The following is a 230,686-nucleotide window of genomic DNA, read 5'->3' on the forward strand; positions in this document are numbered from 1 at the left end:
GCTCAGTATTTCCTGCAACAGATGGCGTTCCTGCCAGGACTTGTCGCCTGGCACAGTTTCATCCCAGGACAGGATCGCCGAGAAATAGAGGCCTTTTCCCTGAGGATGCTTGAAGCCTGCGCTGAGAATCATCTGCTCAATTTCAGGATCATCCGGCTTGCCATGCTTGAGCAGCAGCAGCATGCACTGATTGCGGACGAAGGGTTCCTGAAGATCAATTCTGGCACTGTAATCGTGGAGAGTCTGCCGAATCCATTCCCATTCATTGCGGAGCTTGGGGGCATCATGGCCGCTTCCTCTCAGCTTCGCAAATTCCATTAGATCCCTAATTGGATGGTACTGCCGTTTGGCCAGCAGCAGTGCGGCAGCTATGCCGGTAATGACTGTTATACAGAAGACGATCAGAATCAGGGTCTGGACATGGGCGACACGACTGAAGAACTGGAAGCTTGGCATCGTTGTCACGTAGGTCCAGCCATTTTCTTCAGATTGTACGGAAACGACGGAGTATGGTTCCCCGTCCAGCTCCAGATTATGAATACCAGGCTCAAGTGCGGATAAATTTTTAAGTTCGTCCCGGGGAAGGCTGACGCCATGGTTGTTCGCCGTCAACACCTCTCCGGAGGGACCAAAAATATAGCTGCTACCGGAGAAATCACTCAAAATCGAATCCATGACCCCGGTAAGATTGGATTCTTTCATTAAATAGAGAACGGTTCCGTACGGAAACGGGTCATTCGGTTTGATGGGTACAAGCATGACGAGCATCGGATCCATGCGGGAATTGACCGTCACATTCTCGGCGGGACGTACCATAGGCTTCCGGGTTTCATTCAAATCCCGTCGCAATTCTTCCGAGGTCCAGCGCTCGAACTGATAGAAGGAATCAAAGGTGACATGAAGATCAGCCAGACCGCGGTATGAATAGATGTTGGAATCGCCATGAAAATAGAGAAGCAGATCCTCTGCTATGTTACTGCTGGCCTTGTAATTCGCCAGCGTCTGAATCGCCTCCAGGCTGTAGTAAGGATGCCGTACCATATAGGGGGTCAAATGCCTGTCATAGGCGATTCTCCCCGCTATTTCCTGGAGCTCTTTCATACGGGTATCTATGGTGCTCTTCACCTGATTGAGCTGATTGACATTGGATTGTTCAATTTCGACACGCAGGCCCTTGACAGCGTTCTCATAAACGAAAATGGTTACACCAGTTAGAGGAATAAGAAATATTAGGATGTAGGAAAATGCATATTTCAGCAGAAGCTTTGATTTGAAATGATTCCAGCTGAGCCGGAACTTATTGAGCAAGGATGGCTTGAGTGCCGGATTTGCCATAAAGCAGTCCCTCCAGAGTTAAATATTCGGATTATAAATCACTGTTCTCTTCTAGATTACACCTGTGCTAATATAAACATTATAACATTATAATCTTTAAAGTGGAGCAGCTCACCAAGTTTATTATTAAATTTAGGGATGTATTGCTTTCATGACATTAATCATTTTTTGAATTTTTCCTGTATACCGGGGTTGAAGAAGGAGATGGGAAGAGTGGGCACAGAGAATGTGCTGCGCAATTTGCAGCTTATGGATGGGCGAATCATGGATATAGCCATTCAGGATGGGATTATCACCGCCATTACACCGGCAGCTCAGGCGGAAGGAGAGAGCGGGCTAGACTGTTCCGGGTTATATGTGTCCAGCGGATGGATTGATCTGCATGTGCATGCCGTACCAGAGCTTGATCCCTATGGCGATGATATCGACGAAATTGGTGTAAAGCAGGGTGTAACGACGCTGGTGGATGCCGGAAGCTGTGGTGCAGACCGAATTGGAGCTTTGTATACCGCGAGTCTGAAGGCTGATACCCGAGTGTTTGCTCTGTTGAATATTTCAAGAATCGGGCTCGAACGGACAGATGAACTGTCTCAGCTAGAATGGATTGACCGGGACAAGGTTCTGGAGGCGGCAGCGACCTATCCGGAATTCATCGTCGGTCTGAAAGCCCGTATCAGCCAGAGTGTTGTCAAAGACAGCGGTATACAGCCGCTCAAGCTGGCACGCACACTGTCGGAAGAAACGAAGCTTCCGCTCATGGTGCATATCGGCTCCGCTCCGCCAACGATATCCGAGGTTTTGGAGCTGCTGCAACCGGGCGATGTAATTACCCATTACCTTAACGGCAAGTCCAACAATCTGTTCCACGCGGACGGAACACCCCTGCAAGGGTTACTGGATGCAGCTGCCCAAGGAGTTCATCTGGATGTGGGGCATGGCACGGCGAGCTTCTCCTTCCAGATTGCAGAACAGGCCAAGGCGGCAGGCATTGCGTTGAATACCATCAGCACGGATATCTACCGGGGCAACCGTCTGAACGGACCGGTGTACAGTATGTCAAATGTGCTGACAAAATTTTTGATTCTCGGCTACAGCCTGGAAGAGGTCATCCAAGCTGTCACAGTCAGCGCAGCGGAGTGGCTCGGCAAACCGGAGCTCGGACAGATAAAGGTGGGACAGCAAGCCAACCTGACTTTGTTTGCACTGGAAGCAGGTGAGAAGCTGCTTAAGGACTCGGAAGGCGATGTTCGGGTCGCGCAGTACTATATTGAGGCTAAAGGAGTTTTTACTAATGGGTCATTCATTACAGGCTAGATATGGATTGAAACGTGTTATTAATGCCAGTGGAAGAATGAGCATCCTTGGTGTTTCCGCACCAACAGATTCGGTCATGGAGGCGATGAAGCAGGGCGGACAGCAGTACGTGGAAATTGCGGATCTTGTGGACAAATCTGGAGAATATATTGCACGCCAGCTTGGTTCGGAAGGGGCGGTTGTCGTGAACTCAGCATCCAGCGGCATTGCACTGTCTGTGGCAGCCTTTGTAACTTCCGGAGATCCGCGACTCAGCCTTCGGCTGCATCAGGAGCCAGTACTGAAGAATGAGATTATTATGCTGAAGGGCCATAACGTGCAGTATGGAGCGCCAGTTGAAACCATGGTATTCCTTGGCGGAGGGAGGGTGGTAGAAGCTGGATATGCCAATGAAGGTCGCAAAGAGCATATTGAACAGGCGATTGGTGAACGCACCGCAGCCATCCTTTATGTCAAATCCCATCACGCCGTCCAGAAGAACATGATTTCTGTAGAGGAGGCGTGGGAGGTTGCTGTGCGCAGAGGGGTGCCACTGATCGTCGATGCGGCAGCGGAAGAGGATCTGCGCAAATATGTCCAGTATTCGGATCTGGCGATTTACAGCGGGTCAAAAGCTATTGAAGGCCCTACCTCCGGCATCGTCGCTGGCAAAATGAAATATGTCGAGTGGCTAAAGGTACAGCTGCACGGGATCGGCCGCAGCATGAAGGTCGGCAAAGAAACCACCTTCGGGCTACTTCAGGCTTTGGAGGAATACCAGGACAAAGCCGACAACAGCGACCGGGAGAGGCAGGCGCTGGAGGCTCTTCAGCCGCTTGCCGGGCTTCCTGGAGTTTCGATCAACATCGTGCAGGATGAAGCGGGCAGAGCGATTTTCCGTGGGCGCATCCAGATTGATTCCTCTGTTGCAGGAGTGGATGCGAGGCATGTCAATGATCGGCTGCGTGAAGGCGTAATTGCGGTATATACCAGGGACTATGGGGTTAAGCAGGGGTATTTCGATATTGATCCAAGGTCGCTTCAAGGAGATGATCTTCAGGTCATCGTCAGCAGAATACATGAAATTGTGGGGGGAAACAAGAATGAGTAATATTCAGCAGCGTCTATATAAGAACAGAGCCGCACTTAATGTACTGGCTGGCAGTATCGGGAACGCGAAGGAAGTGTACGAGGCTGCGGAAGGATATGTTTTGGTAGGCGTGCTCTCCAAGAATTACGCGACGGCATCGGAAGCAGCAGCCGCGATGATCCAATACGGTCAGACGATTGAAGACGCTGTATCTATCGGATTGGGTGCCGGAGACAATCGACAGGCCGCGGTGGTGGCGGAGATTGCCACAAGCTATCCGGGGAGCCATATCAATCAGGTGTTTCCAGCAGTGGGGGCAACCCGCGCCAATCTGGGCGCCAAGGACAGCTGGATTAACAGTTTGGTCTCTCCTTCCGGACAGCCAGGTTACGTAAATATTTCAACCGGCCCTGTCAGTTCAGGTACCACTCCGCATGCTATTATTCCGGTTCATGCCGCCATCGCGCTGGTTCGTGACATGGGCGGCAATGCGCTGAAATATTATCCCATGCAGGGGTTGAAACTGGAGGAGGAGTACCGTGCAGTTGCCAAGGCCTGCGGGGAAGCCGGGTTTGCTCTGGAGCCTACGGGCGGAATCGATCTGGATAACTTCGGACCCATTTTGGAGATTGCACTTCAAGCTGGGGTACCCCAGGTTATCCCACATGTGTATTCATCTATTATTGATCCGCAGACAGGAAGTACGAACGTCCAGGATGTCGTCAGACTGCTTGAAACGATGAAATCGCTGGTGGACCGGTATGCCTAGGATTGCGGCTTTTGGTGAAGTAATGATGCGGCTGCAGGTCCCGGGCCATGAAACGCTGGTTCAGAGCAACAGGCTGGAGTATTCTTTTTCCGGCAGCGGGGTTAATGTAACGGCAGCACTGGCTGGGTACGGCCATAACGGTGCTCTTATTACCACCTTGCCGGAAACACCGGTAGGCGAAGCGGCAATTGCTTATCTGCGCAAACTTGGGGTGGATACTTCACTAATTAGCCGCGGAGGCAAACAGCTGGGGATGTACTTTCTGGAGAATGGCTTTGGAGCCCGCCCCGGCAGAGTCACTTACACAGATCGACTGGGCAGCAGCTTCAATACCGCGGAGGCGGGCAATTACGATATGGTTGCTCTTGCCTCCCGGATCGACGTTCTTCATTTATGCGGTATTACGCTGGCTATGAATGAAGGTGTACGCAAGCAAATGAAACGGCTTGCTGCGGAAGTGAAGAGTGCCGGGGGCAAAGTTGTTTTTGACTGCAATTACCGTCCTGCGTTATGGGGAGTGGATGGCTATACCAAGGCCCGCCCGCATTATGAGGAACTGCTGGAGCTGACGGACCTGGTGCTGATGAATGAGAAGGACGCACAGTATATCCTTGGCTTTGGAACCGGAGAATATGATAGAATGACACAGTTGAAGCAAGCGATTCCCGAAGTGGTGGAGCGCTTCGGAATTGGAACGGCAGCGGGAACCCACCGTGAGATTAACGCTGACCATACGCATTCCCTTACAGGATATATCTATCATCAAGGTACGTTTCTGTTTTCTCGCAAGCTGACTTTCCCGGTGTATGACCGGATCGGTGCTGGCGATGCTTTTGCCAGCGCCGTCATTCATGGGGAATTGCAGCAATATCCGCAGCAGCAGACGGTTAATATGGCAGCGGCAGCAGCGATGCTGGCCCATACCACTCAAGGTGATACAGCGCTTTTTACCGAGAGTGAGGTGCTCCGGGCGCTGTCGGACCATACCTTAGATGTTGAAAGGTAGTGAACAACGAGTGTCTTTGAAACGAAAGCAAGGTCCTTTATATCAGCAAATCCAGAAAATTCTCAAAGACCGGATTTTGCATGGCGTGTATCCTTTAGGGAGCATCATCCCCTCCGAACCGCAGCTGGAAAAGGAATTCGGTGTCAGTAAAATGACGGTCCGCGGCGCGGTTCAAGAGCTGTCCCAAGAAGGTTATGTGCAGAAGAAAAGCGGTATCGGAACGATTGTCATGCGCAATACCTCCCATCAGAAGCTCTCTAAGGGCAAACGGTTTACGGAGCTGCTCGTAGAAGAGGGCCACAAGCTGGAAAAGAAACAGCTGAAATCCCGGTTAATTGCGAATGATGCCGGAACGGAGGAATATGACCGCTACGGGCCGTATTGTCAGCGAATTGAACGGCTCTATATTTTGAATGGACAGCCTTATATTCATCTGATACACTTCTTGGCTGCAGCTGCATTGCCCGGTGGAGGCACGGCAGAAATGGTCACAAACATTCAGTCGCTGTATGACTCACTGGAGGAGAACGACATTGCGCTGGAAAACTTCAGAGACCGTTTCTTTGTAGAGACGGCACCTCCTGAGGTGTGTCAGTTGCTGGAGATCCCACCAGGGACGCATGTGCTCAAGCGCCTGCGTAACTCTTTCGACGGGGAAGGTAGACTCATTGAGCACAGTATTGGCTGCTATAACACAGAGCTTCATCATTATCTGGTCAATTACGACACTTGAAGTCTCTTAAGCGGTAACCGGAAAGTTCGTAAGCAGCCGTGTGGTTGAGGGATGGCTTGTGAGCGGGGCGTTGCAAACGGCTTAGAACTTAGGGAAATTAAGGGTGGTCTGAATTGAGGCTCACACCAGAAGTAAACCACGGAATACCGTGGTTTTTTTGTTTTGTCGGTAAAAGCTCTTGTTCCGTAATACGGTTTGATATGAACATGTTTGGTGCTCTTTAGATTAAAAAATCATCAAGAAAACAAAAAAACTATTCCTGTGATAACCGAAAGAGCCACTAAAGTAATATTCTACGTAACACAAATACGAGATCCTCTTAAATATTTTTTTAGATGCATATGTGAATGAATCGCATTTTCTTTGAAAAATAGATGCACTAAATCCACAATTTACAAATTCACTAGAAACTTTTCCCTGAAACTAGCGTCTAATACTATGACTTTTTGAGAGTGTAAACATTACTTGGGAGCAGAAGGAGCCAAAGACAAAGCATGAATCTGAAGAAGAAATTGTCCATTTTTACCGCTTTAGCCGTTTTACAAGCATTTGCAGTCGGTTCAGTGAATGCGCAGTCAGCACCGCAAGATGATACAACGTCAGTAAATACAGCAAAAGTAGAATCGGTTGAGGTACTGAAGAAAGAGCAACCCATTGCAGAGAGTGAAGTGAGAACGGGTAGCAGTAACGCTTCCACCAGTACTCCGTCTACTAAAGTAAAAGAAACGGGAACTTTGACAGGCACTGAGGCAACACCTAAAACAGATATCGAGAAACCCGGCATTGATGGGGGAGAGACGACTACAAACGAAACGAGTACGAAACCTGTAATTCAAGAGGGAACTCCTGAGGATATTGAAACGCCAGCAACGCCAGCTCAAATAGAGCAACCATCCATTGGTGATAATTCTACCGTAGCATCAGGCGGCAATCTGACGTTGTATATGAATAGCGACAAAATGGAGCAGGATGGGAATACGTATCTGGCTGGTCAGCCAATGACTGTAAAAAACGGTGTATCCTATGTTGCGATCCGTGCACTGGTAGACCGTGTGGGATACGGGGTCAAATACGATAACAAAACCAAAGAAACGATCATCATTAGTGGTGATAATGAGCTCCGATTCAAAACCAACAGCACGGTCTATACCGTAAATGGAGAGTCCAGAACGATGAAAGGCCCTGCTTATCAGCAAAAAAATACGTTCATGGTGCCGTTAACTTCCATTACTCAAGCTCTGAACATCACCTATAAAGTGAATCAGTCTGCTAAAACGGTTGTGTTGAATCTCAATACTAAACCCGTTGCAAGCTTTGTGATTTCCCAAAAGGAAATTTTTGCGGGCGATAAGGTGGACTATGTGACTTCTTCCAGTTCTCCAAATGGACTGGATATCTTAGACGAACGCTGGACAGGTCGTCAGGAATCGTTTGATCAAGCGGGTACATATACGATTTCATATCAAGTACAGGATTCCAACGGCCAATGGAGCGATCCCTATTCGATGACGATTCAAGTTTTGAGTCCTAATCTTCCTCCTGTAGCCATGTTCACCACAGACAAGGAACAATATAAAATGGGTGAAAAAATAACATACATCGACCAAAGTACAGATGATGAAAACAGTATTGAAAAAACGGTATGGGAAAACAATTCGCTGGCCTTCTTTGAACCCGGTCCAAAAACGGTGACACTCACCGTTACTGACAATCACGGCGCGACGAACACGTACTCCAAAGTTATAACCATAACCAATGAGACATTATATTCATTTTCCGATTTCAATTTACTCTTCACGCCGGTAGGACAGAAATTTACCTTTAACGGTGGCGAAGTAACTTCCATGGAAAAAGTGCCTTATACGTACACGGATGAGCCAAGTCTGCTGATCCGCAGTAACAGTCCTGAAACGGTGAATACGGAAGGCATCGTGTATAAAGAATCATCTTCGGGGCAGACCCGTTTCATGATTCACCACGTGAACAATACAGGAAAAAGAGTGAAAATGTATGTTATTGCAACAAATAACAACCCAAATCCGGCAGTATTCGAACAACAAAATATGGGCTTCGCTGGGCCTACACCGTATGCTACCGTAGCTGGGAAATTGTCGATTGATAAATGGTTCAAATCGATTCAGACCGGAGCCGATCAAAAGAAAGAGGTTATTCAACCTGGAGAAAGTAAACTGATTTTGACCGAACTAAATAAAACTCCGATGAAAGAAGGACAAGTGATCTCACTCTATTCGGATGCTTATAGTGATTATTCCCTGGACTATAACGTTATTCTGGTCGAAGAAAATAAAGATCCGTTCGAGGCTTTACCAATGCTGCCTGTGCTTGATCGTGATGGTGTGCACAACCGTGGAACGTACCCGAATGCGACTCGTATCATAACGTATGATCAGCAAGTGGGAGCCAAACCAGCTCGTCTGCCACTTGGTGACAATTCAAGCGATCCCAATCTGGTTGGAACAGATCCAATGGCTTACACAGACGCATCCAATGCGGGTAATTTCGGTGTATTGTACAAAATCACGCTGAATAATGTGGCTCCACGTACGTTAATCTCATTTAACCCTCGTGGAGGGAAGTACTCAGGAGTGGCTCTAGTGAACAATCAGGTTGTACCCATTGCCGATGGTAACGTAGCTGTAAGCAATTCAAGTGAACAAAGCGTTCTTTACCGCACAGGGGCATATGGAGAGAGCGTAACGATTCTTTTCTCTGCCGCGCCAGGAAGCAACCTGCCGGTTAGCTTACTCTTTACACCGCTCCCATCGGAGAAGTAATATAGTTGTCTCTCATAAGCTAGAGCGGAAAAAATGATTTGGCTGGCGTGTTAACTATCGAAAGAAGGACTCCATAAGGAGTCTTTTCTTTTCACTGGGAATATGGGGACATACGGAATGGATGCTGCTTAAAAAGCCATATGAGATGCTGCATACTGTGTTTTAGGTCAACTTGGCGAATACGAGCTTACGATTTAAGTCATTTTCTTATGTGAATATCCGATGTTCGGCACGTCATATGGCGTGTAGTGAGGCCGGTTAAGAGCACAAATTTTAGCCACTATAGAACCGCTTATTTCTACTGAGGAGGAATCAAATTCCGATGAATGTAGTCGTCAAGTTGATACGTGAATTCAAGGAGCGCGATACCCGGCGTTTGTTGAAAGATTATCGAGACAAAGTGGAGCTTATCAGGAAACGGAATTTGGAAGCTTGGGACGATCAGCGGCTGCAAGCGGAATCCCTTCGGCTGCAAGAAGAAGCAAGATCAGGCACGCATTTGGATGAGCTGCTTGTCGATGCTTATGCGTTAGTCTGCGAGGCTGCGAAGAGAAAACTCGGATTACAGCCTTACGATGTTCAGATCATGGCTGCTATCGCTTTGCACGAGAGATTTTTGATCGAGCAGCATACCGGTGAAGGAAAAACACTCTCTGCTGTTATGCCTGCTTATCTCAACGCGTTGACAGGCGAAGGCGTTCATGTGCTCACATTTAACGACTACTTGGCAAATCGAGATGCAGAGTGGATGGGTTCGATCTACCGTTTCCTCGGGTTAACGGTAAGCTCGGTTCAAGCGGGCATGAGCCTGTTCGAGAAACGGGAAGCTTACGCCAAGGATATAACCTATGTTACGGCTAAAGAAGCAGGGTTCGATTATTTGCGCGACACAATCGCATTCAATGAAGCTGATACCGTGCATCGTCCTTTCCATTACGTCGTCGTCGACGAAGCGGATTCACTGCTTCTTGACGAAGCACGGGTGCCATTAGTCATTAGTGGCGATTCGAGCGCTTCCAAGAGTGACGGCGTTCTTTTCGCAGAAGTGGCCCGGCAGCTGCAGCCAGCAGAGCATTACGATTTTGACGAGTTCCAGCGGAACGTTTACTTGAATGATGCGGGTGCTGCGAAAGCGGAGTTGCTGCTGGGATGCGGAAATTTGTACGATAGCCATAATAGTCATTTGTTAACGTCATTGAATTGTGCACTGCATGTGGAATCGTTATTAAAAAAAGACGTCGATTACATCGTCCGGGACGGTGAAATCGAGCTAATTGAAGAACATACCGGCCGTGTGGCCGAGAACAGGTATTTGCCGGACGGGCTGCAAGCTGCGCTTGTGGCGAAAGAAGGGTTGCAGTGGAAGGCCGGCGGGAGAATTCTCGGTACGATCACCATTCAACACTTCATTAGCCTGTATTCGGGAATTTGCGGAATGACGGCTACGGCGCACGCTTCAGCAATGGAATTCGAAGATATCTATGCGCTGCAGGTCGTGCAAATTCCGCCGAACCAGCCAAACATACGGATCGACCACCAGCACCGAATTTACACCCATAAAGAAGCCAAATTTAAGGCGCTTGTACAAGAAATCTCTTCCGTCCATAGGGTGGGACGCCCCATTCTTATTGGTACGTCAAGCGTCGAGGAGTCTGACATGCTGGCGGAGGCGCTGGCGGTTGCCGGCGTACCTTGCCAGGTTCTGAATGCGAAAAACGATGCGAAAGAAGCCGAAATCATCGCCAAAGCGGGAGAGATCGGCGCCGTAACGGTATCTACGAATATGGCAGGACGCGGCGTCGACATTCGTCTCGGCGGCGGCAACCCCGCGCAGGCAGAAGTGGTTGCCAAGCTGGGCGGATTATACGTGATAGGTACACATGTGAACGAAAGCATGCGGATTGATAACCAGTTGCGCGGGCGTTCCGGTCGCCAAGGTGACCCGGGAGCTTCCATATTTTATATAAGCCTGGAAGACGAGTTGATGCTTCGCTTCGGCATTCATAAACTGTTTCGCGCTTCCAGGCAGGACGAGGTTCTTGATGATCCGGCGCTCCGCAGCAAAATCGAGCATATTCAGCGCGTTATCATAGGTCAAAACTTCGATATTCAGCGGGAATTGAACTGTTATTCGGATATGGTGGAGGATCAGAGGCGAATCCTATACGAGGAGCGGCTCGGAATTTTGAAAGCCGAGAGGAAGATGAGTCCTTCAGAGCAGCGGGTACGGCTATTTTATATTGACGAATTCTGGGCTGACCATCTGGCTTACGTTTCATATATTCGAGAAAGCATTCATCTCGAGAGCATTACCAGTCGCAACCCAATCGATGAATTCCATGCGCAAATTACCCAAGCATTTGAGCAAATCCCGGCTAAAATAGATCATGAGTCGGCGAATATGCTTAGAAAACTTGGAGGTTCGAATGATCCGGCGAAATGGGAACAGTTCGGACTGAAGAGTCCTATTTCGACTCGGACTTATATGATCAACGATCAATACAGCCAAGATAAGCGTAGCTCATGGACCGGAACGACGGTATTTGCTTTTTGGGGACGCAAGATTTTGAAGTTGGTACTGTGGCCCGTATATAGGCTGTCAAAATATTGATGCAAAGTAGCCTTTTCAAAGATAATTGAAAAAAAACAGATCCAGGCGAGGAGACATTGAACTTGGAATGAGTGGATTCGAACAATTCGGGGCAGTACCAGCATAGCTGTCACCAGGGGCAAAGCAGATAGAAATGTTGCAGAATGGGTTTGCCAGCTTGTGCTGCACCACAACCATGATTGGGGGCATGTGAAGGATGCGGAATATTTACGATTCCGAGAACAGAGAAATAGGGCATAACGCTATTTGTCGGTACTTATTTTAGTTAACTAAGAAGGGCATTTAACAGTGGGATTTAGTGTAAATATCAGGTATGATATAGCTAAAAAATTATGGATGTGAAGGCGTCTATGGCTAAATATTATCAGCGTCAATGCGATCGGAAAATATCTGACAGATTAATGGAAAAGGGATACTTGATATCTAGATCTTCAAATGATGTACCCAGATACAGTATTCAAGCAATTAAAGATGATAACGCCTACCAAAATTCACCTCTACCTTATCAAATATATAAGATTGAAGCGTTCATTAATGATGAAGATAAACAAAAAGGGAAGCAACTTCTCCATTTTATAGTTGATCGACCCGACCGTGCCGCGCGGACTCCCACTCCACCGCTCGATGTGCGAGAATCACCCTATGGAGGGCCGTGCCGATGAGGGATGCTGCGGAGGGTCAGCAGAAGTACGGGCAGCAGGAGCACATCGAGACGCTGCCACTATTCTCCACCATGGACAAGGGCGGACGGATGACGGTGCTCAGGCCGGGACGTCGCGTCGGACGCGCGGCTCCGCTGCTGCCGTGGCTGCTTGCAGCCGCTGCACTGTGGGCGCTGACAGGCTCCGTGCCGTTCGGTGCCCTGCTCGGCCTTGCGCCGACAACGTCAATCAGCATGTTCCTCGGTCATCCGGTCACGGTGGGTATCGCCGTGGTGCTGCTATTCATCGCGATCGGTGCGACCGTCACACTGTACTCGCGAACGATCGAGCAGTTCGGACAGACCAGGGTCGCCGGCCTGTTCGCAACGCTCGCGGTCACAGGAGGGTTCGTCGCAGACGCGGGAGTCCTGCTGCTATGGATGATGACAAGTGATCCGTCGCGATCCTTCGACCTCGAGGCCATCGCGACGTCGCCGACGATCCCGCCAGAGCTTGGCGCCGTCGTCGGGGCCAGCTTCGCCCTCTGGGCCACCATCGCGCTCCTGCGGTTGCTCGGCTCAATCGCCCACGCCCGGCGGCGTCAGGCTGACATCGAGCGCCTCCGCATTGAGGGCTCGTTATTCACCGGGACGCTGACCGCCGTGAGATTCGAGAACAGCTGGCTCTACGATCTCCCGATGTTCACGGTCGAGGTAGGTTACATCGTCGACGGTGCTCCTCGTGTCGTCTCTGCACACATGCGCACCAGCGCCGACCGCGTCCCCGTCGTCGGCTCGCGCATGCACGTGCTGACCGATGATCGCGGAACCAGCTACATGGAGCTGGACCCGTCCAATGGAGCAGCAGGATTCGAGCCGGACGCGAGGAAGTACGCCGCATCGGACCAAGGATGAAACGTATACGGAGCTGCAGCATTTGACAAGGCAACATGAGTTCGTCACGGGAATCTTTATGCAGGAGAAGCTGAACAGTAGAGCTTTACTGAAGCAAGTGCTTTGAGTTTATGGCTATTTCGCCTACCCGGTTGCCCCTCAACTGTCAAAAGTTAAGTAGACGGCCGGGCGGTCAAGGGGAGCAAAATTTTTTTCCTTCGAAGGAGAAGAGCAGCAAACAGAAAAGAAAAATTGAAGTTTTTGTTATGTGTGATCACGATCGGGAGTTCAGTTCAATCGTCTCTCTTATTTATTTTTGTTTCAATTGTTTAAGCATGGCAGTCCAAATTCTTAGACCGGTCACCCATAGCGTCAGAGCAGAACTGAAACCGATGAAAGTAGATGTTGCAATCAGGGATACATTGTTAACAGTGGCGTTAATTGGTAAAAAGAAAGTAATAACGCCTAAAATACAGAGTGTTATACCTGTACCATAATAGAAATTTTCTCGAAACAATCGAGCTAAAGGAAAAAAGTGGATACCTACAATGATTGCCATGATAGGAAAAAAGACTTCAAAATAATTAATCATGTTACAAATTACACTTGCGATAAAGATAGCAAGGCCTTCCAGACCAAAGACCAAACCAAATTTTCGATTTATGTTTCTCCTCTGTTCTATCTCTTCTGGTGTAGCAGCATGGTTCATATTACGAGCTTTACCAAAAAGTGATATCGCTCCACTAAGTAAGATTAATGTCATAATACCTGAAAGAACAAGTGACCAAGGATCTCCAAGTCCATGTGAACCAATAATACCAATGGAAGCCCAAAGAGCCCCAAAAAAAGTCATGAACATCACACCATTTGCAGCACCAAAGACCGCGGCTTTCGGTAATTTTACTGAACTCATTATTTCCAGACTCCTTGATCGAATTTTATATTTCTAATTATCTAACCATCCTTCCTCCTTATTGTCTAGTTTTTTAATTGGTTCGGTTTCATTCTTTGACGAGAGGATATGGAACACGTTGTGTTAATCACTTTTTACCTATTTGCATTACGAGGAGAAAACGCCAAACTTTCGATAAACAGATTGAAGATAGCTCAAATTAAATGAAGATGATTTTCAGGAAATAGAAAACATAAAATTTGAAGTGCTCTTGTCAAACCGATTACTGAAAGGGACACGATTGAATTTATTCCTAGTATATGATGGACCAAATTCCTTTTACTAAAAAATAGGCAAAAAGTACACTTGGAAAGAACAGGGAAACCACTAATTCGTTCGAATTCTACTGCCCATTTCCGTCCCATTGTCTTCCTGGAAACAAGTGCAGGTTTTAGTAGTGGTGTAAAAAATAGCAGTCGAGTCCCCTGTGCTGCATGAGAAGAAGATGCAAAAGATTCATGGCCACTATACACATACTTTGGCCATCTTTAAAGGAAAAGGGGAGGGCATCTTCCTAATTCCGATTTAACGTGAGCGCGGAGTCCGCAGTGGTTGCTGGTAAGGCGCTAAGCATTCCCGCGAGGCTCAACAGGCAGCTTTATCCGATATTGCTGGTTAATGGTGTTGTCGAGGGACAAGAACATGATCCCATTGAAAGTCGCTATTTTAGCGGCTTTTTTGCTATTCACAACTAGTCGTGATGATGTCTCGCAGGACAAGTACATTGTGTCATTTACGTTTAGATGGTGATCTAAATATGCACCGGCTCGTATGATTCAATTCCACCGTTTTACGGGTCCTCCAATACCGCAAGGTCGAATTACAATAATGTAAGATAGGTGTAAGGCAAATCGATAGCTTAGGCCAGCCTGGCAGGATAAGATTGGAACAAACGAAAATAGAAATTTTTTAAAAGGAGAATCGAGATGAGGCTGTTTGAACTGTTTCTTTTTTTGTCAAACATCGGCTTGTTTACATTAATAGTCCTATTAAAAAAAGGACGGCGTAGAATTCCAGTATTCGTTGCAAGCGGGATCGCCACGCTTTTACTGGTCATTCATTGGACGGTGGAAGGATACAGAGTTCAGCTATTTTTCCCATACTGCATTACGATCATTTTTTTAGCCATTTCAAGTTATAGCTATTTTAAAAAAAACGGTCCAAAAAAAATCTCGCGATTCATGTTGGGTTCAGCTTATACCGCTATAGCGATAATGCTGGTCGTAACAGCGGGTCTCATGTATGCTTTTCCTGTATTTAAACTACCTGAACCGACAGGCGAATTTAAGGTAGGAACGCAAACTTTTCATTTCGTGGATACAAATAGGGAAGAGATGTTCGACGAAGCCAGAGATGGTAAGAGAGAATTGATGGTTCAGGTATGGTATCCGGCTCAAGCTGGCACCGGCAAGTACGCTCCCTTTATTCCCGATACCCGGATTTTACGTTATATGGCCGCGGACTATGGCCTTCCCGGGTTTATTTTTCAACACCTGATGTACGTATCCAGTCATGCTTATTCGGGGGCCGAAGAAGTCAATTCGGCACAGAATTCATACCCGCTGATCCTTGCGAATCCCGGCAACGGCTCTTCCAGGTTCCTCCACACGTCGCAAGCCGAAAATCTCGCGAGTCACGGATATATCGTGGCAGTGATCGACCACACCTACAATACATTTGCAACCGAGTTTCCGGACGGTCGAATCACAACCAGCACAACCAACGACTTATTCTCGCCTGATCAGGATTACCGGACGGGTAGAAGAATTCGCGACAAGTTGGGAAAAGTTTTAACCGACGATGTAACTTTTGCGCTGGATCAATTCGAGCTCATCCAATCGGGGCAGATTCCGAGTCATCTAAAAGGGAGGATGGATCTTGGTCATGTCGGGGTGTTCGGTCACTCCATCGGCGGAGCTACGGCCTATGACGCTTCTTACGATCCGCGAATCGCGGTTGGAATAGACCTTGATGGAGGGCTTTATCGACTGCGTGACAGAGAGGGTCTGCGAAAGCCGTTTTTGTTCATCAACTCGGAAAGCTATTTCGAAAGATTAAAAATGGTGGTGGATAACCGGGTCTACACGGATGCAGAGCTTAACCGTATGGGCTCAACAAGAGAGTGGGAGGATCAAGTAACGGAAGATAAAAAGTTGGAGCTTGAACGGATGCGCGAAACGGCCAAAGAAGGGGGACAAGTTCTCTATATCGAAAATACCGAGCATTTGAATTTTGCCGACGTACAGTTCATTTCTCCGATTTTCAACATGCTGGGCATTACAGGAAAGATTGCGCCCGAAAGAGCGAACTCCGTTATCAATGCCTATATGCTGGATTTCTTCGATATGTATCTGAAAAATCAAGGCGGAATCTTTATGAAAGGACCGGATAGCCGCTTTCCGGAGGTGAAGTTCGTAACCTCGCTATTATAAATTACGGAACAGGCAACCGATTTTGATATGCTCCACTTCAAGTAGACAGGTTTAATAAATAAACCGCTACTTGAAGGGTGTTTTGAACGTCTCATTTATGCGGCAACAAGAACTCCTGATTATTAGTCGATTAGATGAGTATACAAAGTGTTCGGTACAATAACTCGAACCATTACTATAGCTGCTGCTGTTGCTATAGCACTGTCATATCTGATCCATCGAATGCATTGGTTCATTCAATTGATACTTCTTCCTTGCTGAACTTATTACAGTCGATAAATATTCTTTTTGTAGTTTATCTCTTATTCCTCATCAAATTACAAAATAAAAAAAACGATGGCGGCTTCCCTACCAGCGATCTTACTTAGTCCCAAAACACATGGTGGGTGTGAGTGAACCTCCATTGAAAATGCTAAAATAGTTGCACATATAGGGAGAATCGTCGAAATTTCTAGTGCTAAAAGTTCCTGAACACAGATGAGGTCAACTAGGCAAAATGCTTAAGTGCTAATTAAGTATCTACTACATTTTGTACCGACTATATGCAATAAACATATACATTAAAGACAACTGAAATGTTCGTGAATTATTTTTCAGTCTTATATATCATTATTATTTTTAGAATATCATACAAACTGATGAGGCTTGATTGGTTAAATTATGCATTTTTCTACTTAATTACGATTAATGAGCCCTCGTACACATAAATCCTTAAGGACATACCACAAGAACGTAACAAGAAGCTCATTTTCTTCTGACGCATACTCATGGCAATGATCGAAAATCACAATCCATTTAGCTCCAGCAGTCCGGAGATCAAACTCATTGTTAAATGATAACATACTAATCAAAGAACCAACTGAAAATAGAGGGAACACATCTTTGTTATCAACCCTTTTTCCTCCATTATATATAACAGTCCAACTATCATAATGTTCTTCTATTGCCTCTACGACATACGTTTCATCATTATAAGGAGAAATGATAAAAAAATTATCTCCTACTCTTATTGTGTATTCAACAGCACGTAGTACACTCCTTACCTCTTCGGACTCAAATTCAAATACTTCTTCAATTGTTAATATATCGGAATCATACTGCATGTCGGAATCTCTCCTTTGATGTGATATTACTTCATTCGACATCTGGGGGAAATTACCTTCTTAATATCATGACAACCAATCTCCAATAAATTACAAGGATTTAACAACAGAAAAAGCGAGAAGAGTATCGTCCCAGTCGGATGCCGCTTCGTGCCGCTGTGCGTTTCATTCGCGCCTTTTTCTATGCTCCTAATGTATCACGGAAAAATGGTCATGTGGGGTTCCATATGGTCTCAATATAGGGTTAAGATTGCTTAACAAGATCAGTCTCTACTGTTAAATCAGACAATAGCTAACTGGACTGGATAGTTCAATAAGAACAAGTAAGCAGCCGCTCAACCAACCGGTTGCTTTTTCTTTATGTTAACGGGCAGGATAGTACAATGCTTCCGCCATTTTTACTGGAGGAGATGCCAGAGATAAAGATCTTTTCTAAGAGATTGGGGGAGTTCATATAGATAAATGGACAACTAGTGTAATGATCGACTACTTTACAAGATGGATATCCCGCGGATATGCGACTTTTTTTGATTTCGAGAATTTGAGATATTATGGAAACTTCCTCCAAGTAATTGCGTATATAAAGCCATATCCAAGAATAAGAAAATGATGAGCAATAAGTAGGTAGGTTGAAATCTGATTCAACTGGCCGAAGAGTCAAAGAATGTTTGCGATGATTTGCATACCTTTCCCTGCATGAGGGAGAAAGATTAAATATCTCTTCGAAGTCTCTATTCTTAAAGCTATGATCGAATCAGTCCAAAAAAAGTAAAAAATACTCTTCCTAATGAAGACTATTCTTTATATATATTTGGTGGAAGAAACGGATCGCTTCTGAAACTGCCGATTGTATATTCAACCGGCTACAGATCCTGATGAGCTATGGTCGACTCTCATGGATACGATCAGTCAGATCAGGAACAACAAGCATATGTCCATTCAAACTATCGTGGGCAAAGTGCAAGAGTACATCGAAGATCAAAGACGATCATAATATTGATGGGAGCGTGACGATCGATGAACAGTAGAGAACGGTTTTCGAGCCGGGTCGATTCGTATTTGAAATACCGCCCGAGCTATCCAAAAGAGGCTATTGACTATTTGTACGACGTCGTCGGTTTACGTGCGAACAGTAACATATCAGACATTGGTTCAGGTACTGGAATCATTTCAAAGCTACTTCTGGAACGCGGAAGCTATGTGATCGCGGTCGAGCCAAATCAGGCAATGCGGGAAGCCGCCGAACAAATGTTAGAAAATAATCCGAAATTTCAGAGTACATCAGGTTCTGCAGAATCTACTGGATTACCTGATCAGTCGGTTGAGTTTATTGTCTGTGCACAGGCATTTCACTGGTTCGATCTCTCCGCAGCCCAAATCGAGTTCCGCAGAATTCTACGGCCAGGTGGGAAGGTAATACTCATCTGGAATTCTCGTCTTACCAACGGTACTCCGTTTCGTGAAGAGTACAATCAACTGCTTCATACATACGGAACCGACTACGAAAAAGTCAATCACAAAAATATTTCTCAGACGATGCTGCTCTCTTTTTTCAAGGAAGGTTCAATGCATGAAATGCGATTCAGAATGAGTCAGGAGTTCGATTTCGAGGGCTTGAGAGGCCGGTTGCTATCCTCTTCCTACAGCCCTGTACCCGGGCATCCAAATTACGATCCAATGATGACAGAACTGCGGAATCTATTTGATAGAAATAATCAAGATGGTATTGTTGAATTCGATTATGAAACTGAGATTTTTTGGGGGGAAGTATAGTCCTCAAAATGATACCCAGCTATATTCTCAAGCTATAGCTGGGTATGTTTGTAGAATTTACGTCCATAGAGCATTTTCGATTATAAGGTTAGATGTTGATTCTAAGACGTAATTCGGCCATCATAGCTTCTGCTTGTTGCGGATCTTCAATCAGCAGCTTCCTGTATGTCAGCATCCAATTCAGCGTTACAAGCATATGATCGTATTCTTCCTTCTTGCGCTCGATCTCATTGATCTTCTGAAGAATCCATTCAATTACTTCTTGGTTGGTGCGTGCGTTCGTATCGTGATCCTGCAAAATCGTCTTTAGCTCAGCTAACGAGCAGCCGATGCCTTGAAATTTCTTAATCAGCCTTAACCGCTCAATTGCTTCGTCTGAGTAGTTGCGATAATTATTTTTCTCTCGCTGAATATGCCTGCTATCAAGCAAGCCTTCCTTCTCATAAAATCGAATGGTGTGTGGGGTTAAACCCATCAAATCTGCTAATTCTTGAATTTTCATATGAAATCATACCTCCAAACGCTTGCCTTAGAGTTCACTTCATAGTTTAGACTGGAGTCATATCTTCGTCAACTGCTTAAGGAGGCGTTAAAATATTATGCGTATATTCGTTACAGGTGCAGCAGGTTATATTGGTACAGCCGTTGTCCGCGAACTCATTGGTGCGGGCCATCAGGTAGTTGGTCTGACCCGTTCGGAGAGTGGTGCTCACGTATTAGAAAGCTTGGGAGCAGAGGTGGCTCGCGGTGTTTTAGAGGATCTGGATTTACTGCGCAGCTGTGCAGCCACTTCAGACGGCGTTATTCATCTGGCATTTAACCACGATTTCTCTAATTTCGCCGGATCACTGGCAACTGACCTTCGCGCCATCGAAGCAATGGGAGAGGCGCTTGCCGGTTCCGGTAAACCACTTGTTATCACAGCACATGCGAATGGCAAACAATCGGAGGACGCAGCGCTTGCGTTTATAGAACAAGGCGTGAGAGCATCGATCGTCTCGCTTGCACCTTCCGTTCATGGAGAAGGAGATAAGGGCTTCGTGCCGCAATTAATCCGGATCGCCCAAGAAAGAGGCTCTTCGGCTTACATTGGAGACGGCTCTAACCGTTGGCCAGCGATTCATCGCTTGGATGCGGCAGTTTTGTTCCGCCTCGCTGTAGAATCTGCGCCTGCAGGCTCACGACTGGATGGCGTGCACGATGAAGGCATTGCGTTCAGCGACATTGCCGCAGCCATTGGTCGTCATGTGGATGTGCCAGTAGTCAGCATCCCGCCTGAAGAAGCGCAAGCAATCTTCGGTTTTCTAGGCATGGTCGCGTCGCTTGACTTAGAAAGATCAAGTGAAGGGACGAAGGAGCTTCTCGGCTGGAAGCCTGTCCAGCATGGACTTCTCGCAGATCTGGAGCAAGGACATTATTTCACAAAATAGCGTTAGATAAATGTAGTTCACAAAAAATAACGATCGCATCTTGGTGTTTCGCAAGGGAATTGGAAGGAAGGAATGAGAATGAAATGACAACAACGTATATATAAAGAAAGTCGCATTAATAGTCATAACCCAGTCAAGTAAACACGAAAAAAGACAACTTAAGCTACGACCGTTTCCTGGTATTCTACCGGGGAAGGGTCGTTTAGTTTCTTCTGGAATTAATGCTGGTTATAAAACAAAATTTATTCTCTCATTTGCACAATGAGCCTTTTTATTTTGACGCAACTGCAAACAAGCGCCTCGGCTTTAACCACCGAGACGTGTTAAACTGGATAGTCTTGGTCCTGCGACCAAGGCATTTTGCTTTTCTTCGGGTGCGTAAAAATACGACATTTATGAAATGGCTTGCAAGATATTAACGATCTTCCTTTCAATATCGGAGTCGTCTATCATTTTCAGATATTCAGGTTTTAGCAATTGATACTGCTTCATGTTGTAGAAATCCATAATCGCTTGTTTCAAGGTGATATCATACTGAATCGAAAATGACGGCTCGATAAAGCGTCGCAGCACAGCGTCATCTTGAACCATAAACATCACGGCATTCAATCGGTTAAAAATCTGTTGCTCCATACCGGATTCAAAAAAAGTTTGTAAGCTTTTATTCCGATTCTGTAGGGCAACGGACAGATTCTCAAAATGGTGCGGATAAAATTCCTTCAGGTCTTGCAAGAACAAATCAGAGATATATGCGGCACACATCAAAGATTGTAAAAATGTTAATTGAAAACGATCCAAAAAAGAGACGGAATCGTCTTTGACAACGGTGTCAGCCTTCTTCGAATAATCAATGTAATAATCCACGACTTGTTCGATGATGTCGTCTTTGGAGGAAAAATGCTTATAGAGTGTCACTTTGCTGATATCCATATATTTTGCGATATCGTCGACTTTCAGTTGGCTGAATTTTGTTTTTCTTATAACGGGTTTTATTTTTTCTACATATGTATCTACACTCACGGCTTTTCTCACGTATAAGTGCCTCCCTTTAATGCCTCTCGAACTTATTATAACAAATTTGCTGTCTTTTATGTATTAAATTTATTGAATGAACAAAATTAATAAAATTAGTTTACTTAATAAATTTATTGCTATATAATCGATCCTGTACCTAATCATCCGATTACGGATTATACAAAGGGAGGACGATTCAAATGGAACCATTCAGTAAAGGCAAATTCTCTGACAAAAAGGTCGTGATCACGGGAGGTAGCAGCGGAATCGGTCTTGCGACGGCGAAGTTGCTAGTGGATGAAGGCGCACACGTTCTGATTACTGGACGTACTCAGAAGACGCTGGATGCGGCTCGTGAACAACTCGGCAACAACGCTGTCGCATTGCTGAGCGACGCCGCGTCGTTGACGGATATCGAGGAGTTGGTCGACCGGGTCAAGGCCGAGTTCGGCATGATCGACGCACTGTTCGTTAACGCCGGTATCACGCGCTATGTCCCCTTCGAGTCAATGTCCGAAGAAGTGTACGACGAGCTACTTACAATCAACGCCAAAGGTCCGTACTTCACCGTGCAGAAACTCGCCCCATTGCTAAACGCAGGAAGTGGCGTGGTGCTCACCACCTCTATCACGAACGTATTGGGTATCCCGATGATCAGTGCGTACGCAGCCAGTAAAGCAGCGCTGCGCTCCATGACTCGCAGTCTGGCCCGCGAGCTGTTACCGCGGAAGATTCGCGTCAACGCGGTCAGCCCCGGCCCCATTGACACCGACATCTTGGAGAGGTCGATGCCGAAGGAAGCTGCAGAACAGACCGGGGCGCAGATAAGACAGCAGATCCCGATGCTGCGTTTCGGCGATCCAGTCGAGGTCGCCAAAGCCGTAGCATTCCTGGCATTTGAGGCCACCTATACCACCGGGGCTGAGTTCCCTGTCGACGGAGGCGGTTCCCAGATCTGAGCGCCCTCAGTTCGCACACATTACTTTTAAAGCGCGGGCAGGAGGGTCATGAATTTTCATGTAGCTTTCCCCTCAAGACACCCTGCCTTCTAGTGAACTTTATAGTTTAGGATTTCGTTTTTTTTTTTGGAAGACCGTTTGTTTTCACAAGAACACGATTCTATCAGAGCAAAATGGAGGGAACATCACAATGGAGAATACCATGCGGACAATCCGGTTCCACAACTACGGCGAACCAACCGATGTCTTGCGTTTGGAGGAGGTGGCAATCCCAGAACCAGGCCCGGGACGCATTCGCGTGAGCGTACGCGCTTGTGGGTTAAATCCGGTTGACTGGGGGATGTGTCGAGGACACTTTGCCGGTCAACTGCCCTTGCCTCGCGGGATTGGGCTGGACGTGTCAGGGATTGTAGACGCAGTTGGAGAGGGTGTAACCGATGTCGCCATCGGCGATGCCGTTCTGGGTGCCGCCGATTTCATGGGTGGATCGAGCGCCGGTGCGTCCGACCGGGCGATCATGTACTACTGGTTCCGCATACCGGACGGACTCGACTTCGTACAGGCTGCAGCACTGCCATTGGCGGTCGAAACCGCCTACCGAGGCATTGATACTCTCGGGTTAAGGTCGGGCCAGACCATACTAGTGCACGGAGCTGGAACAACGGTAGGCTTCGCCGCCGTCCAGATTGCCCTTATGCACGGTGCTCATGTGGTCGCAACCGCTGGTGCCACCTACGCCGACAAACTCCGCGCAATGGGAGCGTTGGTGACCTCGTACGATGATGGAATGGTCGAGCGAGTGACCGAACTGGCGGAGCAGCCGGTTGACCTTGTTCTGGATACCGCACCCATCAGCGGCGCAATGATGGATCTGATCCATATCGTCAATGGGCATCCCCAGCGCGTCCTAACCGTCAGCGATTTCGCCGCGGCCGTTGAATTTGGCGCTCGCGCCAGCTACGGAGAAGAACATACCCTGCGTTATGACGTTGTCGGCGACTTTGCCCAGTACGCAGCAGACGGCAAGTTCACGATTCCGGTCGCCAAAACTTTCGAACTCGACGAATGGCGTTCAGCTGTCGAAATCAGCCAGAGCGGGGGTGCCCACGGCAAACTGATCCTCCTGCCCGACTCCGACTGATGAGCACATATAACCGATGAAATTCTGAATGAAGGAGGACATGCATTGAGTAAGAACCAACGAGAACATATTGCACTGATTACAGGCGCAAGTAACGGGATCGGGTTGGCATTGACCCGGAAAATGTTGTCGGAGAACTGGCAGGTGGTTGCTTTGAACCGGTCGGATTTTCCAGCGGACGATAGATTCCTCCAAAATCATCTCAAGGACGGACGGCTCCGAGCCTATAAAGTGAAGGATCTCACCGATTATAGCAGCTTGAGACACTCTTTGGAAGAAATCAAAAGCAAGGAACAGTGGATCGATATTTTGTTTAACAACGCCGGAGGAGGCTTAAGTGAGCTGCGCTATTCGAAACAAGGCCGCGAATTGCATTATGAATTGTTGACGGTCGTTCCTTATATTATTCTGATGGAATTGAAAGAGCTGTTGAAGAACGGCAGCTTAAAAACGGTGATTAACACTTCATCGCAGGTGTTTAGATTTACGAAGGAGTTTACGATCGAAAAATTGGAGCATCCCAAAACCTTCCACAAAATGTATGGACCATATGCGACTTCAAAGCTGGCTCTTTCGTTGTGGACCCAAACCGTCGCACCGCAGCTTGCCAAGGAAGGCATCAAGATCCGCAGCGTTGACCCGGGCATTAACAACACGCTAAGAAAAGGAAAAGATTCCGGACTGACCGCAGGGTTTGAACTGTTTATGAAGTTTTTTTCCTCTCCGCCTACTCATGGAGCCAACCTATTATATGAGGGAGCTCTGGGCAAAAACAGCAATGAGACCGGCGTGTTTCTGTTCAAAGATCGGATTGCGGACTTGAAATTTACAGAAAATGCGCAGCGTGTGCTGGAAAAAATCTCCGATATATATAACCATGAATTTCTTGGTGGGAATGTTCCAAGTTATCTTTAAAAATGAAAAGTGTTTGTTTAATTACCCTGATTGATGCAATGTTCACTACGTTCCCTAACTGGAATGAATCAAACGCCTTGCTGTCAATGTTATACTCAACAAAAAAATCGTTGCCTACTTCGTACTTAGGCAACGATTTTTTTGTTTTTATATTTCTATCATCATTAATCTAAACTATCCAAGAAGGCTGGTTTTCTCTGAATATAAGTTCGAGTTGCCTTAGTATCAATCGTGTTCATATTTCCATGAACTTCTTTGCTCTCATTGATATCAGGAATATATAAATCTGTCTTGACTCCTAATTCTTTTAAGCGGTTATAATAATCCTCAGCATGATCTGGGAATGTCCCCGTGTTTCCATCCGTTATAAAAGTTGGAGGGAAATTACTCGTCGCTCTTGGTATTACATTTAATGATTGTAAGATATCTTATCAGCGCTAACCACCGGCTGACCAATGTATGCACTCCCTGATTGAGCGAAAATATAGTCAGTCACGATGTCTTCGGTTACGATTCTATGTCCCCGACTAAAGTCAAGAATGGGTACTTCTAATACTAAAGCTTTGATATCCGTAAGCTCTATGACAGGATTAATATCGATTTCTTTCGCATACTCAGGGTTAGCTTGAATTGTCACAAAGTCTGCAGCGATAAATCCACCTGCACTTTCCCCACCAAAGATTACATTATTCACATTAATCCCGTACTGTTTTCCATTTTGCTGCATAAATTGCATGTTCTTCGTCAAATTGACCATCTGGTGTAATGATATCTAAAAAACTCCTTGGATACTTTTCTCCATATTGAATATGGGTTGTTAATTGATATTTACCATCAATAATTGTGGTAGTAGATGGTTCTGCTGTGTAAGTATTTTCTGCTCCAGACTGCTTTGCAAATATAAAGCAACTGGCTTTGCTAATTCTCAACGTTATTGATTTGAAACTTCGATTCATTTTCGTAAGCATTTTAGCGGTACAAGTTCTTGTCCCGCTTCCCGGGATGAGCTGTTGGAACGATCCAAGGCACACTTCCTTAATATCTTATAAGAAATTCTTGAAATTTCAGAAATTTATCCGATAGAGGGGTGCTAATATACAAATACAAACAAAGACGAGGTGATGATATGCAAGTGAAATTGGCAGCGGACGCCATTCCCCTCTCCAAAAAGCGGAAGTCATGGATAAAGACGATACAAAAGTATAAAGTGATGTATGCTCTCTTATTACCGGCCTTAATTTACTTTGCCGTATTCAAATACATTCCTATGGCGGGAATCTTGATTGCTTTTAAAAACTACAACCTGGCTTTGGGAGTATGGGATAGCCCGTGGGTGGGATTCAAAAATTTTACGGATTTTATGAACGGCGTTTATTTCTGGGACATCATGAAAAATACGATTGTTATATCGCTGTATAAGCTATTGTTCGGTTTCTCTGCTCCCATCTTACTTGCTTTACTGCTCAATGAAGTTCATACCCAATGGTTTAAGAAAATCGTACAAACCATTACTTATTTACCCCACTTTCTGTCTTGGGTCATTGTGTATGGATTGATGGTAGCATTATTAGCCCCAGGCGATGGCCTTTTTAATATGATTTTGAAGGAAAGTGGTTTCCAGCCCATTTCATTTCTAACGGAGCCTGCTTGGGGAAGACTGCTGGTCATCGCATCTGAAATATGGAAGGACATTGGATGGGGAGCGATACTGTACCTCGCCGCATTAGCAGGTATTGATCCAAGCTTATATGAAGCGGCTCGAATGGATGGCGCTTCCAAATGGAGACAGCTCTGGCATATCACTTTACCCGGCATTCGAGGAGTCATTATTCTGATGCTGATCCTTAAATTAAGCCATATTCTGGATGCTGGCTTTGACCAAATATTCATGTTTGCCAACACCTTTAACCAGGAGAAGATCGACATTATCGACACATGGGTATACCGTGAAGGGTTGGAGCGACTTAAGATTGGCTTGGCTACTGCTGTAGGATTGTTTAAAGCTGTCATTGGATTTGGTTTAGTTTTGGCAGCAAATAAGCTCGCCAAAAAATTCGATGGGCAAATTTGGTGAGGTGGTTTTTAATATGATCCATTTGACAATCGGGGAAAAAGTCTGGCAATCAGTCGTTTATGTTATTCTTATTTTTTTATCACTACTTTGCTTACTACCCTTTCTATATGTGGTTGCTGTCTCAGTGACGCCAGAATCGGAAGTGTTAAGAAGAGGGATTGTTATTATACCAGAATCTTTTACCTTTCTGGCCTATAAAGAAGTATTCATCTCTCATGGGATCTGGCAGGCGTATAAAATTACGTTGTTTCGAACGATTGTAGGCACGATGCTTAATGTGTTATTTACGGTCTTAGCAGCTTATCCGTTATCCAAAAAATATTTGCCGGGACGCAGTCCGTTTTTACTATTCATTGTGTTTACCATGATGTTTAGTGGGGGGTTAATTCCGACTTATCTACTAATTCGCTCTCTGGGGTTGCTAAACAGTCCGTGGGTATTGATTATTCCGAATCTCATTAGTGCATTTAATCTGGTGATCATTAAAGGCTTTTTCGAGCAATTGCCTGGTGAAATCGAGGAATCAGCGAGGGTTGACGGTGCAAGTGAACTTCAATCGTTATGGCGGATCATTTTACCACTGTCTTTACCCGTCATTTCCACCATTTCTTTATTTTACGCAGTGGGGCATTGGAACAGTTATTTTGATGCTATTGTTTATATCAATGATTCCAACTTCATGCCGCTTCAAGTAGTCTTGCGCAACATCCTGCTTAACGTCGCAACACAAAGCGCTGAGTCGCTCGCCAATTCCGGAGCTGTAAGTACGTTCGCTGTGCAGATGGCTACAGTTGTTGTGACAACGGTTCCGATTTTGATCGTTTACCCATTTTTACAAAAGCATTTTACCAAAGGTGTGCTCTTGGGATCCGTTAAAGGTTAAAAGGTGTTCCAACCTAACTTATTACGGTGAAACCGTGATAATATACAAGCAAAGGAGAGGTCAATATGCAGCGTAAGAAGATTTCGTTTGCTATTCTGTCGGCAATCTTAGGATTGGGAACGCTACTGTCAGGATGTGGGGGAAATGAAGAAGTTACATCGACAGCTTCGAGTAATTCGCAAGGGCAGTCTGGCCAGTTTGCAACCAAAATGAAAATCTCAATGTTTAACCAAGGCACTTTCAACGCTGCTGCTCCGGTACCTCCACGTGATGAAGATGTTCAACGTCAAATGTTAGAAAAAGAGATGAACATCGACTTGGATATGATGATTCCTCAAGCTGGGCAAGCAACAACCAAACTGAATACGCTCATTGCAGGCGGAGATATTCCAGATTTGATTTTCTTGAAGAGTCGGGCTGATCTCGCGCAATATTACGACCAAGGCGTTCTTGCGGATTTGACACCGTATCTGGATCAATTCCCTGAATTACAGAAACGGTTTGGCAACGACTCATGGGAGGCAATGTCCTATCAAGGAAAAACGATCGGAGTTCCAGGCTATGATAATGTTAACGGTATCAGCCGAAGCTTTTTCATCCGCAATGATTGGCTGAAAAAGCTGAATATGGAAGTGCCAACGACACCGGATGAGCTGTTCGAAGTTATGAAAGCCTTTACAGAGAAAGACCCGGACGGTAATGGCAAAAACGATACGTACGGATTCATCGGCGGTATGAATAAAGAAGGTAATCTGCAAACCTACGGCTTCGATAGCTTGATGTGGATGTTTGGCGTCAATCCTCCTTCGGCCATTGAAATAAAAGATAATGAACCGATATTCCTGTTTATCGATCCCAAAATGAAAGAGGCGCTTGCTTACATTAACAAAATGATGGCAGCCAAAGTGGTAGACCCAGACTGGGTGACGATGAATTCGCCTGATCTGTTGGACCAAAAGATGTTTAAGGGTAAAGTTGGCTTCATGATCAGAGATGCCCGCAGGCTGGAGCCGGATTATCAACAGAAAATGAAAGAAATTAGTGGCGAGGTGCCGGAATGGATCGTCATTCCTCCGATGAAAGGTCCTTACGGTGATCAAATTGTAGAGAGAAAATCATTCCAAGGCAATTCATGGGCTATTTCCGCGAAAGCGGATAAGGACAAAATCATTCGGATCTTGTCCATGCTGAATTATCTCTTTACAGACGAAGAAGCTTATCCGAATTTTGCATACGGAATTAAAGGTATTCATTGGGATGTAGTGGACGGCAAGATCAAAAATAAAACCTCCGAGTTATCGAAGGAAATGAAAGAGAAGTACCTGTGGGTCGATCATTATAGAATGCCGCGCCGTGGTGATGATGCGGAGTACTTCAGCTTCCAGAATCCTAAGACGGCGGAAGCTTTCAAGGACAATCAGCAATATGTGGGGCCAACGTTGCCCGGAAATTTATTGACCCCAGACCCCAGCGATACCTTGGATGCTGATCGCACACGTTTCATTAATGAAAGTTTAGTTAAATTTATGACGGGCAAAGAGCCTCTTTCCAACTGGGACAATTTCCTCCAAACGCTGGATACCAAGTTTGACATGCAGAAATATAAGGAAACAGCAATCAAACAATTTAAAGAAGCCGGCCTTATCAAGTAAAATAAATAAACGAAGAGAGTGGCTATTCGTAGCCCCTCTCTTTATTAGCATATGCTATTCTTAGTTTAAAACGGAACTAAAAGGAAGATGATCGATGCGAAGAAGAATCAGCTTGCCTTTAAAATTATTTTTTATCGTGTTTGCATTTGTATTAGGGTGCATAATCTTGATAAGCCAATTGTCTTATCGCTATGTCCAAAAGGAAATAAGAACCAATGACATTTTTTACACCAACCAAATCCTTGACAAGGTAGACCAGTACTTCACTGTTAATTTTTCCTCCTTCCAGACGATTCTCTTCTCAGTCGAAACATCAGTGAAAGCCAATATTGACAATACGGAAGTGATTAAAAAGCAATTAAGAGAACTGTATGAACTCAATAGTAATTACGTCAGTAATATTTATTTGATCAAAAGCGATTTATCCATTCTAGGCGGAAGTACAGCTACTCGAATATTCGATGAACCTTTATCTGAAAGGGAACCTTTGTTTGATGCGGCTGACAAGAACAGAAGGACTACCTTTGTTAGTGAACCTTACAAATCGAAGTATTCCGGCTGGACCGTTACGATGGTTCGATATCTGAATGGTGCTCCGTTTCCTATGGCCATTGCGGTTGACTTGGATCTAAATGCCATTGAAGAAACCTTGTTCAAGATTAATAAACAAGAACAAATGAATCTGGCTCTGATCACAGCGTCAGGTAAAATCATTGCCGGATTTTCTGAAAATAAAGGACTACTGAATATTCAAGATCATACGTTTTCGATCGGGGAAACGTCAGCGGAACAAATCCTGGATACGACAGAAACAAGTCTTCAACTGCATACCATGGATGGCATTCCGGTCTCCCTTCTGAAAAAACCAACGGAGAAATTCAACTGGACCATAATCTCAATCAATGATGAATCACGCTTAAAAGCAGCTTTGTCCAGATTGGAAACCTATTATATTGAGCTTCTAGTTGCAGGTCTTCTCTTAAGTTTGTTCATTTCCTTTTTGGTTGCCAAATATATAAGGAATCCACTCTATACACTCAAAACAAAAATGAAGCAAGTGGAGCAAGGCTTACTCACAACGACAATTACGATTAATCGAAACGATGAGTTTGGAGATCTTTCACGAGCATTCGATCGTATGCTGCAGCAAATTGTGGAACTGATTCGGCGAGCCGAGCTTCATAATGAGCTTGAGCGGAAGTTGGAAATCCAGGTGTTGCAGTCTCAAATTAACCCGCATTTTCTGTATAACACACTTGGTTCGATCAGCAACGTTATACGTCTCGGACAAATAGAGAAAGTAGATGTGGTGATCGGATCGCTCATTTCATTATTGGAATACGGGATAGACGATGCTTCAGAGAAGGTTTCCTTACGTCAGGAACTACGCAATGTAGCGGACTATATCGAGATCCAGAACATTCGGTATAACCGAAACTTCCACTTGATAGAAAATATCGAAGCAGGGTTAATGGATTTCCCGGTTTTTCGAATGCTGCTGCAGCCTCTTGTGGAGAATAGCATCTTCCATGGTTATAACGGAGGGGGAATTGAGGGACCTATTACGATTCATGCGTACAGGGAGGACGGTATCGTCATCATAGAAGTTGTTGATCAAGGCGAGGGAATTCCAGCTGATAAAATAAAGCATATTTTAATCTCAGAACCTAGTGAAATGGAAGTAAAAAGGAAAAGAATCGGGCTAAATAATATTCATGGCCGAATAAGACTTCACTACGGAGATCAATTCGGACTGCAAATCATTAGCATACCTAAGGAAATAACCCGTGTACGCGCTTTATTCCCGGCAGAATTGCAAAAAGGAGATGCATAATGGTGAGAGACTATACCTGCTTCATTGTTGACGATGAAGACCTGATTATTCAAAGATTGGAATTGTTTTTTAATGAGCTCTCTCATAAGGATAAGCGATTTGTTCTAGTGGGCAAAGCGAATAATGGGCTGAATGGGATCGAGGAGATTTTAAAACTTAAGCCGGACATCGTCATATCCGATATCGTTATGCCGCGAATGGACGGAATCTCCATGATTGAGCAGCTCAAGGCGGAGCTCCCCCATACCCAATACATACTTTTGACCGCCTATTCATCCTTTGAATACGCCCAGCGAGCTATTCAAGCCAACGTATTGGAGTACATTGTAAAGGTTCCGCTGAGGGAAGCGGATTTGAATCGAGCTTTGGATAAGGCAGCCGGAATTTTAAATGAGTTTAAGAAAAAAGAAGCGGAATTCCAATCGTTAAACGTATCCGTGCTTGAAAATAAATATAGAGTGCGCAAGCAATTTTTTAACGAACTGATCAGAGGCGAAATTCCTTCTCATCGGGCATCGGATTTTGCTAATCGCATGCAGTTTCATTTCTTTCAAGCCAACTATTGCTGCTTCATCGTCGAAATGAATACGTATGAAAGTTTCCGAAACGAATACGCTGCCGCAGATCAAAACATCTTGAAATATGCGATTACGAATATCATCGAAGAAACGGTGATGAATGGTGGTAGTGGGGTAGCTGCGGATCTGTCCGATAATCGTTTTATTGGCTTTCTATCCTGGGAAAATAATCGCAGTGATATGGAAACGGAATATGCTTGCCTATCCTTGGGAGGGCAGATCGTCTCTCATTTGCATCAATATTTGAATCAAAGGGTATCCGTCGCTTTTGGAGGTCCACACCGAGGCTGGGAATCGATCAAACAGGCGTACACGGAAGCTAAAAATGTGAGTGAGGATTTCTATTATCATACCGAGAAAGTAGTAAAAACACCGATGCATCGGTTCCAATACCATAATGACAAAAAAGCAGACTTTCAGCAGAAGCTGGCTGATTTTCTTATACGGCTGAAAAGGAAGATTTCCAAGGAAGAGCTGGAGAATGCACTTGCCGATCTGTCGCAATTTGTTTCGGACCATAAAATCCACAAGTCCATCATGGCGCCAATGATTAGAGACTTGAACAGAGACATTACCTTAAAGTTTAAATCGGGGGACAAGATGGCCACGGAAGTTCCAGACTTCCCCATGGAATTTATGGCTTTTCAGGAGCAGCTCGCCTATATTGGCGACTTCACATTCGAATACGTACACGCGGGCCAACTATTACATCGTGCAGAAATCATGAGTGCTATGCATTTTATAGAGAAAAACCTGAAACAACGCTTAACGTTGGAGGCAATTGCGGAGGAAGTGAATCTAGCGCCATCGTATTTTAGCAGCTTATTCAAAAAAACAATGAACGAAGGCGTGATCAGCTACATCAACCGTAAAAAAATCCATCTCGCTCTCGAGTTGTTAAACGTCCGGGATTATTCTTTATTGGAATTGTGCGAGGAAGTAGGCATCGTCAATGAAGGTTACTTTTGCAAACTGTTTAAAGAATATACGGGTGATACACCTAAGCAATATCGGATAAAAATGACACGGTACGAATCCAAATAAGGATGAAAAAAATGTATGATTTTTTCGCGAAATCCTGTAAAAAAAAAAGGGCCAAAACCATTACCATGATAGAAGCATCTAATCATGGAGGTTATCAAAATGGAGCTTATGAAAGCAGATGTAACCGTCGTAGGTGGAGGTATTGCAGGGATATGCGCTGCCATTGCAGCTGCACGCCAAGGTCTGCAGGTTTCACTAATTAATGATCGGCCGGTGCTTGGGGGAAATGCGAGCAGCGAGGTCAGAGTTCATATCAACGGGTCGGCATATCTCGGAAACAGTCCATCCTATTATGCCCGCGAGGGCGGGTTGGTAGAAGAACTTAAGCTGAAGATCTTTCATTATAATCCGTTATACAACAAGAAGCTTATGCTTTCGCTTTCGGATACGGTCTTGCTCGACATGGTTTATGATGAGCCTAACATTTCTCTATTTCTGAATACATGTGTACATGAAACGGGCATGGAGAACGGCAGAATTCAATGGGTGGAGGGCCTTCAATTAGCTTCCGAAAGAAAATTTCGTTTTGAAAGCCCAACCTATATCGATTGCTCCGGTGATGGAATTGTTGGATACCAAGCAGGTGCTGACTTCCGATGGGGAAGAGAGGCGAAGCATGAGTACAAGGAGGAGCTCGCTCCAGAAGTGGCGGATCATTACACCATGGGCGATACGATTCTGTTTCAAGCCCGTGACGTAAACTATTCCGTTCCTTACAAAAGGCCTGGCTTTGCGTATGATATTACGAAGCTGGAGTTTTTCGATAGTATCAGAAAAGGCTTAAACCATCGGTCTTTTCCAAGGAAAATCAACGGGCTTGGCGGATTGTGGTGGCTGGAATACGGCGGACATATGGATATTATCAAGCATAATGAAGACATCGCATTGGAACTGCGGAAATTGGTGTACGGGATATGGGATTATATCAAAAATAGCGGCGAGTTTGATGATGTAGACAATCTCATCTTGGATTATGTATGCCCGATTCCGGGAAAGCGGGAGTCGAGGCGGTTTATCGGAGAACACATGCTGTCTCAGAACGATCTTACAGTAAAGCCTCATTTCGAAGATGCTGTATCCGTCGGAGGATGGTATATGGATCTGCATGCGAATAAAGGCATTTACGATGAAGGACCGGCCACAGCATGGAATTTCGTGCCGGGATTGTATAATATCCCTTTCCGCAGCTTATTTTCACGTAATATTCCCAATCTCATGTTCGCTGGCCGCAATATAAGCGCTACCCATGTGGCTTTCGGGTCTACAAGGGTGATGGCAACCTGTGGTTGTATGGGCCAGGCGGTAGGAACGGCTGCTGCGTTATGCGTAAAATACGAGACAGACCCCGCGGCCATCGTCAAAGCGCATATGGGTGAGCTTCAGACACAGCTGCTTCGAGACGGGCAAACGATTGTAGGGCTTCAAGAGCAGTTGGATCCTTATTTTGCTGACGGATTAACGATTCGTGCCTCGTCTCAGCGAAGCTACGAACATCTTCATCCAACCGAAGAGATCTCCTTGGAGAAAGCGTTATGTTTGGTTTTGCCGATTCAGACATCCGTGGCTGAAAGCGTGCAGATCAAAATTAAAAATAGATCCGAGCATTCGGAAACGTTGCAAGTGAAGCTGTTTGGCGGGGAGCGGAAGGAAAACTATATTCCCGCCAGCGAGCTGAAAGGCTACAACTTGGTGATTTCAGCGGGTCACGATGACTGGATTACACTGGACCTCAGCTGCAAGAAGCCAGCTGACGACAAAATCTACATCGTATTGGAAGGTGCGGCGAGCCTTGCCGTATATGGCAATGAAGAAAAAATGACAGGAGCGGTGAGCTTCTATTATAGACCGGAAGAGCCGTCCAGACTGAAGAAATTCAACAGAAGCATTTGCTTCAAGGATCTGATACCATCCCAGGATATGTATAATCCCGCGAATGTCGTCAACGGCTTCTCCAGACCTTATGGTCTGCCGAACGGCTGGATTTCTGAACGTTCGGAAGGACAGGAATGGTTGGAATTTGGTTTTGCAAGCCCCAAGAATCTGGATGAAATCCATCTTGTTTTCAATTCGCAGCTGAATTTGGAGCATTTCGACGATCCGATCGAGCCATTGATTCAAGATTATGATGTGATCTTAACCTTAGAAGACGGAACCAAGAGTGAAATTAATATCCGTGGTAATTATCTTTCGTTGAATAAACATCGGGTGCATGCAAAAGGTGTAACCCGAATCCGGTTTGATTTCTCTGCAACGTATGGTTCGCCTTATTATGAAGTGTTTGCTGTAAAATTTTTTGCTCCTAAAAACGCTAAGTGAGGGCGGGTGAAGTCAGGATGAAGGAATTTTTCCCTCGAAGAGGGCTGCCTAATGTCATTCAAAAGTTGGAAAATGGGGAAACAGTAACAATCGTCTATTTTGGCGGCAGTAATACTCGTTCTGAAGGATACAGGATCATGACGGCGGATTGGCTGCGAGGGCAATATCCCAATGCGGATATCCGCTCTGTGAATGCAGGCATTGATGGGACAGGATCGGACCTCGGCTGCGCCCGTTTGGAGACAGATGTACTGAGTCATCAGCCTGATCTCGTATTTGTTGAATTTGTTGGAAACGATGGGGGAGTTCCCGAATCCAAAGCGCGAATCGAAGGGATTGTCCGACAGATTCGCAAGCGGAGCCGTTTTACCGATATCCTGTTTGTATATACGGTTAAGGAGCGGGATTTGACCTCATTTCAATCCGGCGAATACCAGAAGGGAGCTCTTATGCAAGATGAAGTCGCGGGCTATTATGGTATTCCTTCGATTCATCTGGGCGTAGCGGTCAGTCAATTGGTTTCGGATGGAAAGCTTATTTTTACTTCAAGGGCAGACGTGTCCATCCCCGGAGCCGTTATTTTTACACATGATTCGATCCATCCAACTATTCCCGAAGGACATCAGATTTACACAGATACAATCATCCGGTCGTTTGAGAAAATCAGAGAACTTCGAGATCACGTGGGAAAGGTCGAACATCACTTGCCGCAGGACCCTTTGGTCCCGGCCAATCCTTGGGAGTATGCAACCATGCTGCCACTGGATATTTTTACTCATTTTTCCGCAGGGTGGTCTTACATGACCCCTGATGATTTTCCTTTAGTGCGTGAGTACGATTGGTTGTTCCCCGGTCTATGGCGAGCAGTCGATCCCGGAGAGACGATCACAGTGGAGTTTGAGGGAACCCACATCGGATTATTCGATATTGGGGGGCCGGATTCCGGCAGATTGAAGGTGTCAGTGGATGGAGGGGAACCCTTTCTTATCGATCGATTCACATCATATAACGATCATAATCGAAATCAATATATTTTCTTGCCAGAGCTACCGAATGGGAAACATACAGTTCGCTTCGAAGTCGATCAAGAGAAGACAGACAAGGCGGCAGTGTTTGAGGCAAGCGGCAATGAAAGAAGTATAGAGCACGTTCGGCAACATCCGGCTTGGTATGATCAAACGGTCATTCAGCTTGGGAAGTTGCTATTGGTGCAGCCGCCATTATAATGGATCATTAAGCTTTGTTTACTTGGAAGACCTACATCATAGCCGCTTGAAGACAAAAGAAACTAATATATTCTTCATATGTTATCATAAGCATTAAACATAAATTATTGCAGTTAGAAGGGAGTAAGGCATGGCCAATATCGAGCACTTGCAAACCGTACATGTTCCAGCGTCGAAGATCTATGAAACTTTAACCACCGCTGAAGGACTATCGGAAATATGGACCAATGAACTCATTATTAATAATCAGATTGGCTTTATTAATGAATTTCGATTTGGCAGCAATGACATAACGAAGATGAGAATAGAGCAATTGATCACGAATAAAAAAGTCGTTTGGCAGTGTATAGATTCAGATCCAGAATGGATTGGCACGATGATCTCCTTTGATATTCAAGAGAAGAACGGGAAGTCTTTTATTACTTTGCGTCATATGAACTGGAAAGAAGTAACGCCATTTTATCGCTCCTGTAACTACAACTGGGCCATTTTCCTTTATAGTCTCAAATCCTATTGTGAAGATGGCGATGGTATCCCCTACCATAAACGTAAGTTTTAATAATTTAAGTTATACTGCTCATTCCACTAATGGGGAACGAATGCTTAATAAACCGCCTTTTCACCAAGGCGGTTTTCTTATGGTCAAATATCAACATTAGAATTTAACTTAGCCTTTTACTTAAAATCTTATAAGAAATTCTTAAAATGAAAGAAATTTCACGGTGATGTGACATGCTAAGATAGAAACGACAGAGCGGGATTAGCCAGAAGGCTAGGTTAATTGCTTTTTTACGATCATTTGAGCAAAGGGGCATCTTTTTTTTTGGAAGCGTTATCATTAATAGGAGAGGCTGTGAGTTGTATGGTCAAAAGGAAGCTGTTTTTCTTCATCGTTTTCATGTTGACGATAGTAGTTCCTTCCAGCCTGATCGGAATAAGGGCCGCTTATGCGGAGACCTTACCTTATCAGACGATTATCATCGATGACGGTAGCATTAAGATTAATGATGTTGTGACACCTGATGCAGGTAACGAGAACAATGGATATTCGGCTCCAAATTGGACCACAAGCACAGGGGTGAAGGGGTATGATCTTTCCAGCACCAAATATACAAGTACAGCAGGCAGAACGATAACATGGAATCCACGCTTGGAAGAAGGAACGGCGAAAATATCGTTCTATAAGCTGGATTGGGCGGATAAAGCAGATAGTAATGTAAAAATCGAAATTGTTCATAATGGAACGACGGATGTTCTCTTTATAGATTTGAGACCCTCATTTGGCGCTCCTTCGGGATGGGTTGATTTGGGAGAGTACTATTTTTCCGGGGTTGGTGAAGAATTTGTTAAATTGACCCGGTCTACCAGCACCACGAACACGATCATTACACGTGCTGATGCGGTCAAGTTCGAAGGGAATATAAGGCAGAAAGAGCCACATAAGACGATCATCATAGATGATGGAAGCCTCACAATTGATAATGTCGTCACTGTTGATTCAGGCAACATCAATAACGGGTTCTCCGCTCCTTATTGGACCACAAGCGCAGGAGTAAAGGGATACAATAATTCCAGTTCCAAATATACGGATGCTGTAGGTAGAAGCATCACCTGGAATCCACGCTTGAAAGCAGGGACGGCGAGAATATCGTTCTATAAGCTGGATTGGGCGGATAAAGCAGATAGTAATGTGAAAATTGAGATTGTTCATAACGGGATTACGGATGTTAAGTTTATGGATCTTAGACCTTCGTCAGGTCCATCAGTTGGATGGGTTGATTTGGGGGAATATGAGTTTAGTGGTGATGATAGCGAATTTGTCAGGCTAACTCGAACGCAACCTACGACAGGTACGATTATTACTCGGGCCGATGCAGTCAAGTTTGAAGGGAATATCCGGCAGCAAGCACCACCGTTGCCCCCGCTGCGGAGCCGCACCTTAGCGAATCTCAGTTACACGGAAAAAGGCAGCATCGAAAATGAAAACTATAAAGTGACTTTCTATGAGGCAGCATGGGATGGAGGTAAGTCCATCGTTCGTGACATGTTCTACAAGAACACGGACACGGGAAACTGGATGCCAATCAATAATGTGTCAGAAAGACTTGAGGAGCAATGGGTTCTATTGGATGGGAATGCGGGCAGCCGAACCAATTACTACGATACGATGAACAAACGCTGGATTACATTCGACGGTGTCCATTTTCCCGACAGCCACACGGCGGTATTAACCGATTCTACGCATGGCAGTGATTACGATTTTGAAGTGAACTGGTCCATGGCAGGGGATAAACCAGATGTTTCTTTCGCCTTTACGCCTCGCCGCGACGGTAATTATGTGATTGGATATCAGTCATTCACAACAGAGGCAGTCTCCGGCATCAATGAAGTGTTAAATGGATTCAGGTCGCATGCCAAAATGGTAGGTACAGTGGAATCAACAAGCTTGAGAGAGCTGAGCGCGCCGATGAGCCTGGTTGAGAAGAATTATGGTTCGGGAAGTCCATTGACGTATGGCGTATTTGTACCTTCGGAAGAGCTTCCGGTTGAATTTGAACCGACGGGAGGCCTTACGAAACAACGGCTTGGCATGAGCCTGGTCAACAACGAAGGCAGCGTGCAGCCAATCCTGTATGCGCCTCAATTAGGGACTTATTCGCAAATGATCGCAGAAAGCACTTATCAATTTCATATGGGGCTAATCGCTCAAAAAAGCAATCTGTATGAGTCCTACGCGGATATTCTTCGCAATGAGTACGGTTATTCAGCATACCGCGAAAATGTGTCCAATCAGTCGCTTACTGACGCGATGTTTAATATGATCGATTTGCTTAAGATTGAGCCGCAAGGGGACGACTCTGTTAATTATATCCCGTCACCCAGCGGGTGGTGGAGCCGTGCCAAGGGCTTTATTGATATCGAAAACGAGGATAGCGTCCGAACAAGCTCGAATGCGGTTCTTTTGGGGGCTTACTATTTGACAGGGGATGACCAGCTTTACGATACGAGAGCACTGCCGTCCGTCCAGTATGGCGTATCGCGAAATGGTATCGGTTGGTCGCCGACGCAGAAGAAAGTATACGGTGTGCCTTCGTTATGGAAAATGGCTACTCTGCCGTTCGATGTTTCAAGCGTAGCCGCTGTCAATCAGATGATGGGCACTTCGGCAGGAATTGGAGCGCTGGCACAGGAAGAGTACCTCATGCGTGACCCTGACCAGAAAGACCGGGGGCCTGTCATTCAGCCCTTGATGATGTATCGTATGACGGGAGAGGTACAGTATCTACAGGCTGCCAAGGATGCAGCCGACAGCTATATCTTGCAGCATATTGATACGCCTGCATCTGTGGATGTGAGTAAAAATGAGTTCATCTATTATTATAGCAAGCTGTGGATGGAGATCTTGGAGCTATATGAGGAAACTCAGGATCCCAAATACTTGGATGCCGCTTATAAGGAAGCCAAACGGTATGCAACCATGTTCGTTGCGCGTCCAGTTCCTGAAGGTAACGTTACGATTCCGCAGCCTGAGACATATAATTACGCGGAGTCGTTCCATTGGCCGGAAAGTGGTAAATTTCAATATCCTAGGCTCAAGCTTCCAGAAGATATAGCCGGAGGCGTTCAAGCGGATCGTTGGCTTGTTTCACCGAGCGGATTGACGTTTGAAGCAGGAAGTACAACCGGCTATTATCGGATGAATGCTCAGGAAGCTCCATTCATGCTGAGATTGTCGCTCTATACAGGGGATAAACTGCTGCAGGATATTGCTCATAATGCGGTGATTGGTCGATATTCCAGTTATCCAGGTTATTACTATAAGGGCTTCGCCGTTAGCCAACTTGAACCGGATTTTCCTCTGGAAGGCCCAAGCGGGGCTACATCCATCTATTATCACCATATTCCGGGGCAGCTCGGGCAAACGATGGATTATTTGATCAGCGAACAATCATTGAAATCGAACGGGAGTATTACATTTCCTTCTGTATTTGAAACGAATTTTTTATGGTTCAAATATCACCTCTATGGGAATAAACCAGGTCAATTTTATGGTAATTCCGACGTTTGGCTTTGGATGCCCAAGGGGATTATTAAGACCAACCATCCTCAATTGAACTGGATAACGGGTGAGAGTGGGGATAAATTCTACATCGGGCTAAGCAACGCATCGTCAGAAGAAGTTCAAACTCCGATCGAATTGAATGAACAAATCATTGGATTCAACCCGGCACAAGATTATACCGTAACGATTATCCGCGACAATGGCACACCAGAGCAAGCAGTTATGAGTGGCGGAATCATTCAAGCCACGGTTTCAAGTAAGGGCATCACCGCTATCATTGTAGAAGGACTTAACATTAATGTGCCGCTGCATCAGGTCAGAACGGCTGATACATCGGATGCAAGCTACTTCTTTGATACCCACAGTCCAATTGATGCGGTTAAAGGCATGCTGATGGTTAAGCCCGACGAAACGGTCTATGATGCTTATGTGCAGGCAAAAACGACGAAACCAGCGACAATCCATTATTCCTTGGATGGCGGGGCCACGTACACGACCATCCCAGATACGATATACCCGATGGAATGGTCGATACGGGTGAATGATTTATCCCAAACCTTCACGTATTACGTGGAATCGGAGGGGAAACAGACCCGCAAGCGGACACTTTATCTGCCTGATGAGGTAACGGAAACTCCAGTCCAACCCGATGGGCAGGATAGTTCATCTATCGTTGTGGATAATACGGAGGCGGAGACAGAAGGCGTTTGGATAAGGGATACGACGGCTGACAACTATTACTATGATAACTATGTGTATGCCAAATCTACGACCGGCGCAGCGACAAGTAAAATGAGATGGCGGCCTGAGCTGCCGGAAAGTGTCACTTACAGTGTGTATTACAAGATTCCGCAAATCACCGCTGCGAGTGAAAATTGGGCAACGAATGCCTCTTTCACCGTTTATTATAGCGGAGGCTCCGAGACGGTTACTGTTGATGAGACAACAGCGAATGGTACTTGGGTGCATCTAGGGGATTATCCTTTTGCCGCAGGCGATAGCGGGTACGTGGAACTAACCAATAAGGCCAATAAGTCCAGGGTTGTTGCCGATGCGATCATGTGGGTAGACGCGAACCGGATACCGCAATTGGAATCTGCTGTGATCCTGTCCGATCGGAACGAGCTGCAGATGACTCAAACCGCACAACTGAGCGTAACCGGCTATTTGGATAACGGTTTGATCGGTGATCTAACACAGGCCAATGTGCAGTATTTCGTTGATCGTACGGATCTGGCCGAAGTGGATAGCAGTGGGTTGTTGACCCTTCTAAATCTCGATGGGGACACGGATCACATTGAGGTATGGGCTACTGTCACGATTGACGGAGTGACCTTAACCACACCGCCTTTGATCATCACGATCAAGGACCTAACGGTTATCGTCGATAGTACAAATACAACTGGGTTATACACGACAGAAGGGTCTTGGAGTCAAAGCAATTTAGCCGGATATAAAATTGGGGTTAAGTCCCGTTACTCTACAGTTCAAGGATCATCCGCAACGTGGAAAGGCCAGTTTCCAGAGGGGAAATATACGGTCTCGATCTACAAGCTCGTCCATACGACGGCAAACGATAATAATGTCAAAGTGGAAGTGAAGCATAAGACGGGTACCGAGGTCACCTATATCGATGCAACGGTCGGCTCATCGGGTTGGGTTAATCTAGGAACGTTCGACTTTACGGGTGACGGTAGCGAGTATGTCCGGTTAACCAGGGTTACTCCTACAACGGTAGACCCGCCAACGCTTCCTGCGGATATGATCTATACGAGAGTTGACGCAGTTATGTTCGAACGGCATTCCGATGGTTCAGAGCTGCTTGCAAATGAGGCGCCAGGTGAACCGACACTTTCTGAATAATAGCGTTGTTACGACAGGTTTATATGATGCCAGTTGGTATATGTAAGTTATCGAAGCGATGTTATACAAATTATTGTAAAATAACCCTAAGAGCTGAGTGGATGAGAACGATCCATTCGGCTTTTTTGTCGAGGAACAAGAACATGTATATGCAAATATAAAATGTCATTGGGATAAAGAAAAGAGAGCAGTCTTTCAAAAAATTGGACGCTTTTATTCAACTAATCAACAGGATGATTTTAAAGTGGAAGTTACTCCAGTATCTAATGAGGAATTCTTAACAACTCCCAATTTAATTCTACGAAAACTCTTTACAAGATATAGAAATTGGATGTAAAGTAACGGAATTACTGAAAATATCAATAGAGATTATAATAAAGGAAGGGCTAAGTATGGATCGTAACAATTGGATACGAAGGTTACGTATACGGATTAAGAATATGAGGTTTCAAAATAAGTTAATGATAACTTATATATTGGCATGTATCATTCCACTCCTAATTGTAAGCGTATTCATTTTTAAACAATCGGCTAAGGGGCTTGAAGATTCCTCTCAAGAATTTGCCTCTTTGTATACATCACAAATCAAATCTTCGTTGAATGAATTTATCAAAGAATATGATAAGATCACGAAATCAGTACTAATAGACAACGAATTGATCTACAAACTCGGAGAAGAGTCAAGCTTGCCTATGAACGAGGTCGTGAATCAAAGGGTAGCCGTCCAGCAACTGCTCATGAGGGTTGCATTGCTCAAATCTGAGATCAGCACCGTAATGTTGATTAGTCGGGACAACAGTGTTTATCAATATACGACCACAACAAGCAGAGTGGTTGATAACAGACTGTTATCCCAAGATTGGTTTAATAAGCTCCGAAACTCGGATCAGACTTTTTTTATCAGCGGCTTACATGACCGTTCCTATTATGAGGATAAGGGAGCAGGAGCTGTCGTAACGGTGGGGAGAGTTCTATATAATTCTAAGGGAGCATATGCCGGCATTCTTCTTATTGATCTGGATCCATTTACGTTGCTCCAGCTTGAGCATGAATTCGTCCAGGCTCGGGATAAGTATGGAATAAGCGTAATTATAGGCAATAGCCGGAGAGAAGTCGTTTACCATTCCGACGCGGCCAGCGGTCAAATAACTTGGGAGCAATTGCTTAAAGCTGGTTCGGATATCCAGTGGAATAGTGGAAGCATAGATCGCATTATTTTATCGGAAGTCACTTCCCAGGGAGAGCTGTTAATCAAAACTGAAATCCCACGTTCAAAATTGCTACAGAAAATCAATCAAATTAAAGCTTTAACCGTGGTCGTTATCTTGATGAGCTGCCTGATCATTTTCCTGATCTCGCTTTGGTTAAGCTATACGATTACGAGACCAATCAAGGCTCTTAGAAGAAGCATGAAGCAAGCAGAAGTAGGTCAATATCTCCCGATAGAGGAAGATCAGACCACCGATGAGATCGGAGGTTTGGTATACAGCTACAATAAAATGATCATAACGATCAAAACTTTGATTGAAGATGTATACGTTGCGGAGATCAAGCAGCGTCAAGCCAAATTTCTTGCTCTTCAAAATCAAATTAACCCCCATATGTTATATAACACCCTTGAATCCATTCGTATGAAGGCGCTAGTGAAGGATGATGAAGAAACTGCAGGGATGATAAAAATTCTGGCTCGCATGTTTCGGTTAACTCTAGGTAAAGAAAGAAGCCATCATTCTGTGAAACATGAACTGGAATATACATCCAATTACTTGGAGCTTCAGAACATCCGATTTGATAACATGTTCCGAATGGTTGTCAACATTCCAGATGAGATGCTTCATTGCAGCATTATCCCCTTGGTATTTCAGCCTATAGTGGAAAATAGCATCAACCATGGTTTTGAAAACTACAGCCGTCCTTTGATTATCGAGATCGAAGGGAGTTGGACAGAAAAAGGAGACGTTTTGTTCCGAATTTCGGACAACGGAATCGGGATGCCTTTAGATAAACAAGCAGAGTTATGTTCCCTCTTGGAAAACACCACCTCGAACAAATATAAGCTAGAAGAGGCAGATGAATTGCGGGGGAACGGACTAGGTCTGAAAAATATTGCAGAACGAATCAAACTTCACTATGGAGATCAGTATTATGTCACCGTTTTTACTGGTATCGAGAATGGAACGACAGTTGAGATATTGATTCCTAAGATTTAAATCTCAGACATCGCTAGGTTTAAAGTGGAGAGGGAGGGAGACTTGAATGAAAATCATCTTAGTGGATGACGAGAAGGGGATTTTGGAGGGTCTCAAAAAAATGGTAAGTCGATATATTCCTGAATGTGAAGTCGTCGGAACAGCTCACAATGGAATAGATGGGTTCAATATAATTCAAAAATGGCAACCGGATATTGTCATTACAGATATACGTATGCCTCAGGCCAATGGTTTGGAAATGATCAAAATGTTAAAAGACATGGATAGTCAGAGTAAATTTATTTTGCTAAGCGGATATGCGGATTTTGAATATGCTCGAAGAGGTATGCAGCTCGGCGTGAACTTTTACATCAACAAGCCAGTTGAGGAAAGGGAGCTTCGGGAATGTGTTTGCCTGGTCATGGAGTCAATTCGTTCAGAGAGAATGAAGTTGCACGAAATAGATAACATGAAGCAGGACTTCCAATGCCGCATCCAGGAAGAAGCCTTGCGAGACATCCTTGATCTGGGTAATGATCACATGGAACTTGTAGAGGAACTGCTACGGGTTAACCGCATATATGTAAAGGATTCTAAGTTTGCGTCTATCTTGATTGAAATGAATGCCAATGTAGATTTTCTGAAAGAGTATGGATTTGATCCTGTTTTTCGCCAGATTGACCTAACCTTAAGACAGTACGACGGAGTATATCGGTTTCGTTATTCAGGTTCACAAATTGCGGTGGTGATTACTCATAATGCTACCCTCGAAACAGGAGAACTGGTTCGCGCGATACATCGCCTTAATGAGGCTTTGACCCTTAATCTGAAACTTTCCATTGTCATTGGAGTCGGGACAGTGAAGAATCGGCCCACGGGAATCAGCCAGTCTTTTGAGGAAGCACGAAATGCGCTAAGTTACAAATTAATCAAAGGTACAGCGTCCGTTATTCCTTTCTCCGAAATCATGAATTTGGCAGTAAGAAGTAAACTTGTTCCTGAAGAACTCATCAGTGCCCTAGAAGCCGCAATCGACAATATGGATGAACACGAATGTGTAGTCATTATTCATGAGATCTTCGGTGGGATAGCAGATAAACCCACTGTTAGTCCGGTAGATCTTCAGCTACAGTGCTTAAACATTCTTTTAATGAGTATTCGAAAGATGTCTATTCAGCAATTGCAACAGAACGAATTAATAGGGCGCCATATTTTGTCTTTAGAGGGCATTTCGAGGTTCGAGACACTGGCGTATTTAGAGGAATGGATGGTACAAGTCATTCATGGAATTATTGCTTTTAAGCTGGAAAATCATATTTCCAAAAAGAAAGTTTTGATCTCGGAGATTAAGGAATATGTCACAGATCATTACAATGAACCAATTAGCCTTGCAGAAGTAGCTACACATTTTTTCATAAATCCCTATTATTTAAGTCAGTATTTTAAACAAAAGACAGGAGAGACTTATTTGAATTTTTTGACCCAAATTCGAGTCAGTAAAGCGAAAGAATTGCTAGAGAATACAGATATGAAGATTTACGAAATTTGCCATGAGGTGGGTTATTCGGATCCACAGCATTTTGCACGGATGTTTGAAAAACTGACAGGCTCTAAACCTAGAGAATACCGAAAAAATCTTACAAGTACTTAAAGGGAATTGCCACTTCCTATTGGAGTGGTTTTTTTAATGCAACTTAAAAATGACTTGTTTTAACTTAAAAATGCCCAATTGAGCAAGGGATATCCGGGATGTATAGTTATTGTTGTAAGCGGATTCAAACATGAAATACAGGGGGGATAAATTGAAAGTTTTTACGATTCATCGAATAAAGGTGTATTGGCCGCTATATGTGATGGCTATTCCGGGTATCATTTTTCTTATTGTATTTAAATTTATTCCGCTGGGCGGTGCTGTAATCGCCTTCAAGGATTATTCAGTTTTTCAAGGGTTTGTTGATAGCCCGTGGGTAGGGCTTAAGCATTTTAGAGCCTTGATCGACCATCCTGATTTTGTGCGGGTATTCGGCAACACGCTGTTTTTAGGTTTTCTCAAACTTGTACTAGTTTTTCCAGTGCCTGTATTACTTGCGCTGATGATTAACGAAATTCGAAAATCTGCGCTAAAAAAAGGAATTCAAACTGCTTTGTATATACCGCACTTTTTATCCTGGGTTATCGTCGGCGGTATTCTGTTCGATTTCTTTTCATTAAGTGGATTGTTCAACATCATCATCGGGTGGTTTGGTTTTGAACCAGTGTTGGCTATGCAGGAGAGTGCATACTTCAGGCCCATTTATGCAATTTCGTCCATATGGAGAGATGCCGGATGGGGGACTGTGGTGTATATGGCCGCTATTAGCGCGATCGACCCACAACTCTACGAATCAGCGATGATCGATGGGGCATCCAAGATAAGACAAATCCGTCATATCACATTTCCGCTTCTTTTACCTACTGTACTTGTACTCTTCCTGCTCGAAATCGGGAACTTTCTGGATCTCGGATTCGATCAAGTGTTTAACATGCTCACCCCGATGACGTACAGTGTTGGTGATATATTGGACACGTATGTATTCCGGACTGGCATTCAGCAAGCGCAGTACAGTTTCGCGACTGCAGTCGGTTTATTTCAATCCGTAATAGGGCTTATTCTAGTATTCGTTTTTAATAAAATGTCCAAAAAAGTGTCGGATGGGGGGCTCTGGTAGATATGGTTGAAGCGAGAGGGGAAAAATTATTGGTTACCGCAGTTACCGTATTCCTCATCCTGTTTTCCATTGTGGCTATTATCCCGCTTCTGTCCGTAATCTCCACATCACTGAGTTCCAAAAGTGCAGTGGATATGAATCTGGTGACGATATGGCCTAAACAATTTACATTTGATTCCTGGCTGTATATCATTGATCGTCCAGATTTGTGGAGATCGTTCTTTCTGACGGTTGGCACTACATTAATTGGGACGGTTCTGGCCCTTCTGATGACCGCCTTGTTCGCGTATCCTCTGTCGAAGTCGGAGTTCCGCTGGGGTGCAGCAATTATGGTATGCGTTGTGATCGCCATGATCTTTAAAGCGCCCATCGTACCATATTTTCTGACAGTTCGAAGTATTGGTCTGTATGACAATCCACTGGTTTTAATCTTGCCACACATTCTGAATCCATTTAATTTAATCATCATGAGGACTTTTTTTAAACAATTTCCGAAAGAATTGGAAGAAGCCGCCTTTTTGGAGGGGTGCGGGTATTTTCGAATGCTGTTCCATTTCGTACTTCCGCTATCCAAGGCTGTAATGGCAACACTAGCTTTGTTCTACGGGGTGGTGCTGTGGAACCAGTTTCAACATCCACTCTTTTTCCTGCAAGATACCAACTGGTTTCCGTTGCAGATTAAAATCCGACAGTTCATTACCGACGACAGCATTATGATGGCCGGCGCTGTTTCAACGGTTGATCTTAACTATAACGAGCGGACCTTGAGAGCTGCGACGGTCATTTTTGCCATCGTCCCGATCATCATCGTGTATCCATTCTTACAAAAATATTTTGTCAAAGGTGCCATGCTCGGCTCCGTGAAAGGTTAGAACAATCATATGGATGATTAAATAGACCGTCTGAGAAATTAACGGTTAAAGGAGGAGTATTATGATTTTTAAAAGGATCGGATTAATGTTGGCCTCAGGTTTCCTTGCAATAAGTACGATGACTGGTTGTAACTCTATCGGCGATTCTTCCTCTTCAAGTCAGAATACCTCCATCAATGAGGACGGAACTGTCGATATTGAAGTATGGGGAACGAACATTGGATATAAACCGATTACCAAAGGCAGCAAGTTATATGAATTTTATAAGGAAAAGCTCGGCGTGGGTGTTATCCATCCATATGTGGAATGGAACGGGGGTACCAACTACCTGAATCAGCTAAACTTGAAAATCGCCGCAAACGAAATGCCGGATCTGTTTTTACCTCAGCAGGGCATTGAAGACAGCTTGGCTAAAAACGGTGCGATTGCCGAACTGACCGAACTGTTGCCAAAATATGCACCGAATCTATGGGAAGCGATCCCTCAGGAAATGTGGGATGTGGTCAAAGCGAACGACCCTACCGGTCAGGGGAAAATCTATTATATTCCCGGTGTCGTGGAATACGGAAGATATGCTGGCATGATTCGCCAGGATTGGCTCGACAAGCTTGGCCTGACGATGCCGAAGACTCAAGACGAGTATGTAAATGTGCTTGAATCTTTCCGGGACCAAGACCCCAACGGCAATGGCCAGAAAGATGAGATTCCAACCGGAGGTAGGGAGCAAGCGCGATGGATGGATCATCTGTTTGCTATGTATGGAGTAGCCATGTTTGAAGGATATCCGGAGTGGGATATTTACGACGGTCAGCTGACTTATTCCGCGGTGACCCCGAATATGAAATCGGCTTTGGAGTTCATCTCTAAGTTGTACAAGGAAGGATTAATCGACAAGGAGTCGCTTTTGAATACTAAGGACAAGTGGGACGGCAAAATTCAGTCGGATAAGGCAGGAAACTATTTCCATTGGGTGGAATCCGGTTATTTGCCACTAGAAAATTTATTTAAGAACACGGGTGTGAAAGCGGAGTTCGCTGTTCTTCCGATACCGGAAGTCCCTGGTTATGAAGGCTTCTACACGTGGAAGAGATTTACGCCACCTGCCTGGGTGGTCAAGAATAATAAGGATCAGAACAAGCTGATGGCCACTCTAAAGCTGCTGAACAACATGTATGACAAGAAGAACTGGAATGATTTGTACCTCGGCGTAGAAGGGATGCATTATACGATGAAGGACGGTAAAGCCGTTAAACTGCCGGACGATAAAAGTTCTCAGGAGAACCTAATTCTCGATCCATATGCCAAAATATCCACTCTAGATTTCATGATCGATCTCAACAAGAGTACCGCTTCAGAAGACAGAATGTGGGCTATTGATCAGGTTACCCGAAATATGCAGGAAGCGCAGAAATATGCAAAAGTCATTGCTGGTGACGGTATGCCAGCCAGCGTATACGATGGCTTCCCGGACATTAACAATCGTACGCTCTACGTGGAATATGCGACCAAGATTATTCTGGGACAATACCCGATCAGCAAGTTTGATGAGTTTGTAGATAAATGGAACAAGTCAGGTGGCGAAGAGGTTACGAAGCGTGCTAGAGAATGGTATACGAAAGTGCAGAAATAATTGATCATCAGAAGTATAGAAGTACATCCGCCCACTATTATTTTGAAGACGGGCGGATATTTCATATCAGTTAGAATGTGTTGGACATCGTCTGGGTGTAGATCAATCCGAAATAGGGGATGAATCATGAGAAATCGTTTAATGGAAGTGCTCAAGGGTCGGGAACACAATTATATCCTTCCTTTTCTTTGGCAGCATGGAGAGGAGGAACAGGTTATTCGGGAAGAGATGGCTCGTGTATATGAAACAGGCATTAGAGCAGTGTGCGTGGAGGCCCGCCCACATCCTGATTTTCTTGGACCGAAATGGTGGTCGGATATGGACATCATTATGGATGAAGCCCGAAAGCGTGGCATGAAAGTGTGGATGCTTGATGATGATCATTTCCCAACAGGACATGCGGCAGGCAAAGTAAAAGAAGCCCCTGAGGAGCTTCAACGGATATTTCTCGGTGAACGTTATATCGATACGATCGGGCCTGCCTCAGGAGCATCTTTTCTGGTAGATACTTTACTGATGACCGGTCTTCGACCTACCATTTCGCTTAACCAAAACGCAAGTGGTCAAAATAAGCTGGTTTCCGTTGTGGCTGTCCGTCGAAGTCCATCGAATGGAACATTGCTTCGTGAATGTATTGACATAACAGAACTTGTGCATAAGGGTACTCTTTATTGGGATATCCCTGAAGGGTATTGGCGGATATTTATTATTTCGGAAAATAGGGATGGCGGTAGCAAGGCACAGGAAGATTATCTGAACCCGCTAGCTCGGGATTCGGTTCGCATTCTGCTTGATACAGTTTATGAGGCTGTTTATCAACGTTACAAGGAAGATTTCGGGAAGACCTTTGCTGGATTTTTTTCAGACGAACCCGGATTTTACAATGATAAAACAACGTTTGACTTTAATTCGAAACCTGGTAAACAAGGAGTATCACTCCCTTGGAGCAATGAATTACCCGCTTTGCTTGAGAAAGCGTTAGGTGAGGATTACCGAAAGGACCTCTATTTACTTTGGCAGGATGCGGGAGAACAATCCAATAGTGTACGGTACGCGTATATGAATATTATCAGCAAGCTTTACGCAGACAACTTCTGCAATCAAATTGGGGCCTGGTGCAGAGCCCGCGGGTTAGAATATATCGGACATGTTCTTGAAGATAACAACGTCCATGCAAGATTAGGACCTGGAGCGGGCCACTTTTTTCGCTCTCTCTGGGGACAAGACATGTCGGGTATTGATGTGGTGTTGTGGCAGATTGTCCCTGGCTTCGATGAATTGAGTTTCCGCTCTACCACAGGGGAGACAGATAGTGAATTCTTCCACTATGGCTTGGCCAAGCTTGGTGTATCGCTCGGGCATATTGATCCAAAAAAACAAGGAAGGACCATGTGCGAATTGTATGGGGCATATGGTTGGACGGAAGGGTTAAAGCTAATGAAGTGGCTTACCGACCATATGCTGGTCCGCGGTGTTAACTACTTTGTACCGCATGCCTTTACTCAGAAAGCGTTCCCGGATCCGGATTGTCCGCCGCATATGTATGCAGGCGGGAAAAATCCGCAGTATCGTTATTATAAGCATTTAAATCGTTATATGAATCGGATCAGTCACCTGATTTCAGGCGGAAGACATGTGGCATCTGCTGCTGTCTTGTATCATGCGGAAGCCGAATGGTCGGGAGAATCGATGTATTTTCATAAGCCCGTAAAGGCATTGATGCAACGTCAAATTGATTGCGACATTCTTCCCATTGATGTTCTTTTAGAAGACGCCAATGTGATCGACGGGAGGCTGCATGTCCATCAAGAGGATTACAGATGCCTTATCATACCTTATTCAGAAGCACTTCCTGCCGCGATGCTTCAGCGTTTAGTCCAGTTTGCTGAACAAGGGCTTGCCATTCGCTTCGTTGATGGGCTGCCAGTACGATCAAGCGAAGACCTTGACGTTCCCAATGAGCTTACACGAATTGCCAATCACATGAACGTTAAAGTTCTATCCCTGGGCAACTTGGCACAAGATCTTATCGGAGACGAACATTTCGATATTCAAGTTGACACGCTTGAACCGTATCTAAGGAATTACTACTACTCTCATGACAATTTGAATGTATTCATGTTCTTTAACGAAAGTCCGTTTGAAATCATACGCACGAACGTTTTTTTGCCTGTGCAAGGTGAAGTGTATACCTATGATGCCTTCAATAATCGCTTAATACGTTTGAATTCGAGAGAGACGGATCTGAAGTCGGTCTCACTTGTCCTGAATCCGTATGAATCCATTGTAATGCTTCAAGGAAAGGACCTTGAATGGTATGCCGAGAGCCCATTGCATATAGGGAAAACGAAGACGATGGATATTGCAGCAGAATGGACGATTTCTACTGCAGATGCTGAACACTATCCTCACTTTGTGGAATGGGGCAAATTAGATACGTTAACAAATATGAGTTCTCCTGATTATCTACCTCATTTTTCCGGAACATTTCGCTATGAAACGCAATTTGTATGGAAAGGATCGGTGACTCCAGCACTTTTAGATTTCGGCGAGGTATTTGAAACAGCAGAAGTATGGTTAAATGGTGATTATGCAGGAGTTCGCATCTGTCCACCTTACCGCTTTGAAGTAAATGGTTTAATAAAAACGGGGATAAACAAAATAGTCATCGAAGTTACAAACACGCTGGTAAAAGATCAGCAAGATTTCTTGTCATCCTTTGCCCAGCAGGAGCCAAGCGGACTTATTGGGCCTGTTAAGGTTCTTATTTAAACAGACTCGCTATGGCTTTTGCACTCACGTTTTTGACTTATGGTCATCTCATTCTACCACCGCTCGTTTTTCACTTGATTATAAATAAAAAGGACCCCATAAGATGACCTTTTTTAAAGTGTCTATCTTATAGGGTACAGTTTAGAAATTCGGAACACCAAACATCAGAGGAATGTCACCAAACATATACAACTTAATCGTCAGAATACACCGTCGTATTGAAACTTTCGGGTCCTAAGCGGACATTGCTCACACTGTAAATTGGATTATAAGTGAATGTAGCGTATGCCGAATAGACAAGTTGCCCATTACTTGGTGGAGTCACATTAAAATCGGCACCAGTAAAACTAAATACACATGGACTAAAAAAAGGATTAGCCACAACAATAGTACCCGCACGGTAGACCAACTGCTGAGAACTGCCCAATCCTTGGTATACTTCGATAACAAGATCAGCGTTTATGGGTAGTTGATTGGCGGTAACTTCAATAACACCCGAAAAAAGAGTCCGAATCCATGTTCCTGGGTTACTGATTTGCAGGCCTACTTGGGCAAACAAGAGCGGGACTCCATTCGTAAAGCTCGTAATAACAACGTTCTGTCCGTTGGAACCTTGAGAGGTCCGTGCATCTAACGTTTTAACCATGCGATGCCCTCCTTCCTCCGATAAAATCCTGTTACAAGTCAGAATTAATCATCGCTGTAAGTGACTGCATTAAAGCATTCTGGTCCAACGCGTGTGGCTTGCTCCATTGGAGATGCCGGAACAAATGTCACATAACAAGAATAGATAAGTTGCCCGGAGGGTGGGGGGGGGACATTATAATCGGAGCCTTCAAAACTTGCTAGTATGCTTGATTCGGCTGGGAATATGGGTTGTGAAACCACGTAGATTGGTGTACCTATATTGGTGGAACCTCTGAAAATGTCAAACCTTACGGAAGAAGGTTGTGAAGACAAATTAGCCACTGAAATTCGATAAGTGCCATTAAATTGAGTTCGAATGGTCAGCCCTGGATTAATAATGTTAAGCCCAAGGATTCCAACTAAGGTAGGGGTGTTGGGAACAAGCAGAATATTTAGCGGAGCAATGCCATTAGACCCAAGAGAAGTACGAGCATCGAGCGTACGAACCATAGCTATTCCTCCAATCCTATAAATACGGTTTAAGACAATTAAGGAATGATAAATTAAACTTATTCCCCGAAAAAGGTAATGATCCAGATGTGTAAATACGTAGTCCGAATGAATTGGATTTGGCCAATATATCATTATATGGGATCGTGCTATTTTCAAAATGGCTTCATAATTCTCACCCCCACATTACTAGAGATAGAATAATATATGGAGCACAATCTGTAATGCATGGACATTTTTGCTAGTATAATTAAAAGAGGCAGCACACCACAAGCGCATTCGTAAGGGCTTTTAAGCGCTTATTAGCGGCTTTTATTAATTTTTGACTAAATATGGCCCAAGCGACTTTTTTGATTTATCAGTATAAAGACCTAATAGAGCGTTATGTTCTGATGGGACATTCCATCGCGGGACTTTACGGAGTGTCCTATGTGAACACCTATCCGGATGAAGTTTTTGCTTTTGTCGGCATTGATAGCAGCGTTCCCAATCAACCTGGCATGAATGTCAAATTGCCTTTGAAATCCATGCAGTTTCTTCAAGAATCAGGTCTGATGAGATTGCTAAAAAAAGTGAGCGGAGATTCATATAAGTCCTTGGCATTTGATGAGCATACCAAAGAACAGATGAATTTGATTTCAAATCAAGTCACGAGCAATCCAACGATGATGGATGAATTGAGACACCTAGGTTCCAATTTCAAAAATGGAGAAAAACTCACGTACCCTCGTGATTTGCCAGTGCTTCTCTTCGTTCAATCCAATAACGAGCACAATGCGCAGTGGATTCCGCTACATGAGGAGCAAGTCAAACAATCCGCACAGGGCAAAATGATCCCGATGGAAGGTTCACATTACCTGCATCATACGAAATTCAAAGAAATAGCCGAGGGATTTAAAGATTACATGAAGCAAATCCAATAGTATGGTTGATCATTAAACTGCGGTGCCAAAACTTGGTGTCGTGGTTTCTTTGTATAGCTATTTAATCAAGAGGATAAGAACATTGTGTCATTGTTGATTAGACAAATGCTAATTGTAATATGATATCTGTTTCATTAAGCAACGGGCAGGATAGTTCAAGAGGTCTTGGCGGTTATGTTTGTTACCTGTGAGTATAGATTTCATTGCACCGGTAAGAGCAGTTTTGCTATTCTTAGAATTTGACTTCAAGTAAAGAAAGGACAGGGTGCCCTGTCCTTTCTTAATAGACGAGTATAAAACCGTGATGAGTTTACGGTTCATTCAAGGTTTACAGATCAACTCTCAGGGTGCCCAGCATCTTGGCGAATTTCGGATCGTGGTAGGAGATGAAAAGACTTTCCCGTGTATCGAGGGAGGAAATCTGTTCCATATCGTCTGAGCTCAACTCAAAATCGAAAATGTCGAAGTTTTCGACGATCCGCTCTTTTCTCACTGATTTTGGAATAACAACAACTTCCCGCTGAACAAGCCAGCGCAGCACGACCTGGGCGGCGGACTTGTTGTGATTTTCTGCAATCGAGGCCAGCACTTTGTTGCCGAACATATCGTTGAGTCCTTCAGCGAACGGCGCCCACGACTGATGTTGCACTCCCTGCTCATTCATAAAAGAGGCACTCTCGATCTGCTGGTAGAACGGGTGCGTTTCAACCTGGTTGACGGCAGGCACGATTTCGTTATGCACGATGAGGTCCATCAAACGATCGGGCAGGAAGTTGCTGACACCAATCGCCTTGATCTTGCCTTCGCGGTACAGGTCTTCCATCGCGCGCCAAGCACCGTAGTAATCGCCGAACGGCTGGTGTATAAGGTATAGATCGAGATAATCGAGTTGCAGCTTCTTCAAGGATTTGGAAAATGCCAGCTTGGCACTCTCGTAGCCGGCATCCTGAACCCACAGCTTAGTCGTGATGAACAGCTCCTCCCGCGGTATTCCGCTGCGCTTGATCGCACGTCCGACTGCTTCCTCGTTCAGATAACCGGCGGCGGTGTCGATCAGGCGGTAACCAGCCATCAGCGCTTCATATACCGCGTTCTCACATTCTTCAGCGTCGGGAACCTGGTAGACACCGAAGCCGATGATCGGCATTTTCACTCCGTTGTTCAATGTTACGTTTTGCATTGTAACTCCTCCTAGTGTTCAAATGTATAACAGCAAACGGCGCGTATCCCGGGAATCGGGCACTGCAGCGGTGGTTCCACTTACGGCTGAATTGCATTACAATCAGCTTAGAACCTTCGTGCTACACGAAGTCAAGCCGTCTTCAAGAATTTATTTTCAAGGAGGATTTCACATGCATACGGTCAAAGAAGCCGCCCAGAAAACGGGACTCACCGAGCACGCCGTGCGCTTTTACACGGATAAAGGCCTGGTGCCAAGCGTACAGCGCAATCAAAACAACATTCGGATGTTCGACGATGAATCGATCAACTGGCTACATGGCGTCAAATGCCTTAAGCAATCCGGGATGCCGATTGAATTCATCAAAAAGTATATCGATCTCTGTCTCGAAGGTGATTCGACCATTCCGCAACGCTTCGCACTCATGATGGAGCATAAAGAAGCGGCGCTCGTTCAGCTCGAAGAAGCCAAACGGCACGTTGCCCATTTAGAACAAAAAACCACTCTGTATCAGGCGATTCTGGAGCACCGCACTCCAGATACGACCAATCCCGGTAACTGGGACAAAATTCAGCATATGCATGCTGACGTATTTTACTCGCCCTCTGTTCGGAAGGCGTGAGAGATATTCGTGAGCAGATATAATAAAAAGTTTACTCGATACAGCCCTACAGACTATTAACTTTAGTAGGGCATGCCGTTGAAACTTTTGTAGTGGGGGATCATGCAATCGCATATATTGTAGGGAACCCCTTCTCTACAGGTTGTGTTTCGAACCCCCCGCTTTAGCGGGGGATTCAATATAATGTTGGGTAGGGGAAGCTATATAAAGGGGATTAGAATAATAATCGGAGCTAATCACGTATTACTACGATGATGTTTAGCATAGTTATAAAATAATATTGTACTGGATATAATTGAATGGGACTCCCATTCCCTTAGGCCTACCATGCATTCTGGTGGGCTTTTTCATTTATAAGCATCTTTTTTTCAGGTGAATAATTCTCAAAGAGTATGATGTCTCTTCACATTGCCGTTACTGTTTCACGAACTTGCCCGGAGAAATTCCGACAAAGCAAGTAGAGTTTGAACTGGATTTGCTTCGCCGGAAATGAGCTGTCGGCGGAATTTTCTTGTCTATCGAAGGAGTTATCGTCTGCAAGTCCGTTATGACGAAGAGGTGATGGATCTGCGATAACTACGCGGTGTACAACCGACCACTTGTCTGAATTGCCTGGAGAAATGCTCTACATTCCGATAACCGCAAAGTTCACTGATGTCTGAAATTCTGGACTGGCCATGAATCAGTCTTTCTTTGGCGAGACGAATTCTGGATTGAATGACATCTTCCATACAGGAGATGCCAAATGTGTTTTTGTATAACGATTGCAGATATCCTGGACTAAGATGAACACAATCAGCCATGACAGATACGCTCCATGCTTGGCCCGGACAGTGATTAATGGCCTTGCGCAAATTTAAAAGATTCTGGTAATGTGATGTGTTTTCCACGGACTGAGATGCTTCGAGAAGCTTGTTAAACATAATTCGAAACAAATAATCAATAGAGAGCTCACGGTAATCACACGAAAGAAAATTTTCGGTAGCCAGCAATTGAAATAACTGATGACAATAGCCGGGATCCGGAAGAGGAATTGGCGTGCCTAACGGAAGAGCAGAATCCAATACATACGATTCATCTGAGAGAAATCGTATCCAATCATTGACGTATTGATCCGAGCACGCTCGATACATGATTTTCTGATGAGGTGGGTAAAGGACGGCACAATTCGCCGGATACGCTTTTATCTCGCCATTTACCCAAAATTCCGCTGGAGTCTGTGTAAGAATGAGCAGCCAAAAATCATGACCTTCCGGTATATCATAAATGAAATCAGCCGGGTGAGCGGCATCGTAACCGACATAAAAAATCGTGTTCATACCATTCTCCAATCTTAGAATAAATCAATATTACGATAGTATATATCATTCTTTGAAATGCACTTCTATTTTATAATTTTAAGGGGAAACCGCTGATAAATCACTGATTAATCTTTGAATTGTTACTGCTCCATCGTTGGGTATGTCTTTGAAATGATCAATAAAGGGGACCTGCAATCATGATATCAGAAATAGAAAAGGAAAGGGAATATCACTATATCCTCTCCTACACCCGTTCTCCTCTGCAAACGAAGATCTATGCGCCCAGGCTTGCACACAGCATGCACCTTGCCTACAGTGAAGACGGCTCCAAATACCGTGCGCTGAACCATAACTCAGGCGTATTGTTTGCAAAGGCAACAGAAAATGAGAATGGCACGCTGAATGCCAAAAGTCTGCAAAATCCTTACTTGTTCATTCTTCAGGACGGAACATTTGGCGTGATGGCAGTGCGTACAGAAGCCGAAGGCCAACAAGATAAAGAGAGCAAGGGTGCGGTGCTGTTCTTTCATTCCTCCGATCTGCTGCATTATAAGGAGATAGGTCTAATTGATCTTAAAGGCGATGTTTATGTCCATGACATCATGTGCGAATTTAATCAGTCAGACCAGTGCTATGTAATCCGTTGGAGTGATGAGAATGGCTGCTTTTTTCAAAACACGATGCAAGATCTGTTTCGCCTGAGCCATGCTTCCATTCCTGTAAAGGCAGTGGCCATCGCTATAACGTCGGCATCTCCGGATATTGAAGGAATTATTCCGCGCAATGTGCTTCGGGTCCCACATGAGGTTGCCTTGCGTATAGCCCACCGACTGACACCGCCTGAAAATACAGCGATCCGACTCCCGGAGCGAATCATCGCTACATCAATGGAGGATTTGAAAGCGCTTAAGGCAATAGCCGAATACAACGATGGTACTACTTCGCTCAGGAAGGTGGATTGGAATGCGGAGATGGTAAAGTGGGATCAGGAAGGTACTTATCATGTGACAGGTATGGTCATACAGGAGCATTATGCATTTCCCATTGCTGCTAACCGGGCCGATCCCTGCATTACCAAATGGAATTCCAAGTATTATTTGGTAGCGACCAATGATGAAGATCACAACCAAACACTGTATATTCGTGAATCGGATACGATAGCGGGTCTCGTCGACGCTCAGGAAATACTTATTCTGGACACAAGTACGTATGACCACATTAAAGGTTTATTGTGGGCGCCCGAGCTTCATGTCATTGCAGATGAGCTATACCTTTTCCATGCAGCCACCTCTGGAGATTTCCTGAATGAAGAATCCCATGTAATGAAACTGAGTGCCGACGGTAGCCCAACTCGTGCAACGGATTGGTCGATACCTCAGCGCGTGCTTAGAAAAGACGGGACCCATTTGTGCGAAGCCGGAAAAGTAATTTCCCTCGACATGACGGTTTTCAAATGGAACGATGAGTATTATGCGTCCTGGTCTGAGCGCCAATTTGTACCCGTAGATCTTGGAGCATGGCTTTATATTGCCAAACTGGACTCCCAAGAGCCATGGAGGCTGAGCAGTGAACCTGTCCTGTTATCCAAACCGGATTATGGCTGGGCAAACAATCACACGTATGTTGATGAAGGACCATTCGCCCTGATCCGAAATGACAGGCTGTATTTAACCTTTGCGAGTGCGGCTGTAGACGCCACTTATTGTGTAGGGCTTCTGACCCTGAATGTGAATGACGATTTGCTGAATCCGGATCACTGGACAAAATGGAATTATCCTCTTTTGACATCAAGAAGTGTTCCGGGAGAATTTGGACCGGGCCATAATTCGTATGTGATAGATAATGAAGGTGTCACATGGAACGTCTACCATGCCAGACCTGGCATCGATGCACCTCGAGCCTGCGGAATTCGGCGGGTTCATTTTGACATGGATGGATTTCCGGTCCTGGATCTAACCGAAGAGCGTGATCTAAAGCGTGAATTGGCTGAAGTATCGGTTGAGGTTGTAGTGAAGCATGACTAAAAAGGGGGAACGAAAAGTATGTATGCAAACCCGATTATTTGGGCCGATTATCCGGATCTTGATGTGATTCGGGTCGATGACACCTATTATATGGTCAGTACAACAATGCATATGATGCCAGGCTGCGTCATCCTGCGATCCTATGATCTGATCCAATGGGAGACCGCTGCTCATGTGTACGATAGACTTGACGATACACCCGCTCAATGTCTGGAGGAAGGCAGTCAGATTTACGGCAAAGGCATGTGGGCTGCCTCGCTTCGGCACCATAAGGATACATTTTACGTCATTTTTGTTGCCAATGATACACATAAGACATATCTGTACACTGCCAAGGAAGTAACCGACCCTTGGACCAAACAGTATGTGGAAGGCTTTTATCATGATTGCTCACTGTTTTTCGATGAGGATGATCGAATCTACCTGATTCATGGCAACACCGAGATTTATTTGACAGAGCTCAGTTCTAATTTTTCCGGTCCCGAACCCGGGGGAGTCCACCGCATGATCATAAAAGACAAGCAACCTCATTTCCTCGGCTATGAAGGTGCCCACTTCTACAAAATTAACGGCAAATATTATGTGTTTTTAATCCACATTTCCAAGGCTTCCGGCAGAAGAACACAGGCTTGCTATATGGCAGATTCGCTGGAAGATGAGTTTGTTGGCGGTGAAGTATTCAATGATGACATGGGATATTTTAATGCTGGGGTAGCCCAGGGAGGAATCGTGGATACACCGGACGGAGAGTGGTATGCCATGCTGTTTCAGGATCATGGTGCCATCGGACGTATTCCTGTGCTGGTCCCGCTGCATTTCGAGAACGATATTCCGGTGTTTGCCAAGCAAGCCCCGAAACAAATCCTGATCCCGAGCACGAGAACAGATTATAAATACAAACCTCTGGTGGGGAATGATTCATTTCATTATGAACCCGGTGAAGACGGGAGGGTACGACTGAACGATTTTTGGCAATGGAACCATACTCCGGATAATGACCTCTGGTCCGTGACCGACAAACCGGGAGTGTATCGGATTCAATCCGGTCATATTCGTCCCAACCTGACATTTGCCGTGAATACGCTGACGCAGCGTGCAATGGGCCCCGTCTGTGAAACAATTGTCACGCTGGATGGCAGCCAATTGAATGACGGCGATTACGCAGGCATGAGCTATCTGATTGGCACATATGGTTTGATTGCACTCACGAGGAAAGAAGGTCGTTTTTACCTGGTCATGCAGGCAAGAAACAGCGAGGATGCATCCATCTTCGGTAATCTGATTGATGCGGAGCCAGCCACCGAATATGCAAGAATTCCCATAGCGGAATCAGTGATTACGCTTAAGGCCGTTGGGAATTTCGTGGACAATCAGGACGAATGCTCATTCTTCTATCTGGATGGAGTGGAGTGGAAGCCGCTTGGTATCACTCACAAGATGATTTATAAACTGGATCACTTTATGGGATGCCGGATCGGATTGTTTTTATATTCGACAAGCATGATCGGAGGAATAGCTGATTTTTCGAATTTTAAATATCAGAATATGCTTCCGCATAACCAGAAATAAAATGGACTTGAAGTCGCCGAGCCGGCGGCTTTTTTAACGATATATGATCTAATTCTGCTCAGCTGAAGCTATTTCATGTACAATAAAAACAGGTTCCAATGCCAGGAACTAAAGCATCTATTTCAGTCGAATAGGGGTGCATACTATGCGCATCACTGTATTAATCAGAACCAAATTAGTTGTGATCCTGTTGCTTAGCGCATGCATACCAAGTGGACATACACGCGGATATTCGGGACAGGATATTGTAGGTACTGATGTGCAGGCTGCGGAAAATGAGCCGCATTTTAGTAAATACAGCTCTCCGGTTCAGGTATCTTTTGTCAGAGAATCAGGGGACGATCTGGAACGCATGATCAGCCAGTTGCCTGGGGAGACGTTGCTTGACAATCGCTGGAGCCGGTTGTATGAAGAAAAACTGGGGATTCAGCTCCAATATGATTGGATCGCTAGAGGAGACGTATATGGACAGAAGTTGGGCGTCTCCCTTGCTGCCGGTCGTATTCCTGACATTGTAAAAGTGAATCCGTACCAGCTGAGACAGCTGAGCAACGCAGGACTGATTCAGGACCTGTCTGAAGTATACTCAACTTATGCTTCTCCGCTTGCAAAGAGCATATTGGAGGCAGAAGGAAGAGGCCCGTTTGACGCCGCAACCATTGATGGAAAATTGATGGCTATACCGGAAACAGCATCCTCCATCGAAACAGCCCAGTACTTGTGGATCAGAACGGATTGGCTTGAACGCCTGCAGCTTCATCCGCCTGAGACAATGGAAGACGTGCTCGAGATATCGAAAGCGTTTACATATAGGGACCCCGACGGTAACGGTCAACAGGATACGTACGGACTTGCCTTAACAAACCATTTGTGGGACCCAGTCATGGGAGCTGCAGGCCTAATGGCTGGGTATGGCGCATATCCGAATATCTGGGTCAAGGATGCGAATGGTAACCTCGTATACGGCGGCATACAACCCGAAGTCCGAAAAGCGCTGCAAGTTCTGCAAAACTTGTACCTCGATGACCAGCTTGACCCCGATTTTGGCTACAAAAGAGGAGCGTATGAAGCCCGCCTGATCCAGAACGGAACCATCGGCATGTTGTATGGTGAACAATGGACTCCCTTTATGATCAAGTCGAGCAGGGATAACGATCCAGATGCTGAATGGCAGGCTTTTCCTATCGTAGCAGAATCCGGCCACATGGCTAAAGTGCCGTTACGAACCAATACCTGGCAGTATTTCGCTGTTAGGAAAGACTATGCTCATCCTGAAGTCATCATGAAGCTCATGAATTTGCATTTGGAGACGAACTGGGGCGAGCAGGCGCAGTACGAAACATACTACAATGACGATTCCGAGGCAGTGTGGATGCTCTCGCCAGTCACGCCTTTTCCGGGTACCAAAAATCTGGATGCCTACCGCCAAATTAGCGAGGCGAGCCGATCCGGTGATCCGTCGGGACTTCAAGAGGAAGCAGCGGCTATTCAGAAGAGAATTGAAGCTTATATCAAGGAAGACGTGGAGAGCGGTTGGGGATGGAATCAAACCTATGGGCCGTCTGGAGCATTCAGCATAGCCGATGGTTATGAAAGGAACGGACAGCTTCTGTATGATCAGTTCACAGGTGGGATTACAGACACAATGATCGACCGACAAATGATACTGAATGATCTTCAGCTTGAAGCTTATCTGAATATTATTCTCGGAAACCCCATTGAAGAGTTCGATCAGTTTGTGGACAATTGGCGCAAGTTAGGCGGAGATCAGATTACAACGGAGGTTAATGCATGGCTCAATTCAAAGACGACACTGGAGCACTGAATCGTTTCGCTAGGGTGCATTTAACCAAGAAAGTAATTGATATGCTGGAGGGGATGAGTTGATTAAATTCCCGGCCCATTCATGGCGGAGCAGCATCTTCGCCCGTCTGGGCGTGACCTATCTAATATTTGTTCTTCCGCTTATTATCCTGGGAATGTATTTGTACAACTGGAGTTATGATAATGCCAGTCAGGAAATATCGTTGTCAACGGAAAGACGGCTTGCCCGTTATCTTGAAGAACTGAATCGAGAAATTGAATGGATGGAGTTGCAGCAGTTTGATATTGTGGAAGACAGGAAGCTCAACAGGCTGGCCATTCTGTGGGAGATGATGGATCAGGTAGATCGCCGGGAAACATTGAACTATCTGTCCGAACGGCTTGCTACGTTCAAGAACAGCAGTGTATATATTAAGAATGTTCATGTGCATATTCGAACGATTGGCAAAAGCATCTCCGCTACCCATGGCATTGATGATTACAACAGTGATTCCTATAATTACTTCAGCTCTGGCATGGAGGGAAAAGGAAATCGTTTTACGGTAAAAGAGGGTGTAATGAACCTGAGTGCCGTGAAGCTGACTGGCAAAAAAGGAGAAGCTCCGCTCTTCGCAGTCCAGGTCGAGCTGGACACGGAGCAATTTCGAAATGCTCTAGTCCAGCTTAATTTATACCCTGATAGTGATTCTTTACTGATGGAGGAAAAAACAGGTCATATGATCACAGACCTTCCAACGCGAGATGTTATCCTTGCTGATTATCGTGACCACATTGCTAAGGGGGACCATGGTGCATTTCAGGTGAAGGTGGATGGTACACGCTATTATGTTAGCCAGAGCCGTATGGAACCTCTGGGTTTGTCTATAGCAACATATTTGCCGGAAGAGATTGTAAAGAGACCACTCAGCAAGTTCTATCACTGGGCCTGGTTGTTTGCAATAACATCATTTGTGGCAATATCGGCCTTCCTCTACTCAAGCTACAGACTCATTCATATTCCGCTGCTTCTTCTCATGAAGAGGTTCAAAAAAATGGAGACTGGTGTACTGGATATCCCCATCGTGCACAAGCGAAAAGATGAGTTTGGCTTCCTGTATACCCGGTTTAATCAGATGCTAGAAAACCTTCAGTTGTTAATCGATCGGGATTTCAAAAAAACGATGATGATGCAGCGTGCCGAGTTGAAGCAGCTCCAATCCCAGATTAACCCTCATTTTTTATATAACAGTTTCTTTATTCTCAACTCACTCGCAAGAACAGGGGATACGGAGCGCATCGAACAATTCACCAACATGCTCGGAGAATATTTCAGGTTTATTACCCGGAACGAAACCGATCTGATTAGGTTGGAAGAAGAGGCGAGCCATTCACGGATATATACCGAAATCCAAAACCTGCGTTTTTCCAGACGTATACATGCAGACTTTGGAGATTTGCCAACATCGATGGAGCGCATTCATGTTCCCCGCTTGATCATACAGCCAATCATTGAGAATGCTTATGAGCACAGTCTGGAAAAAATGACCGCTCAGGGCATGCTTCGAGTCCGGTTCCATATTACGGAGCAGTTTGCAGAGATTACTGTGGAGGACAATGGGCATGAATTGGAAGATCATCAAATTGCTGCGCTTCAACAACGTTTGCATGAAAAAAGTGACTCGGAGGAAATGACCGGATTAATGAATATCCATCGTCGACTGATGCTGACCTATGGGGAAGATAGCGGCTTGTTTTTGACGAGAAGTGAACTGTCGGGATTAAAGGTCACAATCCGAATTCATATGGAAGGAAGGGAAGACGGATGTATCGACTTTTGATTGTGGATGATGAGGAAATTATTACGGATGCTCTTTTTGAAACCTTTGCAAGATATATGCCTGATCGTCTAGACGTATGCAAGGCTTATTCTGCGAGTGAGGCATTAGCTTGGATGGAACGCTCGAGAATTGATATCGTTTTGACGGATATTCGCATGCCGGGTATGAACGGTCTTGAGCTGACAGAGCAGATTCAGGCTTATTGGTCGCACTGCCGCATTATTTTTCTAACAGGTTACAGCGACTTTAACTATGCTTACAGGGCTTTTCAGATGCCCAACGTCCGTTATTTGCTCAAAACAGAAGGGTATGACAAGATTTTGTCTGTAGTGGAGGAAGTGATAGAAGAGATTAAGAAGAGTCACTATATGCGCGAGTTGCTAGAGAAGTCAAGCGAGATTACTTGTCAGCTCGCGTTGCTTCAGCAGGAAGAGTATCTGCGGAATCTGCTTCAGAACGGTACTGAGTATTTGAGTTCTACTTTTGAAATTCAGAAAGAATTGGATCGTTGGGACTTTGGGATGAATGCTTCTTCCCCAGTACATGTTGTGCTTGGCCGGATCAATTCCAAAGATAAACATGCTCAATCGGAACGCACTCAGATTCACGCATCGGCGCGATTGATTGTTTCCTCCCTGATGGAGGAGCACATTGTTCACGTTAGCATGACGGACCATTACGGGGATATGATATGGCTTATTCAGCCCAAGCAAACAGAGGTAGAGCCAGGTAGTTCTCTTATCCGATATCTTGAAGGTACATTGGAATTGGTGCAGGAAGCATGCATGACTTCACTTGGCATATCCGTGGCTTTTGCTTTAGCTGGTAACAGCTGTCATTGGTCTGAAATTCCTCGGCAATATGAGAGGTTAAGGCAGCTTCATTGGATGAAGATTGGCGATGGCATATCCATGGTATTGCGGGATTACGATGATGTTCTTCCAAAGAAAGGCTTAAGGGAGCTTACACGCGTCAGTAACCGAATAGAAGTGATGTCAGGGTATTTGGAGACAGGACGAACGCAGCAATTTTACGAAGTGTTTGAGGAATTAACGAGTGAACTGATCCAACAGGATGTGACCATGGAGAGGGCCATGGAAACCTATTATAATCTGGCGCTGCATCTGTACTCGACCATCAATCGATGGGGTCTGCATCAGGATATTCCCGATCAGCGAAGACTTTTACATCTCAACGAGTATACCTGCATGAAGGATGCGGTGCAGTTTCTGTATCAAGCAGCCGACGAATTGGTGCGCTTCAAGAGCTCGAATGAACAGGAGCGGGCAAATGCCGTGATTCATTCCCTGTGTACATACATCAAGGAGCACTTAGAAGAAGATCTTTCCCTGGTAAGGCTGGCCGAGCTTTATCATTTCAATCCATCCTATCTGTCGCGTTTCTTCAAACAGGAAATGGGAATCAACCTCTCTGAATTTATTGACGAGCTACGGATCCGTAGGGCAAAGGATCTGCTTCGGAATGCCGATCTCATGGTGCGCGAGGTTGCGCTCCAGGTTGGCTATGAGGCAGCTCATTCTTTTACACGCTTTTATAAAAAGGTGACGGGCATGACTCCTCAGGAATTCAGGGAATCTTTAGTGGTTCGTTAAAGAGAAGAGAAAACGAAGAGAAGTAAGGCCACAGGGTTGAATGCCTAGTGGCCTTACTTCTCTTTTGTATTAACGGATAGTTCAGGGCTACGTTCTTAAACTAAGCGGTGAACGCTCTTTGTTTTCGATAGGCATTGGGACTTTCGCCTGCGTACGCCCTGAATTTTTTATAAAACCAGTCTGTATCGGTATATCCTACCTCTGCTGCAATTTCATAGATCCGCAAATCGGTGGAAGTCAGCAGCAGTTTGGCTTTTTCCATTCGTTGCTGAAGCAGGTAATCATTGAAGGACATACTCTCTTCCAATTTGAATTTTTGCCCAAGGTATGCGCCGTTAAAATGAACCATATCGGAGATTTTTTTCAATGTGATATCACCACTCAGATGATCGAGAACATAAGCTTTGATCATCTTGATTACCTCTGCGGAGGGGATATGTCTACCATCAAGTTGAAGGATTGACCTTTCGGAGAACGGATTCCGCATGGGTTGCTCTGGCTCAAGCCTGGACTTGAGTCTGTTCAGACTGTCCAGGAGGGCAGAGGCGTTAAGCTTGCCGGGCAAATAATCGCTTACTTGATAGGTTAGTGCTTTGCGAACAAGCTGAAAATGATCATGACCTCCCATGATCAGAATCGGAATCTGGCTTATTTTTCGTATATGGTGACATACCCATAGACCTGCGGCAGCACACCCTCCAGTGCTCACAAGCACGACAGAAAATGGCTGCTCGAACAATGCTGATATCGCATTCCGGGCACAATCCACTCGATCTCCAATGACATATTCGGAGTTGCTGCGGCGCAGTAGCTGTTGAATTTCTCCGAACATACAGCGACTGAAATCCACAAGCAGGATATTATACATGAAGCAATCCCTCGCTTTCAATTGATATATACCGAATCTAAGTATCTTCATACCTCCTGATGACAGATGTCTTCATTTCATTATGGTAATAAAAGAAAGCGCATACAATGTGCATTTATTTGTAGAGGGAGCATTTTTTTACCAATTAAATAACAAAATGCTTCAATCTCTTTTCAAATTGCCAAAACCTATAGTTTGCAGGGTAAACACCTGTATTTTCACAGGTTGTTTACGCTTTCATTTAGAAGATACACTTTGATGGGAAATGGTAATCCACATTCAGGGGGGACAACAATGAGAAAAAACATGTTCATGCTGATGAGTCTGATTCTTGCAGTAATGCTGTTGATGAGCGCATGCAGCTCCGGCTCCAGCGCAACGACAGAGCCAGAAACGAAGGCGCCGCAGGAAGAGCAGGCCACGAACGAAACAGAACCAAAGAATGAGAACTCTACACCCGAAATGGATTTTGACATGGGGGGAAGAACCATCAAGGTGGTTGCTTGGTGGGATATGAAGATGACAGATAGCAACCCGGACAACATTCAGCGAATCGAGAACCTGGAGGCGCTGAAGAAGAAGCATAACTTTGACATCGAATACATTTCGATTGATTTTGGTGAGTATCAGGAGAAGGTCGTCGCTTCCCTAATGGCAGGTGAACCGCTGGGCGACATTGTGCGGCTGGGCAAAAACTATGCCATCCCTGCACTGACCAAGCAGGACCTGTTATGGCCCATCGATGAATACACCAAGAATGATAAGGTATTCAACCAGAAAACGACGAACAAATACATGCAATATGAAGGTAAAGGTTATGGATTCACCGAAGATCAATCTTCATTTATCAGTGGGATCTTTTACAACCGGACACTCATGCAGGAGCTGGGCATGAAGCCGTTACAGGAATACGTGGACGAAGATCAATGGAACTGGGATACATTCATTGACGTAGCCAAAAAAGCCAACAAGGACCGAAACAACGACGGAAAGTTAGATACCTGGGGATTAGCCCAAACGGGTTTGCTTGAGCCTGTCCTGTATTCGAATGAAGCCTCTCTTACGAAGGATGACAAACAAAATCTGGAGGACCCAAAAACAAAAGAAGCGCTTAGCTTTGTTTCCAAACTGGCGACAGAAAAGGTAGGAAGACCTACGGAGGGTGGAGATTGGACAGAACCGGCGACGTTCTTTCGTCAGGGGAATACACTCATGTATTCGGGAGCCATGTATGAAATTGAAGGTATTCGAACAGATATGAAGGACTACGATATCGGTTTTGTTCCTTTTCCAAAAGGACCAAGTGCGACAGCGTACCACTCCGGGGAATCGCGTTATCAGGCGCTGACCATTCCTAAGGCAGTAGAGCATCCGGAGCAGCTGATGTATATCTGGGAAAAAATAAACGAGATTGACTCCATCTACGATTATCCAAGTCAGTCCACACTGGAGACGCATCTTACCGACGAAGCCGACATTGAAAATGCCAAAACCGTTGCCGAGGGTATGCTCGTGCTTGACCATAATACGTTCCCATCCTTGCCGTTCTGGGATTTTAACGGTGAGCTGCTTGAAGGTGTATCCGTATCAACGGTTATTGAAAAATACAAGGCACCTTTCCAAGCTTCGATTGATGAGGTCTACAAATAAGCACACTTAGTTGCTCTCTCGGGACAAAAAGATGTTACAGATCTCTGTCCCGAGAGGAAATTCAATCCATAACAATCATACTCTACGGCAGAAGGAAGGGGGACGTATTCGAACATGCGGTCACGAAAGAAAAAGGGACTGATCCTGCTGCTAGCCATGGTGATGATCCTCTCATTATGGGGCACTTTCCTTACAAGGGATCAGGGTCCGGGCATCGTTCAGGCACGCGAGGATTTCGAAGCAGTATCCGGTACAGAAGACTCTCGCAGCTATGAGCATTACCTCTCCGTTCATGCAAACGCAGACAAGCCGAAGCGGACGATACGCATTGAGGGAGAATCATTCACTGAGGCTGTGGACGGGGAGTTCGAGGTCGCTAATGGGTATGCAGGTTTGGACGGGAAAGCCGTTATCACTCCGGAAACTGGCTCCATCAGTTGGGAAGTGCCTGTGACAGCCAGTGGGTTATATCAATTGCGTATACATTATTATCCTACCGCAGGCAAAAGCTCAGGGATTGAACGCAAGCTGGAGCTGAATGGAGAAGTTCCGTTCAAAGGAGCCGATGGGCTGTTATTTGACAGGGTGTGGGGGAATCGCGATGAAGGTGTTCGAAGGGACGATCGCGGCAATGACCTCAGGCCACGACAGGTTGAGAAACCAGTCTGGCAGTTTGCCTCTTTCAAGGATAGTGCTGGTTACTTCGAAGAGCCGTACCAATTTTATTTTGAAAAGGGAACACAGAAACTGTCGCTAATCTCGTTGCGCGAAAGTATGGCGATCGATTATATCGAGCTGTACCAGGAAGAGAGCATTCCAGCCTACGCAGAGCTTCAGGCTACTTATGAAGCAGCAGGTTTGAAGCCAGCTGATCCCGTCATGATCAAGGTACAGGGAGAGCAGGCAGTGAGTAAATCCTCGCCAACCCTTGCCCCCATCTCGGATCGTTCAAGCCCGTCTCTTGAACCGTATGATGTATCCAAAATCCGTATTAATGCTATTGGAGGCATCAACTGGAAGCTTCCTGGTGAATGGATCGAATGGGATGTGGATGTACCCGAGGACGGCCTGTACCAAATTGCACTCAAAGTGAAGCAGGATCAGCTTCGCGGTGTATATGCCACACGAAGTCTGATGATCGACGGCCAAACTCCTTTTGAGGAAATGAAGCGCATTCGATTCAACTACAGCCCTGATTGGCAGACACGGGTGCTGGGCACAAGTGAGAGTGAGCCTTATCTGTTTCATTTGGAGAAAGGAACTCACCGTTTACGGATGACGGTTACGCTGGGGGATATTGCTCCACTACTGCGTACAGTGGAATCAAGCGTGCTGGAGTTGAACGAGATGTATCGCAAAATTCTGATGATTACCTCCAATAAACCAGACCCTATGCGGGACTATCAGCTGGAGACTCGGATTCCTGAGATGAATGAGGTTTTTAAGCGGCAAGCTGGCATTTTGCGTTCGGTTGCCGACTACTTGGAAAAGGCGACAGGTGAACAAAGCGACAAGGTAGCGGTTCTCCATGCCATGGTGGTCCAGTTAGAAGACATGGCGGCAAGACCGGAAACCGTGCCCAAACGTCTTGATACCTTCAAGATCAACGTAGGCGGACTAGGTACCTGGATTCTCTCCGTGCGTGAGCAACCGATTTCAATGGATTATGTCCTGGTATCCTCACCGAATCAGGAAATGCCGAAGGCAGAGGCTACCATGCTGCAGCAGATCAAGCACGAACTGGGAGCTTATGTTGCTTCTTATACGGAGGATTACGACAGTATCGGAAACGTTGAACAGAATAAGGACTCTATTACAGTATGGATTACAACAGGACGCGATCAGGCACAGGTTCTAAAAGGTTTGATCGACGATTCCTTTACACCGGAAACCGATATTTCCGTTCAATTACGTCTCGTTCCGCCCAATATTTTGCTGCCCGCGACGCTTGCCGGTGAAGGACCGGACGTAGCCATGCAGATGGGTGAAGATATTCCTGTTAATTATGCCATGCGGAATGCAGCGGCGGATTTGAGCCAATTACCGGATTTTGAACAGGTTGCGAGCAGATTTCGCACAAGCGGACTGACGCCTTATCAGTTTAACAATGGAGTGTATGCGCTTCCAGAGCAGCAGCATTTTCCGATGTTGTTTTATCGTAAGGACATTCTGAATGAGCTTGGCCTGGAACCGCCCAAAACGTGGCAGGATGTGTATAATGCCATTTCGGTGCTGCAAAAACATAATATGGAGTTCTATCTCCCCATAGAGGATACAACAAACAATGCCAATATGATACCAAACGCAACCTTTGCTATGCTGCTTTATCAAAACGATGGCGAATTTTATTCGAAAGATCAAAAGCAAAGCGCGTTGAATTCGGAAATCTCCATGGACGCATTCAAGCGATGGACGCAATTTTATACCAATTACAAATTCCCTCTCAAAGCGGACTTTCCAAACCGTTTCCGTACTGGGGAGATGCCCATTGGTATTGCGGATTACACCACCTACAACATGCTGACGGTCATGGCACCGGAAATTCGCAACTTATGGGATTTCACGATTGTTCCTGGCACGCAGCTGGAGGACGGGGCCATAAGACATGAGGTGGCAAGTGCCACGAGTGCGGTTATGATGCTGGAAAATGCCAAGAACAAGGAAGCGGCTTGGGAGTTCATGAAATGGTGGACCGACAAACAAACTCAGATCGAATATGGCAGGGAAATGGAAGGGCTAATGGGAGCAGCGGCACGTTACCCGACTGCCAATATTGAAGCGCTCGAGCAGCTGCCATGGCCAGTTAAGGACTATCAAAACCTTGAGCAGCAGTGGGAGTGGGTAGAGGGCATTCCTCAGGTTCCAGGCGGGTACTTTACGGGTCGTCATCTTGACAACGCATTCCGTAAGGTGGTCAATGCGAATGAGAATCCGCGTGAAGCTCTGGCTGATTATGTCCTGTACATTGATGATGAGATCGAGCTCAAGCGTAAGGAATTCAATCTGAAGTAGAGAGAAGGGAGGGTAACGGTTGCACGCAGAAACCACCAAGTCATCCACTGCTCCTGCCATCAACATAAGGCAGAGCAGCAGGTGGTCCCTATTTAAAAGGGATATATACCGAAGCAGGCACTATTATGTGCTGATGACACCGTTCATGCTGATCTTTTTCATGTTTACTGTCATTCCGGTTGGCATCTCACTGGGCCTCAGTTTTTTTCACTTCAACATGCTGGAGCTGCCCCGATTTGTTGGCTGGCAAAATTATTCTCGGCTGTTTCTGAACGATGATGTTTTTTTGATTGCGCTTAAAAATACGCTGCTGTTTGCCGTTATTACGGGTCCTGTCAGCTATATCGCCTGTTTTTTGTTTGCATGGATTATCAATGAGCTGTCACCTAAAATCCGTGCAATTATGACACTTGTATTTTACGCACCTTCCATTTCAGGAAACGTGTTTTTCATCTGGTTAATCGTGTTTTCGGGAGACAGCTATGGATACATGAACGGTTTTCTGATGCGCCTTGGCGTTATTCTCGAACCGATTCAATGGCTTTCGAATGAGAAGTATGTGCTGGCGATTGTCATCATCGTACAGTTGTGGCTCAGTCTCGGCACGAGCTTTCTTGCCTTCATTGCAGGTCTGCAGACCATTGATCGTTCTTTGGTCGAAGCGGGAACGGTGGACGGTATCAAAAACCGATGGCAGGAGCTTTGGTATATTACGCTTCCTTCCATGAGACCACAGCTAATGTTTGGTGCGGTCATGCAGATTACTGCCTCATTCGCGGTGGCCGAAATTTCCATCGCACTGGCTGGTTTCCCGAGCGTTAACTATGCAGCACATACCGTCGTAACCCATTTGATGGATTTTGGAACCATTCGGTTCGAGATGGGCTATGCGTCTTCGATCGCAACCGTATTGTTCGCCCTGATGCTAGGAACGAACATTCTGACACAAAAAATGCTAAGAAAGATAGGTGAATGACAATGACCAGCAAGGTACGTGCCGTTTTCGGCATGCCGAGAAGACTCAATCGGTCATTTACCGTCAGTCTGATGCTGTTTGCGCTGCTGGGTCTGTTCGGCTCATTTATGGTATTGCCACTGATTTATACGGTCAATAATGCCTTTAAACCTCTGGATGAGTTGTTTATCTTTCCACCACGGTTCTGGGTGAATAACCCTACGATGGAGAATTTTGCGGATCTCATTAATCTGATGGGCAACTCATGGGTTCCTTTATCCAGATACATTGCCAATACACTATTGATTACGCTGCTTGGAACGGCAGGTCATATCCTTCTCGCTTCCGCAGCTGCTTACCCGCTGGCCAAATACAGATTTCCCGGATCGAATGTGCTGTTTACCATCGTCATCCTGTCCCTGATGTTCTCACCACACGTCACGGCAATTCCGAACTACATGGTGATGTCCTGGCTTGGATGGATTAACACACATGCGTCCATCATTGTGCCTTCTCTTGCATTTTCCCTGGGTCTGTTTCTGATGAAGCAGTTCATGGAGCAGATTCCCGATGCGCTGCTAGAGGCCGCCAAAATCGACGGGGCCAACGAATACCGTATATTCTGGAGCATCGTAATGCCCAACGTGAAGCCAGCCTGGCTCACGCTTATGATTTTGCAATTTCCGGCACTGTGGGGAACAGACGGCGGAAGTTTCATTTATAGGGAAAACCTGAAAACGCTACATTACGCGCTCAGCCAGATTATCCAGGGAGGGATTGCCCGGGCAGGTGTCGGTGCTGCGGTAGCACTACTGCTCATGATTGTACCCATTACCCTGTTTATCATCTCCCAGAGCAGTGTCATGCAGACGATGGCAACTTCCGGTATGAAAGAGTAGAAGGGGGGCAGCAACATATTGAACAACGTGTGGAAAAAAAGCGGATGGCTCACCCTGGGCCTTGCCTGCCTCCTGTGCTTGGGAAATGCAGCGTCAACGGCTTTCGCTGACGGTCAGACGAATGCATACAATTATTCCTACTGGGGAGATGCGGTTCGTTCTCCTGCTGCATATGAAGCGACGGGAATTGTTACAGGCAAGGAACTGGACATTGGTACGTTTAAAGAACCAAACGATATGCACGTCACCGCTGATGAGCGGGTCTATGTGCTGGATTCAGGCAACAGCCGAATTGTCGAGCTGAATCAAGAGATGAAGCTGACAAGGATTATCGATTCATTTGATCATAATGGAAAGAATGAGCAGTTCAAACTCCCGCAGGGATTGTATGTAACGGACAACGGGCAGCTGCTTGTAGCAGATACGGGTAACCAACGGGTTGTTCATCTTGATGAGCAAGGTCAATTGATCAAAATTGTGGAACAGCCACAGTCCGAGCTGCTCAAGCCGGATTTTCAGTTCAAACCTCTGCGTGTTGTTATGGACAAAAGCGAGCGGATCTATGTCATGTCCGAAGGCGTCTTCGATGGCTTTATGGAGTTTAATTCTGACGGGACCTTTGCTTCATTTATAGGAGCCAATAGAGTCCAGGTTGACCCGGTGGAGTATTTGTGGAAGCAGTTCTCAACCCGTCAGCAGCGCAGTCAAATGGTCATGTTCACACCCACTGAGTTCACCAATATGGACATAGATGAAGAGGGCTTCATTTATGCTACTAGTGGAGACAAAACAGGATTACCGATCAAAAAACTGAATGCACAGGGTTTGGACATTCTCAGAAGAGAAGGATATTATCCACCCCAGGGTGATTTGTTGTACAGCAATGAGAAAGGGCCTTCACGTCTGGTTGATGTCGACGTTGCAGACAGCGATATGTATTCCGTGCTTGATGCCAATATGGGTCGGATTTTTACCTATAACGGGGACGGATATCTGCTCCATATGTTCGGGGGTATCGGGAACCGGATGGGACAATTTAACACTCCTGTTTCTCTGGAGCGTGTGGGGGATCGTATGCTGGTGCTGGACAAAGCGCTAGGAGAAATCACCGTTTTTCAAACCACTGAGTACGGGCGCACGCTTCATGAAGCTGTACGAAGTTATTTTAATGGAGATGAGAAAGGTTCTGCAACGCAGTTTGCCAAAGCGGCAGATATGAATGCCAATCTTGAATACGCTTACGCAGGCATCGGAAAATCGCTGTTGCGGCAAAAGGATTATGCGGAATCTACCCAATACTTCAAGCGAAGCATGGAACGAGAAGGGTATTCCAAAGCATTTCTCCTGTATCGAAAAGAACTGCTCCGCGAGCATTTCTCATGGATCATGTCCGGACTGTTACTGGTCATTGTCATGCTGGTGATCGCATTCATGGTTCGCAGACAGAGAAGGGGGAGCACACATGCAGGCATCAAGTAGACAGCTGTTCCAATATCCGTTTCATCTCATTTTCCATCCATTTGACGGGTATTGGGAGCTGAAATATGAACGAAATCAGAGAACGACACTGATGATCGCATGGATCATTCTTGCGGTGCTGATGGTGACAACGATTCTTCAGGCTCAATATAGCGGTTTTTTGGTCAATTTCAACAACCCGAAACGACTGAACAGTCTGATGGAAATGGTCTATGTCATTGTTCCGGTGCTGTTCTGGTGTACAGCGAATTGGTCGTTAACCACACTCATGGACGGTGAAGGAAAATTTTCAGAAATCTTCATGTCCACCTGTTTCGCATTGGTTCCGCTGATTCTGATACAGTTCCCATGGATTTGGCTCAGTCTGATCATTTCTGGTCAGGAAACTGCCTTTTATTATTTCTTTAACATGGCTGCCACAGCCTGGACTGTATACCTGTTATTTGTCGGCAATATGACGGTACATCAATATACACCCGCCAAAACGGTGCTGACCATGCTTTTGACCCTGGTTGCCATGGCATTCATGGCCTTTCTCTGCCTGCTGTTCTTCAGTCTGGTGCAGCAGATTGTGTCCTTTGCAGCCACCATCTATCAGGAACTTGTACTCCGGGGCTAAGGAAGGAGAATGGAGATGAAATATGATGTGGCCAAAAAAATGATCGTGGTCTTGCTCGTATTCGGCCTGATTCTTGGCGGATGTCAGTCCGACTCTGTGCCTGTAACCACAATGTCAGCGAATGGAGACGAGCAAGCGGAAGTGCCTGTGCTGTCACCTGGAGAGAAGCTTGCATCGTCCTTCAGCGATACCCGTCTCCCAGATATGCTCGGGCTTGCGCAGAATGATGCGCTACAGCTGCTCATCCAGGAGGATACAGCCGAGATTGCGGTGGTTCACAAGCAAAGTGGGCAAGTCTGGCGCAGTAATCCCGAGCAGCGGAACCTGGATACGCTCGCGACAGGAATTAATAAGGACCTGTTGTCGGCGCAAGCCAAACTCACCTTTTATAACAGTTTGGGACAGAGCAACTCGGTTAATTCCTATACGGATAGTGTAGCCCACGAGCAGGTAAGCTACGAATTATTGCCAAACGGCGTTCGTGTAAATTACCAGTTTGGAAGTGATGAGAGCTCAATAGATGACCTGCCTGTCAAAATCAGCAAAGAGCGCTTTGAGCAGAAGCTCCTTGCTTCGCTTGACAAGGCTGGGCAGCGGGCTCTGAAAATTGGATATGCGCAGGATAAAAATGAGGATGTTTATGTACGGAACGACAAGGCGTTGCAGGGACTTCAGCTAACTCGTGCCCTGAAGGCTTTTGAGACAGCCGGATACACATCCGAAGACCTTGAACTGGACAATGCAGAGCACGGCGTTGAACAGGAGAAAAGCGGTCCTCGAATGTTTATGGTTTCCATCGAATACGAGCTGGACGGGGAATCTTTGGTTGTACGTGTCCCCGCAGCTGGCATCCATTTCCCGGAGCAATATCCGATTAACAGCATTTCTGTGCTGGAGTATTTCGGGGCAGGGGCTGTGGATCAAGAAGGTTCCCTGTTTGTACCTGACGGCTCAGGAGCGCTCATTCATTTCAATAATGGAAAGGTCCAATATCCAGCTTATCAGCAGGACGTATACGGACCGGATCTGACGATGAAGCTTCGCGAAGTGGACTCCTCCGAGGAAAGAGCACGGCTGCCGGTATTCGGTCTTATTCGTGAGGGCGGTGCATTTCTGGGCATCATTGAGGAAGGAGCGGCAGCGGCCGTTGTGAATGCAGATATCAGCGGAAAGCTGAATAATTACAACAATGTATTTCCGAGCTTTTATGTTGTTAACAAAAGTGATGTAACACTCCAGGCCAGCGACATGGTACGGACACTTCCTAAGTTCCAGAAGAAGCCGACTGCATCCGATTTTGTCGTTCGTTATGCCTTTGCTGGAGCAGAGAAAGCCTCCTATTCCGGTCTGGCTTCCTTATATCGTGACTATTTAATCCAGACGAATGGCCTTCCTGCGAAACAAACGGCTGAGGGAGAGAAGGATATTCCGTTTTACTTGAAGCTTATAGGTGGAATGACGACCAAGAAACATATGTTGGGCATACCTTACGACTCTACCGAAGCGTTGACCACCTTTGATGAAGCCCGGCAAATCTTGTCGACCCTCAAGGAAAAACAAGTATCCAACATTCAAGTTCGGTATGCAGGATGGTTCAACGGAGGGCTTCAACACCAGATGCCGGATTCGATCAAGGTGGATGGAGCGGTTGGAGGACGAAAAGGCATGCAAGCTTTCAGCGACTATACCCGTGAGGAGGGGATTGGCTTTTATCCCGATGTTGCTGTACTTAATGTACATTCCAAGAAAGGATTCAGTCCTTCCAAAGAAGCCTCACGTACTCTGACACAGGAACCGGCACTTCTGTATCCCATGGACCCGGCAAGACTTCGGCGTGACAGGGATCGACTCCCGTCCTACATCCTGTCTCCGCATTTGCTGGCTAATGTGACTCAAGACTTGCTGGAAGCACTTGAACCCTATCAGCCAAGCGGATTGTCACTGCGTGATTTCGCTGAGCAGCTGAACAGTGACATGAATCCAAAGAAACTGCTGGATCGTACAGAAGCGCAAACTGCTACCACCGAAACCTTGAAGCAAATCGCGCAGCAAGGAATATCGGTTGTCGCTGAAGGCGGGAATGCTTATGCGCTGCCATATGTGACAGGTCTGACGGATGCACCGATGTCCAGTAGCTACTTTAAATTGGAGGATGAGGAAATACCATTCTTCCAACTGGTTGTACATGGTGGCATCAGCTATACAGGTGCTGCTTACAATCTGTCCACGTATACCGATGCGAGACAATACGTGCTGAAGCTTGTAGAGTACGGGGCAAGTCCTTATTTCACTTGGTTTAACGCGCCGAATCATGTTGTTAAGGAAACGGATTACGACTACCTGTATGCTGCACATTATGAGCAGTGGATGGACCTGGCAGCTGTAATGTACGAAGAGGTCAATCAGGCCAATCGTTCATTCGCAGGATCTCACATGGTATCCCATGAGAAACTGGCTGAAGGGGTCTTTCAAACGACTTACGAAAACGGCGGCTTCGCGCTGGTGAATTATAATGAATATGCGGTACAGGCGGCAGGTGAAACCGTGAATGCCAAAAGTTATGTGACAGGTGGTGAGCAACATTGAAAGCGCTGCAGAAGTGGAAGTGGGGACGGCGGACATATGCCCAGCAGAAGGCCGCCTGGGGAGTCATCTATGTTCTTCCTTGGCTCATCGGGTTTGTACTGTTCTTCTTTGTTCCATTGCTGGCTTCCCTGCGTTACAGTTTAAGTTCCATCCAGGCTAACGCGCAGGGTATATCCATCCAGTTCACAGGTCTAGCTAACTATATTCAAGCACTAACGGTGAATACCAGCTTCAACCGGGCACTTATTGAATCTATAACGGATGTGCTAGTCAATGTACCGCTAATCGTCATCTTTAGTTTGTTTCTCGCTGTTATTCTCAATCAGAAATTCCCAGGGCGAGCTATAGCGCGGTCTATCTTTTTCCTTCCGGTCATTCTGGCATCGGGGGTCATTATGTCACTGGAGAGCACCAGCCTGATCGAGGCTGTTAATCAGAACAGTACTGGTGGCAGTGCCTTGGGCACATTTGAGCTGGAAAACCTGATGTTGAACGCCGGGCTGAGTGAGTGGGTTGTGACGTATTTGAGCGGAGCTGTAGACCGCATTTATCAGATCGTCAGTCAATCAGGTGTCCAGATTCTAATCTTCCTGGCTGGCATCCAGACCATATCTCCACAACTCTACGAGGCTTCCAAAATGGAAGGGGCTACAGGGTATGAGGCCTTCTGGAAAATTACATTTCCGATGGTCAGCCCGCTTATTTTTGTCAATGGCATCTATACCATCGTTGATTCTTTTGCCAACAATGCCATGACAACACTTATTCGAGATACAGGCTTTGTCAAATTTGATTTTGGACTAAGCTCAGCCATGGCCTGGGTGTATTTTGTGGCCATTGCCTTGATTTTGGTGCTCGTATCACTTATTTTCTCCAAACGTGTCTTCTATCAAGATTAAAGGAGGGTGTTCGGATTGATGATTTCCAGGCTGTTGTCACTTGAGCAGTGGAAAAGCTGGCTGTGGTCCATTGTGCGATTCACGCTGATTGCCGGGCTATCCTTTGTGATTTTATTTCCGATATTCCAAAAAATATCAACGTCCATCAAACATAAGAATGATTTGTATTCGGCCGTTGTGGTCTGGATTCCACAGAATTTCTCCCTCGACAATTTCCGGGAAGCTATTCGTGTCATGGATTACTGGGCAACGTTATTTAACACTTTTGCGTTGTCTGCAACAACGACCATTTTGACGACTCTATCCTGTGCACTCGCTGGATACGGGTTTGCACGCTTGAAATTCAAAGGCAGTAACCTATTATTCGCTGGAGTCATCCTGACAATTCTGGTTCCACCGACCACGATCCTGATCCCGGTGTACCTGAATCTGAAGAGCTTCGATCTTATGGGACTCGTGACACTGCTTTCTGGCAAACCTGTGAATTTGCTAAATACGTACTGGCCATTTATCCTGACCGCCATTACAGCGAATTCGCTAAAGGCTGGCTTGTATATTTTCATTTTCCGCCAGTTTTTCAGAGGCATTCCCAAAGAGGTAGAGGAGGCGGCATATGTCGATGGTGCAGGGATTAGCCGTACATTTGCGCGCATTATGCTGCCTAACGCAATTCCGTCCATCGTTACTGTGTTACTCTTTTCCTTTGTGTGGCAGTGGAATGACAGCTTCTACACAACAACGTACCTTACTTCTAGTAAAGTCATGTCAACCCAATTGTCTTCTCTTCCATACAATCTGGCCCAGCAGGTAAGCGACGGTGCATCCAAAGCCGATCCATTCTATCTGAGCATGATTCAGGATACGGGAATTTTGCTGGCCATCTTGCCGTTGATCATCATCTACCTGTTTGTACAGCGTTATTTCGTTGAGAGTGTTGAACGTACTGGAATCGTTGGATAACGATTCTTGCTTGGGTGGGGCCGCGAAGGCGAGCCCAAAAACGATCTAGTAGAGGAGGTGATGCTGTCTGTACTAACGTCTCAACATTATAAACACAGGAGGGATTATATTGAAAAGATTGTTGATGTCATTGAAATTTATGCTCGTCCTAGCTTTGCTATTGTCCATTACGCCACTCGGTCCGGGACGCGTGGAAGCATGGGTTGGTATGCCGATGGACAAGCTTCACGTCAGTGGGAAGAATTTGGTTAACAGTAATAATCAGCCCGTTGTAATGAGTGGGTGGCATCAGCCCTCAGGTGCGTATTGGACTTACCAAAGCAGCAATTATTATCTGAATCTTCATAATAACAACCGCCATGCTGCTACATTGGCTTATCTGAAAGACATTACGGATACGTTCACAAGTACAAGTCCAAAGTACGGAAGCAGCCACGGCTGGAATATGAATCAGATTCGTCTGTTCATTGACCGTGAGGACATGGGTGACGTAGCAGCAGGTACTTATAATTTCGCGGGTGTACAAACTGTAACGCAGAATGTCATTATCCCTTATATCCAATATGCAAAAACGAAAGGCGTTTATGTCACGCTCGGCCTTGACTTCACACTGAAGGATGACCAAGGGACCACCTCAGCCAATCTGCAAAAATTCAACCAAATCTGGGGTTATCTCGCTTCCCGCCCGGAAATCAAAAGTGCAGACAACGTACACTTCGAGCTGATCAACGAGCCAATTAAATCGTATGCCAATGGACACTGGGGCGGCTACAACGGCGAGAACGACTTCGTGGACCATTGGAACGATCTGCGCAATTTCCAGAATTCCATTATCTCTACGATCCGGAGCCAAGGTGCGGATAATGTGATCTGGGCTGCTGGTCTGGGATACAACCAATTTTACAGCCTGACAGCAAGTCATCCTTTGACAGACCCGCTGAACAATTACGGTTATGCCGTACACTGGTATCCAGGGTATGGAGCCTATGACAACATGTCGATCCTGCAAGATCAATGGAATACAAATGTAAAGGCTGCGGCCGATAAATATCCAATCAATATTACCGAAGTAACGTGGTTCAAAAAGAAAGCAGGCGATTCCGCTTACTGGGATCTGTTCAACGGCAGCAACGAAGGCTTTGGCAGCAATACAAAGACCATTTTCAACGCAGCTGGCAATGTCAGCATTGCGGCTCATATGAACGGGTTTATTTTGGATGCTGGACAACGCAGCTCCTTTGCCGATCCTACGGCAGGCCTGAAATGGGACGGCGATGCTTCACGGAGCGCGATGGGACGGTTCCTCTTCGATTGGTTTTACGAGCGTGCCCAGACCTACCCGAACGGTGGTACTCCATCAACGGGTCTGATCCCGGGTAAGACCTACAAGATTGTAGCCAGACATTCGGGCAAGGTGATTGATGTGCCGGGTGGATTAAATGAGAACAATTTGCAGCTTCAGCAATGGTCCGATCTGGGAGGTAATCCTCAAAAGTGGGTTCTGAACCAGGTTGCTAGTGGAATTTACAGTTTGACGAGTGTGAATTCACCCGACAAAGTTATCGACATTCGGAATGGAACCAGCAATAACGGAGAAGCAGTGCAGCTTATGAGCAATTTGAACACGACAGCGCAGCACTTCAAAATCAATGATCTGGGCAACGGGTATTGGAGTATTATAAACGTTAATAGCAATAAAGCTATTGAGGTAACAGGTTCTGCGACGACAGACGGTGCGAAACTGCAGCAAAATACATTTACAACCGGAACCAATCAGCAATGGAAGTTTGTTGCTGTCAATTAAAAAACATGTACAAATAGGACCTCCCCAGCCATGATATGGTTGTGGAGGTCCTTACTTGTATTCGGGAGTGGAAATCAGAAATAACATTGAAAACTAGCATACGGATTAGATTTAGCAGGTACTCTTCTATTTAATGATATTGGTCTTGTAACTGAATTTTAAGTATTTGTACCAAAAAGAAGAAGTTGTACCTTCACCTTGTGCAAATAAAAGGTGTATCATTAACAGAATACTTTTGTAAACGCTTACCAAAGAAGGGGGTACATATGCAGCGCCTATGGTCCAAATTCTCGCCGTTGTTTCGCAGATTTATGATTTCATATCTCATTATTCTCATGATTCCTCAAATCGCCGGATATGCCTCCTACAAAGCATCCATTGAAGCAGCAAGGACAAGTTCTATTGAAAACAGCATCAAATCGCTCAACCTGAGCAAGGAAATTATTGAACGAAATCTCATGCTGGTTGAGGATTTCACGAGACAGTTGGCGATTAATCAGGATTTATACCGTTTAATAGCTGATCCTAAGCCGCACGATACTAATAATGTCTACGGTTTGAGTCGTATGCAGCGCAGTCTGTCCATGTACAGCAGCACCAATGATTATTTGACTCATTTCTTCATCTATATTCCGAACTATAACGTCATTATTACGCCTACGACGGTTTACTACCGACCTGAACATTATTATGCTGCCAACCCGCTGGAAGGCATGACATTCGAAGACTGGAAAGAGAACATCTTAAAAAAGCCACATTTAAACGAAATTATTCCCCTTCGAAACTACAAGCATGAGATTCGCAGCAATGTGCTTGTGGACGCTCCTGCCATCACGTTTCTTCAGTCGCTTCCTTTAAACAGCTTCAACAAACCACAGGCTACAATTGGCGTCATGATTGATGAGAATCAGATGGCGAACCTGACTCAACATATCGTGGAGCAATATGGAGGTTGGACACTGGTGACAGATTCTAAAGGGGATATCATTTTTTCGCGCGGCCTGAATGAAGCCGAGGCGAAAAACTTGAAGGTTATCCCTGCCGGCAAAGATGATGAAGTGAAGCCTATGGGCGACGGACGTCTGCTAATTTCCATTCGCTCCAATCAAAACGGCTGGAATTACATGGCTGGCATTCCCGAACGTGCGCTTATGGTAAAAGCAGACCAAATCAAGCAGGTCACCTTTACCTTTACGCTGGCAACACTTGGTTTCGGGTTGTTGATCGGGCTTTTACTGGCTTACCGAAACAGTGCGCCGATTCATCGGCTTCTGTCCGTGTTCAGGGAACAGGATATTGGGCTGCATGGAAAAACTCGCAACGAATATGATTTTTTGGCAAGCAACATTACCAGCCTTATTACCAACAACCATCTTCTCAAGAACGCATTAAATGAGCAGCTACCAATGCTGCGGGATGGGTTCATCAAGCGTCTGCTGACCGGCGAGTTTTACACCACCCGCGAGTTGGAGGCGATCTCTTCCCAGACAGGAATTTCCCTCCATACCAGCCGGGGGGTTGTGGGAATCCTGAAGGTGGAGGGATATGGCAGTCCGGATAGCGAAGAAATTATTCAAGAACTAAGCGTTGCGAGGTTAATCGTACGGGAGGCCATGACAACATGGAATGCCGATATTTTGATAACAGACTGGGGAACGGATCAAATCGCTTTTGTGCAACTGCTTAGCGAGGAGCCTTCGGATAAAGCCTTGCGCACATGTGAAGCCGAACTGGGCAAACGGATGGATTCTGTGTACCACGATTACCGGGTATCGACCACCATCGGAATGGGCTCCGCTTACGATGTATGGAATGACGTTGGCCGTTCGTTCAACGAGGCCAGACAAGCGCTGGAATATGCCATACACATGGGAACTGAGCATCTGGTGAGATTTGAGGACGTCGTGAAGGAAACTGATTTGTACTACTATCCGATTGAGTCTGAACAGCGGCTGCTTAATACGCTCAAGGCGGGAGAACTGGAAGAATCAAACCGTATTTTGGATCAGTTGTTCAGCCGAAACTTTACAGAGCGAGAGCTGTCGTATGACATGACACAGCAGTTCATCATGGAATTGAAGGGAACATTTCTGAAGCTGGAACCCAAAATTATGCTGAACGAATCGCTTGTGGAGGAGCTCAAGGATCGGGTTTCGGCGATTCAGGTGACGGATAATGTTGCCATACTTCAGGGCAAGTTCCATCATCTGGCGAAAGACGTATGCCAAGACGTACAACGAAAAAAATCCAACATGCATGCCGGATTTGTTAACGAAACAATTACTTATATCCAGGAACGTTATGCTGATGCAAACTTGACGGTGTACCGGATTGCGGAACATATGGGCAAACCGGAAAAGTATATATCTCAGTTATTCAAGGAGCATACCGGGGAAAACCTTTCCGATTATGTGGAGGTCGTGCGAATCAACAAAGCCGCTGAACTGCTACGTGAGAGTCAGCAGACGATTGATGAGATTGCCCTGACAACCGGGTATAACAGCGCGCATTCGTTCCGAAGAGCCTTCAAACGGGTCCGGGGGGTCTTGCCTAGTGCATTTCGACAGATGGAAGATCAAATTTAGATATAGTTGGACGCATCCATCGCACAAAACAAAGCGGAAACCACAGGGAAATCCCGGCTTAGTTCAAATGAATATCAGGCTTCCCAGCCTTCTTTTACTGGAATCGTACCTTGTTTTGTAAAGTGTACCTTTACGCAACCGGGGATGCACTCTTATGATTACGGACAAGAAAGCGCTATCAAAAAAGGAGGGCCTTGTTTCAGATAGGCTACCTACTGGGGGGATGACTCTGAGAACGACAATTTCGAATGGCAAAACGGTTGTTAAAGAAGGCAGGCGATCTGCATTGAAGCTGGCCCTGTCCAAGAGCTGGAGGAGGCACTGGCAGCTTTACTTGCTGATTATTCCTCCCGTCGCATACTTTATCATTTTCAAGTATGTACCTATGGTTAACGCAGTGCTTGCTTTCAAGGATTACAACGTGATCAAGGGAATCTGGGGAAGTCCCTGGGTAGGCACCAAATATTTTGAGTTGCTTTTCCAAAACCCCGCATTCGCAACCCTGATCAAAAACACGCTGTATATTTCGTTCTACAGTCTGATTGTTGGTTTTCCGATTCCTATATTGCTGGCGTTGGCGTTAAATGAAGTCAAGAACGCCAGATTCAAGAAAATGGTACAGATGGTTACTTATGCACCTTACTTCATTTCTACGGTTGTCATGGTGTCCATCATCATGCTGTTCCTATCCCCGAGGCTAGGCATTGTTAACACGATTGCAGGGGCACTGGGTTTTGAAGCAGTTAATTTCCTTGGGGAACCTGGGCTGTTCCGGTCCATCTATGTATTTTCTGATGTCTGGCAGAGCATGGGTTATTCGGCGGTCATCTATTTGGCAGCGCTTGCGGGAATTGATCCTTCATTGTACGAGGCTGCCAAGGTTGACGGTGCTAACCGATTTCAGAAAATGGTGAACATCGATCTGCCCGGCCTTCTGCCGGCGGCAGTGATTATCCTAATCCTGAGTGTTGGCAATATTATGGCGGTCGGATTCGAAAAAATATATTTATTGCAAAATCCACTGAACCTGTCCGCTTCCGAAATTATCTCCACATATGTGTACAAGATGGGTTTGCTGAACGCCAATTACAGCTTTGCTACCGCTGTTGGCCTCTTCAACTCACTAATTAACCTGGTTCTGCTGTTAACAGTCAATGCTGCCGCCAAGCGTCTGTCCAATACAAGCTTGTGGTAATGCGGCAAAAGGGAGGGGGTCCATAAGATGAGCAAGTTGCAATCCAATGCCAATCGTTCATTGGTTAATGGCAGGAGCACAATCAGAGAATCCTTTGGGGACCGAGTGTTTATAGCTATCATCTACGTCGTTCTGGCTGTAGTCCTGATTGCGGTACTCTATCCGTTGATCTATATCGTAAGCTCTTCTCTGAGTAGCCCAACAGCAGTTTCCTCCGGAAAAGTCTGGTTGTGGCCCATTGACCTGACACTCGACGGTTACAAATCGGTGTTACGCAATGATCAGGTTATCATGGGTTACGCCAATTCGTTATTCTATACCGCAACAGGAACGCTGATTAGTGTAGCGTTGACAATTATGATTGCTTATCCACTTTCCAAAAAGACCTTTGTTGGGCGTAGCCCTCTTATGATGTTCATCACGTTCACCATGTTATTCTCCGGGGGATTGATCCCAACCTATCTGGTGGTCAAATCCATGGGACTGATCGATACTCGCTGGGCGCTACTGATTCCGAATGCCATTTGGGTATGGCAAGTGATCATCGCACGCACCTTTTTTCAGAATTCGATCCCGGATGAGTTATCCGAGGCAGCTGATATTGACGGATGCAGTGATATCCGTTTTATTTTCAGCGTCATTCTGCCTCTGGCCAAACCCATTGTGGCCGTTCTGTCACTGATGTATGCCGTTGGGCAGTGGAACGCATATTTTGATGCTCTGATCTATTTAAAATCACAATCACTCTATCCGCTTCAGTTGATTCTCCGCAGCATTCTGATTTTGAGCAATGGTACCGGAAACATGGATGCGGGAGAGATGGTGAAGCAGCAGCAAATGGCCGAGTTGATGAAGTTCTCACTGATTGTGATGGCCAGCTTGCCTGTACTCGTCATCTATCCGTTTGTGCAGCGGTATTTCGTTCAGGGCATGTTGATTGGCTCCGTCAAGGGCTAGTTTACTACAATCATTCGTAAGGGAGAGGGTCTTTTTGAGAAAAACAGGATCATTCGTACTTGCTTGTTTGCTGTTTCTGTCTGTGGCGCTGGCGGGATGTTCATCCTCAAGTGGAGGTAGCGGGAAAGAGGGAGACGGTACTTCATCCGGCGACAAAGTTTCCATTAATGTGTTTGCTCATCAAAGCTCGGATACCAACCTTCAAACAAACAAATTCACAAAAAAAATGGAAGAGAAGTTCAACATTCAGATGAACTGGACGACCGTTCCTTTTGACGGTGCTGCTGAAAAAAGACAGATCTCACTGGCCTCGGGTGACTACCCGGACTTGTATTTGCTCATTCCATGGGTGGACCGTTTTTCACAAACAGACTTGTTGAAATTTGGCCAGCAAGGTGTCATTGTGCCGCTCAACGATCTGATTGACCAATATGCGCCGAATATCAAAAAGGTATTGGACAGCAGTGAATACTATAAAGCGATGAATACGGCTCCCGATGGCAATATTTACGGTCTGACGGGCTTGAATGAATGCTTCCACTGTTCCTATCCGAACAAGATGTGGATGAATACCAAATGGCTGAAACAGCTCGGCTTATCCGAGCCCGCAACGACAGAGGAATTCAAGGAAGTGCTGGAAGCTTTCAAAACAAAGGACCCGAACGGCAACGGCAAAGCTGATGAAGTTCCTCTTAGCGGGTCTATTGAAAATTTCGGCGTGCACATCATTCCGTATTTGATGAACGGTTTTATCTACGACGATGACAGGACCTATCTCATTGCAAAGGATGGCCGGGTTGAGACGGTTGCAAGCAAACCGGAGTGGAAGGAAGGACTTGCCTATATCAAATCCCTATACGATAGCGGTCTGATCGACCCCGGGGCTTTCACGCAAAATGTTGGGGCTTTCAAAAAAATCGGAGATAACGCGGATGCCCAACTTCTTGGTGCAGGTGCGGCAATGCACCCGTCTCTTTTTGTAAATACTGCCGAGGATTCTCCGTATGGGAAGGATTACAATCCGATCCCTCCGCTGAAAGGGCCGCATGCCAATTATGCGACCTATAACTATCCAATTGATCCCGGAGCATCGTTTGTACTGACAAACAAGGCAAGCGAGGAAACGCAGATTGCAGCCATACAAATGCTGGATTATCTCTACACAGAGGAAGGAGCCATGGGCGCTTATCTGGGTGAAGAGGGCACAAGCTGGCGCAAGCCACAAGAAGGAGAAGTGGCCCTGAATGATCAGGTGCAGCCACTCTACAAATCAATCCCGCTCCCCTCGGGAGAGGAGCCGCGTAATGACAGCTGGGGTGCGCTGAGTCAGTACAATCACCACAGAGCATACCGTGATGCCGAAGTGCAAGGCAAGGATATCTATGCGGGTGACGGTTATGAGCGCCGACTATATGAGGCGACACTGCTGATGGAAGGCAAGGAACCCGATGAAGTATTTCCGCATTGGGCACTATGGGTTGATCCGGCAAATGCAGATGAAACAAGCATGATGCAGACGAATCTCAAAGATTATATTGACCAGAACGCCCTGCAATTCATTACTGGGGCGAAGAGTCTGGATAAGGATTGGGATGATTACGTGAAAGGGTTGGAGGGACTGAACATTAAGCGTTACCTGGAAATAATGCAGTCTTCGTATGATTCTTCATCCATTTCCAAGTAAGTTCGATCTAAATCTTGAGTACACGGAAAGAAATTGAGCGTGAGAAATAAGTATGGAAGCACAGAGAGTCCTTCTTCCTAATAAAACGGACCCGCTTCGCATTCCCTGCGAATCAGGTCCGTTCTTATTTGAATTTTTACGGCAAGTTAATACCAATGTTCACAGTGGATCGCATTAATAGATGCGATAATTGCCACTCAAAGCCAGCAAACTGAAGAAGTACAGACAGTTGTCATAGTATCTGCGCTCACCTTGGCGGAGTGGGGTGTTCCAAAACTGCTGTACGAACTGGCTGGCATGTGGACCGTCCGCGGCCAAAGAAGCCATGGCATTGGTGGCGAGAAGTCCAACGGGATGCAGCGATGGCTCGTCGAAAGGTTCACCCTCGATGGTATAACGACGATAATCGGATACTTCAATGTCACTGAAGAATGCCTGTAATCGATTGGACTGCTGCACTTGCCAGCGATCTTTGCGGAACCATTCCCAGTCAAGGGCGATGTTTGCCGCAACCCGGTACGCATCGCTGTAGAAATGTCTGAAGTCTCCATGAGGCTGGGGCGGTGCGGGTGTACCGTCAAAATTGGCATACTCGGGCGAGAGTCCGGTCACCGGATGACAGGCTTTGTGCAGATACGCCCGGCTTTCTGCTGCAGCCTCTCTCCAGAAGGCTTGGTCGCCCTCATCCGAATACTTTGCAAACAGTTCATAAAAATGAGGCAGATGATAAGACGGGTCACTAAACGGTGATTCCGGTATAAATTTGATTAATTTGGTTTCCGGGTCCCACATGGGATCGCCCTCACCATGTTCACCTTGGTGCACGCAGGCGTGAAGTATTTTTCTCGCTTGGTCCGCATAATCATATGGCGCCGCTCCATCCCCCCATCGGTTGGAGGCAAAGAACAGGGCCATGGCAAAAAATTCTTCCCCGTCTGGGGCAGGACCTTGCGATATCCGCGTGCCGTCAGGTTTGCAGTGCCATGCAAAATAATCCTTATATCGGCCCTCGGTATGCTGCATAAATGTTTTCGAGAAATTCCAGAGTCGATCGAATTCTTCTTTTTTGTCCATTTGCACAGCCATCATCATGCCATAGGACATGCCTTCCGAGCGAACATCGAGATTGCCGGTATCGAGGAAGTATCCTTTGTCCTCATCCATGGGGTAATATATTCGCGTATTGGGGTCACCGTAGAACAATTCGGTCCAAGTGTCCTCGATTTTCGCTCTAATTTCTTCGTCGGTGTAGCCGTTTTCCAAAAACAGATTTCTGTATTCCGAAGTATTGTAAGTGCCTTCAAATATGTGTGACAAATTCTTTTCCTCCTTAGTCGATCGTACTCTCTAAAGTATAGCATGCGAGTTAGTGATCAAATTAAAGCCTTATCCCGAAAAATTATAGTATATCCGCCTGAACGATTGGCCTGAAGAAAAATATGCGCAATAATCTAATGGTGTCATATCGAAGTGAAATTTCCAATGAATCATCTCTATCGAACCTACGGGTCATGAAAGAGTACTGATCTGCTGGAATACGTCATTTTCTTTCCTTATTTGGGTGTTAAAATTAGGTCAAACTCTTATAAATTTCATCGAATATATATTGGAGGTGCACAATGAAAGAATCGATTCAAAGAGATCATCGATTGTGGTACAGCAAACCTGCCGAGGTGTGGAACGAGGCTTTGCCAATCGGAAATGGTCGTCTTGGTGCAATGATATTTGGAGGTGTAGCTGAGGAGCGCTTGCAATTGAATGAGGACTCCATGTGGTACGGTGGACCTCGTGATCGTAATAATGAAGATGCGTTGCCTAATCTGCCGCATATCCGCAAGTTAATTACGGAAGGGAAACTTCGTGAGGCTGAAGAGATTGCGTCCATGACGATGGCCGGACTTCCAGAAGCGCAGCGACATTATTTGCCACTTGGTGAGCTGCAGTTATCATTTGGCCATCATGATGGCCCTGTCGAGGACTATGTTCGGGAACTTGATTTGGACCGGGGCGTTTCAAGGGTTAACTATCGGGTCAATGAAATCCGTTATTCACGTGAGGTGTTTGCCAGCCACCCGGATCAAGCCATCATCATCCGAATTTCCGCGGATACGAAGAATGCCCTATCGATGAAAGCTCGATTTAACCGACAGAAGTGGAGGTATATGGAGAAAACAAAGAAGTGGGAGCAGAGCGGACTAATCATGCTTGGTGAATGCGGCGGCAAAGAGGGGAATTCTTTTGCAGCTGTTATGAAAGCGATACCAAATGAAGGCGCATGCCGGCTGCTTGGCGAGTACATGCTGGTGGAGGACGCGACCTCGGTCACACTGATACTTGCTGCCGGAACGACTTTCCGCCATAAAGATCCGGAATTATACAGTAAACTTCGCCTAGAAGAGCTTGGCCAGACTCCTTATGATGTGCTGCTTGCGCGGCATACTTCGGATTATTGTGAACTGTACAACAGGGTTGCATTGAATCTGAACAGCAGGTCTGATCGTAATGATCTTCCAACCGACAAGAGATTAGAAGAGTTCCAAAATGAAGAAGAGGACCTCGGATTGATCGAAACCTATTTTCAGTTTGGTCGTTATCTGCTCATTTCCTCCAGCCGGCCAGGCTCTTTGCCTGCAAATCTTCAAGGTATATGGAATGACAGTTTTACGCCGCCATGGGATAGTAAATTTACGATCAACATTAACGCACAAATGAATTACTGGCTGGCCGAGAACTGCAATCTCGCAGAGTGTCACGAGCCATTGTTCGATCTGATTGAGCGAATGAGGGAGCCGGGCCGAATTACGGCCAGGGTAATGTATGGTTGCCAAGGATTTGTGGCACATCACAACACGGATATTTGGGCAGACACGGCGCCTCAGGATACCTACCTTCCAGCTTCCTTTTGGCCGATGGGCGCTGCTTGGTTATGCTTGCATTTATGGGAGCATTATCGTTTTAGTCAGAATCGTATTTTCTTGGAACAGGCCTATGAAACCATGAAAGAATCTGCACAATTCCTCCTTGACTATCTGATTGAGGATACAGAAGGACGCATGATTACCTGTCCATCCGTTTCTCCCGAGAACAGTTACAAGCTGCCTAGTGGCGAGATTGGGGTGCTTTGTGTAGGTGCTTCAATGGATTTTCAGATCATTGAAGCACTGTTCAATGCTTGCATCCAGAGTGCCGAGTTGATTGGGAGAGACCATTCATTCCGGAAAGAACTTATTGCTGCATTGGAGCGGATCCCGAAGCCGAAAATCGGCAAAAGCGGTCAAATTCAGGAATGGATGGAGGATTACGAAGAAGTGGAACCAGGACACCGCCATATCTCCCATTTATTCGGGTTGTTCCCTGGAGAACTTTTCACTCCAGAACACACACCTGAATTGGCAAAGGCTGCACGTAATACGCTGGAATGCAGGCTTGCCAATGGCGGCGGACACACCGGGTGGAGCCGGGCCTGGATTATTCATTTCTGGGCACGACTCCAGGATGGGGAGAAGGCACACGAAAATGTCAGAGCTCTCTTGGAGCATTCAACGCTGCCTAATCTTTTTGACAATCACCCGCCGTTTCAGATTGACGGCAACTTCGGTGGATCATCGGGAATTGCCGAGATGTTATTGCAGAGCCACACCGACGTGATTCGGCTTCTGCCAGCCTTACCTGCCAGCTGGCATGAAGGGAGTGTTAAAGGGCTCAGGGCGCGGGGCGGTTATACACTTGATTTCTCCTGGATGATGGGGGAAATTACAGCAGTGACTGTAAAAAGTACAATCACCGGTCCTTGCCAGTTGGAAGGACCTGGCCTGGAGTACATTTCCTTCGATGCAGAAGCTGGTCAGTCCTATACATTTTCCTGACAGATTACATTCAAAGTGCTGCCGGAAGGCAAACGATCAGAATTAAAACTATACTTTGTCAGGCGAAGACATAGCATTTAACAGGTTGTTCAGTTTATATGTAAAGCGTTACACTTTGAGATAGAAAAATATAAATGATATTTAGGACACGTTGTTACTTTTATTTATCTGGGAAAGGATGAGTTACCATGCAAGGCACGAGTGAGCCACCTTTGGACTTCGAGTCGCAATCTTATCGTGATCTGATTTCAAAATCGTTGTTGAATAAGGGCCATAATGCCAGATTGAAAAAAGCTATCGAGAAAACAAAACGAGGTGAACCTGTAACGATTGCATACATCGGTGGCTCTATTACCCATGGCGCAGGGGCTGAACCGATTCATATGAATTGTTATTCCTACCAATCCTTTCAACTTTTCAAGAAAACGTTCGCTCCAACAAATGACAATCCACTACGTTTAATTAAAGCCGGGTTAGGTGGTACGCCTTCCGAGCTTGGGATCATTCGTTATCATCGGGATGTACTTAGAGAAGGGACGGTCCAGCCAGATATCGTTGTTGTGGAGTTCGCAGTGAACGATGCTGACGATGAGACGGAAGGAACGTGCTATGAGAGCCTTGTCCTGCAAGCTCTTGGAGCTGATAATGATCCTGCTGTCATTCTGCTATTCAGCGTATTTAAGAGCGACTGGAATCTTCAGGATCGGCTGGCACCTTTAGGCTCGCATTACAACCTCCCGATGGTAAGCGTGAAAGATGCTGTTGTGGAGCAGTTTCAACTTACCCGAGAGGAAGGCGGCATCATCTCCAAAGAGCAATACTTCCACGACATCTATCATCCAACCAATGCCGGGCATCTCATCATGGCCGATTGTCTGGGCTGGCTATTTGAGGTAACGAATCGTTCCGACTTGGACCAAGGGAATCATGTGATTGATAAACCTCCGCTGTTCGGAAATGATTTTATGGATGTGAAGCTGTTGGATCGACTGAATGGCGACAGCGTCGCTCGCATCGATGTGGGGGGCTTTGGGGCAACGGATACGGATTTGCAAATGGCAGAGATGGATGATGACTCCTTCGGCACACCGCATTTCCCCAATAACTGGATGCACACCAGGGAGAGCGCGAGTGAAGCTGGCAGCTTCAAGATGATCCTGCGGAGCAAGCGGCTCATTCTGGTTATTAAGGATTCTGGAAGCGAAGAGTTTGGGATCGCCAACATAAGGGTGGATGGTGAGCTGTTCAAACAAGCCGACCCGCATCAAATCAACTGGACGCACTGTCATGCCATGCTCCTGTTTAATGAGAAGGATGCCAAAGAGCACATCATTGAGATTGAAATGGCTGAAGGTCACGAGGACAAATCATTTACGATATTGGGCTTTGGCTATGTCGATTAACCACGGCATCAAACTTAACAGAAGCGTCAAATGCAATTTCAGGAGAGGAGAATGAAGATGATAACAGCACCAGAAGGATATGACCAATATAGGGAGAATATACCGCGCGGAATCATTGAGGAGGTGGAATACCCATCGTCCACCGTGGGAAATCCGCGTAAAGTGATGGTGTATACACCTCCTGGATTTTCTTCGGAGAATACGTATAATGTTCTTTATCTATTGCATGGAATCGGTGGAGACGAAGCCGAATGGTATAACCATGGCGCTCCACAGATCATTCTGGACAATATGTATAACGATAACAAGTTAGAGCCAATGATTGTTGTGCTCCCTAATGGCCGTGCAATGCCAAATGACAGGGCCGAGGGGGATCTGTTTGATCCAGAAAAAATACAAGCGTTTGAACGTTTCGAGTTAGATCTGCTTGACGATTTAATCCCTTTTGTTGAATCGAACTACCCGGCACGGACAGGGCGGGAAAACCGGGCTATTGCAGGTTTATCCATGGGCGGAGGCCAGTCCTTGAATATTGGGTTGGGCAATCTCAACCATTTTGCCTGGGTTGGCGCCTTTTCCGCAGCTCCAAACACCAAAGCCCCAGAAGTGCTCGTTCCTGATACATTAGAGGCGTCGTCACTTCTCTCCATGCTCTGGCTCTCTTGCGGTGATCAAGACAATCTCATGCATATCAGTGTGGGAGTTCACGAATTTCTGGAGCAGCATGAGGTGCCTCATATCTGGCATGAGGAAAGCGGGGCTCACGATTGGCCTGTGTGGAAAAATGGTCTATATCTTTTTTCGCAACTTCTTTTCAAGAGACAGTAGCCATTGTATCAGGCAACAAAGAACTCAGGTAATCAGATTTATCTCTTCCAGAAAAGAAATGTTTAGAAATGAATATCAATTCTTTAATGTTTGCTATAGTTAACCTAACCACACCCATATAAAATGGAAACACCAACCATGTAAGCGTTTTACAAATTTATTGAGGCAAGAGGATCTAACTGTATTTCGGTGGATAATTTGCCTCAACTACATGTTTGGAATCATTCATGGAGGTGTGTAATGAAGAGGAAGTATTGGTACACTTTGGTGGTAACAGGTATCGTTTCTCTGTTTTTTTCAGTAAGCGCTTTCGCGGGGTATGTTTTTTGGGAACCACTAAGCTATTTTAATTCAAACACCTGGCAAAAAGCAGACGGGTACTCCAATGGAGCAATGTTTAACTGCACTTGGCGCGCCAACAATGTTAATTTCACGAGCGATGGTAAGCTCAAGCTCGGTTTGACAAGTCCTGCAAACAATAAGTTTGATTGCGGGGAGTATCGTTCAATCAATACTTACGGGTACGGACTTTATGAAGTCAGTATGAAACCTGCCAAGAACACGGGCGTCGTCTCCTCCTTTTTTACGTACACAGGACCTGCACATGGCACACCATGGGATGAAATTGATATTGAATTTCTAGGTAAAGACACGACCAAAGTTCAGTTTAATTATTATACAAACGGGGTTGGTAATCATGAAAAGATTATTAATCTTGGCTTTGATGCATCCCAAGGGTTCCACACCTATGCTTTTGACTGGCAACCCGGATATATCAAATGGTATGTGGATGGCGTATTAAAGCACACCGCAACCACCAATATACCTCAGACACCAGGTAAAATCATGATGAATTTATGGAATGGAACCGGTGTGGATAGCTGGTTAGGTCCATACAACGGAGTGAATCCATTGTATGCGGAATACGATTGGGTTAAATATACGAGCAATTAGTATACAAAGGCAGCCGTTTAACGGCTGTTTTTGCTTTATGATAGCGTAAAGTTGCATTTATTTAAGATTTGTATTCAATTTCCAATATCCTAAATTAGTGCAATAAATGTTGCAAAATTAGTATGGGCATAAATATCATTCCTTCATTATTATTAATCTGTAAGCAACATTACATAGACTGGGGGAACTAAGTTGGACACAAGTAAAAAGAGACGAGTAGGCAGCCTGGTAATGGCAGGCATGTTCGCACTATCAGCAGTCCTAAGTGGATGCAGCAGCAGCGGGGCGGACAAGAAGGCAGAATCGAGCACGCCAGCAGCAACACTGGAACTAAAAAACGGAAAATATGATCCGCCGGTATCTATTACGTATTTGCGGCCATGGGGGCCAGACGTCAAATTCAAATCAGGCGAGGACCAGGACAACAACGTTCATACGAAATGGGTGAAGGAAAAGCTGGGGATCGAGCTGAAAAACCAGTGGATATCTCCATCCACCAACAATGCTTTCGAGACGAAGCTGCGACTTTCCCTTGCTTCGAATGCGGAAATGCCGGATATCATCTCGTATCGTGGTGAATTCAACCTGGTGCGCGAATTAATTGAATCCGGTAAATTTATCGATGCTGGCGAGTTATTCGATAAATATGCCAGCGATACATGGAAAGCAGCCGTTAACGAAGATCCTTCGGTATGGTATCCATATATGCAAGACGGCAAGCGAATCGGTATTCCCATTTTGGATTATGCCTATAATGGTGATCCTGTTATGTGGATTCGTGAAGACTGGATGAAGAAGTTTAACTTGAAAGCTCCAAACACACTGGATGATCTCGAAGTAATTATGGAAACGTTTACGAACCAAGACCCTGATGGAAATGGAAAGAAGGATACTTTCGGACTGACCATCGGGTTCAAAAACTGGGTAAACACTTGGATGTCTGATGCTGGATGGGTCTTTGGTGCTTATGGCACAATGCCAAACCAATGGAACCTTACCAAAGACGGAAAACTCGAATACGGCTCAGTGACACCAGGAGCGAAGCAGGCTCTGGCAACATTGCAAAGCTGGATGAGCAAAGGATATATCCCGGAAGAAGTTGGCGTTTATGATGAAACGAAGGCTTCTGAAGAATTCACTGCCGGAAAGGCAGGAATTGTGGTGGGTCCTCACTGGATGCCATCCTGGCCGCTGGAGGATGTGAAGAAAAACAACCCTGAGGCAGAATACAAGGCGTATCCTATTCCTTCAGGTCCTGATGGCAAGGCGGGCAGACATGGTACGCCAAACGAGAATGGTGTTGTTCTGATTAATAAAGACATGAAGAATCCGGAAGCATTCTTCACCTATCAGAACTATCTGTTTGATCATTATGCTAATCCAAAAGCAGGCGATGAGTTTGAGCATGGATTCGCCGAAGGATACGATTATGTTATGGTTGACGGTAAACCGTCCACCGATGCAAGTCTTACAGGCGGTTATGCTCCTGAGAAATATACGCTGACCTTTGATGGAGCACGGATTCCAAGTCTTAATATGACCACCTTGACGAAACTGGCAAATGGTGAAGCACCAACAACACCATTTGAGCAAAAGTTGAAATCAGGTGTACCTACACCTATGGTTGAAGCAGCCAAAATTGTTCTGGATCAAAAGGACATCGTTCTCAAGCAAATGTTTACGGGTGCGCCTACGATGACCATGCAGATGAACAATGATATTTTGACCAAGATGGAGAAGGATACCTTCTCACAGATCATCTACGGCAAAACCTCTGTTGATGCGTTCGACTCATTTGTAGAGAAGTGGAAGTCCTCTGGCGGGGACCAAATCACCAAAGAAGTAAACGAGTGGTATGAGTCCGTGAAAAGCGGAAAATAATAAGAGGCAGGGCCAATGAATTTATTCATTCAGCCACATTCGCAAAAAAGGCATTGCAGGAGGTGATCTCCGGCAATGCCTCTTTGTGTGATTTAGATAAGAGCAGAATCCGTCTGGATTTCAGGATGGCTACGTCATTTAAACGGGCAGGTTTTCACGATATTCTTGCGGAGTAACGTCATAATATTTTTTGAATACACGAATGAAATACGCGGTATTGTTGTAACCGACAAGCTCGGCAATTTCAAATACCTTGGTTGTTGAAGTCCGCAAATAATATGCTGCTTTCTCCATTCTCAATCTGTACACATATGCAGTAAGAGCCTCTCCCGTTTCCGCCTTATAGACCTTGGACAAGTATACAGGATGGAGGTGTACGTGGTCAGCAATTGCAGGCAGTGATACGTCTGATGCCAGATGCATATCCACAAAACTTTTTACGCTGCGAACAATGGTGCTGTGATTATCTTTCAGCTCTTGTTCAGCATCGTCGCGTATGTAATGGAGCGTACGAATAGACCAGTCCTGCAATTGCTTTGCGGTAGAGTAGCTGGGAGCTTGAAAGTAGCGATAGGACTCTGCCGGCATTAAAGAAGATATTTGCTTGCCGTTTTTATGAATGATGTAAGCAAATGCTCCAGCTATAGCAAAATACACTTCAGTCGTTGACTCTGCGATATCATGATGTTTATGTGAATGCAGAAGTTCCTCAAAAATTTGCTCGATTTTCTGTTCCACATCCTCAAAGCGTCCTGCTTCCAACAGGCTATTTAGCGTTGGCGGCTGATAGAGAGATCTGAGCATATGGAGAGGAGTGGCATCCGTTTCATCGGAGGCTGTCACAAACAAGCCTTGAACTTGACCCATCCGTTTACGCATGGACATGACTGTTCGTTCATAAATTTCTCCAATTTCGTAAGGAAACGTTCCCCAATTGGAAACGGAAATCGAGATTGCACCCTTCAAGTACAACTGAACATTAGTCTGAATTTGGGCAGCGTACTGCTCAAGCAGCGTCTGTGGTGTTTCACTCTTGTTATTGCTCATCGTGGCTGGGTGTCTCATGCTGACGAGAACAACGATGTAATCATGGACATCTCGCGTATGCCAGGTGTGAAAATGATTATGCATTACTTCACTAATGATGTTGCAGATGGCATATTCCATCAGGGCCAGGTCGCTGTGGGCCATCTCGGATAAATGTTCCTCCATGCGAATGATCAGCATGCCGAGATCTTCTCCTACCGAATAGGGCAGTTCCAACAGTTCAAGCTTGTCTGCCAATATCTTTTGATCATAGGTTTTCCCGGTCAATAATTCATTAAGCATTATGGATTGCAGCAAAGGCAGATTATCCTGAAATGCGTGCAAGGCTTTTTGATGGGATGCCGCTACTTCCCATCTTTGCTTGATTCGATTAACGAGACGTTGAACCGATTCGATCAGATCTTCATCACTAACAGGCTTTAGCAAATAATCAAAACTTTCCTGCGCAATCGCCTGCTTCGCATATTCAAAATCGGCGTGACCGGATAACAGAATAGTCTGCACATGTGGCCATCTTTCGTGGATCGCTGTAATAAGTGCAATGCCTGACATTTCGGGCATACGAATATCGGTAATTACGATATCAATGTCGTGATTTTCCATGATTTCGAGTGCCACAGTCCCGGATAAAGCCTCATGTACCGTACCGATCCCGCAGCTTTCCCAGGGAATAGTCTCGGCTAGAGTTTCTACAACTGAACGTTCGTCGTCCACTAATAATATTTGCAGCATGGGTACTTCACCTACTTGTTTGTATTGTCGTGCCATATGATGTTGACTTTAACGCCACCTAATGAAGAATGGTCATAGACCAACCCTGCCGATTCACCATACATAAAGGACAAACGCTGATGGACATTCCATGTGCCGCAGCCCATGTCCTCATCAAGGGGGTTATGCAAATCAGATTTGAGTTGATCCAACTGCTCTTGACTCATACCAAGTCCACTGTCTTCCACCGTAATAGTATACACATCGTCCTTGCAGTCTGCATAGATCTTGATCTCACCATCCTCGGACCGAGGCTCAAGACCATGAATAATAGCGTTCTCAATGATCGGCTGAAGTGTCAATCTGGGCACTGTTTTATCTAAAATAGCTTGGGGTACGTCGATTGTAAAATGCATTCGCTCCAGTCTAAGAGATTGGATCTCTAGATAATTTTCGACCATGGTCAACTCTTCACGAATGGTTGCCAGGTCTTTTTCAGACCTTGTTATGTACCGATAATACTCCCCCAAATTAAGTGCCATGGCTACCACGGCTTTTTCATTTTTCATCCTCGCCATATTTTTAATATAAAACAGACAGTTATACAGAAAATGGGGATTGATCTGGGATTGTAGCTGTTTTAGCGTTGCTTCTCTGCTTCTCAATTTCTCCTCGTATACATTTTCAATCAGCTCCTGAATCCGCTGTGCCATGATGTTGAAACGGGCGAACAGCAGGCTGAATTCGTTGCGGGCCGTGTAGTTTAGACGAACGGAAAAGTCCCCGGTGGATAAGCGATTTGTTCCTCTTACCAGTTGTAGAAGAGGGAGCTGCACACTCCGATAGAGTGTATACAGCACTAGAACGCTCATTACAATCAGAACAGCAATCGACGCGTAAAAGAGATTTCGACTGCTTGTAATTGGCCTAAGGATTTGCTGCATCGGCACATAATCCACATAATACCAGCCAAGGCTTTTGGATTGAATATACGAGACATAATACTCCGTTTGATTCAGTGTGGTGGTGAATCCTCCCTTTGGTTGCAGTTTTGCTTCTTTCAGCGAGGACTGGATCGCATTCAACGTATCCATTCCGGAACTGTTGCTGATTAAGCCGAAATCGGGATGAAACATGAATGGATCACCATTGTTATTTAGCTTGTTTTGATTGAGTAACAATGTTAAATGATGGACAGGGAAGCTTATTTTGGTTATTAATTTGGCTTTATCTGGCTTGGCCATCGCGGTGGTTGGCTCGGCTGTGTACCAGATAAAACGGTTTTTTGCATAAGTCCATGACTGCGAGAGTGGTTCCTTAAATTCATCTTCCCTGTAAGGAATGTACGCATAATAGTCGGTTGAAATTACTTTTTGCATGCGTGGGAAATACAGGGTGATGGTCGAGTGCCATTTGCTTGCTGCGTTGTACAGATTCATTTTTTCCAGAATGGCACTACTTGCTTTAACGCGTTCGTAGGGAACATCTTTGTAGTCGGGGCGCTGATATTCCTGAATGCTGGAATCCTGTCCGATTGACATCCCGTAGAGAGAAAGTTGGTAGATATTGGACTCTACGGAATCAGCAAAAGTGGATAAATGATTCATGGTATTGTTCTGAATCTCATGTTCAATGACGCGCACACTTTCTCTATTCGAGTAGGTGTATAGGAACAGCACCAGGATAAGCAGCATTACAAATAACAATGTAATTTTGGTAAACACATTCAAACGGCTGAGCAAAGTGAGACCTCCCCAATCTTATTAAAATAGTGATATCGTTGTTGCAATATTAGGATATAGATTGCAAATTTCCATTGCTATAATTTTAATATACAAGTTCACGATGACTTGTAAAATACAAATTTATAGACATGGGGGATGTAGGGGTGAAGGAACATACTTTAGAGACGACGCACAAGCGGCGTGCCACCAGGGTGAGGCAGCGATGGAACATGCAAAGAAACTGGACCTTGCATATGATGCTCATTCCGGCTGTTATACTGGCGCTGGTGTTTCAGTACATACCAATGGGGGGCATTGTTATTGCTTTCCAGGATTTCAAACCATACCTTGGATTTACAGAGTCAAAATGGGTAGGATGGGATAATTTTAAATATTTATTTTTATATCCTGATGTAGGCCAAGTAATCTGGAATACTTTGGTGATTGCTTTTTTCAAAATTGTTGCCGGGCTGCTTGCTCCGTTCTTGTTTGCCATTTTATTAAATGAAGTACGTCTGGTTGCTTTTAAAAGAGTGAGCCAAACGCTCGTTTATCTGCCGCATTTCCTATCATGGGTTATTCTTGGCGGGATCTTGCTAGACATTCTTTCTCCGCAAGGGGGCATGGTGAATCAGCTTGTTGTTGCACTTGGAGGAGAACCGATCTTCTTCCTCGGAGATGGAACGTGGTTTCGAATAACGCTGATCGTCAGTGACGTCTGGAAGGAATTTGGTTTCGGAACGATTGTATTTTTGGCTTCTCTCTCAGGGATCAACCCTGCGCTTTACGAGGCTGCTGAAGTGGATGGGGCTAACCGTTTCAAGCAGACGCTGCACATTACGGTTCCGGCATTGATGCCGATTACGATTGTACTTATGACGCTTTCCATCGGTAATATTCTGAATGCTGGCTTTGATCAGGTCTTCAACCTGTATAATCCACTCGTTTACGACAAGGGGGACATCATTGATACCTTTGTATATCGACTGGGGATTTTAAACGGGAAAATGAGTTTTGCTACAGCGGTAGGATTGTTTAAATCTGTTGTCGCTACGATTTTGATTGTTGTATCTTACAGAATGGCCTATAAACTGGCCAATTATCGAGTTTTTTAGAGAGGAGCAAAGGGCTTGTATTATAAAACTAGAGGATATCGAATATTCAGCATAGCTAATTACACTTTTCTTGGCATTTTATCATTGCTCTGCATTTTGCCTATCATTCATATATTAGCCGTTTCATTCAGCAGTATGGCGCCAGCGTCCTCCAATCTGGTCAGCTTCTGGCCAATCGGTTTTACAACGGACGCCTACGTAAAGACATTCGGAAATTCGAACTTTATCAACTCCCTTCTGGTATCGGTCAAACGAACCATAATTGCTACCATCATCGGTATGGTCATCATGCTGATTACAGCATTTCCGTTGTCGAAGGAGGACCTCAGTTTTAAAGGCCGCTCCTTGTACACCTGGTTTTTTGTATTCACCATTTTGTTCAGCGGCGGTTTGATACCAAGTTACATTCTTATACAGAAGCTTGGTTTGATGAATACAATCTGGGCGCTTATTCTACCTGGAGCCCTGTCGGTATGGAATGTCATTCTCATGATGAATTTCTTTCGAGGACTGCCAAAAGAGCTTGAAGAAGCTGCCTATTTGGATGGAGCAGGCCACATCAAAACATTGATTCTGGTTTACGTTCCATTGTCGCTTCCGGCAATCGCTACGCTTTCCTTGTTTACCATGGTATATCAATGGAATTCCTGGTTTGACGGCATGATCTATATGTCTGATATAAAAAATTATCCACTTGCTTCCCTGCTCCAGACGATCATTGTTCAGCAGGATCTCAGCAAAATTAATGTGGACCCTTCCATGCTGGAAAATATCTCGCAGCGAACGGTACGCGCAGCACAGATTTTTATCGGTGCGCTTCCGATCCTGCTTGTATATCCATTTTTGCAACGCTTTTTTGTCAAAGGAATCGTCATTGGAGCAGTTAAAGAGTAGAAAGGCAAAGCAATGACAACAGAGCTGAGGGAGGAAGTAAGATGAGAAGAGGACTGGCATGTATAGTTGCAGGGTGTATAGTGACTTCACTCGTTTTGCCAGCATTCGCTGGAGCAGAACGTTTACAGGGGCAAGCGGAAACGGGGAACTTGCAGGCGAAAAGCCTGCATTCCTCTGTTTCCTATAAAGACCTGACCGGGCACTGGTCGCAGCCCGCTGTCATGCGGATGCAAGGTATGGCTTTACTGCAAGGATACACAGACGGTACGTTCAAGCCAAATCAGGTGATTAGCCGGGCTGAATTTGTTTCGATTCTGGATCGAATTTTTGGCTTCACAGCTGGCCAGACCTCCAATTCATTTGCAGACACGGCAACAGGAGCATGGTATTATGACGCGCTAACACGTGCAATCTCGTCCGGCATTATTCAGGGAACTGATCCTGAACATCTGTCTCCAGAGGAGCCAATAACTCGACAGGATGCAGCTGTCATGGTGGATCGCGCGTTTCAACTTTCAACCGGTATAGAAAAGGATCGGGAACTATTGAAGTTTCAAGATGCCAATGATGTTTCCAGTTACGCAAAGAAAGCGCTTACTTATTTGGTCGGTGAACATATTGTAAAAGGGTACCAAGGTAAATTAAATCCTAAATCCCCCATTACACGAGCGGAGACAGCAGAACTGTTGTCTTCCATGATTGCAGATGTCAAAGCCTCACCTGGTACTTATGAATCCAAGGTAGAGGGCAACTTGATTGTGCGCACATCCAACATTACGTTAAAAAACACGATTGTGAACGGAAACTTGTTGCTCACTGAAGGGATTGAAGAGGGTTCCGTTGTGCTTCAGGGGGTAACCGTTACTGGAAGTGTCATAGTTAAAGGTGGGGGCAGTCATTCCATTGATATTAGCAACTCCAAGGTGAATCGAATCGTCATTGACAAATGCGGGGAACCCGTCAGAGTCGCCATTGCGAAAGGAAGCAAAATTCAAGAGATGATTATAATGCAGAAAGCCATCGTAGAACTATCCGCAAATAGCTTGATTGATTCCGTGACCGTTCTCTCGGAGGCGCAACAGACCCGGATTGACGCAAAAGGTGAGATTAACAATCTAAGTGTGGATGCGAGCGATGTTGTGGTCAATGGAGAAAGGGTTAAACCAGGATTGCGTACCTCCATAAAGGGTAAAACTGAACAGCCTGTTCCATCTACCCCTGGTAATTCAGGAAATGTGTCGAACGATTCAATTCCATCTGCTCCTGGCGGACAGACGCCAACAACACCATCATCGCCAAGCAATCCGTCAGGTGAAAAACCGATTCCTGCAACGACGATCCCCCATGATCAATGGGAGCTTGTCTGGAATGATGAATTCAACGGGTCAGCGATCGATTCTTCCAAATGGACTGTGCAGGATACGGGGCTGGTCTATAACAATGAAATGCAATATTACAGCCCGGATAATGCTCGCATTGTGAAGGATCAGAATCGAAGCGTTTTGCAAATCGAAGCGAAACGCGATCAGAAAAACGGTAAAGATTACACCTCCGGCAAATTGATTTCCATGGGGAAAGGCGACTGGACCTACGGCAAGGTGGTTGTTCGTGCGAAGCTGCCTGTAGAAAAAGGCATGTGGCCAGCCATATGGATGATGCCGACAGCTGAAGCGCATTATGGAGGATGGCCAGCGTCTGGAGAAATTGACATTATGGAGCTGATTGGTGGCAAGGAGAGCAGCAACAAGGTATATAGCACATTGCATTATGACGCTGTGAAGCCTGATGGTTCTCATGGACACGACCAGGGTAGCCTCACGCTCCCGGAAGGAAAATCCTTCGCTGATGATTATCATGATTTCCAGGTGGAGTGGCTTCCAGGCATGATTCGTTTCTATGTGGATGGCAAGCTGCACCATGAAGTGACCAACTGGCAGACAAAGGCTGCGGGTCAGCCGGAATATTTTACTTTTCCTGCGCCATTTGATCGTCCATTTTATCTTATTCTGAATTTGGCGGTTGGAGGAGACTGGCCGGGATCACCGGAAAGCGATTTTACTTCAGAAGCGATGAATGTTGATTTTGTGCGCGTGTACTCTTACAAAAACTTAAACCAATGGCCTGATGTAACCCTGAATCCAATAGAACCAAAACCGCTGCGTGAACCACAAGCTGATGGGAATATGATCTATAATGACCAGTTTAAGGAAGGATCTGGCTCAAACGGTGTTCCTCTTCAATGGCAGTTCATTACAAATGCTGGCGGAGCTGGTGATGTTACCATTGTTGAAGATGAGCAGAAAGGAAAAGCGGCGAAAGTAGCCATTGCAAAAGCCGGAACTGAAAATTATTCGGTTCAGCTCACACAGATGCCGATCTTCGTCAAGAAGAATAAAAAATACAAGATACAGTTTGATGCCAAAGCATCTGCTGACCGTACCATCCGCTCGAAAGTAACCCAATTCGAAAAAAGCTGGACGAACTATTCTGGGGAGCAATCATTTGCCGTCTCAACGGATTGGAAATCTTACGAATATACGTTCAACATGCGAGATGGTTCTGATGCTAATGCCAGGTTCGAATTTAATTTGGGGCTGGATGAATCAACTGTTCTGCTCGCGAATGTCCGTCTGGCAGAGGTAAGTGACGCTGACCCGTTGACTGTGGAACGGAATGCACTGCCTGATGGCAACTTCATCTTCAATGGAACTTTTGATCAAGGCAAGGAACGTCTGGGATTCTGGTCAAACAACATTCATGAGGGTGCATTAGCCAGGATCAGCGTAAATAACTTTTCGAAATTCCCGATTATGGAGCGCCAACTGGTTGTTGATGTGACGCAAACGAATGGTGAGCCTGAGCAGGTTGCGGTAACCCAACCGAATATGAAGCTGGAGGCGAATACAACATATGGCTTCTCCTTCGATGCTAAGGCAGATATCCCACGGAGTATGAACATTGATCTGATAAGCAGTGACGGACATTCCGTTCAGGTCCATCAGGGCACGAATCTTCAGCTTGGCCAGGAGATGAAGACGTATGCCGGAGAAATCATGATTGGCGATGGATTGTCGACTGCGAATGCCGAGCTTAGACTCTTATTTGGCAGCTCCAAGGGCACAGCTTATGTAGACAATGTTCGTCTGACGAAACGTGGTAAACCTGTATCGGTCAATGGCTACGCACATGTGCCTGCAACCGAAGCCTGGAATATGCAAGGACTGCAACTGGAGAATTCTGTCGAAGGGGGTAAGCATGTCAGTTACATGGATAAAGGCGATCTGCTGCAATACAAGATTGATGTAGCTAATGACGGCCTTTACGTACTGTCTGCCCGAATGGCCAGTGGCAAAAGCGATTCGAACGTTCGTTTCAGCATTAAGGACGAACATGGCACCACTGTCGCTCAATCCGACCTCATTCTTGGGGATACGGGTGGATGGCAGACGTACAAAACGGTTTATTTTTCTCCCGTTTCCTTAACGGCAAGAAGCCAATATTATGTTGATTTTGAAGGCGAAAATTATAATACACGCTGGGTGGATATTTCACAGAATAAAGTTCAAAATGGAGAACTTGCAGCAGACCCAAATTATTGGGAGTTGATCCCCAATGTTCTGACAGCCACAAATACAGAGAATTCAGGCATGACGATTGACTTACCGGGCACGAGCACGAATTGGTGGGATGCCTTGCTGCAACAAAGTCAGATTGAGCTTGATGCAGGCAAAACATATCGGCTCACATTCGAAGCATCGGCATCCAGTCCAAAAACAATGCAAACCGTAATCTCGCAGAGCGCTGGTGAATATGCGAAGTATATGGAACAGCAAGCCCAGCTAACCGAGAGCAAACAGCAGTATGCTTATACATTTACGATGGGGGATACAACGGATGACGCAGCAGTGCTTGCATTTGGCTTGGGCTCTCCTGCATCAACCGGCCCACATACCATGTCCATCCAAAATGTGTTGTTATTTGAGGTCAATCAGAGCGCAGACCAAGGCGGACAGCCCACTCATGTAAATCTAATTCCGAATGGTGATTTCACTAAAGGGAGTGAAGGTTGGTTTACGTATGCAGAGGGGGGCTCAAAAAACCTTGAGATGAACGTTAGCAATCAACAGCTCCATGCGAAAATTGGAAATGCAGGGCAGAATCCATGGGATCGTCAAGTCATCAACGAAGGATTTGGCATTCAGCAAGGTTTCAAATACAAGCTGACGTTTAAGGCCAAAGCCGAAAAGGCGCGAAAATTGGGCCTGGGCATCGGATGGGTTGATGTAGCATTGAATTATGAATGGCATGGTTTCTTTGGTGAACAGATTGATCTGAACAATGAAGAACAGGAGTTCACCTTTACTTTTGATGCAACAGAGGAAAGCTATCCGAACACCCGACTCTCTTTTGACATGGGCAACATTTCGGGTACAGAAGATGGAGATACAACCATCACGTTGTCTGATGTGAGTTTGATCAATCTGGGGCCTGCCAAGTAACTTCATACACCGTATTAATTATTTGACAGCGATTACAAAGTCGGTGTGAAATACAGTTGAAGATCGTACAAGTCATCATTCAGGCGGCCCGCCAGTAAGTGCCAGCTTGAGAAGCGATTAATTCCGACGAAATTGCACGCCAAGCCGCCTAACAGGCGGCCTTTTTCTATCCTTATAAATAGCGTGAATTCTTTGTAACAAAGAAACCTATAGACTCCTTAACAGGAGAGTCATCCAAGCTATGGAGGTACTCTTCCTTGAGAAGTTTACGTTTTTGCATATTATAATAATCCATTAAGGCGTTTTGAAGCAGCAGATTATGACGGATCAGGAATGAAGGATCTAGAATTCGACGTAAAATGACTTGGTCATCCAGGACAAATATTGCAGCGTTAACCGGGTGGAAGATCCCATTTTCCAAACCCATCCGGTACAATTCCTCAAGCTGAGTAAAGCGAAAGTGCTGTGCATCGACAATCTCTTCATACAGAAATGGTTGATTATTTTTGAAATCATCAAAAAAATGCTCAGGAAAATAAAAGTTGATCATTAATGATTGTTCAAAGGTTTTTTGGTAGCGAACAATCACAGAGTCATCCTCATGAAAAGAAAAGATGTCTTCATTACGAAGATAATCCTTAAAATTAGAGATGACAGAAGCCAAAATGTCGTCTTTAGATGAAAAGTATTTGTACATTGTTACTTTACTTACATCCATGCACTTTGCCATGTCTTCCGCACGCATGTTAGTTAGGCTCTCTTTGCGAGCTTGATGAATGAGGCGATAAATCATCGCTCGTCGTGTTTCTTCACGTTGATTGTCAATCATTGTTCTCCCCCTATCTATATAACTGTTAGTATAACACGATTTAAAGTTTCGAAAACCAAAAATACCGCATTAACTGAATAAGTTGAATTGGTTAATTCGGTATGCTATTATATTTCTTGTAAAGAAAACAATATATGATGCGGAGGCGAAAGATACATGAAAACATGGTTCATTACAGGTACATCAGGCGGATTTGGACGCATCATGACGGAAATGCTCTTGGAAAGAGGAGACCGGGTTGCTGCTACGCTTCGCAAACCTCAAGCACTGGATGATTTAAAGGAGCAATATGGGGAGCAACTTTGGATCGCTTCGCTGGATGTGACAAATACAGAAGCAATTAACCAAGTGATTCATAGCGCTTTTGAAGAATTGGGCCATATTGATGTCATCGTAAATAATGCTGGATATGGTTTGTTTGGAGCAGCTGAGGAAATTAGCAACGAGCAATTAAACCATCTTATTCAAACAAATGTCGTTGGCTCTCTGCAAGTGACCCGCGCGACGTTGCCTTATCTTCGTTCGCAGGGCGGTGGTCGCATCCTTCAACTATCCAGCATGGCTGGTCAAACGGGTTTTCCTGCATTAAGCATGTACAACATGTCCAAATGGGCAGTAGAAGGGTTTATTGAAGCTCTCTCACAAGAAGTTGCTGCCTTTAATATTCAGACAACGTTGATTGAGCCTGGATCAGCTCGCACGAACTTTTCGGGAAGCAGTCTAATCGTAGCTGAAGGAATCGAAGATTACGCCCAGACTCCGGTTGGTTATATGCGGCAGATGGCTGAACAACCAAGTGATCGGCATACCCCAGGAGACCCTGTCAAAATGGTTAAAGCAATGATTGATGTAGCTGATGCGGACAACGCTCCCCTTCGATTAACATTAGGAAGCGATGCATACGAGGCGATTCACAAAAGTCTAAGCTCCCGCTTGGCGGCGCTTGAAGGACAAAGGGATACTGCCTATTCAACGGATTTTGAGCCGAAATCTGAATAATTCATCACGGAAAGGAACAAAACGATTATGGAATATGTGAAGTTAGGCAATACTGGGCTGGATGTCTCCAGAATAGCTCTTGGTTGCATGAGTTACGGGGAACCTGAACGCGGAAGACATCAATGGACATTGAATGAAGAAGCAAGTCGTCCCATGATAAAAAAAGCGCTTGACTTGGGCATCAATTTTTTTGATACGGCAAATGAATATCAGAAAGGCAGCAGCGAAGAAATTGTTGGCAGGGCTTTAAAGGATTTTGCCAACCGGGATGAAGTAGTCATCGCAACAAAAGTGTTTGCCGGAATGAGAGAAGGACAAAATGCGGTAGGACTCTCTCGAAAGGCTATCATGACAGAGGTTGATCACAGCCTTAAACGTCTGGGTACCGATTACATTGATCTTTATCAAGTCCATAGTTGGGACTACAATACTCCAATTGAAGAGACGATTGAAGCATTACATGACGTAGTAAAAGCTGGCAAGGCACGTTATATTGGAGCTTCCAATATGTATACCTGGCAATTCCAAAAAGCACTTTATACGGCCGAACGACATGGATGGACCCGATTTGTCAGTATGCAAAACCATCTGAATTTATTGTACCGGGAGGAAGAACGGGAAAAGCTGCCGTTTTGCAAAGAGGAAAAAATCGGTGTAATTCCATGGAGTCCTTTAGCCAGGGGCCGATTAACCAGAAACTGGGACGAAACAAGTTACCGTGCGGACAACGATCAATTTGGCAAAATACTATATCAGGCAACAGCGGAATCTGATCGGAAAGTTATTGAAGCAGTCAATGAGGTAGCGGAATCACGTGGCGTTCCTCGCGCTCAAGTCGCTTTGGCATGGGTGCTGCAGAAAGATGTTGTTACAGCTCCAATCGTAGGAGCTACTAAAGAGCAGCATTTAACTGACGCAGTAGCAGCACTGAATCTTCGACTAACTGACGAAGAAATAGAGAAACTGGAGCATGCCTATGTTCCGCACCCGGATAATCTTTCTTTTTATGCGAGACAAAGCACTTTGATGAAATCGGCATCAGCTCCATCGCGACAATAATGTTTTGTTTGAAGCAATACAGAGAACTCAGAATTGGGTGCCCTCTATATTAATAGGAATTAGGTTAGCCAGTAATTCTGGCTAACCTTTTTGGTTTCATGATCACTTACATATTAGAGTGATACTATCCAGACGCTCAAATGGGAGTTGGCTCTAACTAATCACAAAAGCGTTCAATCTGGTTAGGATAGTGAATCTTAATGTTAGTATTCTTCATTTAGTTACTTGAAGAGTCGAGATAAACTGAAATAGTAAACTGGAGAAACATACGAATTAAGTTCCCTTGGAGGTATGAAATGAATTCTAACAACGTCTGGTTTGATCAACCTGCTGAAATATGGGAAGAAGCGTTTCCAATAGGTAATGGCACACTTGGAGGCATGGTTTTTGGGAAGAAACACATCGAAAGAGTTCAGTTGAATGAGGATAGTCTATGGTACGGTGGACCAATGGAGCGAAACAATCCGCACACCCTTGAATCATTGGAGCAAATTCGGAGCCTTGTTTTTAATGGGGAAATTAGTAAAGCGGAGGAGCTCGCAGCCGTTGCTTTGGTAGGTGTACCTGACGGGCAGCGGCATTATGAGCCATTAGGAGATCTTTACATAGCCATGGATCACGCTGAAGAAGAGGTCAGCAATTATCAAAGACATCTTGATCTTGATCAAGGAACGGCGTGCGTCGAATACACTGTCAATGAAGTGAAGTATCGGCGTGAGTACTTTTCAAGTTTTCCCGATCAGGTACTTGTTGTTCATTTACATTCCAGCAAGGCTGGTCAACTGTCATTCTCAACGTTGTTCGGGAGAGGGACGATACTGGAAGCAACACCATGGTCAGGCACTCTTAAGCATCCTGTAGGTTTCCAGGCGTATCTGGACCGTATTGAACAACGTGGAACCCACGATATGATCATTCGTGGAAGAAGTGGTGGGGAAGGGGGGATACGGTTCTGTTGTGCTATTCGGGTAGTGCCCGAAGGGGGACGGGTTAGTTATTCAAGCGGTCAAATTTTTATGAAAAATAGTCATTCGGCAACCGTTCTGATCTCGGCTTGTACGGATTTCCGGGTTCCCGTAGAACAACTGGAAGCAGAGTGTATTCGAAGAATTGACGCTGCCTCCGCCAAGTCATACCATCAACTAGTAACGGATCATGTCTTGGACTATCAATCTCTATTTAACCGGATGGATATCCATCTTGAAGGTGGGGATGATGCCGTAGTACGTTCCAAACTTCCAATGAATCAGCGATTGGAGCGGCTTAGAACAGGGAAGCACGATCCCGAGTTGATGAGTCTGTACTTTCAATTTGGCCGATATCTGCTCATTTCCAGCAGCCGGCCAGGCTCGTTACCGGCTAATCTCCAAGGGATATGGAATAAAGACATGCTCCCAATATGGGATAGTAAATATACGATCAACATTAATACACAGATGAACTACTGGCCTGCGGAAAGCTGTAATCTCGCTGAATGTCATGTCCCTTTGTTTGATTTTATAGAAAGACTGCAAGTTCGGGGAAAGGAAACCGCTCAAACCATGTATGGATGCAAAGGGTTCGTGGCGCATCACAATTCGGACATCTGGGCAGACACTGCACCGCAGGATGTATGTCTGACTTCGACGTTTTGGACGATGGGGGGAGCATGGCTGTCATTGCACTTATGGGACCACTATGAATACAATAGGGATACTTCATTTCTAAAAAAGGTTTACTTCATAATGAAAGATGCAGCCCTGTTCATTCTGGATTATGTAGTGGAGGACCCCTCCGGAAAGTTGGTTATCTGTCCATCGTCGTCACCGGAAAACCGTTATATCTTGACGAATGGAGAGTCGGGAGCCTTATGTTACGGAGCTTCAATGGACAATCAGATTATCAGGGAGCTTTTTACACGATGCATTGAAAGTACACGTATTCTGAACGAAGATCAGGAGTTTGGAGATACGTTACGTGAGACTTTGAGTAAAGTTCCGGAGACCAGTATTGGAAAACACGGGCAGATCCAGGAGTGGAGCATCGATTACGATGAGCTGGAACCTGGTCACAGACATATATCCCATTTGTTTGCTCTGCATCCAGGATCACAGATTACGCCGACATCAACTCCTGATTTGGCTAAGGCAGCCCGCGTAACGTTGGACAGAAGGCTGGAACACGGTGGCGGGCATACCGGATGGAGCAGGGCATGGATTCTAAATATGTGGGCAAGGCTGGAGGAGGCTGAACTGGCTCACGATAATATTGTGGAACTGCTGCGTTCCTCAACATTACCCAATCTGTTCTGTGATCATCCTCCGTTTCAAATCGATGGAAACCTGGGAGGCACCGCAGGCATCGCTGAAATGCTTCTTCAGAGTCATGGCGGAGAACTTCGATTGCTTCCTGCTCTACCCAAGGCATGGGCAAAAGGAGCTATCCGTGGGATCCGAGCTCGGGGTGGGTTCGAAGTCGATATGGAATGGGAAGGTGGACATCTTGTTTATGCCAAAATACGGGCTGTAGAGAAATCAAAAGTCTCGGTATCCTATCAGGAACAGAGAATGGAACTAACCTTTCCAGAACCGGAATATACGATTTCATTGAAAGGGAACGACTTGACTGTTTGCATATAATAATCTAATGCTATAAATAGATATGGGAAAGTATAGAAGTCGCTGATTCGAATAGAATCAGTGACTTCTTTTTTATGAAGAAGTAGAGACGTACAGTTACTTTCTCCTTTTTTTGATAGATACGATAGATCAAATTTTCACTCCTTCATATATAGGTCCCGGTATTGCTGAGGCGTGCGCCCGAAGCATTCCTGGAACTTTTTGTAGAAAAAACTAAGGTTACTATGACCAGTTGTGCTGGCAATTGTCGTAGATGGGACGATTGGTATTCGCCAACAAGAACAAAGCATAATTCAGTTTTTCGCGTAGTACCAGTTCCTTGAACGTATGTCCGGTGGATTTTTTGATAAGGGTGGATAAGTAGTTGGGATTGAAGTTAAAATGATCTGCTACTGAGGCCAACGAGCAATCCATGTAATGCAGCTCAATATACTTCAGGATTTCGATAATGGTCACTTTACCGTTTGCTTCGGGACGATTTGTATCGTACTGATATACACGCAGCAGTTCATAGAAAATTAACTGCATATAGGAGCTCATGATTTCGGATGAACCGAGTGACCTGTCGTAATATTCACAAAGTAATTGCTTGAACAGAATTGGAAGATTGGAGTTGTGCTCGCTATGAAAAATAATGTAGCGGTTGTGATTATGCCGATCTGATATGGCACTTGCTAGAAATTGGGATAAAATTCCGTTGTTCGCAAGTCTGCTGAGGAAAGAAGAAGTAAAGTACGGTTTACGGATCAGAACGTTAATGATAATGTCCTCCTCCGAAGTGCTCATAATTGCATGAGGCACACCTGTGTCCAGAATGCAGATTTGTCCTTGTTTTAGTGTCACGTTCTTTCCGTTAATAATCTGGGAACACTGCCCCGTATACACAAAATTCAGTTCGATATATGAATGAATATGCATTGGCACTTTCGCGAAACGGATATGCTTGGATATGGCGATATTATCCTTGTCGGGGATCATGTCTGGAAAAACGTAAGCCTCCTGGCCATTCTCCAGAACTTTCTTCTGCAACGTTGGGTAAATTGAAGAAACTTTAGGAGAGAAGGTTAGAGGAATTCTGTTTTTATCCTTGCTTACTGTTCAACATCACTTCCTTTTTTCACAAATTTGCCGGGGGAAGTCCCGACCAGCTTGGTGAAGCTGCGAATAAAATTCGCATAGTCTCCAAAACCCGATTGATAACAGGCCTCCGTAATACTCATGCCCTCGGTTAAATAGTATTTCGACAACTCCACGCGCCGACTGAGAATGTACGCTCGAATGGTGATTCCCGTGTGTTTCTTGAATTGCCGACTGATATAGGTGCTATTCATGTACAATGCTTCTGACAAATCTTCAAGCGTCAGTTCCCCCGCAAGGTTGGCTTCAATATAGTCCATCGTGTTGCGAACCAGTTCAGGCATAATGTCTGTTGGAACAAAAGTGGTATTTTGAAACGCAAGATTCGTTATGACAAGCAACTGAGCAATCCGGACATTAGCCTGAATATCTGCTCCATAATCACTCGACGAAAGGCTCTGCTCAAGCTCGCGAGTTAATTGCAGCACCTGTTGCAGCTCGTCCTCTTCCAGATGTACGATATTGCCCTTGCCCTTGGGACGATAATCGAAGCATGCTGACAAGTTGGTGGCCGAACTAGACAAGCGGTTTAGATATGATTTTTTTAGATTAATGGTTATTCGCTCATATTCGTTTTTGTCCAGTGCAAAGGAACGGTGCATCTCCTCCGGGCTGAGAACGAGCAGATCGCCAGGCTGCAGATGGTAACAACGGTTTTCAATATAAAAATTTACATTTCCGCGAAGGAACAAATATAGCTCGTACGCATTATGACGATGATAGAACGTGCCCATGTTGTACGTGGTGACACGATGGAGATACAGCAGCTCAGTCTGGATGGGATCGAACAGATATTCCGAAGATTCATTCATACCAAACAGATGACCTCCTTGTCGTTTCGCGCAATAAATATAGCGATTTGTGCAATGAAATTGCAGACGTGAACCTATAAAATGTAATTATCCTAGCATGTTGGATCAAAAATTGCAAGCGCTTTCTAAACAAGCATCTACAACTCGATTGGAGGAGAATATGGAACTGATCTTCACTGCACGAAGCAGAACGCAGACAGGTACGGACTATACGGCTTTGACAGACCATAGTCTGGCGGCCAACGTTGATATGACAGGAGGTTCGGGAAGTGCAAGGGACCCCTGGCAGGCCAGTGTGAAAATTCGCAACTGCGGGGAAAATGCATGGTCCGGAGTCATTCATGTGGAGTTACCGTTTGACAAGCAAAATCCTCGGTTTTTCTTGCCTGCATTTATGTATGGACGCAACCGGGGAGAAACACCGCAAAATGTCCCCAATGAGTTTCCGAGATTGCGGGAAGGGAATCCGTCTCGCCCTTCGTCGCCATGGTGGATGGTTCGAAGTGATCGGCTGTCACATCCGGCCGCACTCGTCTATGATGAGGGTCACGTATATGGCCTGTGTGCAAGCCCTTACTGGATCAGCAGCGGCAGCGGCAAGCAACAGTGGCAGCCAGGGCTGAATGGGACGTTTGTACAATACGGGGGATTTACTTGCTCCATTGAAAAAGGCACAGTCGGATACACATTGGGGTATGAGAATGCGCCATTATTATTTATCAAATCACGGCTTGTTCATGAACGGGCTGCCCTTGGGGAGAATTGCTTCGAACTGGCTGCCGGACAGACGGTTGAACTGACCCTAGATCTGTATGCTTACGAGTCGGCATCAGAGCTTGGCATCAATCCGGCGCTCGAAGCGATCTATGATCGGTATCACGAGCAGCCAAGAGAAGGCAGTGATATTCAGACCACGGTATCGGATTTATCCAGAGCCATCTACGAATATGCTTGGCTGCCAGAGGATCGTCATTACTCCACATTTGTATATGAGGATGCTGAAACCGGAGGCTACCGGTACAACAAAATTATCTCGATCAGTTGGACGAATGGCATGACCGTGGCTGCACCGATGCTGATGGCTGCGCTGCGGCTAAACGACGAACCCATGCGTCAGCAGGCGTTGTCCTGCATTACGAATATTATCGAACATGCGATGAATCCTGAATCCGGTCTTCCTTATGATGCTTATCAGGAAGGCACATGGAGCATAAAGGGCTGGTGGTTCGACGGAATGCGGACTCCGGGACATTCTGCATATCTGGTCGCTCAGGCCATGTTCTACATCCTGAAGTGCTACGATTATGAGCTGCGCATTCGGAATTACAGGCATGATGATTGGCTTGTATATGTCAAGCAGGTGCTTGATCATATGGAACGTACTAAAAATACGGATGGAGAGTATCCGATCATTTTGTCAGAGCGAACAGGAGCAGGTCTCGAATATGATGCCTTCAGCGGTGTCTGGTGTCTTGCTGCCATGGCATACTACAATTGGTTAACCAAAGATTCATCTTCGATGGAGGGGCTTAGACGGAGTGAAGCCCATTATTATGATACGTACGTCAAACATATGGAATGTTACGGCGCTCCGCTGGATGCGGATAAATCGGTCGATTCGGAAGGGATCCTGGCTTATATCAAAGCGGTTCGTTTTTTGCACGCGTTGACCGGAGATGATCTTTTCCTCGACCACATGAGGGACGCGATCAGTTATGAGTTCAGTTTCAAGTTTTGTTACAACTCACCCGTCAAGATTCCGCCGCTCAGTACATTGGGCTGGTCCAGTTCCGGGGGGAGTGTTACTTCAGTAGCCAATCCGCATATTCACCCCATGTCCAGTAACCTGGTGGATGAGCTGTTTTACTACGTACAACAGCGGGAGGACCCTTATGTTCTCCAGCGCATGATGGACACGATCGGCTGGGGCTGTCAGACATACAATCGCTATGATCAGGAATACGGCTATGGGAAAAAAGGATGGATGTCAGAACGGTTCTGCCATTCGGAAGGACTTGTCACCGAAAAGTACGCGGATGGCACTCCAGCCAGTACCTGGTTCTGTCTGATGCCTTGGGCTAGCGGCTCGGTCATCGAGGGACTTGCTGGCGACTACTGGGAATATGTACAGACAGGAGACAACTTGATTAATCATACAACTCATACAGCGGGAGGACGCGAATGGAATTCATTATAGGTAAACAGCGGGCAGCGGACAGCAGAGCAGATAAACAATCCGGCGTTGCATTCTACAATGAATCGGAAGCGTTTGCAGGGGTAGTCAAAGTAGCGGACAAAGTCCGAACGGATATCAGTCTGGTCACAGGTAAACTTCCCGAAACGACGCAGGATTTAAGTAGCCTGAATGGTGTACAGACCGTCATTTATGGTACTGCAGGCCACAGTCCAATACTGGATGCTCTTCATGCCAAGGGCCATATAGACTTGTCCGTTATCGAAGGCAAGCGTGAGGTCTACCTTTTTCAACTGGTTGAGGAGCCTGTGCCCGGTGTCTCCTGTGCGCTGGTCATTGCCGGCAGTGATAAGCGGGGGACAATGTACGGACTTTTTCATCTGTCCGAGTGCATGAGCGTTTCCCCGCTCGTCAACTGGTCTGATGTCAAACCGGTGAAGCGGGAGCAGGTCGTATTGACCATAGCCCACAACCACATCTCGAAAGAGCCGTCTGTCAAGTATAGAGGCATCTTCATCAATGATGAATGGCCCGCGTTTGGCACTTGGGCAACGCATCATTTTGGCGGATTGAATGCACGGATGTATGAGCATGTTTTCGAATTGCTACTGCGATTGAAAGCCAATTATCTCTGGCCCGCGATGTGGAACTCAAACTTCAGTTGCGACGGTCCTGATCTGCTGAGCGCTGAACTGGCTGACGAATATGGCATCGTCATGGGCACATCGCATCATGAGCCGTGCATGCGTCACGGTGAGGAATATGGCGAGGTCCGGGGAAAGGATTCTGTCTACGGAGACGCCTGGGATTTTCGGACTAACCGTGAAGGTATACTGCGTTTTTGGGAGGATGGTCTGGAGCGCAATTGTGCATTTGAAAATATCATTACAATGGGCATGCGTGGCGAGCAGGATTCAGCTATCCTGGGAGAAAAGGCGACTCTGAAGGACAATGTTGATCTGTTGAGAGACGTCATTCGGGAACAAAATCGGTTAATCCGGGAGCAAGTTAACGCTGATCTGTCACAGGTGGCTCGTAATCTCGTGATGTTTACAGAAGTGGAAGCATTTTTCTACGGTGACGAGCAGACGCCCGGTCTAATTGGTGATCCGGAGCTGGACGGTGTTACGCTCATGCTCAGTGATGACAACTTTGGCAATCTGCGAAGTGTGCCGAACGAAGAGATGCGCAAGCATGATGGCGGTTACGGATTGTATTACCATTTTGACTTTCATGGTGGTGCCTATGCATATGACTGGATGAACACCAATTATCTTCCCAAGGTGTGGGAGCAACTGACAACTGCCTATGATTACGGCATTCAGGAGATTTGGGTGGTGAATGTGGGGGATATTTGCTTCCAAGAGTACCCGCTGTCCTATTTCTTCGAACTGGCTTATGACATGGAGACATGGGGTTCCTCACAGCCGAACCGCACGGATGAATTCACGAAAAGCTGGATCCAAACACAATTCGGCGGAGTTTTTTCCGCTCAGGACTTGCAGCAGATGCAGGACATTCTGAACGGGTATACCCGTATCAACCATAATCGCAAACCTGAGGTGATGAATGCATCCGTTTATCACCCTGTGCATTATGGAGAAGCGGAGAATCTCCTTCGGCAAGCAGAGCGAATTACTGCTGTTGCTGTTGAACTCCGAGCACGCTGCCCGGAATGGGCTCTTCCTGCCTATTATGAGTTAGTTTATTTTCCGGTGGTAGCATCGATGAACTTGCAACGGATGCAGATTCTGGCGGGACGCAACGAGTTCTATGCCAGACAAAACCGGGTTGAAGCGAATGACCTGGCAGACGAGGTTGCACGTTGTATTCGAACAGATCGTGAATTGACGGAGGAACTGCACTGGATTAATCAGGGGAAATGGTACGGTATGGGTCTGTCCGAGCATGTAGGCTTCGTACACTGGAATGAGGAAGGCAATCGTTATCCACTCATGATCCGCATTGAACCAGCCAACAAGCCACGAATCATTGTGGCAAAGTCAGACGATTCAAGGTATACAGAAGGGTTTCTGTGGACGGGGAAAACGTTGTCTATTTACGATTTTTTGCGACCAGATGTAGAGCATGTTCAGATTGACATCGCCTGTGGAAGCCGAATGTCGGTAGCCTACCGAATCGTAACGGACTGTCCGTGGCTTTCTTTTTCTTCCATGGAAGGACTGGTGAGCAGGAAAGATGTGGTGACCTTGACGGTCGATCGAAGCCTGCTGACCGGCAAAGAAGTGGGCCAATTTTTCATTGAAGCACCGGAAACAAAGGTCAGGATTCAGGTATGGGCAGAGCCGATCCATCTGGAACATTTGAAGCCCATGACATTTCTGGAACGCGACAGTTACATTGCCATGGAAGCAGAGCATTATGCATACAAACATAATGTGCCCGGTTTTGCTTTTCATCAACTGCATGATTATGGACGTACTTGTTCTGGCATGAAGGTACTGCCGCCGCTTCACGATTTTACATCCAGCGTGGATCGTCCCTATCTGGAATATCATTTTGTAGCAGAGCAGACAGGTGTGTATCAAGCATCATACTATCTTGCTCCGTCCAATACAGCTCACATGGATCACAAATTGTATCTTGGCGTACAGGTGAATGAAGAAGAGGTTCAGGTACAGAATGCAGTTAGCGACCAGTTCCGTTCTCTGGATAATGGTTGCCCGGAATGGGTCTCTGCGGTCAAGGATAACATTCGTATTCACAGTAGTGAGATCAATTGCAAGCAAGGACTAAACACTTTGCGCATATATGCCATCAGTCCCATGCTGGTGCTGGAGAGAATTGTTCTTCATCCGATTGACAGCAAGCCTGCACGTTCATATTTGGGCCCGGTGGAGAGCTACTATGTAAAGAAGGTGGTGCAGAGACGATGAATATGTCCAGCGTAAAAAAAGCCATTGGCAAGCTGCCGCGTAACGGAAACCCGCTGATGTCTCACAAATTTGGAGCAGATCCTTATGCACTGGTATACGGTGAACGGGTCTATATATTCATGACGGGTGACCGATTAGAATACGATGAGCAAGGACGGCCACAGCCTAACAGCTACAAGTCTATCAATCGGATCGCTGTGATCTCTTCCGACGATCTGGTCAACTGGACAGATCACAGTTACATTCAGGTGGCAGGGCCTGATGGTGCAGCTCAGTGGGCAAGCCAATCATGGGCACCCGCGGCTGTGCATAAGATCATCGATAACCAAGACCGGTTTTTTCTCTATTTTGCCAACAATGCGAGTGGAATTGGAGTGTTGTCCGCTGACAGTCCGCTTGGGCCATGGGTAGACCCGATTGGCGAAGCGCTGATTACGAGAGCTACCCCTGGTGTTGAAAACGTAACCTGGTTGTTTGATCCTGCTGTGCTGGTGGATGAAGACGGCAAGGGATACATTTATTTTGGCGGAGGTGTACCCGAGAATCAATACGAGAATCCAGGGACTGCACGTGTGATGGCATTGTCTGACGATATGGTTCATGTGCAGGGCAAAGCCGAGACCATTCCTGCTCCCTACATGTTTGAGGATGCGGGAATTCATAAATTTGAGGGAACCTATTATTATACGTACTGCTCAAACTTCTATGACGGAATCCGCGCGGAAGGCAGTCCGCCTGCCGGCGAGATTGCTTACATGACCAGCGATAAACCGATGGGTCCATGGGTATACCAGGGGACGATTCTCAAAAATCCGGGTCATTTTTTCGGAGTCTCCGGAAATAACCATCATGCTATTTTTTCGTTTCAAAATAACTGGTATATCGCTTACCATGCCCAGACGTTATCACAGTTCTTGGACATTCCTGAAGGATACCGTTCGACACATCTCAATCGTTTGTATCATGAAGAAGACGGGAGCATTCGTGATGTAAACGCCGACTATCGAGGAGTGGAGCAGGCCAAATGGTTCAATCCTTATCACTGGACAACCGTACCAACGATTGGTTGGTCTTCTGGTGTGAAGACAGAACGGACCACTGAAGCTGAAGTGGAGGTCGGGAAAGGATCAGATGCTCCGGTTACTGTAATGAAACGTGGCGACTGGATTGCGATAGCAGCTGCGAATTTGGACATCCAATCAGCTTCCCGTTTCAGGGCAATCATCTCCAATGGAGACTTCGAAGGAGTGCTGGAGCTACGCATGGATCAGAAGGATGGAGAACTGATCGGTGAACTGCCTATCCCGGCTGCGCAATCACAGGATTCATGGACAGAGCAGGTGGCTGCCGTTGAAGGGGGGCAAGGCATTCATGATCTGTATTTGGTTGCTGGAAGTTCATCCGAGCAGTTTGAGATTCGTTTAAAAGCCTGGGTCATCGAAGGGGCCAACTCCACGGAGTAGAATTACATTCAAGCCAGAACTGCAGCAGGAACTATACATGATTCCGCCGATAGGAGAGAGTGCTACCGGCGGTTTATTTTCGTTGGGAAAAGGAGACGAAACGATGTTAAAAGTATTGCTGGTGGACGACGAAATTTATGTTCGGAAGGGGATGCATGAATTAATTAGCTGGGATGACCTTGATATGAAGATTGTCGGAGAAGCTGAGAACGGGCTGGAAGCGCTGAAAATGGTTGAATGCCTGCAGCCAGACGTAATCATTACAGATATTCGGATGCCGATCCTTGACGGATTGGAGCTTATACGTGCGGTAGAAATGTTGCCACATCTGGAACCGGTATTCATCATCATTAGTGGTTATCATGATTTCAAGTATGCACAGAAGGCGATTAGATATGGGGTTCATGATTATATCCTGAAACCCGTTGATGATGAAGAAATGACGGCTACATTGAGAAAACTGACTGACATGATATACAAAAAAAGAAAAAAATTGCTTCTGGCTGAGGAACAGGCCAGCAATATCATGCTGGAAGACATGATTAAGGGCAATGTGCGAATGGAAGATGAACATCGTTATGCCGAGGTCATGGGGATAAATCGCCATTCGGGTTTGCTGTATGCACTTATTGAACTTCAGACGGGAATGCACGAAAAAAAAGTCAGCCTAAAAAAGTTGCGTGAAGCGCTGCATTCTCTGGGGGATAGTTCCGTTAATAAGTTCGTTATTGAGCAGCAACGTGGCAGATTCGGCCTGCTGCTGCTTTTGAACGAGCACGAAAATGGAGGAGCGGGGCTTATGGACAAGCTGAATCGGATTCACATGGCGCTGACCGAGCAGCTAAATGTGGATATCGGTCTGTATGCAGGTACCATCGCAAGAGAGATTAGCGGAGTGCCGCAATCCTATCAAGAGGCGGAAGAAGCAGCCAAGCATAAATTTGCAGAGAATGGCGGTGTAGTGCTGTATGCACAGATAAAGGATAAACCGTTATACGTTTTCGATGTAAATCAGGATGATGTGGATCAATTAATCCTGGGCCTGGAAGAGAGGAAGCAGCATACTTACCGTGAGATTGTGGATGACATGTTCCAGTTGTTTCATGTTCGTCGATTCACCCCACAGGCTGTTTCAGGCTCTCTCCTGCGTTGCATAACTGGAATCTTGGCTGTGGCGAAGGAAATGGGCGGCAACGATGAAGGGTTACAGCGATTGAAGAAGCTGGCGGAACAAGATCATGGAGGCTGGAATTTGCGACTGATGAAGGACTGTTTTCTAATGGCGCTTGAGGAAGCGGAAGTCTACATTGCATGCTTGCGGATCGAGCAATCCAAAGGGGATATCAACAAGATCAAACGATATATTGATTCACATTATACGGAGAATATCAGTCTCAAAAGCATTGCTGCGCACTTTTATATGAATCCCGTTTATCTTGGACGATTGTTTCGAAAAAGCTACAGCATCTACTTCAATGAATATCTGCTGAGCCTCCGTATACAAGAAGCGAAGAAATTGCTGCGGCAGACAGATATGAGGATGTACGAGATTGCTGCACGCGTAGGATTTCAGAATGCGGATTATTTTGTAACGCAATTCGAGAAGCTGGTCAAGTTGTCGCCTACGGAGTATCGGAACGCACTGAATGGAAATGAGCAGCGAGGTGCACGATGACAAAATGGAACCTGAACTATATGAAGCTTCGAGACAAGCTGCTGCTTATGTACGTCCTGTCCGTGTTCATTCCCATTGTCGTCACCAATGTGGTGTTCTACAATGTCACGACTGCCAATATTCGCAGTCAGAAAACCCGTGACGCAGGCATGGCCTTGAACAATCTGAAGAACGACTTGCGGGTAACCATTGATCAGGGTGTTGGCTTGTCCTATTCGTTATATGCCGATCCTGTGTTCAATGACACACTTTCCCGACAGTTCCACAGTCATTTTGAGTATATTGCAGCCTACAATTCGTATTTGAAGGGTGAATTCTCAGGTCAGATGAGTCAGGGAATTCGCTGGTATCAAGTGTACACTGACAATCCAACCATTTTGTCCTCCGGTTATATTGAACGTTTAAGCGACGCAGTCCGCAACTCGAATTGGTATATTCAGTTTCAGGCATATTCCGCTCCTTATCCGGCACTAATCGCAGCGGATCAGATGTTAAGTCTGGTTCAACGACTCGACAATATTGATACCGGCGGTGTAGAGCAGCTGCTTAAAATTGACCTGAACATGGATGTGATCAAGCAACATTTTCAGAACAGTGGTTTTGACGGGAAAGTATATCTGATTGATCCGGGAGGGCGCATCCAATTTTCAAATGATCTGACAGCAGGAACATCTCAGGTAGGTAAACTCTACAGCGAGATCCAGTTTCCGAACAAGACGATTTCGTTTGAACGTACGTATACGGGCATTAACTATCTGGAGGGCTGGTCACTGCAAGGGGTGATGGATGAAGAGATTGTGTTGCAGGAGGTTCGCAAATCCCGCTCCTTCGTTGTTTGGCTTGCTTGCATTAATTTTGTCTTGCCTACCATCATCATCGCGGGCATGTCCAGATCCATCCATGTCAGACTGGTGCGCATTCTTAAACATATGAAAAAAGTAAAAACGCAGAACTTTCAGACCATTCCCCCTGAAGATGCAAGAGATGAAATTGGTCAGCTCACGATGGAATTCAATCGGATGACAGAGACGATCCATAATTTGATCAATGAGGTTTACGTGGCGGACATCCAGAAGAAGGACCTGGAGTTAAAGCAGCAGCAAGCACAGCTTCATGCGCTCCACAGTCAGATCAATCCGCATTTTTTGTTCAATACCCTCGAATCCATTCGTATGCGAAGCCTGATCAAAGGGGAGAGGGAGACAGCCAAAATCGTTCATAATATGGCCAAAATGTTTCGCAAATCAATCAGTTGGAACCAGAATGATGTCACGGTAAAAGAAGAATTGGAACTCATCGAGAATTTTTTGCAAATTCAGCAGTATCGTTTCGGAGAAAAGCTTCAGTATCGCATAGATGTAGACCCTGCAGCACTTTTGTATCGTATTCCTAAGATGGTTATTCTTCCGTTCGTTGAAAATGCAAGTATTCATGGAATAGAGTCATCACCAGGTGAAGGCGTCATCCAACTCCTGGTTTCTGTCGAAAATGATCAACTCATTATCAGATTGGAGGATAACGGCATAGGCATGTCACCATCCAAACTGGAAGAGCTGCTGACCTACCTGGATCAAAACACGGATATGGGAGCGCATGTTGGAATGAAGAATGCGTATAGCCGTTTAAAACTGTGCTATAAGAACCGCTTTTCATTCGCTATCCAGACCTGGGAAGGAAAAGGAACGCATATCCAAATTAGGCTGCCGCTTGACCAAGAGGAAATGTAGGACGACTGAACCAATGGATATACTTTTCAAAGTAGGAGATACACTTTCATGGGTAACAGTGAGAGCGCTAGCTTGATATATTGAAAGGGCTTACAAATACAAAAAAAGTATAGAGGGGGGAATCAGTTGAATGTTTAGAAAGAAGGCACTTAAAACAAGTCTGGCAATATTACTGGCCGCAACACTGGCAGGCTGCAATAAAGCCAGTCCGGAAGCCGCCTCTCCCGATAGTGATTACAGCACCCCGGTCACCTTCAAATACTTCACGTTCGGTGGAGGGAAAAAGGATGTCCTGGCAAGCAGCACGGCGATTGGTAAAACGCTGCAGGAACAAACGGGCGTTGACTGGAAAATGGAATATTTGGTTGGCGACAGTGCGACAAAGGCTGGAGTGATGATTGCGAGCGGTGACTATCCCGATATTATCGACTCCAGTGGTGAAATGGCCAAGCTTATGGATGCAGGAGCATTTATTCCACTGGACGAGCTTATTGAACAATATGGGCCTAACATCAAGCGAGTATATGGTCCCTATATGGATAAATTCAGACAGGAGGATGGAAAGATTTATTTCTTACCGTACACTGCCAACATTGGTTATGTGTCAGAGCCTAACTTCCAGACCGGCTTCTATATTCAACGTGCTGTACTGAAAGAGTTCAACTACCCCAAGATCAAGACGTTGGATGAATATTTCGACTTGATTGAGAAGTATAAACAAAAGTATCCGCAAATCGATGGAAAGGAAACCATCGGCTTCGCGACACTTGCGGGTGAATCAGGCAGCTTCTTCACCCTGTTAAATCCGGCCATGCATCTGGCGGGTTATCCCAACGATGGCAGCGTGATGGTGGATATGCAGAGCCATGAAGCCAAACTGGTAGCAGGGTCTGATTATCAGAAACAATGGATACAGAAGCTAAGCGAGGTTAACGCAGAGGGTATGTTTGATCCGGAGTCCTTTACAATGAACCAGGATCAGTATCTCGCCAAATTGACGTCCGGTCGGGTGCTGGGATATTTCAGTTATTCCTGGCAGGTTGGAGATGCAACGAACAATCTGAAGAAAGCCGGTATTGACGATAAACGTTACGTATCGCTACCAATCGTTTTTGATAACAACGTCAAAGACCAGTATATCGACCCGCCGGGCTTTGTGAACAACTATGGTGTAGGGATTACCGTAAATGCCAAAGATCCGGTGCGAATTATTAAATATTTTGATAACCTGCTCAAGGAAGAAAACCAGATTCTGGTTCAATGGGGTATTGAGGACCAGACGTATAGTGTGAATGATGAGGGCCGCTTTTATTACAAAAATGATGACCAACGCAACTATCATGAAGATCCGGAGTTAAGCCGGAAGTTCGGCTTTGACTATTTTACCTACAGTTGGCCTCGTTACGGCAACAACTCCTTGCTGGAGGATGGCAATGCCTATGGGCCAGGCAATCAACCAGAGGTGGCTACCTTTAGCTACACGGACGGTGACAAGCTGTTGTTGGAGAAATATGGCGTTGAGACATTTTCAGAATTATTCAGCACACCGGATGAGCGTCCTTGGTCTCCTGCATGGTCCATTGCACTGGAGCAGGGCTCTCCTGTACAGATTTTCATCACCAAGGCAGAAGACCTGCAGAAGAAATACTTGCCCAAAATGATTATGGATTCGCCTTCCACTTTCGAGAGCACATGGAATGAATATATGAGTCAAATGAATCAATTGGACAAGAAAACATATGAAGAAACGATAACAAAGGCAGTGAAGGATCGTGTAGCCGGAAAGTGGTAAAGCAATTCCAGTCAGAGAAAATTGAACGGGGGAATTTTTCACATGTTAAGACAAAAAATGAAAATTGCAGGTCTGGCTGTATTGCTAACAGCCATGCTGGCAGGATGCAGTCAAAACAATTCATCCTCATCTTCGGAAGGTTCAACGCCGAGTGGCGATGAGAACAGTCCAGTCACATTCTCGTATTATCTTTTCTCGCCGGGCAAGAAGGATACACTTGCAAGTGAAACGACGATCGGTAAAGAATTGCAAACCCAAACCGGTGTGGACTGGAAGATGGAATACCTCGTTGGTGACAGTGCCACTAAAGCTGGCGTGATGATTGCCAGTGGAGATTATCCGGATGTCATCAGCTCCAGTGGTGAAATGTCCAAGTTACTGGACGCCGGAGCCTACATTCCACTGGATGATCTGATTGAGGAATATGGACCGAATATCAAAAAGGTATACGGACCTTACCTGGATAAGATGAGAAATCCAGTGGATGGAAAAATCTATGCACTGCCTTACACGGCTAACCAGGGCGAGTACTCCGGTAATCCGAACGTAGGCGGAGGGGCGTTCTGGATTCAGCGCTCTGTGCTCAAGGAGTTTAACTATCCAAAGATCACAACACTGGATGAATACTTTGATCTGATCAAGGATTACAAGGAAAAACATCCCAATGTAGATGGAGCGGATACTATCGGGTTCGTTTCACTCGCGGGTGTGGCCAATAACTTCTTCACCTTGCAAAATCCAGCGATGCATCTGGCCGGGTATCCAAACGACGGAAGCGTCATGGTAGATATGAAAACCCATGAGGCCAAAGTGGTGGCAGGAACCGATGCCCAGAAAAGATGGATGCAGAAGTTGAATGAAATCAATGCCGAAGGAATGCTTGATCCGGAATCCTTTACCATGAACAAGGATCAGTATTTGGCAAAGCTGACCTCGGGCCGTGTTCTCGGTTACTTCAATTACGGCTGGCAAGTTGGCGATGCGTCCAAAAACCTGCTTGCCGCTGGTATTGATGAAAAGCGCTATGCCCCACTTCCCATTGTTTTTGATAAAGGAATCAAGGATCAGTATATTGACCCCCCTGGCTTCGTCAATAACTATGCAACAGGAATTACGGTCAACGCCAAAGATCCTGTCCGCATCATTAAATACTTTGATAATTTGCTGAAGGAAGAGAATCAGATTTTGGTTCAATGGGGCATCAAAGACGAGACTTACAGTGTAGATGAGAACGGTCGATTCTATTTTGCCAACGATGAACAGCGCAAAGCCCATGATGATCTGGAATTGAGCCGTAAATTCGGGTTCACATACTTTGGAACAGACTGGCCACGTTACGGTGGTGAATCCACACTTGCAGACGGTAACGCTTACAGCCCGGGTAATCAGCCTGAGGTGGCTTATGCCTCATATACCGAGGGAGACAAGAAGCTGTTGGAAGCCTATGTGATCAAAACGTTTAGTGAACTGTTTAACAAACCGGAAGATCGACCGTGGTTCCCGGCATGGTCCATCGCGTTAGAGCAAGGATCGCCTGAACAGATCTTTACCACCAAATCGGACGATCTGCAACGTAAATATTTGCCAGAAATGATTTTGGGATCACCGTCCAATTTCAACAAGCTGTGGGATTCATACATGGCAGAATTGAACAAGTTGGACAAAAAAGGGTATGAAGAGACCATTACGAAAGTCGTTCAGGATCGTATCGCGGGAAAATGGTAATGTAAACGATTGAAAACAAATTGCTACATTCGTGGGGTGGACATGGAAAGACAAGAAATCAGGCCACCCTTCCGCATGAATAGCAGAATAGGAAAGGAGTAGGTTCACCGTGGAGAAACCAAATGTCTCCCTTAACTCGATGCCTCCTGCCTCGGGTCCAAAGGGGAATAAATCAAACCTGTTTTTCAAACGGCTTGTGCAGCAACGAACGCTTGCCTGGATGTGTATTCCTTTTGTCGTCTGGGCCTTTATTTTCAAGTACCTGCCGCTTTGGGGATGGACCATGGCTTTTCAGAATTTCAAACCGGCGAGATCCTTCGCGGATCAGGAATGGGTAGGCTGGCACCATTTTCGTATATTGTTTGAGGATAATACCTTCTACCGGGTGCTGCGAAATACGCTGGTCATGAGTTCCATCAAGCTGGTGTTGGGATTTGTTACAGCGATCACTCTGGCTCTTCTGCTGAATGAGCTGAAAAATGTGATCTTTAAGCGCTTTGTGCAAACCGTCAGTTACCTGCCTCACTTTATTTCCTGGGTTGTCGCTTCCAGCATTGTACTGACCATCCTGTCACCGGACGGTATTATCAACCTGCTGCTAACGAAGCTTCACCTGATTGATAGTCCGGTATTGTGGATGGGGAAAGGCGAGTATTTCTGGGGAATTCTGGGGGCAACTGAAGTCTGGAAAGATGTTGGTTGGAATACCATTATCTATTTGGCGGCCATAACAGCCATTGACCCTGCACAGTATGAGGCTGCCGAAATTGACGGTGCCAGTCGTTTCAAGCGGATGCTGTATATTACGCTTCCTGGTTTGAAACCGGTTATCGTTATCTTGTTGATCATGAATATGGGAAGTATCCTTGAATCTGGATTTGAACCGCAATATTTGCTGGGTAACGGGATGAATATGGACTATTCGGAGAACCTGGATATCTTTGTACTGAAATATGGTTTGGGGATGGGGAACTTTTCATTGGGAACGGCAGCAGGCATATTTAAAACCGTAGTCAGCTTCATCTTCCTTTTCTCCGCCAACTTTATTGCGAAAAAAATGGGAGAAAGCAGATTATTCTAAGAGGAGGCCTATGCCATGCAAACAGGAAAAACATCCCGCTTGCGGAATAGCAGTGCTGGAGATCGTGCATTTGATATATTCAACATTATATTCATGGTGTGTCTAATGGTTGTTACCATCTATCCCTTCATTAATATGATTGCTGTGTCCTTTAATGATGCAAACGATGCCATCCGGGGTGGGATTTATTTATGGCCGCGAGTATGGACACTGGACAATTATAAATATATCTTCGGTGAATCTGATATCTATCACGCGACCCTGATCTCGGCGCTTCGTACTGTGATCGGAACGGTGGTGTCCGTTTTTTGTACAGCGATGCTGGCTTACACGGTCAGCCGTCAGGAGTTTGTGCTTCGAAAATTCGTAACGATGTTCTTTGTATTCACGATGTACTTCAGTGGGGGGCTGATTCCCGGCTATCTGTTGATCCGCGACCTCGGATTGATCGGTTCCTTCTGGGTATATATCATTCCGGGTGTGATCGGGGTCTTCAACATGATTGTAATTCGGTCCTTTATTGAAGGTCTTCCAGAAGGCATCTTGGAGTCAGCCCGAATTGACGGGGCAGGGGAGTTCACCACGTTTATCCGTGTTGTTCTGCCGCTAACCATACCCGCAATGGCAACAGTATCACTCTTTGTAGCAGTGGGACAGTGGAACTCCTGGTTCGATGTATTCCTGTACAATTCTTCGAATAAAGAATTAAGTACTTTGCAATACGAATTGATGAAAATTTTGCAAACCTCGACGACCGCAGCAACGTCATCAGCGAGTGATGCCTATCAGTCTGCCGAGAGCAGTGGTACGGCGGTTACCCCTACGTCTATTCGGGCGACCATGACCATCATTGCAAGTGTTCCCATTTTGATGGTATATCCGTTTTTGCAGAAATACTTCGTACAGGGTATGACGATTGGCGGAGTTAAGGGATAAGTACAGGGGGAGAGGAATTAGTCCCGACATAGTGAGCGAGCTTAACTGCGAGGAAGCTACCTTGGATATCATAGGCTGGATAACGAAACATCAATAAAATTACCTGTGCGCGTCCCGGATTTCTTGATTCTGAATAAACAAGGTTGCAGACCCCTCTGATAATACCATGTGAGCTATCATAAGGTACAGGGGGGGGGGGCTTACAAGCTTTGCTGTGTGGAGATAATCACTCAAGCGTTGTCTACAGCCAGCAAATGTCTGAATTTTCTTGAGAAATGCTCTGCATTTAGAAAATTTCACAGCTCACTTATGTATGCTATTCTTGATCGGCTATAGTATACCTGTTTGTGCAGTGATATTTTGTGGAGAGTGTTCCGCGTACAGGAATTGTCGGATAGAGAATCATCAAAAGGAATTTGTTCCAGAGGATTTTTTTTGTGGGGATTAATAAAGATGGCAGTTCAATACTAACAGACTGAAGAAATACAGATAAGTATCATGGTAAAGCAGGTGCTTTATATTAGGATGAAGGGCCAAACATGGATTATCAGTTAGTCAAAATGTACAATTTTTATAGTTTTTAGTATAGTATGTACCCTTGTTAGTGATTCCACATCTTCTATAAGATAGTATTGTTGTTAATAAAAAGAAATAGAAAGGGTGATGTTGATCTTTGTGTTTCGAAAGTCTGCAGATTGGGCTGCATCTAATGAGAATGCAATTCGTTGTCGCAGACATGTTTTCATTATTCAGATCAGGTTGATCTGGAAGAAAAAACGACTTTCAAATTTTAATTAGGAGATGAAAACATTGATATCACTAATGAAAAAATCACTTTGTACCATGCTTGCCGTTGCCACGGCTCTGCCCCTGTTTTTTGTACCTGCTTCCTCAACGGTTTTTGCGGCCAATGACGCTGTGGTAGATGTATCGTCACAAAAGCAAGTGATTCGTGGCTTCGGTGGCATGACTCACTCCGGTTGGATTGGAGACCTGACGGCAGCGCAAAGAGAAACCGCTTTTGGAAATGGGAACAATCAGTTAGGCTTTTCTGTGTTGCGGATTCCGATTGACGAGAACAAAAATAATTGGCAAAGAGAAGTGCAAACGGCTAAAAAGGCGATTGAACACGGGGCAATTGTATTTGCATCTCCATGGAATCCTCCAAGTGAAATGACAGAAACCTTTACACTTGGAATGCCTTCGGGCAACGGCACAACGTATGAAGCGGAGACGGGCACGACGTTAACTGGTGTAGCAGTGGGGAATACGAATGCGGGTTACACCGGAACAGGATACGTGAGCTTTCAAAATGCGACTGGCTCGGCTATTCAGTGGAATACCATTCTGATTGGCAGTACAGGTACCAAAAATGTTAAAATTCGCTATGCTCTTCCATCAGGAACACGAAATATGGACGTGTATGTTAATGGTACAAAAGCACTTAGTAATGTGTCTTTTGAAGCAACAGGGAGCTGGACAACCTGGAAGGAAAAATCTATTCAAGTATCCATGGCAAATGGAACCAGCACGTTGAAGCTGGTGACAACGGGCACGGGCGGGCCGAACATAGATAATGTCAACCTGACTGCATTTGTTCAGGATACACAGGCCAAACGGCTTAGACACGATAAATATGATGCCTATGCGCAATATTTAAATGAGTTTGATGCATACATGAAGAGCAATGGCGTTAATCTGTATGCAATCTCTGTTCAGAATGAGCCGGACTACGCTCATGACTGGACATGGTGGACTCCTGAGGAGCTTCTGCATTTTATGAAAGAAAATGCGGGTTCTATTAATAACAGGGTAATTGCTCCGGAATCATTCTCTTACGTGAAACAAATGTCGGATTTACTATTGAACGACCCGCAAGCGCTTTCAAATTTGGATATTCTCGGAGCGCATACGTACGGAACCAGCTATAGTAATTTTCCTTATCCGTTGTTTGAACAAAAGGGAGCCGGAAAAGAGCTTTGGATGACAGAAGTCTACTATCCAAACAGTGAGACCAACTCAGCGGATCGTTGGCCGGAGGCGCTTGATGTTGCCGATCACATGTATAATGCGATGGTTGAAGGTAATTTTCAGGCCTACGTATGGTGGTACATCCGAAGACATTATGGTCCAATTAAAGAGGATGGTACCATCAGCAAGCGCGGATACAGCATGGCACATTACTCCAAATTTGTCCGTCCGGGCTATGTAAGAGTGGATGCAACCAAAAATCCGGCTTCCCAAGTATTTATCTCTGCGTACAAAGGTGACAATAAGGTGGTTATTGTTGCTGTCAATAAAAGCAATGCTGCGGTAAATCAAAGCTTTACCCTGAAAAACGGGACAGCAACTACAGTGTCTTCCTGGGTAACAGACGCTACCAGAAATCTGGCAGCCCAGCCGTCCCTCAATGTGACCGGGAGCGCCTTTACAGCTCAACTCCCAGCACAAAGCGTAACTACTTTTGTAGCTGAGCTGGGTAAAAATAATACCATTGTAGCTCCTGATTCTAAAGCAGAGGAGGATACTATACTAGTCAACTCTGTAATTGAGAGCACCTATTCCGGGCAATGATAGCATTCAATTTCTCAACTTCGACACCCTGTCAGATGCATCTATTCGGTAGAACAGCATTAACACTGCTGGAAGCAAAATCATCCATCAAATTAGTTACCGAATAATATGAAATCTTATCTGCTTGATATTCGTATTAGAAACATGTTCCACTTAGTAAGAAAAGAGAGCCTTGGTATTCATGTAATCGTCACGTATATATCGGTAAGCCAATATCCCGTTTGACTATTCTCTCAAAAGAAATGTCGCTTCAAACATTTATAACAGACTATGATGCATGCACCGTATAACAGCATTCCTATTACTCCCCCACTGGTCCCAGAGAGAAAGGTATGGCTGGCTTCCCGAACAGCATACCCAAGCGGTACACCGATAAATAACATGAGCAAGGCAGATACAGCCATTTTACTCAAATAAAAGAATGGCAGCAGTCTTCTAAGTGCAAAAACATTTGCGAATAGGACGATTAGCTCCATAAGCAGAATACCAATAACGGCTCCGGTGAGATACAGGTAAGGAATAAGAATGTAATGGCAGCATATTGCGCAAACCATGCCGATGGCTGTGCTGATGAACGTGACTTTTCTTCGGTCCTGTGCCCATAGGATGCTCGTCGTGATTTCTCTTAGGCCAACAACCAATGGTATGGAGGACAGCCATAGAATTAACTGTCCAGCTTGCTTTGAATTGAACAATAACAAGGCAAGCTCACTCGAAAATGTCGATAGGAAGAGACCCGATACCAAGCCCCAATTCCATGCGTATTGAATGGCTTTATTGCTGTAGGTTCGGAAAAGGTTTTCCTGCTGTTTTTTCCAGCTCGTGGAAAGCTTCATGGTCATGGTATGGGATATCGCTGCTGTGACAATGGTCGGCATATATGCAACCAGAAGAGCCATGCCTGTCAATAAGCCAAAGAGAGCGGTAGCCTGGCTGTCTGAGTATCCGGCACTCTGCAGCCTTTCAGGTATAATTATGGCATCAAACATGTCCGAAAACGGAATGAGAAGACGCGTTAAACAGATCGCGAGAGAGCTGCGGACGAACCATGTTTTGTCCGTTCCTGACAGAGAGATGGGATTGCCAATTTCAGCAACATTTCTCCTAGAGAAGACGAGCAGAATTACAAAAGCGGTGATCCCCCCAAAAGTCGTCCCTATCATGCTCATCCCGCCGGCATAGTATGTACCTTTAAATAAAAGGAGGTAGCATAAACCAAGCATCAATGCAACTCTAACTAACTGTTCAGCTACCTCCGAAAATGCTACTGCCTGATAATGTTCCAGACCCTGGAGATATCCCCGCAGTAGGGATAGGGACGGAACAACAATAAATGCAGGTGCCAATGCACGGATAAAAAAGTAACTTTTCTCGCTTCCCATCACATGCGAAAGCTTTGTTGCAAACGCAAGGGTGAGCAAAAAAGCAATAGCTCCGCCAACCATAAGCAGAACCGCCAGCCGCTTGAACCATGGCCAGCCCTGATCCTTGCGTCTGGCGGTATACAACGCCAAGGCTGTAGGGAATCCGCCTGTAACTAACATAAGGACGAAACCAAAGTAAGCATATGCGATCTGAAACAGACCGATGCCTTCGGCTCCGATCATCCGAGTTAATACCACTCTACCTGTAAATCCAATGGCTTTGGTCAACGCGATGGCGCCAAGCCGCATTCCCGTTTGCGTGCTAAGCGACGACTTGTCCATTGCTCCATTCCTCCTGTTTAAACTTGTCCGTTCAAATATATGAATTTTGAGGGCAAGTAAGAACATTAAGGAGAAGGAAACCTTAGTCTCGAATATGAATGAACAGATATTGAGTCTTATTGTCCCATCCAAGATCAAATGGAGCCATGTATCGGTCAGCGGTGTGCGAGTTAACCAGCGGATAGCCGTGATCGTCAAATCCTGTCACGATGGAAAAATGATCGACATCGTTATGCATGACGTGGGCAATTAAATCTCCAGAATCCAGTTCCCCGATCGCTCCGTACGGATGCTTGTCTGTTCGCTGTACAAGATCTTCAAAATAACCTTTGGCAAGGAGCGTTCCATAACCGCTATATAAAAGAAAATGCTTAAACGCATCGGTTTGAACCCAAGTACGGGTGCCTCCGTTCGGGTAATAATATCTCCATGGCCCCTGCATCCTTAACGCGCCTCCTTCTGCAGGATCGCCTAAAGCCTGGGAGGCAAAGTTGGTGCAGTCTCCGCCCAGATGATTATAATTTTTATATTTGCGGTTATACTTTCCTTTGTTTCCGGCTCCCCATGCCAAACCGGCATACTTGTTTGCATAAGCGACCGCACGTTGGCGATTATAATGCTTGCCGAAAGGGACGCCGCGACTTGCCGGAGGAGGAGGTAGTATAGAAGTAGGGATTTTCCCGGGATTTTCCTCCAATGGATCAAGGAACCATTCCTTCGTCACAATCCAGCGCCCGTCATTTTTAGTCAGTGTCATTACATGCCAAGTGCCTAAACCAAACCAATGCTTCTGGGAAGGAGCGTCATGGTACGTGTATGCGATACGTTGTGAATGTCCCAAAGTTAATTTGACCTGGTTGCCTGTGAATTGCATCTTCCCGATGAGAACCTTTGATTGGGAGTCGACGACGGTCATATTACGTTGTGCGGCCCAAGCATTCAAATACGTAGCCCTGTTTTTCTGAATGTTGAGGGCGTTCCGCCCCGATCTTGAGGCCAGGTCATAATCATTATCCATGTGAATGTCGGTCTTGGCCAGGTGGAAGGAACGTAAAAGAAACAGATTGTCCAGAAACGCTTCTACTTCCTGTTTCTCCTTGTTGGCTGTATCCTGAGCGGTTGCATAAGAGCGGGGAGCCACAAGTAATAAGGATGATGTGATTAGAAACAAAACTATCCACCCAATGAAATACCGTACTCTCATTTTGCTGCTCCCTTTTTATTATTTAATCAGCTTCGTATATACGATTAATCGTTGTTCATGTTCTTGTTTTGCACGGTTGTATTTCCCGGTACAAGTAATAAGGTTTAAACGAAAGTCGTCGGTCTGGCCAAAAATTCGATCCAAGGGGGCTTCCTTCGTAAAATAGGATTCAACCGATTCCACTTGATAAATCAGATGACGATTGCCCTCATCAAATAGGAGTATAAACGCACCTGGCTTCAACTTTTTGAGTGGATAAAAGATGCCGGGGCCTTTATAATCATCCACATGTCCGGCAATTAGAGCATTGCCTGGCTCGCCTGGTAATACACCTTCTGCATAATACCCGGCAATCTTACTCGATTTTGGGACACCGAGTCGACCGTCCTTTTGAGTGCCTACAGGGACGACTGGTGCGCTAAGATTAACAGAGGGGATACACAGTCGAACAGGTTTAAGTGCAGGTAATGATGTGACTTCCATTTTTTCTTGCCAAGAATCGCTGTAAGAATTTGCTTGAAACGCCTCACGAGGAGACTGAAATTGATTGTTGCTAATCGACCCAAATGAAGCATTTAAGTTAAGACAATATACGAGAAACAGAAACAATATAAAATAACGTTTTGTCATTTTTTACCACCCTCAATGATTAAGAAAGGACAAAGGCAGAATGGACTCCCTTTGTCCTCTTTTTTGTGTATTACTCGCTTACTCCGCCGTAGCCTGATTTCGGAAGTTCGTGCGGTTCAACGCTTTTTGCACGTAATTTGTGCTCCTTATTAACGGATTTCTGATGCAGCTTGTGTTCTTTTTCATGCGCTTTCTTGTGCACTTTGTGCTCAGCCTTGTGCAACTTGTGCTCTGCTTTGTGCGTTGATTCAGGGGCTGCGGATACCGAAGCAGAAGCAGCAGTAGCTGCGAATAACATGCAAGCAGCAATCGCGATTACGTTTGTCTTTTTCATTGGTGTTCCTCCTTATAATTTGGTTAATGGGTTTCCGTTGTTTAAGGTTACCTTCTGTGACCAAATTTATTTACATGCTTTATTGTTAATTAATTGAATAATATCCAATGAAATCATGAGAGGATATTTTTTCAAAAAACTACTATAAAAATATAGTCAACAAGCATAAAATTACCTGATTTTCTTAAGACCACAGGTTTTGTTGAATTTTGAAATAGAAGTAATATAACAATAAATGGGGACAGAGAGTGCGAAGATAAATATATAGGCCTTTCAGTTGCCAAAGTTCTTTTAATTAAAATATAGCTGAAAATTGTCGAATAAAGTGATTGCTAACTAATTTATTGTGTGATATTATGATCCAGTAAACGTTTACATCGATAACGAATTGAATATTAGCAGTGTTTGGCTGTTACTGGTAAAGCAGGCATGACCAAAATGATTTTGCATTTTCCTTATGTGAGTAGGGGAAGGCATATCGTTTTGGTCTTTTTTATATCCAAATTCAGAAATGGGGCAAAGGTATGGATTATCGCAAGTTGGGACAAGAGATTACGGAATTGGTTGGAAAGAAAGACAACATCGCTCGGCTTACGCACTGCGCAACCCGACTTCGGTTCGAATTGCACGACATCTCCAAAGCGGAGACAGAAAAACTCAAAGCACTCCCAGGTGTCATTACGGTTGTGAACAATGGTGGACAATATCAGGTTGTCGTGGGCAATGAGGTGCAGCAGGTCTATCGAGTTATTACTCAGCAGATGGGTTCAGCAACCGGAAGTGGGGACTCCAAATCGGATTCCGGCAAAAATAGCGGACCAAAACAGAAACAGAGCTGGATTTCCAGATTCATCAGCGTGATCTCGACTACATTTACTCCGGTAATACCGGCAATCATCGGCGCGGGTATGATCAAAGCGATATTAGCTGTACTTGTGCTGACAGGCCTCGTAACCACGGAAAGCCAAAACTATTATATCCTTAACACAATTGCGGACGCGGCGTTTTATTTCATGCCCATACTACTGGCTTATGGAGCTTCCATTAAGTTCGAAACAAGTCCAATTCTGGCGATGACGGTTGCAGGTGTGTTGTTACACCCAGGATGGAGCGCCCTGATGGCGGAAGGAAAAGACGTGTTTTTCATCGGTGTTCCGGTTCGACTAACCGATTACGCAGGCTCCGTGCTGCCGATCATTATCGTCGTTTGGCTTATGTCCTATATTGAACGTTTCGCGGATCGGGTATCGCCTTCAATGATCAAATTTTTCACGAAACCGATGATTGTGCTATTGATTACAGCACCACTTGCTTTGGTGGCGATCGGGCCTTTCGGAACGTACCTGAATGATCTGGTTGCGATGGGTGCCGAAGCGATTAATGCCAGAGCCAGTTGGCTGATTCCTTTGTTAATGGGAACTCTACAACCGTTCCTGATCGTTACAGGCACCGCCTGGGCGATGACGCCGATTGCAACCAGTCAACTGACCAAAAATGGATATGAAATGATCAACGGTCCGGGAATGCTCGCGTCCAATATTGCTCAAGGTGGGGCAACGCTTGCTGTAGCATTAAAAACGAAAAACAAAAAACTCAAGCAGCTCGCTGCTTCATCCGGTTTCACCGCTGTGCTGGGCATCACGGAACCATCCTTGTACGGCGTTACGCTGAAACTGAAGAAACCCTTGATTGCCGCAATGATTGGTGGTGGCGTAGCAGGGATATACGCTGGTCTGACCGGATTAGTACGTTATGCCTTCGTTTCTCCAGGGCTTGCCGCGTTGCCGGCCTTCATTGGCAGCAATCCGATGAACATCGTTCATGCTATTGTGACTTGTCTGATCGCTTTTATCGTTACCTTTGCTCTGACATGGATCATTGGTTTTGAGGATCCAGTGGACGATGAGGAAGTAGGCAATAACAACGTTAACGATGATAAGACGCTTTCCCAACAGCCTGTTAAAGACAACACCCCAAGCACGCAGTCTGCTGCAACAACAAATGCGAATGTACCGAGCCAAAATGAATTACGCCCACTTACGATCGCCAGCCCGATGCAAGGAGAATTGGTCCATCTTGACCGTGTACCAGACGATGTCTTCTCTTTGGGATTACTGGGTAAGGGCGCTGCAATAATCCCTGCAAAAGGAGAACTGTATGCACCGATAGCAGGCAAAGTTACGGCTTTCATGGACTCCAAGCATGCGGTCAAATTAAATGGTCTTCATGGAGAAGAGGTATTGATTCATATTGGAATTGATACCGTCAATCTGAAGGGGAAGCATTTCCACTCTTCCATTAAAGTGGGGGATCAGGTACAACAGGGTAACTTGTTAATCAGCTTCGATATCGATGCCATCAAGGCGGAAGGTTACGAAGTCATAACCCCGATCATTATCGCCAATTCGGATCGCTTCCCGGACATTAAGCTGCAGAAGCAGAGTCCTGTAGAAGTTGGAGCGACCATTATCCAACTTTCGTAACAACCGTAACATGGGTCTGTTATTATTCTGATCAACATTAAAATGAAGGAGTGCTTGGGATGTTATATCAACACATCAAACCATTCCCCAATGAATTTCTGTGGGGAGGCTCTACCTCTGCCTATCAGGTGGAGGGAGCCTGGAACGAAGATGGGAAAGGCCTGTCCGTAATTGATATGTGTGATCATCCGGCTGGAACTGCCGATTTCACGGTTGCGAGTGACCACTATCACCGATTTAGAGAAGATGTGAAGCTTTTTGCAGAGCTAGGCCTCAAAGCATATCGTTTTTCAATTGCATGGACTCGAATCTTGCCTTCAGGCACAGGGACTGTTAATGAGAAAGGACTCAATTTTTATCACCAATTGATTGACGAATTGCTGCTCCATGACATTGAACCGATTGTGACCATGTACCATTTCGACTTACCCTACGAGCTTGAGAAAACCGGAGGATGGAACAACCGGAAGACGATAGATGCCTTTGTCGAGTACGGGCGTATCTTGTTTACGCAATACGGGCATAAAGTGAAATATTGGTTGACCATTAATGAGCAAAATACGATGATTCTCCATCCAGGTGCCATTGGTACACCGAAGGGCGGACGTTTGCCTTCCAGTAAGGAACTGTATCAGCAAAATCATCACATGTTTGTGGCTCAAGGCAGAACGATGCGGTTATTTCATGACATGTTCCCGCAAGGCAAGATCGGTCCTGCATTGAATATGACTTCCATGTACCAGGCAACTTCCAGACCCGCAGATGCAATCGCTGCACATAACTGGGAGACGATACGCGGATGGGGTTTCCTCGACTTATCGGTATGGGGACGGTATAATCCATTGTTTTGGAGTTATTTGCAGGAACGTGGCATCGAGCCAGCTATCGAGCAGGGCGATATGGAGGACATTCAGGCAGGCCGTCCCGATCTGGTGGCAATCAATTATTACTCGACGGCAACCATTGCCGCTAGTACGGGCGATGCGTCGGATGTTGCCCCTCGTGCAGGGGATCAGCAAATTATGCTTGGCGAGCAGGGAGTATACCGGGCCGCGGAGAATCCTTATACGGAAAAAACAAAATATGGCTGGGTCATTGATCCGATTGGCCTAAGGCTGACATTACGTAAGGTATGTGAACGATACGGTCTCCCGATTCTAATTACGGAGAATGGTATAGGCGCTCCCGATGTACTGGAGGCAGATCACACCGTTAACGACACGTACCGGATTGATTTTATCGAGAAACACCTGGAGCAAATCAGACTTGCTTTGACGGATGGTGTGGATGTAATAGGTTACTGCCCTTGGTCCGTTATTGACGTGGTAAGCACCCATCAGGGTTACGGGAAACGCTACGGCTTGATCTACGTAAATCGTGGCGAGCAGGATCTTAAAGACTTGAAACGCTTGAAAAAGAAAAGCTTCTCGTGGTATCAGCAGGTCATCGGGCAGAATGGCATATGTGTCGGGAATTCGGATCAGGCGGTCACGAAAGAATAAAGGATCGTGATGAATGCATGAAAGTAATCAAAATATTGAACAACAGCTTGCTTCTAACCAAAGATGAGCAGGGGCAAGAAGTGATTGTCATGGGAAAAGGCCTGGCATTCAGAGGTAAAGTCGGCGAGCGACTTGATGAAGAGCACATCCAGAAACGGTTCATTTTGCAAAATAATCCGTCTGCCCAGGCTTACGTTCGAACCATCGAAAACATGCCAGAATCACATGTGAATGTGATCAACAAACTGATATCTAATGCCAAAGAAAAGCTGTCACTGGACGATCAAATCTTCTTTACGCTTATGGATCACCTATCGTTTGCCATTGAACGATGCAAAAAAGGTCTGTCATTACAGAATCGCATGTTATGGGAGATCCAGAGGTTTCATCCAGTCGAATTCGAACTCGGCGTTGAAGCCGTCCTCATGTTGAATCAAGAACTTGGCATTGATCTTACGGAAGAGGAGGCAGGGAATATTGCCTTTCATTTCGTTAATGCCCAGACGCACGAACAGAACATGGAGCGCACGATGCAGTCCGTTAAAATGTTAAAAGATATTTTCAATCTGATTCAATACAGCTTTGATATGCAACTGAACAAAAATTCCATTCATTATGTGAGACTAGTCACACACCTGCAATTTTTTATCCAACGTTTACAAGAGGGTCGCCTTGGCAATTCGTCGAAGGATTTTATATTCCAGCACATGGTGAAGGAGCATCCACTTGAATACAAATGCGCGGAGATGATCAAAACCTACGTGCAAAATATGTTGGATATCACCATATCGAACGAGGAATTGCTATATTTGATGATTCACATTGCTCGAATTGTTCAGGAGGAACAATATGAAGAGGGATAAATATAAAACAAAGTTAGTCGCAAAAGTGAATGTTAGCAGGGGAAGGCACATGTATTTGGGAATATATATTATAGTCCATATCAACTACTAAGCTTATCGGAAGAGGTGTAATTGGTGAATGCGTATAGATGCTCATCAACATTATTGGAAAATAAACCGCGGTGATTACGGATGGATAACGCCGAAGCTGCCTTTATTATACCGGGATTATTTGCCGATTGATTTGGAACCATTGCTGAATAAACACCAGTTTGATGGGAGTATCATTATTCAGGCCGCTCCAACGCTTGAAGAAACGGAGTACATTCTGTCGCTTGCAGATGAGTCTGAATCTGTGCTTGGAGTCATAGGCTGGCTGGACTTGTTCAGCACAGATCACAGGCGGAGGTATGATAAATTACGTCGTCATCCCAAATTTAAGGGCTTTCGGATAATGATTCAGGATATGCCCGATGCTACCCGTATTCTGGAGCCTGCATTTGTAAATGCTCTACGCGACTATGCGGCAGAAGAATTACCAGTAGATTTACTGCTTACGTCAAAGCAAATGGAGCCGGTACTAGAGCTGCTACAGCAGGTTCCGGATTTACGCGGCGTTATAGATCATCTCGCCAAACCTCCAATTCACAGCGGCGAACTTGAGCATTGGTCTTATTACTTGGCAAAAATGTCAGCCTTCCCAAGCATCTATTGCAAATTATCCGGAATGGTGACGGAGGCCAGTCAAGAGGGATGGGAAAAAGAAGACTTTGTTCCCTATGTCCGCCAGGTGATAAATCTGTTTGGGCCGGAAAGAGTAATGTTTGGGAGCGACTGGCCTGTATGCCTGCAAGCCGCAGAATATGATGAGGTCTTGAACATACTACTTCATGCTCTGCCAGAAGATTGGGAGGAACATGAACGAGAACGTTTATTTGGCGGCAATGCAAAGGAGTTCTATAAACTGTGAATTCACTTTTACGCGAATAATATACTTGAATGTCTCTGTTCTACCATATGATTTCTCACAATACAACGCAAACAAAGCCCGAGACTCGGGAATCATGGATTATTAAGAAACCGATATGCCAGAAGCTGGTAACTTATAGAGTTGCCGGCTTTTTTGTATATTCCATATGATCAAATAATGACAAAATTTTGGCGCTTTCCAACTCTAACATGATTATAATAAAAACAAACGATGGGAATTTTACAGTTAAACGTTGGGCTATTAAACGGATGAATGTATTGGATAATACATCAAACAAATTCGCTTCCTCATGATGAATTAAAAGAATATGGGTTAGAATTTAGCAAAAAATAGCTATGATCAATTTTTTAGTGGCGCAATAAATTCTTAAACATATACTTAATTCATGGGTCTACCTCCTAGTTGTACCCATGAACATGCCAACCCCTGTTTCGATAGCAGGGGGTTCTCATAAAAGTATTTGAACGTACTGTATTATTGTTATATATATTATCTTTTTTCAAATGAGTGGAGGGTTAATCCATTGCCAAACTCTACGGGATTAATTTATAACTCGCCAACAAGTGGAAGTATGGCGACTCAGATTATTGTGACTTGTATAAACGACTCACTTAATATTCCTGCAAACATTGAACTTGAAGTATTTAAATGGGATACAACTCAAAGTGCAAGAATCCCTATCGGTCATGATTTATTCCAAATTGCACCTCAGGTATCCCGAACACTTGTTTACCCCCTCATTACAGCAGCCTATTATGAAGTTCAAAGTGACTACTATAGTGCCACGAGTACAATCATTCATGTGTATGGTGTGGACTCTACAGGTGGAGTCGTTCAACGTGTGTTACAGTCTGAAATGACATGGGTTGATAGGTTTACCAATATTCCTTAATTATTGAAATGGAGGTGCGCGATTTGTCAGTTGTAAATATCACGGGTGCACTCGGTGGAAATCAGTTCGAACCTTCGATTGCTTCCAACGAGTTACTTCCTAATATCATGTGTGCGGTTGCTGTAGACACAAGTACAGGTCCTACACTCATCGGATTTTACCGTTCTATTGACACTGGTCAGACATGGTCAACGACAATTTTGCAGCAGCCTGCTGGATACGCCGGTGCAGAAGCACCGACAATTGATTACACATTTCCGAGCACATTTATTGTAACGGTTCATATATTTAACGGTGATAATGACGGTACAATTATTAGCTACACTTCTTTGGATGATGGAGTCACTTGGGCGCCTCCTGTGTTTGTGAACAAGGGATACGGACTTATTGTTCATAATGATGAACCCTTTATAGCAGTAGATCGCTCTCCGGGAAGTCCGTACAGGGGGAATGCTTATGTCGGATACACTCCACTTGCAACGCTTGCTTCTTCTATTTTTGTCCAAAGGTCTATTGATCAAGGAGTAAGTTGGCAGACTCCTAACCGAATATCCGATCCACGAGGGATTCATGACCGCTCATCAGTAACTGTAGGTTTCTCAGGCCAAGTGTATGCAGGATATATTGTCACAGGTCCTGCTAGCCCGTCTGCGCTATTACGCATATCCTATGATGGAGGAATCACCTATCAGCCTCCCGTTCAGAGACAGTCCACTTTCATCTCTTCAGTAGTACCCGCACCTTCGCCATTACCCGTTCCCAATTACGCTTTTCGAGTTCAGACAAATTTGAGTTTGGGGGCTGATATATCCAATGGGCCCAATAGCGGGTCTGTTTATGCGGTATGGAACGATGCAAGGAATGGATATACAGATATCTTGTTATGTACATCCCCGGATGGGCTATTATGGTCTGATCCAGTTAGCATTACGGGAGCACCCGCTGGTTCGCAAAACTTCTTCCCCTCCATTACTGTATCGCCCTTCACGGGAACTGTAAGGGTTATTTATTATTCCAATCAAATCGATGGGTTTCTTTTAGATGTGTTTGTAGCTGAATCATTTGATGGAGGTGCCACGTTCGCGAATCGAAGGCTTACGACAACCTCATTTGATCCCAATGGCACTTCTCCGGTACCAACTGTGCTGATAGGAGATTATATTACCGCTACTACGTTTGCTCCGGACAATCTTGCAGCAGTTTGGATGGCAACAACTCCTCCTACTGGCAAACTTGATGTCTATTTTGGTTCTTAGTAAGTTCCTTGTCATATATAATTTAAAGTACACCAAACACCCCAATAGCCCTCAGTTTAGTGGGCTTTTTTTGTTCTGAAAAAAAATGATGAAAGGGGACAGCTCATCTTTGGGAAAAATGTATTGCAGGTGATTATTTACAAATACACGTACAAGAATTATTAATCTGAGCTCCCTCAATATGATTTAGTTTTTTCTCGCTCCCATGTCTCAACAGGTTTAAGCTCGGGCATTTTCCATTTTTTCTTCATATAAAGTGCAATGTCCTTAACTTCATTCCATCGTACAGACTGGACGATTTTACTTGCCAGAAACTTTGAACTGGGTAGGATACTTCCTACTCGTTTTGGTTTTTTAAGAAATGCTTGCAGAAAAAGCAGAAGTTCAGATATTTTCAATGATTTATTCTCGATCGTTATAATAATTGACATGTTCCAAACGGGCTCTGAAAGATGAAGGGACGAGTGGAGGTGAGTATCACTGGACGTTGGAAGGCAGGCTTAACTGAAACGTAAATACGTTATAGACATGTTGAAGTGTTAACGTGCCTTGATGTAACTCCGCAATATTTTTTGCAATGGAAAGACCCAGACCAGACCCCGTTTGAATTCCTTCGCTGCTTCTTGAATAATCCAATTTATAAAAGCGATCAAACAGTTTATTTTTTTGCTCTACTGTGAGCGGCATACCGTTATTCTCGACTTCAATGGTAATGTGTTCATGACGCATACTTATTCGAATGTGAATCGTACCAGGCTTAAGGGAATACTTCAGAGCGTTCATGAGAAGATTATCGATGGCCCGAGCAATCTTATCACTATCCACGCAGGCCATAATTGGGCCATCGCCGATCTCTTTCTCGATATGAATACCATTCTCCTGAGCTAAAGGTTCAAATTCAAACAACAACTGGTCCAAAAGTTGATATAGGTCAACCTTTTTCAGAACCAATTGGGTGTCTACTGAGGTTAGACGTGTGTATTCAAATAAATCATCGAGCAATTTCTTTAAATGCGTTGCTTTGTTATAGGTGTTCTGAATGAACCGGTCATACTCTGCTTTGTCTTGAAAGGAATCTGTTCTAAGAAGCTCAATATAGCCGATTATACTGGTAAGCGGTGTCCGCAGGTCATGTGAGATGCCCGTGATCATGTCCATCTTGGATTTCTCCAGCTCGCGCTCCTTGATCATATGCAGCTGCAACTGTTCAGTCATGTGATTAATGTTGGATGCGACTCGCCCCAGTTCATCTTGCCGAACTACAGGCACCCGGTAGTCTAGATTACCTTCAGATATGAATTGAAGCCCCTGCTCCAAGTGGATGATATCTTTAACCATTCGACGTGTTAATAACAGAAAGATTATGATAAAAGTTAATATAAAAATTGGAGTAATGACATACGGAAGCGAGTTACGGAACCAGGCCTGCTCCCAAGCTTTAAGAACATCTATAGAAAGGAAAAGGAGCAATTTATTAAAGCCATCTGCAGCAATAGTACTCAAAATAATTCGGATCAAAATGTTGATCTGAATTTTTTTCTTTCGATTTCGATGTGATGGGTTAGATAATTTAGTCAATTTTATAGCCCACTCCCCATACCGTTTTAATATACTGAGGTTCTCGTGGATTCACTTCCAGCTTTTCTCGTAGATTACGAATATGGACCATCACCGTATTATCAGAATATCCATAAGGCTCTTTCCATACGGTTTCGTAAATCTTCTCGGAGCTAAATACTTGTCCGGGATGGCTGGCAAGTAACACCAGAATGGAAAACTCCAGTGGAGTTAGTGGAATGTCATTCTCTTTTAGCTTCACGGAATGTTTACTTTTATCAATGACAAGGTCCTTGATCAGGATAAGTGAATTGAATTCTGCTTTTCCGATCAGTGTTTGACGTCGTAGCTGTGCCTTAACGCGAGCCAGTAATTCTAACGGATTAAACGGTTTGACCATGTAATCGTCAGCCCCAGTGGTCAGGCCTGTAATTTTATCAATGTCCTCTTCCTTGGCGGATAGCATAATAATGGGAGTGGTTGATACTTCTCTTATTTTGAAGCAGGCTTTAATTCCATCCATTATGGGCATCATGACATCCAGTATAACGAGTTGGACCGATGTTGTTTTGATAATATTTAATGCTTCTTCACCATTGGCTGCTTCAATGACGTGATATCCTTCGTTACGTAAATAGACATGAATGACATCACGGATATCGGGTTCATCATCAACAACGAGAACGGTACTCATAATTCAACACTCCTTTTATGACCGGTTTTAAATAAAATTTTAAATCCTTATAAAGAGGATAACATCAGTGTAAACCATAGCCCAGGATGTTTAAATTGTTTCCTTTTTGCGACAGACATAAACGAACGCAGGAGGGGTATTCAAAGGCACCAATTCTATTTTTTCGATGATAAAGTGTTCGGATAGTGTTTTCTTCATTTGAAGTGAATATTGAAATGCGATGAATAACCCTCCAGGTTTGAGTGCCTTATGGATCTGGTCTACCAAAGTATTTCTTAATTCAGGCTCAAAGTTGAAGAAAGGCAACCCGCTAAAAATATAATCCAGTTGCTGAACGCCCTCTTGATTCATAGATTCCACTAATCGAGCGGCATCTGGATAACAGGAGAATTCCGGGTAGGTGGTCTGCAGATTATTCCTCATCGTTTCGTTCATCTCAAACAATAACACTTTGGTACAATCTTGTGCCTGTTGATGAATATAACGAGTGATGGCACCTGTACCCGATCCGAGTTCGGCGACTGCTTTTGCCTCTAGCCAAGGCACTTGATTCACCATTTTGTTGGCGAGAAACCGGGAACTGGGTATGATGCTGCCAACATGTTTAGGGCTTTGAAGAAAGCTTTTCAGAAACAAAAGAGGTTCATTGGAATTCAATTTGGGTTCCTCCATATATGTGATGGTATGTTATTAAAACCAGTCGTCCTAAGGCCGTTAATAGTCCTGATAAAATACAGAAGTATGTGATCCATGAATTGATAACCCCCGTGTGACTCAAAATGGCACCGCTGATAATCGTGATCTCATTTGGAATTGGAAATCCGAAAGGTCCTAACGAGAAGGCGAAATAAAAAATCAGATATCCATACTGGTGAAGTAGCTCTAAGATCGTATTACTGATCATTGTTTTGCCTCCTCTCTTGTCGATATAGAAATCATAATGAAAAAAACTAAGGAATTAATGAGTATATTTCTGAAGGAAATCTAAAGAATACATATGCAAATCCAAACAACTACGTTCAAGAAAAAAAGCCTTGCCAACTTACTGGCAAGACTTGATAAGGTGGATATATTCAGGAGAGGTGAACAAGTAAGGGATGATAAAGGATGGGATAAACGACAGCATGTGATCTAGTCATGTTGCAAGACTAGAGACATGATCTCGCAACAAATCGGCATGAGGTCACCTTCCGGAGCGAGAAGGTGGCCTTTTAAAATTCCACTCCAATTCGACCCAGGTATTGTCCTGCAACGTCAGGTAGATCGTTTTGAGCGACTCGTCGTCGTAGGTGCCTTGCTCGATCAGCGGTTCCGCCTCCAGCGGACAGGCTTCGTTCAAGGCCGCAACAAACGTCTGGAGCGCGCCGTCTACCGCCAAGTCGCTGCGGGCGGTAGCTCCCAAGTCATATCCGGGCAGCAGTGTTACCTAGTTAACAGGAACTCCTGGATCAAGGATGGTGTAGACGGAGGGAGAGCCCGGATCATATAGAACTTGATTATGATTTTGGAAGTTCAGCTTGGAATTAGTCCGCTCTATTAGCTTCTTCGAGAGAGCGAATGAGAAGACTATGATCGATCGGTGAAGACATAACAATCAAGATGGTGTATGTTCCATATTTATCGCACTGATTGCTGAACTCCTCAAGCGTGCGTGTGGATTCTGTTACAACTTTTAATAAATAACTATGTTCTCCGCTTATGCGGTGGCACTCAGCAATATGGGGAGATGCATGGACATAATCAAGAAATGCCAAGCAGTCTCTAGTTTGAAAAAGCATATAGGCAGTCGCAAGCTTCCCAATTTTTTCAGGAGAAATAACGGTGTGATATTCTTCGATGATCCCCTTCTCTTCCATTCTCTTAACTCGTTCCGTTACGGCAGGTTGGGATAACCCAACGCTTTTGCCTAGCTCGGTCATTGAAATCCTTGCCTGTTTTTGAAGATAGAAGAGTATTTGTTTATCTACATGATCCATTTTGAATTAGCTCCTTTAAATTTAAGGTGTTTTAAAGAAAACAACTTTTATTACTTAGTATAATTATCATAATTTATTTTATATAGCATGTAAAATGGATGATATAGATTATATAATAAGACACACGTAAATTATACATGAGAAGTCAGAGAGGATGGCAAGCAATGAGCAGATATGAAATAAATAAAGTAATTACAGAAGAGTTACATGTACGTGTTTATATTGGAGGGTATTTTCAATGACTATTTCCCATTCCAGCAAAAAATTAATCGCATTGGCTGCGATATGTTTGTCCGCACTAATGTTTGGCCTCGAAATTTCCAGTGTGCCAGTAATTCTGCCTACCTTGGAAAAGGTACTGCATGGAAATTTCAAGGATATGCAATGGATTATGAACGCCTACACCATTGCCTGTGCGACGGTTCTGATGGCTGTGGGAACACTGGCTGACCGTTATGGAAGGAGACGTATTTTTATTATTAGCCTCGTTTTGTTCGGTATTACATCTTTGATTTGTGGCTTGGCACAAAACACTTCGGTTCTAATCATCAGTCGGTTTCTTCAAGGCGTGGGTGCGGGTGCAATGCAGATTTGCCAGATTGCAATTCTTTCGCATCGTTTTCAGGAGGGGCGGGAGCGTAGCAAAGCCTTTGCAGTATGGGGGATCGTATTTGGTATTGGCCTTGGTTTTGGATCCATTATTGGGGGGATGATCGTGGCCGTATTAAACTGGCATTGGGTTTTCCTGATCCACGTCCCACTGACTATCCTCACATTGATCCTTGTTTTTGGCGGTGTGGATGAATCCAGCGATCCTCATGCGAAAAAACTAGATATTATTGGCATCGTCACGCTTTCGTTGACGGTTTTTGGCCTGGCATACTTTATCACACAAGGAACCGAATATGGCTTTACTAGCGTAGTATCCATTGGCGTTCTTGTTGCAGCATCAACAAGCTTCATTATTTTTCTTTTTGCGGAAAAGCTTAGTGCCCATCCGATGTTCGACTTTTCCGTATTCAAGATACGTAATTTTTCCGGTGCTCTTCTTGGCTCTATCGGCATGAATTTCAGTTTCTGGCCGTTCATGATCTATCTGCCTATTTATTTTCAGAGCGGTCTTGGTTATGGCATTGTAGCTGCTGGGCTGTCTCTCTTGGCTTATGCGCTGCCAACCTTGATGATCCCTCCCTTGGCAGAGCGCCTTTCGCTCCGATATCAGCCGCGTATAGTTATTCCATTAGGCTTGTTCATCATCGGCATGGGCTTCATTTTAATGAAATATGGTAGCGGAGGCGATAACGCCAACTGGCTAACTATGCTTCCAGGTTCTCTGCTGGCTGGTATCGGGCTGGGATTGACAAACACGCCTGTAACCAACACGACGACTGGCTCTGTTTCGATTACACGTGCAGGTATGGCTTCGGGTATAGACATGAGTGCCAGATTGATCAGTCTAGCTATTAACGTCGCTGTTATGGGATTCATTTTGCAGAATGGTATTTTGTCTTATTTGAAGGGAGCACTTCATGGGATTTTCGATACAACGAAACTGCGGACTTTAGCTGAGAAAATAGCGGCCGGGAATTTCACCTCTATCAAGCAGAGTTTTCCAGAACTGTCCTCTCTAGATACTTCAGGAGCCTTGGTCCATAAAGCTCTGGTGCACGGCTTCGGCTTGGTAATGCTCTATGGTGGCATTGGCGTATGGGTTTTGGCCGCGATTAGTTTCATGATTTTCAGATCCAAGAAAACAGGTAAAGTGTGAAGGTCTAACAAGGAGGGTAATCGTACGCAGAAGGTAGACGTCAGCAGCGGGCAAGAGCAAATAACAACATTTACGCATAATAAAGCCAATCAGCTGACATCGTCAATGGAAAAGGACGATGGCAAACAAACGTATATTTATGATGTACTGAATCAATTAGTTGAAGTGAAAGACCAATCTGGTCAGAGAATACAGCAATACAGTTATGATGAACAGAGGAGACGCACTCAGTCGGCCAGCCCATATGGAACGATAAATTTCTTTTATGAAGGTAATGATAAGGTACAACGTTTTGATGGAATAGGAAAAGGTCATATCAATAAAATAACAAAACAGAATGTGCCGACACCTCATGTTAATGGTAAGTCAATACCTGAAAGGTTAGACCAGCTAGACCAGACGAATTTCCAAGGAAGAGGTAGAGATGATGAATACATTAAAATGGCTTCAGAACTGGTATTATGAAAACTGTAATGGTGATTGGGAACATTCATATGGTGTGAAAATTGATACAGTGGATAATCCCGGTTGGTCTGTTGAAATCAACTTGGCGGAAACTTGTTTAGAGGATAAGCCTTTTGATTCGATAGAAGAAGAGAGAAATGATGAAGATTGGTTCTACTGTATTGTTAGGGATGGAGTATTTCATGGTGCAGGCGGAGCAACGAATCTAGAAGAGATACTAATTTACTTTAAAAATTGGGCTTCAAGCATAGAAAGATGATAATTACACAATAATTAAAATTGGGACCTTGACTGGATAGTGCCTTAAAAGGGATGGGAAACGAAGTGATGAACAAAATTGGTGTCGAGGGACAAGAACATGTTCCGAAAATCGATTAGACATATATCTAATCGATTTTCGCCTTTAATTCATTAAGCTAACGCGCAGGATAGTTTAATTACGTCGCGAACATTAAACTAATGGGAAACGAAGCTGAATGAACACCGCGAAAGCCGGTTATTAAACGCTTCCGCTTTCATTGAAATAACTCACGCAACCCGACTATATTGGAGTTTATGACCCGGATAAGACATATTCTATGCGTCGATCTTCAATACAAGTAGCACGGTTAGAAGTGATAAACGGCAATCTGAGTTGCAACAGAGACGAAGACTTTGAGCTGATACTGCACCCAGGTTCTATAGAATAGTAAAACAGATCCCATTTGAAGAAGAAAATGAACTCGCGTTTTTTTAAGAGGATGCTTCGTTCGGTCGTCGATCAAGAGGAAACAGCAAGGCGAGGGTTTAAATTTATTAGTTATGATACAAAGGTAAGAACTTTGCCTGTCACGTTACTCTAGCCTGTGGTTTAATATTCTTGTCAAAAGTATATGGATTGGTTTTATCAGAGAGAATCAAGCAAAATAAGAGTTGCCATCATCAAAGTGCAGTGCCAGATGTCTTCAGTCGAAGACAATTCGTATGCTTTGATGATGGCCATAGAGGAGAATTCACGATGAAGGATCACTATGTTTCACTTTCCAAGAAAGGATACTGGGGAGACCAAGAGAACGGCACCTATATCAATCCCGTGCTGCCGGGAGATTATAGCGATCCGGATGTCATAAGAGTCGGCGATGACTACTACTGTATCTCTTCTACATTGCATTGCTCCCCGGGGATGGCAGTGCTGCATTCAAATGACTTAGTCAATTGGAACATGAGTGGTCATGTAGTAGACGATTTGACACAGATCGGATCGGAGTATCAATATGATCGAATGAACCGCTATGGAAGGGGTATCTGGGCAGGAGCGATCCGGTTTCATCAAAATAAGTTCTGGGTTTATTTCTTCACGCCCGATGAAGGTTTGTTCATGAGTACGGCTGCAGATCCAGGAGGGCCATGGGAGCCACTTCATCATGTTTGGGAAATTGCGGGCTGGGACGACTGTTGTCCGTTTTGGGATGATGACGGCCAAGGATATCTGGTTGCCACGAATTTTGCTGATAACTATAAGATCCATCTATTTAAACTAAGTGATGACGGGAAAAGTCTGCTGCATGACAGCGCGGTGGTAGTGCATCAGTACAAAGGAAGCGAAGCAAGTAAGCTTTATAAAATAAATGGATACTACTATCTTTTTCATAGTGAAATTCATCGGGAAGATGGCCAGGATGTAAGGGTCGTCATGATGTTACGATCTAAGCAGCTATACGGGCCTTACGAGGAAAAAGAGCTGATTCATACCCATGGAATGGAAATCGATCGTGAACCTAATCAAGGCGGACTTGTTCAAACGCGGTGCAGCGAGTGGTATTTCATTAGTCATCAGGGAACAGGTGGGCATTACGAAGGAAGGACGCTTCATCTGCTTCCCGTTTCATGGGTAGACGGATGGCCGATCATCGGTGAGGATACGGACGGCGACGGTATCGGGGAGATGGTATGGGGAGGAAGAAAGCCGGTGAATGGATATCCCGCGGCGGTCTTAACTATGAACGACGATTTCGAGAGCGCTGTACTCAAGCCGCAATGGGAATGGAATCATCAGCCGAAAGCCGGCAAGTGGTCGTTAACGGAGCGGTCCGGTTATTTGCGGTTATATGCTTGTCTACCTTTCGAGAAGAACGATTTTTTCAAGGTATGTAATACCATTTCCCAGCGAGCATTTAGAACCGATCACAATACGGTAACCGCCAAAATCGATTTGAACGCCATGGTTGACGATCAAGAAGCGGGCCTCTGTCATTTTGCTCAAACTTACTGTACTATCGGTATTCATCAGCAGCAAGGAAACCGTGTTCTGAAGCATAATAACTCGGGCGCGATAGTATGTGGACCTCCCATCTTCTCTTCCTTAATCTGGTTAAGGTCGGTTTGGACATTACACGGTGAAAGCCAATTTGAATATAGCTTAGACGGCGAACATTTCATAAGCTTTGGTGAAGTCTATCAGCTTGGCTGGGGGAACTATCGGGGAGACCGGATCGGTTTATATAGCTATAACCACGAGAGGGAAGAAGGTTATGTTGATGTGGATAGCTTTTATTACGAGTCTGGAGGACGTAACGTCTAGCCGGCTATTTGGAGAACTAGAGGATTGATTGAAACTTCTAAAATAATTGAAATGCTAAGTTTCTGAATTGTTCCCGCTCATTTGATAAATAAGAAACGACGTATGACTTCGCTCCTTGATAGGGGCTAGGCATACATCGTTATAATGGGGGAATACTCAATCCTGCATACGCTACTCTAGAACGTATTTGGCGATGCTTTCACTCATGTGGATATAGAATGTATTTGCATCGTGAAAACGAACATCGGCTTGGTGAAAAAGTGCGTCATCGAGTACAATAGAGTTTTTTATTTTTAGTGTATGAGAGTCCAGAATATAGTAGGCAGCTTTTTTCGGCTCGGGTTTAGATGAATCATACCAAGCTTGTGTTTTGTCGACGGCTCCGAAGACAACGCTCTGATCATTTAGTCGTTGTAACAGTCCTTGTGCAGGTAAATCAGTAAACGTCTTGGTCGCAATCAATTGATTGTTAGTATTGTACAGACTAAGCTTATTTTTCTCTTGAATCAGATAGTTATTTCCTAAGGATACGTAAAAAGAATCGTACATGTTATGCGCATACGTTGTGCCGAAAATGGCATCCTGTGCTGGCTTAGGCAATGGTCTGATCCATTTTTCTTCCCCGTTAGGCTTGTAGCCGTGCAAGGTTTCCACTTCCATCTTCGCATCGTAAATGGGAACAATCACAGTTCCGCCACTTAGAACTTCAAAGTCAGCATGCACAATATTGACGTGATCCTGCGGTTGGACAGCGGAAATAATCTTCTTTCCTGTAGGGATGGAGTAAATATCAATTGTCGTCGTGTTTCTCGGAGCATCAGAATTTATCAATCCGACGTAGTTCCCCTGAATATGTCGTACGTGGCCAGGAAACTCCCTCTTGATAAGCTGCTTGCCTTCCTTTGTATAAAGCGTGATCACACTGGTGTCTTTTGTGAAAGTAACCACGGCTATGCGCCCATCTTCTAGGACATTGAATTGAAAGTACTCTTTGAATGTTTTGACCCAGCGTGGCTTGTTATTTGAATCCAGAGAGATCAACTGGTATACCTTTTTGTTGCCGGACTTTACCTCATCGAAGTAGTAGACGTTACCGCTCTGATCTATTTCAAACGAATTGTAGGGCATAGGCGATTTATGAATCCACTTCTGTTTTCCAGTCTTGTCGTCTATCGCTAATAATGAGTGTACGGATTTGGTTTTGCCGGTAGAGCGATCTGACTGATACAAGAATGTATATGCAGTTTCAGAGTTAGTCTGTTCTGACACGATGGGGTAGACGCTATTTCCCGTGAAATAATAGTTCTTACTATGTATTTGGGTTGTCGTATCGGTCGGTACGTCATAGGTCCACTCTGGCTTTGGAAGTTGCTTGTAATCCGCAGCAGATACGGGAGTGGCGATGGGGGCTAAGGAAATAGTAAGGAACGCTGTTAAAGTAGTGATTAGAAATGTATGTTTGCTGATCCTTTTCATAATGTGAGGTCCTCCTAGTCTTGATGTAATGGTCGATATTCTTCTGGAAATTGGATAATCTTATCTGATTTATAGCTTGTCGCCACATCAATGGGAGATTTACCTCTTAAATCTGTGACATGGATATTTGCTCCGCGATCTATTAAGTACTCCAAAATATCTACTGGTTCTTCGCCTGGAGAACCACCTGTTTGAATAGTTCCATCAATGGATAAGTTTACTGCTTGGTTTAAAGCCGTCCATCCCCCAGAGCATTGATAGTTTATATCAGCTCCACTTGCGATCAGCATGTCCATGATTTCTTTGTTCTCCTGTTCGACGGCACACATTCAAAGTGTCCATCCTGACTGTTCATATGGTTCTATAAATGTTGTATTCTATCTGTTTCATGCAGCCTCCAAACTGTTAAAATCTCATATCTGCGTTACCTTTTACATTTCTCCTTATTTTTTGGTAAAATCAACCTTTCAATTATAACACATGATTCGAACGGTTCTATATGGATTTTTAGTGCAATGCTTCTGAGATATGTTGAGACTCAAGCGTAATGGGTGAGATTGAGCGAGGAAACGTGCTTACTTCCCCAGCCCGGCAGCCGCGGCAGGTTAGTTAAGTAGAAATGAGGTGAAATGATATTTACGGATGCGAACCAAAGTGGCGATGCACTAAAGATGAGGAGGGCAATGCAAAATGGAATTCAAGTTTGGGGACACTGCTATTCTTCTACCCCCTTTACACATTACGATTATCGGAATCATTATTTTTTTCTTTTTAGTAAGGTGGAGCAAGCAATTAGAAACAAGACGTTTTACAGTTTTCTTTTACTTTTTGATCAGTACTTCTATTACTCCAATTTTTTCTCGTTATACAACAGAAGGTATCTTTCAGCTGTGGATTCCCTTAGGATTTATAGTGATTTTCCTTTACTTGTTTCGCAGCAAAAGAAATCATCCATCTAAAATGAAAGCGAGTATTTTAGGGCTTTCCATAGCGATCTACCAGTTAATTCTTCAATATGTCGGATAGATTTTGATATTTCTACTAACAGTTGAGATTGCTTAACACGATAAGTCTACACTGTTAAATCAGACAATAGCTAACCGGTTTAATTAAAAGCTTCATTCATTTGGAGCGGAAACACCAATTGAAACGGATGCTGTTGAGGAAGATTTTTGTGTTCCGTTTTTGCAACAGCTAATGAGCACATTGGATAAAGAGTATAAAAATAACGAATTCTTGGTCTGGTTGATACGATTGAACGGTTGTCGATATGCTTGGAAAACAGTCGCTTAAGAATGGCTCTATGTCATACAGATATTCATCATTGAAATCTGATGCAATCCGAGAATCAACTGATTTTGATTGACTGGGAAGGGCTAAGATTGGCACCTGTTGAAGCGGATTTGATGTGTTTAGTTGATGAGCCATACTATGCTGAATTCTTAAGCATCTATCAAAAAAACCATAAAAATTTTGCAATAAATCCGGATGCCCTTCAGTTTTATCAGGTCAGACGTAAATTGGAAGATGTTTGGGAATTTATTGAAAACTTTTATTTGACAAACAAAATGCACAAGAAAGAGCTAATATCATAAATAGCTTAGCGAAAGAACTAAATGACATAAGCGAATGATTTTTTCTAATACAAAATCATATTATAATTATTGTAGAAGGACAAGAACATACATTGATTCAATTCCGCGCATAGCGCGGTTTTTTGTTTTAAGTATGCAAGTTCTTGTCTCTTTCTCAAGACAAGAACTTGCATTGTTTGTCGCACCGTTTTGTCGGGTGCCAGGATATATACCGAGTACCGCTTGAAGCCAAGAATGTGTATCGATTCCCTATTCTCGACCGGCTAGTTGTAGTCTGGCGATGACTGTTAAGCTAACGGGCAGGTTAGTTAAAAAGAAACTTCCTCTCTTAACTATGACATGATTTGTCGTGATTCGGATCTATAATGAGGGTATATTAACGAAAGGAGATGCAAGTTATGAACCGAAAAGTAATTTTAGATTTAGCAGTTACTTTAGATGGTTTTATTGAAGGGAAAAATGGAGAAGTTGATTGGTGCATCATGGATTCTGATATGGGGTTTAATGATTTTCTAAATCGAATTGATACTATTTTATACGGAAGAAAAAGCTATGATTTATGGGGACAATTTACTCCGGAAAATGAAAATACTGATGGTGAGAAAGAGTTTTGGGATTCGATTCATACTAAAGAGAAATATGTGTTTTCCAAGAATAAAAAAGAGACTGATAATAAAGCGATCTACATTAATGATAATATTATTGAAGAAGTAATTAAATTAAAGAATAAGCCAGGTAAAGATATCTGGTTATATGGCGGAGCAAATCTTATTACTACTTTTATTAATTTAGAGCTAGTTGATGAATTCAGATTATCCATTCACCCTGTCATCTTGGGAGAAGGAAAACCACTATTTATTGATGTGAAACAGAGAATAAATTTGAAAACGGTTGATACAAGAACGTTTACTTCCGGTATTGTGCAAGTAATCTACCATCTGGATGGAAAATAATATTGCTCCTCCAATAACAAAAACAGGACGTTCAACGGCAATTTATGAGCATAGCCGATTTTGCGAAAGTGCAGGCGGTAGGCACTATAAATTGAGCATTACGCTAACGGGGAAACATTAGTTTAATGAAAACAGCAATAGTCTAACGTTTTTCTTCTGACAATATGGGGATCGATTAACAGATCGGAAAAGAGCCTAAGAGGGACGAATAAATCTCCTACTCTCAGGCTCTTCTCTCTTATTATTGTCATAATTATATTATTAGTGATTATTTATTGAGAACATCCGCGTATTCGGAGATACGTTCGAATCGTCCTTTGGCAAACGGGCATAAGGGTAAAATCTTAATACCGTTTTCCCGCGCGTATTCCACCATAGCTTTGATAAGCTTATCGCCAAGCCCCTGTCCTCGGTAAGCATTTTCGACCAAAGTGTGATCAATTATGTAAAGCTCCGGACTTGAGATTACATACGTCATCATGGCAGCGATGCCGCCATTATCTCGAATAAGAAATCTTTTATTAGCGGTATCATGATCTACATTATGCATGTTCATCCTCTTTCTTTGTTGAATATTCACCGTCCAGACGTCTATACGTCAGTGCTCCGCTTGGACAAGTGTCAATATGCCGGGCAATTGCTTCTGTAGTGTCAGCATCGGGATTAACCCAAGGACGCTTGCTTAAATCAAAAACACCAGGGAGGCCCTTTACGCAAATACCGGAATGAATGCATACCTCCGAATTAAACATTACCTCAATATCTTTACCGTAGTATAATTTCTGCTTAATCATAATTCCTTCACATCTTTCACTTTTGAGTTTGTTTAAAGACCAAGATCCATTCTTCGAAAGCTGTCAGAAATTTTTCCTAAATGGCGAAGCGTTGATTCGTCGTCCAATTCTACGGTGATTTCATTCAGTTTTTCGTGAATGCTGCCGATTAGAACCTTCGGACCGGGTATCGTATAGGTTTTCATGGCAAACAGTGTCTGTCCCACTTGGGCTTGTGACTGCGCTGTCCCCCCACTTCCAGGAGCAGTACCTGCAATCGCAAAAGGTTTTTGAATCAATACGGAGCTCTTACTCGGATGCGAAGCCCAGTCTAAGTAAGTTTCAAAACGCCCGGGATTCCCATGTTGTATTGAGGGGTGACAATCAGTATACCATCCGCTTTTCGAATGCTTGCTTTAAATTCGACAACCGACTGGGGATCGAATTGGCTCTCAATGTCCGAATTATAAAGAGGAATCGTCGATATGTCAACGTGATGAACCTCCCAATGCTTTGACGCAAGCTCATCGGTAAAAAAATGCCTTCAACTTCACTTTTATGGAACAGATATCTCAATATATTAATATTTGTAATCACATGCATTTTAGAAAGGGCATCAAGCGATAGATCGCTACGCTAATGGGGAATTCTATAGTTAACTTATGAGCATAATTCGAACAAAAATTCGTTTGCTGATTCTTAACGCTGACAGCGGAGCTGCACGGGGGAAACTTAAAGATGACCTGCTGTTGTAAATTATGATCTGAGGGTGACATTTTATGACCAATGGCATTAATCGCTAAGCTATAGTTATATTGAAAGCGACTTGACTTCAGATGAGTTGCTTTTGTTGTTTGAAAAAATTGTTAGAGTCAGCGTGTGAAAGCTACAGGCAACATTTTTTCTCGATAGTGTAGATAATCAAGGTTAATCCGGTTTCCTGCTTGAACAGGTGGAAATACCTGTAAAATCCGGTGTGGAAGAGTATCAGAAGGCTAAAGGCTTTTTTCGAAAGTTGGGCCACCATTTGGCGACTTAAAGTGACCCCCGAATTTGAGCAATTGTTGCTTGCAAGAGACACCCATGCTCCTTACAAGTTGCGAGCTAACGTACAAATTCAGAACCTTGATGCGTTTTATGAGGCCTTCGATGTACATGAGGGGGATGGGATGTACCTTGAGCCTGAAAAACGTGTGACGGTGTGGTAAAGCAGTTTTGACACGTGGTTAAAAAAGCTTTCCTACTCCCCGATTGGAGCCAGAAGTTCAGTATACAACAAAGAAGTCTTCGTATTATCGCGATGGCTTCTTTGCTTGGTACGCTCAGCTTAACGTCATCTCTAAGGTGAAAGTCCGAACGGGGCTGGTAAGCACCTGCCATTAGCGTAAGTCAAAGTTGGTTGCGACGATCTGTTCCAGCACGGTTTTGGTATAGCCTGAGGCATTGTAGTACAGCAAGACAAAATCATTCGAATTGGTTGTATATATAACGAAAAGGCATCGGGACATCAAAAAGGTACCATTGAAAATGCGTTAGGTAAAATTAATCGGATTTTTTCATGCTTATCAAGAAACGACATTCTCAAATAATGCAGAACGAGGTCAATACAATTCTGCTAAGAAGGCTTGTGTAAATATTAATGGATTGCATGAGATGATTCATATTGTGTTGGTTGATTTGGTAGCTAACAAATACAACCGAGGAGTTGGTGGGACCCCGGAAGATCTTTGGCAAGAGGGGTTAAAGACTACTAAAGTTCGGAGGCATCTTGCTTCTTCTATCCCAGAAGATCCGAATATTATTATGATATTAATGTCCCTAAAAGGCAAGTACAACAGTGATATCGCTTTTTCGTATTCATTCATGCGCTGGGTATATTAGACGGGATAATGCTTATTTGGAGCCGGAATTTCGGTTTTAAGCCTCTTTGGGAGACTATTCTCAAATTAAGTGTTGCCGCCGTATTCTTTACCGAAGTCCTCCATCTTTTCAAGAATCGGTAGTAACTTCACTCCCTTGTCTGTTAACGAATACTCGACCCGGGGAGGAACTTCCGGAAAAACATCACGTTGAATAACGCCATCATTCTCTAATTCCTTAAGTTGCTTCGTAAGCGAGCCTTGAGACAGATCTCCAAGGAATTTTTTGATATCTGAATAACGGCGTGTTTCACCTTTTAAAAACCATAATATAAAATACTTCCAACGTCCGGAAAGAACATTCTGCGTAAAAGCTATGGCGTACATATCACTTTTTTCATCCATAAACTCTTGTTCAAATCCATCATTACAAACCCTCATTGATATCACTCCAAATCTATAGGTACAAAAAGATGTACTATGTTCATTTAAATTGCCCTCTTTGCAAACGAAACGAATACACTTATGATTGGCTCAACAACCAAAACAAAATCATTTTAGTTTGGCTAAAGTGGTTTTATAGTTAGCAGGCTAAGTAATCATTATATTTTTTAATCTTATATTTAGCAAGCTAAATAATAAATATAACATAGAAAGGAGTAACTGATGTGAATACAGCAAATGGACTAAAGCTTTCGATTTTGGACTTTGTTCATATCTATAACGGAACTGAGGCTACGGAAAGTCTTCAGAACGTGACAGAAATGGTTCGACTAGCAGAACAGTGGGGATTCAACAGGTATTGGTTTACAGAACACCATAACACAACAACCTTGATGAGTACTTCACCAGACTTACTGAGCTTGCATGCAGCTGCTCACACCAAAAGAATTCGAGTAGGTTCCGGAGGGGTTATGTTGCCTAATCACAGTCCCTTGAAAGTGATGGAGAACTTTACGCTTCTCGAAGGATTATATCCAGGGCGTGTTGACCTCGGGATTGGCCGAGCTTCAGGTACGGATGGCAGAACCATGTGGGCATTGTTAAGATCCCAAGAATTGATGGAGGCGAATGATTTTCCAGAGCAATTAGATAACCTGCTTTCCTTCTTTGCCCGTGACTTTAAAGAGAACCACCCGTTTAGTCACATCCATCCTCCGGGAGATCATTCCATGGTTCCAGATATGTTTATGCTGGGATCTAGCGAAGGTGGATTACATTTTGCCTTGGAAAAAGGATTAGGGTTTGTATTTGCTGCACATTTGGCACCGCAACTGGCTATTCCTGTGTTGAGAGCTTATCATGCGAATTTTAAGCCTTCGTCCTATTTGACGGAACCTCAAAGTATGTTAGCGACAATCGTTATTACAGCTAAAACGGAAGAAGAGGCTAAATATATCGCAGGACCGGCGGAGTTAATGTGGGCACAGATGAGTACAGGGACGAGAAACCTTACTTTCCCTACACCGGAAGAAGCCAAAAATCACACATACACGCCTCACGAAGAGCTGGCTAGGGAAAGAAATAAAGATCGCTTTGTAATTGGAAGTGTTGGACAGGTTGCTGAGCAACTTAGGCAAATTGCAAAAGCAAGTTTGGTGGATGAAATTATAATTGCAGACTTCTATCCTAATCAAGAGAGCCGCAAGAACGGGCATGAATTATTGGCAAAAGAATTAGGTTTATCACAAGGAAATAAGTGAGCTCGTGAAAAGGAGATCATTCAACTATGGAAGAAAGAAAGCTTAAATTAGGAGGAATTATTGATGGGGTGGGATGGAATCACACGGGTTGGAGACACCCCGATATTCCAGCGGATGCCAGTGAAAATATTGAATATTACGTACAGAAAGCCATACAACTTGAACAGGGAAAGTTCGATCTCATCTTTTTGGCAGATGTAAGTCATATTGGACCTGGCATGATCCCACATTATCTAAGCATGTTTGAGGGCGTATCCATTTTGTCTGCACTAAGTATGGTAACTCACTCCATTGGCTTGGCAGCAACCATAGCGACATCATATGCTGATCCCTTTACGGTTGCCAGGCAAATCGCCTCACTCGACAAAATTAGCAAGGGTAGAGCAGGGTGGAATGCAATCACATCGAATCCTGGAGGATTAGCCAATTACAGTCGGTCGCATTTAAGAAAAGCAGATCTTTATCCCATGAAAAAAGAGTTTTTGGAAATTGTTGAAGGCCTTTGGGATTCGTATGAAGACGATGCCTTTATACGTGATAAGGAACGTGGGGTATTTTATGATCCGCGCAAGATGCATCCGCTACATTATACCGGGAATTACTTCTCCGTGGAGGGTCCTTTAAATATCAGTCGGTCGAGGCAAGGCAGACCAGTGGTCTTTCAAGCTGGCACTTCTCCTGCATTCATGGATATTGCTGCATCGCATGCTGAAGTCATCATGGCACCTGGACATGATTTGGAATATCTCAAGGCATTCACTGCTGAACTGAAACGTAAAGTTCAAAATCAAGGGCGTTCACCACATGACCTGTTGATGATGCCTTCTCACAACCCGATCGTTGGTAGAACGGAAAAAGAAGCGCTGGAAAAGCTAAGGGAAATGGAATCATGGATGCCACAAGGTTATCGAATGCCGAGACCTGGGTTGATAGGATCGGCGGAGCACGTTGCCGAACAAATCGAACATTGGTATCGAGAAGGCGTCATGGATATCTTGCTCATTAGACAAGATCATCCAGCAGGATTTAAGGACTTTATCCGATGGGTTGTTCCCATCTTGCAAGATAAAGGCATATTCCGCAAGGAATATGAGGACGACACACTTCGGGGGAATTTAGGTTTACCTTACCCTGAAAATAGATACACGAAGTAATAATTAAAAATTTCGTTTAACAAGAGGAGAAATTGATGATGAAAAACCGAATTACAGAACTACTTGGAATTGAGTATCCTATTATTTCAGCTGCGATGACATGGGTCACTTCCGCAGAATTTGTTGCCGCCGTATCCAATGCAGGGGGAATGGGGGTACTTGGACCTAACGCTGGCCAGTCGGAAAAAGCAACGAGTGCGGAAGATATGGCAGATCGACTGACCAAAGAAATTCGTAAGGTGAAAGCATTAACCGATAAGCCTTTTGCAGTAAATTACATTTTCCCAATGGGTGGGGCCACAGAAGACCCATTTACGAATGCTGTTTTTGATGTTTTGCTTAGAGAAAATGTAAAAAACGTTATTGCCATTGGACAACAAGTGGTTGAACGTGAACTGAAACGATTGAAAGAACATGATATTAAGGTCGTTTACAGAGACTTGAGCCCAACCGTAGAAAAGCTTGTAGAAGCTGAGAAAACAGGAGTAGATGCACTTATCGTCACAGGTTACGAGGCTGGCGGCCATATGAGTGATTATAAAATCAGTACGCTTTCGCTTGTTCCACAAATCACTTCAATCGTGAAAATACCTGTGATCGCTGCCGGTGGAATTATTGATGGTCAGGGAGCGAAAGCAGCCTTTTCAATGGGTGCCGAAGGTGTATATATGGGGACAAGGTTCATTGCAACGAAGGAAAATCCGGCTAGCATTGAAACGAAGAAAGCCATCGTGAATGTGAAAAGTGAAGAGTTTATTGAATTTAAATCAGGTATGGGACATTTGAGAACCATTCCTACAGAAGCGGGCAAAAAAGCATTAGAACTCATTAATCAAGGGAATCATGCCGAAGCCTACAAATATTATGGAGAAGGATTCAAAATTGGAATGTTAGATGGCGATTTAATCAACGGTACGATTAGTGTATCTGAAGCAGCCGGTGGCATTCAGCACATTCTAACGTGTCAAGAAGTGGTTGATGAAATTGTTAAGTCCATTGGATAAAGATCACAACAAAATTGATGCAGGAGGGGTATTAGATGGGAAGACTTTCGAATAAGGTAGCCATTATTACTGGAGCTGGTGCTGGTCAAGGGGAAGCTGAAGCGTACTTATTTGCCAAAGAAGGAGCAGACGTCATTGCTACGGATATCCAATATGAAAATGTACAAGCTGTTGTGAACCGTATAAATAAAGATTTCCCTGATCGTGCTATAGCCGTGAAGCATGATGTATCTTCGGAGAACGATTGGATTGAAGTAGTCAGAACAAGCATTGAAGTTTATGGAAAAGTTGATATTTTAGTCAACAATGCTGGAATTGCGACTACGAAGTCCTACAAAGATACAACCGTTGAATATTGGAACTTGGCTTTAGACATCAATGCATGGAGTCAATTTGTTGGCATAAAAACAATTGTGCCATTCATGAAGGAAAATGGGGGCGGTTCAATAGTAAACGTGGGTTCGTTGGCAAGTAAGCTACATTCAGCAGGAGGCTTTAATGCGTATACTGCCAGTAAAGGTGCCATTCAAGCTTTAACTCGATCTGCTGCGGTAGAGTTTGCCCCTGACCAAATTCGAATCAATCTAATTCAACCTGGACCTATTCAAACAAATATTGTATCCAACGCTCTGAGCGTAGAACAAATTACAGAACGTGCCCAAGAAGTACCCATCAAAAGATTAGGGCAGTCGCAAGAGGTCGCAAATCTGGCATTGTTCCTTGCGAGTGATGAAGCTTCATATATAACGGGTGCTGATCATGTAATTGATGGAGGATTGTCTGTGAAGTAACCCGCTAAATACAATGAGAGGGAGGATGAATGAATGACAGTTGAAGTGGATTGTGATATTCGTCAGTCGTTAGACCGAGTTTCCTCTCAAATGCGTCGACATTATAGCGAATCGCTAAGAGAACTTAACCTTTACGTGGGTCAAGATAATTTATTGTATCGCTTATGGTTAGACGATGGGGTCACACAAATGCAACTCAGTGAACATCTAAAATGCGAACCTCCTACGGTAACCAATATGGTTAAATCATTAGAGCAAAATGGATTTATAACCCGGAAACGTGATGAACAAGACGCAAGAGTTATGCGAATATATCTCACCGACAAGGGAAAAGAATTAGAGGTTCCGGTTGAGATCAAATGGAAAGCACAACAGGAAAAATTACTACAGGCCATTTCTATAGAAGATCGTTTAATCCTCAGACAGTTAGTCCAGAAGATGGAGAGAAATTTAGCATGAGCTCTCCATCTTCTGGTGTATTAACAAGCTAAATCATTGTGATTTATTTAGTATCACAATGAGTGAAGGGATTATTTAGGTTTGCCATCCTCATTTATATGAGCTAAAGAAGAGAGGTTACTTTTTGAAAACAATTGCTATAATCGGGGCTGGGCCAGGCTTGGGTTTCTCACTGGCCAAAACATTTGGAAAACATGGTTTTCGCATCGCTTTGGTATCCAGAAGCCAGGACAAACTTAATCAATACGCAGAACAATTAAATGAGATGGGAATTGAGGCCAAGGGATTCGCAGCGGATATTACCAACAAGATGCAACTAACTGCAGCCTTTCAACAAATTAGAAATACATTTGGCACAATCGATGTGGTGGAATTCAGCCCCCATAACGGAAATGTGCAAGTGACACCTGTCCTGGAAACGACAGATGACAGCACACATCACATTTTCAGCAATGTAGTCATTGGAGCTATTAATACCGCTAGACAAGTTATTCCGGAAATGATTGCACGTGGTCAAGGCGCGATTCTTTTTACAAGTGAACTCTCTGCCATGATACCAAGTTCCATGTTTGGAAATTCAGGTATAGCGATGTCCGGCTTGCGGAACTATATTCTTAATTTGCACGAGGCATTACAACCTCATGGCGTATTTGTTGGGCATCTTTCCATTAGTCCACTGATAAAGAAAGATACAGGCTTTGATCCGGATCAGGTCGCTGGAGCATGGTATGACCTATACGAGCGCAGAACGCAGGCAGAAGAAACTTTTCCAAAGAGTATCATGCAATTGATGAATTAACATGAGTGATTAAACTGTTGAAGATCAGGATACGGCTGAGAGAACACATTAAAAAATAAGGGAGATGTTTTACATTGAGTAAAAAAATTCGTACAGGAATCATAGGGGCTTCAATTAATAATGGTTGGGCGAGTGGTACACATATTCCAGCCATTGAGCATTTGGATGAGTTTGAGCTTACAGCAGTGGGGACAAGCAATATGGCGAGTGCGAAGAAAAGCGCAGAAGCATTCTACGCAGATCACGGCTTTGATAACATGGAGGAGCTGGCTCAACATCCTGAGGTGGACATGGTCGTCGTCAGTATTAACGTCAAGGAACATTATAACGCGGTTAAAGCCATCGCACCTGCTAGTAAACCGATCTATTGCGAATGGCCACTAGGGTCCAATACAGGTGAAGCACTTGAAATGCAGGAATGGGTAGCATCCGCAAAATTGCCAAATGCGATTGGATTACAGGCTAGACAAGCCCCGGCCGTTCAGTATGTAAAAGATTTATTGGCAGAAGGTTATGTGGGTAAAGTGTTGTCTGCCAATTTAAAGATCTCCATTGATGGCATGGGTGGCGTGGGCGACAAGTCCAGTGCGTACCTATTTGACCGGAAGATTGGAGGGAACTTGCTGACCATTGTAGGTGGACATAATCTGGATGCATTTACCTACATGCTTGGGGACTTTACCGAACTTTCTGCTCTCACAGCACAGCAGTTTCCTGAAGTCGAATTGGTGGATATTCAGAAAACCATGAAGAAGACGACGGATGATCAAATACTGATTGCTGGAAAATTAACGAGTGGTGCCGCAGCCAGTGTTCATATTCAAGGTGGAGTCAAACATCAGACAGGACTAACCCTTGAAGTTTTTGGAGATAAGGGCACAATCGTGCTGAGTGCGCCTGCATCCATTCAATTCGGATCACACCAATTACGCGGTGCAGGAGCTACGGACAACGAGCTTCGTGAACTAACCATTCCTGATTCCTATTACTCAGCTCCACATTCTCTAAAAAATGACTCAGGATTTGTTCTAAATATGGCCCAGGCTTATCTTAAGTTCGCCCAAGATATACAAGACGGAACATCCTTGACACCCAGTTTCGCGGATGCGGTGAAACTTCATCAGTTACTGGATGCCGTCGAAAAATCAGCACAGACCGGTGAACGTCAATATTTTTAATCTAAAGGTACAAAAAGGTGTACTAGGTCCATCTATATTGCCCTCTTTGCAGTTGTAACAAATAAATTTAAGATAGTATCAATGTCACTGAACAGAACAAAGTCATTTAACTTTTGCTTAGCAGGCTAACTATTTTTTATAACACTATAAAAATGTGATACGACTCTTTGCCTATCTGGAATAAAGGAGAAGAAAAGATATGAAAAAAAGAAGTGAGATGCAACTGGCTTTACAGATGGTTTCGGGCTATGGGGCCGAATTCAGCGCATGGAGAATGCCTGGGACGGACCCTGCAGCTTATACCAATATGGATAGTTATGTAGAGCGGGCTAAATTGGCTGAACAAGGAAAGTTTCAAATGATTTTCATCGCCGACACTCCAGTATTAACTAACAACTTAGGTCCTCAGACGCCCATGTCCCCTATGGACCCTATGTTGGCACTGATGGCCGTAGCAAGAGAGACGAACCACATTGGGCTTGTTGCTACTCTCTCTACGACATTTAATTATCCCTACAATATCGCACGTCAGTTCAAAGCACTGGATGTAATTAGTCATGGACGTGTGGGATGGAATGCGGTTACCACATCCGACCCCTTAGCGGCAGCTAATTTCGGTGCCCGGGTTGAAAATCGCCAAGAACGCTACGACAAGGCACATGAAAGCATACAGATTGTTCAGTCCTTATGGGGGAGTTGGGAAGCAGACGCTTGGACGTTAGATGTAGAAGGAGGGGAATTTGCCAACATGGACAAAATCCAGCCTATCAACCTTCAAGGTCAATATTATGCATCTCGTGGCCCTCTGCCTATTCCTCCTTCCGAGCAAGGACAGCCTGTTGTGTTCCAGGCAGGAGGAGGGAGAGAAGGACTAGAGTTGGCGGGGCGATACGCTTCGGGTGTCTACGCCAATCCGTATGATATCGCGTCTGCTCGTGAACACAGACAAGCCATTCGTCAAAGTGCTGTCCGTTTCGGTCGAAACCCCGATGATATCAAGATGTTTGCAGGTTTTATGTTTTCTCTGGCATCAACGGAAGAAGAAGCCCTGGATCGTCGAAAACAGCTTATGAACTTCAACCCAGAGGAAATATCCAATAGAGTAAGTTACCTTGGTTCCATGATTGGTGTCCCCTTATCGGTAAACTCGGTAGATATTGATCAGCCATTACCAGTTGACTTATTAAAAAATGCATATGCCAATCCCATGGACCCACGTTCTCCAATAGCTTTGAAGTTGTTGTTACAAGGGCTATCCGTTCGGGATGTTCTCGCCCACGGGGTTATCAATTACCATCCCGTCGTTGCAGGCACACCCACACAGGTTGCGGACTTTTTGGAAGAATGGTTTTTGGCTGAAGCATGTGACGGATTCTCGGTCGTGCCTGATGTGTCTTATGACGGTGTTGCGGATTTTGTGAATCAGGTTGTGCCCATCTTGCAGGAGCGCGGATTGTTCCACAAAGAATATGAAGGAAAAACATTACGAGAGAATATGGGCATTCCAAACGAGTATGGAATGCGGGAATATCAAATAAACCAATAGAGGAGAGGATTTTAATGAATCAGACGCTTGAGTTGCTTCATAACCATACATCGTTTCGTTCTTACACATCTCAACCCCTGACTGAGGAACAAATCGATGCGATCTTTCAAGCAGCGAATCAAACCTCATCGTTCAGTCTCCTGCAGGCCGTGTCCATTATTCGTATCACCGATCCGATTCTTCGAAAGAAGGTCAGACACCTTTCTGTCAATCAACCTTATATTGAAGAAGCGGCTGAGTTTTGGATTTTCTGTGCAGATTTCAACCGGAATCATCAAATTGCCCCGGAAGTGGATATCGAATATATTGAATTTCTGTTAATCGGTTCATTCGACGCCGGACTGGTGGCACAAAATGCGTTGACCGCGGCCGAATCCATGGGGCTCGGCGGGGTATATATTGGTGGGGTCAGAGCAAATATTAACGAACTATCTGACGTATTCGGTTTACCGAAGTATGTAATTCCTTTAGTGGGGCTATGCATCGGTCATCCAGCTGAAGATAAACCTGAGCTGAAACCTCGGCTGCCTCAATCCATGGTTTTACTTGAAAATCATTATTCATCTCTTGATCAAGAGAAATTAGCTATCTATGATGAAACGATGTTGAAGTATTATGAAAATCGTCCCACAAGAGCACCTTTCACCGTGAAAAAAGTAAAGGGATGGAGTGACCACATCCAGGATCATCTCCAGAGAAGTATTCAGCCTCAGATGATGGATTATCTGAATAAGCAAGGCTTTGCCAAAAAATAAGTTTCCGACGGAGCCAAATTTTTGAATCTTAGAGCTGCCCTCAATAGACGGTAGCTCTAAGGTAAATTGACACCTGTAGTTTCACTGTGATAAATTTAGTGTGCTAAGTATCATTCGATGACAGGAAGGGATAATTCATGACAGATGCAGTAGATTGTGATATTCGACAGTCGTTAGATCGGATTTCCTCCCAAATGCGTCGGAATTATAGTGAGTCTTTAAGGGAACTTAATCTCTATGTGGGTCAAGATAATTTGTTGTATCGTTTATGGTTGGGTGATGGGGTCACCCAGATGCAACTGTGTGAACACTTGAAATGTGAACCGCCAACAGTAACGAACATGGTTAAATCACTGGAGCAGAACGGATTTATATATCGTAAACGTGATGTACAAGATGCAAGGATCATGCGTATTTATCTAACGGACAAAGGCAAAGCAATAGAAAAACCGGTTGATATTAAATGGAGGGAGCAGCAGGAGAAATTACTTCAATCCATTTCTACGGAAGATCGGCTGGTCTTAAGACATTTAATGCAACAAATGGAGAGGAATATAGTATGACTCTCTATTTCTTCGACATATATTTAGCTTGCTAAGTATATGTGATCAATTTTGCCAAGTATAATCAAGCTTGGCTCCACAATAAAAACAGAGGAGCGTATGAACATGCTGATCCCATATCTGGACAGAATTAATGAATTAAGTAGAAAGCAAAGTAATAGTGGTCTGACCGACCAAGAGAAATCAGAACAGATGGAACTTCCGGCAAAATTACTTGAAGATGATCCGCGGACAAGTTCTAACAACAATGCTTGCGGTATCCGTGGTTGATCCTGAAGGGAATGATGTCACCCCGTCCAAATTAGTTGATGAAAAGAAAATCCATTCGGATCAAAATCGCTAAATTAGCAGATTCTTTGTTTTTAAGGAACCAAGTTCTTGTCCCGAAATGAGGACAGAAACTTGGTTCCTTTGCTGATCTGATGATTAAAATTGTTGAAAAACAATATATTGCGAATGGCCACTGGGAAACAAACATCAGAGGGAACTTGCTCACACCATTATAGGTGGACCTAATCTGGAATGTATTTATCTACATCCTTGGTTAACTTTATCGAACTTTCTGCAGTGCGGAAGAAGGACTGAAAATTTCGGCAGTACAAAATCATTACAGCCTGTTGTACCGCTCATCCGAGGAAGCAGGAATTGTCGATTACTGCACAGAGAATAATATCTCGAGGTAACTTTGAATGGAACTATGTTCTTGTCCCGCGACATCGCCATACTCGTCCAGGTTTTCTTATCATTAATGTTTTCCAAAACCATCCTCACACGTAATATCCAATTTAAGAATATCGTACAGATTTTGTTTAGAGTCCTCTAATTTTTTCTGAGCAACTTCGATTTCCGAAAATACATTAGACAGATATCGTAAAAATCATTCTTTTGGTATAAAGATGTCATTTCTACAAACGGAAAGAGCTTATTCGAATAATTTATTGTAAAGAAGATTCGAAGTTCAATTAAGGTTTTCTGAAAGAAACTGTATATACTTCACCCATCAAAGTAGTGAGCCTTAACAAAACATGATAAGAAACCTTAATTCGGTAATTAACTGAACTAAGGTTTCTCATTTTTTATTTGGAGACGATTGGTTATCTATTGACTACCAAAATTCCGGATTTCCGTCTTTTATGATAATAAATATAGGAACCAAAGATAATAATATAACCAATAAGAAAACTGAATCCAGCAGAAATACCATCTTCAGCGACATTTGAATACATAGCTCCTGTCAAATCGAAAACCAAACCCGCGTACGCCCATTCCTTGATACGTGGAAAACCAGGAATTAAAATCGCTATTATTCCTAATATTTTGGCAATCCCAAGAAACGGAAGTAGATAATCGGGGTAACCCAAATGCTTGAAAAGTTCAACCGCGTCAGTTGCTTTTACTGTATCCGTTACAGCGCCCACACCCATAAATATCACCACAAGTGTAGTAAATATCCAATATGGAATTGTAATTTTTTTCATTGATGTCATCCTCCATAGTTATAAATTTTCAAGTATAAAAGTGAAAAAAGTTTCTGGATCGCCTTCCTTATTTAGGTGAACATTACTCTTACAAGCAGGATGACTTCTTTCTTTTTCTGTTCACATCCTTTCTTAGCAATTCCTGCGATAAAACTCTCAACAAGGCCAACATCACATAAGACACGTAAGTGCTTCAAGGCTTGCGGTTGATTGAGCCGAGACGATCGGCTACTTCCCCTACTGAAAGGGCGAATTGACGCAGCAGGTTTACAATAACGAGTCGGTTTGGCTCAGCTAGAGCACTCCAAGTCGAATTCATGAATCGAATATACTCCAAATGGAATATACTCGTCAAGGAATATTTGATTATTATTTTGTTTCCTAAATTGCCCAATCTAAAGTAGTTGAGTTGATTTTTTGACCTATAATGAAGCGATAGTAATACAACGTAAGAGTGTGAGATAATCGTGCTTTTTAAATATATATATTCCTTGACAGGTATATTCCTTATTGTGTATATTGAACTCGTGAAATGCAGGTTATCCTGATTCGAGGTGATGAATAAATACGTGTATATCAGAGGTGAGTAAAATGTCATGAATAAGTCCGGAATGGACATAACAACACTGAGTGCTTTAGCTGAACCGACTCGTATGAATATCGTTTCATTGTTGCGTGAGGGTCCTATGGCCGTGGGGGATATCTCCGATCGGCTAGAGCTTCGTCAACCACAAGTGTCGAAGCATTTAAAAGTGCTTAGCGATAGTGGAATTGTGGAAGTACGAATCGATGCAAATCGTCGGATCTACAAGCTCCGTTCTGAGCCATTCAAAGCGATGAATGCATGGTTGCAGTCTTTCCGCGACATGATGGAAGATCGATTAGACAACTTGGATAATTACTTGCATGAACTACAAAATGAGAAAAAAACATAACGTTCATTTAGTTAGGAGGTTCAACACATGACAAATAATACAATGGTTTCGAACGTAGAAAACAATCGGATACTTGTCCTGGAGAGAATTTTCGATGCACCACGAGAACTCGTATTCAAGGTTTTTAAGGAACCAGAGCACCTCAAACGATGGTGGGGACCAAAGGGATGGGTGATTCCGGTTTGTACAATTGATTTCCGTCCGGGAGGCGTGTGGCACTACTGCATGAAGTGCATCGATGAAAACCAGGTTCAATTTTATGGCATGGAATCTTGGGGCAAAGGTGTATATAAGGATATCGTCGAGCTGGAAATGATCATCTACACAGACTATTTTTCAGATGCTGAAGGAAATATCAATGAGTCTATGCCAGCGCCACTTATCAATATGGAGTTTATTGATCTAGGCGGAAAGACCAGATTGGTAAACCGTTCTGAGTATGCTTCGGCAGAGGCCCTTAAAACCGTGATGGACATGGGCATGCTGCAAGGTGTCACCGAAACTTGGAATCGCTTGGATGAATTGTTGAAATCACTTAAGTAAAAAATAAAAATGATATGAGGAGTGTTTTATTTATGATTAACAAAATTGGCCAAGTAATGCTGTACGTAAATAACCAAGATGCTAGCAAAGACTTTTGGACGGAGAAAATGGGTTTCGAAATTATCGCGGATGAAACCAATGGTCCGATGAGATGGGTTGAGGTTGCTCCTAAGGGTGCAGCAACCAGCATTGTACTTCATAGCAAAGAGTTCGTTGCCAAAATGAACCCTGAGATGTATCTCGGAACCCCGTCTATCATGTATTTCTCCGACAATCTCGATGCGTTGTACAAAGATCTTCAGAACAAAAACGTAAAGGTAGGAGATATTGTAGAGGCACCTTTTGGCCGAGTCTTCAATTTCGAAGATGCTGAAGAAAATTACTTCGCTGTATGTGAGAAGAAATAAGAAATTCTAATTAAAAAATATGGCAGCAGCTGATCAAGCGATCGGCTGCCCTTTGCAAGGATGGATGATGTCGAGGGACAAGACCATATTCCCATTGAAAGTCGCTATTATAGCGGCTTTTTTATTTTATCGGTACAAGTTCGTGTCCCGAGCCAAGGACAAGAACTTGTACCGATTGCCGGAATGGACAAGAACATAGTCCAATTACCGATTATATGAATATTTAAGTAGTTGGTAGGTCTCTTTTGAATGAGTGAAACTCCGAAGTCTGGTTTATGGTCAAAATACCAGCTTCATTGCTCGGAAGTATATCATCTGGAAATCTACATCGATAACCAGATGCGATGAGTGAATCTAAGCTTTGAATCGATATTGCAGCGGTGTAAGCAGGTATGTTTTTTTGAAACTGCTGATAAAATGCGATACATTCTGGAAACCGATCTGGTGGGCGATGCTTTCCACAGAAGATGAAGTGCTTTCAAGTAGATGCGCAGCAACATTGATTCGTTTGGCGATCAAATACTCGCTTAGCGTGCTGCCCGTTTCCTTTCTGAATCGCCGCGATACATAGGATCGAGTCAAATGAAGCTCTTCTGCCAACTTGTCCAGAATATCGTTTTCCATGTAATTGTGCTCGATCCAGCTCATGATTTTTTCAGAATATTCTTCTCTGCGCCAATGCGCAGAAGAGGAAGAGTTCTTTTCCGGAAGGATGTCCTCCATTACGCTGAGTAGGCGCAGCATAAATATGGCGATTTCCTCTTGAGTCGCTCCGCGGTCAGTATGTGCGAAGCGCTCGTAGTCCTCCATGCATTGCCGCACCGCCTCAAATCGCTCTCCAAGATCGAATGCTCGTTCCATGCTGCGGGAGTAGCACAACCGATTGAACAGCTCTTGTCGTTTGGGAAAGGCGAACAAGTAAGGTTCAAGACGCAGGTGGTTAACGTGTACCACGGTTCGATCGTAGGGATGTTCATCCGTCGCCTTGGCAAATACCTTATGGATTTCAAAAGGCTGAAAAATAAACAGCATACCTTTGCGGATCGGATAGGTTTGATTGTTCAGTACCACAGTACCATTGCCGCCATACACCAGCAGCAATTCGCAGCATTGATGCCAATGGTAGAAGCTAATGGCTGGCTGATTCGTTTGATGACGGTTGTTCCATATCAGAGTGGAACCATGAAAGGAAATCGGGTCAAAGCCTGCTGACATCGGACAAGTCCTCCGTTCGTCAATAGTCGTTTTCTGAACATATGTTATAAGTTTAGCATCCCGAACATCACTGAAACAAGGACAATAAAACGGTATTTTTGATGGATGCAAGAAAACTTCAATATCGCGGGCCATGATACACTGAAAACGCTTCAACTCAAACGAGATGCTGATAGGAACATGGCTTATTATAACGAGCTCCGTTACGGCTTATGTCCCTGTTAAGCATGAATACGGTTTTGTTTCAATGAAGCTGGTCATGAACAGGAAATATTATTCCAAGAAAAAGGCAGGAGAACAACAATGCAGGTCATAGAACAAGAGAAACCCTGGGTCGACCAGGTCATTCAAAAGCTGACGGACAAGATGGATTGGGTAAGCGACAAATCACGTGACAAAATTCCTTATACCACGCAGGATGGGGTGCATGATGACCGGTCAGGGCATAACCCCAGTGGCAATGACGCGGACGGCATCAATTGGTGGACCAACGGCTTCTGGGGCGGAATGCTCTGGCAGATGTACCATGTTACGGGTGAGGAGAAGTACAAGCAATACGCAAATTTGGTGGAGGATAAGCTGGATGCCTGCTTTGAGCAATTTTACGGGCTGCATCATGATGTCGGCTTCATGTGGCTGCCGACGAGTGTTGCCAATTACCAACTGACGCAAAATCCGCAATCCCGCAAACGGGCGTTGCACGCGGCGAACTTGCTGGCAGGACGCTACAATCCGGTCGGGGAATTTATCCGTGCCTGGAACGATCTGCCTGAAGGCGATACCCGCGGTTGGGCCATCATTGATTGCATGTTCAACATTCCTCTGCTGTACTGGGCTTCGGCAGAGACTGGCGATCCTCGTTTCAGACAAATTGCGGAGCGTCATGCCGATACGGTGATGAACACATTTGTCAGACCCGACGGATCGGTCAACCATATCGTTGAATTCGATCCATTCGTCGGCGGTGTAGTCAAAACGTATGGCGGGCAGGGATATGAGGATGGTTCCTCATGGACACGCGGCCAGACATGGGGATTGTACGGTTTCATGATGAGCTACCGCCATACGGGTAAAGAGGAATACCTGCATACCGCCAAGCGGATTGCACATTATTTCATCGCCAACATTCCGGAGAGCGGCATCATTCACGTTGATTTCAGGCAGCCCAAAGAGCCCGCCTACGAAGATTCTACGGCGGCGGCCATTGCAGCCTGCGGTCTCATTGAGATTGCGAAATCTGTGGGCGAACATGAGAAGGACCTGTACCTGAATGCGGCTCTGAAACTGTTGCGCACGCTGGACGAACAGCGGACGGATTGGAGCAGGGATTGTGATTGCATTGTGCAGAACGGATCAGCGGCATATCACAACGCCACGCATCACCAATCCATCATCTATGGCGATTATTACTTTATGGAAGCCGTGCTCAAGCTAAAGGGCGATGAGCTTTATTTCTGGTGAGTGGAGGGCACGCGATGCAGGATGTATTTGATGTCAGGGCATTTGGCGCTTCAGGAGACGGATTAACTGTGGACAAGCTACCCATCCAGCGTGCCATCGACCAGTGTTTCACTGCCGGAGGGGGGGGGGGGGGGCGTATTCTCGGCAGGAACATATGTAACCGGAACGATCATTCTCAAGTCCAATGTGTATTTGCAGATCCATCCTTCAGCTACGTTGCTGGCAAGTCCGAACATTGGCGATTATTCGGACCGGACCCATTACAATCGTTACACGAACGAGACGGAAATGGACAAATGCCTGGTCTATGCCGAGGACGCAACTCATATCGGCATTGTGGGACAAGGTGAAATCAACGGCAATGCGGAGGCTTTCCCGAACGAGGGGAGTATGGAGCGGCCAATGATGATTCGTTTTTTACGGTGCAGCCATATCCATCTGCGACGACTGCGGCTGCACAATGCGCCGGCATGGACAACGGCTTTTCTGGACAGCGAGCATATCTGGTGCGATGGTCTGGATATCGTCAATGAGAAAAAACACAACGGGGATGGCCTCGATTATGACGGATGCTCCAACGTATTTGTATCCAATTGCCGCATCAAAGGAACCGACGACAATTTGTGCCTTCAGGCGAGCAGCAAAGCATTTCCCATGAAAAACGTGCATATATCCAACTGTCATTTTACCTCTATCTGTGCCGGGATTCGTATCGGCTTAAAATCGGTTGGTGATATTTCAAATGTGGTTATCCAGAATTGCACGTTCGAGAATGTATGGCGGGAAGGCCTAAAAATCGAATGCACCGAGGGTGGAACGATTACCGATATCTGTGCCAGGGGATTGGTTATGCAAAATGTGACACGGCCGATTTTCATTCTGTTGAACAATCGTTTGCAGGACATTGGTTCCTCCATTGGTCTGGAAAGCATGCCGCCAATCGGAGCCTTGAAGCGAATCACGCTGAGCGACATCACGGCTATCGATCAGGATGAAATGCGGCAGGTTCATCTTCGGTTTGAAGACGATCTGATGGGCAGCCCTTCCTTCAACGGGATTCGAGTGGATGCCTGCGAGCAATTTCCGATTCGTGATCTCGTTCTTCGGAACATTACGTATCACACCATCGGTGGAGTCCTCAAAGAGGACCTTCCGCAGCATTATCCTAGCGTATGGGATATGCGATACGATCACCCCGATGAAGTGTCGGAGAACTATTATCCGACCTGGAGCAGGGCTACCTTTATGGACATTCGGAACGTACAGCGTCTTACGCTGGATCATGTAAAATTCCATGCGTATGAGGAAGATACTCGCGAGTCTTATGTGGTTGAGCATTGCCGAATTCTGAAGCAGGATATCGTGGAGTATTAGCCTCCATCCCCATCGCATTTGAGCACTGTATCGCTATGGACCAAGTAACCAAACGTGGCCTGCTTCCGGCTGCGCGCAGCTCGATCCCTTTCGAGGCGACCAACGTCACAAAAGACATCTGCATGATGGCTTTTCGTTGTTGTCGCTTGAAGGGGATTTTTGGCTAACAAGGAAAGGGAACTTGACTGTGGACGTGGAATCCTTTTTCATAAAGGCCGAGAATCCGTATTTCAGGCATTGAGCGGTCTGACCCCGGTGAATAACCAGATGCAGATCATCAAAGAGTTCAGGCTACGGCTGAATCGTTGCCTTTTCCCACAGTTAGGAATGAATAGAACATTTTGAGGAATAGACAGCACCTTCAAACCACGCAAGTGGTGGGTATGAAGGTGCTTTTTAATGTTGATGGACATGGGCTGCAAGGTTTTCGTCAAAATAGAGTGACTTGACTATGCCTATTAGAATGACTAATATAATTATAAATGATAGATTAAACTATCATTTATTTGTTTTGAATATTAAAATCAAGCTGTAATTTTTGATTCCATTTGTCATTGGAAGGGAGGAACAATATGTTGATTCAGAGTATATGGGGTACAACTACATTTTCAAAAGCAGTTCTTACTAAAATCGTCGGTAAAACGATAAGCATGACAGAAGGAATCGGTTCAGTATCAACAGGAATGATCGAAACACTGGCACAAAAGTTAACAGGCAGCAGCATATATAGTGGGATTGAAATCCATGAAGAGGACTCCATCGTGAACGTTCATCTCAATATATTGGTGAAGCATGGGATTCGAATCCATGAGGTATGTAGACATTTACAGGAAAATGTAAAAGAAACGCTGGAGAAGCTTACCGGCATTGGCATTGGCGCTGTTCATATCAAGGTTGAGGGAATATCGTTTTCTTGAGTGTGCAGGCACTCGCACATATCGCAGAGCAAGTTACAGATAAAGATAAAATTACAGGATAGGGGATTGGTCCATATGACAAACGTTTCCATAGCTCAAGCCAGTCCGTATTCACTGGCCGGAGCCAAGCTCAATCTGATGGCCGTTGGAGATATCGCCCATAGTATTGCAGGTTCCAATAGGCAAGGCATTGTGGAGGATACGTTCAGCAAGCTATGGCAGTCCACGAACAACCGCTTTAGCCATGAATATACTTATGAAGCCAAAATGGGCGATAAGACACTTGGAATCATTACATGCTTGCCCATTACCAGGCTGGAGCAGTTGGTTTCCTCCACAGCAAAGCAGTTGTTATCTTACCGAAAGCTCGGTTTACTTGTTTATAATCTTTTGCACCCCATAGCACTGTACTCCACAATTACGTTGAAAGAAGGCTTTAAGGGAGAATATCATATCGCTTCTCTTGCAGCTATCCCTGAGAGCAGGGGCATGGGAATCGGCTCACAGCTCATTCACCATGCAGAGCGACAGGCGATCCAACAAGGCTATAACGTGGTCTCCCTCACAGTCAAAAAAGAAAATCACCGTGCAGCCAAGCTATACAGCCGACTTGGCTACGAGATTACTTCGGAAGAAAACAAACCGGCATTTTCATTGTACAGAATGGTCAAGAACATATAGTTCCTACAAATCAGGCGTTTCGTTTAATGCATCATGAAGAAGAAAAAAAGCCTATCCGAAGTCGTGGTGCGGTTTCCGGATAGGCTTTTTTGGGAATGTTTCGGCTACGTTATTTCGTCGTTAGAAGACGGTTATGGCAGGTTTATTGGAACCTCAATTCATTCAGATGAAGGGTGCTGTTTGCATTTTCCCCCTTAAACACAACGACAATCATGTAATTTCCAGTGACGCTGCCACCCGTTGAACCTGTATTCGAAAGAATATTACCTGACAAATTCGTAGTTTGAAATGTGCCAAGGCCGCCCGTACCGCTGACCGGGATCTTGGCCAGCAGCGTTCCGCGATCTCCATTTGTAGCACCGCCAGCTGAATACGCCTCAGGTTGCCCGAACAGGGAACCTGAACTGCTCGCTGTTCGAATTTCAATCGTTCCCGATCCAGTGCTGGCATAACGCAGGTTTGCTTTTGTAACTGCACTTAAAGACGTGAACGGCAAACCGGCAATCGCATTGGTGCCTTTCATTTGAACATTGCTGCCATCGCGTACAGTATCGCTCACGAGTCCAGTCGCATACTCTCCATAAAGCGGGTACGCCGTTCACCATTCTTGTTACACCGCTATACTGCCAATGAACCGTATGATTCAGCGCTGCGACGTTGCTAGTATAATCTAATGCTCTTGCTGCCGGAGAAGCCGTGAGCGCACTGAAGCCGGGAACATCGAAGCTGTTTCGGTCAATGGCATACAGCGGATGATTGATCATCTCCGTTAAATAAGCATATTCACTTGTCGCAGCAGAAGACGAGAATTTATAGTAGTTGTAGGCTAAGGAGAACGTGCTTTCCGTAACTCTCCCCCGATCAAAGGTTGTAATCCCCTGATTGCCGTGATGGTTCCACGGATACGCGCTTGTATACGCAGCCACGTCATAACCCAGATTGTACCTTGCACTAAAATCAACGGCCTTCAACAAGGTTCGGTTATTGAATTCGTAGAGACTGTTATCTCCCTGGTTCCAGGCCATATGAGCCACGGTAATGAACGAGGAAAGGTTGACCATTGCATGTTGCTGGTCTCGGTCGCTCTCCTTGCTCTGACCCGTGGATGAATTATAATTGTACAGCAAACTGTATCCGTTGGCGCCCAGGCTTTTGTCCGGTTTTTTTTGCCATGCTGCGGCATTCTGATTGGTAAAATAGGCTGTGCTGTTCGCAGTGAAGTCACTTTTGACGACCTCAAGCAAATCTGCATCTTCCGCGAAAATGGCGTAAGCCATCGACCCCAGACGCAATATGGCTGCATGTCCATGTGTAATGTTGTCCATGTCGTATGAGGCCAGCACGGCGTCATTCGCTAGCAATTGATACATGCTTACTGCTGTTCCCGATTCGTTCTTGTGAAACATTGCGATTAATGCATTCGTATCAGCTGAAGACCAGCCGGCGTAATCATAACGCAGCAGTTCAGCCGCTGCCGTAAACTTGAGCGCTACGACGCCAACATCCAGATTCGTATCATACACGGAATTTGAATCGCCATTTGTGCCTACACCTTTAAATATAGAGGCATATTTGAGCATGATTGTTCGTGCACCTTCTGCGTAGGTGTTATTTCCGGTGACAGTATACATCAGTGCAAGGTTATACACTTTGTTCGCAGCGAGCCGCATTTCATTATAACTGCCGGAGTTGCTGCGCTTCAGATTGGTAAGCGTATAATCGTTGGCTGAAATGGTTCCGTAAGAGGTCACAGTATCTTTAAGATAGGTGTACGTTGAATACCATGGTTCCGATTGTGCAGCCACCTGACTCCTCATGTTCTGAATGTCCGTAGCCGTCTGCAAAATGCCGGGATGGGTGAAAGTAGCATTGTCAGCGGAAGCCACGTTGGTTTTGCTGCCAGGTAAACCAAGCATTCCTGCGATCAGAACGAACGCAATGATACACGATGTCCATTTTTTTGGATTCATTTCATTTCCTCCTTCGGAATCGTTATGAGTATGTAGTTCAAGAGCTCCAAGTGCAGTTTACTCTAAACACCTCCTTTCAAGTATGTAGGGGATCGCAATCTAAGAGTAATCGATAATTCAAAGTACTTTCTGTAGCAAATCCCAAAAAACAGGAATAAATACGTAGTTTGTAAGTTCTGGCGAATGAGGCGGGCGAAACAAGCAGTGATCCGATAAAGGTCATCGTTAAATAGAAGGAAGACGTGTATGGTTTGGAATGATGTATGATGCTATCCCTTCTGTCCAAAAGAGCCTTTTCGCGCAAGTGTGCGAGAGGGCTCTGCATTATATATGATTTTCCAGAAGAAAGGCCAATTTGTTCACAATCAATTCCATTTGAGTGATGGACAATATAACGAGTGTCAGTGTAGGCTTTCCAAGAAAATACTTCGGGACGGAAGGGGATACCATGCTGAAGCGACCTCATATCCGACAGAGCATTTTTGTGAAATTTTCGCTTGCATTCCTTGTGGTGGGTCTTATTCTACTGACGGTGCTCAGCTTCATGACGTTGAGCCAGTCTTCACGTCAGTTTGAACGCCAAACCAACAACCATTTTCGGCAAGTCGTCTACCAAATCAGCAGCAATGTCAACGAACAGTTCAAGAGTCTGAACGAGGCTTCAATGCTGATGTACTTTCGTACAGACAGTGCGCTTTCTTCACTGGAATTCACGCATTTGGATTCATTATTGCTCTTGGGACGCCCGGTATTACGCGGCTGAGTTCTTCACGGAACTGGTGACCATTTGGCCGAAAGCAATAGAAGAAGAGCAGGATCTGACTGGATCTTTTGAGAAAGCCGCCGCGTTATACACGGAGAAATGAAAGACGTTCAGCGCTCTGCATCAGATGTTTCCTTTCCCGAAAGGCGGAAGCCATTCAGCCGATCAAGCAACCAAGGCGATATGACTGGTCCAAGATATCAAGGCTCTTGGGATCGAAGTCGTTGCAAAATAGCGTATTCAATTTGGTATTTACAATGTCGAGATTTTGTCTTAGGATAAACCATAATTCAATATCATGCCGAGGGAGGCAACCCCACTTTTTACTGTTTTTTGGATTCCAAAACAGTGAAAGGTGGGGTTTTTTTTGTTGCAAAAAAAGGGGGGAGTACAATGTTACATTTATTTAAAAATTCATTTTGCGTATTTTTGGGGGCGTGCTGCTTTGGCATTCCATCGACGGTCGTCAAGCTCGCTTACCAGAAAGGCTTTGCATTCCAGGAAGTGATGATCAGCCAATTCGGAATCGGCTGGCTTGTTCTTCTGATACTGATGCTGTTATTTGGACGGCGAAAAGTTACTGGAAAGCAATTTCTAAAACTAGCTGGCGTCGGATTATGCACTTGTCTTACAGGGGTCATGTATTTTCTAGCCTTGCAGAGCATTCCTGCATCGATTGCCGTTGTTCTTCTATTTCAATTCACCTGGATCGGCGTCATAATCGAAGCCGTCGTGAATAAGCAGTGGCCGGAAAAATCCACAATTATCTCTGTTATTATCCTGTTTGTTGGGACGATGATGGCAGGTGGAATCTTGGGTGCAGGCGAGATCCAACTGAATTTGAAGGGGACTTTACTGGGGCTGGCTGCGGCGCTGATGATGGCCCTGTTCGTCTTCTTCAGCGGCCGGGTCGAAACGCAGATGTCACCGATTACCCGGAGCTTTTATTCCTCTACGGGCGGCCTGATTCTGCTGACGATCCTGTTCACACCGAAAGTGTACGTGGAGGTGTCGCTGTTTGATAACGGATTATGGCTGTATGGCTTCATCTTGGCTGTATTTGGCGTTGTCCTTCCGGTTCTTCTGTTTGCACTCGGCGCACCTAAAATCAGCACGGGACTGGCAACGATTCTGGGAGCCGGAGAGCTGCCCGTCGCGGTCATCACTTCCGTGCTGTTGCTGAGTGAGCAGGTGACCGTGCTTCAATGGATCGGGGTCATTGTTATCCTGCTTGGCATCGCGTATCCGCAAATAGCGAGAAAGAAGCGGGCGGGGGTGCCGGTAGTTCAGCGCTAATTGGAACTATGGTGTCGAGCAGGCATAACGGGAACTGGCGGAAACCGACTGGCGCAAACAGAGTTCGGAAGTCTCCGTCTTGCGGTAAACGCCTGGCGTTTCTCCGGTCATTCTTCGGAATGTTTTGGAAAGGTGGTGTAGGTCGGAGAACCCGCAGTAGGCGGCGATTTCGTGCATCGGCATGGATTTGAAGTCTCGTTGGATCGAGGAGAAGAATGGTGGTACCGTACCCAGTTCGATTATGAGCAGGAGGACATCATTAAAAAAGAGATTTTTCATGCAGCGATCTTTTCCCGAAAACCAAATTGGGAAGAGATCGCCAAATTTGTGGAAAAGCTCTTCGTAACAAAACAAAATATAATCTGTAATTTTAATTTTCATTTGCTCCATATTATGAGATTTCCTCAAATACAACTTCTCGGTCTTAAGATGGGAAAGAACGATTCTAGTATTGTCGGAGCAGTGTCGGGGATGAGAACATGGTGCTAATGAGACTTAGCATCAATTGTGGATCCACAGTCAATATAACTTTAGGCAAGAACCAAAAGAAACGGATTACCTTTGAGCTCCCTTGCGGGATTGGCCCAAAACAAACCTGTTTTCCAAATTTACCGAATCTGCATCTGAAAGAAAACTCTTGACCCGAATTACAGTATGCATTTAATATCGTAGTACAAAGATCTTTTAGATCTTTATATTTTTTTTGAAATTATTTAACAACATTAATTAATTATTTTTAAAAAAGGAGAGTGATAGGATGAAGTCGTTTTTGCCTAACGACATCAAGGATGAGAATAGAAAGATTATCTTTGATATTGTGATGCAGAATCCGGAATTGGCGAAGGTCGAAATCGCGGAGAAGACGGCGATGAGCTTCGTAACCGTAAGTAAGATCGTCAATTTCTTTGAAGAGATCGGACTGTTGACTGCAACTGGAGAAAGCCGGGAAGGATCTGGCGGCTTGGGAAGAAAAAGAACGGTATACCGATTTAATGAGAACGGCTATGTAACTGTTGGAATTCAAATCATAGGCAACAGAATTACTGCTCTACTTATCAATCTATACAGCAAAATTATCAATTCTTACTCCATTGAGACGGATATTCCGTTTTATAACGAACAGTTTATATCAATTTTTGATGACATCATTTTGCGTATGAAGAATGTTGCCAAGAAAACGAACAGCGTTGTCTTAGGCATCGGGATCGGGATCGATGGGGCGATAAACACAAGGAAGAAAACGATCAGAATGAGGATTCAGGACAATAAGGAGCAGGATTACAATTATGAGCCGATCATCGAGAATCTGATCAATCGGGTTGAATTGCCAATTTTCCTTGAGAACGATGTAAACGCTTCTACAGTAGCTGAATTCCGCAATCTAGAGAACTCCGGGAAAGCGCTGGCTGATCTGGTCCATATCGCAGTAGGGGACGGGATCGGCGGCGGCCTGATTATCAATAAGGAGCTGCATAGAGGATTTAATGCAAGCGCGGGTGAGCTGGAGTATATGTGCTTTGACCCGGAGTACAAAAGATCACCGTCCTCCGTTGGCTGGCTGGAGAGCAAACTGGGGATTCAGCATTTGTTGAGCAGCTATGATCTTGGCTCTGAATCAGACATTGAAGCGTGCGCAGATTATGTAGGCAAGCATCTGGCCCTGGCGATGGTTAATATCATCAGCGTGCTCGACATCGAGCAGATTATTATTAGCGGCAAGACGGTAGCACTGTTCCCTGAACGGATTCTTGAGAGAACAAGATATTATGTCGGGCAGTATGTGGAATGGACTCCAACGATAACTTACAGTGATTCGCATCATTCGACGGCTGTTGGAGCTGCCGTACTCTCGCTTCAGGATGAGATGATAAAAGTAATTTCCGGATAGGATGTGAACGTGATGATTAAGATTTTTGCAAACGAAGAGGAAGTCGCAGATGCCATTGCCAGAGAGATGAAAGAGCATCTATCGCATGAGCATCCAGTGTTCTGCTTGGCTTCAGGCAGCACACCGCAGAAGAGCTACTTGAAATTTGCCGGAGACGCCGAGATTCATGCTAGGATTCAGCAGCTTAAAATTGTCAGCCTGGACGAGTGGACCGGAATAAGCAGAGAGTCTGAGGGTAGCTGCTATCAAATGCTGAATCAGGATTTATTCTCGCTTGTCCATTTGGACTCCCGGCAGATCGAATTCTTTGATGGGACAGCGCCGGATTTGGAGCAAGAATGTCTGAGAATCGACCGCTTTATCGATCGACATCCCATAACTTTCAGTTTAATGGGGGTTGGAATGAATGGTCATATCGGATTAAATGAGCCAGGCTATCCGATGCTGGATCATACCAGTGTCGTAGATTTGTCGGAGACGACCAAGACCGTGGCCCAGAAATATTTCCGTCAGCCTACGGCATTGGACAGAGGAATCACCTTGGGTCTAAGTCAGGTGGCGGGCAGCAAGAGAGTGATTGTAGCGGTGACCGGTGAACACAAAGCCGGGATCGTTAAAGATATATTTACAAATCCAGAAGCGAAGCTGCCTGCTCAGGAGCTGCTCGGTTATGAACATATTGATTTCTTCCTGGATTCGGAGGCAGCGAAACATATTAAGCAGCGATAAAAACTGAGGAGTACAAATTATGAGTAACAGCGTCATTGGAGTGGATATTGGAGGAACGAATATACGAGTCGGGTTAGTGAATGAGCGTTTGGAATTGGTTCGAAAAGAGACGGCATTAACTAGCGAGTTCCTAAGTGCTGATGAAGTTTTCAACTATGTCAAGCAAGTGATCGAGAAAGTGGATCATCACAAGACGGCTGACAAGATAGGGATTGCCATGCCTGTTCCTTGGAAAGAACGGACCGAGATTATATATGATGCGACCAACATTCCCTGCCTGGAAGGGGTTCATACCGAATTTATAAAGCGCTTTTTTCCCGGTTATGAAGTTCATTTCGAGAATGATGTAAATGTCGTGACTTTGCTTGAATCAGAGCATGGCGCGTCCCAGGCGTATGATCAATCGATCTATATTACGGTCAGTACGGGGATTGGCAGCGGAATCGTTCTGAACAACGAGGTGTTCCACGGTGCGCATGGTTATGCCGGAGAGATTGGCAGCATGGTTATATCGGATAACGGCAAGAGCCATTCGCCATTACATCCCGGCACGCTCGAAGCTCTGTGCAGCGGTAGAGCCCTGGAGAAAGAGAGCAAAAATCTGTACGGCAGCGAGGCTACGGCGCATTTATTGTTCGAGAAATACAGGCAGCATGACGAGAAGGCGGCAGGTGTCGTGAATGCCTGGGTCGAGTACTTCTCCAACGCGATTGCTTCATTAATGCAGACGATCGATCCGCATATATTTGTCATTGGAGGAGCGGTCATTCACAACAACCAATGGTTGATAGATAAAATTATTGAAAGCGCTAAAACCAAAGTATTTGAGCATTTAAGCGACAAAGTCAAGGTAGTCTTGCCTAAATTCGGCCCTGATGCAGGCGTGATTGGGGCGGGGTACATGGCGTTAAAAAACAATAAAGGAGCATGAACAACATGAAGAAAATGAAAGTTGCGTTAATTGGAGCTGGTAGCGTGTCCTTTGCTTTGGGGGCACTTCAGGATATGGTGTTGTCCGAGCGTTTGAAGACTCAGGTAGAACTGGAGATCGCTCTGATGGACATTGAACAAGAGAATGTAGCGAGAACCTATAAATATGCAACAGATATGTTTACCGCCTTCTCACATCCAGCGAACATTTGGCAGACGACCAACTTGGAAGCAGCTCTGCAGGCGGCTGATTTCGTCATCGTGGCGATCGAGGTGAATCGCTACTTCTATTGGTCGCAGGACTTCCATATTCCTCGCCGCTTCGGCAGCAAGCAAATTTACGGTGAGAACGGAGGCCCTGGTTCGATGTTCCATACACTGCGAAATCTGGGCCCGATGCTCGAAATCGCCCGCACGATGGAACGTGTCTGCCCAGACGCCTGGTTCATTAACTATACGAATCCTGAAGCGAAATTGGTTGAGGCTATCTCGAAGCTTACCTCGATCAAAGTCGTCGGTCTATGCCATGGACTGGATATGGGGATCGAGCAGCTGTCCCAATTTCTGGAGATGGATATCGCCGATATCGGGATGGAAGGCGGGGGCTTGAATCACTTCGGCTTCTTCACCAAGATCTGGAACAAGAAAACGGGTGAAGATCTTTATCCATTATTTGATGAGAAGGAGAAAAAGGCCAACCGTCTGGCGCAATTCGATCATGTTGCGTTATCCAGAACGATGTACCGCACTTATGGATATTACCCTTATCCAGGCACCAACCATGTGGGTGAATATATCTCTTATGCAGAGGATTTCTATGCCGGCTTGTCCTTGCAATACCGCTATGATCCAATCCGCGAGAAGTTGTGGGAGAAGGATTCAAGAACCCCTGATTTCGTTTACTGTGCAAGCGGCAACAATCTGGATCTAGGCTTGTTCTCGAAAATTCAGACGCAGGAGCTCTGGGTGGAAGAGGCCTATATTTTCGATAAGGAGAAGGTAAACCGCAGCAATGAATATGCGATTCCGATCATTGAGGCGATTTTCTTCGATGATGAGATTGAGCTGAACGCGGTTAACTTGCCGAACCACGGTGCGATCAAGGGACTTCCTGACGATATGGTTGTTGAGACACAGGCGATCGTAGGCGGCGGAGGAATTACGCTGAAGCCGATGACGATCGAACTGCCGACGGCGATTATCGGAACGATTCATATTCAGGGATCGATCCATAAATTGTTGCTCGAGGCTTTTGTAGAGCAATCCAAGACGAAGCTGCTGCAGGCGATCCTATTGGATCCTCAGGCTCCGACGTATTACCAGGCCTGTGCAATGATCGACGAAATGTGCGAATTGCAGCAAGATATTTTACCTAAGCTGGAATGGAAATAAGGGGGTCTATATGGATAATAAGAAAATGATCGGACTGCTTCAGGAGATGACGCTCGCCGAGAAGATCGGACAGCTCTCTCAGACAACCGGGGAACATTACGTCGGCAAAATCGATAGCGAAATGGTTGAGACCGGCCCAGACTTCCCGGATCATATGCTTGAGGGAGATACGCTGTATACGATGGGAAGTATTATCGGCGTGTCGAGTGCCAAGATCACGAACCTGATTCAAAGTAAATATTTGCAGAAGTCACGCCTTAAGATCCCTCTGCTGTTCATGCACGATGCGATACACGGATACAGGACGATATTTCCGATACCATTGGGGCTCTCCTGTACTTGGGATGAGGGAATCGTGCAGCAGGTAGCGGCGGATACCGCTTCGGAATTGCGCGCAGCGGGCATACATGTTAATTTCTCGCCGATGGTCGACCTTGTGCGCGACTCCAGATGGGGAAGAGTAATGGAGTCCTTCGGCGAGGACCATCTGCTGTCTGGTAATCTTGGCCGGGCGATGATCAGAGGTTATCAGAAAGGCGAGGACGGAGAGATTGCCGAGTCGGGAGTGGCGGCTTGTTTGAAGCATTTTGCTGCTTATGGGGCCGGCATTGGAGGGAAGGACTACAACGCTGTCGATATGTCCTGGAGAGAATTCTACGCCTATTATGGCAAGCCTTATGAAATAGCGCTTCAAGAGAAGCCAAAATTTGTGATGAGTTCATTCAACACGTTCAACGGGGTTCCTGTAAGTGCGAGTGAGCAGATGATGAAGGAAATCCTAAGAGGGGCCTATCAATTTGACGACATCGTAATCTCGGATTGGGGGGCTGTCGCCGAACTGCAGAACCACCGCGTTGCCGGCAATGGCAAGGAAGCCGCTGAATTGGCTTTAAAAGCGGGCATTGATATCGAAATGGTCTCGACCTTGTATCTTGAGCATTATGAACAGATTCTAGAAGAAAATCCGGAGCTGATCCGGGATATAGATGCGGTCGTTCTGAAAATTTTGCAGCTTAAAAATGAACTGGGCTTATTTGAAAATCCTTATGCAGACGAAGCTCTTGAGAATGAAGTCATTCTGAATCGGCGCTTCCTGGAGCATGCTAAGGACGCCGCCAAGAGAAGCTGCGTGTTGCTGAAAAATGAACAAATGCTGCCTATAAGCAAGGAATACAAAAAGATCATTCTGGTCGGCCCGTTTGCCGGCAGCAATCAATTGCTGGGCAATTGGCAGTGCAAAGGAAGCTTTGAAGACGTAGTTACCTTAGCGGAAGGGATGAAGCGGGTGGATGATTCCTTCGATCTGCAAGTCTATGAATCCCTGAAGGACTGTCCTCAGGCTCAGCTGGAGCAATGCGATTATATTGTCGTAGCGGTTGGAGAGCGTTGGGAATTAAGTGGTGAAGGGCACAGCAGCGTGAATATCGAACTGGAGGGCAGCCAGCAGCAGCTTATCCGTGAAGTCAAACAGACGAATAAACCGTATGCATGTGTCTGTTACTCAGGCCGGCCACTCGCGCTACAGAACATTATCGATGAAATCCCCGCTCTCTTGTGGTGCTGGTATCCGGGTACACAGGCCGGCAGCGCAATTGCGGAGCTGATTACAGGCCGAGATACCCCATCGGGGAAACTGACGATGTCGTTCCCGCGTCATTCGGCGCAAGCGCCGATCTATTACAATGAGTACAGCACAGGCCGTCCGGCAAATGAATCAAGCTACAGCAGCAGGTATCAGGATTGTGAGATCGGGCCTCTGTTCCCGTTTGGGCACGGGCTGACGTATACCGGTGCGCAGTATTCTGATTTTAATATTTCGCGTCACCATCTGACAGCCGATCAGGAATTGACGATTTCTTTTCAGGTGAGCAATCCAAGCGGGTATGACTATTCTGAAATCGCTATCTTATACATTGAGGATCTTGTCTCAAGGGCGGTCCGCCCTGTGCGCGAGATGAAGAAGTATCAAGTCGTAGGAGTACCAGCGCATCAGACAGTTGCCGTACAGATGACTCTGGCCTTGGATGATCTTCAATATTTGGATGCCGACCTGCAGCAAACGGTTGAACCGGGAAAATTCAATATTTATATCAATGATCTTGACCATCCCGTGATTACTATAGAATATCGATAAAATGTCATGAATTAGAACCATTTATCCGAAATGATCACTAGGCCCGCCCAATTATTAAAGTAAATTAATTAATTGTGTGAAATTTATCCATGCACAGGTTCAGAATTTTTGAGAGGGCCTAGAAGATTTTAGGATGCGCTTACATGATTCGAAATGAACTGACAATGCTGTACCTGAAGAGAGAGGAGGTATACGGATGAAATCCAAATTTAAACATAAGCTTCTGTCCCAGTGGGAGCTTCAAGCCATGGTCTGGCCGAGCATTATATTGATGATTGTTTTCTCGTTTGTCCCGATGTTCGGATTGATCATCGCTTTTCAGGATTATTCTCCGTTATCCGGTTTTGCGGACTCGGAATTTGTAGGTTTGGATAATTTCAAAGCCTTTTTGGGGGACAAAGATTTCTACAATGTGCTGACAAACACTCTAGGCATCAGCCTGATGAAGTTGTTGATCGGTTTTCCGCTCGAGATCGTCCTGGCTATATTAATTAATCAAATCAGATTAGGATTATTCAAGAAATTTACGCAGACAATATCTTATTTACCGCACTTCCTGTCATGGGTTATCCTTGGCGGCATGATTACATCCTGGCTCGGCTCGACGGGACTGGTGAACAGCTTCCTGCTGTCGACGCATCTCATATCTGAACCGCTCTCCTTCCTGTCAAATGCAAATGCTTATTGGTGGATCGCGACGCTGTCGGATATTTGGAAAGAGGTTGGCTGGGGAACGATTCTCTATCTCGCTGCCATAATGGGAATTGATCCATCGTTATATGAGGCGGCGAAGGTCGACGGGGCGAAAATCCTAAAGAGAATTTGGTATGTCACGCTTCCTGGCATCAAAAATATTATCGTGTTGATGTTTGTGCTGCGTATAGGCTCGGTACTTGGAGCGAATCTGGATCAGACTCTCGTCCTGCAAAATTCTTCGAACATGCTGCGCAGTGAAGTCATCGATTCTTATGTTTATCACTTAGGTCTGGCGCAAGGGGATTTCTCATTCGCCACTGCGGTCGGAATCTTCTCGTCCGTCGTATCGGTCACACTGCTGCTGATCGCCAATTTCTTAACCAAGAAGCTTAGCGACAGTTCAATTTTCTAGAAGGGAGGAAGCGACATGGGGCTGGATAAAGGCGAGAAAATATTTAACGTTTTTAATATGCTGTTTATGCTCGTTTTCATTTCCGTCATCGTATTTCCCTTGATCAATATCATCGCACTCTCGTTTAATAACGGGTATGACGCGATGAAAGGGGGCATTTATCTATTCCCGAGAAAATTTACGCTGGTAAACTATGAGACCATATTGAAGGATACGACCATTTACAGGGCGTTTGGAGTTACAGTGGCCAAAACTGTAATCGGTGTCATCGGGCATTTGATCATTACAGGGGCCGCAGCCTATGCTCTGAGCAAGTCTTATTTACTGGGAAGAAAGATATTCATCCGTATGGGCGTCATCACGATGTTCTTCAACGGAGGGATGATTCCATCATTTCTGGTGGTCAAGTCGCTCGGTCTGGCGAACAGCTTCTGGGTGTACATTATCCCCGTGTTATTCAGCTTTTACGACATGGTCATATTAATGAACTTCTTCAGGAGCTTGCCGGACTCTATTGAAGAATCAGCCAAGATTGACGGGGCCAATGTATTTCAGGTGTTCTTCAAAATTATAATCCCGCTATCTTTCCCGGTACTGGCGACGATCGCCTTGTTTCACGGGGTGTACCAGTGGAATGATTTCTTCGTGGCTAAACTGTATGTAACGGATAAGACACTGTACCCAATTCAATATTATTTGTATCAGCTGTTAACGAGTGCAGGGGCTGCGAACTCTGCCAAAGCGGGGGTATATATCTCCAAGGCGTTTACAACACAATCTTTGCAGCAGGCTACGATGATCGTTACAACCTTACCTATTATGCTGATTTACCCTTTTCTTCAGAAATATTTTATTAGCGGCATGCTGGTCGGAGGAGTTAAAGAATAATGATAAAAGCGAGGGAAAACATGATGAAAAAATCGATCATCCTTCTGACTTTGGTTGCATTAGCAGTGTCGTTGACTGCCTGTGGCGGCAAGAAGACAAGTGAAAAATTGCCGGACTCGAAGATTGAAGTGGATAAAAATACGCCGAGCTGGAAGAATGACAAGGCAACGGCTGAGCTTGACTGGTATATTAATTTCGATTGGTTCGCTCAAGTCTGGGGCAATGATGTATCTTCCAAATATATTACGGAGGATACCGGAGTAAACATCACTTATTTGGGCGGCAGCGACGACAAGTTGAATACAATGATGGCCTCCGGAGACCTTCCGGACATCATTACTATGGATGGAAGCAACCCATTTATTAAGGATGCCGATAAATTCGCGATTCCGCTGGATGTTCTGGCAGAGAAGTATGACCCCTATTTTCTAAATAAAGCGGCCAAGCCGGAAACGCTCAAGTTCTTCACAAGGGACGACGGTCATATTTACGGGTATCCTAACTTCTCAAACACGAAATCGGATTATGAGAAAGGCGGCATTTATGCCAACCAGGCATTTATGGTACGGAAGGATATTTATGAACAGCTTGGCAAGCCTGATATGACCACACCGGAAGGATTCATTTCGGCATTGGAAGCCGCGCAGAAGATGGGCACGAAGGATGAACTGGGAAAAACGGTCATTCCGATCGGGGTGTCCCCTTTCACGGAAGAAAACCCTGAGAAGAACGGAGTATTCAATCGAACGCTGGCGGATTTTATCGGAGTCCCGGTGTTGACGAAAGACGGCAAATACTATGACCGTTATACGGATACAGATTTTCAGAAATGGCTTAAAGTGTTTGTTGATGCCCGGCAGAAGGGGCTGGCAGACCGGGACATGGTTACGATGACCAAAGACGACAAGGATGCACGGCTAACGAATGGCAGCTACTTTGCCTATTTCGCTTCGGACCTGAACGGTGAGACGGATACGATGACCGTGTGGGCGAATGAGCACCCGGGCAAGGAGTACATTGCCGTTAACGGGCCATCTTCTACGACAGGAAATAAAACCGCATTGCCGGGTAATTCCATTGAAGGCTGGACCCAGACCTTTATTACCAAGGATAGCAAGGATCCTCAAAAAGCAATGGAGCTCCTGACTTATCTGGTCAGTGAGGAAGGCAACAACGTCATGAACTATGGCCGCGAGGGGGAAACCTACACCATTGTGGACGGAAATCCTGTCTTGAATCCGGATCTGCTGGAGTTCAAGCAGACCGATCCTGCCGGCTTCGAGAAGGAGAAAGGATTGACAACTCATCTGTGGCTGCAGGATAGCGCTCTGCTCTCCCGGCAAATGGGACTTTCGCAGTTCCCGAAGGCTTTGCAGCAGGCCAAGCAATGGACTCTGGGTTACGTGGTGCCTCAATTCGAATTAGCGGGTCTGGACGTATATTTATCTAAAGCATCTTCCAGAAACGCAGAGAAGATCAATCAGAACTGGTCGCAGACAATCGCCAAGATTTTGGATGCCAAATCGGATAGCGAAGTTGATCAGGCGATGGATGAATTTATACAATACCGGAAGGATAATGGCTACGATAAATTGGTGGAAGAAAGAAATAATCAAATCGCGGCTAATGTGAAGAAGCTGGATTAAATGAGTCCATTTTGAGGATGAAAAAGAGCAAGTGTTAGTGGTGATTTCCGCTAATGCTTGCTCTTTCTTTTATCGATATCCGCTCGGTTTTTGAGCGTTAGAGAAACATTGTTATTGTAACTGGTGAAAGATGGGGATAAAAATCGTCTCTCAGGTTAAATTAAACATCAACAGAATTGAACAGCCATAACTTGATTTGGTGATAGGAGGAGGTGAGGGGTGCAAAAAGATCGCACTGCCCTAGTTTCTGAGTTAGACCTCAATGTAGAGGCTCTCAAAGGAGTACTAGGTGAAGCGGATGACGTTTCGTTTCGCTCGTTTTTGATCGGTGGAACGATCAGGGCTGAACTCGTCAATATACAGAGCATGTCAGATAGGCAGGAGATCGAAAATAACGTCCTGAGGCCTCTCATGCAATCGAGGGATGTAGTATGCAGCGATTTGCAATCTGTTAAAATGCGCCTCCTATCCATAATTTCTGTCGATGAGGCTGCGACCGTTGAGGAATGTGCTAAGCAATTGATCAAAGGAAATTCCATTCTTCTAATTGACGGTTGTACCTGTGCTTTACTACTTGGAGTAGCTCAATGGGAGAAGCGTAATATAGAAGAACCTCAGACTGAGACATCGTTGCGGGGGCCACGTGAAGGCTTTAACGAATCGATTTCGACCAATCTTTCGCTGTTGCGACGAAGAATTCAGAGCATAAAGCTGCAAGTAAAATCACACAGAGTTGGCAGCTATACGGGGACTGAAATCTGTATTGCTTATATTGACGGTTTGGCTAAACCTTCCTTATTACATGAGGTGCAAAGCAGGCTTGAGCGTATCGATATCGACAGCGTACTGGAGACCGGGTACATAGAAGAACTAACAGAAGACAATCCATACTCGCCGTTTCCACAGCAGCAGATTACGGAACGGGTTGATGTTGCGGTAGCGAGCTTGCTCGAAGGCCGTGTCGTTCTGTTGGTCGACGGTACGCCTGATGTGCTCATTGTTCCCGCGACGTTGGCTACGCTTCTGCAAGCAGCAGACGATTATTACAACCGATCAGTATACTCCAGCTTCTTGCGTTTTTTGCGGTACTGGGCGCTTATCTTATCCATGATACTTCCGGCAGTGTACGTCGCGATTTTGAATTTTCATCATGAAATGGTGCCAGGCGAGCTGTTGGTCAGTATTGCCTCAGCACGTGAGGAAATTCCGTTCCCGACTTTCTTAGAAGTAATGATGATGCAACTCGCGTTCGAGGTGCTGCGTGAAGCCGGTCTCCGTCTTCCAAGGCAAATTGGTTCGGCTGTTACAATCGTCGGTGCGTTAGTCGTAGGAGAAGCCGCTGTTTCGGCCGGGCTTGTGTCGGCACCGATCGTTATTATTATTGCGTTCACAGGCATTGCGGGATTTACAGCTCCCCACTATTCTCTAGAGTTCGCCATTCGTCTATTGAGGCTGCCGCTCATCATTCTTGGTGGGACGCTGGGGTTGCTTGGTGTGATGTTTGGTATTATCGCGATAACGACGCATTTGTGTATGCTTCGTTCTTACGGCGTCCCATTCTTATCTCCTTTTGCACCTTTTGTCCCAAATGAAATGATGGATACCGCCATTCGGGCTCCCCGATGGAAAATGACAAGCCGTCCCGGTTTTGCAAAATTACAGAACCGCCATCGACTTGCTCGGGGGCAGAAACCGGGCTCAGGCAGAGGAGGCGGGAACTGACGAATTATGGAGATAAGATTATTATTCATTATGTTTGTAAGGGAGTATTGCTAGTAATGACGGCATCCGTTTTGCTATTTTCAACGGGTTGTTGGGACAGAAACGAAGTAAATGATCTGGCGATTGTGACTACAGCCGGTTTAGACCTGAAGAAAGATGGGGAGATTGAATTATCTCTAGAGATTGTTATTCCTAAGGAGGGAGGGGGGGCGACACAACAGAATAACAGTAAATCTAAAACTAGCGGTTCGACTTTGATTTGGTCCGCTTCCGGGGCAACAATAGCGGAAGCTGCCTCCGAGCTACAGCGAAAGCTGCCCCGCGCCGTCTACTGGGGGCAACTTGAAATGTTGGTTGTCGGAGAATCGTTATCTCGCAGCCAGTTACGGGAACAGCTAGATTATCTCGCTCGCGACAGTAATATTCGCCTTCGGGTCCAACCATTCGTCTGCAAGGATACAGCACGTGCTTTTCTTGCTTCCACCTCCCCGCTCGAACGGACCAAAGCGGATTTTCTGGGCGGTGAATCCAAATGGCTCTTTCACAGATCGATAACCCTAAACCGTCTCGTACAGAACCTCGGCAATATTTCAAAAGATGCGGTAGTTCCTTATGTCGACATTACACAAGACGGAAAGGAAAGCGTCCCATATGTGAAAGGTTATGCAGTCTTCTCCCGTAACCGTATGGTCGGATTGATTCAAGGGGAGTCATTCTCGGGGATGAAATGGATCTTGAAAGAAATGGAAGGGGATGTTGAGACAGTGAAGCTGGAATGGCCCCCCTCTTCGTTACTATCGTTAGGAGCCCTTTCTTCCAGTACTCGACTTGTTCCAAAACTTGAGGGAGAAATGCCGCATATGGACTATTTTATCGAAGCCGAGATGAGCGTCGTTCAAAATACGACTCACTTTAAAACTTCGGATTCGAAATTTATTCGCGATATTGAACATGCAGCTGCCGACAAAATCCGACGAAAAGTAGAGGCAACAATTAAGCAAGCCCAAGAGATGGGGGCCGATATTTTCGGCTTCGGCGAAGCAATCAACCGCCGAAATCCTCGGGAATGGCAACATTTAGAGAAGCGCTGGAAACGAATTTATCCTTCGGTTCAAGCCAATGTGATGGTTAAGGTAAAGATCCAACAAATCGGGATGAACAATGAGCCCGTCGGCGATTCTTGAAATGAGGTGTAGAGCCAAGTGACTTGGTTAAACGTGGCGGGAACAACATTTGCAACCGCCTTGATGGTTTGGGCTGAGTGGCGCTGTCTAGGAGACAATCAAAAGAAAGAACGGGCGTCATTGATCGCCGTTACAGGTATCGCATGGCTCGTGGCTGTGCTCATCCTTATATTTCCCGATATTCCTGGACCGATCGTTATGTTTAACAGTATATTCAAGCCGCTTATTTCCGGTTTGAAATGAGGAGAATTTTTCTATGATGGAGAAAGGAAAGATTTCCGCAGCGCAGCTAGGTCTTCTTTTTTATTCGGTTGTTGCCTACGACGGAATCCTGTATATTCCAAAAATAACGGGTAAGGATGCTGGGCATGATTTGTGGTTATCACCAATCTGGGCTCATCTGCCCGGTTTGCTATTCGTACTTGCGATGCTCCGCCTCAGTCAAATGTTTCAGAAGGAAACCATAATTCAGTACAGTGAACGGCTGCTTGGACCTTGGTTGGGCAAAGTCGCGGGGCTTGCCGTCATATTTTACGGAATTAATCTGACTTCCATTATATTGAGGGAATACGGTGACTTTGTTTCGGCCGTCTTTTTACGAAAAACCCCCCCACTAATCCTCATTAGCGGTATGGTCTTGCTTGTATCCTACGCCGTCAGAGGTGGTGTGGAGGTTTTAGGAAGGCTTGCACAACTGTACCTTCCGCTTACATTCTTGGTGTTCGGACTGTTGGTCATCTTGTCGATTACTGAATGGGACATAAACAATATCTTACCTATTATGGGCAAAGGGATCATTCCTTCTATAAAGGGGGCCATCATTCCGTTAAGTTGGTTCTCTGGATATATAATGCTTGGAATATATTCCTCGTTCGTGTCAAATCAGAGGAAAACGAAAGCGTACGTATTATTAACCTGGTTTTGTCTCATGATTACATTGTCTGTCTCTGGGCTCGTATCTGTTTTTCTTTTCGGCAAGCATGTCAGCACATTGAATTATCCGTTTATTGAGGTTGTTCGGTACATAAAAATAGGGGAATTTTTCCAACATGTCGACGCTTTGTTACTGATCGTCTGGCTCCCCGGCACGTTCATTCAGTTAACCACCTATCTGTACACGGCAGCATTGGGAACAAGTCAATTACTTGGACTTAAACAATATCGCCATCTTGTGTTTCCATTAGGCTTGCTTACGCTAGTAATGAGTATGTGGAGAACCCCCAGCGTTGACGAATTCGAAATATATTTGGGAACGAGCCAAGTCATATTAGATTTTTCCTACATTGCTCTTGGCCTTCTCCTTTTCTTAACGGCATGGATTCGAAAGCGTGTAAACCGGCTCTAGTATATGTCTGTTTAGATGTGGTTATTATGTTGCAAATGCTATCTGAATATGTTACTGAAATGAAATAACGTTGTTTTTTAGTTGTAAATGGCCGAGAAGCAAAGTTATTCCTTTCGTTTCCCCATAGATTCTTTGGTGTGATTCAGTTAAGATAAATGTAATAGAATTACATACAGAGTATGGAGGGTAAGCATGCATTCTTCCTATAGCGAAGTGGAGAAAAGAAGGAAAGAGATATTGAAGGAACTAGAGGAACAGGACAAAGTCTATGTGAAAAAGCTTGCCGAAAAATTCGGCGTGACAACCGAGACCATTCGTCGAGACCTGGACAAGCTGGAGAGTCTGAACAAACTAAAAAAAATATTTGGCGGAGCGATCAAAACGAGCCATCAAAAGCTGGAATGGGTATATAACGATCGAGAGTCGATCAATTTGGAGGTCAAAAGAAAACTGGCTGCCGAGGCAGCCGAATGGGTGGAGGACAATGATATTATTTACCTCCAGTCAGGGAGCACCATTGCCCAAATGCCGTATTTCTTAAAAGGCAAAAAGGAGCTTACGGTAGTCAGCAATTCCGTTCCGATCATTTTTGAATTCGCTCAATATAAGCGAAATGGGGAATTTCACGGGCGAGTGATTCAGATTGGTGGAGAGTTTCAAGTTTCTTCGATGGGAATGTCGGGTGTACTCGCTCAAGACATGTTAAGGGAAATTACGGTAAACAAAGCTTTTTTTTCCTGTGGAGGCTTTACGCCTGAAAACATCAGTACGTTTCAAAGCGAGAGCGCGCAAATGATGAAAAGCTTGCTCACTCAAAGCCAAAAGAAAGTACTGGTAGCGGATGCTTCTAAAATGGGAGTTAAGCATCTGTATAAAGTAACTTCCCTACTTGACGTGGACATGATTATTACAGATACGGGCTTGCCCGAAGAATGGAAAACACAGACTGAATTGTCCTCATTACAATGGATTTCTATTTAAATTCAAGAGAACTGCTATAAAACAACACCTCGTTTGGAAATAAACAAGGTGTTGTTTTTATTTTGGTTTATATTGGTTTTTATAAAATTTACAATATATATATGTTGTTTTTATGCCTATATTACATTTGGGTGTTAAGCTTTCATTTGTAGAAACCACATGAAACGAAAGGGGAAACCAACCATTGAATTATCCACTGAGTCATCGTGTCCGTGCACTAAATCCTTATATCGGAGCGGAATTAAGAGATAAAGTCGAAGCACTCCGCCGATCGGGCCGCAAGCTTATCGCGCTTAACGTGGGCGAACCAGATTTTCCCACACCGATCCATATCGCTCATGCAGGTATAGAAGCGATTATCAAAGGCGTAACGAAGTATACCCCTGTGCAGGGGACACATGATGTTCGGCAGGCTGTTTGCGACAAACTGAAGAGAGACAACGATCTTCATTATGGCCCGGAGGAGGTGGTCATCACCACTGGAGCCAAACAAGCCGTGGCGAATGCGTTGCTCTCGATTTGCAACGAGGGCGACGAAATACTTTTGCCGATTCCCTGCTGGGGCAGTTACCCGGAAATGATCGCATACGCAGGGGCGGTTCCTGTGTTTGTTGAAACCGAACCGGAACAAGACTTTCAGCTCAACGTGGAGCGGCTTGCCAGTAAAATAACTTCTAAGACGCGGGCTATTTTGCTGACAAATCCCAATAATCCGACCGGAACAGTGCTTGATCAAGAAACGTTGTATGCCATCGGCATGATCGCTGTTCGTCATGATCTTTACATTATTGCGGATGAAATCTATGAATATTTGAACTATGGCGAGAAAGTTCCCTCGATCGCGGCTTTAAGCGAGGAAATTAAAGCACGCACGATTACGATCAACGGGTTATCCAAGGCGTATGCCATGACGGGCTGGCGAATCGGTTACGCCTGCGGCCCATTGCCTGTGATTCGCGCCATGACGGTCATTCAAAGCTACACCACCTCCAACCCAAGCTCGATCGGTCAATATGCGGCGATTGCTGCGCTCAAAGATGAGGGGGATTCGGTCAATGAAATGACAAAATCGTTTGATGAACGAAGGCAATATCTGATTCGTGAAATTCAATCGATTCGGGGATTGTCATGCCCCAATGCGAAAGGCGCTTTTTACTTGATGGTGGATGTGTCCCGTTACTTTGGTTCAGTTTATGAGGAGGGGACGATTGCTGATAGCAAGGACTTTGCCGAATATTTGCTGCATCAAGTAGGTGTCGTCGTAACGCCGGGGGACATGTTTCAGGCTCCCCAATTTATTCGAATTTCCTATGCTACATCCCCGGCACAATTGCAGGAGGCTGTTGCCCTGATTAGGGCGGCATTGTCTCTATTGAAAATGAGAACGGAGAATCTGAAATGAATCCTAATATGATTCGAATTCTGTAAGCCATCAATCGATGCAAAGGAGTACACATGGATAAACATTTGGTTTGGGAAAGGAAGAGGGGTTTGAGCGGGCAAACGGTGAAAAACAAAACAAGCATGGCCAAATGGGCGTATACGAATTTAACTGCTTATGTATTGGTTTTTCCAGCCATTATTGTTCTTGTTGTATTTCATCTTTATCCGATGGGTATGACATTTTTTCTGAGCCTGACGGACTGGAATCTGATTACCCCTGATTTTAATTGGATTTTCGCAGGCAATTATTCGCGGATGTTTACTTCGTCCGAATTTTGGAGTGTCGTTGGAAACACGTTTATATTTGGTATCTTCTCAGTTGGCTTTACGGTCTTGCTGGCTACTGTACTGGCTGTTGTACTGGACGAAAAACTGCGAGGTGTCAGATTGTTTCGTTCGGTCGTATTTTTGCCCTATATTACACCTATGGCGGCTATTGGAACCCTATGGGTATGGATGTACAACCAGGATTTTGGTCTGATCAACTGGGTGCTGGATTTCTTCTCTATTCCTCCCGCTCCTTGGCTGGCAAAGCCGGGGTGGGCCATGGTTGCGCTAATCATTACGAAAGTCTGGAAGGTAGTCGGCTACTACATGGTGATTCTGCTGGCCGGCAAGCAAAACATAGCGGACTCCCTGTATGAAGCGGCCAAGATGGATGGAGCGGGAAGGCTGCAGTTATTTACCCGGATTACGCTGCCGCTGCTCTCTCCTTATATCTTTTTTGTACTGATCGTCGCGTTAATTGGCTCTTTTGAAGATTTCGATCTGCTGTTTACGATGACCCGTGGCGGGCCGGCAGAAAGCACAAATATGATCATTTATTACATTTACCAGCATGCCTTTGAATTTTTTGATATCGGCTATGCTTCCGCAGCCTCATCGGTGCTTTTTGTTATCCTTATGCTCATCACATTTATCCAGATGAAAGTCTCCAAAAGGTGGGTGCACTATCAATGAGATTGAAGCAAGTTGCATTTAGATGGTTCGGATTCGCCCTTTTGAGTCTTTTTTCAATCGTTATGCTATTTCCTTTTATATGGATGTTGAGCAGTTCATTAAAGAGCGCCGATCAAGTGTACGTGTTTCCTCCTACGTTGATCCCGGAAGTGTTCCGCTGGGAAAACTACGTGGAAATATGGAAAATGGCTCCGCTGGCCCGGTATCTATTCAATAGCCTATTTACAGCAAGCGCCACTATCATGGTGCAACTGCTGCTGATCATCCCGGCTTCTTATGCTTTTGCCAGGCTGCGTTTTAAGGGAAGTGGTTTTCTTTTTCTCTTGGTTCTCGCTACCATGATGATTCCGGATCAGGTTACGTTTATCCCTAATTTTTTGACGATCAATCAATTAGGGTGGGTGGATACTTATATGGGCTTGATCGCGCCATTCACCGTAAAAGCCTTTGGAATATTTATGCTGCGGCAAGCCTTTATGCAAGTGCCGAAAGAGCTTGAGGAAGCCGCCATTCTCGATGGCTGCGGACACACCAGAATCATGCGCCATCTCATGATGCCATTATCGGGAGCTGCTGTTGTGACGTATATCTTGTTGTCCTTTATCTGGAATTATAATGAATTGTTTTGGCCGCTTATTGTAACCAACAATGAAAATTTGCGGACAGTTCAGCTAGGACTATCACGATTTATGGAAGAAGGCGGCGGAGGGAGCGGAGGAACGCAGTGGAATTTGGTCATGGCCGCTGCTACAGTTATTATCGCTCCATTAGTCGTATTATTCATTTCCATGCAGAAGTTTATTGTAAAAGGCGTGGCCACTACGGGTTTAAAGTAAGCGATCAGCCATTAAAAAAAACGAGGTGAAACCATTGAAACGTAAATTCATTAAAAGTGTTATCATGGCGTCAAGTTTGGTTATGTTGCTTGCAGGTTGCGGGCAAGAAGCTTCGTCTTCCACCACATCACAGTCAAATAACAAGCAGGGAAATCCGGTGGAAATTGAGTTTTGGTACGGCAATAGCGGCGTGATCGGGGAAACCACTAAAGATTTGGTCGAACAATTTAATCAATCGCAAGATGAAGTGAAGGTCAATGCGGTGTTCCAGGAAAGTACGAATAATATCGGCAAGAAATTATTGACGGCAATTGTGGGCAATGCTGTACCGGATGTTGTTCAGTTGAACGCCAGATTCTGGCCGTCCTTTGCTTACAATAAAGCATTGCTGCCGCTTGACCCTTATATTCAAAATGATCCGGAGTTTAACTACAGCGATTTTGTAGACAGCTTTGTAGACAACACGTTAATCGAAGGAAAGACATACACCCTTCCCTTCAACCGGAGTACACCGATCTTGTATTACAATAAAGATATCGTGAAGGAGATCGGGCTTGATCTGGAGCACCCGGTATCCACTTGGGACGAAATGATGGCCGCCGCGAAGAAAGCGACCGTCATCAAGGATGGGAAGACAGAACGATTCGGCTATGCGTCATTGCTGCCGCCCCTTTACTACTACTCGTTGATGTGGTCCAATGGCGGAGATATTCTTAGCCCGGATCAAAAGGATGTTGTGATCGACCAAGCGCCGGCGATTCAAGGTCTGGAAATGTATCGGAAAATGATATATGACGATAAAACCATGATGCAGCCTCTAGGCGGGAATAGAGACGGCGATCAGGAAATGATCAATTTTCAAAACGGCAAGGTAGCTTTCCTGCTGGCCTCAACAGGAGACCTGAACCAGATCCAAAACAATGTCAAGTTTGAGCTTGGCGTCGATTTTGTGCCAAAGTTTAAAGAATATGCCGTTCCTTCGACTTCCGGGGGAAATCTCGCGATTGTGGCGAAGGCCCCGAAGGAAAAGCAAGATGCGGCCTGGAAGTTCATCAAGTTTCTTACCGATAAGCAGCAAACCATTTATTTTGCCCAGCATACCGGATATATGCCGATTCGAAAATCTGCCATTGAAGCGCCTGAAATGGTGAAGTTTTATAAAGAAAATCCGTTCTTCAAAACCACTGTCGACCAACTTCCCTACGGTAAGGGAATCCCGGTCGTGCCTAACTTCGAAAAGATTGAGACTGAAATCCAAAATGCGCTCGGAAAAACCTATGCCGAAAATGTTCCGGCCCAGGAATCGATGAAGGAAGCTGCCGACAAGATACGTGAGCTGTTGCAGAAATAGAGTGTAGTTAAAAAACGAATGACTATTTGATAGAAGAGGACTGAGAAACCATGGGGAAAACGGCTGAGAAGAAAAGTCCTTCGGGACGGCGGGTACTCATTATCGGAACGGACGGATTAAGGCCCGATCAGGTTAATGCCGACACGATGCCTACTTATTGCCAGTTAATGAAAAGCGGTACGTTGTTCAAATCTTTTTATTCGGCATATCCATCGCTGACACGGGTGTGCATGGCCTCATTAACCACGGGATCCTATCCGGGGCAGCATGGTCTGATGGGCAATCTCATGTACTCGCCTCACTTTTCGAAAGACGGGCTGCTGCAGACAGGTGACCATCGGGAAATATTGCAATTCCAGCAGCGAACGGGGGAAGAGCTGCTCTTGCGTCCGACGCTCGGGGACCGATTGGCCGAAGCGAACTTGCGTTTGACGGTTTCGGGCGGAAGTTCGCCAGGAGCTTCATTGATCTGGAATTTTAACCATCCGCAACATGTCATGAATCCGTCTACCGACTATGGTCTCCTGGAGCTCAGCGAATTGCATGCTGCGCGAGGCCCGGCAGCAGACGAAACCGATGTCTCGATCCGAAAGAAGGAGCGCACTTTATGGGCCGTTCGCACGCTCATTGAACAGCAATTGCCCGATGAACAGAATACCGTTATGGTGCTGTGGCTTCCCGAACCGGACGAAACACAACATTTTTGCGGTATCGGTTCGCAAGAAGCCAAACAAGCCCAGAGGCTAGTGGATCAATGTTTGTCCGAGATTTTGGAGGCTGTCTCGCGACTTGGCCTCGAGGATGAATTGGATATCATGCTCATCAGCGATCACGGACATTCAACAGCGAACATGGTCGGTAGTCTGGATCATTATTTGGATCAAGCCCGGAAAGAATTGAATAGAGAACTGAATTTTATCGCGGTGGACGCTTTCATTTATGGGGACGAAAATCAAGTCGAGGAATTGCAGGTGCTCGCTGACTGGCTATCCGCTCAACCCTGGTGCGGTATGCTATTGGCGAGAGAACCGCTTCATCAGCAACTGAAAAATGCTCTGCCTTTGAGTGCGATAATCGGAAGCATTACTCACGAGAGAGCCCCTCTGTTGGCCGTTGTTCCAGCGTGGACCGATGAATTAAATCAGGATGGCATTCAAGGCGTTGTTCATTATTTAAACTCCAAGACGGAGAATAAAGCCTACCATGGCTCTATCCGGAATGAGGATATGCGACCGTTTTGCATGGGAATCGGCCCAAGCTTTAAAAAAGGTCATGTGACGGACATTCCGGCAGGTATTATTGACATTGCGCCAACGGCTTTGCACCTGGTTGGAGTTACGGGTGAAAGCGGCTTTACAGGAAGGGTTTTATTTGAAGGGCTGAAAGGTTGCGAAGAGCAGGCGGTTCAGCTCGACGCAGTGAAGTATGAAGAATTATATGCGGATTCCGAACGAATAAAAGGAATTCAGATCGCTGATGTGAACGGATCGACATATCTCACCGATTGTTTTTGTGAAAATACGAAAGAAGCTCTTGCGAAAGCCGCGAAGAAAGGATGAGATACGATGCCAACAAATTTTTGGGATAACAAGGAAGATGACATGCTGGGCTTGATTGAGAAGCTTGTCAATATCGATAGCGGGACGTTTTATAAAGTGGGTGTGGATCAGGTGGGAGATGTGCTGGCCTCTGCTTATCAGGCTCTTGGATTTCAGATTACGGTCGATCAGCAGTCCGAGCGGGGGGATCATTTGGTCATTGTTCATCCTGAGGAGCAGCACCCGGACATCTTGATTATTGGACATATGGACACGGTATTTCCTGTGGGTACCGCACAAAGCCGGCCATTTTCACACGATGAATCCTTTGCTTACGGTCCCGGCATATACGATATGAAGGCCAGCTTGGTCATGACGCTGTTTGCGATAAAATCATTGATCGAACAAGGCGACGAGAGCTTCAAGCGGGTTAAAATCATTCTGAATTCGGATGAAGAGCACGGTTCGATATATTCCAGGGAATTGATTGAGCGGGAAGCGGTAAGTGTTAAGTATGCGTTGATTGTTGAACCGAGCGATATGACGGGGAGGCTTATAACCGGCCGGCGCGGCGGCGGTAAATTCGAATTGCATGTAACCGGTAAGGCGGCGCATTCCGGGGAAGAACCGGAAAAGGGACGAAGCGCCATTGGCGAACTTGCGCATAAAATTATAGAGCTTCATGCGTTGACCGATCCAAGTGCAGGCGTGCATGTCAATGTCGGGGTGATTAGCGGTGGAACGACACCCAACACAATTGCTGCCCATGCCAAGGCTTCAATTGATGTACGAATGGAGACACCGGAACAGGCCATGGAGTTGGAACGCAAAATCAAACATATTTGCTCGACGGCAACGATTGAAGGAACAACGTTAGTTTTGCAAGGCGCTATTACAAGACCATCGATGATCAAAACGGCGAAATCTGAGCATTTATTGAAAATCGTGCAAGAAGAAGCGATGCAGCTGGGAGTGTCGTTAACGGATATGAAAATAGGTTCAGGATCGGACGGCAACCTGACTTCGGCAGTAGGGGTAGCTACGATTGATGCGCTAGGTCCGTGTGGCGGTAACGCACATACGGCGGAGGAGTTTTTGGATATCGAAAGCTTGGTGCCGAGAACAAGGCTGCTGGCTAACCTGATTAAACGATTAAGTCGTGAATAAATGATTAACTTGCATGGATTAATAAAAATACCAATGTTTTAAGGGGGGACTGCTTTGCGAAACAAGATGAAGCAAAAACTTTTAGCAGGTAAAGCGGCGTTAGGGGTCTCCATTATGATCCCTTCTGTCCAGCTTGTAGAAATGGCCGGAAAACTAGGATACGATTGGGTGCTGATTGATTGCGAACATGGTTCCATAACCTTGGAAACCGTTGAATACATGGTTATAGCAGCGGAAGCGAGCAATATTACACCTATCATTAGGCCGCAAAAGAACGATCCGGAGCTGATCGGGCAATACATGGATCGTGGTGCAATGGGGATCCAAGCGCCCCATGTCAGCTCTGCGGCAGAGGCTCAGGAAATTATCAATGCTGTAAAATATCATCCGATCGGCAACAGAAGCTTGGCCGTGGGAACACGCTCTGCCAATTACGGATTCGGGATCACGTTAACCGAATATACCGAACAGGTTAATCAAGACCTGTTGGTCTGCGTCCAAATTGAGGACAAGATTGCTGTTGATAACCTTGATTCTATCGCAAAAGTTGAAGGAATTGACGTGTTATTTATAGGTCCGTCCGACCTTTCTCAATCTCTTGGACATCCCGGTAATGCCGGGCATCCTGTGGTACAAAAGGTTATGGATGATGCTTTCTCAAAAATCATTGAATCAGGTATGGTGGCGGGTACGGCAGGGAATTTTGAAGTAACGCCGAGACGCCTGGAGCAAGGGGTTAAATATTACTATACACATTTAACGACGCTGCTGGCTTATTCATCTTCTGAATTCTTAGCAAATGCCAAGGAATGAAGTCCAAAAAACAATCATTGATTTAGAAGGGGCAATATCATGTCCATCATGAGAAAAGCACTTATTCCCTTATTAAGCATTCTGTTTCTCCTCGGAAAGGTTGGATGCGCCGGACAAGGCGCTCAAAACACTGGAGCTATTGCAGGCAGCCAAGAGGAAACTTCATCCTATATGCCTAATAAATTGACATCGGGGTTACTCTCAGCGAAGGCAGTGAAAATGTTGAATCAAAAATGGAGCATTTAAAAAATTATCTTTCCAAGAAACTTGGTATGGATGTTGAAATTTTTGTGGCTAATGATTATACCGCTGTAGTGGAATTAATGAGAAGCAAGCAAGTAGACGTTGCTCATCTAGACCTTTTTCCTATCTAATGGCTACCGACAAGGCCAATGCCAAGGAATTTCCCAATATGTTATCAACAATAGCTTTTCTTGGATATTAGGCTGGAGTGCTCAGCAAATTAATTTTAGTATTTCCGATTTGGTCCAATAGTTTCCTAATATAGGAGATTTTATCTCCAGATCGTTTCCTCCTGATTTTACACATTTGGGTAAATATTCACTATCCGTTCTGCAGACCGTTCAAATGGCTCTTGTTTAATCGCAGTTGGCTTGGGGCCGTTTCCCGGTGTACTGGCGCTTGCCATCCATTCGGCAGGAATGCTCGGTAAATTTTAAGCTGAAGCTATCGAAAATACGGATAAAGGCCAGATCGAAGCTCTGGAAGCATCAGGTGCCAATCGTTGGCAGGTTATCCGCTATGCCATCTGGCCGCAAATTTTACCAGAGTTTATATCCGTAAAGCTCTTTCGCTGGGAAATCAATGTAAGGTCAGCAACCGTACTAGGACTGGCCGGAGCCGGGGGATCGGATTTGAACTGACTTCTACGCTCCGTCTTTTCCGCTACCAGGAATCACTTACCATTGTTATCTTAATCTTGGTCACAGTCATGATTTTGGATAAGTTACAATGCAAGTCTCGGCATCGAAAGCATCAAGCATTAAATGAGATAAAGAGGTTTTATAATTTAATGGGATGGATAGAAGCAGGTTTGATGCAGGCGAGTATGATTTGGCCATGGCGACATGCGCTTGCTGGGCGATGTTGATCCCAACGACTAGATGCTGAGAGGTAATCCTTTCAAAGAGTTTATTTTTCCGTGCTTTTAATTTAAACTTCATAGTAGAGCGTCCACCTGGGTGACAGGATTTTAAGGCTAGTAACGGGGACGATAGTGGAGAGGTTTATCGTGGCAGCAAGTCCGTGATATTATAGAACATCAGAGCTCACCTGGAGGTTTATAAATGACTACACAATTCCCACAATTCCTTCACGTTCTCAAAGAATGTGTTATCGAGACAGGAAAAAACAGTTTACGGCACTTAGAAGGAAATATTGATGCAGGTTCGAAAGCAACGCATAAAGAATTAGTTACATTCGTAGACCGCCAAAATGAGCAAATGGTAGTACAACGAATAAAGGAAGACTTTCCTCATCACAAAGTTATGGGTGAAGAAAGTTATACTGGGGAAGTTTTTGAGCCAAATGACTTCATTTGGATTGTTGATCCGATTGATGGGACAACTAACTATTTGCATCAAAAACAAAGTTTTGCGATCTCAATCGCTTTATACCAGAATGGACAAGGGATTTGCGGGGCGATTTATAATCCTCTTACTGATGAACTTTTTTGGGCAGAGAAAGGTTCAGGTGCATATCTGAACAATAAACGACTTTTGATTAATTCTACATCAGTGGCATTAACCGATTCATTAATTTCTACGTTTATTCGATATGATCAAAAAGAAAAGAAACTTGGGTTTGAAAGGTTTGTACATCATATAGCTAATGAGTCAAGAGGGATCCGTATGATTGGATGCGGTTCTTTGGAACTGGCTTATGTGGCTTGCGGAAGGTTCAATGCGTATTTTAGTTCTCTTCAGAAACCATGGGATTTTGCGGCAGGTAAATTGTTAGTCGAAGAAGCAGGCGGTAAAATTACTTGTTTAAACGGAGAGCCGATTAATACATTTCTATCAGGTAGTAGTATTCTTGCGGCCAGTAAGGGACTTCATCAGGAAATATTAAATATTTCTAAGACAATCTTGTACACATAACGTTTAGTATATATGCCGAACAAAATCTTATCGACTTTAATTACTAGATGTATTATCAAAACGTAACTCCACTAAATAGGGGAGTATTAAATGGCACTGACCATGTTAAAGCGAATTAAAAGTTAGGAGGTTGGTTATGAGAACTATTAGATTGTCGAGGGACAAGAACGTGGTCCCATTGAAAGTCGCTATTTAGCGGCTTTTTTGTTTTATCGGCACAAGTTCTTGTCCCGAGCCAAGGACAAGAACTTGTAGAGATTACAAACTAATTATTATATGTACTGCACTAATTTTAAAAAACGGGCACTTCTAAAAAACACGGCGACCTTTTCTCCGCTGAAGTTCGGGAAAAAGTCGCCGGTTAATGAATCTGGCAGTTAGGTCTAAGCTATCAGCTAGTATTTCTCCTCCTACTGGATCGATGACAATATTAAATTTTTCATTTGCTACTGCCGCTGGAAAATCTGTAGTAACAACTACAGCGTCATAATCTAATTTACGTGCTGCTTCAATTATTGAACTCGTTCTAACTGTTCCGACGATACGTGATGCTCCAAGTATAGGAATGGATCTCTAATTTACAAATCTATATCCAGCGTTTATTTGGAAATTTGACCTACGAAAGTTGAGTTGATTATATAAACTTATTCCTCCACTCGCATCCCCACATTCTGGCCCTCATGATCGTACAAGGTCAAGTGTGTACTTTTTCCCTTATCAATACCAGTAAATTCAAGTTCTGTCGCCGTTTGTTGTTCATAGTAACGCACAGGGCTGAGCGGCAGCAATGACAAGACCATCCCGTTGTACATTTTCATATAAAGCTGCTCATCCTTGACATAAACCTCTACATCCAATGTCTTGTCTTCTCCAACCGAAAAGCGGTATCTGCCTGGATGTGGTTCATATTCTTCCGATTCAAGCACTGCTATAGTTCGAGACACCACAGGTCGCGGCGCTTCAAAATGCTCACCGGCGATGATCTGTTCAATGCTTCGGATCAATAGCTGGGTATAAGCCAATTCCCGCTCTCCATTTTGCAGCAGAATCAGGGTGACATCTTGATCTACATAGCGCTTAAGTAAAGTTGCATATCCAGGCCAACCACCGCTGTGATAAATCAAATTGCCTAGTTGCTGATGTTGGCCAAGAAACCATCCAAATCCATAGTCAAACGTATCACCCTTATTCATTACAACCGGTGCAAACACTTCCTCGTGCAATTGCGGGTCCATAATTCTATCATCATAAAGCGCACGATCCAGACGGAGTAAGTCCCCAACCGTACTGCTCACCATTCCATCCCCTTGTAAACCGTCCAGATATTGCACGTAGCTCAGCTCGGGCACCACATCCGGCAGTACATAACCTCCGCGATCCAGCCGGTAAACATAACCCCAAGCGTAGTCTTCTGGAATAGGTCCAGGATCCACACGCCTATTGTACACCCGTGTACGTGTCATGCCGAGCGGTTGAAAGATCTGTTCGGATAGAAAGTCTGCGTAAGACAGGCCGCTAATTCGTTCTATCAGGATCGCGAGCATAATATAGCCGGTATTGCTGTACATCCAGCTATCATTAGGCGTAAACAAAGGATCGGGCCGATGGGTAGCGAGCATATGTAACACATCTTCGTTAGTAGCATACTGATTAGGATTCCACACTCTGGAGAACAACTCCATATAATCCGGTAAGCCCGATGTGTGGCATAACAATTGGCGTACCGTGATTCCTGGGTAGGGCAATTCCGCCAGCCACTTTAAAACCGGATCATTCCACTGCAGTAAGAGATTTGGAGACCGATGCTAATTCGAACATCGATTCAGTGGTAAGTGGTCGCATTCCAACGCTACTGAACTCCGCGCTTCCCATCGCTTCACAAAGCAATGTTTCGCCCTTTTCGGCCACCAAGAGCACCCCGTTAAATGTGTTCTGCTCTCTGATTTGGCGCATCAGTTCGACAAGTTGTGCAATTCGTTCTGTTTTTCCTACTGTCATGTACTTATCCCCTTTTTATATGTGAATATCATCAGCTACCACTCGATTGCGGTTTATTTACGCAAGTCTATTTTTCGTGTTTGCTCAACATCCGCACTTATGTGTCTTAGAGGTATAGAACTGTTCACTGTCCAGTCAATAAAAGCCGATTAAAAATACCTTAGTTCTTACAGTAGGATAACCGATGGCCTCTAATTCCAGTTGCGCTTCTAATGTGGTGAATTAGTATTTCAAATCAGTTTTTCACCTAGCTACTGGCCAAGGAAGCAGGGGCTAGGGAATACCGACTAAAATGGCCAATGGAATAATTGTATTAATTAGGATAAGCATCAACAATCGAATAATAAGTTCCATCTTTGTTAGCTGCTTTGTATTTTCCCACCTGATAAAGCCGCTTAAGGACAAGAGGTATAGGATAGCAAAAAATAGCAGAATACAATTAATAATCATAGCTCGAAAAAAAATCTACAGAGTTGAACAGCAGAACGATACCGTATTCTCCATCCATCACTAAATAGGAAGATGAATTTTCTGTCGTGCCGTTATGCCAGACCTTGCTGTCTGAAATAATCCACCCCATTCCATAGTACTCTCCCTGCTTAATGCGTGCAGCGGGTTCATGCATCCGATTGATACCTGGCTTTGAAAGCACGCTGCGGCCCTCAAAATTCCCGCCATTCATTTGTGCGATCAAATACTTGGACATTTCCAGCAGCTCTCTCGCCTTATCGAGCCGCTTCTCCTTTAAATAACCGAATACGGTGGTACCGAATAGTTCTTTAAAACCGGATTTCAGTTTAGAGTCGCTGATTCCTACCAACCTGGACAATTCCAATAAGGACGGGGGGGGTTCCATCCGTTTCTGCAAAATTTCGCTTGCCTCCCGCACCCTCGCAATATCGTCTTTCTTTAACCGGTTTCTACTGCGCTCCCGGCAACACTTCCTCTTCTAACAAAGCGTATTGGAAGCAAAGGGCTAGCAATTCAAGGGTTATTCCTTCCAGGAACATTTTTCGCATCGCTCCGATAAAGGAATGGGAACGGACATCCTGCAGGATAGACTGAGCTTTGGGCAATAGCAATCGGTGAAACGTACGATTCATTTGTCCACCAAGAATCGTGGCAAAATCGTAACGCGTCAAGGCCAGTTCATCCATTAATTCATCAAATAAAGTGGGGGCCAAACGAACGTCACAGATGATAATCGGTTCTCCTTGCAAATATGTCATTACAAGCTGCTCTTCTTTTCCAAAAGTAAGATCTCCGAGACCTGAGATAATCTGTTCTTGTGTTCCGGCATGAAGGATTTCGATATTGCCCTGAATCCAGAACGTCAGATCGACGATCGGAAGTTCGCTGCGGAACTGCATCGTATGTTTGTCTTTGAGCAGGCAGTCGGTCAGGAAATCCGGATAAGTGTCTGTTGTAATGAGAATGAAGCTCTTTATATTCCGACGACTGTAACTTTTGCATTTCTATTCCTCTTTTACATTTTATTTTTTGAGAAGAGTATACCAAACGGTGCTCATACATCAATTCGGACTAATTTCCAGCCTGCCCAACTGCTCAAAGACGCTTGCTGTGACCAATTATCAATGTCATCAACGATACTAAATAGCACAGGGAGGATATCATAAGGAACGGGGTCATCCTTTGCGAACCATTCGTGAAATTCACCAGTATGGCAAGCAGGAAAGACAAAACAGCTACAATCAGGAATGTACCGATCATATCGTGACAGGTTCACCCCTGATGAAGATTCATTCCAGAGCCTAAGCTCATATATGAAATGAGAGAAGGTGCTTCCTCTAAAGAGGAGTACCTTTTTCGCTAATATAACTGAAATTTTGACTCCAGGTTGACAAACGATTTACAATAAAGTCGAATGGAGTGATAAACAATGGCAAAACGTGCAATGACACCCGAGGCCAAAGCTCTTAAAGCTAAGGCTATTATGGATAAGGCAGCGGAGATGTTTCTTGCGTTAGAGTATGAAAAAATAAAAATGTCGGACATCGCCAGACAAATGGGAATGTCTAACGGCATTTTATTTGTATATTTCAAAACAAAAGAAGCTCTGTTTTTCAGCGTGCTATGCCGTGAGTATGAGAAGAGACTTGCTCGTCTGACGGAGATGGCTTTACATAAGCCTGTACATAGTTATGAGGACTTCAAGAACCTCTTGATGGATGAGCTTATGGAATTGGTTGACAAGAATCCACTTTACGTCAAACTGGAATCCATGCGTACAGCCGTTTTTGAGAAAAATGTTGATCCGAAAACGATGTTGAACCAGAAGATCAGTCTCTACAAACTTATGACAGATGTAGTGACCATTATATGTGAATTCCAGGCAGTAGCCCCGGAAGATGTGATTGAGATTTTACAGGCTGAGGCTTCAATCATGACAGGCTGCAAATTAACTGCAACGTTGCCAGAGGATGTTATCGATATGATCAATCAACATGGACTGGAAGGTTTTCAACGCAACTTTAAAGAAGATGTCCGGAGAACTATGATGTGTTACTTGGACGGATACTATAACAATTATATTATTAGCCGCAAATGATTTTATATCAAGCAATGACATGAGCATATGCCTATGAAAGTCGCTATTATAGCGGCTTTTTTTTATTTTCGCGCCCTAGATCGGCTAAACTCAACTCATTAAAACACCGAAAAAATGATGTGCCATAAAGGTGAGTATTGCAAGAGTGACCTAAAGCGGGATAACCACGGTTAACAAAAAAATAGAATGATTATCGTTGACAATTGATCCCGAGTCACTTATAATTGACTCAGGATCAAATAAACATTATGGAGGTTTTACACATGAGTCAGAAAGTTGCGTTAATTACAGGTGCATCGTCAGGGATCGGCAAAGAGGCCGCACTCGAGCTGAAAAACAAAGGCTTTACAGTGTATGCGGCGGCTCGTCGTATCGATAAAATGAAGGATCTCGCCACGATGGGCATTCGTCCCATTTCCATGGACGTAACGGATGAAGAGTCCATGATCGGGGCAGTAAATCAAATTTTGAGCAAAGAAGGTCGAATTGACATTCTGGTGAACAATGCCGGATATGGATCTTATGGTGCGCTTGAGGATGTTCCCATGGAAGAAGCACGGCGGCAGATGGAAGTCAATGTATTTGGACTCGCGAGACTGATTCAGCTTGTTGTGCCAAGCATGCGAAAAAACAAGTTTGGGAAAATTGTGAATGTATCTTCGATGGGTGGGAAGATATGGACAAACTTCGGCGCATGGTATCATGCCACCAAATTTGCAGTTGAAGGTCTTTCGGATTGTCTGCGGTTAGAGCTTGAGCCATTCGGAATTGATGTCATCGTCGTGGAACCGGGCGGAATCAAAACGGACTGGGGTATCATTGCTGCCGAAAATCTGAAGAAGGTATCTGCCAAGGGACCGTATGCTCAGGCAGCTAACAAAGCTGCGGACGGCATGATCAAAAACTATACAGGTAATCAGCTGTCGAAGCCGGAGCTCATTGCACGCACAATTGGTAAAGCTGTGACGGTAAGAAGACCGAAAACACGTTACTTGGTTGGTTTCATGGCAAAACCGATGGTATTCATGAAAAATGTATTTGGGGATCGTGCTTACGACAGAATCATTAAAATGTTTGGCTAAATTTAAATTTAGGGGAGTGGAGTTTATCATGTATACATTTGATTCTAAATTGCCGAAAACAACGACGTATTGGAAAGAAGACGAGATATTTTTTATCAAACACACGACTTTCTTGGTGAGTATGGAAGAAATACATGCCATTGGAGGATTGCTGAAAGAAGCTCATCGTGACAAAGATACGACTGCAATTGTCATTAACAATCGTGAAGCCAAAGGAGCCTGGACCCAGGAAGCAAATCAGGTTTGGATGGAAGTTAATGCGGAATTCGATTATGTCATGCCTAAAAAAGTCGCGACATTAACCAATGACGTTATCGCAACCATGCAAATTAACCGCCTAACGCGGAGCCACGGAGCGGAGAAAATGTCCAGAGCCTTTTGCAACGATTACGACGATTCGGTGAAAGCTTTTTTTAACGAATAAAAGGTAGACCATTCCGCTTGAATCTTAACTCCAGATCGATGAGCTATCTATAATGGGTCGAATGGAGTGATCGTTATTATGGCAAAACGAGCTATGACACCGGAGGCTAAAGCTTTAAAAGCTAAGGCAATTATGGATAAAGCAGCTGAAATGATTTTGTCTTCCGAGTACGAAAAAATTAAAATGTCAGATATTGCGAAGACGATGGGCATGTCGAATGGAATTTTATTCGTTTACTTTAAAACAAAAGAAGCGCTATTCTTCTGTCTGTTATGCAGAGAGTATGAGAAACGACTCGCTTCTTTGACCGAATTAGTGAAAAAAGTGTCGGTTCAAAGCTTCGCAGATTTTAAGGATTTACTTATGACTGAACTCATGGCACTGATTGAAGATAATCCGTTATATATCAAACTGGAGTCGATGCGTACTGCCGTTTTTGAAAAGAATGTAGATGCTGAAACCATGCTCACCCATAAGCTAAACCTGTATACGTTAATGTCTGAGCTAGTGGCCTTAATTTGTGCAGAGAAAGCCATAACGTCAGATGATGTCATGGAAATACTTCAGGCCGAAGCCTCCATTATAACGGGATGTAAACTATCTGCCGCATTACCTGAAGAGGTCATCGGTATCATCAAACAGAACGGTCTGGATGGACTTCAACGTAATTTTAAGGAAGATGTCCTAAAAACAATGAGTTGTTATCTGGATGGATATTATAATAATTATATTGCTAAAACTAACAAGTGCTAATAAGCACTAAAAAGAGAAGCCATGATTACTTTTATACACGGAGGAGCAGGATGATAAACCGAAATCAGACAGATAAAGCTGTTGTAGTTGGCGCTACAGGAATGATGGGGAGAGAGCTTGTACGGTTATTGCTTGAATATCCCGCCTATCAGCGAGTCATTGTTTTCGTGCGCCGCAGCATGGGCATCTCTCATCCAAAGCTTGTGGAGCATCAAGTCTCTTTTGAACGGCTTGAGAGTGAAGTTGATCCTTCTTTAATTGAGGACGCCGATGTTTTTTGTACCCTGGGAACCACGATGCAGCAAGCGGGCTCCAAAGAAGCTTTTCGCAAAGTGGATCTGGAGTACCCTCTGGCTTTGGCCAAACTTGCTCTTCAGCACCAGGCCGCCAGCTTTATCATTGTAACAGCCATGTGGGCATCCGAGCAGTCATGGATGTTTTACACACGAGTGAAAGGAGAATTGGAACGGAAGCTGTTGTCTCTTGGACTACCTCGACTTGTGATATTGCGTCCTTCTCTTTTAATCGGGGATCGTGAGGATGAGAGTTTTGGAGATCGAGCAACGAACATGATCTTTCGTATCATTGATCCGTTTCTTGTCGGACCTCTGGCCAGAATGAAGGCCATTGAGTGCAAAACTGTAGCACAGGCCATGATCATTAAGGCACAGGAAACCACTAGTTCTGCATTGGAAGTACTTGAGTCAGAAGTTATTCCTGTCGAAGCAAATAAGTAAAAAAAATATTCTGCAATATAGTTGGGAGACGTATTTAAATGAAAACATGGTTTATTACCGGGACATCCAGTGGTTTTGGACGTATGGGGGGTCAAGTCGCGTTCCCAGCCCTGAGTATTTATCATGCAACAAAATGGGCCATGGAAGGTTTTATTGAATCTCTCATTCAGGAAGTGGCTCCATTCAATATACAAGCGACGCTTGTTGAGCCTGGGAGTGCACGAACGAACTTCAGTGGCAGCAGTATGATCGCAGGAGAGCCCATGAGTGAATACGAGAATACGCCTGTAGGTTATATAAGACAAATGTCACAACAAGCTGGAGAAAGCAGTTTCCCTGGCGATCCGGTGAAAATGGCACAGGCTATCATTGTAGCAGCGAATTCCGACATTTTTAACCTTCGTCTAACACTCGGTAGTGACGCGTATGAATTGGTTTCTAAAAGCTTAGCTTCACGTCTGGCTGCGTTGGAAGAACAAAAAGAGATTGCTTATTCAACGGATTTCTAAATATAGATCTAATTCCAAAACAAATGCCCTGAATTGAATAGCAGCAGGGGGAAGGTAGTGTTCAGACACCCAGGAGAGCCCAATCGTACGGTGGCTGTCAACATTTCCTAAACGGACCTGGGCAATTTTGTTCATGTCCAAGCCTTGCTGCGAAGACAGCAAAGAAACACCGAGCCCTGATCCGACCAGTCCGATGACAGTGGCGACTTCTTCGCCTTCAAACGTGATATCGGGCTGCATGTCGTACATATGGAACAGTTGATCAGCAGTCTGGCGCAACGCATACCCTTGCTTAAGTAAGATGAAAGGCTCTCCGACAAGCTGATCCAATGTGATAGATTCTGCTTGCGCTAGCTGGTGAGTGGACGGTAGAGTAGCGAATACTTCTTCTTTCCAGAGTGCTTTCCATTGTATAGCCGAGTCCAAATCGCGAGGCTCTGCCAATAGGCACATGTGCAAATCCCCATTCTCCAATTGATCAAGTTGACCTGGAGCGATTATACCTAGATTCAGCTCCTAACTGGACTTGCTCCAGGCTGTGGTACGCCATCTACAGACAAACTGCCTGGTACGAAGCTACCTGAGGCGGGGAACCTGTCTGTTAGGAGGACAAGTGTAACAGAGACCGTTCCTACATTAGAAGCGGTGATCGTTTACTGGATTGTATCACCAACAAAGGCTTTTGATTATCAGATTGTTCTTTATTCAAGAATTCTGGGCATGAACTCTGGTGCATAAAGATAAAATTGCTGAGCGTATACACTTTCGATGGAATATTTGAAGAATTATTTTTGTTGCTACAAGATTATATTAAATTAAGCAACTGATTGATTTCTTCAGAACTTTCCTGCATACCACGAGCAATCGATTCGTTAATCCAACCGTAAAGTCCATAGGCGAAAAATGCCTTTTCATAGGCTTCTTTATTACTCATATCAAGGATAAGAACTTGTACCTATTACTGTAAAGACACCATGATTAGAGAGTTTGATGGAGTATATCACATTTGGTTTAGCGAGCTTTTTGTCACACACTATCAGCTTACATAATGGTTGTCAGCTTTATTTAAAGATTTTTTGTTCCAAGTATCCATTCGAAAGTTACTGTAAAAAATACCGCCTAGAATAGTCTGACGATTCATATTAGCCGGCTTCTAATGAAGCCAAACATTCAACCCGGAAAACCATAGCTATCCATACCCGTTACAGCAGTATCTGAAAGTCGTTTGAAGTTTGCTGGCGATCGCTACTTAAATTCTACTGGCGTCAGACAAGAACATAGGATCAGACCAAGCCGCTAAACTAGCGGCTTTTGTTATACATTTTGGAAGAGATATGGAATCACGTCAAACGGTTTATCAGCTTCTAAAAGTACATAAATAGTGATCAAATTAGATTTTTGTCTTTTCTATTGTTTTGGACTGCTCAAAAAGAATAGTTTTGGATATATATAACCAATCCATCTGTTGATATACTAGCATAACGTTCTACACAGTCTTCACAATACACAAAGAGGCGCTAACCTCAATCATCCATTCCTATGCGGAATAGAAAGAAGGTAGCTGACATGGGGCATCTAGTTGAAGAAAATCTTCAATCTGTAAGACAGCAAATAGCATTGGCCTGCCAGGCTTCGGGTCGCAACATAGAGGACATCAAGTTGTTGCTCGCGACCAAAACAGTACCGCTTGAGAAATTACAAATAGCTATTCAAGCAGGTGAGGTCCTATTCGGAGAAAACAAAGCTCAAGAACTTCGGGACAAATTTCCACTCATGCAACAAAGCAAACAGGTGGAATGGCATTTTATCGGACATCTGCAAACGAATAAAGTAAAGGATGTTGTTAAATATGTTACACTCATCCATTCCGTAGATCGTCTGAAACTGGGACAGGCTTTACATAACCAGCTTGTCAAAGAAAACAAGACCTTAGACATTCTTGTGCAAATTAACACGTCCTACGAAGAAAGTAAATTCGGTGCCTCTCCAGAAACAGCATTGGAGCTTGTAGAACAGTTGTCTCAATTCGAGACGTTGAACGTGAAAGGCTTAATGACCATTGGAAAACTGAATGCGACGAACGAAGAAACACGACATTGTTTTCAATTGTTAAACCACATCCGTACACAAATTAAAGAGAAAAACATTCCACGCGTAGAAATGGATATTCTATCGATGGGCATGTCTGGTGACTTCAAAGTCGCCATTGAAGAAGGAGCTACAATCATACGTGTAGGGACAAGTGTATTTGGCCAACGCTACTTACCGGATGAATATTACTGGAATGAACATACACCCATGGAGATTAGGTGAGAGGTAGTGTTAAATATGAAGTCAGCATCCCCTTCGTTACGTGGCCGCGATTTGATATCGCCGGTCATAGCCGCTTTAATATCCGTTATTGTTAATTACGGGGGCACGTTTATTCTTGTTTTTCAAGCAGCAAAAGTCGCTGGTTTAAGCCCGGAAATGACTGCTTCCTGGATTTTTGCCATCTCGATTGGAGTAGGAGTAACAGGCATATGGCTAAGTTATCGCTATAAGGAACCGATTATTACAGCCTGGTCGACACCGGGTGTGGCTTTTCTCGTTTCTGCATTAGCCGTAACCCCTTATCCCGAGGCCATTGGAGCTTACATGATTTCAGCAGTCGGGTTTATTATTTTAGGTTTGTCAGGTATGTTTGAACGTTTCGTTCGACTTATTCCCCCAGGCATCGCTTCCGGATTGTTAGCAGGTATTTTACTACAGTTTGGCATTTCTGCCTTTGAAGGGGCGAAGGTTGATCCTTTGCTTGTTATTGTACTGTTTGCAGCCTATATCGTGCTAAGACGGTTTACTTCCCGTTACGCAATTGTTGGCATATTAGCAATCGGTTTGATTTATTTGATTTGCATGGGGAAAACAAACTTCAGTACGATCCAATTGGCGGTCGCTTCGCCGGTATTTATTGTTCCGGAGTTTTCGTTACATGCTTTACTTGGCGTTGCGTTGCCGCTGTTCATTATTACCTTGACGGGGCAATATATGCCCGGAATGCTTGTTTTGCGTAATGACGGATTCAAGACGAGTGCAAATCCCATTTTAGCCGTAACAGGCTTGGGTTCGCTTCTTGCAGCTCCATTCGGCTCACATGCTTTTAACGTGGCAGCCATTACAGCAGCGATTTGTACAGGTAAGGATGCACATGAGGATTCAACAAAACGGTATATTGCAGGTATTGCTTGTGGAATTTTTTATATTTTTGTCGGGGTTTTTGGCGTAACATTGGCTGCTCTGTTTTTGATTCTTCCTACTACTTTTATTGCAACATTAGCAGGTCTAGCATTACTTGGAACAATCGGTGGTAGTCTTGCCAATGCATTAACGGACCCTAAGGGACGTGAAACTGCATTGATTACGTTTTTGGCGACAGCAGCGAATGTGACCTTGCTTGGAGTCGGTGGTGCATTTTGGGGACTGTTTGCAGGAATGGTAGCGCATCTGCTGATGAATAGTAAATTCCCCAAAAAGCAATTTGGACAGAATGCATAACAATAATGTTGAGAGGAAGATGCACATGAAACATTTGGAGCAGCTAGATAAATTAGTGGGAAATGCTATCCAGCAAGAGCTTGCACGGCAGAGGGATACAATAGAACTGATTGCATCAGAGAATTTTGTAAGTCAAGCTGTGATGGAAGCAACGGGTACGATATTGACCAATAAATATGCGGAGGGGTATCCGGGCAGAAGATATTATGGCGGGTGTGAGTATGTCGATACTGTCGAGGAGATTGCCAATCGCCGACTTAAAGCGCTTTTTGGTGCTGAACATGCTAATGTGCAGCCTCACTCTGGTGCTCAGGCAAACATGGCTGTATATTTTGCCTCTGTTAAGATTGGTGACACGATACTTGGCATGAATCTATCCCATGGTGGTCATCTAACACACGGAAGTCTTGTTAATTTTTCAGGGAGATTTTATAATTTTGTTCCATATGGTGTTGATGAACAAACGGGCCGTATTGACTTTGACGAAGTACGCAAACTTGCTTATAAGTATCGTCCACGTATGATCGTTGCAGGTGGAAGTGCCTACCCACGGACCATTGACTTTGAGTTATTCGCCCAAATTGCTGCCGAAGTGGGAGCCCTTTTCTTTGTAGATATGGCGCATATTTCAGGAATTGTAGCGGCAGGTTTGCATCCTAACCCGGTGCCGCATGCTCATTTTGTTTCAACTACCACGCACAAGACATTACGAGGACCACGGGGGGGAGCCATTTTGTGCCGGGAGCCGTGGGCACAGGCGATCGACAAAGCAGTATTCCCGGGAACTCAGGGTGGTCCATTCATGCACGTCATAGCGGGGAAAGCGGTGGCATTAGGTGAGGCATTGCAATCTGATTTCACTAAATATATTGAAAGTGTTCTGGATAACGCCAAAGTATTGGCAGAAGCATTAATCAATGAAGGGCTTACCCTTGTATCAGGAGGGACAGATAATCATATGGTGTTGGTCGATTTACGAACCATTGGCCTTACAGGCAAAGAAGCCGAAGCCATACTGGATGAAGTAGGAATTACGGCGAATAAAAATGCAATCCCTCATGATACGGCAAGTTCGTTGGTCACGAGCGGTATTCGTTTTGGGACTCCGGCTATGACGTCCAGAGGACTTGGAGTTAGGGAAATGAAAGAAATTGCTCAACTTATAGGACTTGCTTTCAAAAATCCGAAGAGCTTGAAGGTAAAAGATCATATATTAGGAAGTGTCCGCGAAATCACTTCGCAATTTCCTCTTTATGAAGGGCTTGAATAGTTTAACAGCAGACACATATGTAGCCCGCAATTGTTCCTGATCGCTAACAATTGCGGGCTCGTATTTTGCTTGCTCATATTGAAAACATACCGTTGTGAACAGAGGAGATACATCGTAAGTTAATAGGCTATACCTACACGTGACTGTACATACTCCCCACACGTTATTTGCTGATAAGCAAACTCCGCAGTATCCATTACAGATATAGAAGTTCCGCTGTCAGGCAAGTAGTCGCGCTCAACCCGGTACTTACCGGGAGATTTTCCATCATATAAGTAGGTAGGGCACACGATCGTCCATTCAAGCTTTGAATGCTTGAGAGTGTTGTACACCTCCAGATGCTCCTTTGCTGCTCGCGTTGACTTGCGTTTGGAACTGGAGGATTGAAAACGAAGCAAGCCAGGATCAGTTCGACTTTCCAATATTCCAGCCGTACCAATCGTAATGATTCTTTTTATGCGCTCTTGAGCCATAGCCTCAACAATCAATCCTATGGATTGCGATAATGTAGTCGTTCCATCGGTGCTCAAGGCACTAACAACGAGATCAACACCCTGTATTGCATTATGAATATCTTCTTTGATTAAGGCATTCCCTTGATGCAGAATAAAATTCTCATCGCTGAGATTTATCTTTTCCGGCTTTCTAACCAGCGCGGTTATATGATTTTTTGAACTTAGAGCATGAGAAACGAAATGACTTCCAACTCGTCCAGTGGCTCCTAACACTAAAATTTTCACAAAAAAATACTTCCTTTCGGACCGAATTGGCAAGAATGTCCTTCATTATAATACAGTCTGTGCAAGTCGATGTATGCCTTCCTCAATCAAATCTTCATCCACTTTCGCAAAACCTAATATCCATCCTTTTCGATTACTTTCCAGGCAATATTTACTGAGCGGGTACACACGGACTCTTTGATCAAGGGCAGCATTCGTCATCACATCTTCGTCAAATGACGTTTCAGATTCAAGAAGCATATGCAATCCCGTTTCCACTCCACTTAATGTAAATCGTGAACTTAGCCCGGAAGCAACAATGGCTTTGGTCATTACTTCGTGTCTGCGTCGATATATGTTCCGAACTCTTCTCATGTGGCGCATAAAATGACCACGTTCGATAAAATGAGTTAGAGTTAATTGTTCCATAATCGGTAGATGACGATAGGTTAGTTCATGAACTTGGGTAAGGCGATCGATGGCTTTTTTGGGTCCGATGATAGCTGATAGTCGAATGCCAGGCGCAACCATTTTGGAAAAACTCATCATATAAAGTGTATTCTGAGGTTGCTGACTGAATATTGTCGGAAGCGGATCTCCGCGGTACCTAAATTCGCTATCGTAGTCATCCTCAACAATCCAATATCGATGATGAGCCGCCATGTGCATTAATTGTTGCCTGCGTGGCTCCGACATAATAACTCCAACTGCGCATTGATGAGAAGGCGTGACAAATACGAGTTTAGTTTGTGGGTGAATACGATCTACACATAATCCATACTCATCGACCGGAACGGATTCGACTTGCATCCGTCGGTATTTCATCGCCATCCAAGCGGCAGGGAAGCCGGGGTCCTCTACCGAAACTCTGTCTCCCTCATTTAAGAGTGCCTGGGTAATTAAATCGATGCTATGTTGTGCGCCCGAGGTTAATAAGATTTGATCAACATCGATATGAATGCCTCGTTCAAGTGACAAATAACGTTGAATCTGCTCTCGTAACGGCAGTAACCCTCTGGCATCGCCGTAAGCCCAAATGTCCAGATTGGTTTCAGTGGAAGCCTGTATAAACGATTGTCTCCAGGATTTTGTGAAATTTTCGTCTAGATAAGGCTCGTGGGGATTAAAATCAATTTCTACTTTTCGGTTATCTCTGTTTCCGAACCAACTGTGCAGATGACCAATCGAACTGTTTAGTATAGGCAGTTCGGGAGGAATAGGTCCTTGGATCGCGACATCCTCTGATGAACGAGGCGAATATGTCCAATCACTAACCCTTGTCCCGGCGCGACGGGAGGTTACTGTATAACCTCGGCTGAATAATTCCTCGTAGACAATTTGTATGGTTGACCGTGAAACGCCAATTAATTGAGCAAGTTCACGTGATGGAAGTAGCAATTCGCCTGGCGGCCATTTTCCGGTTGTAATATTATGAATCGCTTGGTCAAGAAGTTGCTGCCAGATAGGGCGATGGTCATTTCGATTAACTTTTAGCATTGATTCAACTCCAGTGCTCATGCTGACATTATGGATTGCATGGTCTTATAAAATTATGGATGTTTTTAACACTCCAATGATTGATATACTATCATGACAAAAGTTAAATTTGCAACAAGGCAAAGTTAGACTAATGAGATATTTCTCATGAATCATGTATCTTGAACAACTTAGATGGATCTCGGCTTTGTCTTGGTTGTATGAGCTTTGGTGATGCAAATCCTAGATTTCAATTGATGAGGCGCAAAAATATATAGAGAAGGATTTCGTCCAAATCCCAGAGATAAAGGAGAATTCTCCTATCAACGGAGTGCTGCTCGTTTCCTTCCCAAAAGAGGATGTGAAAATCCTACTGGCTCATTTTGATGATGAAGTACTGGAGGGAAACCGAATAACTAAACGCATTCTGTTCGACAGGGCCAATCCGCACAGTTACGTAAGAGACGAGCACAGCCTCCATATTATCTTTGACAATGGGACGGGCAATTTGTATGATCTAAATAGGATTGTAAAATTCTGCAAATGGGGTCGAATGCGTATGGCTACAACTGATTGGGTGAATAAAATTACTGAAATCACATTGTTTGTGGAAGATTTGCATCGGTCGAAGGAATTCTACCAAGAGACGTTCAAACTTGCGATCATATATGAAGATGCAAACTGCGCGGTGTTCGATTATGGCAATACAAGCATCAATCTGTTAAATCAATTGAATGCCCGTGAATTGATTGAGCCGGCGCAGGTTGGTCGCTGCGGAGATGGCGCGCGGTTTCAATTCACGATCCAAGTACCAGATGTTGACCGGGTATGCGATGAGCTGAAAGTGCGGGGCGTTAAGTTATTGAATGGACCGATAACGCGTCCCTGGGGGCGGCGAACGGCTTGTTTTGCCGATCTGGACGGGCATGTGTGGGAGATTGCGCAGGTGCTGTAATGAATTAGGATTAAAGGGGAGAGGATCTGGATGCTGAGCGATTCTTCTTCTATTATCGAGCAATACATACGGGACCTGGACAAATATTCGATAGAGCAGTTGCGATTTAAATGCCAAGAAAATGTATTTCCTGAAGGCAAGACGGAAGACGGAACGAAGGCGCTCGCCGAAAAAGAGTGGCCCAATATCCGTGTGGAACTTGAGGAACCGCCCAACGCGACAATCAACCCCGAGAGCAAGGATGAAATCATAGCTGGCCTGGAGCAGGTGCTAGAGAAGTTTGCCTACTGGGCGGGTTGCGTAGATCGGGCGAATCCGGCTTGCAAGGTGCGCCATGGCTCGTTTGGCTGGCTTAACGCGCGTGATTGGTTTGAGATGGTTGATATGCACAGCAGGCACCATTTGCACCAGAAGGCGAAACGTATGCCGTATGGCGGCGTCAAGAAAAGCGGTACTGGTAAAGAAGGCCTAATACGCTATTGAAGAAATGACAGAGGAACATATTGTCGTCTTTAATCTGTGAGTATGGATTCTGAGCCTAGAGGCATATTTGTTTCTAGGTTTTTTGTTATGCCATTAATTTAAATGTAGGTGAATGAAATGCAATTTCTATCTATACTACTGCCTATATTCGGAATCTTTGCGCTCGGTTATGTAGGCCAGAAGAAAAAGGGGTTTGAAACCAAAACTATTTCGAAAATGGCATTATATTTAATGTCTCCGGTAAGTACTGGACTTAAGCGGGGGGAGTATCTCAGACCTTAATCTCAGATCTAATCATGCTTTAGAATGATGGAAAATAAAGGATCTACTATTATGATATACAAGTAAAACATTAGAATACGAAGAAATGAGGTCTTTTAATGAAAAGAAAAGAGCTTCAAAGGGATTTTACTTTAATGATAGTTGGTGCTTTATTTTCTTCTTTAATAGGTGGCCAAACAGCATCTGGAAATTCGGTTCTATTGAGTGAGAGTAAGGCCAGATTAGAACAGACAGCTCCCCATACAGGGCCGATCTCTCCGGTCGAAGTTGAGCAATTTGCAGATGATTTCTTTAATCGGCCGGAAATCAAAAATAAGCTAGTAGGTGCAGCTTTTACAATCGTTGCAGATAACAAAGTATTGTTAAACAAAGGGTATGGCTATTCCGACTTGGAAACCAAAACTTTAGTGGACCCTGAGCAGACGATTTTCCGGATGGCTTCCATATCCAAAGTAATGACTGCCACTGCTGTAATGCAGCTTGTAGAGCAGGGGAAGATCAATCTGGACGAGGACATTGAAAAATATCTTGGTGGGATGACTATTACGAACCACACGGGAACACCTGTCACCATGAGGCGTTTATTGACGCATACATCAGGGTTTGATTTTACGGATTATATTTCATCTAACAATGTAAATAATGAACAATCCTTAGAGGAATTTATTAAAGATAATCTGCCAACTGTTATACGAACACCAGGTGAGAGTTACCGGTATGATAATTTTGCTTTTAATCTTCAGGGATACATTATTCAACGTATGGTTGGCTATTCATTTGAAGAATACATACAAAAGCATATTTTTAAACCTTTGGATATGAAGAACAGTGATTTCCTCATGAATGAAGAAGTCAAAAAACAGCTGGCTACGGGTTACGGAACAAATGGCCAACCCAAGGATCAGTATCCAAATGACCCGGTTATCATGCCAGACGGAGGGATGTTTGGCACAAGTGGGGACATCGCTCATTTCATGTTGGCCCATTTGAATGAAGGAAGTTACGGCAGCTCTCAAATACTCTCCAAAACGACAACAGAAGAAATGCATCGCACGCAAGTCAAAGTTCAAGAGCAGGTGCCTACAATGGCTCTGGGATTCGAAAAATTTTACAGGCACGCATATCATGGCCAAATGGTTATTGGAAAGGGGGGAGATTTACCCGGCTATCATTCATGGATGTGGTTGATTCCAGACCAAAAGATTGGTGGATTCGTCATAACCAATAGTGATGCGAGCCAGGACATAGGGGAAGAATTGTTTGCTGCATTTATGGATCACTATTACCCCCGAGAAAAACAGAAAGCAAAGGAATGGCCGCTCAATTCAAATGAGTTGGATCAGTATACAGGAACCTATCGATATCTTCGCCAACCTTACTTGTTCTTTGACATCGTGAAACAGAAAGGGGAACTTTCGATTTCAGGTCCAAATGGAACACATACGTTAAAACCAGTTGGAGATCAATTGTTCGTTGATGAAGGAGGAAACCAAGCCGCCTTTAAGAAAGACACAGATGGTAAAATCACCTATCTGGATTACATTTTACCAGACTCTTGGTTCGGAAAAATACCTGATCTCCCTCAATATTTTGACGTAGCTAACGACGAATATGCTGAAGCTATTTATCGCTCAACTAAATTGTTTATGCCACAGCACAATGAAAAACGTCCTACCCACTATTATCCTGATGAAGCTATTACGAGAGGTGAATTTGCATCCCAATTGATTCAGTTTGCTAATTTAAGACCCTCAGATAAGCCGGTAATCTTTAAAGATGTCGAAGGACACAAGTACGCATCTTCAATTCAAACACTCGCAGACATTGGAATATTGGTTGGCACTTCAACTGAAATGTTTTATCCGGATCGTAAAATCAGCCGCCAAGAGGCAGCTACAATTCTCTGGAGGCTCTCATCGAGCGTGAACTTACCTATAATCTCGGCAGAAATAGCTGATAAACCAGCACCTTGGGCGGTTGACGCCGTGAAATTTATAGTCGGGGCAGGAATCTATGGACCTGATGTAACAAGAAACGAAGAGGGAATTGTTAACTATCGATCACAACAACCTTTGCTGCGTAAGGAAAGTGCAGTAATCTGGGATTGCTTCAGCAGAATTCTGACTTCAGGATTATAAAATGGTTGAGTCACTAAGTAGAAAGGAGAACAACAAGATGAATTTTAAAATATGTAGGCCGTTTTTTTTGTTCTGTATTAGTGTATGTCTTCTTTCTCAGTTCTCGGTTCCGGTCTATGCCACAGATCAAATAGAAACAGGAGAAACCCCTTCTGGAATTCCCTATAACCGGCTGGGGCAGGAGATTGATAACTACGTCATTTCCCACATTGGAAAGTCGACTCCCGGCGCTGCGGTTGTGGTCACGAAGGGCGACAAGATTGTTTTCTCTAAAGGCTATGGCTATGCCAATATTGAGCGTAAGTCTGCTGTCGATCCTGCTTCTACCGTATTTGCCTACGGCTCCATGAATAAAGCGTTTGTCTGGACTTCTGTAATGCAGATGGTGGAAGCGGGCAAGATGAGGCTAGATCAAGACATCCGGGCATATCTTCCCAAAGAGGTCGCGGAGAAACTGCGTTATGACAAGCCGATAACTATACTGGATATAATGAGTCACACCGCTGGCTATGAGCAGCATCCGTTAAGTACATTTACGCGGTCACTAGATAGTTTGACCTCGCTGGAAGAGACGATACTGTCTAACCAGCCGGAACAAATCTATGATCCCGGCACAGTAATAGCCTATTCTAACTTTGCCACGGCACTGGCCGCCCTAGCGGTGGAGAAGGTAAGCGGGGAATCTTTTTCCGAATACGAGATGAACCATATACTTAGGCCTCTTGGAATGAATCGTAGTTCTGGTCATCCTACCTTAGCAGATCACCGGGATCTGCTGAAGGAAAAAGCAACAGGTTATGCGAGCAAGCAGGAAGGAGGATTCGAAGCAAGAGCACATTATTATGTTCCTCTGTATCCTGCGGGAGCCATGGAAGGTACGGCGGAGGATCTAGCTCGGTTCGCCATGGCACTGTATACACCCGATAGTTCACTGTTCAACCGACCGGACACCGCACGGAAGATGCTCTCCCGAAGTTATACCCCGAACGAAGAGATCCTGTCGAATGCGCATGGCTTTTGGGAATATCGGGTAAAGCCTCACGTTGTTGGACACAGTGGGAATGTTAAGGGATTCTCCGGCAACGTTGCGATCGCTCCCGAGGAGCAGCTTGGTATCGTCGTCTTGACGAATATGGAAATTGAACAGGAGCTAACCTCTGGTATCATTAATCTACTGATTCAAAACCAAGCGAAAGAAGCTGAAAACCCTGTTCCCCCTGCCAAATTGTCTCCATCCGGCGAACTGGCCGGATATTATGTACAGTCGGGTGGTACTTATTCTACGTACCATGAGGTTATTAACTACTTGGGTTTGATTAAAGTGCAGCCGAAAGGTGAGCATGACCTTGTACTGAGCGTGATGGGCATGACGGGAGAACTCAAACAAATAAGTCCGAATGTATACCAATTTGCCAAATCCGACAGTCCAAGATTTGAAAGATTGGCACCAATTCTGTACGCAGAGATTTCTGACGAAGGTGTAAAACGATTGAGCAAAGGGATCGCCACGGATATATTACCGATTAAAGGAACCCGTTCGCTTCCTGCCTTAATCATCTATTTGGTATGGACTTTCTTAGCTATTATATTCTTTCTGGTGGCTCCAATCGTTTTACTTATTCGGTGGCTTCATCGTAGTAAAAAGGGCGCTTCATCAGCAACCAGCCACATCATGTCATCTGTTATCTTGTGCGGGACATTTTTGGTAGCCAATGTCATATATCAGCTGGTAAATGCAGTGATCAATGAAAACGTGACGGTGGGCCACATGAACTTTGGGATCTCTATAAATTGGGCTCTGACCTTGCTTGGCACAGCGTTGTTAGGGGTTTCCATTGTTAAACGCCCGCAATTTATAAAAATGTGGCATACCGTTGGAGGAG

At 44.9% G+C, this 230,686-nt stretch carries 186 protein-coding genes and 9 pseudogenes (2 of these 195 running past the window's edge); 149 read left to right on the forward strand and 46 right to left on the reverse strand.

Annotation, left to right across the window (positions count from 1 at the left end):
- Nucleotides 1-1,335, reverse strand: partial view of a helix-turn-helix domain-containing protein gene (locus ACFVQB_RS18615; protein WP_379441965.1) — the 5' portion only. Its footprint begins 1,035 nt before the window's first position; the window shows 1,335 of its 2,370 coding nt (coding positions 1-1,335); it begins with the start codon at nt 1,333-1,335; its stop codon lies off the left edge, out of view.
- Nucleotides 1,336-1,584: 249 nt separating this feature from the next.
- On the opposite strand from ACFVQB_RS18615, the gene ACFVQB_RS18620 reads away from it, so the two are divergent.
- The 9 genes and pseudogenes from ACFVQB_RS18620 to ACFVQB_RS34550 form a co-directional block, all read left to right on the forward strand.
- Nucleotides 1,585-2,649 (forward strand): amidohydrolase/deacetylase family metallohydrolase, encoded by a 1,065-nt coding sequence (locus tag ACFVQB_RS18620; protein WP_379442871.1) that lies wholly within the window; start codon nt 1,585-1,587, stop codon nt 2,647-2,649.
- Nucleotides 2,627-3,739 carry a DgaE family pyridoxal phosphate-dependent ammonia lyase gene (locus ACFVQB_RS18625; RefSeq protein ID WP_379441966.1) on the forward strand — a complete coding sequence of 371 codons (1,113 nt, stop codon included), beginning with the start codon at nt 2,627-2,629 and terminating at the stop codon, nt 3,737-3,739. The genes ACFVQB_RS18620 and ACFVQB_RS18625 overlap by 23 nt, the downstream gene beginning before the upstream one ends.
- Nucleotides 3,732-4,487 carry a 2-dehydro-3-deoxy-phosphogluconate aldolase gene (gene dagF, locus ACFVQB_RS18630; RefSeq protein ID WP_379441967.1) on the forward strand — a complete coding sequence of 252 codons (756 nt, stop codon included), beginning with the start codon at nt 3,732-3,734 and terminating at the stop codon, nt 4,485-4,487. The genes ACFVQB_RS18625 and dagF overlap by 8 nt, the downstream gene beginning before the upstream one ends.
- Nucleotides 4,480-5,493: a sugar kinase gene (locus ACFVQB_RS18635; protein ID WP_379441968.1), complete on the forward strand. Its 1,014-nt coding sequence runs from the start codon at nt 4,480-4,482 to the stop codon at nt 5,491-5,493. Before dagF ends, ACFVQB_RS18635 begins: the two co-directional genes overlap by 8 nt.
- Nucleotides 5,494-5,503: 10 nt before the next feature.
- Entirely contained in the window at nt 5,504-6,226 is a 723-nt protein-coding gene (locus ACFVQB_RS18640; RefSeq protein ID WP_379441969.1) for a GntR family transcriptional regulator, read from the forward strand.
- A gap of 494 nt (nt 6,227-6,720) precedes the next feature.
- Entirely contained in the window at nt 6,721-9,021 is a 2,301-nt protein-coding gene (locus tag ACFVQB_RS18645; RefSeq protein ID WP_379441970.1) for a stalk domain-containing protein, read from the forward strand.
- 322 nt (nt 9,022-9,343) lie between these two features.
- Nucleotides 9,344-11,632: a preprotein translocase subunit SecA gene (locus ACFVQB_RS18650; RefSeq protein WP_379441971.1), complete on the forward strand. Its 2,289-nt coding sequence runs from the start codon at nt 9,344-9,346 to the stop codon at nt 11,630-11,632.
- Between the two features lie 658 nt (nt 11,633-12,290).
- The gene (locus ACFVQB_RS18655; RefSeq protein ID WP_379441972.1) at nt 12,291-13,187 is read left to right on the forward strand and encodes a hypothetical protein; all 897 of its coding nucleotides are present in this window, start codon (nt 12,291-12,293) and stop codon (nt 13,185-13,187) included.
- Nucleotides 13,168-13,287, forward strand: a pseudogene (locus ACFVQB_RS34550) (IS110 family RNA-guided transposase); the annotation flags it as partial. The gene ACFVQB_RS18655 and the pseudogene ACFVQB_RS34550, both read left to right, overlap by 20 nt.
- 189 nt (nt 13,288-13,476) lie before the next feature.
- Here the strand turns inward: ACFVQB_RS34550 and ACFVQB_RS18660 are convergent.
- Nucleotides 13,477-14,079 (reverse strand): DUF7010 family protein, encoded by a 603-nt coding sequence (locus ACFVQB_RS18660; protein ID WP_379441973.1) that lies wholly within the window; start codon nt 14,077-14,079, stop codon nt 13,477-13,479.
- A 965-nt stretch (nt 14,080-15,044) separates the two neighbouring features.
- On the opposite strand from ACFVQB_RS18660, the gene ACFVQB_RS18665 reads away from it, so the two are divergent.
- Entirely contained in the window at nt 15,045-16,550 is a 1,506-nt protein-coding gene (locus tag ACFVQB_RS18665) for an alpha/beta hydrolase family protein (protein WP_379441974.1), read from the forward strand.
- Between the two features lie 674 nt (nt 16,551-17,224).
- Here the strand turns inward: ACFVQB_RS18665 and ACFVQB_RS18670 are convergent.
- Nucleotides 17,225-17,653 carry a hypothetical protein gene (locus ACFVQB_RS18670; RefSeq protein WP_379441975.1) on the reverse strand — a complete coding sequence of 143 codons (429 nt, stop codon included), beginning with the start codon at nt 17,651-17,653 and terminating at the stop codon, nt 17,225-17,227.
- A 1,017-nt stretch (nt 17,654-18,670) separates the two neighbouring features.
- On the opposite strand from ACFVQB_RS18670, the gene ACFVQB_RS18675 reads away from it, so the two are divergent.
- Nucleotides 18,671-19,426 (forward strand): class I SAM-dependent methyltransferase, encoded by a 756-nt coding sequence (locus ACFVQB_RS18675; RefSeq protein ID WP_379441976.1) that lies wholly within the window; start codon nt 18,671-18,673, stop codon nt 19,424-19,426.
- Between the two features lie 88 nt (nt 19,427-19,514).
- Here ACFVQB_RS18675 and ACFVQB_RS18680 read toward each other — a convergent pair whose 3' ends face one another.
- Nucleotides 19,515-19,928 carry a MerR family transcriptional regulator gene (locus ACFVQB_RS18680; RefSeq protein ID WP_379441977.1) on the reverse strand — a complete coding sequence of 138 codons (414 nt, stop codon included), beginning with the start codon at nt 19,926-19,928 and terminating at the stop codon, nt 19,515-19,517.
- Nucleotides 19,929-20,025: 97 nt separating this feature from the next.
- Between ACFVQB_RS18680 and ACFVQB_RS18685 the strand changes: the two genes are divergently transcribed.
- The gene (locus ACFVQB_RS18685) at nt 20,026-20,856 is read left to right on the forward strand and encodes an SDR family oxidoreductase (RefSeq protein ID WP_379441978.1); all 831 of its coding nucleotides are present in this window, start codon (nt 20,026-20,028) and stop codon (nt 20,854-20,856) included.
- Between the two features lie 393 nt (nt 20,857-21,249).
- Here the strand turns inward: ACFVQB_RS18685 and ACFVQB_RS18690 are convergent, their stop codons facing one another.
- The gene (locus ACFVQB_RS18690; protein WP_379441979.1) at nt 21,250-21,888 is read right to left on the reverse strand and encodes a TetR/AcrR family transcriptional regulator; all 639 of its coding nucleotides are present in this window, start codon (nt 21,886-21,888) and stop codon (nt 21,250-21,252) included.
- Nucleotides 21,889-22,070: 182 nt separating this feature from the next.
- Between ACFVQB_RS18690 and ACFVQB_RS18695 the strand changes: the two genes are divergently transcribed.
- From ACFVQB_RS18695 to ACFVQB_RS18705, 3 genes are all read left to right on the forward strand, one after another.
- The gene (locus tag ACFVQB_RS18695; RefSeq protein WP_379441980.1) at nt 22,071-22,829 is read left to right on the forward strand and encodes an SDR family oxidoreductase; all 759 of its coding nucleotides are present in this window, start codon (nt 22,071-22,073) and stop codon (nt 22,827-22,829) included.
- A 190-nt stretch (nt 22,830-23,019) separates the two neighbouring features.
- On the forward strand, nt 23,020-23,970 hold the full coding sequence (locus tag ACFVQB_RS18700) for an NADP-dependent oxidoreductase (RefSeq protein ID WP_379441981.1): 951 nt from the start codon (nt 23,020-23,022) through the stop codon (nt 23,968-23,970).
- A gap of 45 nt (nt 23,971-24,015) precedes the next feature.
- The gene (locus ACFVQB_RS18705) at nt 24,016-24,885 is read left to right on the forward strand and encodes an SDR family NAD(P)-dependent oxidoreductase (RefSeq protein WP_379441982.1); all 870 of its coding nucleotides are present in this window, start codon (nt 24,016-24,018) and stop codon (nt 24,883-24,885) included.
- 409 nt (nt 24,886-25,294) lie between these two features.
- Here the strand turns inward: ACFVQB_RS18705 and ACFVQB_RS18710 are convergent, their stop codons facing one another.
- Together ACFVQB_RS18710 and ACFVQB_RS18715 are read right to left on the reverse strand one after the other, a co-directional pair.
- Complete coding sequence (locus tag ACFVQB_RS18710; RefSeq protein ID WP_379441983.1) at nt 25,295-25,612, reverse strand: alpha/beta hydrolase family protein; 318 nt, start codon at nt 25,610-25,612, stop codon at nt 25,295-25,297.
- Nucleotides 25,581-25,841 carry a hypothetical protein gene (locus ACFVQB_RS18715; protein WP_379441984.1) on the reverse strand — a complete coding sequence of 87 codons (261 nt, stop codon included), beginning with the start codon at nt 25,839-25,841 and terminating at the stop codon, nt 25,581-25,583. Before ACFVQB_RS18715 ends, ACFVQB_RS18710 begins: the two co-directional genes overlap by 32 nt.
- Nucleotides 25,842-26,011: 170 nt before the next feature.
- Here ACFVQB_RS18715 and ACFVQB_RS18720 point away from each other — a divergent pair, with 170 nt between their 5' ends.
- The 15 genes from ACFVQB_RS18720 (at nt 26,012) to ACFVQB_RS18790 (ending at nt 52,589) form a co-directional block, all read left to right on the forward strand.
- On the forward strand, nt 26,012-26,959 hold the full coding sequence (locus ACFVQB_RS18720) for an ABC transporter permease (RefSeq protein ID WP_379441985.1): 948 nt from the start codon (nt 26,012-26,014) through the stop codon (nt 26,957-26,959).
- Nucleotides 26,960-26,972: 13 nt separating this feature from the next.
- Nucleotides 26,973-27,842, forward strand: a complete 870-nt coding sequence (locus ACFVQB_RS18725; protein ID WP_379441986.1) for a carbohydrate ABC transporter permease — start codon at nt 26,973-26,975, stop codon at nt 27,840-27,842.
- 65 nt (nt 27,843-27,907) lie between these two features.
- Nucleotides 27,908-29,494 carry an extracellular solute-binding protein gene (locus ACFVQB_RS18730; RefSeq protein WP_379441987.1) on the forward strand — a complete coding sequence of 529 codons (1,587 nt, stop codon included), beginning with the start codon at nt 27,908-27,910 and terminating at the stop codon, nt 29,492-29,494.
- A gap of 166 nt (nt 29,495-29,660) precedes the next feature.
- Nucleotides 29,661-31,328: a sensor histidine kinase gene (locus ACFVQB_RS18735; protein WP_379441988.1), complete on the forward strand. Its 1,668-nt coding sequence runs from the start codon at nt 29,661-29,663 to the stop codon at nt 31,326-31,328.
- Nucleotides 31,328-32,950, forward strand: a complete 1,623-nt coding sequence (locus ACFVQB_RS18740; protein ID WP_379441989.1) for a response regulator transcription factor — start codon at nt 31,328-31,330, stop codon at nt 32,948-32,950. Before ACFVQB_RS18735 ends, ACFVQB_RS18740 begins: the two co-directional genes overlap by 1 nt.
- 99 nt (nt 32,951-33,049) lie before the next feature.
- Nucleotides 33,050-35,266, forward strand: coding sequence for an FAD-dependent oxidoreductase (locus ACFVQB_RS18745; RefSeq protein WP_379441990.1), 2,217 nt, complete (start codon nt 33,050-33,052; stop codon nt 35,264-35,266).
- A 17-nt stretch (nt 35,267-35,283) separates the two neighbouring features.
- Nucleotides 35,284-36,492, forward strand: a complete 1,209-nt coding sequence (locus ACFVQB_RS18750) for an SGNH/GDSL hydrolase family protein (protein ID WP_379441991.1) — start codon at nt 35,284-35,286, stop codon at nt 36,490-36,492.
- Between the two features lie 130 nt (nt 36,493-36,622).
- Nucleotides 36,623-37,051, forward strand: a complete 429-nt coding sequence (locus tag ACFVQB_RS18755; RefSeq protein WP_113056434.1) for an SRPBCC family protein — start codon at nt 36,623-36,625, stop codon at nt 37,049-37,051.
- A gap of 303 nt (nt 37,052-37,354) precedes the next feature.
- On the forward strand, nt 37,355-42,418 hold the full coding sequence (locus ACFVQB_RS18760; RefSeq protein ID WP_379441994.1) for a golvesin C-terminal-like domain-containing protein: 5,064 nt from the start codon (nt 37,355-37,357) through the stop codon (nt 42,416-42,418).
- 692 nt (nt 42,419-43,110) lie between these two features.
- Nucleotides 43,111-44,628: a cache domain-containing sensor histidine kinase gene (locus tag ACFVQB_RS18765; RefSeq protein WP_379442875.1), complete on the forward strand. Its 1,518-nt coding sequence runs from the start codon at nt 43,111-43,113 to the stop codon at nt 44,626-44,628.
- A gap of 46 nt (nt 44,629-44,674) precedes the next feature.
- A complete protein-coding gene (locus ACFVQB_RS18770; protein WP_379441998.1) occupies nt 44,675-46,258 on the forward strand; it encodes a response regulator in 1,584 nt (527 codons plus the stop codon).
- Nucleotides 46,259-46,409: 151 nt separating this feature from the next.
- On the forward strand, nt 46,410-47,315 hold the full coding sequence (locus tag ACFVQB_RS18775; protein ID WP_379442001.1) for an ABC transporter permease: 906 nt from the start codon (nt 46,410-46,412) through the stop codon (nt 47,313-47,315).
- Between the two features lie 2 nt (nt 47,316-47,317).
- Nucleotides 47,318-48,187, forward strand: a complete 870-nt coding sequence (locus ACFVQB_RS18780; protein WP_379442005.1) for a carbohydrate ABC transporter permease — start codon at nt 47,318-47,320, stop codon at nt 48,185-48,187.
- A gap of 61 nt (nt 48,188-48,248) precedes the next feature.
- A complete protein-coding gene (locus ACFVQB_RS18785; protein ID WP_379442009.1) occupies nt 48,249-49,817 on the forward strand; it encodes a type 2 periplasmic-binding domain-containing protein in 1,569 nt (522 codons plus the stop codon).
- Nucleotides 49,818-49,943: 126 nt separating this feature from the next.
- Entirely contained in the window at nt 49,944-52,589 is a 2,646-nt protein-coding gene (locus tag ACFVQB_RS18790; protein WP_379442012.1) for a glycosylhydrolase-like jelly roll fold domain-containing protein, read from the forward strand.
- Between the two features lie 193 nt (nt 52,590-52,782).
- Here the strand turns inward: ACFVQB_RS18790 and ACFVQB_RS18795 are convergent, their stop codons facing one another.
- Together ACFVQB_RS18795 and ACFVQB_RS18800 are read right to left on the reverse strand one after the other, a co-directional pair.
- On the reverse strand, nt 52,783-53,235 hold the full coding sequence (locus ACFVQB_RS18795) for a hypothetical protein (protein ID WP_379442016.1): 453 nt from the start codon (nt 53,233-53,235) through the stop codon (nt 52,783-52,785).
- Between the two features lie 44 nt (nt 53,236-53,279).
- Nucleotides 53,280-53,726 carry a hypothetical protein gene (locus ACFVQB_RS18800; RefSeq protein ID WP_379442019.1) on the reverse strand — a complete coding sequence of 149 codons (447 nt, stop codon included), beginning with the start codon at nt 53,724-53,726 and terminating at the stop codon, nt 53,280-53,282.
- 431 nt (nt 53,727-54,157) lie between these two features.
- On the opposite strand from ACFVQB_RS18800, the gene ACFVQB_RS18805 reads away from it, so the two are divergent.
- Nucleotides 54,158-54,649 (forward strand): hypothetical protein, encoded by a 492-nt coding sequence (locus ACFVQB_RS18805; RefSeq protein ID WP_379442023.1) that lies wholly within the window; start codon nt 54,158-54,160, stop codon nt 54,647-54,649.
- A gap of 328 nt (nt 54,650-54,977) precedes the next feature.
- Here the strand turns inward: ACFVQB_RS18805 and ACFVQB_RS18810 are convergent, their stop codons facing one another.
- The gene (locus ACFVQB_RS18810; protein ID WP_379442027.1) at nt 54,978-55,829 is read right to left on the reverse strand and encodes an aldo/keto reductase; all 852 of its coding nucleotides are present in this window, start codon (nt 55,827-55,829) and stop codon (nt 54,978-54,980) included.
- A gap of 172 nt (nt 55,830-56,001) precedes the next feature.
- Between ACFVQB_RS18810 and ACFVQB_RS18815 the strand changes: the two genes are divergently transcribed.
- Complete coding sequence (locus ACFVQB_RS18815) at nt 56,002-56,451, forward strand: MerR family transcriptional regulator (RefSeq protein ID WP_379442031.1); 450 nt, start codon at nt 56,002-56,004, stop codon at nt 56,449-56,451.
- A 545-nt stretch (nt 56,452-56,996) separates the two neighbouring features.
- On the opposite strand, the gene ACFVQB_RS18820 is transcribed toward ACFVQB_RS18815, so the two are convergent.
- Nucleotides 56,997-57,770 (reverse strand): helix-turn-helix transcriptional regulator, encoded by a 774-nt coding sequence (locus ACFVQB_RS18820; RefSeq protein ID WP_379442035.1) that lies wholly within the window; start codon nt 57,768-57,770, stop codon nt 56,997-56,999.
- Nucleotides 57,771-57,949: 179 nt separating this feature from the next.
- Between ACFVQB_RS18820 and ACFVQB_RS18825 the strand changes: the two genes are divergently transcribed.
- The 5 genes from ACFVQB_RS18825 to ACFVQB_RS18845 all read left to right on the forward strand — a co-directional run bounded on the left by ACFVQB_RS18825 (nt 57,950) and on the right by ACFVQB_RS18845 (nt 66,599).
- Nucleotides 57,950-59,776: a family 43 glycosylhydrolase gene (locus ACFVQB_RS18825; RefSeq protein ID WP_379442038.1), complete on the forward strand. Its 1,827-nt coding sequence runs from the start codon at nt 57,950-57,952 to the stop codon at nt 59,774-59,776.
- 18 nt (nt 59,777-59,794) lie between these two features.
- Nucleotides 59,795-61,345 (forward strand): glycoside hydrolase family 43 protein, encoded by a 1,551-nt coding sequence (locus ACFVQB_RS18830; RefSeq protein ID WP_379442042.1) that lies wholly within the window; start codon nt 59,795-59,797, stop codon nt 61,343-61,345.
- Between the two features lie 145 nt (nt 61,346-61,490).
- The gene (locus ACFVQB_RS18835) at nt 61,491-63,170 is read left to right on the forward strand and encodes an extracellular solute-binding protein (protein ID WP_379442046.1); all 1,680 of its coding nucleotides are present in this window, start codon (nt 61,491-61,493) and stop codon (nt 63,168-63,170) included.
- Between the two features lie 58 nt (nt 63,171-63,228).
- The gene (locus tag ACFVQB_RS18840; RefSeq protein ID WP_379442050.1) at nt 63,229-64,986 is read left to right on the forward strand and encodes a sensor histidine kinase; all 1,758 of its coding nucleotides are present in this window, start codon (nt 63,229-63,231) and stop codon (nt 64,984-64,986) included.
- A complete protein-coding gene (locus tag ACFVQB_RS18845; protein ID WP_379442053.1) occupies nt 64,971-66,599 on the forward strand; it encodes a response regulator in 1,629 nt (542 codons plus the stop codon). Before ACFVQB_RS18840 ends, ACFVQB_RS18845 begins: the two co-directional genes overlap by 16 nt.
- Nucleotides 66,600-66,699: 100 nt before the next feature.
- On the opposite strand, the gene ACFVQB_RS18850 is transcribed toward ACFVQB_RS18845, so the two are convergent.
- Entirely contained in the window at nt 66,700-67,518 is an 819-nt protein-coding gene (locus ACFVQB_RS18850) for a response regulator transcription factor (RefSeq protein ID WP_379442056.1), read from the reverse strand.
- Between the two features lie 243 nt (nt 67,519-67,761).
- On the opposite strand from ACFVQB_RS18850, the gene ACFVQB_RS18855 reads away from it, so the two are divergent.
- The 14 genes from ACFVQB_RS18855 to ACFVQB_RS18920 all read left to right on the forward strand — a co-directional run bounded on the left by ACFVQB_RS18855 (nt 67,762) and on the right by ACFVQB_RS18920 (nt 88,751).
- The gene (locus ACFVQB_RS18855) at nt 67,762-69,117 is read left to right on the forward strand and encodes an extracellular solute-binding protein (RefSeq protein WP_379442060.1); all 1,356 of its coding nucleotides are present in this window, start codon (nt 67,762-67,764) and stop codon (nt 69,115-69,117) included.
- A 114-nt stretch (nt 69,118-69,231) separates the two neighbouring features.
- On the forward strand, nt 69,232-72,129 hold the full coding sequence (locus tag ACFVQB_RS18860; protein WP_379442064.1) for an extracellular solute-binding protein: 2,898 nt from the start codon (nt 69,232-69,234) through the stop codon (nt 72,127-72,129).
- 58 nt (nt 72,130-72,187) lie between these two features.
- The gene (locus ACFVQB_RS18865; RefSeq protein ID WP_379442879.1) at nt 72,188-73,105 is read left to right on the forward strand and encodes a carbohydrate ABC transporter permease; all 918 of its coding nucleotides are present in this window, start codon (nt 72,188-72,190) and stop codon (nt 73,103-73,105) included.
- 2 nt (nt 73,106-73,107) lie between these two features.
- On the forward strand, nt 73,108-73,983 hold the full coding sequence (locus ACFVQB_RS18870; RefSeq protein ID WP_379442067.1) for a carbohydrate ABC transporter permease: 876 nt from the start codon (nt 73,108-73,110) through the stop codon (nt 73,981-73,983).
- A 15-nt stretch (nt 73,984-73,998) separates the two neighbouring features.
- The gene (locus ACFVQB_RS18875; protein ID WP_379442883.1) at nt 73,999-75,462 is read left to right on the forward strand and encodes a hypothetical protein; all 1,464 of its coding nucleotides are present in this window, start codon (nt 73,999-74,001) and stop codon (nt 75,460-75,462) included.
- Nucleotides 75,446-76,081, forward strand: a complete 636-nt coding sequence (locus ACFVQB_RS18880; protein ID WP_379442071.1) for a Yip1 family protein — start codon at nt 75,446-75,448, stop codon at nt 76,079-76,081. Before ACFVQB_RS18875 ends, ACFVQB_RS18880 begins: the two co-directional genes overlap by 17 nt.
- Nucleotides 76,082-76,096: 15 nt before the next feature.
- Nucleotides 76,097-78,667 (forward strand): DUF5696 domain-containing protein, encoded by a 2,571-nt coding sequence (locus ACFVQB_RS18885; RefSeq protein ID WP_379442075.1) that lies wholly within the window; start codon nt 76,097-76,099, stop codon nt 78,665-78,667.
- Nucleotides 78,664-79,566: a carbohydrate ABC transporter permease gene (locus ACFVQB_RS18890; RefSeq protein ID WP_379442079.1), complete on the forward strand. Its 903-nt coding sequence runs from the start codon at nt 78,664-78,666 to the stop codon at nt 79,564-79,566. Before ACFVQB_RS18885 ends, ACFVQB_RS18890 begins: the two co-directional genes overlap by 4 nt.
- A gap of 15 nt (nt 79,567-79,581) precedes the next feature.
- Nucleotides 79,582-80,526, forward strand: coding sequence for a carbohydrate ABC transporter permease (locus ACFVQB_RS18895; protein WP_379442083.1), 945 nt, complete (start codon nt 79,582-79,584; stop codon nt 80,524-80,526).
- A gap of 109 nt (nt 80,527-80,635) precedes the next feature.
- A complete protein-coding gene (locus ACFVQB_RS18900) occupies nt 80,636-82,330 on the forward strand; it encodes an RICIN domain-containing protein (RefSeq protein ID WP_379442086.1) in 1,695 nt (564 codons plus the stop codon).
- A 266-nt stretch (nt 82,331-82,596) separates the two neighbouring features.
- The gene (locus ACFVQB_RS18905; RefSeq protein ID WP_379442090.1) at nt 82,597-84,915 is read left to right on the forward strand and encodes a helix-turn-helix domain-containing protein; all 2,319 of its coding nucleotides are present in this window, start codon (nt 82,597-82,599) and stop codon (nt 84,913-84,915) included.
- A gap of 340 nt (nt 84,916-85,255) precedes the next feature.
- Nucleotides 85,256-86,110: an ABC transporter permease gene (locus ACFVQB_RS18910; RefSeq protein WP_379442887.1), complete on the forward strand. Its 855-nt coding sequence runs from the start codon at nt 85,256-85,258 to the stop codon at nt 86,108-86,110.
- Between the two features lie 27 nt (nt 86,111-86,137).
- On the forward strand, nt 86,138-87,067 hold the full coding sequence (locus ACFVQB_RS18915; protein ID WP_379442094.1) for a carbohydrate ABC transporter permease: 930 nt from the start codon (nt 86,138-86,140) through the stop codon (nt 87,065-87,067).
- Between the two features lie 34 nt (nt 87,068-87,101).
- Nucleotides 87,102-88,751 (forward strand): ABC transporter substrate-binding protein, encoded by a 1,650-nt coding sequence (locus ACFVQB_RS18920; RefSeq protein ID WP_379442097.1) that lies wholly within the window; start codon nt 87,102-87,104, stop codon nt 88,749-88,751.
- Between the two features lie 174 nt (nt 88,752-88,925).
- Here ACFVQB_RS18920 and ACFVQB_RS18925 read toward each other — a convergent pair whose 3' ends face one another.
- A complete protein-coding gene (locus tag ACFVQB_RS18925; protein WP_379442100.1) occupies nt 88,926-90,068 on the reverse strand; it encodes a family 8 glycosyl hydrolase in 1,143 nt (380 codons plus the stop codon).
- 302 nt (nt 90,069-90,370) lie between these two features.
- Here ACFVQB_RS18925 and ACFVQB_RS18930 point away from each other — a divergent pair, with 302 nt between their 5' ends.
- The 5 genes from ACFVQB_RS18930 (at nt 90,371) to ACFVQB_RS18950 (ending at nt 97,683) form a co-directional block, all read left to right on the forward strand.
- Complete coding sequence (locus ACFVQB_RS18930; RefSeq protein ID WP_379442104.1) at nt 90,371-92,617, forward strand: glycoside hydrolase family 95 protein; 2,247 nt, start codon at nt 90,371-90,373, stop codon at nt 92,615-92,617.
- A 188-nt stretch (nt 92,618-92,805) separates the two neighbouring features.
- Complete coding sequence (locus ACFVQB_RS18935; protein WP_379442108.1) at nt 92,806-94,020, forward strand: SGNH/GDSL hydrolase family protein; 1,215 nt, start codon at nt 92,806-92,808, stop codon at nt 94,018-94,020.
- Nucleotides 94,021-94,071: 51 nt separating this feature from the next.
- Complete coding sequence (locus tag ACFVQB_RS18940) at nt 94,072-94,848, forward strand: alpha/beta hydrolase (RefSeq protein WP_379442111.1); 777 nt, start codon at nt 94,072-94,074, stop codon at nt 94,846-94,848.
- Between the two features lie 240 nt (nt 94,849-95,088).
- On the forward strand, nt 95,089-95,802 hold the full coding sequence (gene bglS, locus ACFVQB_RS18945; RefSeq protein ID WP_379442119.1) for a beta-glucanase: 714 nt from the start codon (nt 95,089-95,091) through the stop codon (nt 95,800-95,802).
- Between the two features lie 231 nt (nt 95,803-96,033).
- Nucleotides 96,034-97,683, forward strand: coding sequence for an extracellular solute-binding protein (locus tag ACFVQB_RS18950; protein ID WP_379442891.1), 1,650 nt, complete (start codon nt 96,034-96,036; stop codon nt 97,681-97,683).
- Between the two features lie 138 nt (nt 97,684-97,821).
- On the opposite strand, the gene ACFVQB_RS18955 is transcribed toward ACFVQB_RS18950, so the two are convergent.
- Together ACFVQB_RS18955 and ACFVQB_RS18960 are read right to left on the reverse strand one after the other, a co-directional pair.
- Nucleotides 97,822-99,462, reverse strand: coding sequence for a response regulator (locus ACFVQB_RS18955; RefSeq protein WP_379442122.1), 1,641 nt, complete (start codon nt 99,460-99,462; stop codon nt 97,822-97,824).
- An 11-nt stretch (nt 99,463-99,473) separates the two neighbouring features.
- Nucleotides 99,474-101,183 (reverse strand): sensor histidine kinase, encoded by a 1,710-nt coding sequence (locus ACFVQB_RS18960; protein WP_379442125.1) that lies wholly within the window; start codon nt 101,181-101,183, stop codon nt 99,474-99,476.
- Nucleotides 101,184-101,395: 212 nt separating this feature from the next.
- Here ACFVQB_RS18960 and ACFVQB_RS18965 point away from each other — a divergent pair, with 212 nt between their 5' ends.
- From ACFVQB_RS18965 to ACFVQB_RS18975, 3 genes are read left to right on the forward strand one after another with little or no spacing between them, the layout of a single operon-like run.
- A complete protein-coding gene (locus ACFVQB_RS18965) occupies nt 101,396-102,280 on the forward strand; it encodes an ABC transporter permease (RefSeq protein ID WP_379442895.1) in 885 nt (294 codons plus the stop codon).
- Nucleotides 102,281-102,295: 15 nt separating this feature from the next.
- Nucleotides 102,296-103,174, forward strand: coding sequence for a carbohydrate ABC transporter permease (locus tag ACFVQB_RS18970; protein WP_379442128.1), 879 nt, complete (start codon nt 102,296-102,298; stop codon nt 103,172-103,174).
- 41 nt (nt 103,175-103,215) lie between these two features.
- A complete protein-coding gene (locus tag ACFVQB_RS18975; protein WP_379442131.1) occupies nt 103,216-107,673 on the forward strand; it encodes a carbohydrate binding domain-containing protein in 4,458 nt (1,485 codons plus the stop codon).
- A 172-nt stretch (nt 107,674-107,845) separates the two neighbouring features.
- Here the strand turns inward: ACFVQB_RS18975 and ACFVQB_RS18980 are convergent, their stop codons facing one another.
- Entirely contained in the window at nt 107,846-108,502 is a 657-nt protein-coding gene (locus ACFVQB_RS18980; protein ID WP_379442135.1) for a TetR/AcrR family transcriptional regulator, read from the reverse strand.
- 156 nt (nt 108,503-108,658) lie between these two features.
- Between ACFVQB_RS18980 and ACFVQB_RS18985 the strand changes: the two genes are divergently transcribed.
- The 3 genes from ACFVQB_RS18985 (at nt 108,659) to ACFVQB_RS18995 (ending at nt 113,178) form a co-directional block, all read left to right on the forward strand.
- Nucleotides 108,659-109,501: an SDR family oxidoreductase gene (locus tag ACFVQB_RS18985; RefSeq protein ID WP_379442138.1), complete on the forward strand. Its 843-nt coding sequence runs from the start codon at nt 108,659-108,661 to the stop codon at nt 109,499-109,501.
- Between the two features lie 27 nt (nt 109,502-109,528).
- A complete protein-coding gene (locus ACFVQB_RS18990; protein WP_379442140.1) occupies nt 109,529-110,560 on the forward strand; it encodes an aldo/keto reductase in 1,032 nt (343 codons plus the stop codon).
- 296 nt (nt 110,561-110,856) lie between these two features.
- Nucleotides 110,857-113,178 carry a glycoside hydrolase family 95 protein gene (locus ACFVQB_RS18995; protein WP_379442142.1) on the forward strand — a complete coding sequence of 774 codons (2,322 nt, stop codon included), beginning with the start codon at nt 110,857-110,859 and terminating at the stop codon, nt 113,176-113,178.
- Nucleotides 113,179-113,400: 222 nt separating this feature from the next.
- Here the strand turns inward: ACFVQB_RS18995 and ACFVQB_RS19000 are convergent, their stop codons facing one another.
- Together ACFVQB_RS19000 and ACFVQB_RS19005 are read right to left on the reverse strand one after the other, a co-directional pair.
- Nucleotides 113,401-114,156 carry an AraC family transcriptional regulator gene (locus ACFVQB_RS19000; RefSeq protein ID WP_379442899.1) on the reverse strand — a complete coding sequence of 252 codons (756 nt, stop codon included), beginning with the start codon at nt 114,154-114,156 and terminating at the stop codon, nt 113,401-113,403.
- Nucleotides 114,157-114,269: 113 nt separating this feature from the next.
- A complete protein-coding gene (locus ACFVQB_RS19005) occupies nt 114,270-115,127 on the reverse strand; it encodes a helix-turn-helix domain-containing protein (protein ID WP_379442145.1) in 858 nt (285 codons plus the stop codon).
- A 160-nt stretch (nt 115,128-115,287) separates the two neighbouring features.
- Between ACFVQB_RS19005 and ACFVQB_RS19010 the strand changes: the two genes are divergently transcribed.
- From ACFVQB_RS19010 to ACFVQB_RS19060, 12 genes and pseudogenes are all read left to right on the forward strand, one after another.
- A complete protein-coding gene (locus tag ACFVQB_RS19010) occupies nt 115,288-117,324 on the forward strand; it encodes a hypothetical protein (RefSeq protein ID WP_379442149.1) in 2,037 nt (678 codons plus the stop codon).
- Nucleotides 117,309-120,218 (forward strand): glycosyl hydrolase 115 family protein, encoded by a 2,910-nt coding sequence (locus tag ACFVQB_RS19015; protein WP_379442153.1) that lies wholly within the window; start codon nt 117,309-117,311, stop codon nt 120,216-120,218. The genes ACFVQB_RS19010 and ACFVQB_RS19015 overlap by 16 nt, the downstream gene beginning before the upstream one ends.
- A complete protein-coding gene (locus ACFVQB_RS19020) occupies nt 120,215-121,681 on the forward strand; it encodes a glycoside hydrolase family 43 protein (protein ID WP_379442157.1) in 1,467 nt (488 codons plus the stop codon). The genes ACFVQB_RS19015 and ACFVQB_RS19020 overlap by 4 nt, the downstream gene beginning before the upstream one ends.
- Nucleotides 121,682-121,784: 103 nt before the next feature.
- Nucleotides 121,785-123,356: a response regulator gene (locus ACFVQB_RS19025; protein ID WP_379442161.1), complete on the forward strand. Its 1,572-nt coding sequence runs from the start codon at nt 121,785-121,787 to the stop codon at nt 123,354-123,356.
- Nucleotides 123,353-125,083 carry a sensor histidine kinase gene (locus ACFVQB_RS19030; RefSeq protein ID WP_379442164.1) on the forward strand — a complete coding sequence of 577 codons (1,731 nt, stop codon included), beginning with the start codon at nt 123,353-123,355 and terminating at the stop codon, nt 125,081-125,083. The genes ACFVQB_RS19025 and ACFVQB_RS19030 overlap by 4 nt, the downstream gene beginning before the upstream one ends.
- Before the next feature lie 130 nt (nt 125,084-125,213).
- Nucleotides 125,214-126,875 carry an ABC transporter substrate-binding protein gene (locus ACFVQB_RS19035; protein ID WP_379442168.1) on the forward strand — a complete coding sequence of 554 codons (1,662 nt, stop codon included), beginning with the start codon at nt 125,214-125,216 and terminating at the stop codon, nt 126,873-126,875.
- A 42-nt stretch (nt 126,876-126,917) separates the two neighbouring features.
- Nucleotides 126,918-128,600, forward strand: coding sequence for an ABC transporter substrate-binding protein (locus tag ACFVQB_RS19040; protein WP_379442171.1), 1,683 nt, complete (start codon nt 126,918-126,920; stop codon nt 128,598-128,600).
- 139 nt (nt 128,601-128,739) lie between these two features.
- Nucleotides 128,740-129,681 carry an ABC transporter permease gene (locus tag ACFVQB_RS19045; protein WP_379442904.1) on the forward strand — a complete coding sequence of 314 codons (942 nt, stop codon included), beginning with the start codon at nt 128,740-128,742 and terminating at the stop codon, nt 129,679-129,681.
- A 15-nt stretch (nt 129,682-129,696) separates the two neighbouring features.
- The gene (locus tag ACFVQB_RS19050) at nt 129,697-130,617 is read left to right on the forward strand and encodes a carbohydrate ABC transporter permease (RefSeq protein WP_379442174.1); all 921 of its coding nucleotides are present in this window, start codon (nt 129,697-129,699) and stop codon (nt 130,615-130,617) included.
- An 843-nt stretch (nt 130,618-131,460) separates the two neighbouring features.
- Nucleotides 131,461-131,805, forward strand: a pseudogene (locus ACFVQB_RS34555) (carbohydrate-binding protein); the annotation flags it as partial.
- 9 nt (nt 131,806-131,814) lie between these two features.
- Nucleotides 131,815-132,150: pseudogene (locus tag ACFVQB_RS19055) on the forward strand (carbohydrate-binding protein); the annotation flags it as partial.
- 69 nt (nt 132,151-132,219) lie between these two features.
- Nucleotides 132,220-133,191, forward strand: a pseudogene (locus ACFVQB_RS19060) (glycoside hydrolase); the annotation flags it as partial.
- Nucleotides 133,192-133,424: 233 nt separating this feature from the next.
- Here ACFVQB_RS19060 and ACFVQB_RS19065 read toward each other — a convergent pair.
- From ACFVQB_RS19065 to ACFVQB_RS19080, 4 genes are all read right to left on the reverse strand, one after another.
- Nucleotides 133,425-134,897 carry an oligosaccharide flippase family protein gene (locus ACFVQB_RS19065; RefSeq protein WP_379442178.1) on the reverse strand — a complete coding sequence of 491 codons (1,473 nt, stop codon included), beginning with the start codon at nt 134,895-134,897 and terminating at the stop codon, nt 133,425-133,427.
- An 82-nt stretch (nt 134,898-134,979) separates the two neighbouring features.
- On the reverse strand, nt 134,980-136,101 hold the full coding sequence (locus ACFVQB_RS19070; RefSeq protein ID WP_379442182.1) for an amidase domain-containing protein: 1,122 nt from the start codon (nt 136,099-136,101) through the stop codon (nt 134,980-134,982).
- A gap of 18 nt (nt 136,102-136,119) precedes the next feature.
- A complete protein-coding gene (locus ACFVQB_RS19075; RefSeq protein ID WP_379442185.1) occupies nt 136,120-136,731 on the reverse strand; it encodes a class F sortase in 612 nt (203 codons plus the stop codon).
- 70 nt (nt 136,732-136,801) lie between these two features.
- The gene (locus tag ACFVQB_RS19080; protein ID WP_379442187.1) at nt 136,802-137,065 is read right to left on the reverse strand and encodes a hypothetical protein; all 264 of its coding nucleotides are present in this window, start codon (nt 137,063-137,065) and stop codon (nt 136,802-136,804) included.
- Between the two features lie 524 nt (nt 137,066-137,589).
- Here ACFVQB_RS19080 and ACFVQB_RS19085 point away from each other — a divergent pair.
- The 6 genes from ACFVQB_RS19085 to ACFVQB_RS19110 all read left to right on the forward strand — a co-directional run bounded on the left by ACFVQB_RS19085 (nt 137,590) and on the right by ACFVQB_RS19110 (nt 145,031).
- Nucleotides 137,590-139,548 carry a beta-glucoside-specific PTS transporter subunit IIABC gene (locus ACFVQB_RS19085; protein ID WP_379442189.1) on the forward strand — a complete coding sequence of 653 codons (1,959 nt, stop codon included), beginning with the start codon at nt 137,590-137,592 and terminating at the stop codon, nt 139,546-139,548.
- Nucleotides 139,549-139,607: 59 nt separating this feature from the next.
- Nucleotides 139,608-141,050, forward strand: coding sequence for a glycoside hydrolase family 1 protein (locus tag ACFVQB_RS19090; RefSeq protein WP_379442191.1), 1,443 nt, complete (start codon nt 139,608-139,610; stop codon nt 141,048-141,050).
- 17 nt (nt 141,051-141,067) lie between these two features.
- Nucleotides 141,068-141,913 carry a PRD domain-containing protein gene (locus tag ACFVQB_RS19095; protein WP_379442193.1) on the forward strand — a complete coding sequence of 282 codons (846 nt, stop codon included), beginning with the start codon at nt 141,068-141,070 and terminating at the stop codon, nt 141,911-141,913.
- Nucleotides 141,914-142,031: 118 nt separating this feature from the next.
- The gene (locus ACFVQB_RS19100) at nt 142,032-142,862 is read left to right on the forward strand and encodes an amidohydrolase family protein (RefSeq protein ID WP_379442195.1); all 831 of its coding nucleotides are present in this window, start codon (nt 142,032-142,034) and stop codon (nt 142,860-142,862) included.
- A 544-nt stretch (nt 142,863-143,406) separates the two neighbouring features.
- Nucleotides 143,407-143,775: a hypothetical protein gene (locus tag ACFVQB_RS19105; RefSeq protein ID WP_379442197.1), complete on the forward strand. Its 369-nt coding sequence runs from the start codon at nt 143,407-143,409 to the stop codon at nt 143,773-143,775.
- Between the two features lie 23 nt (nt 143,776-143,798).
- Nucleotides 143,799-145,031 (forward strand): sialidase family protein, encoded by a 1,233-nt coding sequence (locus tag ACFVQB_RS19110; RefSeq protein WP_379442199.1) that lies wholly within the window; start codon nt 143,799-143,801, stop codon nt 145,029-145,031.
- Between the two features lie 477 nt (nt 145,032-145,508).
- On the opposite strand, the gene ACFVQB_RS19115 is transcribed toward ACFVQB_RS19110, so the two are convergent.
- The 3 genes from ACFVQB_RS19115 to ACFVQB_RS19125 form a co-directional block, all read right to left on the reverse strand.
- Nucleotides 145,509-146,609, reverse strand: a complete 1,101-nt coding sequence (locus ACFVQB_RS19115; RefSeq protein WP_379442201.1) for a sensor histidine kinase — start codon at nt 146,607-146,609, stop codon at nt 145,509-145,511.
- Nucleotides 146,602-147,282: a response regulator gene (locus tag ACFVQB_RS19120; RefSeq protein ID WP_379442203.1), complete on the reverse strand. Its 681-nt coding sequence runs from the start codon at nt 147,280-147,282 to the stop codon at nt 146,602-146,604. The genes ACFVQB_RS19115 and ACFVQB_RS19120 overlap by 8 nt, the downstream gene beginning before the upstream one ends.
- A 90-nt stretch (nt 147,283-147,372) precedes the next feature.
- Nucleotides 147,373-147,939 (reverse strand): class I SAM-dependent methyltransferase, encoded by a 567-nt coding sequence (locus tag ACFVQB_RS19125; protein ID WP_379442205.1) that lies wholly within the window; start codon nt 147,937-147,939, stop codon nt 147,373-147,375.
- Nucleotides 147,940-148,438: 499 nt separating this feature from the next.
- Between ACFVQB_RS19125 and ACFVQB_RS19130 the strand changes: the two genes are divergently transcribed.
- Nucleotides 148,439-148,771, forward strand: a complete 333-nt coding sequence (locus tag ACFVQB_RS19130) for a hypothetical protein (RefSeq protein WP_379442207.1) — start codon at nt 148,439-148,441, stop codon at nt 148,769-148,771.
- Nucleotides 148,772-148,805: 34 nt separating this feature from the next.
- Here the strand turns inward: ACFVQB_RS19130 and ACFVQB_RS19135 are convergent, their stop codons facing one another.
- Nucleotides 148,806-149,258 carry an Lrp/AsnC family transcriptional regulator gene (locus ACFVQB_RS19135; protein WP_379442209.1) on the reverse strand — a complete coding sequence of 151 codons (453 nt, stop codon included), beginning with the start codon at nt 149,256-149,258 and terminating at the stop codon, nt 148,806-148,808.
- A gap of 238 nt (nt 149,259-149,496) precedes the next feature.
- On the opposite strand from ACFVQB_RS19135, the gene ACFVQB_RS19140 reads away from it, so the two are divergent.
- The 4 genes from ACFVQB_RS19140 (at nt 149,497) to ACFVQB_RS19155 (ending at nt 154,051) form a co-directional block, all read left to right on the forward strand.
- A complete protein-coding gene (locus ACFVQB_RS19140; RefSeq protein WP_379442212.1) occupies nt 149,497-151,026 on the forward strand; it encodes an MFS transporter in 1,530 nt (509 codons plus the stop codon).
- A gap of 105 nt (nt 151,027-151,131) precedes the next feature.
- Nucleotides 151,132-151,491, forward strand: a complete 360-nt coding sequence (locus ACFVQB_RS19145; protein ID WP_379442214.1) for an RHS repeat domain-containing protein — start codon at nt 151,132-151,134, stop codon at nt 151,489-151,491.
- Complete coding sequence (locus ACFVQB_RS19150) at nt 151,451-151,750, forward strand: immunity 53 family protein (protein WP_379442216.1); 300 nt, start codon at nt 151,451-151,453, stop codon at nt 151,748-151,750. The genes ACFVQB_RS19145 and ACFVQB_RS19150 overlap by 41 nt, the downstream gene beginning before the upstream one ends.
- Before the next feature lie 738 nt (nt 151,751-152,488).
- On the forward strand, nt 152,489-154,051 hold the full coding sequence (locus tag ACFVQB_RS19155; protein ID WP_379442218.1) for a glycoside hydrolase family 43 protein: 1,563 nt from the start codon (nt 152,489-152,491) through the stop codon (nt 154,049-154,051).
- 171 nt (nt 154,052-154,222) lie between these two features.
- Here the strand turns inward: ACFVQB_RS19155 and ACFVQB_RS19160 are convergent, their stop codons facing one another.
- Together ACFVQB_RS19160 and ACFVQB_RS19165 are read right to left on the reverse strand one after the other, a co-directional pair.
- The gene (locus ACFVQB_RS19160) at nt 154,223-155,527 is read right to left on the reverse strand and encodes a hypothetical protein (RefSeq protein WP_379442220.1); all 1,305 of its coding nucleotides are present in this window, start codon (nt 155,525-155,527) and stop codon (nt 154,223-154,225) included.
- Between the two features lie 14 nt (nt 155,528-155,541).
- A complete protein-coding gene (locus ACFVQB_RS19165; RefSeq protein WP_379442222.1) occupies nt 155,542-155,856 on the reverse strand; it encodes an ankyrin repeat domain-containing protein in 315 nt (104 codons plus the stop codon).
- 361 nt (nt 155,857-156,217) lie between these two features.
- Here ACFVQB_RS19165 and ACFVQB_RS19170 point away from each other — a divergent pair, with 361 nt between their 5' ends.
- From ACFVQB_RS19170 to ACFVQB_RS19180, 3 genes are all read left to right on the forward strand, one after another.
- A complete protein-coding gene (locus ACFVQB_RS19170) occupies nt 156,218-156,553 on the forward strand; it encodes a hypothetical protein (RefSeq protein ID WP_379442224.1) in 336 nt (111 codons plus the stop codon).
- A gap of 356 nt (nt 156,554-156,909) precedes the next feature.
- Nucleotides 156,910-157,122 (forward strand): hypothetical protein, encoded by a 213-nt coding sequence (locus ACFVQB_RS19175; RefSeq protein ID WP_379442226.1) that lies wholly within the window; start codon nt 156,910-156,912, stop codon nt 157,120-157,122.
- Nucleotides 157,123-157,511: 389 nt separating this feature from the next.
- Nucleotides 157,512-158,075: a dihydrofolate reductase family protein gene (locus ACFVQB_RS19180; RefSeq protein WP_379442228.1), complete on the forward strand. Its 564-nt coding sequence runs from the start codon at nt 157,512-157,514 to the stop codon at nt 158,073-158,075.
- A gap of 268 nt (nt 158,076-158,343) precedes the next feature.
- Here the strand turns inward: ACFVQB_RS19180 and ACFVQB_RS19185 are convergent, their stop codons facing one another.
- The 3 genes and pseudogenes from ACFVQB_RS19185 to ACFVQB_RS19195 all read right to left on the reverse strand — a co-directional run bounded on the left by ACFVQB_RS19185 (nt 158,344) and on the right by ACFVQB_RS19195 (nt 159,335).
- Nucleotides 158,344-158,625 (reverse strand): GNAT family N-acetyltransferase, encoded by a 282-nt coding sequence (locus ACFVQB_RS19185; protein ID WP_379442230.1) that lies wholly within the window; start codon nt 158,623-158,625, stop codon nt 158,344-158,346.
- Complete coding sequence (locus tag ACFVQB_RS19190; protein WP_379442233.1) at nt 158,618-158,869, reverse strand: (4Fe-4S)-binding protein; 252 nt, start codon at nt 158,867-158,869, stop codon at nt 158,618-158,620. The genes ACFVQB_RS19185 and ACFVQB_RS19190 overlap by 8 nt, the downstream gene beginning before the upstream one ends.
- Nucleotides 158,870-158,901: 32 nt before the next feature.
- Nucleotides 158,902-159,335, reverse strand: a pseudogene (locus tag ACFVQB_RS19195) (NADPH-dependent FMN reductase).
- Nucleotides 159,336-159,822: 487 nt separating this feature from the next.
- Here ACFVQB_RS19195 and ACFVQB_RS19200 point away from each other — a divergent pair.
- Nucleotides 159,823-160,056, forward strand: coding sequence for a M13-type metalloendopeptidase (locus ACFVQB_RS19200; RefSeq protein ID WP_379442236.1), 234 nt, complete (start codon nt 159,823-159,825; stop codon nt 160,054-160,056).
- Between the two features lie 738 nt (nt 160,057-160,794).
- Here ACFVQB_RS19200 and ACFVQB_RS19205 read toward each other — a convergent pair.
- The gene (locus ACFVQB_RS19205; protein WP_379442240.1) at nt 160,795-161,148 is read right to left on the reverse strand and encodes a winged helix-turn-helix transcriptional regulator; all 354 of its coding nucleotides are present in this window, start codon (nt 161,146-161,148) and stop codon (nt 160,795-160,797) included.
- Between the two features lie 227 nt (nt 161,149-161,375).
- Between ACFVQB_RS19205 and ACFVQB_RS19210 the strand changes: the two genes are divergently transcribed.
- The 12 genes and pseudogenes from ACFVQB_RS19210 (at nt 161,376) to ACFVQB_RS34560 (ending at nt 171,342) form a co-directional block, all read left to right on the forward strand.
- On the forward strand, nt 161,376-162,410 hold the full coding sequence (locus ACFVQB_RS19210) for an LLM class flavin-dependent oxidoreductase (RefSeq protein WP_379442244.1): 1,035 nt from the start codon (nt 161,376-161,378) through the stop codon (nt 162,408-162,410).
- A gap of 26 nt (nt 162,411-162,436) precedes the next feature.
- Complete coding sequence (locus ACFVQB_RS19215; RefSeq protein ID WP_379442247.1) at nt 162,437-163,564, forward strand: NtaA/DmoA family FMN-dependent monooxygenase; 1,128 nt, start codon at nt 162,437-162,439, stop codon at nt 163,562-163,564.
- 35 nt (nt 163,565-163,599) lie between these two features.
- Entirely contained in the window at nt 163,600-164,568 is a 969-nt protein-coding gene (locus ACFVQB_RS19220; protein ID WP_379442250.1) for an NAD(P)H-dependent flavin oxidoreductase, read from the forward strand.
- A gap of 35 nt (nt 164,569-164,603) precedes the next feature.
- Entirely contained in the window at nt 164,604-165,359 is a 756-nt protein-coding gene (locus ACFVQB_RS19225) for an SDR family NAD(P)-dependent oxidoreductase (RefSeq protein ID WP_379442254.1), read from the forward strand.
- A 33-nt stretch (nt 165,360-165,392) separates the two neighbouring features.
- Complete coding sequence (locus tag ACFVQB_RS19230) at nt 165,393-165,818, forward strand: MarR family winged helix-turn-helix transcriptional regulator (RefSeq protein WP_379442257.1); 426 nt, start codon at nt 165,393-165,395, stop codon at nt 165,816-165,818.
- A gap of 124 nt (nt 165,819-165,942) precedes the next feature.
- On the forward strand, nt 165,943-166,617 hold the full coding sequence (locus ACFVQB_RS19235; RefSeq protein WP_379442260.1) for an SDR family NAD(P)-dependent oxidoreductase: 675 nt from the start codon (nt 165,943-165,945) through the stop codon (nt 166,615-166,617).
- Between the two features lie 74 nt (nt 166,618-166,691).
- On the forward strand, nt 166,692-167,795 hold the full coding sequence (locus ACFVQB_RS19240; RefSeq protein ID WP_379442264.1) for a Gfo/Idh/MocA family protein: 1,104 nt from the start codon (nt 166,692-166,694) through the stop codon (nt 167,793-167,795).
- 199 nt (nt 167,796-167,994) lie between these two features.
- A complete protein-coding gene (locus tag ACFVQB_RS19245; protein WP_379442267.1) occupies nt 167,995-169,341 on the forward strand; it encodes an NtaA/DmoA family FMN-dependent monooxygenase in 1,347 nt (448 codons plus the stop codon).
- A 14-nt stretch (nt 169,342-169,355) separates the two neighbouring features.
- Nucleotides 169,356-170,096, forward strand: coding sequence for an oxygen-insensitive NADPH nitroreductase (gene nfsA / locus ACFVQB_RS19250; RefSeq protein WP_379442271.1), 741 nt, complete (start codon nt 169,356-169,358; stop codon nt 170,094-170,096).
- 137 nt (nt 170,097-170,233) lie between these two features.
- Entirely contained in the window at nt 170,234-170,659 is a 426-nt protein-coding gene (locus ACFVQB_RS19255) for a MarR family winged helix-turn-helix transcriptional regulator (RefSeq protein WP_379442274.1), read from the forward strand.
- Nucleotides 170,660-170,764: 105 nt separating this feature from the next.
- A pseudogene (locus ACFVQB_RS19260) lies at nt 170,765-171,002 on the forward strand (DUF896 domain-containing protein).
- A 238-nt stretch (nt 171,003-171,240) separates the two neighbouring features.
- A complete protein-coding gene (locus ACFVQB_RS34560) occupies nt 171,241-171,342 on the forward strand; it encodes a hypothetical protein (RefSeq protein WP_483874955.1) in 102 nt (33 codons plus the stop codon).
- 411 nt (nt 171,343-171,753) lie between these two features.
- Here the strand turns inward: ACFVQB_RS34560 and ACFVQB_RS19265 are convergent, their stop codons facing one another.
- Nucleotides 171,754-172,137 (reverse strand): DoxX family protein, encoded by a 384-nt coding sequence (locus ACFVQB_RS19265; RefSeq protein WP_379442278.1) that lies wholly within the window; start codon nt 172,135-172,137, stop codon nt 171,754-171,756.
- Between the two features lie 155 nt (nt 172,138-172,292).
- Nucleotides 172,293-172,456 (reverse strand): annotated as a pseudogene (locus tag ACFVQB_RS19270) (helix-turn-helix domain-containing protein); the annotation flags it as partial.
- Between the two features lie 277 nt (nt 172,457-172,733).
- Between ACFVQB_RS19270 and ACFVQB_RS19275 the strand changes: the two are divergent.
- From ACFVQB_RS19275 to ACFVQB_RS19285, 3 genes are read left to right on the forward strand one after another with little or no spacing between them, the layout of a single operon-like run.
- Entirely contained in the window at nt 172,734-173,072 is a 339-nt protein-coding gene (locus ACFVQB_RS19275) for an ArsR/SmtB family transcription factor (protein ID WP_379442281.1), read from the forward strand.
- Nucleotides 173,073-173,099: 27 nt separating this feature from the next.
- Entirely contained in the window at nt 173,100-173,615 is a 516-nt protein-coding gene (locus ACFVQB_RS19280) for an SRPBCC domain-containing protein (RefSeq protein WP_379442284.1), read from the forward strand.
- Nucleotides 173,616-173,647: 32 nt separating this feature from the next.
- Entirely contained in the window at nt 173,648-174,022 is a 375-nt protein-coding gene (locus ACFVQB_RS19285; protein WP_379442288.1) for a VOC family protein, read from the forward strand.
- A 354-nt stretch (nt 174,023-174,376) separates the two neighbouring features.
- On the opposite strand, the gene ACFVQB_RS19290 is transcribed toward ACFVQB_RS19285, so the two are convergent.
- A complete protein-coding gene (locus tag ACFVQB_RS19290) occupies nt 174,377-175,237 on the reverse strand; it encodes a helix-turn-helix domain-containing protein (protein ID WP_379442292.1) in 861 nt (286 codons plus the stop codon).
- Nucleotides 175,238-175,540: 303 nt separating this feature from the next.
- Here ACFVQB_RS19290 and ACFVQB_RS19295 point away from each other — a divergent pair, with 303 nt between their 5' ends.
- The 4 genes from ACFVQB_RS19295 to ACFVQB_RS19310 all read left to right on the forward strand — a co-directional run bounded on the left by ACFVQB_RS19295 (nt 175,541) and on the right by ACFVQB_RS19310 (nt 179,670).
- Nucleotides 175,541-176,698 carry a glycoside hydrolase family 88 protein gene (locus ACFVQB_RS19295; RefSeq protein WP_379442296.1) on the forward strand — a complete coding sequence of 386 codons (1,158 nt, stop codon included), beginning with the start codon at nt 175,541-175,543 and terminating at the stop codon, nt 176,696-176,698.
- A 90-nt stretch (nt 176,699-176,788) separates the two neighbouring features.
- Nucleotides 176,789-178,072, forward strand: a complete 1,284-nt coding sequence (locus ACFVQB_RS19300) for a glycoside hydrolase family 28 protein (RefSeq protein WP_379442300.1) — start codon at nt 176,789-176,791, stop codon at nt 178,070-178,072.
- Between the two features lie 572 nt (nt 178,073-178,644).
- The gene (locus tag ACFVQB_RS19305) at nt 178,645-178,989 is read left to right on the forward strand and encodes an Asp23/Gls24 family envelope stress response protein (protein WP_379442304.1); all 345 of its coding nucleotides are present in this window, start codon (nt 178,645-178,647) and stop codon (nt 178,987-178,989) included.
- A 75-nt stretch (nt 178,990-179,064) separates the two neighbouring features.
- Nucleotides 179,065-179,670, forward strand: coding sequence for a GNAT family N-acetyltransferase (locus ACFVQB_RS19310; protein ID WP_379442308.1), 606 nt, complete (start codon nt 179,065-179,067; stop codon nt 179,668-179,670).
- 142 nt (nt 179,671-179,812) lie between these two features.
- On the opposite strand, the gene ACFVQB_RS19315 is transcribed toward ACFVQB_RS19310, so the two are convergent.
- Both ACFVQB_RS19315 and ACFVQB_RS19320 read right to left on the reverse strand, forming a co-directional pair.
- The gene (locus ACFVQB_RS19315; RefSeq protein ID WP_379442312.1) at nt 179,813-180,193 is read right to left on the reverse strand and encodes a carbohydrate-binding protein; all 381 of its coding nucleotides are present in this window, start codon (nt 180,191-180,193) and stop codon (nt 179,813-179,815) included.
- A complete protein-coding gene (locus ACFVQB_RS19320; RefSeq protein ID WP_379442316.1) occupies nt 180,093-181,640 on the reverse strand; it encodes an alginate lyase family protein in 1,548 nt (515 codons plus the stop codon). The genes ACFVQB_RS19315 and ACFVQB_RS19320 overlap by 101 nt, the downstream gene beginning before the upstream one ends.
- 448 nt (nt 181,641-182,088) lie before the next feature.
- Here ACFVQB_RS19320 and ACFVQB_RS19325 point away from each other — a divergent pair, with 448 nt between their 5' ends.
- Nucleotides 182,089-182,403, forward strand: coding sequence for a hypothetical protein (locus ACFVQB_RS19325; RefSeq protein WP_379442318.1), 315 nt, complete (start codon nt 182,089-182,091; stop codon nt 182,401-182,403).
- A 393-nt stretch (nt 182,404-182,796) separates the two neighbouring features.
- The gene (locus tag ACFVQB_RS19330; RefSeq protein ID WP_379442320.1) at nt 182,797-183,699 is read left to right on the forward strand and encodes an EamA family transporter; all 903 of its coding nucleotides are present in this window, start codon (nt 182,797-182,799) and stop codon (nt 183,697-183,699) included.
- A gap of 6 nt (nt 183,700-183,705) precedes the next feature.
- Here the strand turns inward: ACFVQB_RS19330 and ACFVQB_RS19335 are convergent, their stop codons facing one another.
- Nucleotides 183,706-184,089, reverse strand: a complete 384-nt coding sequence (locus ACFVQB_RS19335) for a helix-turn-helix domain-containing protein (protein WP_379442324.1) — start codon at nt 184,087-184,089, stop codon at nt 183,706-183,708.
- A gap of 367 nt (nt 184,090-184,456) precedes the next feature.
- On the opposite strand from ACFVQB_RS19335, the gene ACFVQB_RS19340 reads away from it, so the two are divergent.
- From ACFVQB_RS19340 to ACFVQB_RS19450, 23 genes are all read left to right on the forward strand, one after another.
- The gene (locus ACFVQB_RS19340; protein WP_379442328.1) at nt 184,457-185,587 is read left to right on the forward strand and encodes an ROK family protein; all 1,131 of its coding nucleotides are present in this window, start codon (nt 184,457-184,459) and stop codon (nt 185,585-185,587) included.
- A 12-nt stretch (nt 185,588-185,599) separates the two neighbouring features.
- Entirely contained in the window at nt 185,600-186,316 is a 717-nt protein-coding gene (locus ACFVQB_RS19345; protein WP_379442332.1) for a 6-phosphogluconolactonase, read from the forward strand.
- Nucleotides 186,317-186,335: 19 nt separating this feature from the next.
- The gene (locus tag ACFVQB_RS19350; RefSeq protein WP_379442336.1) at nt 186,336-187,247 is read left to right on the forward strand and encodes an ROK family protein; all 912 of its coding nucleotides are present in this window, start codon (nt 186,336-186,338) and stop codon (nt 187,245-187,247) included.
- Between the two features lie 5 nt (nt 187,248-187,252).
- On the forward strand, nt 187,253-188,638 hold the full coding sequence (locus ACFVQB_RS19355; protein WP_379442340.1) for a family 4 glycosyl hydrolase: 1,386 nt from the start codon (nt 187,253-187,255) through the stop codon (nt 188,636-188,638).
- Between the two features lie 10 nt (nt 188,639-188,648).
- Nucleotides 188,649-190,772, forward strand: coding sequence for a glycoside hydrolase family 3 N-terminal domain-containing protein (locus ACFVQB_RS19360; RefSeq protein ID WP_379442343.1), 2,124 nt, complete (start codon nt 188,649-188,651; stop codon nt 190,770-190,772).
- 196 nt (nt 190,773-190,968) lie between these two features.
- Nucleotides 190,969-191,880 (forward strand): ABC transporter permease, encoded by a 912-nt coding sequence (locus ACFVQB_RS19365; RefSeq protein ID WP_379442346.1) that lies wholly within the window; start codon nt 190,969-190,971, stop codon nt 191,878-191,880.
- Nucleotides 191,881-191,895: 15 nt separating this feature from the next.
- Nucleotides 191,896-192,768 (forward strand): carbohydrate ABC transporter permease, encoded by an 873-nt coding sequence (locus ACFVQB_RS19370; RefSeq protein ID WP_379442349.1) that lies wholly within the window; start codon nt 191,896-191,898, stop codon nt 192,766-192,768.
- A gap of 20 nt (nt 192,769-192,788) precedes the next feature.
- On the forward strand, nt 192,789-194,414 hold the full coding sequence (locus tag ACFVQB_RS19375; protein ID WP_379442353.1) for a type 2 periplasmic-binding domain-containing protein: 1,626 nt from the start codon (nt 192,789-192,791) through the stop codon (nt 194,412-194,414).
- 219 nt (nt 194,415-194,633) lie between these two features.
- Nucleotides 194,634-196,136 carry a spore germination protein gene (locus ACFVQB_RS19380; protein WP_379442356.1) on the forward strand — a complete coding sequence of 501 codons (1,503 nt, stop codon included), beginning with the start codon at nt 194,634-194,636 and terminating at the stop codon, nt 196,134-196,136.
- A gap of 56 nt (nt 196,137-196,192) precedes the next feature.
- Nucleotides 196,193-197,320 (forward strand): Ger(x)C family spore germination protein, encoded by a 1,128-nt coding sequence (locus ACFVQB_RS19385; protein ID WP_379442359.1) that lies wholly within the window; start codon nt 196,193-196,195, stop codon nt 197,318-197,320.
- A gap of 18 nt (nt 197,321-197,338) precedes the next feature.
- Nucleotides 197,339-197,563, forward strand: coding sequence for a hypothetical protein (locus ACFVQB_RS19390; RefSeq protein ID WP_379442363.1), 225 nt, complete (start codon nt 197,339-197,341; stop codon nt 197,561-197,563).
- A 13-nt stretch (nt 197,564-197,576) separates the two neighbouring features.
- Nucleotides 197,577-198,665 carry a GerAB/ArcD/ProY family transporter gene (locus ACFVQB_RS19395; protein WP_379442367.1) on the forward strand — a complete coding sequence of 363 codons (1,089 nt, stop codon included), beginning with the start codon at nt 197,577-197,579 and terminating at the stop codon, nt 198,663-198,665.
- A gap of 192 nt (nt 198,666-198,857) precedes the next feature.
- Complete coding sequence (locus ACFVQB_RS19400; protein ID WP_379442370.1) at nt 198,858-199,646, forward strand: DeoR/GlpR family DNA-binding transcription regulator; 789 nt, start codon at nt 198,858-198,860, stop codon at nt 199,644-199,646.
- A gap of 184 nt (nt 199,647-199,830) precedes the next feature.
- On the forward strand, nt 199,831-201,048 hold the full coding sequence (locus ACFVQB_RS19405) for a pyridoxal phosphate-dependent aminotransferase (RefSeq protein WP_379442373.1): 1,218 nt from the start codon (nt 199,831-199,833) through the stop codon (nt 201,046-201,048).
- Nucleotides 201,049-201,137: 89 nt separating this feature from the next.
- A complete protein-coding gene (locus ACFVQB_RS19410; RefSeq protein WP_379442376.1) occupies nt 201,138-202,049 on the forward strand; it encodes a carbohydrate ABC transporter permease in 912 nt (303 codons plus the stop codon).
- Nucleotides 202,046-202,885 carry a carbohydrate ABC transporter permease gene (locus tag ACFVQB_RS19415; protein ID WP_379442380.1) on the forward strand — a complete coding sequence of 280 codons (840 nt, stop codon included), beginning with the start codon at nt 202,046-202,048 and terminating at the stop codon, nt 202,883-202,885. The genes ACFVQB_RS19410 and ACFVQB_RS19415 overlap by 4 nt, the downstream gene beginning before the upstream one ends.
- 25 nt (nt 202,886-202,910) lie before the next feature.
- Entirely contained in the window at nt 202,911-204,236 is a 1,326-nt protein-coding gene (locus ACFVQB_RS19420; protein WP_379442383.1) for an ABC transporter substrate-binding protein, read from the forward strand.
- Nucleotides 204,237-204,286: 50 nt separating this feature from the next.
- Complete coding sequence (locus tag ACFVQB_RS19425) at nt 204,287-205,795, forward strand: alkaline phosphatase family protein (RefSeq protein ID WP_379442386.1); 1,509 nt, start codon at nt 204,287-204,289, stop codon at nt 205,793-205,795.
- A gap of 6 nt (nt 205,796-205,801) precedes the next feature.
- Nucleotides 205,802-206,941: a M20 family metallopeptidase gene (locus tag ACFVQB_RS19430; RefSeq protein ID WP_379442390.1), complete on the forward strand. Its 1,140-nt coding sequence runs from the start codon at nt 205,802-205,804 to the stop codon at nt 206,939-206,941.
- 54 nt (nt 206,942-206,995) lie between these two features.
- Entirely contained in the window at nt 206,996-207,754 is a 759-nt protein-coding gene (locus ACFVQB_RS19435) for an HpcH/HpaI aldolase family protein (protein ID WP_379442394.1), read from the forward strand.
- A gap of 39 nt (nt 207,755-207,793) precedes the next feature.
- Nucleotides 207,794-208,000, forward strand: coding sequence for a hypothetical protein (locus ACFVQB_RS19440; RefSeq protein WP_379442926.1), 207 nt, complete (start codon nt 207,794-207,796; stop codon nt 207,998-208,000).
- Nucleotides 207,988-208,128 carry a PhnD/SsuA/transferrin family substrate-binding protein gene (locus tag ACFVQB_RS19445; protein WP_379442397.1) on the forward strand — a complete coding sequence of 47 codons (141 nt, stop codon included), beginning with the start codon at nt 207,988-207,990 and terminating at the stop codon, nt 208,126-208,128. The genes ACFVQB_RS19440 and ACFVQB_RS19445 overlap by 13 nt, the downstream gene beginning before the upstream one ends.
- A 348-nt stretch (nt 208,129-208,476) precedes the next feature.
- Entirely contained in the window at nt 208,477-208,638 is a 162-nt protein-coding gene (locus ACFVQB_RS19450) for a PhnE/PtxC family ABC transporter permease (protein WP_379442907.1), read from the forward strand.
- A 66-nt stretch (nt 208,639-208,704) separates the two neighbouring features.
- Here ACFVQB_RS19450 and ACFVQB_RS19455 read toward each other — a convergent pair whose 3' ends face one another.
- Nucleotides 208,705-208,938 carry a hypothetical protein gene (locus ACFVQB_RS19455; RefSeq protein ID WP_379442400.1) on the reverse strand — a complete coding sequence of 78 codons (234 nt, stop codon included), beginning with the start codon at nt 208,936-208,938 and terminating at the stop codon, nt 208,705-208,707.
- Nucleotides 208,939-209,061: 123 nt separating this feature from the next.
- Between ACFVQB_RS19455 and ACFVQB_RS19460 the strand changes: the two genes are divergently transcribed.
- Nucleotides 209,062-209,874 carry an inositol monophosphatase family protein gene (locus ACFVQB_RS19460; protein ID WP_379442404.1) on the forward strand — a complete coding sequence of 271 codons (813 nt, stop codon included), beginning with the start codon at nt 209,062-209,064 and terminating at the stop codon, nt 209,872-209,874.
- Nucleotides 209,875-210,518: 644 nt separating this feature from the next.
- Here the strand turns inward: ACFVQB_RS19460 and ACFVQB_RS19465 are convergent.
- From ACFVQB_RS19465 to ACFVQB_RS19475, 3 genes and pseudogenes are all read right to left on the reverse strand, one after another.
- A pseudogene (locus ACFVQB_RS19465) lies at nt 210,519-211,872 on the reverse strand (serine hydrolase domain-containing protein).
- Between the two features lie 439 nt (nt 211,873-212,311).
- The gene (locus ACFVQB_RS19470; protein WP_379442408.1) at nt 212,312-212,740 is read right to left on the reverse strand and encodes a hypothetical protein; all 429 of its coding nucleotides are present in this window, start codon (nt 212,738-212,740) and stop codon (nt 212,312-212,314) included.
- 52 nt (nt 212,741-212,792) lie between these two features.
- Nucleotides 212,793-213,242 carry a hypothetical protein gene (locus tag ACFVQB_RS19475; RefSeq protein WP_379442412.1) on the reverse strand — a complete coding sequence of 150 codons (450 nt, stop codon included), beginning with the start codon at nt 213,240-213,242 and terminating at the stop codon, nt 212,793-212,795.
- Nucleotides 213,243-213,525: 283 nt separating this feature from the next.
- On the opposite strand from ACFVQB_RS19475, the gene ACFVQB_RS19480 reads away from it, so the two are divergent.
- From ACFVQB_RS19480 to ACFVQB_RS19510, 7 genes are all read left to right on the forward strand, one after another.
- Nucleotides 213,526-213,648 carry a hypothetical protein gene (locus tag ACFVQB_RS19480; protein ID WP_379442416.1) on the forward strand — a complete coding sequence of 41 codons (123 nt, stop codon included), beginning with the start codon at nt 213,526-213,528 and terminating at the stop codon, nt 213,646-213,648.
- A gap of 124 nt (nt 213,649-213,772) precedes the next feature.
- Entirely contained in the window at nt 213,773-214,441 is a 669-nt protein-coding gene (locus ACFVQB_RS19485; RefSeq protein ID WP_379442419.1) for a TetR/AcrR family transcriptional regulator, read from the forward strand.
- A 263-nt stretch (nt 214,442-214,704) separates the two neighbouring features.
- On the forward strand, nt 214,705-215,523 hold the full coding sequence (locus ACFVQB_RS19490; protein ID WP_379442422.1) for an oxidoreductase: 819 nt from the start codon (nt 214,705-214,707) through the stop codon (nt 215,521-215,523).
- Nucleotides 215,524-215,551: 28 nt separating this feature from the next.
- A complete protein-coding gene (locus tag ACFVQB_RS19495; protein ID WP_379442425.1) occupies nt 215,552-215,947 on the forward strand; it encodes a hypothetical protein in 396 nt (131 codons plus the stop codon).
- Nucleotides 215,948-216,025: 78 nt separating this feature from the next.
- Nucleotides 216,026-216,700 carry a TetR/AcrR family transcriptional regulator gene (locus tag ACFVQB_RS19500; protein WP_379442427.1) on the forward strand — a complete coding sequence of 225 codons (675 nt, stop codon included), beginning with the start codon at nt 216,026-216,028 and terminating at the stop codon, nt 216,698-216,700.
- 50 nt (nt 216,701-216,750) lie between these two features.
- Entirely contained in the window at nt 216,751-217,437 is a 687-nt protein-coding gene (locus ACFVQB_RS19505; RefSeq protein ID WP_379442429.1) for an NAD-dependent epimerase/dehydratase family protein, read from the forward strand.
- A 38-nt stretch (nt 217,438-217,475) separates the two neighbouring features.
- A complete protein-coding gene (locus ACFVQB_RS19510; RefSeq protein WP_379442433.1) occupies nt 217,476-217,946 on the forward strand; it encodes an SDR family NAD(P)-dependent oxidoreductase in 471 nt (156 codons plus the stop codon).
- Here the strand turns inward: ACFVQB_RS19510 and ACFVQB_RS19515 are convergent.
- A complete protein-coding gene (locus ACFVQB_RS19515; protein WP_379442911.1) occupies nt 217,932-218,459 on the reverse strand; it encodes a LysR substrate-binding domain-containing protein in 528 nt (175 codons plus the stop codon). The two genes, ACFVQB_RS19510 and ACFVQB_RS19515, sit on opposite strands and share 15 nt — an antisense overlap.
- Nucleotides 218,456-218,596, reverse strand: a complete 141-nt coding sequence (locus ACFVQB_RS19520) for a hypothetical protein (protein ID WP_379442914.1) — start codon at nt 218,594-218,596, stop codon at nt 218,456-218,458. The genes ACFVQB_RS19515 and ACFVQB_RS19520 overlap by 4 nt, the downstream gene beginning before the upstream one ends.
- Before the next feature lie 916 nt (nt 218,597-219,512).
- Between ACFVQB_RS19520 and ACFVQB_RS19525 the strand changes: the two genes are divergently transcribed.
- The 3 genes from ACFVQB_RS19525 to ACFVQB_RS19535 are packed head-to-tail and all read left to right on the forward strand — an operon-like array spanning nt 219,513 to nt 222,750.
- Complete coding sequence (locus ACFVQB_RS19525; protein WP_379442436.1) at nt 219,513-220,259, forward strand: YggS family pyridoxal phosphate-dependent enzyme; 747 nt, start codon at nt 219,513-219,515, stop codon at nt 220,257-220,259.
- A 15-nt stretch (nt 220,260-220,274) separates the two neighbouring features.
- Nucleotides 220,275-221,480 (forward strand): benzoate/H(+) symporter BenE family transporter, encoded by a 1,206-nt coding sequence (locus ACFVQB_RS19530; protein WP_379442917.1) that lies wholly within the window; start codon nt 220,275-220,277, stop codon nt 221,478-221,480.
- Between the two features lie 25 nt (nt 221,481-221,505).
- Nucleotides 221,506-222,750, forward strand: a complete 1,245-nt coding sequence (locus tag ACFVQB_RS19535; protein WP_379442439.1) for a serine hydroxymethyltransferase — start codon at nt 221,506-221,508, stop codon at nt 222,748-222,750.
- Between the two features lie 119 nt (nt 222,751-222,869).
- On the opposite strand, the gene ACFVQB_RS19540 is transcribed toward ACFVQB_RS19535, so the two are convergent.
- Together ACFVQB_RS19540 and pdxR are read right to left on the reverse strand one after the other, a co-directional pair.
- On the reverse strand, nt 222,870-223,490 hold the full coding sequence (locus ACFVQB_RS19540; RefSeq protein ID WP_379442441.1) for an NAD(P)-dependent oxidoreductase: 621 nt from the start codon (nt 223,488-223,490) through the stop codon (nt 222,870-222,872).
- 45 nt (nt 223,491-223,535) lie between these two features.
- The gene (gene pdxR, locus ACFVQB_RS19545; protein ID WP_379442443.1) at nt 223,536-224,966 is read right to left on the reverse strand and encodes a MocR-like pyridoxine biosynthesis transcription factor PdxR; all 1,431 of its coding nucleotides are present in this window, start codon (nt 224,964-224,966) and stop codon (nt 223,536-223,538) included.
- Nucleotides 224,967-225,504: 538 nt separating this feature from the next.
- Between pdxR and ACFVQB_RS19550 the strand changes: the two genes are divergently transcribed.
- The 5 genes and pseudogenes from ACFVQB_RS19550 to ACFVQB_RS19570 all read left to right on the forward strand — a co-directional run.
- The gene (locus ACFVQB_RS19550) at nt 225,505-225,900 is read left to right on the forward strand and encodes a VOC family protein (RefSeq protein WP_379442445.1); all 396 of its coding nucleotides are present in this window, start codon (nt 225,505-225,507) and stop codon (nt 225,898-225,900) included.
- 30 nt (nt 225,901-225,930) lie between these two features.
- The gene (locus ACFVQB_RS19555; RefSeq protein WP_379442447.1) at nt 225,931-226,383 is read left to right on the forward strand and encodes a hypothetical protein; all 453 of its coding nucleotides are present in this window, start codon (nt 225,931-225,933) and stop codon (nt 226,381-226,383) included.
- 117 nt (nt 226,384-226,500) lie between these two features.
- Nucleotides 226,501-226,623, forward strand: a pseudogene (locus ACFVQB_RS19560) (AEC family transporter); the annotation flags it as partial.
- Between the two features lie 140 nt (nt 226,624-226,763).
- Complete coding sequence (locus tag ACFVQB_RS19565; RefSeq protein WP_379442449.1) at nt 226,764-228,803, forward strand: serine hydrolase domain-containing protein; 2,040 nt, start codon at nt 226,764-226,766, stop codon at nt 228,801-228,803.
- A gap of 37 nt (nt 228,804-228,840) precedes the next feature.
- Nucleotides 228,841-230,686, forward strand: partial view of a serine hydrolase domain-containing protein gene (locus ACFVQB_RS19570; RefSeq protein ID WP_379442452.1) — the 5' portion only. Its footprint extends 62 nt past the window's final position; the window shows 1,846 of its 1,908 coding nt (coding positions 1-1,846); its start codon is at nt 228,841-228,843; the stop codon falls past the right edge of the window.

It is taken from the genome of Paenibacillus sp. NPDC057886, from assembly GCF_042796655.1.
In the GTDB taxonomy this organism is placed as follows: Bacteria; Bacillota; Bacilli; order Paenibacillales; family Paenibacillaceae; genus Paenibacillus.

Excerpts from the sequence above, each read along its gene's own strand:
- ACFVQB_RS19030 (WP_379442164.1), top strand. The coding sequence starts at position 123,353 with ATGACAAAATGGAACCTGAACTATATGAAGCTTCGAGACAAGCTGCTG.
- ACFVQB_RS18645 (WP_379441970.1), top strand. The coding sequence starts at position 6,721 with ATGAATCTGAAGAAGAAATTGTCCATTTTTACCGCTTTAGCCGTTTTA.
- ACFVQB_RS19370 (WP_379442349.1), top strand. The coding sequence starts at position 191,896 with ATGGGGCTGGATAAAGGCGAGAAAATATTTAACGTTTTTAATATGCTG.
- ACFVQB_RS18745 (WP_379441990.1), top strand. The coding sequence starts at position 33,050 with ATGGAGCTTATGAAAGCAGATGTAACCGTCGTAGGTGGAGGTATTGCA.
- ACFVQB_RS19495 (WP_379442425.1), top strand. The coding sequence starts at position 215,552 with ATGTATACATTTGATTCTAAATTGCCGAAAACAACGACGTATTGGAAA.
- ACFVQB_RS19500 (WP_379442427.1), top strand. The coding sequence starts at position 216,026 with ATGGCAAAACGAGCTATGACACCGGAGGCTAAAGCTTTAAAAGCTAAG.
- ACFVQB_RS18885 (WP_379442075.1), top strand. The coding sequence starts at position 76,097 with ATGAAATATGATGTGGCCAAAAAAATGATCGTGGTCTTGCTCGTATTC.
- ACFVQB_RS19475 (WP_379442412.1), bottom strand. The coding sequence starts at position 213,242 with ATGCAGTTCCGCAGCGAACTTCCGATCGTCGATCTGACGTTCTGGATT.
- ACFVQB_RS19225 (WP_379442254.1), top strand. The coding sequence starts at position 164,604 with ATGGGAAGACTTTCGAATAAGGTAGCCATTATTACTGGAGCTGGTGCT.
- ACFVQB_RS18750 (WP_379441991.1), top strand. The coding sequence starts at position 35,284 with ATGAAGGAATTTTTCCCTCGAAGAGGGCTGCCTAATGTCATTCAAAAG.
- ACFVQB_RS19190 (WP_379442233.1), bottom strand. The coding sequence starts at position 158,869 with ATGATTAAGCAGAAATTATACTACGGTAAAGATATTGAGGTAATGTTT.
- ACFVQB_RS19005 (WP_379442145.1), bottom strand. The coding sequence starts at position 115,127 with ATGAATGAATCTTCGGAATATCTGTTCGATCCCATCCAGACTGAGCTG.
- ACFVQB_RS18740 (WP_379441989.1), top strand. The coding sequence starts at position 31,328 with ATGGTGAGAGACTATACCTGCTTCATTGTTGACGATGAAGACCTGATT.
- ACFVQB_RS19155 (WP_379442218.1), top strand. The coding sequence starts at position 152,489 with ATGAAGGATCACTATGTTTCACTTTCCAAGAAAGGATACTGGGGAGAC.
- ACFVQB_RS18665 (WP_379441974.1), top strand. The coding sequence starts at position 15,045 with ATGAGGCTGTTTGAACTGTTTCTTTTTTTGTCAAACATCGGCTTGTTT.
- ACFVQB_RS19355 (WP_379442340.1), top strand. The coding sequence starts at position 187,253 with ATGAAGAAAATGAAAGTTGCGTTAATTGGAGCTGGTAGCGTGTCCTTT.
- ACFVQB_RS19330 (WP_379442320.1), top strand. The coding sequence starts at position 182,797 with ATGTTACATTTATTTAAAAATTCATTTTGCGTATTTTTGGGGGCGTGC.
- ACFVQB_RS18715 (WP_379441984.1), bottom strand. The coding sequence starts at position 25,841 with ATGAATCGAAGTTTCAAATCAATAACGTTGAGAATTAGCAAAGCCAGT.
- ACFVQB_RS18765 (WP_379442875.1), top strand. The coding sequence starts at position 43,111 with ATGAACGAGGTCGTGAATCAAAGGGTAGCCGTCCAGCAACTGCTCATG.
- ACFVQB_RS18785 (WP_379442009.1), top strand. The coding sequence starts at position 48,249 with ATGATTTTTAAAAGGATCGGATTAATGTTGGCCTCAGGTTTCCTTGCA.
- ACFVQB_RS19220 (WP_379442250.1), top strand. The coding sequence starts at position 163,600 with ATGATGAAAAACCGAATTACAGAACTACTTGGAATTGAGTATCCTATT.
- ACFVQB_RS19490 (WP_379442422.1), top strand. The coding sequence starts at position 214,705 with ATGAGTCAGAAAGTTGCGTTAATTACAGGTGCATCGTCAGGGATCGGC.
- ACFVQB_RS19535 (WP_379442439.1), top strand. The coding sequence starts at position 221,506 with ATGAAACATTTGGAGCAGCTAGATAAATTAGTGGGAAATGCTATCCAG.
- ACFVQB_RS18870 (WP_379442067.1), top strand. The coding sequence starts at position 73,108 with ATGACCAGCAAGGTACGTGCCGTTTTCGGCATGCCGAGAAGACTCAAT.
- ACFVQB_RS18835 (WP_379442046.1), top strand. The coding sequence starts at position 61,491 with ATGCGCATCACTGTATTAATCAGAACCAAATTAGTTGTGATCCTGTTG.
- ACFVQB_RS19025 (WP_379442161.1), top strand. The coding sequence starts at position 121,785 with ATGTTAAAAGTATTGCTGGTGGACGACGAAATTTATGTTCGGAAGGGG.
- ACFVQB_RS19350 (WP_379442336.1), top strand. The coding sequence starts at position 186,336 with ATGAGTAACAGCGTCATTGGAGTGGATATTGGAGGAACGAATATACGA.
- ACFVQB_RS18625 (WP_379441966.1), top strand. The coding sequence starts at position 2,627 with ATGGGTCATTCATTACAGGCTAGATATGGATTGAAACGTGTTATTAAT.
- ACFVQB_RS19365 (WP_379442346.1), top strand. The coding sequence starts at position 190,969 with ATGAAATCCAAATTTAAACATAAGCTTCTGTCCCAGTGGGAGCTTCAA.
- ACFVQB_RS19255 (WP_379442274.1), top strand. The coding sequence starts at position 170,234 with ATGACAGATGCAGTAGATTGTGATATTCGACAGTCGTTAGATCGGATT.
- ACFVQB_RS19145 (WP_379442214.1), top strand. The coding sequence starts at position 151,132 with ATGGAAAAGGACGATGGCAAACAAACGTATATTTATGATGTACTGAAT.
- ACFVQB_RS19425 (WP_379442386.1), top strand. The coding sequence starts at position 204,287 with ATGGGGAAAACGGCTGAGAAGAAAAGTCCTTCGGGACGGCGGGTACTC.
- ACFVQB_RS18965 (WP_379442895.1), top strand. The coding sequence starts at position 101,396 with ATGCAAAGAAACTGGACCTTGCATATGATGCTCATTCCGGCTGTTATA.
- ACFVQB_RS19530 (WP_379442917.1), top strand. The coding sequence starts at position 220,275 with ATGAAGTCAGCATCCCCTTCGTTACGTGGCCGCGATTTGATATCGCCG.
- ACFVQB_RS19015 (WP_379442153.1), top strand. The coding sequence starts at position 117,309 with ATGGAATTCATTATAGGTAAACAGCGGGCAGCGGACAGCAGAGCAGAT.
- ACFVQB_RS18975 (WP_379442131.1), top strand. The coding sequence starts at position 103,216 with ATGAGAAGAGGACTGGCATGTATAGTTGCAGGGTGTATAGTGACTTCA.
- ACFVQB_RS18940 (WP_379442111.1), top strand. The coding sequence starts at position 94,072 with ATGAAGATGATAACAGCACCAGAAGGATATGACCAATATAGGGAGAAT.
- ACFVQB_RS18830 (WP_379442042.1), top strand. The coding sequence starts at position 59,795 with ATGTATGCAAACCCGATTATTTGGGCCGATTATCCGGATCTTGATGTG.
- ACFVQB_RS19485 (WP_379442419.1), top strand. The coding sequence starts at position 213,773 with ATGGCAAAACGTGCAATGACACCCGAGGCCAAAGCTCTTAAAGCTAAG.
- ACFVQB_RS19230 (WP_379442257.1), top strand. The coding sequence starts at position 165,393 with ATGACAGTTGAAGTGGATTGTGATATTCGTCAGTCGTTAGACCGAGTT.
- ACFVQB_RS19335 (WP_379442324.1), bottom strand. The coding sequence starts at position 184,089 with ATGGAGCAAATGAAAATTAAAATTACAGATTATATTTTGTTTTGTTAC.
- ACFVQB_RS19415 (WP_379442380.1), top strand. The coding sequence starts at position 202,046 with ATGAGATTGAAGCAAGTTGCATTTAGATGGTTCGGATTCGCCCTTTTG.
- ACFVQB_RS19090 (WP_379442191.1), top strand. The coding sequence starts at position 139,608 with ATGTTATATCAACACATCAAACCATTCCCCAATGAATTTCTGTGGGGA.
- ACFVQB_RS19135 (WP_379442209.1), bottom strand. The coding sequence starts at position 149,258 with ATGGATCATGTAGATAAACAAATACTCTTCTATCTTCAAAAACAGGCA.
- ACFVQB_RS19020 (WP_379442157.1), top strand. The coding sequence starts at position 120,215 with ATGAATATGTCCAGCGTAAAAAAAGCCATTGGCAAGCTGCCGCGTAAC.
- ACFVQB_RS18845 (WP_379442053.1), top strand. The coding sequence starts at position 64,971 with ATGTATCGACTTTTGATTGTGGATGATGAGGAAATTATTACGGATGCT.
- ACFVQB_RS19305 (WP_379442304.1), top strand. The coding sequence starts at position 178,645 with ATGTTGATTCAGAGTATATGGGGTACAACTACATTTTCAAAAGCAGTT.
- ACFVQB_RS19050 (WP_379442174.1), top strand. The coding sequence starts at position 129,697 with ATGCAAACAGGAAAAACATCCCGCTTGCGGAATAGCAGTGCTGGAGAT.
- ACFVQB_RS18780 (WP_379442005.1), top strand. The coding sequence starts at position 47,318 with ATGGTTGAAGCGAGAGGGGAAAAATTATTGGTTACCGCAGTTACCGTA.
- ACFVQB_RS18860 (WP_379442064.1), top strand. The coding sequence starts at position 69,232 with ATGCGGTCACGAAAGAAAAAGGGACTGATCCTGCTGCTAGCCATGGTG.
- ACFVQB_RS18710 (WP_379441983.1), bottom strand. The coding sequence starts at position 25,612 with ATGCAGCAAAATGGAAAACAGTACGGGATTAATGTGAATAATGTAATC.
- ACFVQB_RS19095 (WP_379442193.1), top strand. The coding sequence starts at position 141,068 with ATGAAAGTAATCAAAATATTGAACAACAGCTTGCTTCTAACCAAAGAT.
- ACFVQB_RS19070 (WP_379442182.1), bottom strand. The coding sequence starts at position 136,101 with ATGAGAGTACGGTATTTCATTGGGTGGATAGTTTTGTTTCTAATCACA.
- ACFVQB_RS19265 (WP_379442278.1), bottom strand. The coding sequence starts at position 172,137 with ATGAAAAAAATTACAATTCCATATTGGATATTTACTACACTTGTGGTG.
- ACFVQB_RS19100 (WP_379442195.1), top strand. The coding sequence starts at position 142,032 with ATGCGTATAGATGCTCATCAACATTATTGGAAAATAAACCGCGGTGAT.
- ACFVQB_RS19010 (WP_379442149.1), top strand. The coding sequence starts at position 115,288 with ATGGAACTGATCTTCACTGCACGAAGCAGAACGCAGACAGGTACGGAC.
- ACFVQB_RS18820 (WP_379442035.1), bottom strand. The coding sequence starts at position 57,770 with ATGAACACGATTTTTTATGTCGGTTACGATGCCGCTCACCCGGCTGAT.
- pdxR (WP_379442443.1), bottom strand. The coding sequence starts at position 224,966 with ATGCTAAAAGTTAATCGAAATGACCATCGCCCTATCTGGCAGCAACTT.
- ACFVQB_RS19505 (WP_379442429.1), top strand. The coding sequence starts at position 216,751 with ATGATAAACCGAAATCAGACAGATAAAGCTGTTGTAGTTGGCGCTACA.
- ACFVQB_RS18995 (WP_379442142.1), top strand. The coding sequence starts at position 110,857 with ATGAATTCTAACAACGTCTGGTTTGATCAACCTGCTGAAATATGGGAA.
- ACFVQB_RS19120 (WP_379442203.1), bottom strand. The coding sequence starts at position 147,282 with ATGAGTACCGTTCTCGTTGTTGATGATGAACCCGATATCCGTGATGTC.
- bglS (WP_379442119.1), top strand. The coding sequence starts at position 95,089 with ATGAAGAGGAAGTATTGGTACACTTTGGTGGTAACAGGTATCGTTTCT.
- ACFVQB_RS18700 (WP_379441981.1), top strand. The coding sequence starts at position 23,020 with ATGGAGAATACCATGCGGACAATCCGGTTCCACAACTACGGCGAACCA.
- ACFVQB_RS18800 (WP_379442019.1), bottom strand. The coding sequence starts at position 53,726 with ATGGTTCGTACGCTCGATGCTCGTACTTCTCTTGGGTCTAATGGCATT.
- ACFVQB_RS19290 (WP_379442292.1), bottom strand. The coding sequence starts at position 175,237 with ATGTCAGCAGGCTTTGACCCGATTTCCTTTCATGGTTCCACTCTGATA.
- ACFVQB_RS19165 (WP_379442222.1), bottom strand. The coding sequence starts at position 155,856 with ATGTGTGCCGTCGAACAGGAGAACAAAGAAATCATGGACATGCTGATC.
- ACFVQB_RS18950 (WP_379442891.1), top strand. The coding sequence starts at position 96,034 with ATGGCAGGCATGTTCGCACTATCAGCAGTCCTAAGTGGATGCAGCAGC.
- ACFVQB_RS19080 (WP_379442187.1), bottom strand. The coding sequence starts at position 137,065 with ATGAAAAAGACAAACGTAATCGCGATTGCTGCTTGCATGTTATTCGCA.
- ACFVQB_RS18810 (WP_379442027.1), bottom strand. The coding sequence starts at position 55,829 with ATGCAAAACGTAACATTGAACAACGGAGTGAAAATGCCGATCATCGGC.
- ACFVQB_RS18685 (WP_379441978.1), top strand. The coding sequence starts at position 20,026 with ATGCGTATATTCGTTACAGGTGCAGCAGGTTATATTGGTACAGCCGTT.
- ACFVQB_RS18905 (WP_379442090.1), top strand. The coding sequence starts at position 82,597 with ATGCAGCGCCTATGGTCCAAATTCTCGCCGTTGTTTCGCAGATTTATG.
- ACFVQB_RS19345 (WP_379442332.1), top strand. The coding sequence starts at position 185,600 with ATGATTAAGATTTTTGCAAACGAAGAGGAAGTCGCAGATGCCATTGCC.
- ACFVQB_RS19440 (WP_379442926.1), top strand. The coding sequence starts at position 207,794 with ATGTCCATCATGAGAAAAGCACTTATTCCCTTATTAAGCATTCTGTTT.
- ACFVQB_RS19035 (WP_379442168.1), top strand. The coding sequence starts at position 125,214 with ATGTTTAGAAAGAAGGCACTTAAAACAAGTCTGGCAATATTACTGGCC.
- ACFVQB_RS18825 (WP_379442038.1), top strand. The coding sequence starts at position 57,950 with ATGATATCAGAAATAGAAAAGGAAAGGGAATATCACTATATCCTCTCC.
- ACFVQB_RS19150 (WP_379442216.1), top strand. The coding sequence starts at position 151,451 with ATGATGAATACATTAAAATGGCTTCAGAACTGGTATTATGAAAACTGT.
- ACFVQB_RS19400 (WP_379442370.1), top strand. The coding sequence starts at position 198,858 with ATGCATTCTTCCTATAGCGAAGTGGAGAAAAGAAGGAAAGAGATATTG.
- ACFVQB_RS19385 (WP_379442359.1), top strand. The coding sequence starts at position 196,193 with ATGACGGCATCCGTTTTGCTATTTTCAACGGGTTGTTGGGACAGAAAC.
- ACFVQB_RS18915 (WP_379442094.1), top strand. The coding sequence starts at position 86,138 with ATGAGCAAGTTGCAATCCAATGCCAATCGTTCATTGGTTAATGGCAGG.
- ACFVQB_RS18720 (WP_379441985.1), top strand. The coding sequence starts at position 26,012 with ATGCAAGTGAAATTGGCAGCGGACGCCATTCCCCTCTCCAAAAAGCGG.
- ACFVQB_RS19295 (WP_379442296.1), top strand. The coding sequence starts at position 175,541 with ATGCAGGTCATAGAACAAGAGAAACCCTGGGTCGACCAGGTCATTCAA.
- ACFVQB_RS19085 (WP_379442189.1), top strand. The coding sequence starts at position 137,590 with ATGGATTATCGCAAGTTGGGACAAGAGATTACGGAATTGGTTGGAAAG.
- ACFVQB_RS19430 (WP_379442390.1), top strand. The coding sequence starts at position 205,802 with ATGCCAACAAATTTTTGGGATAACAAGGAAGATGACATGCTGGGCTTG.
- ACFVQB_RS19275 (WP_379442281.1), top strand. The coding sequence starts at position 172,734 with ATGAATAAGTCCGGAATGGACATAACAACACTGAGTGCTTTAGCTGAA.
- ACFVQB_RS19045 (WP_379442904.1), top strand. The coding sequence starts at position 128,740 with ATGCCTCCTGCCTCGGGTCCAAAGGGGAATAAATCAAACCTGTTTTTC.
- ACFVQB_RS18930 (WP_379442104.1), top strand. The coding sequence starts at position 90,371 with ATGAAAGAATCGATTCAAAGAGATCATCGATTGTGGTACAGCAAACCT.
- ACFVQB_RS18730 (WP_379441987.1), top strand. The coding sequence starts at position 27,908 with ATGCAGCGTAAGAAGATTTCGTTTGCTATTCTGTCGGCAATCTTAGGA.
- ACFVQB_RS19320 (WP_379442316.1), bottom strand. The coding sequence starts at position 181,640 with ATGAATCCAAAAAAATGGACATCGTGTATCATTGCGTTCGTTCTGATC.
- ACFVQB_RS18855 (WP_379442060.1), top strand. The coding sequence starts at position 67,762 with ATGAGAAAAAACATGTTCATGCTGATGAGTCTGATTCTTGCAGTAATG.
- ACFVQB_RS19510 (WP_379442433.1), top strand. The coding sequence starts at position 217,476 with ATGAAAACATGGTTTATTACCGGGACATCCAGTGGTTTTGGACGTATG.
- ACFVQB_RS18795 (WP_379442016.1), bottom strand. The coding sequence starts at position 53,235 with ATGGTTAAAACGTTAGATGCACGGACCTCTCAAGGTTCCAACGGACAG.
- dagF (WP_379441967.1), top strand. The coding sequence starts at position 3,732 with ATGAGTAATATTCAGCAGCGTCTATATAAGAACAGAGCCGCACTTAAT.
- ACFVQB_RS19040 (WP_379442171.1), top strand. The coding sequence starts at position 126,918 with ATGTTAAGACAAAAAATGAAAATTGCAGGTCTGGCTGTATTGCTAACA.
- ACFVQB_RS19315 (WP_379442312.1), bottom strand. The coding sequence starts at position 180,193 with ATGAAAGGCACCAATGCGATTGCCGGTTTGCCGTTCACGTCTTTAAGT.
- ACFVQB_RS19180 (WP_379442228.1), top strand. The coding sequence starts at position 157,512 with ATGCAAGTTATGAACCGAAAAGTAATTTTAGATTTAGCAGTTACTTTA.
- ACFVQB_RS19140 (WP_379442212.1), top strand. The coding sequence starts at position 149,497 with ATGACTATTTCCCATTCCAGCAAAAAATTAATCGCATTGGCTGCGATA.
- ACFVQB_RS18935 (WP_379442108.1), top strand. The coding sequence starts at position 92,806 with ATGCAAGGCACGAGTGAGCCACCTTTGGACTTCGAGTCGCAATCTTAT.
- ACFVQB_RS18760 (WP_379441994.1), top strand. The coding sequence starts at position 37,355 with ATGGTCAAAAGGAAGCTGTTTTTCTTCATCGTTTTCATGTTGACGATA.
- ACFVQB_RS19170 (WP_379442224.1), top strand. The coding sequence starts at position 156,218 with ATGGAATTCAAGTTTGGGGACACTGCTATTCTTCTACCCCCTTTACAC.
- ACFVQB_RS18695 (WP_379441980.1), top strand. The coding sequence starts at position 22,071 with ATGGAACCATTCAGTAAAGGCAAATTCTCTGACAAAAAGGTCGTGATC.
- ACFVQB_RS18815 (WP_379442031.1), top strand. The coding sequence starts at position 56,002 with ATGCATACGGTCAAAGAAGCCGCCCAGAAAACGGGACTCACCGAGCAC.
- nfsA (WP_379442271.1), top strand. The coding sequence starts at position 169,356 with ATGAATCAGACGCTTGAGTTGCTTCATAACCATACATCGTTTCGTTCT.
- ACFVQB_RS18880 (WP_379442071.1), top strand. The coding sequence starts at position 75,446 with ATGCAGGCATCAAGTAGACAGCTGTTCCAATATCCGTTTCATCTCATT.
- ACFVQB_RS19445 (WP_379442397.1), top strand. The coding sequence starts at position 207,988 with ATGGAGCATTTAAAAAATTATCTTTCCAAGAAACTTGGTATGGATGTT.
- ACFVQB_RS19565 (WP_379442449.1), top strand. The coding sequence starts at position 226,764 with ATGAAAAGAAAAGAGCTTCAAAGGGATTTTACTTTAATGATAGTTGGT.
- ACFVQB_RS18790 (WP_379442012.1), top strand. The coding sequence starts at position 49,944 with ATGAGAAATCGTTTAATGGAAGTGCTCAAGGGTCGGGAACACAATTAT.
- ACFVQB_RS19000 (WP_379442899.1), bottom strand. The coding sequence starts at position 114,156 with ATGATCCCCGACAAGGATAATATCGCCATATCCAAGCATATCCGTTTC.
- ACFVQB_RS19395 (WP_379442367.1), top strand. The coding sequence starts at position 197,577 with ATGATGGAGAAAGGAAAGATTTCCGCAGCGCAGCTAGGTCTTCTTTTT.
- ACFVQB_RS19550 (WP_379442445.1), top strand. The coding sequence starts at position 225,505 with ATGGCTACAACTGATTGGGTGAATAAAATTACTGAAATCACATTGTTT.
- ACFVQB_RS18680 (WP_379441977.1), bottom strand. The coding sequence starts at position 19,928 with ATGAAAATTCAAGAATTAGCAGATTTGATGGGTTTAACCCCACACACC.
- ACFVQB_RS18755 (WP_113056434.1), top strand. The coding sequence starts at position 36,623 with ATGGCCAATATCGAGCACTTGCAAACCGTACATGTTCCAGCGTCGAAG.
- ACFVQB_RS19215 (WP_379442247.1), top strand. The coding sequence starts at position 162,437 with ATGGAAGAAAGAAAGCTTAAATTAGGAGGAATTATTGATGGGGTGGGA.
- ACFVQB_RS18980 (WP_379442135.1), bottom strand. The coding sequence starts at position 108,502 with ATGATTGACAATCAACGTGAAGAAACACGACGAGCGATGATTTATCGC.
- ACFVQB_RS19555 (WP_379442447.1), top strand. The coding sequence starts at position 225,931 with ATGCTGAGCGATTCTTCTTCTATTATCGAGCAATACATACGGGACCTG.
- ACFVQB_RS19160 (WP_379442220.1), bottom strand. The coding sequence starts at position 155,527 with ATGAAAAGGATCAGCAAACATACATTTCTAATCACTACTTTAACAGCG.
- ACFVQB_RS18675 (WP_379441976.1), top strand. The coding sequence starts at position 18,671 with ATGAACAGTAGAGAACGGTTTTCGAGCCGGGTCGATTCGTATTTGAAA.
- ACFVQB_RS18670 (WP_379441975.1), bottom strand. The coding sequence starts at position 17,653 with ATGCAGTATGATTCCGATATATTAACAATTGAAGAAGTATTTGAATTT.
- ACFVQB_RS19325 (WP_379442318.1), top strand. The coding sequence starts at position 182,089 with ATGCTGAAGCGACCTCATATCCGACAGAGCATTTTTGTGAAATTTTCG.
- ACFVQB_RS18850 (WP_379442056.1), bottom strand. The coding sequence starts at position 67,518 with ATGAAGATACTTAGATTCGGTATATATCAATTGAAAGCGAGGGATTGC.
- ACFVQB_RS18725 (WP_379441986.1), top strand. The coding sequence starts at position 26,973 with ATGATCCATTTGACAATCGGGGAAAAAGTCTGGCAATCAGTCGTTTAT.
- ACFVQB_RS19205 (WP_379442240.1), bottom strand. The coding sequence starts at position 161,148 with ATGAGGGTTTGTAATGATGGATTTGAACAAGAGTTTATGGATGAAAAA.
- ACFVQB_RS19130 (WP_379442207.1), top strand. The coding sequence starts at position 148,439 with ATGATCTCGCAACAAATCGGCATGAGGTCACCTTCCGGAGCGAGAAGG.
- ACFVQB_RS18955 (WP_379442122.1), bottom strand. The coding sequence starts at position 99,462 with ATGCTGCAAATATTATTAGTGGACGACGAACGTTCAGTTGTAGAAACT.
- ACFVQB_RS19375 (WP_379442353.1), top strand. The coding sequence starts at position 192,789 with ATGATGAAAAAATCGATCATCCTTCTGACTTTGGTTGCATTAGCAGTG.
- ACFVQB_RS19280 (WP_379442284.1), top strand. The coding sequence starts at position 173,100 with ATGACAAATAATACAATGGTTTCGAACGTAGAAAACAATCGGATACTT.
- ACFVQB_RS19245 (WP_379442267.1), top strand. The coding sequence starts at position 167,995 with ATGAAAAAAAGAAGTGAGATGCAACTGGCTTTACAGATGGTTTCGGGC.
- ACFVQB_RS19310 (WP_379442308.1), top strand. The coding sequence starts at position 179,065 with ATGACAAACGTTTCCATAGCTCAAGCCAGTCCGTATTCACTGGCCGGA.
- ACFVQB_RS18650 (WP_379441971.1), top strand. The coding sequence starts at position 9,344 with ATGAATGTAGTCGTCAAGTTGATACGTGAATTCAAGGAGCGCGATACC.
- ACFVQB_RS19285 (WP_379442288.1), top strand. The coding sequence starts at position 173,648 with ATGATTAACAAAATTGGCCAAGTAATGCTGTACGTAAATAACCAAGAT.
- ACFVQB_RS18635 (WP_379441968.1), top strand. The coding sequence starts at position 4,480 with ATGCCTAGGATTGCGGCTTTTGGTGAAGTAATGATGCGGCTGCAGGTC.
- ACFVQB_RS19065 (WP_379442178.1), bottom strand. The coding sequence starts at position 134,897 with ATGGACAAGTCGTCGCTTAGCACGCAAACGGGAATGCGGCTTGGCGCC.
- ACFVQB_RS19455 (WP_379442400.1), bottom strand. The coding sequence starts at position 208,938 with ATGAAGTTTAAATTAAAAGCACGGAAAAATAAACTCTTTGAAAGGATT.
- ACFVQB_RS18990 (WP_379442140.1), top strand. The coding sequence starts at position 109,529 with ATGGAATATGTGAAGTTAGGCAATACTGGGCTGGATGTCTCCAGAATA.
- ACFVQB_RS19185 (WP_379442230.1), bottom strand. The coding sequence starts at position 158,625 with ATGCATAATGTAGATCATGATACCGCTAATAAAAGATTTCTTATTCGA.
- ACFVQB_RS18985 (WP_379442138.1), top strand. The coding sequence starts at position 108,659 with ATGAAAACATGGTTCATTACAGGTACATCAGGCGGATTTGGACGCATC.
- ACFVQB_RS19075 (WP_379442185.1), bottom strand. The coding sequence starts at position 136,731 with ATGACAAAACGTTATTTTATATTGTTTCTGTTTCTCGTATATTGTCTT.
- ACFVQB_RS19525 (WP_379442436.1), top strand. The coding sequence starts at position 219,513 with ATGGGGCATCTAGTTGAAGAAAATCTTCAATCTGTAAGACAGCAAATA.
- ACFVQB_RS18620 (WP_379442871.1), top strand. The coding sequence starts at position 1,585 with ATGGATGGGCGAATCATGGATATAGCCATTCAGGATGGGATTATCACC.
- ACFVQB_RS19460 (WP_379442404.1), top strand. The coding sequence starts at position 209,062 with ATGACTACACAATTCCCACAATTCCTTCACGTTCTCAAAGAATGTGTT.
- ACFVQB_RS19340 (WP_379442328.1), top strand. The coding sequence starts at position 184,457 with ATGAAGTCGTTTTTGCCTAACGACATCAAGGATGAGAATAGAAAGATT.
- ACFVQB_RS18655 (WP_379441972.1), top strand. The coding sequence starts at position 12,291 with ATGAGGGATGCTGCGGAGGGTCAGCAGAAGTACGGGCAGCAGGAGCAC.
- ACFVQB_RS19360 (WP_379442343.1), top strand. The coding sequence starts at position 188,649 with ATGGATAATAAGAAAATGATCGGACTGCTTCAGGAGATGACGCTCGCC.
- ACFVQB_RS18770 (WP_379441998.1), top strand. The coding sequence starts at position 44,675 with ATGAAAATCATCTTAGTGGATGACGAGAAGGGGATTTTGGAGGGTCTC.
- ACFVQB_RS18660 (WP_379441973.1), bottom strand. The coding sequence starts at position 14,079 with ATGAGTTCAGTAAAATTACCGAAAGCCGCGGTCTTTGGTGCTGCAAAT.